Here is a 227,681-nt window from a genome sequence, read left to right as displayed (position 1 = left end):
GGGTCAGCTCGACGCCGATCATCAGCCCGCGTCCGCGGACCTCGCGCACGCCGGGCAGTTGGGCGGCGACGGCCCGCAGCCGCTCGATGAGGAGTCCGCCGACGCGCCGGGCGTTGCCCTGGAGGTCGTGTTCCAGGAGGTAGTTGAGGTTGGCGAGGCCCGCGGCCATGGTGAGCTGGGTGCCGCCGAAGGTGGAGATGCTGTTGGCGTCCAGGCAGTTCATGATCTCGGCGCGGGCGACGACCCCGCCGATGGACGTGCCGTTGCCGATGCCCTTGGCGAAGGTGACGATGTCGGGTGGTCCGCTGCGCGCGTGCGCCTGCCAGCCCCAGAAGTGGTCGCCGGTGCGGCCCCAGCCGGTCTGCACCTCGTCGGAGATCCACAGGATGCCGTGCTCCTGGAGCACCTCCCGGAAGGCGGCGTACAGGCCGTCGGGCGGGGAGGTGAAGCCGCCGACGCCCTGGACGGGTTCGGCGATCAGCGCGGCGGGCGGGCGGGTGTGACCGAGGAGGTCCCTGAGGTCCTCGACGCAGGCGTCGATGAACTCGGCGTCGCTCAGGTGGGCGAAGGGGCCTCGGGTGCGTACGCCGCCGTGGACGTAGAGCGTCTGGAGCGGGGACAGGGAGGTCGGGGACCAGCCGCGGTTGCCCGTGATGCCCACGGCGCTGAAGGAGCGGCCGTGGTAGCTGTTGCGCATGGCCAGGATCGTGTTGCCGCGCCGGTAGGTGGTGGCGAGCAGCAGGGCGGTGTCGTTGGCCTCGGTTCCGGAGGTGGTGAAGAACACCCGGGCGTCCGGGATCCCGCTCAACTGGGCGACGCGCTCGGCGAGTTCGACCATCGGGCGGTTGAGGTAGAGCGTGGAGGAGTGGATGATCCGCCCGGCCTGCTCGCTCACCGCCTTGGTGACCTCGGGCAGCGCGTGGGCGGTCATGGTGGTGAGGATTCCGCCGAAGAAGTCGAGGTAGCGCCTGCCGTCGGCGTCCCAGACGTGGCGGCCCTCGCCGTGGGTGATCTCGATCGGGTCCTCGTAGTAGAGCGCCAGCCAGTCGGGCGCGACGGCCCGGTGACGGTCATACAGGTCGCTCACGGCTGCACCAGCCCTTCGTAGGCGTCGGGGCGGCGGTCGCGGTAGAAGGCCCACTGCTGCCGCACCTCTTCGATGACGTCGAAGTCGAGGTCGCGGACAAGGAGTTCCTCCTTGGAGTCGTCGGCGACGTCTCCGACGAACCGCCCGCGGGGGTCGACGAAGTAGCTCGTTCCGTAGAAGTCGTTGTCGCCGTACTCCTCCCGGCCGACGCGGTTGATCGCGGCGACGAAGTACTCGTTGGCGACGGCGGCGGCCGGCTGTTCCAGCTGCCACAGGTAGGCGGACAGGCCGCGGTGGGTGGCGGAGGGGTTGTAGACGAGCTGGGCGCCGTTCAGGCCGAGCTGCCGCCAGCCCTCCGGGAAGTGGCGGTCGTAGCAGATGTAGACGCCGACCCTGCCGACGGCGGTGTCGAAGACGGGCCAGCCGAGGTTGCCGGGTTTGAAGTAGTACTTCTCCCAGAAGCCCTTGACCTGCGGGATGTGGTGCTTGCGGTACTTGCCGAGGTAGCTGCCGTCGGCGTCGATCACGGCGGCGGTGTTGTAGTAGAAGCCGGACTGCTCGACCTCGAACACCGGGACGACGATCACCATGCCGGTCTCGCGGGCGAGTTCCCGCATGCGCCGCACCGTGGGCCCATCCGGCACCGGCTCGGCCCAGCGGTAGTGCTCCGGCTCCTGGACCTGGCAGAAGTACGGCGCGTTGAAGACTTCCTGGAACCCGATGATCCGGGCACCCTGACGGGCCGCCTCTCGGGCGTGCTCCTCGTGTTTGGCGACCATGGACTCGGTGTCGCCGGTCCAGGTGGCCTGGACCAGGGCCGCACGGACGACGTTGGCCATGAGCTGCTCCTTCGACGTACGTCAGAGCCTCTACGCCCGTAGAACAGGCCTAGAGGCACGAACGTAAGCCTCTTCTCGTGGCTTGCCAAGACCATTGTCGTCAACCCGCGAAGTCGATCGTGTTTCGCACTCCGGTGGGTGAGCGCGTCGGCCGGCGGGAGCGGCGTCACGACGAGGCCGGGACCGGGGCACTCGCCCTGGCCAGCAGCTCGTGGGGCGCCGCGGGACCGGCCCGGAGCCCGGGAAGCAGCAGCAGCCACAGGGCGGCCAGGCGGTCCTCGATCAGCAGGCGGTCGTCGAGGACGTCGGAGAGCGTGTGCAGGCCGAAGAAGGCAGCGACCAGGGTGGGGGCGTCCCGGCCGGGCTCCGCCCCGGGGGCCAGTCCTCCCTCGCTCCGGGCGGCGGCGAGCATGCGTTCGACGGTGGTGATCCAGTCCACGAACGGCGGGGGCATCTCCACGTCGATGGACCGCCGCTCGGCCCACAGCCGCGCGCCGGCACGTACGACGACGTCGTCACGGAACGCCCGGGCCACCGAGAAGCTCAGCCGCACCAGCCTCTCCAGGGCGGGCTCGGGCACCGACTCGTGCTGTGCGACCAGGGCCGGCCAGGCGGCGAAATGCGCGGTGACGACGGCGAGGGCGAGCTGTTCCTTGTTGGTGTAGTGGAAATAGATGGCCCCGCTGGTACGCCCGGACCGTGCGCTGATGTCGGCGATACTGGTCCCCGCGTAACCCCGTTCGAAGAACAGGTGAGCTGCTGCCTGCAATACGGCTCTGCGGGTTTCCTCCGCCCGTTCCTGCACGCGTCTCCCTCGTCCGTAGGTGCGTCGCGAGGAGGAATCTATCGGCCTTTGCCGCCCGGCCGGGAGAGCCCAACATGCGAAACTCTTAATAGGCTTATTAGCATTTTTTCATGGACTCCGGATCGCACACGCGGGATTCCCGTACCCCGTCGACCGGGTCCGGCGACCCCACCGCCCTTTCCCCTCTTTCCCGTCCTTCCCCGCTTTCCCGCCCTTCCCGCCCTTCGCGCCCTTCCCGCCCTTCGCGCCCTTCCCCGCTCGGCCGGTCCCGGACGGTCGAGCGCGAACTGGTCCACCGGACCTCCGTGGCCGCGGTGTTGCTGACCGACGTCCGCCCCCACGGTCCGCTCTCCTTCCGCGCCGCCGCCGCGTGGCCGCGCTCGCACCCCACGTTCCCGCGCGGACGCGACGACCGGCACAGCCCCTGGATGATCGTCGAGACCCTGCGCCAGCTCGGCATCTACATCCCGCTGCGCCACCTGGACGTGCCCCGCACCGCCCGCTTCCTGATCGACGACCTGTCCTACGCCCTGGACGTGGACGCGGAGCCCACGGCACCGCACGGGGCCAGCGAGGTCACCTGCCTGGTGCGGGTGGGCGGTCTGCGCACCGACCGCGGCGGGAACGCGCTGACCGGGCTGCGCATGCGGGTCGACTTCCTGGCCGGCCGACGGCCGTTCGCCCGCGCGGCGGGCGGGGCGCGGTTCCTCGACGCCGAGCGCTACGACCGGCTCAGGACCGGCGCCGGCGCGGCCGTGCCGTCCGGAGCCGGGCCGCGGCCCGAACCAGCCGTGCTGGGGCTGGCGTCGGAGTCGGACGCCGTCGTCGCCGTGGCCGGCGAGGAGCTGCTGGTGTGCCCCGCCGATCCGCGCCATCCGTTCCTGTTCGACCACGGAACGGACCACGTGCCCGGGGCGGCCCTGCTGGAGGCGGCACGGCAGGCGATCGCCCTGCGCAGCGGAGGACGGCTCGTGCGGCCCGTCGCCTGCCGGATGTCGGCCCTGCGGTTCACCGAGCACGCCCCGCCCGCCGTCATTGACTGCTCCGCCCGGGGCCGCACCGGCGAATTCCTTTTCCGGCAGGGCGGCACCACCACGGCCGAGGGCGTATTGCGATACGCGTGAGGTGTCACCCACACGTGCGTATTGCGGCAATGAATATCCGCGACCGGTCAAGTGGAGCGTAACGTTCATTATGTTTCCGGTTCCGGATGAATTCCCGGAAACCACGCAGTGCGGTGCGTGTGACTACCTCACCCCTCAACCACCCCTGTCCGCCTGCGACTTCACGCTGCCTTGAAACGCGTGACGAACAGCAGGCGCCGACGTCCACGACCGGCGGATCGCGCCGCCCTCCGGCAGGTCCGTCCCGCGCCAGAACGGCAAGAGCACATGGCCACACATCACATGTTCGACCTCGACTGGACCCCCGAAGCCGTCGTCTTCGACTGCGACGGCACGCTGGTGGACTCCGAACAGCACTGGCAGCAGGCCCGGGTCAGCGTCCTGCGGGACTTCGACCGCGAACCCGGCCCGGACTTCATGGAACGCGCGAAGGGACTGCACTACACCGAGTGCGGCGCCCTCATGGCGCGCGTCGCCGGGAGGCCGGACGCCGTCGAGGAGATGACCGAGCGGCTGCTGACGACCTTCCGCGCCCTCGTCGCGCGCGAGCCGGTGGCCGCGCGCGGAGCCAAGGGGCTGGTGACGATCCTGAGCCGGGTCGCACCGCTGGCCGTGGCCAGCAACTGCCCCGCCGACGTGGTGGAGTTCTCTCTGGAATCAGTGGGCTTACGGCACCACTTCCGGCACATCGTCGTGCCCGACGGGGAGGTCCGCCCCAAGCCGCACCCCGGCACCTACGCGGAGGCCGTGCGCCGCCTGGGGGTGGCCGACGGCAACACGCTGGCCGTGGAGGACTCGGTCAAGGGACTGAAGGCCGCGGCGGACGCCGGCCTCCGGGTGGTCGGGGTGGGCCCGCGACCGGGCCCCGAGGCCGCCGCCCTCGCCGACCTGTGGGTGGGCGCGCTGGACAACGCGGGCCTGATGGCCTGGGCGGCCAGCCGCCCCAGAACCGTCCGGCTCAGGCCCGGCACCCCCGGCGCGGCGCCGGGCCGCCCCACGGTTCCGCCCCCCCGGCGGCCCCAGCCGGTCCGACACCACGTCCGCACCCTGAGCCCCGTACCGTCCGCGGTGATCCATCCCGCGCCGACGGCCACCGCGGGCGGTGCGGACGGTCACACCCCGGCCAGTGCGCTCCGCTCCGCCAACTCCTCCATGGACAGCCCCAGCACCCGGGCCAGCGCGGCTACCGTGAAGAAGGCCGGCGTCGGGGCCCGGCCCGTCTCGATCTTGCGCAGCGTCTCGGCCGAGATGCCCGCGCTCGCCGCGACCTGAGCCATGCTGCGTTCGCCGCGTGCCGCGCGCAGCAGGCGGCCGAGCCGCTCGCCGCGCTCGCGCTCCTCGGGGGTCAGGGGTGTGCGCACCATACGGGCATCCTACCGCGATTCAAATACCGGTATAGTAATTGGCATGGTGGAACTGAAGACGGACACGTCGATCGACGCAATGTACGAGGCCGGCCAGGTCGTGGCACGGGCCCTGACCGCCGCGCGCAAGGCCGCCGGCGTGGGAGTGTCCCTGCTGGAGCTGGACGAGCTGGCCCACGACGTGCTGCGGGAGGCGGGCGCGGCCTCGCCGTTCCTCGGCTATCGGCCCTCCTTCGCCCCGACCCCCTTCCCCGCCGTGCTCTGCGCCTCGGTGAACGACGCGATCGTGCACGGGATCCCCACGAAGTACCGGCTGCGCGACGGCGACCTCCTCTCCCTGGACTTCGGCGCGAAGCTCGGCGGCTGGGCCGGCGACTCGGCGATCAGCTTCGTCGTGGGCCGGCCGCGCCCCGCGGACCTGCGGCTGATCGAGACCGCCGAGCGGGCGCTGGCCGCGGGTATCGAGGCGGCCGTGGTCGGCAACCGCATCGGCGACATCGCCCACGCCATCGGCTCGGTGTGCCGCGCGGCGGGCTACGGCATCCCGGACGGGTTCGGCGGCCACGGCATCGGCCGCCAGATGCACGAGGACCCCGGCGTCCCGAACGAGGGCCGGCCGGGCCGGGGCCTGCCCCTGCGCCACGGCATGGTCCTCGCCATCGAGCCGATGCTGATCGCCGGCGGCACGGACGGCTACCACGCGGCCCCGGACGGCTGGACCCTGTGTACCGACGACGGCTCCCGCGCGGCCCACGTCGAGCACACGGTGGCGATCACGGAATCGGGCCCGCGCATCCTCACGGAACGGTAGGGCCACCGCTCAAGGGGCGCGGGGCCGTATCGAGGTGCGGCTCCGCCGTGCGGGCGCGACCGGCCGCGACGCACCCGCAGCCGCACGACGGCCCAGTGCCCGCGAACCGCGGGCGCTCCGTATGCCGTCCGCAGGAACTCGTGCCATCGTGGCATGAACGACCCCCACACCGGTTACCCGGCGGGAGCCACTGTCAGCGAAGGAACGGACAGCGATGACCAGCGGCTTCAACGGCCCGGAGGGCGACCGCGACCGCGACCCCTTCGGTGAACTCTTCGCCCGCTTCTTCGGCGGACCGCGCCCCGGCCCCCGGCAGATAGACATCGGCCGGCTGCTGAGCCAGCCCGCCCGGGAGCTGGTGCGGGGCGCGGCGCAGTACGCCGCGGAGCACGGCAGCCGGGATCTGGACACCGAGCACCTGCTGCGGGCCGCGCTCACCACCGAGCCCACCCGCAGTCTGCTCAGCCGGTCCGGTGCGGACCCCGACTCCCTCGCGACGCAGATCGACGAGCGGGCCGGCCCCGTGCAGCATCCGCCGGGCGAGGCGCCGCCACCGACCTCCCTCTCGCTCACCCCTGCCGTCAAACGCGCCTTCCTCGACGCGCACGACATGGCACGAGCCAGCGGCGCCGGTTACATCGGTCCGGAGCACGTGCTCAGCGCGCTCGCCGCGAACCCCGACTCGGCGGCCGGGCACATCCTGAACGCGGCCCGGTACGCCTCCTCCGGCCTGCCGCCCGAAGCCCCGGACGCCGCCACGCCGCCCGGGACGGAGCGGCAGCGGTCCACCTCGACACCGACCCTGGACCGGTACGGGCGCGATCTCACCGAACTGGCCCGGCAGGGCCGCATCGACCCGGTGATCGGACGGGAGCAGGAGATCGAGCAGACCATCGAGGTGCTCTCCCGGCGGGGCAAGAACAACCCGGTGCTCATCGGTGACGCGGGCGTCGGCAAGACCGCCATCGTGGAGGGTCTGGCGCAGCGGATCGCCGACGGGGACGTGCCCGACGTCCTGACCGGCCGCCGGGTGGTGGCCCTGGACCTGACGGGCGTCGTCGCGGGCACCCGGTACCGGGGCGACTTCGAGGAGCGGCTGAACAACATCGTCACCGAGATCCGCGCCAACTCCGAGCGGCTGATCGTCTTCATCGACGAGCTGCACACCGTCGTCGGCGCCGGCGCCGGCGGCGAGGGCGGCGCGATGGACGCGGGCAACATCCTCAAGCCCGCCCTCTCCCGCGGCGAGCTGCACATCGTGGGCGCGACGACGCTGGAGGAGTTCCGGCGGATCGAGAAGGACGCGGCGCTGGCCCGCCGGTTCCAGCCGATCCTGGTGCCCGAGCCGTCCGTCGCGGACGCGCTGGAGATCCTGCGCGGGCTGCGCGACCGCTACGAGGCCCACCACCAGGTGCGGTACACCGACGAGGCACTGGTGGCCGCCGTGCAGCTGTCCGACCGCTATCTGACGGAGCGCCGTCTGCCGGACAAGGCGATCGACCTGATCGACCAGGCCGGTGCCCGGGTGAAGCTGCGGGCGCGCACCAAGGGCACCGACGTACGGGCCATGGAGCGCGAGGTCGAACAGCTCACCCTGGACAAGGACCAGGCGGTGGCGGACGAACAGTACGAGCAGGCCACGCAGTTGCGCGACCGGGTCACCGAGCTGAAGCAGCGGATCGGCCAGGCCACCGGTGGCGGCGAGGCCGACGAGGGGCAGCATCTGGAGGTCACCGCGGAGGCCATCGCCGAGGTGGTGTCGCGGCAGACCGGCATCCCCGTCAGCAGCCTCACCCAGGAGGAGAAGGAGCGCCTGCTGGGCCTGGAACTGCACCTGCACCGGCGGGTCGTCGGCCAGGAGGAGGCCGTGAGCGCGGTCTCGGAGGCGGTACTGCGCTCCCGCGCCGGGCTGGCCAGCCCGGACCGGCCGATCGGCAGCTTCCTGTTCCTCGGCCCGACCGGCGTCGGCAAGACCGAGCTGGCCCGGGCGCTGGCCGAGGTCCTGTTCTCCAGCGAGAACCGCATGGTCCGCCTGGACATGAGCGAGTACCAGGAGCGGCACACCGTCAGCCGGCTGGTGGGCGCCCCGCCCGGGTACGTCGGTCACGAGGAGGCCGGCCAGCTCACCGAGGTGGTGCGCCGGCACCCGTACTCGCTGCTGCTGCTCGACGAGGTGGAGAAGGCGCACCCGGACGTCTTCAACATCCTGCTCCAGGTGCTCGACGACGGGCGGCTCACCGACTCCCAGGGCCGCACGGTGGACTTCACCCACACCGTGATCGTGATGACCAGCAACCTCGGCTCGGAGGCGATCACCCGGCGCGGTGCCGGCATCGGGTTCGGCGCGGGCGGCGCGGAGGCGGACGAGGAGGCGCGGCGCGAGCAGATCCTCAGGCCGCTGCGCGACCACTTCCGGCCCGAGTTCCTCAACCGGATCGACGAGATCGTCGTCTTCCGCCAGCTGACCGCCGAGCAGCTGCGGCAGATCACCGACCTGCTGCTGGAGAAGACGCGCCGGCTGCTGCACGCGCAGGGCGTCACGGTCGAGTTCACCGAGGCGGCCGTCGACTGGCTCGCCCGGCGCGGTCACCAGCCCGAGTACGGCGCCCGTCCGCTGCGCCGCACCATCCAGCGCGAGGTCGAGAACCAGCTCTCCCGGCTGCTCCTGGCCGGCCGGGTCCGCGAGGGCGGCCGGGTCGTGGTGGACGCGAAGGACGACCGGCTGACGTTCGACCCCCAGAACAAGGAGCCCGCGCATTCGCCCACGGAGTGAACGGCGTGAACGGCCGGGGCCCGCTCTCCCTTCCGGGAGGCGGGCCCCGCCGTCGTCTCAGCCGGCCCGGGTCACGGCGACGGATTCACCACCATCGCCGAGCCTCCGCCTCGGCGCACCTTCTCCGCGGCGGCCAGCCACCTGCCGTCCGGCAGGCTCTGGACGCCCGTGGCGGCGCCGATCTCGGGATTGAGCTTGAACGAGTGGCCGATCGCCTCCAGCTCCTTCTTCAACGCGCTGTCGTAGAGGGCCGGTTCGAGTTCGGTCTGCGCGGCGTTGCGCTGGCTGGCGCGCGGCGTGGCGATCGCGTCGACCAGGGACTGGTGCCGGTCGAGGAACCCGGTCAGGGTCTGCAGCACGGTCGTGATGATGGTCGCCCCGCCCGGTGAACCGAGCGCCACCACCGGCCGGTTGTGCCGGTCCAGCACGATCGTCGGCGAGATCGACGAGCGCGGCCGCTTGCCCGGACCGGGCAGGTTCGGGTCGTGCACGGCCGGGTTGGCCGGGGCGAAGGAGAAGTCCGTCAGCTCGTTGTTGAGCAGGAAGCCCCGGCCGGGCACGGTGATGCCGCTGCCGCCGGTCTGCTCGATGGTGAGGGTGTAGGCGACGACGTTGCCCCACCGGTCGGCGACCGTCAGGTGCGTGGTGTTCTCGCCCTCGTACGTCGTCGGCGCGGCCGTGCCGCCGCGGGAGCAGGCCGCGGGGTGGCGCGGGTCGCCGGGTGCGAGCGGGCTGGTGAGGACCGCGTCGTCCTTGATCAGGCAGGCGCGGGAGTCGGCGTACTTCTGCGACAGCAGTTGCTTCGTGGGCACGTTCTCGAAGGCGGGGTCGCCGACCCAGCGCCCGCGGTCGGCGAAGGCGATACGGCTCGCCTCGATGAAGTGGTGCAGGTACTGGAACTCGCTCGCCGTCGAAAGCTCCGTGCGCTGCAGGATGTTGAGCGCCTCGCCGACGGTCGTGCCACCGGAGGAGGAGGGCGCGATGGAGAACACGCGCAAGCCCCGGTACGAGGTCTGCGTGGGCACCTGGAGCTTGGCGCGGTAGGCCGCGAGGTCCTTGGCGGACAGCTTGCCCGGGCGGGCGTTCCAGCCGGACTTCGGGTCGACGGGCGGGTGGTTGACGGTCTTGAGGATGTCCTTGCCGAGGTCGCCCCGGTAGATCGCGCCGACGCCCTTGGCGGCCAGCTCCTGATAGGTGCGCGCGAGGTCGGGGTTCTTCAGGGTCGAGCCGACCTCCGGCGGCTTTCCGCCGGGCAGGAACAGCTTGGCAGTGTCGGGGAAGTAGCGGAAGCGGGCCTCGTTGGCGGCGGTCTGCGAGCGGAAGGTCTCGTCGACGGTGAAGCCGTCGCGGGCCAGCGTCTCGGCCGGCTTCAGGACCGTGCCCAGTCCTTTGGTGCCCCAGTGGTCCAGCGCCGTCTGCCAGGTGGCGGGCGTGCCCGGGGTGCCGACGCTCAGACCGCTGCTGACGACGTCGTTGAAGGCGAGCGGCTTGCCGTTCTCCATGAAGAGGTTCGAGTCGGCGGTCAGCGGGGCGGTCTCGCGGCCGTCGATGGTGTGCACCGTGCGGGAGCGGGCGTCGTAGTAGACGAAGTAGCCACCTCCGCCGATGCCGGCGGAGTAGGGCTCGGTGACGCCGAGGGCGGCGGCGGTGGCGACGGCCGCATCGACGGCGTTGCCGCCCTGCTTCAGCACCTCGATACCGGCGGCGGAGGCGTCCGCGTCGACGCTGGCCACGGCGCCGCCGTAGCCGGCCGCCACAGGGACCTTCTCGACCGGTCTCGGCTTGGCCTCCGGCTGGGCGGTGGGCGGGGCCGCGGCCCCCACCGACACCACGACGGCCGAGACCGCCAGGACCGCCAGTTTCTGTGCGACAGGACGACGCATCCGCACCTCCACGCTGATTGTGGTTCGGTTGCCTGATCGTTCGCGCAGCTTAATTCATTGCCATGCTCCCGTCAGGCCGACAGGGCCAGTCGGGTGTCGAACAGGGGTGCGCAGGACCGGCTACCATGCGCGGCCATGAACGACGACGTGCGCAACATCGTCCTGGGAGTGGCCGCGACAGGGGTCAGCGCCGCGTTCGGCTGGCTGGCCCGCACCTATCTGTGGCGGCGCAGGCTGCGCCGCAAGCAGGCGTTCTTCGGGCTGCCCGACAACGCCGAGTCGCTGCTGGTGGTCAACCGCGACCCGGCGACGGCGGAACTCGCGGTGCACCGGTTCGACGTGTTCGCCCTGCTCGAACTCGCCGCGCTGATCAAGACCTGCGGCGCGAACGTCCAGATGGTCACCCAGGACACGATCCATCAGGGATTCGGCGAGCGCACGGAGTTCTGCGTGGGGGGTCCGGGGTCGAACCGGCGGATGGTGGCGCACATGTCGGCCATGCTGCCGGGCGTGCGGGTGAACACCGACCGCGAGCCGGGCCCGGACCAGTGCGCCTTCCGGATCGGCACCGAGCACTACCGCATGGACTCGGGCGTCACTGAGTACGTGCTGCTGGCCCGCCTCACCGCGGGCGAGCGCGGCGGCAGCCGGCCGGTGTTCCTGTTCTGCGGTCAGCGCGCGATCGACAATCAGGCCGCGACCCGCTATCTGGCCCGCAACCACGAGCGGCTGTACCGCAAGTACGGCAACGGCTCCTTCGTGCTGCTGCTGAAGGTGATCAACTCCCAGGCCTACGGCCCGGACGTGGTCGAACTCGTCGCGGACGTGACCCGCGCGGCCCGGACCCCCCTGCCGGAACCGGAAGCCGAACCCTCAACAAGCGTTACCAGCACGTAACTTACGGCGGCGCCTACGGCGAGCCGTCCGGTGTGGATCCGCGTCGAGCACAACCCGTCCGGCGCGCAGCTGACCTTCCCCTCGCCGGCGGACGACCCGTCATATCGGTCCGTCCCGCCGCGCGAGCAGTGATCTCCGGCTGCCGCCGGCCGGGTATGGCTCTCTGTGACCTGCTGCCCCCTACGGTCGAGGGGCCGCCCTGGGGGTGCCTCACCCGGCAGCAGCGTCCCCGTCCCGATGGCGGTGGGCCAAGGCGCCATCACCACAGGGACGAGCGAAACATCGTAGTCGAGGTCGGGCGCGCCGGGTCCGGCGGTGCGGAGGAACGCCCTTCGGGGGCCGTGCGGCCCCGCTCCTCCCGGCGCTCACACCTCAGCGATCTCCGCGTACAGCTGGGAGAGTTCGGGCACCCCGGCGCTCGCCCAGTCGTGGCCGGCGGTCACCACGTCGATCTCGCGTCCCGAGGCCAGCCTGACGACCGGACGGCCGCCCGGCCCGATCTCCCAGCCGGCGCCGGGCACGGTCCGTACGACGACCGTGCCCAGGTACAGCCCGGCGTCGTTGCCGAGCCAGGTCAGGGTGTCCTCGTCGTCGCGCCAGCGCGGCAGCAACTGGTCCAGCGCCTCCAGGGAGGCGGCGGAGTCGTCGAGCCGGAGTCCCGCCCCGGACACCTGGGAACGCAACAACTCGCACTCGGAGAGGAGTTGGGCGAGGCCCTCCCGGCCCTCGGATCCCTCGGGGAACACCACGGCGCCGAAGGACGAGTCCTGCCTTTTGCGCCACCAGCCCAGGAAAGGGATGTCCATGGCCCCAGGGTGACATCCGCACCGCCGGTCGCACCACAGGCGCGCGGGCCCGGCCGGGCCCTAGACGTCGAGGTCCACCACGACCGGGGCGTGGTCGGAGGCGCCCTTGCCCTTGCGCTCCTCGCGGTCGACGTAGGAGTCGGTGACCGCCTTCGCGAAGGGCTCGTTGGCGTACACCAGGTCGATGCGCATGCCGCGGTTCTTGGGGAAGCCGAGCTGGCGGTAGTCCCAGTACGTGAAGGGGTGGTCGTACTTCAGGGGCCGGGGGACCACGTCCGAGAGGCCCACCTCGCGCAGGGCGGTCAGGGCGGCGCGCTCGGCCGGGGTGACGTGGGTGGAGCCCTCGAAGGCGGCGCGGTCGAAGACGTCGTCGTCCGTCGGCGCGACGTTGTAGTCGCCGAGGACGGCGAAGGGGCGGCTGCCGCCCGCGTCGCCGGCGACGGCCGCCCTGAGGGCCTCGAACCACTGGATCTTGTAGGCGTAGTGGGGGTGGCCCACCTCGCGTCCGTTGGGCACGTACACCGACCAGACGCGGACCGGGCCGCAGGTCGCCGAGATGGCGCGGGGCTCTTCCACGCCCTCGTAGCCGGGGTCGCCGGGCAGGCCGCGGACCACGTCCTCGAGTCCCACGCGGGAGAGCACCGCCACGCCGTTCCACCGGCCGGTGGCGTGGACCGCCGCCTCGTAGCCCAGTTCGCGCAGCGGGTCGAAGGGGAACTGGTCCTCGGCGACCTTGGCCTCCTGGAGGCACAGCACGTCCGTGCCGCTGCTCTCCAGCCAGGCCAGCAGCCTGGGCAGACGGGCGGTGATCGAGTTCACGTTCCAGGTCGCGATGCGCATGCCTCACAACCTACCGGGCACCGCTGACAACGCCCTCCGCCCGGCTCCGGGGTCCGGCTCAGACCTCGGCCGACGCCCCCGGTGTCAGCCGCAGGTGCTCCGCGCCGCCCAGGGCGCCGATCTGCCGGTCGTAGATCGGGCGGGCCAGGTCGGTCAGGAGGGCGTCGTGGATGTCGTAGGCGCGCTGCGGCCCGACCTCGCGGACGTAGTCGATCACTTCGGAGATCTTGTTCCAGGGCGCCATCACCGGCAGCATCAGCGTCTCGACCGGGACGTCCGGCACCGTGAGCGCGTCGCCCGGGTGGAAGACGCGGCCGCCGTCGACGAGGTAGCCGACGTTGGTGATGCGCGGGATGTCCGGATGGATCACCGCGTGCAGCTCGCCGTGCACCTGCACGTCGAAGCCCGCGGCGGTGAAGGTGTCGCCGTGGCCGACGGTGTGGACGCGGCCCGGGAAGGCGGCGGCGATCTGCTCCGCGACGGACTTCAGGGTCCAGATCTCGGCGCCGGGGCGGGACTCCAGGGCTGCGCGCAGACGCCCCTCGTCGAAATGGTCGGCGTGCTCGTGGGTGACCAGGATCGCGTCCGCGCCGGACGTGGCGTCCTGCTCGCTGAACCCGCCGGGGTCGATGACGAGCGTCCGCCCGTCCTTCTCAAGGCGAACGCAGGCGTGCGACTTCTTCGTGAGCCTCATGCTCCCCAGCCTGGACCACCCGCGCGCCGGGCGCGCGGGTGGTCCCCGCTGGCGGCGCCCGGCGCCCGGCCGGGGCTCACTCCGTGGGCGTCGTCTCCTCGCGTATGACCTGCTGGGCGATCCCGAAGGCGGCGCCCGCCGCGGGAATCCCGCAGTACACCGCGCTCTGCAGCAGCACCTCCTTGATCTCGTCCGGGGTCAGCCCGTTGCGCAGAGCGGCCCGGGTGTGGGCGGCGAGGTCCTGGAGGTGGCCGCCCGCGACCAGGGCGGTGAGGGCGACGCTGCTGCGGGTGCGCCGGTCGAGGCCCGGCCGGTCCCAGATCTCGCCCCAGGCGTAGCGGGTCAGGAACTCCTGGAAGTCGCCGGAGAAGTCCTCCGCCTCGGCGAGCGTCCCGTCCACGTGCGCGTCGCCCAGCACCTCGCGGCGGATCTTCAGACCGATGTCGTACCGGTCCGGCCCGCCCGCCGCCTGCGCCGGTACGGGCGCCGGGGCGATCTCGGCGATGGGCGAGACCTGCGGGGGCGCGGCGAGCACCGGCCTGACCGGGGGCCCGACGATCGCCATGTGTCCTGTGGTCGAGTCGAAACCGGGGTGCCAGGCGGTGGAGAAGTGCCGCACCAGCAGGTCGGTCACGGCGACGGGCTGCTCCACCGGCACCAGGTGGGAGGCGCCGGGCACGACGGCCAGGCGGGCGTCGCGGATGCCGGCGACCAGGGTGCGCGCCTCGGCAGGGCCGGTGACCTGGTCGTCGGAGCCGACCAGGACCAGCGTCGGCACGCCGATGTGGCCGAGCTCGGCGCGGACGTCGAAGACGGCCAGCGCCTCGCAGGCGGCGATGTAGCAGCCGGGGTCGGTGGTGCGCACCATCTGCACGGCCCAGTCGGTGATCGCGGGCTGCGCGGCGACGAAACCGCTGGTGAACCAGCGTTCCGGGGAGGTGCGGGCGATCGGGTCGAGCCCGTTCGTCCGGACGATCACCCCGCGCTGCCGGAACTCGTCGGGGGTGCCGAACCGCGGCGAGGTGGCGATCAGGGCGAGGGAGGCGAGTCGCTCCGGGTGGCGCAGCGCCAGTTCGACGCCGATCGCGCCGCCGAGGGCGCACCCGGCGTAGCCGAAGCGCTGCACGCCCAGTCCGTCCAGGGTGGCCAGCAGCCTGGTGACCAGGTCGGAGACCGAATCGGCGGGGTGCGCGGGCGCTCCGCCGTGTCCCGGCAGGTCGAACCGGAAGACACGCCACTGCTTCGTCAGCTCCGGGACCTGCCGGTCCCACATGTGCCAGGTCGTACCCAGTGAGGGACCCAGGATCAGGACTGGGGCGTCTTCCCGCCCGTCGAAGCGGTATTGCAGGGTGTTCGTCGGTGTGTCACTCACGCCCTGCACGCTCTCACATCACACAAATTCTCAATTGCTTGGGTCGGAGCCCCTCGCAAGCCGTCCCAGGTTGTGGTGACTTCGCGAAGATCCTCTCCTTGTCGGCTTTAACGGGAAGTGACGGTCCTCTCCTCAGATGGGTGTAACGCCTGTTACTTTCGCAAGGTGAGCGATGATTCGGCGAGGAACTGGGTGCTGCTGATCCTGCGGCTGCCCGCGCAGCCGTCGCGCCACCGGGTGGCGGTGTGGCGGGAGCTGCGCAGGGTCGGCGCGCTGTCGCTCGGCCAGGGCGTATGGGCGGTGCCGGACGTGCCGGTCTTCGCCGACGGCGTGCGGCGGGCCCTGGAACTGGCCGAGCGGGCCGGGGGCGAGAGTGTGGTGCTGAGCGCCGCCGGCCGGGAGCCGCGGGACGCGGCCAGGTTCGAGGCGATGTTCACCGCCGCCCGCGAGGAGGACTGGGGGGAGTTCACCGCCGACTGCGGCAAGTACACCGCGGAGCTGGACAAGGAGATCGGCAAGGGCAAGTTCACCCTGGCCGAGCTGGAAGAGGAGGAGCAGTCGCTGGAGCGGCTGCGCCGCTGGCACCGCGACCTGCGGGCCCGGGACGTGTTCGGCGCCCCGGGCGGTGCGGAGGCCGACCGGCGGCTCGCCGAGTGCGTACGGCGCTTCGAGGACTACAGCGAGCGGGTCTTCGCCCATCTGCACGCTTTCTCCGCCGGTACCGGGGAGGGGGCGCGGTGAACGGGCCGACGGCCGCCGGCACCGCCGCGATACCGGCCCCGGACCGGCGGCGGATGTGGCCGCTGTACGCGGCCGGGTTCACCACCGCCTTCGGCGCGCACGGCATCGCCGCCAACCTCGCCTCCGGCGACAAAGGGCTGGTCCGGTCGGTGCTCTACCTGGGGGTGCTGCTGGCCCTGTACGACGGTGCGGAGGTCGTCCTCAAGCCGGTGTTCGGCACCCTCGCCGACCGCGTCGGCGCCCGCCCCGTACTGGTGGGCGGGCTGATCGCGTTCGCCGGGGCCTCCGCCCTGTTCGTCGCCGTACGGGACCCGGGCCTGCTGTGGGCCGCCCGGCTGGGGCAGGGGGCCGCCGCCTCCGCGTTCTCCCCGGCCGCCTCCGCCCTGGTCGCCCGCCTGAATCCGCGGGCCGGACACGGCCGCGCGTTCGGCTCCTACGGCTTCTTCAAGAGCATCGGCTACACCGCCGGCCCCCTGCTCGGCGGCGCGCTGGTCTGGGCGGGCGGGCTGACGCTGTTGTTCGCCGTCCTCATGCTGCTGGCCGCCGCCGTCGCGGTGTGGGCCGCGCTCGCGGTGCCCTCCGTGCCGCCCCTGCCCAGAAGCCGCCAGACGCTTCTGGGCCTGGCCCGCCGGCTGGCCGACGGCGCCTTCCTGCGGCCGGTCGCCGCACTGGCCGCCGCGACCGCCGCCCTGTCCGTCGGCGTCGGGTTCCTGCCCCTGTCCGGCGCGGCCGACGGCCTGCCGCCGGTGGCCACCGGAGCGGCCGTCTCCGTCCTGGCCGCATGCGCGGCCCTCGTCCAGCCGTGGGCCGGGCGCGCGCTGGACGACGGACGGCTGACGGCCCGCGCGGGACTGGCCGCAGGGCTCGTCGTGACCGCGTGCGGACTGGCCGCCGCCCTGCTGCCCGGCGTGACCGGACTGCTGACGGCCGCCGTCCTGATCGGCGCAGGCACCGGTCTGATCACCCCGCTCGGTTTCGCCGCCCTCGCCGCCGCGACCCCCGAGGAGCGGATGGGCCAGACGATGGGCGCGGCCGAACTCGGCCGCGAACTCGGCGACGCCTCCGGCCCGCTCCTGGTCGCCTCCGTGGCCTCCGCCGCCACCCTCACCTGGGGATACACCGCTCTGGCCGTCCTGACCGCGCTTCTGCCGCTTGCCCTGGCCGCCCGCCGCACGCCCCGCTGACACGGTTCTTCCGGGCTGCCGTGCCCCAGCGCGGGGTGTAAGCAGGAAGCATGCGTCCAGGGCGGCGGCTCTCGCACCGCTATCACTCGTGGCAGGCCAGCGACGCTCTGCTCGCGGTGCCGCTCGGTTTGATCGCCGCCATCATCGTCGCCGACATCCTGACCCCGCCCCACGTGCCGCTGGGGCCCCTGCTGATCGTGGCTCCCGCGATCACCGCGTCCTTCGCCAGTCCCTTCCTCACCGCCCTGGTCGGCGTCATCGCCGTGGCGGCCCTGCTCGGCGTCGGCGCGGGGTTCCACCTGCTGACCACGGAGAGCGTCGGCGCGCAGATCATCTCCCTGGTCGTGGTCTCGGTGGTCGTGACGGCGTTCCGTTTTCTGCGCGAGCGGCACACCCACGAGCTGGAGCAGGTACGCAGGGTGTCGGAGGCCGCGCAGCGGGTGGTGCTCAGGCCGTTGCCCCGGCGCATCGGGCCGCTGCGGGTGGCGTCGGTGTATCTGGCGGCTCAGGAGGAGGCGCTGATCGGCGGCGACCTGTACGCGGCCGCCCGCACCCCGGCCGGCACACGACTGATCATCGGCGATGTGATGGGCAAGGGCCTGACCGCGATGGGCGACGCCTCGCTGCTGCTGGGCGCGTTCCGGGAAGCCGCGCACCGGGAGGCGGCCCTGCCCGAGCTGATGGCCTACCTGGAGCGCAGCGTGTGCTGGAACCTGGCCGAGCCCACGGAGCCGGGGCAGGAGGGAGAGTGCTTCATCACGGCCGCGATCATCGACATCCCCGACGCGCTGCCGCAGGCGCAGATGGTGACCTGCGGACACCCGCCGCCATTGCTGCTGCGCGGCCGGCAGGCCGTCACGCTGCGCGCCAGCGCTCCCGCTCCACCGCTGGGCCTGGGCGAGCTGAGTACACCGGAGTACCGGGTGGACACCTTCCGGCTGGAGCCCGGGGACCTGTTGCTGCTGTACACCGACGGTGTGGTCGAGGCACGCGACCCCGGGGGCGTCTTCTACCCGCTCGCCGCACGGGCCGTCTCCTGGACGCAGGACAGCCCCGTGGCTCTGGTCCATCACCTGCGGGCCGACCTGCTGGACCACGTCGGCGGGCGCCTGACCGACGACGCCGCGGTGGTCGCGTTGCAGCGCACTGCCGGTCCTTAGCCCGCGGATCCTGGTCTTTAGCCCACGGATCAGGGGGTGCGCGGCCGACGGTTCAGGCGGGGCGCCGCTGACGATTCAGGCGGGGGCGCCCCGACGAGTCACCCACGGTCCGGCAGGGGGCGTATACGGGTCCGGCAGGGGGTGTCAGAGGGCGCCCGGTGTGCCCAGGCCGGTCAGGGCGCCGACCGGGTCGAGGTCGGGGGTGCCGCGGGGCCACCAGTCGTCGCGGTCCGGCTCCGATTCGTACGCGTACCACAGGCCGTCCCGGCCCAGGCGGAGCTGGAGGTGGCCGCGGGGGTGGGTGAGCCGGTTGCGCCGGGGGCGGAAGGCGGGCAGGTCGGCGGCGAGGAGCAGCGGGCGCGCCCGGTCGAAGCGGCCGGCCGGCGGGTCCCAGGGCTCCTCCAGGACGGCGAGTCCTTCGAGGCCGCCCTGGCGCCAGGCCGCCACCGCCCGCGCCAGTTCGGCCGTGCCGCGGCCGGTGACGGAGGCGAGCGAGGCGTACAGGGAACGGGTGGCCGCGGTCAGTCCGGAGCCGGGGCGGGCGGCGGCGAGGCGTACCGCGTCCTGCCACAGCGTGAGCCCGCCGACCGGGTCGCGGCCGGTGGTGAGCAGGGCGTGGGCACGGGCGGCGGCGTCGGTGGCCAGCTGGTCCAGGGCGAACGGGTCGGGGCCGCCCGGTGCCGCCGGGTACACCGGGGGCTGTTCCGGGTGCGGGGGTGCGGGCAACGGCGCGGGCAGCGGCGGGCGCCGCCGCTCGGCCAGCGCCTCGCCCGCACGTACCCCCGGGAACGGCTCCGGTTCCCGCTCCTGCGCGGCGCGGGCCGCGCGGGTGGCGTTCAGCCGGGACAGGGCGTCGAGCAGTTCCCGCTCGCCCCGGCCGCGGAGCAGCAGCAGGACGAAGGGGTCCGCGTCCAGCAGGCGTGCGGTCTGGTAGCAGAGGGCGGCGGCGTGCTTGCAGGGGTGGCCGCGGTCGGGGCAGCTGCAGTGCGGCTCCAGGTCGCCGGGGCCGGGGAGCAGCGGGACGCCGCAGTCGGCGAGCGAGTGGGGCATCTCCTTGTCGAGGAGCGCGGCGATGTGCCCGGGGCGCTCCGCGACGGTGTCCAGGAACCGGTCCCAGTCGGCGTCGTCCAGCGTCCGCAGCCGCACCTGGACCCGGTACGGGCGCGGCCGGCTCCCCTGCACGTACGCCAGGACCAGCCCCGGGGTGACGGTGACGGCGTCCACGTGCCCCGTCTGCGCGTACCCGCGCCCGCGGGCCAGCCGCGCCGCGTCCAGCGCGCCCTCCTCCAGCGCGTCGACCCACGCGTCGCCCCACCAGGTCTCGGCGAACCGCTCCCCTTCCACCGCCCGCGCCGGGAACGCCGGAAAGGTACGCCGAAGTTCGCCGTCCCGGCGAGGGGAGGCCATGGTGCGGGGGACCCGGGGCGGCTCGGGCGGCTCGACACCGGCCCGCGCCGGCGAGAACGCGGCACTTCCGGAGCCCGCCCCGGCCGAGGACGGGGACGTTCGACGGCCGTACGCCCGCCTGCCGTCCGAGGCGGCTTCCGGGGTGCCCGTCGAGGTGCTCTCCCCCGCCGCCGAGGGGGCATCCGGGGTACCCGCTGAGGCGCCGTCCCGCGTTGCGACTGAGGGGGCGCCCGGGGTGCCTGCCGACGGACCCTCCCCCATCACCGCTGAGGGGCCGAACTGGGTGCCCGCTGAGGCGCCTTGTCGCGTCGTGCCTGAGGAGGCGTGCGGGGCGCCTGCCGAGGCGCCGTCCCACGTCGCGGCTGAGGAGGCGTCCGGAGCGCCCGCCGAGGCGCCCTTTCCCGTCGCCGCCGAGGGGCCGCCCGCCGGGGTGCCTGCTGAGGCGCCGTGCCGCGTCGTGGCTGAGGGGACACCCGGGGTGCCTGCCGGGGCGCCGTCCCGCGTCGCCGCCGAGGGAGCACCCGGCGTGCCTGCCAGCGCGCCCTCCCCCGCCACCGTCCAGGCGCCGTCCGGGGCGTCTGCCGAGGCCCACTCCTCCATCCCCACCAAGGGGGCTTCGGAGGGGGCGACGGGGGTGACCTCCTGCGACGTGCGGCTCGGAGAGCCGTCGGACGGGGCGACCGAGGTGACGCTGGTCGTCAGGACGTTCTCCGAGGCGTCTTCCTGGGGCCTTATAAGGGCGCCCTGCAACGCGGCAGCCCAGGCGGCAGTCTGGATGGCCGCAGTAGAGAGGTCCTCCCCCGAGGACACGGGTGTGGGCGGGATCGTCCGGGGCTCGGGGCTTTCCTGGTCGGTCGGGCCGTTGCCGTTGGTGTTCGCGTCGTGGCCGGTCACTGCCGGGGGCGTCCGGAAGGGGCCGGTGCCTGCGCCGTCGTGTTCAGCGTCCGTTCCGGCCGGGGGGTCGGTGGGCGTCGGCCGCGTCGCTCGGCGAGCGGCTCTGGTCCCGGCCTGCGTCGCCTCCGCACGGGCCGCACGCCGGGCCAGGGCGCCGCGCAGCGCCTCGCGCGCGGCCTCCGAGGGACGGGCGCCCGCAGACCCCTGCGATGCGGCACTGTCCGACGGGTCGCCGGAGCGCCTCGCCGGGCGAGGGACCGGCTCGTCCGCTGCGGCCTCCGAGGGGCGGGCCCCCGCAGGCCCCCGTGGTGCGGCGCCGTCCGTCGGGGCGCCGGAGGGTGTCGTCGGTCGGGGGGCCGGCTCGTCTGCCGCGGCCTCCGAGAGGCGGGCCCCAGCGGGCCACCGTGGTGCGGCGCCGTCCGTCGAGGCGCCGGAGGGTGTCGCCGGCTCGTCCGCTGCGGCCTCCGAGGGGCTTGCCCCCGCGGGCCGCCGTGGTGCGGCGCCGTCCGCCGGGGGCGTCTCCGGTCGGGGGGCCGGCTCGTCCGGGTCGTCCGCGGTGTCGTCGCCGCGTCGGGCGTTCACCGCGCGTCGCAAGGCGTCCCGTGCGGCGTCACCGGGACGGCTCCCTGCACCGGCCGGGTCGCCCGGAACGGGCTTGCGGTGGTCCGCGGGTCCTTCGGGGGTCCGGGTCTGCTGTTCCCGCGCGGCGCGCAGGGCCCGGCGTGCCGCGTCGGCGGGGCGCTCGTCCATCAGGCCTCCCTCCGCAGCGAGACCAGGTCGGACAGCTCGCGGTCGGTCAGCTCCGTGAGCGCCGACTCGCCCGCGCCGAGGATCGCGTCGGCCAGGGCGCGCTTGGCGGCGAGCATCTCGGCGATACGGTCCTCCACGGTGCCCTCGGTGATCAGGCGGTGCACCTGGACCGGCTGGGTCTGGCCGATGCGGTAGGCGCGGTCGGTGGCCTGCTCCTCGACCGCCGGGTTCCACCAGCGGTCGAAGTGGACGACGTGGCCCGCGCGCGTGAGGTTCAGGCCTGTGCCCGCCGCCTTCAGGGACAGGACGAGGACCGGGGTCGCGCCGCTCTGGAAGCGGTCCACCATGCGCTCGCGCTCCGGGACCGGCGTACCGCCGTGCAGCAGGTCCACCGGGACCGCGCGGGTGGTGAGGTGGGAGGTGATCAGGCGGGCCATGCCGACGTACTGGGTGAAGACCAGCGCCGAGCCGTCCTCGGCGAGCAGGGTGTCCAGCAACTCGTCCAGAAGCGCCAGCTTCCCGGAGCGCGCCGCCGGCCTGTCTCCGCCGCGGGCGTGCTCCTCCTTCAGGTAGAGCGCCGGGTGGTCGCAGATCTGCTTCAGCGAGGTCAGCAGTTTCAGGACCAGCCCGCGCCGGGCCATGCCCTCGGCGGTCTCGATGGCGAGCATCGACTCGCGCACCACGGCCTCGTACAGCGCGGCCTGTTCGCGGGTGAGCGGGACGGGGTGGTCCGTCTCGGTCTTGGGCGGCAGCTCGGGGACGATACCGGGGTCGGACTTCCTGCGGCGCAGCAGGAAGGGGCGCACCAGGCGGCCCAGGCGCTGCACGGCCTCCTCGTCCTCGCCGGTCTCCACCGCACGGGCGTGCCGGGCGCGGAAGGACTTCAGCGGGCCGAGGAGCCCGGGGGTGGTCCAGTCGAGCAGGGCCCACAGTTCGGAGAGGTTGTTCTCCACGGGGGTGCCGGTGAGGGCCACGCGCGCGGGGGACGGGATCGTCCGCAGCGCCTTCGCGGTCGCCGAGTACGGGTTCTTGACGTGCTGGGCCTCGTCGGCGACGACCATGCCCCAGGGCTGCTCGGCCAGCAGGGCTGCCATGGACCGCATCGTGCCGTACGTGGTGAGCACGAAGCCGCCGTCGAGGCCGTCCAGGGTGCGGTCCTGGCCGTGGAAGCGGCGGACGGGGACGCCGGGGGCGAACCGGGTGATCTCCCGCTGCCAGTTGCCCAGCAGGGAGGCCGGGCAGACCACCAGGGTGGGCTCGTCGCGCGCCCGCTTCAGGTGCAGGGCGATGACGGTGACCGTCTTGCCGAGGCCCATGTCGTCGGCGAGGCAGCCGCCGAGGCCGAGGGAGGTCATGAGGTCGAGCCAGCCCAGACCGCGCAGTTGGTAGTCGCGCAGGGTGGCGTCGAGGCCCGGCGGCGGTTCGGCGGGCCGAACGCCTGCCGTGAGCCGGTCCCGCAGGGTCGCCAGCGCGCCGACGGGCACCGCCTCGACCGTCTCGCCGTCGACCTCCGCGGTGCCGGTGAGGGCGACGGAGAGCGCGTCGACCGGGTCGAGCAGGCCGAGGTCGCGCTTGCGGGCCTTGCGGACGAGGGCCGGGTCGACGAGCACCCAGCGGTCCCGCAGCCGCACCACCGGGCGGTGGGCCTCGGCGAGCGCGTCCATCTCGGCGTCGCTGAGCGGATCGCCGCCGAGCGCCAACTGCCAGCGGAACCGCAGCAGTTCCTCGCCCTCGAAGAAGCCGGTGCCGTCCTTGGCGGAGCCCGGCGCGGGGCGCACCACTGCGGTCGCCGTGAGGTCCTGGGCCAGGTCGCGCGGCCAGTGCACGGCGACGCCTGCCGAGGCGAGCCGGGTCGCGGCCACGCCGAGCAGCTCGCTCACCTCGCCCTCGGAGAGGGCGAGGACGTCGGGCACCTCCTGCTCGGAGAGCCGGTCCAGCGGGGGCCAGACGCGGGCCGCGCGCCGGACGGCCAGGGCGGCGTCCACGCGTGCGCGTGGGCCGAAGGCCGTGTCCGCCTCGCCCGCCCACAGGGCCGCCGCGTCGGCGACGAGGGTGGGGTCGGCGAGGCTGTGCACCTGGACGATCGCCGCGCCCGCACTGCGGGCCGCCCCGTCGCCGTTGGCGCCGTCACCGTCGAACAGGTCGTGCGCGGACAGGTCCAGGCGGAGTGAGACGCGCACGCCCGCGTCCATGCCGGCGGCGACCTCGGCCGCCCAGTCGTGGGCGTGCGGCAGGTGCTGCGGCCCGCGGGCGGCGAAGGGCTTCCCGGAGGTGTGGGGTGCGGCCGGTGTGCGGGGCAGAGTGTCGGCGACCGCGTCGAGGAAGGTGCGCAGCAGCGCCTCCGGTTCGGGCAGGCGGAGCGGGCCCGAACCGGGCAGCGGGACCGCGTGGCCCTCGTAGGGCAGGGCGGCGGCGATCGCGCGCAGGTGGGCGATGTCGTCCGGGTCGAGGGGGCCCGCGCGCCAGGCGTCGTGCCCGGTGGCGGTCAGGCCGGGCAGCAGCCGTCCACGGGCGACGAGCCGCAGCGCGTGCAGGGCGGCGGCGCCCCAGCAGGCCGTGGCGGGATGGGCCGCCGGATCGTGCCGTGCCCGTACGAGGTGCGGCAGCGCGTCCTCGATCGGCAGCGACAGCGCGGACGCGCTCCTGCGCCGGGCCCCCGCCCCGTGCCGCCGCACGACGGTGAGCTCCGTGGGCACCGGCCCACCGCCGTCCGGGTGCGGCCCGGACGTGCTCGCCGCTCCCTGTCCGGCGCGCTCCGAGCGAGCGTCGGCCGTTCGACCGTTGCCGTCGGTGGGGCCGCTCCCCGTCCATACGTCGCCGTTCGGGTCCCAGAAGGCGATGCGGCTGTCGCGTGGAAGGGGGGCGGGGAGGAAGACGGCGGCGAGGCGGGGGGACACGGACACCGTGTGCGTCGCGCTGTCCGTCGCTCCGACCACCATGTCGCTCATACGTTCTGTCACCTCCCGCTCGCCGTCCGGCCCAGTCGTCTTCGACTGTACGGGCGGGGTCTGACAATCGGCTCCGGCGGCCTGGACCGGGCCACGGCCGGCATCAGGGGACGGTGCGGGAGACGACGTAGACCATCGGCAGGACCGGGTTGGACAGGTTCACGACCACGTCCTGCGTGGGGGCGGGGTTCTTCTGGCCGTGGGTGAGGCCCGACCAGGGGCCGGGGCTGGTGAAGGTCCAGCCGGTGGTCTTCTTGTCCCGGGCGCCGACGGTGACGGCGCCCTCCTTCAGGTCGCTCCGGTTGACTCCCATGGCCTCCAGGAAGGAGGTGAGACCCGGTTCGGTGGTCCGGAACTGGACGTAGAGACGGCTGGTCTTCCAGTTGTTCGTCTCGTAGTAGGAGACCATGTCGGCCGGGTGCGGGATCGGCACCTGGTAGAGGCGGCGCTGGACCTTGGACGGGTAGCCGGGCGCGAGGCCCTTCACCGCGTACCGGGCCTCCTTGTCCTTGCCGCTGTCGCGGCTCTGGTTGGCGGAGATCACCAGGTAGCCGGCGGGAACGCCGATGAGCAGCCCGATGATCAGCAGGGTGAAAGTCCTGCGGCGGTTGCGGTGCCGGCGGTCCTCGACACGCGGCGGCCGCCCGTCCGGGGGCGCCGCCTGGCGTGGCAACGACATCGTCATAGCGCCTCCCGGGCCGCGCGCCGCGCCTGCGCGTACCGCTCGTAGCGCTCGTACCGCTCGACCCGGCGTCGCTTGGCGCGCCGGAAGCGGCGGGCGACCAGCCGGGCGAGGTCGGCGGCGCCGACCATGCCGGCCTCGGGGCCGAGCTGGGCGCGGGTGATACGGGCCTCGGGGCGGTAGCCGCGGCCGGTGAGGTGCCGTTTGAACGCGTCCCGCGCGGGGCCGATCAGCAGGTCGTCGGCCGCGGAGACCCCGCCGCCGATGACGAAGCAGGACGGGTCGAGGGCGGCGGCCAGGTTGGCGATGCCGACGCCGAGCCACTGGCCGATGTCCTCGAGCAGTTCGATGCACATGGCGTCGCCCTCGCGGGCCAGCTCGGTGATCATCGGCCCGGTGATGTCGGCGATGTTCCCTTTGACGTGCTCGATGATCCCGTAGGCGACCGGGGAGTCGGCCGCGGCCAGCTCACGCGCCTCCCGCACCAGGGCGTTGCCCGAGCTGTACTGCTCCCAGCAGCCGCGGTTGCCGCACGGGCAGCGGTGGCCGCCCGGCACGACCTGCATGTGCCCGAACTCGCCTGCGACACCGAATTTTCCCCGCTTGACCTGGCCGTTCTCCAGGATCGCGCCGCCGATACCGGTGCCCAGCGTGATCATGACGAGGTGGTCCTCGTCGCGGCCCGCGCCGAAGCGCCACTCGGCCCAGGCGGCGGCGTTGGCGTCGTTGTCGACCAGGACCGGCACGGACAGGCGTTCGGAGAGCCGGTCGCGCAGGGGTTCGTTGCGCCAGGACAGGTGGGGGGCGAACAGCACGCGGTTGCGGTCGGCGTCGACCCAGCCGGCCGCGCCGATGCCGACCGCGTGCACGTCGTGCCGATCGGACAGGTCCAGGACCAGTTCGACGATGGTGTCCTCGACGACCCGCGGGCTCTTGGACTTGTCCGGGGTCTCCGTGCGGAGCCGCTCCAGGATGTTGCCGTCGGCGTCGACGACGCCCGCCATCACCTTGGTGCCGCCGATGTCGATGCCCACCGTGGGGACGCGGGGTGCGGTCAGGTGGGAGCGCCGCTCCCGGGTACCGACCGTGCGCAGTACGGGAGCGCGGCGGGAGCCGATGGGGGCGGTGAGGTCGCGGTAGGTGCTCATCGGGCCCGATTCTGCCGCACGATGGGTAAGGGTCCCGTACGGGGCACCGAGAAGCCGGTGCCCGGTTTGTACGGGATACGGACGCGTGGGGGTCGTCGCGTCCGCGCTGCGGAGCGGCATGATGCCACAACCCCGCGGGCCCTCAGGTCCCTTGCAGCTCATGGCGTAGATCGTCCAGGTCGCTGCCGCCCGCCATCTGCCGGGTCAGCTCGTCCAGGGTGATCTCGTCCCGAGTGTGGTGGCCGACCATGGTGCCCCGCCTCAGCAGGACGAATCGGTCACCTACAAGGTACGCGTGATGCGGGTTGTGGGTGATCAGCACAACACCCAGACCCTGGTCGCGGGCCGCCGCCACATACCTCAGCACCACGCCCGACTGCTTCACACCGAGCGCCGCGGTCGGCTCGTCCAGGACGAGCACCTTCGCGCCGAGGTACACCGCGCGCGCGATGGCGACGCACTGGCGCTCGCCGCCCGACAGGGTGCCGATGGGCTGGTCGACGTCGCGCAGGTCGATTCCCATCCGCAGCAGTTCGGCCCGCGTCGTCCTGCGCATCAGGTCGACGTCCAGGCGCTTGAAGGGGCCGGTCCCCTTGCGGGGCTCGGAGCCGAGGAAGAAGTTCCGCCAGACCGGCATGAGGCCCACGACGGCCAGGTCCTGGTACACCGTGGCGATGCCCCGGTCCAGGGCGTCGCGCGGTGAGGTGAGCCGGGTCTCCTCGCCCTCGACGCGCAGGACACCGCCGTCGTGCTGGTGCAGTCCCGCGATGATCTTGATCAGGGTCGACTTGCCGGCGCCGTTGTCGCCCAGGACGCAGGTGATCTCCCCGGCGTGGACCTCCAGGCCGACGTCCTCCAGGGCGCGGACACCGCCGTAGTGCTTGCTGACGCCGGACAGCTCCACGAGTGCCGTGCGTGCTTCGGTCTGCGTCACTTGGTGGCCTCCGCCCGCCTGCGGACCCAGGTGTTGAGCAGGGTCGCGAGGAGCAGCATCGCTCCGAGGAAGAACTTGAACCAGTCGGGGTTCCACTCGGCGAAGACGATGCCCTTGCTGGTCATGCCGAACAGAAGGGCTCCGACCGCCGAGCCGATGGCGCTGCCGTAGCCGCCGGTGATCAGGCAGCCGCCGATGACGGCGGCGATGATGTAGATCAGCTCGTTGCCGACGCCCTCGCCGGACTGCACCGCGTCGAAGGAGAAGAGCAGGTGCTGCCCGCAGATCCAGGCGCCGAGGCCCACGCCCATGTAGAGGCCGGTCTTGGTTCCGGTGACCGGTACGCCGACCGCGCGGGCCGCGTCCTTGTTGCCGCCGACCGCGAAGATCCAGTTGCCGGTGCGGGTGCGCAGCAGGACCCAGGAGGCGAGGGCGACCAGGCCGAGCCACCACAGGATGGTGACCTTGATGTCGACGCCGCCGATGGTGAGCGTCGAGGCGAACACCGCGTGGGCGCTGGAGAAGCCCTCCATGTCGCCGATCGTCTTGGTGGAGACGGTGCCGTCGATCAGCTTGGTGAAGCCGAGGTTCATCCCGGTCAGCATCAGGAAGGTGCCCAGGGTGACGATGAAGCTGGGCAGCCCGGTGCGGGTCAGCATGAAGCCGTTGAAGGCACCGATCGCCAGAGTGACCAGCAGGGATACGCCGACCCCGACCCAGACGTTCGCGGTCATCTGGTAGCTGAACATCGAGGAGACCAGCGCGGAGGACGTCACCATCACGCCCGCCGACAGGTCGAACTCGCCGCCGATCATCAGCAGCGCGACCGGAACCGCCATGATGCCGATGGTCGAGGACGCGTACAGGACGGTGCTGAGGCTGGCGGCGCGCAGGAAGCCGTCCGCGGCGCAGGCGAAGAAGACGAAGACGGCGATCGCGCCGACGACCGAGCCGAGCTCGGGACGGGTGAGCAGCCTGCGCAGCGCCGAGGTCTGCGGAAACGTTTCAGCAGCGGAGCTCTCGGGGACGGCCGGCCGGTCCGTGGTCGTCCCGCTCATCGGGTGCCCCGCTGCGTGTACTCCTCCAGCGTGGCCGCCTGATCCTTGGTGACGATCTGCGGGCCGGTGAGTACCGGCCGGCCGCCGCCGAGGACGTCGCCGTTGTACTTGTAGAGCCAGAGCAGGTCGACGGCCTGGTAGCCCTGGAGGTACGGCTGCTGGTCGACGGCGAAGCCGAGCGTGCCGTCCTTGAGCTCGGCGGCGACCTTGGCGTTCAGGTCGAAGGTGTCGACCTCGGCCCTGCTGCCGGCGTCGGCCTTCGCCTTGACGGCGGTGTCCGCGTACGGGGCGCCGAGCGTGACGACCGCGTCGACGGACCTGTCCGCCTGGAGCCTGGCACCGATCGCGGCTTGCGTGTCCGGCATGTTGGTGCCGTTGACGTAGAGGTTCTCGACCGTGCCGGAGAAGGTCTTCGCCACCCCGGCGCAGCGCTGCTCGTGCCCGACGTTGCCCTGCTCGTGCAGGACGCAGAGCACCTTCTTCCTTCCGCGCTCGGTCAGCTCCTGCCCGACGGCCTCACCGGCGACTGTCTCGTCCTGGCCGACGTGCGTGAGGGCGCCGTACGCCTTGGACTGCGCCGATCCGGAGTTGACCGTGATCACCGGGATGCCGGCCCGCTCGGCGCGAGCAACGGCGGCCTTGAGCGCGTCGGGTTTGGCAAGGGTGACGATGATGCCGTCGACCTTCTTGTCCACCGCCGCGTCCACGAGCTGGGCCTGCTGCTGGGCCTCGGCGTCGTGCGAGTACAGGAAGTTGATGTTGTCCTTGACCGCGGCCTGCTTGGCGCCGCTCTGCACGATGTCCCAGAACGTGTCACCGTCCCCGGAGTGCGTGATCATCGCGAAGGTCCAGCGGGGGGTGTTGACCGCGGCCCTGCCCTGGGCCGCCGCGGCCTTGCGGGCATCCTCCGCCCGCTTGCCGCCGGTGCTGCTGCACCCCGCCAGCGACAGGGACAGTGCCCCTGCCAGCGTGATGACTACCCAGGTTGGAAACCGTGCCACGAGGCCGTGCCCTTCTTGCTGTGCCCGAACGTACGCAAGGGGCCGATGACGATCCCACCAGCCCCGAACGTTCCATTATCGGACACCGGAACCACTGATTCCGCGGGCGGGGAGTGGGTGACCGGTCACATTGTCCGGACATGAAGAGGGTGCCTGGAGCACACCAGGCGACCGCAGACGCGGTCAGGGACGTACGAGGAGCTGGAACTCGAAGGAGTACCGGGAGGGCCGGTAGGTGTGCGTGCCGTACTCCACCGCGCGGCCGGTGTCGTCGAAGGTGGTGCGCTGCATGGTCAGCAGGGGGGCGCCCTCGGGCTCGGTGAGCCGCTCGGCCTCGGTGGAGGAGGCGGCACGGGCGCCGATGGACTGACGGGCGCTGTGCAGGGTGATCCCGGCGGCGCGCATCAGCCGGTACAGGCCGGTGGCCTCCAGCTGACCGGTGTCCAGGTCGAGCAGTCCGGGCGGCAGGTAGTTGGTCAGATACGCCATCGGCTCGCCATGGGCCAGGCGCAGCCGTTCGATGCGGTGGACCTCCTCGCCCTCGGCCACCCCGAGGGCGGCGGCCACCTCGGCGGAGGCCGGGACCACCGTGTTGACCAGGACCTTCGTCGCCGGACGCTGACCGGCCGCCTCCAGGTCGTCGTAGAGGCTGCTCAGCTCCAGCGGGCGCTTGACCCGGCTGTGCACGACCTGCGTGCCGACACCGCGGCGGCGCACCAGGAGGCCCTTGTCGACCAGCGACTGGATGGCCTGGCGGACGGTGGGCCGGGACAGGCCGAGCCGCGCGGCGAGCTCGATCTCGTTGCCCAGCAGGCTGCCGGGGGTGAGGCTGCCGTGTTCGATCGCGGCCTCGAGCTGCTGGGACAACTGGAAGTACAGCGGTACCGGGGAACTCCGGTCCACATGGAGTTCGAGTGAGACGGTGGGGTCCACTTCTGGTTTCGGCACGGCCCGAGCGTAGCTCCGCGGCCGGTTGACGGGAAGTCGTGAAGTTCGGTTGTCCGGACATGCGGATTGACAGGGTCCGGGGTCCGCCCTCACTTTGTTCCCATGCGCATCGGGGTCATCGGTACGGGCCGCATAGGCACCATCCACGCGAACACACTCAGCCGCCACCGCGAGGTCGGCTCATTGATCCTCACGGACGCCGATCCGGCGCGGGCACAGGCCCTCGCCTTCCGGCTGGGTGAGACAGCGGCACCGGGGGTGGACGAGATCTTCACCTGGGGCGTGGACGCGGTCGTGATCACCACGGCGACCTCGGCCCACGCCGAACTGATCGGCCGGGCGGCGCGGTCGGGGCTCCCGGTGTTCTGCGAGAAACCGATCGCCCTGGACCTGCCGGGCACGTTACAGGCGCTCGCCGAGGTCGAAGCCGCCGGCACGGTGCTCCAGATGGGCTTCCAGCGCCGCTTCGACACGGGCTACGCCGGCGCGCGCGAGGCGGTGCGCTCCGGGCGCCTCGGCCGTCTGCACACGGTCCGCGCGCTCACCTCCGACCAGGCACCGCCGTCGCCCCGGTGGCTTCCGCTCTCCGGCGGGCTTTTCAAGGACACCCTGATCCACGACTTCGACGTGCTGCGCTGGGTGACGGGCCGCGAGGTCCTCAGCGTGTACGCGGCCGGATCCGACGCCGGCCCCGCGATGTTCCGCGAGGCGGGCGACGTCGACACCGGCGCGGCGCTGCTCACCCTCGACGACGGCACGCTCGCCACCGCCACCGCGACCCGCCTCAACGGCGCGGGCTACGACGTCCGCATGGAACTGGCCGGGGAGCGGGACCAGATCGTGGTCGGCCTCGACGACCGCACGCCGATCGCGTCCACCGAGCCGACCGGCCCACCGGCCGCGGACAAGCCCTGGCCCGACTTCCTGGAACGCTTCGGCCCCGCCTACGAAGCCGAACTGGCCGCGTTCGTGCAGGTGCTGCACGGTGAGCGCCCCAACCCGTGCGACGGCCGCGAGGCCCTCCAGGCCCTGCGCATCGCCGAGGCCTGCGAGGTCTCCCGCCGCGAACACCGCCCAGTGAGCCTGGCGGAGATCCCGGGCGGCGACCGGGCGGTCTACCGGTGACGGACCCGCAACCACGGTGAGCCGCGTCCGGACACCTGGCCTCCCGGACGCCTGGCCGTCGGCCGACCCCTGCGGCGCATCTTCCGGTAGCGGTCCACGGTCTCGGCCTCGGCCTCGGTACCCGTGAGGGGAGCCCGGCGCGCCCGTCCGCCCATCGCCCACCCCTTCTCCACCCGGTGTCCACATACTTGACCTGGCTATGACAGAATCCGCCGACACCTCACGGGCGACAGGAGTGTGATGGACGGTCGCATACCCGGAGGGCCGCAGGTCTCGGCGGCCCGTGTGTGGCTGTTCACCGCGGCCATGTCCGCCGTCGCCTGGCTGCCTCTGCTCGCCCCCACTCTCCTGGTCGCGGCCGTGGGGGTGGCCTGGGGGGTCTGGCAGATGGCCGTGCTTCCGGTGCTGTGGTTGCTTCCGGCCCTGCGCGAGGTCATCACCCCCGACGTCCTGCCTGGCCGGGCGGTACGGCCGGACGACCAGCCGGAACTGGCGGCGCTGGTACGTGACTTGGCCGAGCGGACCGGCTTCGACGGTCCGCTGCTGGTGCGGATCCTCCCGGAGCCGGCGGTGCTCACGTGCCGCGTGAGGGCGGCGGGCGGACACGGCTATGCGCTGCTGCTCGGACTGCCGCTGGTCCGGGCGCTCTCTGCCGAGCAGCTTGCCGCGGTGATCGCGCACGAGCTGGCCCACCGGCGGCACTTCGACGACCGTCGCACACGTGCTCTGCTGGCGGCACGCGGTGCGCTCGCCGAACGGCTGGACGGGCGCCTGCGACCGCTGGCCCCGTTGGCCGCTCCCCTGCTGCGCGCGACTCAACCCTGGTCCTGGCAGGCGGAGTTGGCGGCCGACGCCGAGACCGCACGGATCGTCGGCGGTACGGCGGTGCGCGAGGCCGTGGAGCGGGTCGCCGTGATCGAGGCGGCTTTCGACGGGATCACGCAGGACTGGGTGGAGGACCTGCTCGAGGACGGCACGTATCCGGTGGACCTCTACGAGGCGTTCGACCTCGCCCTCCAGGATCCGACGGTGCTGCACCGGGCCGTCCGCGAGGACGCCGAGGACCGGGCCCTGGACGTCTACGCGATGGCCGCCCAGCCGCCGTCGGCCGTGCGGACGGCCGCGCTGCCGCACACCGGCGCCTATGCGGCGTACGGCTCGGCTCCGCTCGGGCTGCGGGACGCCGAGGCGGTCGCCGAGTGGTGCGTCCAGCGTCTGGCCTGCGCGGACGGACCCGGTGCGACCCTCCAAGAGGGCGGCGGTGTCCGGGGCAGCGCCCTCCGGCCGGAGGATCTGAAGCCGGTGCGCCTCCTCGAACTCGACCCCGACAGGTTCCGCCTCCCCGCCGACGGCGGCCCCGGCGCGGCGGCGCTGGCGGCCGCGACCGAGCAGCCCTCCCCCACCGGGGCGCTGCACGTCGCACTGGACGCCGTCGCCGACGCCGACTGGTACCGCCTGGCCCGCCGGATCGACCCTCAACTGCGGTGGCTGCCGGCCGCCGCGCGCAGGGCGGTCGGCGGTCAGGTGCTGGCCGCTGCCATGGGAGCGGCCCTGGCGCCGTTGCTGCTGGAGGCCGGCTGGTCCTACGCCGGCCGCTGGATGAACACCGTGCTCAGGGCGCCGGACGGCACGGTCGTCGACCTGTACGAGGTGCTCGTCACGGCCGTGGACGGCGGTGACCCGGCGCCCGTCCGCGCCCTGCTGGAGAAGACCGGGACCGAGAAGGCGGAGAGAGCATGAGACGCCCCGGCCCCGCCCTGCGCGTCGCCCTGCTGGGTGTGACGGCCACCCTGACCGGCTTCGCGCTGCTCGCCGGCTGGCTGGGTTTCCACGCATACGCCTACGACCAGGCCCGCGAGCGCGCCACGGCCCGCACCAACGGCGTGATCGTCGAGGACGGCCTCGGGGAGGGCGAGGACATCCGGGTGCGCTGGAAGGACCGCTCGGGCCGTGAACACGTGCAGCGCTTCGGCGTCTACGACACCGGCCGCTACGCCAAGGGCCGTCACTTCCCCGTCGTCTACGACCCGGACGAGACGGACCCGCGGGGATTCCCCGGCGATCCGGAGGAGACGTCCGACGAGGACGACCTGCTCGTCCCCATCCTGCTGGCCGGGGTCACGGCGGCCGCGCTGTGCTCGGTGTGGGCCTGGCGTGGCGTGCGGTTCCGGCGGGCGGCGCGGCGGCCGGGCCGTCCGATGACGGCGACGGTGCACTGCGGTGTCCGGCCCGTCTCCTCGCAGGCGCTGTCGGAGACCCTGTGGCTCGCGCTCACCGAGGCAGGCGTGAGTGACCGGCCGGTCGCCTGGCAGCGGATCATGTGGCATACCGCCCTCGACGAGTTGCGCGGCCCGGTCGAGGTGAGCGCCCATCACCGGGCGGGCTCGCGCGGCGCCGTGGTGGCCCAACTGCCGGACGGCACCCGCCTGGTGCCCCTGGGTCGCCTACGGCACCGTGCACCGCGCCGCGTGTTCCTCGACGAGTACACGGCGGTCCGTGCGACCCTGGAGGACTCCTTCACCCCGGTCGACGCCGCGGCGCGCTCCGCGAGGCCCTGGTGGTGGCCTGGCGCCCAGGCGGCCGCCGTCGGACTCGTCGTCGGCGCCCTGGCGGGGGCGCTCTTCATCGGCGGAACCGCGGTGGCGGCCGTGGGCATGGCGCTGTGCGGGGCCGCCCTGCCCGTCGCACTGTGGGCGCAGAGCGCTCCGCGGCCCTGACCCGCGCCGTACCGAAGCGGCACCCGCGGCCCCGCCCCGTCCGAGGTCGGGCCGGGCAGCGGCTCGCCCCGCGGCCGCTGTGCGTGGAGGGTCCGCGGGGCGAGGGACGTGCGGTGGACTCGTCGTTCAGCAGCCGAAGTTGACGAGCTTGAACGTGACGTAGTGGTCCGCGGTGTAGTAGTCCTCCCGGGTCTTCTGGCCGGTGACTATGCGCCGGGCGCCGCGGTCGGGGGAGCCCGGGGTGACGACCGTGTACTCGTGGTAGTACCCGGTCGACTGCTTGGGCAGGACTCCCTCGCGGTTCTGGAAGACGGCGCCGTCCTGGGAGTACGGGAAGGGACCGCCCTTGTCGATCAGGCGGAGCGTGTCGTACGCCTGGGAGGGCAGGGCGCTGTAGCAGATGCTGCCGACCGCGGTCGCGGCGGCGTCGGCCGGGGCGGCGGCGACGGTGCCACCGACCAGGAGGGCGGACAGGAGGGCGCCCGCGGCGCCGATGCGGGTGGTGCGTGGGGGGAATCTCATGCGCTCATCATGACGCGCGTAGACACTGGCATGTCAATGACAAGTCCGGGGAATTTACCGTCAAGTTCGATGAATTCGCGGGGAGTTAATCCAGGTGGGAGTCGTACCGGGGGCGGCCCGGACGGCGGGGTCGGTCGCGTCCGGCCAGTAGGCGGCGAAGGTGTCGTAGGTGCGGCGGCCGAGGAGGGAGGCGCCGGCGCGGTCGAAGACCTCGGCCATGAGCCGGCCGAAGCCCTCGTCGCCGTACGGAACGCTCCAGCCGCCCTGCGTGAACCCGCCGAAACTCATCGGCACCCGGTGGGCGGGGCGTGCCGGTCCGTGCGGCCGGCCGCCCCGCGGGTACGGACGGGTCAGCCGCCCAGTTCCTGGTGGCGGGCCGCCAGGGCGGTCGCGCCCTGCTCGGTCAGCGCGCCGAACAGGCGGAGCCGGGAGATGCCTCCGTCCGGGAAGATGTCCACGCGCGCGTGCGTGCCGACGGCCGCCGCGGGCAGCACGAAGCGGTGGTTGGTGTCGGGCTGGAGACGGGTGCGCGGCAGGATCTCCGTCCACTCGCCGTCCTCCCCGTCCTTGACGGAGACCGACGCCCAGCCGGCGCTGTTGCCCTTGAGGTAGGCGGTGTCGATCTCCAGGGCGCGGATCTCGGTGTGCCCGGCGAGGCGGTAGCTGATCCAGTCGTTGCCCTGGTCGCGGCGGCGGCGGGTCTCCCAGCCGTCGTCCATCTTGCGGGAACGGCCCGGCTGGATGGTGTTGGTGGCCGGCGAGTAGAAGAGGTTGGAGGCGTCCACGACGCTGCCGCCGTTCTCCAGCGCCACCACGTCGAAGGTGCCGAGCGCGGCCAGCCACGCCGGGTCGGGCACGACCTCGCCGTACACCCGCAGGCGCGCGATGCCGCCGTCGGGGTGCTGCTTGAGACGCAGGTGCGTGAAGCGCTGCTCGGCGTTCACCTCGAAGCCGTTGTCCGCGTGGCCGCCGACCGCGGTGCGCGGGACGAGGGTCGTCCACTTGACGTCGTCGGCGAGGAGTTCCTCGGGCGTGCGGGCGCCGTCGACCGAGGTGCCCTCGACGGAGACGGCCTGCGGGTAGTTGCCGCGGAAGTGGGCGGTGTCCACGACGATGCCGCGGACGACGCCGGGCGCGCCGAGTCGGATCAGCGCCCAGTCGTGGTCGTCCTCGGTGGGCCAGGGGTGCTCGGCCGAGACGCCGCGCCGGCGGCGGGTCTCCCAGCCGTCCATGACCTTGCCCTTGTGCCCGAAGTCCTCGGGGTCGAACTCGGCCCGCTCGGGCACCAGCAGGTTCTCGCGCTGGGCGAAGAACTCGTCGTTGGCGGCGACGACACCCGCGCCGAGCCGGCGGTCGGCCAGGTTGGCGTGCCTGGTGAAGGGGAAGTCGGCCGTACGGAAGTCGGCGTAGGGGTCGCCGCCGCCGTAGGGGTTCGCGTCGCCGGTGAAGCTCAGGGTCGCCGTCACGGTGATCAGTTCGTCCTTTCCAGAAGTCGGCCGGTGGGTTCGGTGAAGTGGTCGTCGAGCGCGGGGTCGTAGATGCGCTCGCCGCGCAGCCAGGTGGATTTCACGACACCGCGCAGGGTCTTGCCCGCGTACGCGGTGATGCGGTTGCGGTGCTGGAGCGCGGCGGGGTCGACGGTGAAGGTCTCGTCGGTGGCCAGGACCGCGAAGTCGGCGTCCCGGCCGGGCGCGATGGCGCCCTTGCGGTCGAGACCGGCGAGGTTCGCGGTGCGTTCGGACATCCACCGGACCACGTCCTCGATGCCGTGGCCGCGCCGGGCCGCCTCCGTCCAGATGGCCGAAAGGCTCAGCTGGAGCGAGGATATGCCGCCCCAGGCGGTGGCGAAGTCGGACGTCTTGAGGTCCACGGTGGACGGCGAGTGGTCGGTGACGACGCAGTCGATGGTGCCGTCGGCGAGCGCGGCCCAGAGCAGGTCCTGGTTGGCGGCCTCGCGGATCGGCGGGCAGCACTTGAACTCGCTGGCCCCGTCGGGCACTTCCTCGGCGGTGAGGGTGAGGTAGTGCGGGCAGGTCTCGACACTGAGGCGGACGCCCTCACGCTTGGCGGCGGCGATCAGCGGCAGCGCGCCGGAGGAGGACAGGTGCAGGATGTGGACCCGCGCGCCGAGCCGGCGGGCCAGGGCGATGAGCCCGTCGATGGCGCTGTCCTCGGACACCTGGGGGCGGGTCTGCAGGAAGTCGGTGTACTTGGGGCCGCTCAACTGGGGGGCGAGCCCGAGTTCGTGCGGGTCCTCCGCGTGCACGATGAGCAGCCCGCCGAAGCCCGCGATCTCCGCCATGGAGGCGGTCAGCTGGTCGTGGTTCAGCTCCGGGAACTCGTCGACCCCGGACGGGGACAGGAAGCACTTGAAGCCGAAGACGCCCGCGTCGTGCAGGGGCCGCAGGTCCTTGACGTTGTCCGGGAGCGCGCCGCCCCAGAACCCGACGTCGATGTGGGCCTTGCTGCGGGCCACCTCCTGCTTGACGCGCAGGTTGTCGACGGTGGTCGTCGGCGGCAGCGAGTTGAGGGGCATGTCGACGAGGGTGGTGATGCCTCCGGCGGCCGCCGCCCGGGTGGCCGTCCAGAAGCCCTCCCAGTCGCTGCGCCCGGGGTCGTTCACATGGACGTGGGTGTCGACGAGGCCGGGCAGCAGAGCGTCGTCGTCGACGTCCTCCAGCCACGCTCCCGCCGGAACCTCGGCGTCGTGCGGCAGTACGGCCACGATCCGGCCGTCGGCGACGGTGACGGACGCGGGGCGCACGCCCTCGGGGGTGACGACGCGTGTGGAGCGCAGTACGAGCTGTACGTCGGGCAACGGACGCCCCTCCTCTGGTGCTGTTCCTCTATTCACTGTCGCTCACCCGCGAAATTCCGGAGAGCGGAAATGAGTTTCCTACAGGCGGAGTCTTCATGGCCGAACCTCATGAGTCAAGACCTTCTTGGCGAAGCGGACCTCGTCGCGGCGGCCGGCGCGGGCCTCGCGCGACCTGCGTCAACGCGCGCTCGGGGGCCAGTTGACCATCCGCTTGGGCCGCGGCGGCGCGTATGTGCGCACCTTGGAGGTGGACAGGCCGAGCCGGACGAGGGACTCGGCGATCGCCACGGCGGCGGTCACGCCGTCGACGACGGGGACCCCGGTCCGTTCGGCGACGCGCTCGGTGAGCCCGGACATGCCCCCGCAGCCGAGGCAGATCACCTCCGCCCGGTCCTCCTCCACCGCACGGGCGGCCTGTTCGGCGATCGCGGCGACGGCTGCCTTCTCGTCCCGCTCCAGATCGAGCACGGCGAGCCCGCTGGCGCGCACGGAGGCGCACCGGGCGCTGAGCCCGGCGACGTGGAGGCGCTCCTCGATCAGCGGGACCGTGCGGTCCAGGCTGGTGACGACGGAGTAGGAGCGGCCGAGGAACTGGGCGGTGCTCGCGGCGGCCTCGGTGATGTCGACGACGGGTACGTCGAGCAGTTCCTGAAGGCCCTCGCGGCCGTGCTCACCGTATCCGGCCTGGATCACGGCGTCGAAGGGTTCGGGGTAGGCGCGGACGGCCTCCATCACGGCGATGGCGGCGAGGTAGCTCTCGTAGTTGCCCTCCACGGACTCCGCTCCGAAGGACGGGGTCAGCGGGACGATCTCGGTGCCGGGGGACGCCGCACCCGCCGCCTGCTCACCGATCGAGTCGGTGATGGACTGCGTGGTGTTGACGTTCACGACGAGGATGCGCATGGTTCGCTTTCTGGGTGGTTCTGCTGGACGGCTCGTTCGCGCCTGATCCGCGGCTTATTCGGCGGCGACCGCGATGGCCTCGCCGTCCACGTCCCGGATCAGGACGTTGCGGTCGGCGATGACCGAGTAGAAGACGGCCCCGAGGATGGCGCCGACGAACCAGGAGAAGCCGGCCACGGCGTGGAAGACGGGCACCAGGGCGAGGACGACGGCGATGGCCGCGGAGGGCACGAACGCCCAGACGGCCCGCGGGTTGTAGCCGCGGCGGTAGTGGTACTCGCCCTGCACGTCCTCGGTGTAGAGGTCGGGCACGTTGACCCGGGCCCTGCGCAGCAGCCAGTAGTCGGCCATGATCACGCCGAACAGCGGTCCGAGCAGGGCGCCGAGCCCGCCGAGGAAGTACTCGACCGCGATCGGGCTGTTGTAGAGGTTCCACGGCGTGATCACCAGGCCGACGATCGCGCTCACCAGGCCGGCACGGCGGAAGTTAAGCCGCTGCGGGAAGAGGTTGACCAGCGCGTAGATCGGTGCCACGAAGTTGGCCAGCAGGTTCACCGCGACGGTCAGGGCGATGAGGGCGAGCGAGGCCGCGGCCAGCAGGATCATGTTCGGGATGGTGCGGACGATGTCCGTGGGGCTGGTGATGATCTGCCCGTCGAGCTTGAACTGCGCTCCGCAGAGGACCGCCACGACGACGGCGAAGAAGAGCATGTTCACCGGGATGCCGATCACGTTGCCCCGGACGATCGAGGCGCGGCTCCTGGCCGACCGGGTGAAGTCGCAGAAGTTCAGCACGAAGGTGCCGTAGATCACCACCCACAGCGCGGCGGCCTGCAGGACGTGCAGCCACATCGCGCCGCCCGAGAGCGGGTGGCCGTCGGACAGGGAGATCGATCCGCCCGCCCGGAAGAACATCCACGCGGCCAGGGCGGACATGGTGATCAGGGTGATGGGCGCGGCGAAGGCCATGTAGCGCCGGATCATCTGCATGCCGTAGCTCACGATGAGGACCTGGAGCAGCCACAGGGCCATGAAGGTGATCCAGCCGAGCAGGTTCTGCCCGAGCACGGAGTGCTTCTCGAGGCTGCCCAGGCCGGGGAACATGGCCACCAGCAGCGCGCTCAGCACGGAGGCGGCGAGGTAGGTCTGGATGCCGAACCAGGCTATGGCGACGGCGCCGCGGACGCCGGCCGGTATCTTCGCGCCCTTGATGCCGAAGGCGATGCGGCTCATGACGGGAAACGGCACGCCCGTCTTGTGTCCCATGAACCCGGACAGGGTGAGCAGCAGGAACAGCAGGACGGAGGCGAGCGCGAAGGCGGCCAGGATGCCCCACACGTTCAGGCCGAGCGCGAACAGACCGATCGCGAAGGCGTAGTTTCCGAGGCTGTGCACATCGTTGGCCCAGAGCGTGAAGACGTTGTAGGCGCCCCAGCGGCGCCCTTCTTTCTTCGTGGGGGCGAGATCGTACGTGTACAGGCCGGAACTGGCTGTATTGCCTGTGTTGCCGGTATCCACGGACGATCGGTCATCCACAGCAGGAGGCATAGCGGGGCTCCCGGGAGGGAAAGTGGGGGAACGTTCGGTGTTTTCCACAGAACGGAAGTAAACTTCCGGTGGCCAGAACGTAGTTTTCACCGAGAGCACCGTCAAGAGCCCGACCGTAATGCAGACAAGGATATGGACAAACCCTTGCTGATCGGCAGGAACGTCTCGTGACGGACCTCAGTAGGCATCCGACCAGGCCGGTAGCATGCGGCCACACCCGCAGAAAGGAATGCGACGTGCCGCCGTCAGACGAGCGCAAGTCCTCCGCCTCCGCCGGCCCCGCCGCCACCGGTGGGGTCCAGTCCCTCGAGCGTGCCTTCGACCTGCTCGAGCGGATGGCGGACGCCGGGGGCGAGGTGGGTCTGAGCGAGCTCTCCGCCGCGAGCGGTCTGCCGCTGCCCACCATCCACCGGCTGATGCGGACCCTGGTCGCCTGCGGCTATGTGCGGCAGCAGCCGAACCGGCGGTACTCGCTCGGTCCCCGCCTCATCCGCCTAGGCGAGTCCGCCTCGCGGCTGCTCGGCACATGGGCGCGGCCGTACCTGGCCCGGCTGGTGGAGGAGACGGGCGAGACCGCGAACATGGCACTGCTGGACGGGGACGAGATCGTCTACGTGGCGCAGGTGCCGTCCAAGCACTCCATGCGGATGTTCACCGAGGTGGGCCGCAGGGTGCTGCCGCACTCCACGGGCGTCGGCAAGGCCCTGTTGGCGCACACGTCCGACAACGAGGTGCGCGCGCTGCTGGCCCGCACCGGCATGCCGGCCGCCACGGACAAGACCATAACCACCCCGGACGGCTTCCTGGCGGCCCTGAAGGACGTTCGCCGGCTCGGCTACGCGGTCGACGACAACGAGCAGGAGATCGGTGTCCGCTGCCTCGCGGTCACCGTCCCCGACAGCCCCACCGCCGCGGCGATCTCGATCTCCGGCCCGGCGGGCCGGGTCACGGACACGGCGACGGAACGGATCGTCCCGGTGCTCCAGCAGGTGGCGCGAGAACTGTCCAAGGCCCTCGCCAGCTCGGGCCCGGCGGCCTGATCCCCCGCCCGCCGACTGCCGGCCGGCGGATCCCACCCGCCGGCGGTCGCGGCCGCCTGCGGGCCGGGACGCACACACGGGCCGGGACGCGCACACGGTGACGGGCCGCCGGCCGGGGGCGGCCCGAGGGGGCCGGGCCCCGGCCGACCGACTCCTGCCCAGGCCGGCCGACTCCCGCCCCGGCCGGGATCGACTCACGGCCCACCTCAGCCAACCGGCTCCGCCCCCACCTGCCCAGGTCTCGCTCCACCCCGGCCAACCGGCTCCACCCCAACCAACCCGGTTCGCACCCCACCCGGGCCAACCGGCTCCACCAGCCCAGGTCCCGCCCCACCGGCCGGCCGCCGGGCCAAGGACCTTCCTCGTTCGCCCGGCCGATGTCCCTCATCACCGAGGCGGCCGGTGGCCGGAGGGGCCAGCCGGCTCCGCCCCCACCAACCCGGTTCGCGCCCCACTCCGGCCAACCGGCTCCATCTCCACCAGCCCAGGTCCCGCCCCGCCGGCCGGCCGTCGGGCTCAGGACCTTCCTGGTTCGCCCGGCCGGTGTCCCGCATCACCTAGGCGGTCGGTGGTCGGAGGGGTCAGCCGTCCGTCTCTCATCTCCCGTACCGCGTCCGCCGCGCCCAGGTGGGTGCGGTCGTGGGTGACGAGGACGGTCGCCGTGCCGCGGGCGCGGCTGAGGCCGGTCAGCAGGTCGAGGACGGCGGCGCCGCGTTCGTGGTCGAGGGCGCTGGTGGGCTCGTCGACCAGGAGGACGGAGGGGTCGTTCATCAGCGCACGGGCGATGTTGACGCGCTGGCGCTGACCGCCGGAGAGCTGGTGCGGGCGCCGGTGTGCCTGGTCGGCGAGGCCCACGGCGGCCAGGAGTTCGCGGACCCGGCCCGCCGCCGCCCGGCGGCCGTCCAGGCGGGCCATCACCTCGAGCTGCTCCGCCGCCGTCAGCGACGGCACCAGGTTGGGCTGCTGGAAGACGATCCCGATGGCGCGGCGGCGTAGGACCGCCCGCTCCGCGGCGCTCAGCTCCCCGGTCGGCGTACCGTCCACGCACACGCGTCCGCTGTCCGGCGTGATCAGCGTGGCCGCGACCGCGAGCAGGCTGGACTTGCCCGAGCCGGACGGCCCCACCACCGCCGTGACCGTGCCCGCGGGCACCTCCAGGCGTACCCGGTCCAGGGCGGTGAGCCTGCCGTCGCCGTCGGGGTAGGTCAGGGTGATGTCGTCGAGGAGCAGGTTCATCGCACGCCTCCCAGCGCGGTCAGCGGGTCGACGGCGGTGATCCGCCGGACGGAGAGACCGGCGCCCAGCACACCCAGGGCGGCCATCACCGCGGCGGGCAGCAGGACGGTCGGCAGGTCGAGTACGAAGGGAATCGCGCCGCCCCGTACCAGGGCGCCGGTCAGGGCCGCGAGCCCGGTGCCGAGCAGCGTCCCGGCGGCGAGCAGCACCGCGGCCTGTCCCAGCGCGTCGCGCAACAGGTGGCGGGTGGAGGCCCCGAGCGCCTTGAGTACGGCGATGTCGGGGGACCGCTGGATCGTCCACACCGTGAAGAACGCCCCCACGACCAGCGCGGAGATGGCGAACAGGAAGCCGCGCATCAGTTGCAGCGAGCCGTTCTCGGCCTGGTAGGAGCCGATCGCGGTCAGCGCGTCGTCCTTGGCGAGGGTCTTCGTGTCCGCGGTCCGGTCCCCGGCCGGGACGTCGGCGCCCCGTGTGCGCAGCGCGATCACGGTCGCCGGGCCGCCGTCCCACGCCGTCCACACCACGGGCGTGTGGCTGTAGGAGGCACCGCCCGCCACGGCCGCCACGGTCCAGGTGGCGGAGCCGAGACGGACCCGGTCCCCGGTGGCGACGCCGAGTGCGGACGCCGCCTTGGCGGAGAGCACGGCCCGCCCGGGCGCCACGCCGTCCGGTGCGATGCCGGCCGCCGGGCGTACGGCGAACACGGACACCGCCGCCGTACGGTTCCCGGCGGCGGCGTCGAGCGTGCGGATCGCGACCGGTTCCGCGTACGGGACGCGCTCCGCCCACCGCCGGACGGCCTCCGGCGGCAGCGAGGAACCGGTGAACGACACCGGCCGGCCGCCGGGCGGCGCGGCGAAGGCGAGGTGGTCGGCGGGCAGGCCCTTCACCGCCGAGACGTTCTCCTCGGCGAGCCCGGCGGTGAGCCCGGACAGCAGCCCCACGAGCAGGGTGATCAGTGTGACCACGGCTCCCATCAGGGCGAACCGCCCCTTGGCGAACCGCAGGTCTCTCCATGCGACGAACATGTCCTCCACCCTGCGCGGCACCGCCCCCGCCGGGCATCGCGCCGGGGCACGGCTGCCGCGGATCGAAGGACGCACCCGACTTTCGAACTTTCGGTTGACCGGCGCCCCGCCCGGCCCGCCTACCCTGGATCCGTCATGGACGTCCGCCCACACTCCCCCGTCGTCGTCACGCTGCGCCTGTGCCTGTACGCGCTGTTCGCCGGCCTGCTGGCGCTCGCCGCGGTCCGCGCGCACGGCCCGGCCACCGTGGCAGCGGCGCTGGGAACGGGCGCGGTGTTCGCCTGGGGGGTGCTGAGCCCGGCCACCCACCGCTCCCAGCGCGCGGCCGCGGTGTGGCTGGCGGCGCTCTGCGCAGCCTGGCTGGTGCTGCTCGCGCTCTCCCCCGACGCCCTGTGGGCGGCCTTCCCGCTGTACTTCCTCCAGCTGCACCTGCTACCGGTGCGCTGGAGCCTGCCCGCGGTCGGGGCGACCGCGGGCGCGGCCATCGCCGGTTTCATCGGGCACGGGGAGCGGCTCACCGCCGGCGCCTTCATCGGCCCGCTGCTCGGCGCGGGGGTGGCCGTCGCCACGGTCCTCGGCTACGAGGCCCTGTACCGGGAGAGCGAGCGGCGCCGTGAACTGATCGAGGAGCTGGTGGCCACCCGCGCCGAGCTGGCCGACGCCGAGCGCACCGCCGGCACGCTGGCCGAGCGGGAGCGGCTGGCCCGGGAGATCCACGACACGCTCGCCCAGGGCCTGTCCAGCATCCAGTTGCTGCTGCGTGCCGCCCAGCGTGCGCTGCCCGATGGCTCCCCGGCCGCCGCGCACATCGAGCAGGCCCGCGCGACCGCGCAGGACAACCTCGCCGAGGCCCGCCGTTTCGTGCACGCGCTGACCCCGCCCGACCTGGAGCGCGGCTCGCTGGCCGGGGCCCTGGAACGGCTCGGCTCGGGCGTGGCCGCCCCGCCCGAGGTCCGCTTCACGGTGAGCGGCACTCCCGCCGAGCTGCCCACCCCCTACGAGGTGGCGCTGCTCAGGATCGCCCAGTCGGCGCTCGGCAACACCCTGCGGCACGCCCGCGCCCACCGGGCGGAGATCACCCTGAGCTTCATGGACACGGCGGTGGCATTGGACGTCGTCGACGACGGCGCCGGTTTCGACCCCGGCGCCGAGCACACCGTCGCACGGCCCGGCCGGGCGGTGGACGGCGGTTTCGGGCTGCCGGCGATGCGCGCGCGGGCCGAGGCGCTGGGCGGGACGTTCGCCGTGGAGTCGGCGCCCGGCCAGGGCACCGCGGTGGCGGTCACGCTGCCGTACCCGGACTCCGGGGGTGGCGCATGACGATCCGGCTGCTGCTGGCGGACGACCATCCCGTGGTCCGTGCGGGCCTGAAGGCGGTGCTGTCCGCCGAGCCCGACTTCGAGATCGCCGGGGAGGCGCCGACGGCGGAGCGCGCCGTGGAGCTGGCCGCGGCGGGCGGTGTGGACGTGGTGCTGATGGATCTGCAGTTCGGCTCGGGCGGCGCGCACGGCGCGGAGGCGACGGCGGCGATCACCGCCCGCCCCGGCGCCCCACGCGTCCTGGTGCTGACCACGTACGACACCGACGCGGACATCCTCGCCGCGGTGGAGGCCGGTGCGGCGGGCTACCTTCTGAAGGACGCGCCGCCGCAGGAGCTGGCCGCCGCGGTGCGCACCGCCGCCTCCGGCCGCTCCGCCCTCGCGCCCGCGGTCGCCCACCGTCTGATGGACCGCATGCGTACCCCCGCGGCCGCGCTCAGCCGCCGCGAGCTGGAGGTGCTGGAACTGGTCCGCGACGGCCTGTCCAACCTTCAGATCAGCAAGCGCCTGTTCCTGAGCCAGGCCACGGTGAAGTCCCATCTGGTGCACATCTACGCCAAGTTGGGCGTGGAGTCGCGTACCGCGGCGGTGGCGGCGGCGACCGGGCAGGGCCTCATCCGGCGCCTGAGACCGTGACGGGCACCGAGACGGACGGGCCTGCCGGTGCGGGCACCGGGCCTGAGGGCACGGACGCCGACCGGGACTGACGGGGCCGTCAACCGCGCGGCGGCTCCGCGAACAGGTCGACCGCGGTGCGCACCTGGGACAGTCCGTGCGCCAGGGCGCTGACCGAGCCGATGGATCCGGCGATCAGCAGCAGGGAGCGGCGCAGCCGCGGGATCTCGGGAGTGCCGTGGGCGGCCATCGCGGCGAGGGCGGCCAGTTCGTCCTCGGCGATGGCACGGTCGGAAAACTCCGCCGGATGCGCGGCGAGCTCGCGGCGCAGCCGGGCCACGGCGGTCCGCAGCTCCGTCACTCTGGGATCCTCTTTGCCGCCGGTCGCCGGCCGCTGGTCCAAGCTCCGCAACACAGCCCCTCCCCCTCGCACGCCATCGTGCGCCGTCCCCTCCGTGGTCCCGTCGGACATCCCTGTCGAGCGGGTCGGGCGCCGGGGGACGCCGATCAGTAAACGCCACCAGGACCGGGGTGCGCCACCGCGGGGACCGAAATTCAGCCCCCGCACACCGGCTCGACAGGGGACGGCCCGCGGTATGCAGGACCCATGACACGCACAGAGGACGAGATCGCGGGACTGGTGCTGGCGGCCGGCGGCGGGCGGCGGCTCGGCGGGCGGCCCAAGGCGCTGCTCGCGCACCGGGGCCGGCCGCTGGTGGAGCACGCGGTCGGGACCCTGCGGGCGGCCGGATGCGAGCGCGTCCACGTCGTCCTGGGTGCGCGGTCGGCCGAGGTGCGCCAGCGCGCGGCGCTGGCCGGCTGCGTGCTCGTGGAGAACCCGTTCTGGGAGCGGGGCATGGGCTCCTCGCTGCGGGCCGGGCTGGACTCCCTCGCCGGTACGGGGGCCCTCGCGGCCCTGGTCCTGCTCGTGGACCAGCCCGGGGTGAGCGCCGAGGCGGTGGCCCGGGTGCGCGCCGCATACCGGGACGAGGGCTCGCTGGTCTCGGCCGCGTACGACGGGGTGCGCGGCCATCCGGTGCTGCTCGGGGCGGCCCACTGGGACGGCGTCGCGGAGAGTGCGACCGGCGACCGGGGGGCACGTGCCTATCTGAGGGCGCACGAGAGATCGATCACCCTCGTCGAGTGCGGAGACGTGGCACGGGCGTACGACATCGACACCGAGGCCGACCTGGGCCACCTTGAGTGAGCGGGGTGGCACCGAGCGCCACCTTCGCTCGACCCGAAGAATCTCGACGTCAACACACCATTGAACTTCCACCATGAGGAAACTACTATCCACAGTTCAGAAGCACTCGACCGCTCCTCGGGTGCGATATGCCGCATTCATGACCATTGGCACCCGGTGTCACGGCATGGTGGCACTGAACGTGGTTCGCTGAAGAAGCTCCCCCGAAGGAAGTGACAGCTCATGTCCGCACCAGCGCCGTCCCCGCTGGCCATCGTCGACGCCGAGCCCCTGCCCCGGCAGGACGAGGTCCTCTCCGACGCGGCGCTCGCCTTCGTGGCCGAGCTGCACCGGCGGTTCACGCCACGCCGCGACGAACTCCTCGCCCGCCGGGCGCAGCGCCGCGCCGAGATCGCCCGCACCTCCACGCTCGACTTCCTCCCGGAGACGGCCGCGATCCGCGCGGACGACTCCTGGAAGGTGGCCCCGGCTCCCGCGGCCCTGAACGACCGCCGGGTCGAGATCACCGGTCCCACCGACCGCAAGATGACCATCAACGCGCTCAACTCGGGTGCGAAGGTCTGGCTCGCCGACTTCGAGGACGCCTCCGCCCCCACCTGGGAGAACGTGGTCCTCGGCCAGCTCAACCTGATCGACGCCTACACCCGGAACATCGACTTCACGGACGCCGGCTCCGGCAAGTCCTACGCGCTGCGCCCGAACGAGGAGCTCGCCACGGTCGTGATGCGCCCGCGCGGCTGGCACCTGAACGAGCGCCACCTCGTCGACGCGGACGGCACCCAGGTGCCCGGCGCCTTCGTCGACTTCGGCCTGTACTTCTTCCACAACGCCCAGCGTCTGCTCGACCTCGGCAAGGGCCCGTACTTCTACCTCCCGAAGACGGAGTCGCACCTCGAGGCGCGGCTGTGGAACGACGTGTTCGTCTTCGCCCAGGACTACGTCGGCATCCCGCAGGGCACCGTGCGCGCCACCGTCCTGATCGAGACGATCACGGCCGCGTACGAGATGGAGGAGATCCTCTACGAACTGCGCGACCACGCCGCCGGGCTGAACGCGGGCCGCTGGGACTACCTGTTCTCCATCGTCAAGAACTTCCGTGACGGCGGCGCCAAGTTCGTCCTGCCGGACCGCAACGCAGTCACGATGACGGCTCCGTTCATGCGCGCCTACACCGAACTCCTCGTGCGCACCTGCCACAAGCGCGGCGCACACGCGATCGGCGGCATGGCGGCCTTCATCCCCTCCCGCCGGGACGCCGAAGTCAACAAGGTGGCCTTCGAGAAGGTCCGTGCCGACAAGGACCGCGAGGCCGGCGACGGCTTCGACGGCTCCTGGGTGGCCCACCCCGACCTGGTGCCGATCTGCCTGGAGTCCTTCGACAAGGTCCTCGGCGACAAGCCGAACCAGAAGGACCGGCTGCGCGAGGACGTGCACGTCGAGGCGGCCGACCTGATCGCGGTCGACTCCCTCGCCGCCAAGCCGACGTACGCGGGCCTGGTCAACGCCGTCCAGGTCGGCATCCGCTACATCGAGGCCTGGCTGCGCGGTCTGGGCGCGGTCGCGATCTTCAACCTGATGGAGGACGCGGCCACCGCGGAGATCTCCCGTTCGCAGATCTGGCAGTGGATCAACGCGGGCGTGGAGTTCGAGAACGGCCAGAAGGTCACGCCGGAGCTGGCCCGCGAGGTCGCCGCCGAGGAACTGGAGAACATCCGCAAGGAGATCGGCGACGAGGCCTTCGCCGCCGGTCACTGGCAGCAGGCCCATGACCTGCTGCTCCAGGTCTCCCTCGACGAGGACTACGCCGACTTCCTGACCCTGCCGGCGTACCAGCAGCTCAAGGGCTGACAACCGCACCGCGCGAAGTGGCCCCGGAGGGTTCCGGGGCCACTTCGCGTCGTGCCCCGGCTCATCCCGGGCGCACGGACCAGCCCTGCGCCGCGGTCGGTCATCCCAGGTGCACGGACCAGTCCAGTGCCACAGGCGGTCATCCCAGGTGCACGGACCAGTCCTGCGCCGCGGCCGGTTTGCCGTGCAGGTCGGGGACGCGCTTGAGCCAGTCCGGGCGGCCTGCCCGGGTCCGCGCGGCCCGCCGGGACTCCTCCGCCGCCAGCTCCTCGCGGGTGGGGAAGTCGGTGGGCAGCCAGGCCGGGGAAGCCTCGACACGGGCGGCGAGGTAGTCGACGTAGGCGTGCCGGGCCTCGTCCGGGCCGGTGAAACCGGGCTCGTCGGCGAGCCAGGCGTCCGGCACCTCGGCGAGGACGGACCGCAGCAGCTCGCGGGTCACCCTGGGGGCCAGTTCGGCGTCGGCGGCCCGCATGTCCGGCGCGTACCGGCCCAGCGCGTGGTGGCGGAAGTCGTAGGCCTTCCCCGGTTCCGAGGCGTCCCAGCGGTGGTGGAAGACCAGGGCCGCGCCGTGGTCGATGAGCCACAGGCGCGGCGGCGCGGTGCCGAAGGTCGGCCACACCATCAGGTTCGAGCTGTGGACGGTGCGGTCCACGTTCACGGTCAGCGCGTCCAGCCAGACGATCCGGCCCGCCTCCACGGGGTCCACCGGGAAGTGCTCGGCGACCTCGGGGGTGAAGTCCGCGGCACCCGGCAGGTAGTCCATGCCGAGGTTCACACCCGGGCTCGCGTCGAGCAGGTCGCGCACCTCCTGGTGGGGTTCGTGCGCGGCGAGCGCGGGGTCGAAGTGCACGAGGACCAGCTCGGGGAACCGCAGCCCGAGGGCGCGCGCCAGCTCACCCACGATCACCTCGGCGACCAGCGCCTTGCGGCCCTGCGCGGAGCCGGTGAACTTCACCACGTACGTGCCGAGGTCGTCGGCCTCGACGACTCCGGGTACGGAGCCACCGGACCGCAGCGGCTCTATGTAGCGGGTGGCGTTGACCTCGGTGAGCATCCCCCCAGGCTATACGGGGAGAATCCGGGGAGTTTCGACTGGCGTGCCGATCCCTCCGCGCGCCCCCGGTCGCCCGCTGGCGCCGCGTGCCAGCGGAATGCCAGCGGGAGACGTGCCGAACGGTGAGCGGAGGCCGCTGGAATGGTCCCGTACCCCACACGGCGGAGGCTGCCGGCCACGGCGGTCCGCTCCGACTCATCGGGAGGCACCATGAACAAGGACCTGAGCACCCTCGCGGACGAGATCCTCGAGCTCGAGGCCGAGACCTTCGAGATCTCCGACTACTCGGACGCCAGCGAGGTCGTGCTGGCCGGTTGCACGAGCACCAGCTCCACCTCGACCTCCAGCTCCACCTGCAGCACCACCTCCTGCTCCGCCTGAGCCCAGGTCCGGTGCCGCAGCGCCCGGTTCGCGCCTTCCCCCGTCAAGAGGCGGTCGCGAACCGGGCGTTTGGCGTGCCCCGGACCGACCGCACCGTCGCCCGGCGGCGCGCGTCCCGGCCCCGGGCCGTCCGGGGCGGGAGTGAATGCCGTGACAAGGTTGGGAGAACGCCATCCGTCAAACGCGCCTGCCCTCTCGGGAGCATCCGTCCGGCGCGGGGCACCGACAGGTCCATGACCAGTAACTATGCTGTTTTTAAAGGGAGTTGACGCATAGTCAGTGGCGGAAATTCACCCCTTGAACATTTCTTGACCGCCCCTTGACCCCCGGTCTACGCCAGTAGACACTCACCACTGCCACAAGGCCGAATCGTTTCGTGAAGACGACTTCACACGTGCTCCGTCCCGCCCGCACCAGAGGGGAGATCAGGGTCCTGTGTGAGCCACCGCTCCCGGCCGGGGCGGCCGGCGGCAGGACACCACTTCCCTGAAGGCGCCGTGGTGAGCCGGTCCGGCAGGTGTTCGACGGTCAACGGGGGAACTCGGTGCGTTTTCAGTTGCTCGGTCCGCTCAGCATCACCGACGGGCGTGACGTGGTCGTTCTTCCGCCGTCCAAACCGACGTCGCTGCTGGCGGCGCTGCTGGTCCGCCCCGGCGAGGTGGTCCCGACGGATCGTCTCCGGCAGGCCGTCTGGGGGGAGGAGCAGCCGGCGACGGCGAAAGCGGCCCTGCAGAGTTGCGTCCTGCGGTTGCGCCGCCTCTTCGCAAAGTACGACATAGAGGAGCAGTCGGTGGTCGCGGTCGCCGGGGGCTACCGCCTCCCGGCCGACGGCGACACCCTGGACCTGCTGCACTTCCGCGGCCTGGTGTCCAGGGCGGCCGCGGCCGGAGAGTCCGAACTCCCCTTGCTGCGCACGGCACTCGGCCTGTGGCGGGGACCGCTTCTCGCCAATGTCCCCTCCGCACTCATACACCGCGACGAGGTGCCCCGGCTGGTCGAGGAGCGCCTGCGCGTCCTGGAACGCGTCTGCGAGATCCAACTGGCCCAGGGGCGATGCCGCGAGGTCCTGGTGGACCTCTGGGAGGCCACCCGGACCCACCCCGAGCACGAGGGATTCGCCGCCCAGTTGATGCGGGCGCTCTACCGGGTGGGACGGCAGATCGAGGCGCTGGCCGAGTACCGGAGGATCAGGACGCACCTCCGGGACGAACTCGGCGTCGACCCGGGCGCAGAACTGCAGAGCCTGGAACTGGCCATCCTGCGCGGCGCCGAACCCCGTGGCCCGGCCTCCGAGGCCACGCCGCTCACACTGACACCGCACGGGTCGCCCGCGGCGGGCGACGCCACGGCCGACGACCCCGCGGCGCAGCACGGGCGCACCGCTTCGGCCGGACCCGTCACGCCCGGCGGCGGCCGCCTGTCCCCGGGTCCGGCCGACCCTCCCGGGCCCCGGCTGCCCCATGTCCCCGGCTTCACCGGGCGCACCCGTGAGGCCGCCCACCTGGTGAGCCATCTGAGCGGCGGCGGCCGAAGCGACGGTCGGGCGGATGCCGCCCCGGTGCTCGCGGTGATCTCCGGAGGCCCCGGCATGGGCAAGACCGCTCTCGCGCTGCACGCCGCGCAGTTGGTGGCGGACAGGTACCCCGCGGGCGGCGTGCTGCTGCGGCTGACCGGACCCGACGGTAGGCCACGACCCGCCGACGAGGCGGCCGCCGAACTGCGCTCCCTGCTCCCCGCCGGCGCTTCCCGCGGGTCGTGCCTGGTGATACTCGACGACGTCGTGCACCCGGACCAGGCGCGCGGGCTGCTCGACGTCAGCGGCTGCGGCGCCGTCGTCGTCACCAGCCGTCTGGGACTGGCCGCCCTGGTCGCCACGCACGGCCCGGCGGTGCTGCAGTTGGGCGCCCTGTCGCCGCAGGAGTCCTACGCGCTCCTCACCGCCGTCCTGGGTCATGAACGGGTGGCGGCCGAGGCCACGGCCGCACGAACCCTCACAGACACGTGCGGGCATGTCCCGCTGGCCCTGCGGATCGTCGCGGCCCGGCTGCTGACCCGGCCGAAGCTGCGCCTGGCGGACTACGCCGCGTGGGTGCGGCGGGACCTGCCCGCCCGACTGGCCCTGCCCGACGACCCCCGGATGTCCGTGCCGCTGGCCCTCGACGGGGCCCTGGACCGGCTGCCCACCCCGCTGGCCGACGCGCACCTGCGCCTGGCGCGACTGAACGGGCAGATCACCGGGCCGGCCGCGGCCGCCGCCCTCTCCGTCCCCGAGACCCACGCCGAGGAACTGCTCGAGCGGCTCCTCGACACCGGGCTCCTCGACGAGGAGCAGCCGGGGACGCTCCGGATGAACACCCTGTTCCGCGCCCACGCGCTGCGCAGGGCCGCCCGGGCCGGCGACATCCCGCAGACCGTCGGCTCCCCGGCCCGGCGCGCGCTTCCGTCCGGAGCCACCTGACGGCCCCGGCGCCACCGCGCGGAACGCGGCCCGGCTCGGCCGGCCCACACCACGAACGCCCCGCCATTTCCCACCTGTTCAGACCAGAGCGGCCGACAGGCCCCGACCCGGAGGTGCGATCCCCGCATGCCCACGACGCCGTACGAGGAGACCGCGCACACCCGGCCCAGGGTGCGCCGCGACGTGCTGTTCACCGAGACGCCGGGCGGCGTGATCTTCCACAACGCCGATGGTGGTTTCCAGCTCAGCTCCCCGTCCGCCTACCGGTTCGCCACCCTCCTCGTCCCGCACCTGGACGGGAGCCGGACCGTGGCGGAGATCTGCGCCGGCTTCAAGGACCCGCAGAAGGCGATGGTGGGCGGCCTGGTCAAGGCGCTCTACGCGCGCGGATTCGCCCGGCCCGTGCCGGACCCCGCCGAGGAGAGACCGGGCACGTCCGTGGAACCGGCGGTCGCCGCCCGCTTCGGGCAGCAGATCGCCTACATCGACCACTACGCCGACGACGCCGGGAGCAGATTCGCCGCGTTCCGCGGCACCCGTGTCGCCGTGCTCGGCGACGGCCCGGTCGCCCGTTGGTGCGCGCTCTCCTTGATCCGCAACGGCTGCGCCTTCGTCGGCGTGGAGGCCGCTCTGGCCGAAAACCCCGCCACCGCGGCCGAGTTCGGCGCGCTCCGGGCCGAGGCGGCGGAGCTCACCGCGCAGGGCAGCCCGGCCGAGGTGGCGGTGCTGCCCGACGCCGGGTCCGGCGCGGCGGGCGGCTGGAACGCGTACGAGGGGTACGACGTGGTGGTCGCCGCCTGCGGCCGCGACGCGTTCCGGACCGCGATCGCCCTGCTCGGCCAGGGCGTTCCGGACGGCCGCTTCCTGCTCCCCGCCTGGACCTTCGGCGGCCGGGCGGTGGTCGGACCAGTCGGCACCCCGGACTCCGCCGGCTGCCTGGCCTGCGCGGCGCTACGGCTCGGCGCGACGGGGGACGCGGCGGTCGCGGCCGACCTCTGGAGCGGCCTGGCTCTGGGGGGCACTCCCGGACCCGGGCCGCGCGGCCCGCTCGCCGCGATGCTCGGCAACCTGCTCGGCTACGAAGTGTTCCGGCTGGTCACCAAGGCGCTGCCGGCCGAGACCCGGGGACAGGTGCTGCTCCAGGACATGGCCTCCTTCGACGTCCTGGCGGAGCGGCTGCTGCCCCATCCGCGCTGCCCGTTCTGCCCGGGCCGGCCCGGCTCTCCCGAGCCCGTCGACCTGACCGCGGCCCCCGAGCGTCCCGCCTTCCAGCCGGTCGTCGCCGCCGCCCCGGACGACGGCGCGACCGGGGGGCCGCTCGCCGAGCTCGACCGCCGCTCGCTCGCGGTCCGGCCGTCCGTCGGAGTCTTCACCCGGTACGCGGACGAACCGGTCACCCAGACCCCGCTGAAGGTCGGCGCCGTGGAGATCGGTCTGGGCGCGGCCGGAACCCGGACCGTCGCCGCGTTCGACGTCCATCACACCGCGGGCGCCCGCCTGCGGGCCCTCAACGCGGCCGCCGAGGTCTACGTCGAGCACGTGGTGCCCACCTTCCCCGCCCCGAACGGCACTTCCGGCTCGGGCCACCCGGACGCGCTGCCGAAGGTGGACCCGGACGCGCTGACCACGGCCACCGGCACCGGAGGTGATCCGGTCGCCTCCTGGGCCCTGGCCACGTCGCTGCTGACCAAGGAGCAGACACTGGTACCGGCCGGCGCCGTGCGGCCCTTCGGGCCGGACAACCAGGACCGTCGGTTCGAGCCGTCCCGCGCCGGGGCCGGAGCGGGCGACGGCCTCCCGGAGGCCGCGGCGGCCGGCCTGCTGTCCGCGCTCGCCCACGACGCGCTCCAGCGGTCCGTGCGAGGGACCGGGCGCACCACGGTGATCGCCCCGGCCGAGTTCGCCGACGACCCCGAGGCGACCTTCCTGCTGCGGTCCGCCGGGCATCTGGAACTGGACGTCGAAATCCTCGACCTCGGGGAGGCGGACCGCAGCGGGGTGTCCGTCGTGCTGGCCAGGACCCGTCCGGCGGAGCCGGACGAGCCGTGCCGCTGGGCCACCGGCGCCGCCCTGGACCGGACGGCCGCGGCCACCGATGCCCTGCGCGACCTGCTCGGCACGGTCCAGCTCGCCGCGGAGGGGGTGCTGGGCGCGCCCGACACCGGTGACCCGCTGCTGGCCGACCTCGACACGGCCCTCATACCGGTCACAGCACAGGACGACGCCACCGGCCGGTCCGGGGTGACCTGGACGGACGTCCTGGAGCGCCTGGGCGCCGCCGGACGTGACGCCCTCGTCGTGCCCACGCACACGGCCGACCTGCCCGCCGCCGGCATCCACACCGTCCGGGTCCTGCTCACCAAGGCGGCCGGCGATGACCGTTGACCTCGCCGAGGCCACCGTCGACGGGGCCGCGGAGCCGCGGAGCGAGGCGTGCCGTCTCTTCGCGGAGGAACTCCTCGATGCCCTGAGAGAGTTGCCGTCCGAGCCGGGCGACCAAGAGCCCGGGATCGCGGTCTCCGCGCTCGGGGTGCGGGACGCCTTCACCGCCCCCGCCAACGCCTCACGCGCCACGCTCCCCGTGCATCTGTACGGCCGGCAGGTGCTGGTCGGCCCCTGGCCCGCCGAGGGGCGGGCCGGCTGCGGCGACTGTCTGCGGCGCCGCTGGCAGGGGGTGCGCTCCGTCGGCCTGCGGGAGGGCATCGAGCTGCGCGGCGGCACCCGGGAGGCGGGCCCCTGGCCCTACCGGGTGCCGTTCGCCGCGCAGGCCGTCGCCGCGCTGATCGCCCGGCTCGGCGCCGCTCCCCGCGACGACCGGCGGCCGTTCCCCGACGTCTGGCTGGTGGACCTGGAGAAGCTGACTATCCGTCACCATCCGCTGGTGCCCGAGCCGGACTGCCCCGGCTGCGGCACACCGGAGCCGGTGACCGCCGAGTCGGCCGCTCTCGTCCTGCGGCCCGCGCCCAAGTACCGGCCGGGTGTCAGCAGGGTCCGGCCGGTGGACGCGTACGGCCTCCAGGTGGACGCGTTCGCCAACCCCCACTGGGGCGCCGTCGGGCCGTCGGTGGTGTGCGACGTCACCTCGCCGACCACCTCGGCCACCGTGGGCTGCTTCTCCAGTCGCTCCGGCGACTATCTGCGGGAGACGTTCTGGGGCGGTCACGCCGACACGTACCACGCCAGCACCCGGATCGGTGTTCTGGAAGGCCTGGAGCGCTTCGCCGGGATGCGCGCCCGGGGCCGCGCCCTCGCCCTGACCGCCTCCCTGGACGATCTCGGGCCGACCGCCGTCGACCCGCGCGAGACCGGCCTGTACACGGACGACTTCCACCGGGCCAACCCCTGGGTGCCGCCGTTCACTTCGGACCGCCCGATCCCCTGGGTGTGGGGCTGGTCGCTGCGGGACGCGCGCCCCCGCCCCGTCCCGGAGATCCTCGCCTTCTACCACAAGCCCGGGATCGAGCACCGGTTCGTCCAGGAGAGCTCCAACGGCTGCGCCTCCGGGGGAAGTCTGGAGGAGGCCGTGCTGAGCGGCCTGATGGAGGTCCTGGAACGGGACGCCTTCCTGCTCGCCTGGCACGGGATGCAGCCGCTGCCCGAGATCGACCCGGCGACCAGCGCCGACCCGCGCACCCGGTTCATGGTGGACCGGATGGCCATGTACGGGTACCGGGCCAGGTTCTTCGACACCCGGATCACCTTCCCGGTCCCCGTGGTCACCGCGGTCGCCGAGCGGTTCGACGGCGGGCTCGCCCGGATGTGCTTCGGGGCAGGCGCCGCCCTCGACCCGGAGGCCGCTCTCGCCGCGGCCCTGTGCGAGATCGCCACCGACTCGGTGCAGCTCCTCCAGCGGTTCCGGCGCAACGAGGCCGGGTACCGTGCCATGGCCGAGGACTTCGAGAAGATCACCAGCCTGCACGACCATCCGCTGGTCTACGCGGTCCCGGAGATGGGCCGCCACGCCGACTTCCTGCTCCGCCCGGCCTCGCCCCCCGAACCACTGAGCGTGGCCGACCTGCGCCGGCCCCGCGCCGACGGTTCCGGTCCGGACATACGGGACGATCTGCTCGCCGCGGTGGACGCCGTGACGTCCGCCGGATTCGACGTGGTCGTCGTCGACCAGACCACACCGGAGCAGCGCGCTCTCGGTCTGCACACCGTGAAGGTGCTGGTGCCCGGCCTGCTCCCGCTCGACTTCGGCTGGACGCGGCAGCGCGCCCGGCACATGCCCCGGATGCGCACCGCGCTGCGCGAGGCCGGCCTGCGGCCGGACGACCTGACCGTGGCCGATCTCAATCCCGGCCCGCACCCGTTCCCGTGACCGGCCGTCCGACCGTCCCCGGCGCGAGTGCGCCGATGAACCGAGCAAGACCCAGGAAACCCAGGAAACCCAGGAAGCCAAGGAACCGAGGAAAGGGGGATCCCATGGGGTACGCCCATGAGTACGCGCACGCCATCCTGCACCGCGGCCGCGTCCCGATGGAACCCACCGACCATGTCGTGAACTGGGCCGACGGCCCGCGCAAGGGCAAGTACTACCCGAACGCCGAGGCGTTCGCCCTGCCCGGCACCGAGGACCTCGCGGACGTCCCGATCGCGCCGGGCCTGCTGCCCGGCGCCGCCAAGGACCAGGACGCCGACGGCTCGCCCGGGTTCAGCCTCCCGCTGCTGTCGGCGATGCTCAAGGACTCCTACGGGCTGACCGGGCGCCGCCTCGGCATCCAGGCCAACACCGACCTGGCCGGGCTGCCGTTCTACACCCACGCGAACTGGTCGCGCGGCACCGCGGGCGGCGGCGGGCTCTACCCCGTGAGCATCCACTGGGCATCCGGCCCCTCCGGCCCCCTCACCCCGGGTCTCCACTACTACGACATCCACCGGCACGCCCTGCAGCGACTGCTGGCCGGCGACGTCACGGACCGGGTCCGTGACGCGCTCGGCCCGGACGCGCCCGAAGAGGCCCTCGACACCGACCAATATCTGATCCTCGGCGTCAAGTACTGGCAGAACTCCTTCAAGTACAACAGCTTCTCGTTCCATGTGGTCTCCACCGACCTCGGCACCCTGGTGCAGACCTGGCGGATCTGGGCCGCCGCCCATGGTCTGCGGCTCGCCCCGGTGCTCTGGTTCGACGAACCCCGGCTGAACGAACTGCTCGGCACGGCGGGCGAGGAGGAGACCGTGTTCGCCGTCGTGCCGCTGCACTGGGACGGGCCGGCGCCCCGCCGGGACGCCGCCGCCGGCCAGGACGCCCCGCGCACGGACCCGCGCCACCGGCCCGCCGTCCGGCACCGGGACGTCGAACGCTCGCGCACCCTGCTGGACTTCGACGCGCTGCGCGACATGCACACCGCGACTCTGGAGGGCGCCGCCGACCGGCCCGCCCCCGGCGCGCTGGCCGCCGCCGCGGCCCTTCCCGACGACGCGGACGGCGTCCGCGTGGCCCTGCCCGAGCCGGCCTTCCCGGACACCGGCGTCCGCCGGGCCCTGCGCGAGCGCCGCTCCAGCTTCGGCAGGTTCGACGCCCGGCGCCGGGTCGACAGTGGCCACCTCTCGGCGGTCCTGGCGGCCTGCGCCGATACCCGGCTGGCCGGCGACACCGATCCGTCCGGCGGGATCCGGCTCGCCAGGCTCTACGCCTTCGTCAACCACGTGGAAGGCGTGGAGCAGGGGGCGTACGCGTACGACCCCGATCGCGGTGCCCTGTGCCCGGTCGCCCCCGGCCCGCAGGGATCGTTCCTCCAGGAGAACTACTTCCTGGCCAACTACAACCTGGAGCAGGCCGGCGCGGTCCTGGTGCCCACCGTGCGGACCACCGCCGTGCTGGACGCCCTCGGCGACCGCGGCTACCGGCTCGCCGTCGGCACCGCCGGAGCCGTCGCGCAGAGCTTCTACCTCGCGGCCTCCGCCCTGGGCCTCGGCGCCGGTGTGGCGCTGGGCTTCGACAACGTCTCGTTCGTCGAACGGCTCGGGCTGGCGGAAGGCGACGAGGCCCCGCTGCTCGTCATGGCCCTCGGCCACGAACGGCCCGAACCCGCCGACTTCCGCCACGAGATCGCCTGACCGCCGCAGAGGATGCTCATGACACCCATAGAGTCCGCCGCCCTGGACACCGACGCGGACGCCACCACGGACACCGCCACGGACACCGACGCGGACGCCACCACGGATACCAGCACGGGTGCCACCACGGACACCGGCTCGGACACCGACGTGGGCACCGCCCCGGAGCCCGGGACCCACTGGGAGCCCGGCAGGCGCTTCGTGCTCCGCGCGGCCGGCCTGCCCATCGAGACCGTGCGCGGCCTGCGCTGCCCCGGCACCCGCCGCTGGTCCGACGCCGTGCTGGCCGAGGAGGAACGCCTGACGGCCGCCGGAGCGGCCCTCAGCGATCTGCTGCACACCCTGGTCAAGTCGACCACCGGCCCCGACGAGGAACCGGGCGACGCCACCGTGCGGCGCGGCCTGCTCAACCTGCGACGGCAGATCTTCAACAACCGTCTGCCGACCGACTCCGAGGCCGCCGTCCGCCTGGTGACGGAGCTGGACGGGGAGACCGGCCGGCGCACCGCCCAGTGGTTGCGGGACCGGGCCCGTCTCGAGGAGCTCCGGGCCACCGGAGCGGACCTGATCGCCGGCGAACTCCGGGAAAGCCGCCGCGCGTTGCGCGATGTGCTGGCCGACGACCGGCTGCGCCTCGGCCTGCTGCTGGCCTCGCCCGCCCTCGACGGCCGGCTGGACGCCTACCTGCGCGACACCAGCCCGCGGCCGGGCAACCGCCTGCGCAAGATCGAGCGTTCCGCGCTGACCTACCTGTACCGCACGGCCTGCAAGACGAGCCCGTTCAGCACCTTCACCGGCATCGGCCTCGGCACCTTCGCGGGCGACCCGCGGGACGACGGGGCCGCGCTGCGCACCGGCGAGGACTGGGTGAGCCACGTACGGCTCAACGTGGTGGCACTGGCCCGGCTGACCGAACTGATCACGGCCGACCCCGCACGCCGACGGGACCTGCCGGTGGTCCTCTCCCCCGGCTGGGGACGCGACGCCGACCGCATCCGCTACGTACGCCATGTCATGACCGCGGGCGACGACAGCGCCGCCGTCACCTTCGACGCGGTCCGCGACCGGCTGTTCTTCCTGCGCAGCAGCGGCACCCTGGAACGGCTCCTGGAATGGCTCGGCGGCCACGAGGCGCCGGTACGCCACCGGGACCTGGTGGACTGGCTCCAGAGCGAGCACGACGCCGGACGCGACGAGTGCGAACGGTACGCGTCGGCCCTCCTGGACCTCGGCATGGTGCAGGTGCCGGTGCTCCGCGCGGACGTGCACAGCCGCGACCCGCTGCGTTCCTACCAGGACGCCCTGCGCTCCCTCGGGGCGTCCTGGGCCGATCGGCTGGCCCACCTGCTGGACGGCCCGGCCGACTGCCTCGCCCGCTACCCCGGGGCCGACGTCGGTGAGCGCCGCACCCTGCTGAGCACCCTTCGCAGTCAACTCCTCGACGCGCAGCGGGAACTGGGAGCGGCCGAGCCGGCCCTTCCGCAGACCCTGGTGTACGAGGACGTCAGCACGGGCGACGACCTGGTCTGCGGGCCCGCCGTGCTGAGCGGGGAGACCGGCCGGGCCCTGCGGGCCGTCGAGGGCGTCCTGCCGCTCTTCGACCTGACGCTCCCTCAACGCGTCACCCTGCTGGGCTTCTTCATCGCCCGCTACGGCCGCGGCGGACGCTGCGACGACCTGCTCGGCCTGGTCCACGACTTCCACGAGGACTTCTTCGACCAGTACGTGTCCTTCACCTCCAAGCGCGCCTCCTTCGACGAGGACGGCGCCTACGTGCCGGAGGAGAACTGGCTCGGGCAGAGCGAGATGAAGGCCCTCGACCGGGCCCGCCGCCACTTCCACGAGGGCATGTGCGCCCTGTGGCGGCAGCACGGCGGGGGGAACGGGGCCGAGGAGATCGAGTTGCCCGACGGGCTGCTCTCCGAGACCGCCGCCGAACTCGCTCAGCTCACCAGCCACTTCATACCGCAGAGCCACCATCTCCAGTTGTCCCGACCTCCCGGCGGCCGGCAACAGGTCGTCCTCAACAAGTCCTACGGCGGACTGGCCTTCCCCTTCAGCCGGTTCACCCACCTCTACGACGGCACCGCACCGGCCGCGGACACGGCGGCACCCGGCTTCTCCGACGCGCTGCGCGAGGAGATGGCGGCCCGCAGTCCGGACGGCGCCGTGTTCGCGGAGGTCACCGGAGGGCCGGTCAGCAGCAACCTGAACCTGCACGGCCGGCTGACCGACCACCAGATCGTCTGTCCGGGCGAGACCAGTTCCGTGCCCGAGGAGGCCCGGATCCACCTCGACGACCTCTACGTCGAGCACGACGAGCCGTCCGGACGCCTGGTACTCCGCTCCCGCCGCCTGGACCGCGAGGTCGTGCCGGTCTATCTCGGCTACCTCGTGCCGATCGCGCTCCCCGAGATCCCGCGCACCCTGCTCCTCCTCTCCCCCAGCACCATGGCCCCCTTCGACGTATGGGCGGGGGTCCCCGAGGGCGAGCCCGAGAGCGGGGTCACCCGCAGGCCCCGGGTCCGGCACGGGAACGTGGTGGTCAGCCGGCGCGGCTGGACCGCGGACGCGGAGGTCCTGCCGGCCCGCCGCCCCGGAGCCGGCGAGGAGGAGGACTACCTGGAGTGGCGGCGCTGGCAGCGCGCCCACGGTCTGCCCGACCGCTGCTTCGCCACCGTCTCCCACGCCGGCCAGGGCCCGATCGGGGCCAAGCCCGTCTACGTCGACTTCGACAGCCCGCTCTCCCTGGCCGCGTTCGACGCCCTGGTGGAGCGCAAGCCGGGCACCCGGGTGGCCTTCCGGGAAATGCTCCCCGCCGAGGACGGCCTCCACCTCATCTCCCGGCGCGGCCGGCACGTGGCCGAACTCGCCGTGGAGACCTTCACCAGCCGCCAACTGCCGCAGTCCAGACCGGAGGCCGCACCATCATGCCCGAACTGACCGAACCCGCAGCCTTCCGTCCGGCACCCGAGGCCGCCGAACCGTCGCCCTGGCTGGCGCTGCACGTCTTCTACGCCGCCAACCCCCAGCCGCTGCTGGTCAACTGCGTGCGCCCGCTGGTCGACCGGCTCACCGAGGACGGCCTGCTGTCCGGCTACTTCTTCATCAACTACTGGCTGGAGGGGCCGCACGTGCGGCTGCGCCTGCGCCCTAGCGGCCCCGCTGCCGAAGCCGAGGTGCGCCGCCGCGCCGAGGAGGCGATCAGCGGCTTCCTGAAGACCCGCCCCGCCCTCTACGAGGTCGACTCCGGCTTCCTCAAGGACTTCTACAACGCCCTGTTCGACATCGAGTTCCCGGGCGAGGACCGGGCCAGGTACATGGGCGCTGACGGCCGGATGAACCTCAGGCCGAACAACTCCTTCTCCTCCGAGGTCTACGCCCCCGAGTACGCCAAGTACGGCGGACCGGCCGGTGTCGCCCTCGCCGAATGGCACTTCCGGCACTCCAGCGACCTGGTCCTGGAGGCGTACCGGAGCATGAACCTGCACCTGCGGACGGTGCTGCTCGGGACGTCCGCCCAGCTGATGATGGTGATGGCGAGCTGCTTCCTCCCCGAGGAGGAGCGGCTCGCGGACTACCTCGACTCCTACTACGCCTTCTGGCACCGGCTGTTCCCCGGTACCAACTTCATCGGGTCCACCGAGTACGAGCGGACCTACGCGCGCATGGCGCCCTCCCTCGGCGCCCGGTTCGCACAGCTCAGGCAGGCCGTGGCGATGGGCGACCTGACCCGGCTGCCGGCGTTCCTCCGCCGCTGGGCCGAGCACTGCCTGGAACTGCGCGAGAAGGTGGTGGACCTCACCGAGCGCGGTGAACTCGCCTTCCCCGCTTGGGAAGGTCCGGCCCGCGAGGACACCGGCCAGGAACGCGCCGAGGATCCCGACGCGGCTCCCCTGGTGACCGTCACCCATGTGCCGGCGGTGCTGCCCCGCCTGCTGTCGCCGTATATGCACATGACCAACAACCGGCTGCATGTGACGATCCGGGACGAGGCCTACCTGGCCTTCATTCTGGGCCGGGTCCTGCGCGAGCCGGCCGGCAGACGGCAGGACGCCTCATGAGCGCCACCGACCGTTCCGCCGCGGACCGTTCCGCCACCGATCGTTCCGCCGCCGATCGTTCCGCCGCGGACCGTTCATCCGCGGACCGTTCCGCCGCCCGCGCCTACCGGCCCGCGCTGCGTCCCGGCGTGCTGATCGGTCCGCCCCTGCTGCGCGGCCCGCGCACCGTCCACCTCATCAAGCACCCGGTGAGCGGCGCCGCGTTCGAGGTCGGCCCCAAGGAGCACTTCGTCATCAGCCGGCTCGACGGAACCCGGAACCTCGACGACGTCGTGTCCGAGTACGCGGCCCGGTTCCGCCGCAGGCTCCCCGAGGAGCAGTGGACCCGGCTGCTCGGCCTGCTCGGCACCCGCGGGCTGCTCGCCGGATCCCCGGATCCCGCGCCGCCCGAGCCGCCCCCGGCCCGCACCGGCACCTTCTGGAAGGGCAGCCGGCGAACCGTCACCGACGCGCACAGGACCACCGGCCGCCTCCACCGGCTGCTGCGCCCGCTGCTGCGCCCCTGGGCGCAACTGCCGTTGACGGCCGCCGTACTGATGATGATGGTGGCCGTATTCGCGGATCCGGCAGCGCTCCTCGACGGGACACTGGACCTGCTGACCCGCCCCCTCGTGCTGATCCCGTTCGCGGTCTTCCTCTGGTTCAGCATCTGCCTGCACGAACTCGCCCACGGCATCGCCGCCCGGCACTACGGCGGCGTGGTCACCGAGATCGGGCTGCGCTGGCGGTTCCCGGCCATGATGATGTACTGCACGGTCGACAACTACCTGTTCCTGCCCGGCCTGCGGGCGAAGCTGGTGGTCGCCGCCGCGGGCGCGTACGTCAACCTGGTGCTCCTGCTGCCCTTCGCGCTCTGGTGGGCGCTCCTGGACCCGTCCGACCCGAACCGCCCGCCGCTCACCGGGATGCTCTTCGTCGGCATCGCGCAGGCCCTGAGCAACCTGGTCCCGCTACCGCCTCTGGACGGGTACCGCATCCTCGGCCACGCCCTGGGCACCGCCAACCTCGCCCCGGAGACCCGGACCTACCTGGCCCTGCGCCGCCGCGGGCGGGACGCCGTCGCCGCCTACCCGGGCCGCGCCCGCCGTCTCTACACGTCCTACGCCCTCACGGCGGCCGCACTCGTGCTGCTCGCGGCGGCCGGAAGCTGCACCACCGTCGTTCTCCTGCTGCTTTGATGACGTCCCGCCCTCGGAAGATCACGCAACTCATGAATGAGGTACCCGTATGAGCTCCACCTCCCCCACCCCGGACCACGGAGCCCAACCCGCCGTCACAGTCAGCGATGTGATCAAGAGTTACGGCGACCGGCGGGCCGTCGACGGTGTCTCCCTGGACGTCCGGCGCGGCGAGTTCTTCGGGCTGCTCGGCCCCAACGGGGCGGGGAAGTCCACCCTGGTGGAGATCATGGAGGGGCTGCGCAAGGCCGACTCCGGCTCGGTCACGGTGTTCGGCGAGTCGCCCTGGCCGCGCAACACCGGTCTGCTGCCGCACATGGGCGTGCAGACCCAGTCCTCGGCCTTCTTCGTCCGGCAGACCGTCCACGAGCATCTGCGCACCGTCGCGGCGCTGTTCGGCGCGGAGCGCGAGGCCGTCGACGCCACCCTCGGCGCCGTGGGCCTCGGCGGGCAGCACGACGTCCGGGTCGACAACCTCTCGGGCGGCCAGCGGCAGCGGCTCGCCATCGCCTCCGCGCTGGTGCACGGACCCGAGCTGATCTTCCTCGACGAGCCGACCGCCGCGCTCGACCCGGAGGGCCGACGCGATCTGTGGGAGGTCCTGCGGGGTCTCAAGGCGGAGGGCCGGACCATCGTGTACACCACACACCACCTGGACGAGGCGGAGGCGCTCTGCGACCGCGTGGGCATCCTGGTGGCCGGCCGGCTCGTCGTCACCGACGAACCGCAGCATCTGATCGGCACCTTCGGCGCCACCAGCCGGCTGCTGGTTCCGCTCGGCCGGATCGACGAGCGTGAGGCCTCGTCCCTTCCCGGTGTGGACGGCGTCACCGTGCAGGGCGGACACCTCGTCCTGGAGACCCGCGCCACCGGCCGGGTGCTGGCCGCCCTCGACCCCCTCACCGGTCTGGACGGTGTCCAGACCCGCACCCCCACCCTCGAGGACGTCTACCTCGAGATCACCGCCCGGCAGACCCAGGCGCCCCTCACCACGAACGACACCACCAACACGAACAACGCAAACAACCAGGAGCAGCAGGCATGAGCGCCTACACCGCGCTGACCACGGCGGGCTACCGCGCCCAGGTCCGGGACAAGACGACCGTCTTCTTCACCTTCGCCTTCCCACTGATCTTCCTCGTCGTCTTCGGACTCGTCTTCCGCGGCCGCAGCGTCGAGGAGAGCGGCTTCTCCTACCTCTCCTACACCGCCGCCGGCGTGCTCTCCTGGGGCGTCGCCAACGCCGCCGTCTTCGGCATCGGGTTCACGCTGATGCAGTGGCGCGCGGACGACATCCTCCGGATGATCCGTATGTCGCCCGCCCCGCTGTCCTCCGTCATCGGGTCCCGCTACGTCCTCGCCCTGGGCGTGGGACTCGTCCAGTCGGTGCTGTTCGTCGGGGTGGCGATGCTTCCCGGGTTCGACCTGGTGCCCGCGTCCCGGTGGCCCCTGCTGATTCCCGTCATGGTCCTCGGCATCACCACCTTCCTGCTGCTCGGGGTGATCATCGGCAGCATCGCCGACACCCCGGAGTCGGTCGCCGGCATCGCCAACTTCCTGATGCTGCCCATGGCCTTCCTGTCCGGGTCGTTCTTCCCGCTGGACGCCATGCCCGACTGGCTGCAGAAGGTCTCGCTGATCATGCCTCTGCGCTATCTCAACGACGCGGTGTCGGCGGCTCTGACCGGCCGCGGCGACCTGTCCGACATCGGCGTAGGGTGCGCGGGGCTCGTCGCGTTCGCCGTCGTCTTCGGGGCAGCCGCGGCGCGCACCTTCCGCTGGACGAAGACGTCATGAACACCACGCCCCGGCTGCTCGCGCACCCGATGGAGGAGGCCCGCGACGCTCTCCAGGCGTTCCTGGGCGACCACTTCGGCGCCGACGCCCCACGGGTTGTGCCGGTCGGTGCCGTCGGCGCGGGGGGCGGGGACGCCGGGGCCCCGGACCCCTGGGCCGCGGACCGTCCGACGGCGCTGGTCCACGTCAGCGCCTCGGCGATCCTGCTCGGCCCGTGGGGAGGCGACGGCAGCGCACCCGCCTGCGGCCGCTGCCTCGCCGTACGGTGGCAGCGGCTGCGCAGCCGCAGCGAGCGCAACGCCCTGGAGACCGGCGGCTTGGACGGGCCCCGCCCGGCGGGCGCCTGGCCCCTGCTCACCAGCCATGTCCAGGACACCGTGGCCGCGCTGTGCGAGGCCCTGCTGCACGGGCCCCGCCCAGTGCCCCCCGCCGAACTTCCGGCGGACCGCGCCCTGCCCCAGGTGACCCGGCTGGACCTGACGAACCTGCTGATCAGGACGTTCCCGCTGCTCGCCGACCCGCTCTGTCCCGACTGCGGCCCCCGGGTTCAGGCACCGGGCAGCGTCCCGCCGCTCAGCCTGGCCCCGTGTCCCAAGCCGGATCCCGGCACCTACCGGCTGCGCTCGGCCTTCGCCTACCCACTCCCCACCGACGCCCTGGCCAATCCGGTCTGCGGCGCCCTGGGGGCCGGCACCTGGACCGACGTCACCTCGTCCACCACCGCTCCGGTGGCCGGCAGCGTGTTCATCCGGGGGTACGCGGGGCTGCACGACGTCACCTGGAGCGGGCAAGAGAACTCCTTCGCCACCAGCCGCCGGCTCGCCTTCCTCGAGGGACTGGAACGGTACGCGGGCACCCATCGGCGCGGCGGCAGCGCGCCGGTCGTCGGCTCCTACGACGAGTTGAAGGCCGACGCGGTCGACCCCGCGGTGTGCGGCCTGTACAGCCCGGAGACCTACCGGGACGACCCCTCGGTCGAGCCCTTCGACCCGGGCCGGCCCATCCCCTGGGAGTGGGGCTGGTCGCTGCGGGACGAGCGCCCCGTACTGGTGCCGTCGCGGCTGGTCTACTACAGCATCCCGCTCGCCGACGACAACTTCGTCTTCGAGTGCTCCAACGGCTGTGCCATCGGCGGGCGTCTGGAGGAGGCGGTCCTGGGCGGCCTGCTCGAACTCGTCGAGCGCGACTCCTTCCTGAACGGCTGGTACGGCGCGGCCCGGCTCCCCCGCATCGACCTGGAGACGGTCGGCAGTCCGACGGCCGCCGCCATGGCCGAGCGGGCCGCCCTGCAGGGCTACGACGTCCATGTCTTCGACAACCGGATCGACCTGGCCATCCCGGCCGTCACCGTGGTCGGCGTCCGCCGGGACGGAGGCCCGGGCACCCTGTCCTTCGCGGCCGCGGCCTCGCTGGACCCGAGGAGCGCGGTCGAGGGGGCCCTGTCCGAAGTGCTGAGCTACATCCCGCACCTGGCCCGGCAGACCGCCGAGCGCCGCGGCGAACTGGAGGCCATGGCCGACGACTTCTTCCTGGTACGTCATCTGAAGGACCACCCCCAGCTCTACGGGCTGCCCCGCATGGCCGAGTACGCGCGCGGCTACCTGGAGCCGTCCGAGGCCCGCCCCTTCGACGAGGTGTACCGGGACTGGGAGAGCCGCGGCCGCCCCCGCACCGGCGACCTGCGCGACGACGTCGCCGTGGTCAGGGACGAACTGGTCCGGGCGGGCCATGACGTCATCGTCGTCGACCAGACCTCGCCCGAGCAGGAGCGGATGGGGCTGCGGACGGTCGGCACGGTGGTGCCGGGACTGCTGCCGATCGACTTCGGCTGGAACCGGCAGCGGGCCCTGCTGATGCCCCGGCTGCGCACCGCGCTGCGACGCGGCGGACACCGGGACCGCGACCTCACCGACGCGGAGATCCGCCGGGCCCCGCATCCCTTCCCGTGAGCCCGTCTCCCGTACCCGGGCCTCCCCGCACCGCGGTGGAGGCCCGGCCGTTCCCCGGAGTCCGCCCATGAACCCGCCGTCCCACCAGGCCCCGGTCCCGGCACGGGCCGGTCACAACGCCCCGCTCGCGACCGATCACGACCCGCTGCCGCCGGGCGCGGGGGACCTCCTCTCCCGCGCCGGGGACGTTCTGCGCCCCGCTCTCTCCCTCTATCTGGACCTGCACGCGCATCCGGAACCGTCCGGACAGGAGGCCCGCACCGCGGACCGCTTCGGCCGCCGACTCGCGGCGGCGACCTGCGAGATCACCCAGGGGGTGGGCGGCCACGGCGTCGTCGGCGTGCTCCGCAACGGGGACGGTCCCCGCGTCTGGCTGCGGGCGGAACTCGACGCGCTCCCGATACGCGAGCGGACCGGGCTGCCGTACGCCAGCCGCAACGAGGCCATGCACGCGTGCGGCCACGACCTGCACCTGGCCGCCGCGGCCGGCGCCGCGGACCTGCTCGCCCGCCTGTCCGACCGATGGCGGGGCACCCTGGTGGTGGTGGGACAGCCGGCCGAGGAGACGCTCAGCGGGGCCGAGGCCATGCTGCGCGACGGACTGTACGAACGGTTCGGCAGCCCCGGCGTCGTCCTCGCCCAGCATGCTGCGCCGCTGCCCTCCGGCACGGTCGCGCTCGCGGCGCGGCAGGCGCCGATGGCGGCGGCCGGCGCGGTGCTCGAGGTGGTGCTGCACGGACAGGGCGGTCATGCCGCCACTCCGCATCTGGCGGTGGATCCGGTCGTCGCCGCGGCCGCCGTCGTCACCCGGCTCCAGAACATCGTCGCCCGCGAGACCGCGCCGGCCGACCAGGTGACCCTGACCGTGGGCACGCTGCGGGCCGGAACGGCCGCCAACGTCATACCGGACCGCGCCGAACTCGGCGTCGGGGTCCGCGCGTCGAGCGAGGCGTCCCTCGACCGGGCGCTGGCCGCGGTGCGCCGCATCGTCCTCGCCGAGAGCGCCGCCGCGGGCGCCCCCCGAGAACCCGAGGTGACCGTCACCTCCCGCTCGGCGGCCCTGCGGTGCGACCCGCACACCACCGACTCGATACGGCGCGCTCACACCGGACTCCTGGGGCCCGGGCGGGTCCTGCCCTGGCCGGGATCGATGGCCACGGAGGACTTCCCCCTGTTCGGGGACGCCGGAGCCGATGTCCACGGGCGGCACGGAGTCCCGCTGGTCTACTGGATGCTGGGCGTGGTGGGCGCGGACGAATGGCGCCGGGCAACGGCCAACGGCCCCGACGCCTCACCACCCCCGGCCCCGAACCACTCCCCGTACTTCGCCCCCCACATCGGCAGCGCCCTGCGTCCCGCGATCGCGGCGCTGACGATCGCGGCACTCGACCGGTTCGCGGCCACGTGAGAAACCGGCGCCGGAAGAGGGGCCGCGGGCAGTGGGAGTCACGCCTGGGACCTGTCCGGCGCTGCAAGTGCTCGTACGTCAGGACATATACAGACAAGCCCGCCCGCCCCCGCTGCACTGGGCGCGGGAGCGGGCGGGCCTGCACCAGCCTTACGGCTTCACACGCAGAACCTGCGGGTCGTGGTCGCTGACCTGGTCGGCGAACTCGGAGTTGATGTGCACCACGTCGTAGGTGACGCTGTTCAGCATGCTGGGGTTGACCATCATGTGGTCCAGCACCTGCGAGTTGCCCTGGAAGACGTAGGAGTAGCGCTCGTCCACCGGCAGGGTGTTCATCATGTCGGTGAGCTGCTTGCCGTCACCGGTCAGGGTCTTCATCGCGGAGGAGAACTGGTAGTCGTTGAAGTCGCCCAGCGAGACGATGAGGGCCTTGGGGTCGGCGGCCTCGAGCTTCTTGACGAAGGCGTTCTCCAGCGTGGCCTGCTTGTTCCGCTGGATCTCGGAGCTGCGGACGGGCTCCTGGATGCGGCCGGCGATGTTCTGGTCGCCGCCCTTGCTGTTGAAGTGGTTGGCGATCACGAAGATCTTCTTGCCGGTCTTCGAGAGGAACTCGCCGACCAGCGGCTTACGGCTGCTGTTCCACGCCTCGTTGGTGGGGTCGATCCGCCCGGGCGAGACGGTCAGGTGGGCGTCCTTGCCCTTGCCGGCGACGTCGACGGCGGTGAGGGAGTCGCCACCCGGCCGGTCGACGAAGCTGACCCGCTTCGGGTCGAACAGGAAGACGGTGCGGATGTTGCCACCCGGCTGGCCGCCGTCCTTGTTGTTCACCGGGTTGATCTGACGGTACTCGTAGCGCGGGCCGCCCGCGGCGACGATGGCGTCGGTGAGCTTGGCCAGCGTCTTGTCGGGGTCCACGGTGCCGTCGTCGACGGCGCCGCTGTTGTCCTGGATCTCCTCGACGCCGACGATGGCGGGCGCGCGGAGGTTGGTGACCAGGTTGTGGCCGAGCCGGTCGAACTTGGCCTGCGAGTCGCTCGGCGCGAGGTTCTGCACGTTGTACGTGCCGATGGTGACCTCGTTGGACTTCGGCTGGCTGGCGACCCCGGGCTTGAGGCCGTTGTCCTTGTGGGTGCCGAGCTTGCGGGCCTCGAGGATGTAGGTGCCGGCGAACTGGCTGTAGTCCAGCGGACCCTCGGTGACGCCGGTGAGCTCGTCGCCCACGTTGGCCATCGGGAACGGGTCCGTGGTGTTGATCGCCTGGACCTGGAGACGCGCCACGTTCGGGTCGTCGTAGCCCGGGTAGTAGACGCCGCCGCGCTTGGTCTTGTTGTGGGTGGGGTCGGCCGTGACCCACAGCTCGTGGTAGGCGTCCGTGGCGTCGACGACGCGGACGTCGGAGACCTGGACGTTCATGCCCTCGAGGGACTCGTAGAAGTCCAGGGCGTACTTGGTCGGCTCGAGGTCGAGGTACTCGATGCTGCCGTTGCTGTCACCCTTGGGGGACCACGCGGCAGGGATGCTGTTCTTGTCGAGGACGACCGGGGCCGGCAGCGGGTTGCCGCTGGACAGCACGGTGACCGTCGGCTTGATGATCTCGGTGATCGACTGGATGCCGCCGTCGTAGCCGCCCGGGTAGTACTCGGAGACCACACCGGAGACGGTGACGCTGTCGCCGACCTTCACCGTGGGGGTGGAGCTGGTGTAGACGAAGATGCCCTCGCTGGTGCGGGGGTCGTTGTCCGGGTTGGGGTCCTGCATCCAGAAGCCCTTGGACGTGGAGGACGTGCTGGTGGTGCGGACACCGGTGACGATGCCGGTGACGTCCTTGACGTCCTTGGTGGCGAGCGGGGAGCGCCGGGTGGTGCCCTGGATGTCGTGGATCTTCGCCGAGATCGCGTCGGCGGGGGGCGTCGGGGTCGGCGTCGGGGAGGGGTCGCCACCGCCGGGGCCGCCGGCCTCGCCACCGGAGTTCTCCGGAGTGGGGTCACCCGCGGCGAAGTCGGCCGCGTTGTCGTCGGTGTCGACCAGGGTCTTGCGGGCGACCGAGGCGGTGTTGCTCGCGCCGGCGGCCGGGCCGGAGCCCTCGTGGACGACGGCGGTGCCGAAGCCGACCAGGTCCTTGATGCGGGGGTCGGCGGCGCAGTCGGCCTTGGTGACGCAGGTCAGCAGGTCGGTGCCCTGGACCAGCGCGACGGTGCCGGTGGTGCCCGACATGTTGATGTTGCCGGTGGCGTCCGGGGTCGGCAGGGCGGTGGTGCCGCCGGTGCCCGCGGCCTCCTGGATCAGGTAACGGCCGTTGCCGGCAAGGGAGCCGGTGAGACGGGTGGCCTGCCACTTGGTGGTCGGGCCGGGGTTGCCCGACAGGTACTGGACGGTGTAGCCGGAGAGGTCCAGCGAGCCGGAGCCGGCGTTGGCGAGCTCGATGAAGTCGTTGGTGAGGGTGGCGCCGGAGTTGCCGCCGCCTCCGTAGACCTCGGATATGACAGCGTCGGCCGACGGGGTGGCGAAGGCGGAGTGGACGCCCACTCCGGCCAGCACCACCGAACCGGTGATCGCCAGCGGGATCAGCCGCTTGCGCAGAGAAGTCGCGCGGTGTCTTGCACGGCGGGGCGTTTCAGCGCTGGAGTTCGACACAGGAAGGGTCTCCTTGGGAGCCGGGGAAACATGAGGGCGCGTGGGGGAGCGCCGACCGACCCGGATCCGCTGTCGACGGCCGGGGTCTGGCACGCGCTCAAGCTACGCGCATAGATACGTCCGGAAAAAGGCTGAGGGCTAAACGCTTGGCAAACTGTTATCCGGCACCTGGCTCGCCCGACGCCCGGTGCGGGTGGCGACATGACCAGGGGTGAGCCGATCCGATGGGTGCGACGGCAGGCTGCGCCTTGCGTCGGCCGAGTGGCGAGGTGACACCCGTTCAGAGAGGAACGGCGGGAGGCGGTCAGCCGAGTGTGAAGCCGGCGCGGCTACCCAGGTCCGCGACGGTGCAGTACACCGCGAACTGGGTGTAGACACCACAGACTTCCGTTCAATGGGATGCTTCGGGATCGTCGGCGCAGCCGGTGGAACGCCACAGCACACCAGGCCAGATGTCCAGCAGACGCTGCGGCTCCACCCCGCATCCCAGCGCCAGAACGTGAACGGCGGTCAACGAGGGTTTCCTCATCTCGAGACCAATGGGTAAGCAGTTGGTCGCGGCAGGGGCAGGTGCGGAGTTCGGAAACTCATCGCCGCTGTTCGGCGACGGCCTTCGCGACGAACCGCGGACCGGCGGAAGCTTGTCGTCCCCAGGTCGTCGGCCTCGACGACTGCGGGCAGGGACCCGCCGGGTATCAGCCTGGGATTCCGGCGCTCACCAGCGGATTCGGCAGCGGCTGGTAGCGGGCCGCCGCGCCGTCCGCGCCCGTCCAGCGCAGCAGCAGGTTCGTCTTGCCGGGCACGGTGGGCGAGGTGAGCAGGGTGGCGGCCTCGGGCAGGTCGTGGCGCGCGAGTTCACGGCGGGCAGCGGGCCAGGGGTCGAGACCCGGGTGGCGCTCGGCGAGGGCGGCGGCGATCTCGCTGAGGTGGTTGACGACCAGGCAGTACACCAGCCGCTCCCATCCGGCGGCCCGGGAGACGTCCGGCAGCAGTTTGACCCCTTCCGCGTCCCGGAAGAGTGCCTGCACGGGCAGGCCGGCGGCGTCCACCGCGATCAGCGAGTTCTGCAGATGGGCCTCCAGGACGACACCGTGCCGCGCGAAGGCCCCGAGGGCGGGGGGTATCACCTGACGCAGGTACGCCTCCCACCACAGCGCCGGGTCCGCCGGGCCGTCCAGCGGGTTGCCGTCGAAGCCCTCGGCGAGGGCCGCGGCGAGCAGCGGGGTCGCGCCGGGCACCAGATGCCCGGCGAGCCCGTCGCGGACGACGACGGCCAGTTCCTCGAAGGCGAAGGCGGCGGTGCGGTAACCGCGGTCGGACAGCCAGGCCGCCGGACCGCCCAGCCGTGCGAAGGCGGTTGTGACGGCCGTGTCCGTGCGGCGCAGCTTCAGCAGGTCGTGCCGCCACAGCCGCCGTACGTCGTTGGTGATCCGCACGTCCAGACTGAACTTCAGGAAGAGGTCCGCGTCCGGGACGTGGACGGTGCGGACCGCCGCCGTGGGCCACACCGCTCGGGCCGTCGTGCCCAGCCGCAGCAACCGCCCGTCGGCGAAGGCCCCGGCGAGGTCGCGGCCGACCAGTTCGAGCTGCCAGGGGTGGGCGGGCAGCAGCCGGTAGCCGGGCGGGGCCTGGCCCAGCGCGTCGAGCTCCGAGGTGTCGCCCTCCTCGGCGACCACGTCCTCGCGCACCCCGAGCAGCACCAGGGGGAAGCGGGCGTGCGCCTCGGGCGCGTACGGCAGCCAGGAGGCGACCGGGCCGCCACCGCGCGCCTTGGGCGCCGGATGGTACGGGTGGCCGGTGACGAGCGCCTGCTCGGAGCGGATGTACGGGTCCTCGGGCGCCGGCGCGCGGTGGCGGGCGGCGAGCAGCGCCGCCACCGCCTCCCGGCTGTCGATCATCTCGGCGGGCAGTTCGTCGTTGGGCACGCCGGTGTGCCGACGCAGCTCCTCGGCCACGAGTTTGACCAGTTCCGGGTGGTCGATCCGCTGCCAGCCGCCCTCCGCGTACACCTCCGGCGCGGTGGGCCGCCGCCCGTCGCGCACCCGCAGCAGCCCGTCCCCGCCCGGCAGCCGGTACGTCCGCCGTCCGCCCGGATCCGGATACGGCCGCGCGACCTCGCGGATCAGGCAGTTCAGCAGGGGCGCGGCCGCGTACGCGTCCGCGCGCTCCGCGATCTCGTCGGTGGGGGGCGTGAGCTCCATGCGTTTTACTCGGTCCGTTCGGTCCATAAGTCCACACGGTGCGAAGGTGATCAGTATGTCTGCCCGGCACGCGCCGACCTGACGCCCGCCCGCTATCGGAGGAGTCCGACCGTGCACCGTCCCCCAGCCACCGACACCGAGGTCGCCGAGGAGCTGGCCGCCGTGCGGCCCGACCTGGTCTCACGGTACGCGGCGCGGCTGCACGGCGCGCGGGCCGCCGTACTGACCCGGCTGTGGCGCGCACTCGCCCACGAGCCGCTGCCGTGGGTCACCGGCCGGGAACGCACACGGGACGCGCTCGTCCTGCGGCTGCGCGACGGCCGCCGGCTGGAGGGACCGCCGTCCGACCCGTACGCCACCTCCGCGTACGTCACGTCCGTACGTCTGGGCGGGACGGCCCACGAGGATCCGGCGCGGCTGATGAGGGACCTCGCCGTGCCGCACGGCGACTCGCTCGCCGCCGAACTCGGGCACAGCGTCGCCTCGCTGGCGCTGTCGCGGGCCGATCAGCCACCTCGGGGCGAGGGACATCCGGAGGAATGGCCGGTGGCGGACTGGCAGTGGGAGCAGCGGGTGGTCGACGGCCACCCCTTCCACCCCAACTGCCGTTCCCGACCCGGTTTCTCGGTCGCCGAGCAGCTCGCGTACGGGCCCGAGCACCGGCCGTCGGTCGAGCTGGGCCTGCAGCCGGTGCCGGAGCGGGAGTGCCTGGTGCGCGGGGCGTGGCCGGAGGACCTGCGGGACGGGGGGCGGCTGCTGATCCCCGTGCACCCCTGGCAGGTGGCGCATGTGCTCAAGCAGCCGCGTGGGGAACGTGCCCTCGCGGCCCATCCGCTGATGTCGCTGCGGACTCTGGCCGTGCCCGGCGGGCTCCATGTCAAGACCTCGCTCAGCGCCCGGCTGACGTCCTCGGTCCGGGACATCTCGGTCGGCTCGGTGGCCGCCTCCGCCGCCCTGTCGGACTTCGCCGTGGACCTGGCGGCCCGCACGGACGGCCTGCTGCACATCACGCGCACCCTGGGCGCGGCCACCGCGGGCTCCCCCGATCTGGCGGCCCTGTGGCGCGAGTCGCCGCGGACGTACGCCGCCCCCGGGGAGCACGTGGTGCCGGTGGCGGCGCTGCCCACCACGGACCTGCCCGACTCGCCCGTCTGGACGGCCGAGTTCACACGCCTGGCGCTGGCCGTCGGACTGCGTCTGCTGGAGTTGGGGGTGGCACTGGAGGCGCACGGCCAGAACCTGCTCGTCGTGCTGTCCGGGTCCGGCTACCCGCTGCGGCTGGTCTACCGCGACCTCGCCGACATCCGGATCAGCCCGGCCCGGCTGACCCGGCACGGCATCGCCGTACCGGAGTTGCCCGCCCGGAACCTCACCGACGACCCGACCGCCCTGCGCCGCAAGCTGTTCGGCTCGCTGGTGGCGGGCGCGCTGGCGGGCACGGCCGGATCGGCGACAGCGCTGCGGACGGCGCTGGAGCCGGCCGTACGAGACCTGCCCCACACCCCGGATGTAGAAGCTCTGCGCGAACAGCCGCTTCCGGCAAAGGCGTTGACGCTGATGCGGCTGTCTCCCGGCACACCCGGCGACCTGTGGACCGGGCTGCCCAACCCGCTCGTTTTGATCCCCGGCACGTCCGGTCAATAGGATCCGCCGATGATCACAAGACAACGGCTGGCGGCAGGAGTCTGTGCTCTGCTCGCCGCCCTGACGGCCGGGATGGCCTTTCCCGCCGGTGCGACAGCCGACGAGATGGAGGGGCAGGATGCCCCGAAGGTCGAACTCGTCCTGGACGTCAGCGGTTCCATGCGGACCCGGGACATTGACGGCGGGACGCGGATGGCCGCGGCCAAGCAGGCGTTCAACGAGGTGCTCGACGCGACCCCCGAGGAGGTCCAGCTCGGTATCCGCACGCTTGGTGCCAACTACCCGGGCAACGACCGGCAGACGGGCTGCAAGGACACCGCTCAGCTCTACCCGGTCGGTCCGCTGAACCGCACCGAGGCCAAGACGGCGGTGGCGACGCTGGTGCCGACCGGCTGGACCCCGATCGGACCGGCGCTCCAGAAGGCGGCCACGGACCTCGCCGGCGGCAACGGCATGCGCCGGATCGTCCTGATCACCGACGGCGAGGACACCTGCCAGCCGCTGGACCCGTGCGAAGTGGCCCGCGAGATCGCGGCCAAGGGCATCGGGCTGACCATCGACACCCTCGGCCTGGTGCCGGACGCCAAGACCCGCGACCAGCTCATCTGCATCGCGGAGGCGACCGGCGGCACCTACACCTCCGTGCAGCACAAGGAGGAACTCAGCGACCGTGTCGGCCAGTTGGTCGACCGGGCGGCAGACCCGGTGGTGACGCCGGTGGCCACGGAGGGCGCCACCGAGTGCGCGAAGGCGCCGACGCTCAAGTCCGGCCTCTACACCGACCGTGAGGAGTTCGGGCAGCAGCGCTGGTACCGGGTGGACGTCAATCCCGGTCAGGAGCTGCGGGCCTCGGTGAGCGTCGCCGCGGACCGGGCCGTCGACCCGGACTACGGCCTGCTGGTGCGGGCCGTGACGGAGCGCGGCCGGGAGATCGTGCGCGGTGAGGCGGCGGGCAACGGCCGTACGGACGTGATCTCCACGGGTCTGCGCTACCCGAAGCCGAAGAGCGACGACGAGAGCGCCCCGGCCGAGACCGTGTGCCTTCAGATCACCAACGCCTTCTCGGCGGCCTCCGGAGTGAAGACCACGCCGGGCCTGCCGCTGGAGCTGACCGTCGACGTGGTGGACGGTCCGGGCAAGTCGAGCGACGTGGCCTCCTTCGGTCTCGGCCGCGGCTGGTGGCTGCTCGGCGCGCTGGTGCTCACCGGCTTCGTCGCGGGCCTGCTGTGGGGCTGGGTGTCGCGTTGGCGAGTCGCGATCTGGAGGACGAACTGATGCGTATCACCCGTGTATTGGGCGCCACCCTGCTGGCGCTCGGGCTGGCCGCGGGCCCCGCGGCAGCCGCTTCTTCGCCCTCGGCGGACCCGTCCGGCGACAGCGGGGCGCCCAGCCAGGCGGGCACCTCGTTCCGTAGCGCCACCGAGATCGAGCAGGGGCAGCAGGCCACCGCCAGCGGCTCCACGGGCGACTACATGTACTGGTCGTTCGCCGCGGACGCGGGGCAGCGCCCCACCGTCAAGGCGACGGTGAAGCTGCCCGAGGCGCACGCCTCGCAGACCTGGCAGATCGACGTCTACGACGGTCTGCGGCGCCGCCAGTCCTGCCAGTACGGCGCCCAGACCCGCACCGCCGCCCAGGGCACGGCCTCGGTCGAACTCGCCTGCGTGCTGCGCACGGTGCGGGCCTGGTCGGAGCCGTGGGCCAACGACCCGCTGCCGGGCACGTACTACATCCGGCTCACGGTGGCCGGTCTGCCCGCCTCCGACCTGGGTCTGCCGGTGAGCGTCGAGGTGCGGGCCGACTCCAAGGACATCGGCGGCGTCGCGGCGGTGGACGGCTCGCTCGCGCAGCCGCTGACCCCGGGCATCGCGGTCAAGTCCGAGCAGGACGGCAGCGATGCGCAGGACGCCCAGGGTTCGAAGAAGTCGGCCGTGCTGTCCAGCATCGAGCCGGACGGCGGCTGGTCCTCCAACTGGTGGTCCGACCGGTGGGTGTGGACCGGGATCGGCGGCGTGCTCGCCGCGCTCGCGGGCATCGGCGGCTACGCGCTGACGCGCGGCGCGGGACGCCCGTCGCGGATACCGCCGGGCGTCTGACGGCAGTTCCGCCCGACAACACCTCGGAAGGCCCGCTCCTCCTTTGGAGCGGGCCTTCCCTCATGTCTCGCGCAACACCTTGGCCGCCGCGCCGTCCCCGCTCACCTCGACGCGCCCGTCCCGCACCGCGTCCGCCAGGCCCAACTCCCCGCGGCTGACGGCCGTACACGTGACGGAGTCGAGAGCCAGCCGGGCGTCCGGCTCCACCGGCGCGGGTCCGTACCCGTAGAGCGGGCCCTCCGCGGCGCCCACGTGCAGATGGAAGTTGCCTTCCTCCAGGTAAACTTCGACGACGCCCGCCCCGATCCCCGCCTCCTCCAGGGCGCGCAGCAGGGGCAGCGCGAACCAGTGCGCGCGCAGCGCGTCGGTGGGCCGCCGCTCCCCCAGCTCCGTCTGCCCCCACTCCCCGAGCGCCCGCAGTACCCTCAGCAACTCACGCCCCCGGGGGGTGAGTTCGTAGACGTGGGCGGCTCCGGGCGGCGGCAGCCGGCGCCGGGTCGTCAGCCCGTCCCGTTCCATGTCCTTCAGCCGTGAGGCGAGCATGTCCGTGCTCACGCCCGGCAGGTCGGCGTGCAGATCGGTGTACCGGCGCGGACCGGCCAGCAGCTCCCGGACGATCAGCAGGGTCCAGCGGTCGCCGACGGCATCGAGCGCGCGGGCGGCTGAGCAGAACTGGTCGTAGCTACGGCGAGGTGACATGCGACGCAGTGTAGACGGGTTGTTGGACTTTCCAAGCTCCTGCTTGGTAAAACCAAGCAGGAGCAGCTACCGGAGGGGAAGCGGCGCATGGAGTTCCGGCAGTCGAGCAAGCTGAGCGAGGTCTGTTACGAGATCCGCGGCCCGGTGATCGAGCACGCCGACGCGCTGGAGGAGGCCGGCCACAGCGTGCTGCGGCTGAACACCGGCAACCCCGCGCTGTTCGGCTTCGAGGCTCCGGAGGAGATCCTCCAGGACATGATCCGGATGCTTCCGCGGGCGCACGGCTACACCGACTCGCGCGGTGTCCTCTCCGCCCGCAGGGCCGTCGCCCAGCGCTACCAGACCCTCGGCCTGCAGGTGGACGTCGACGACGTCTTCCTGGGCAACGGCGTCTCGGAACTGGTCTCGATGGCCGTGCAGGCTCTGATCGAGGACGGCGACGAAATCCTCGTGCCCGCACCGGACTTCCCGCTCTGGACGGCCGTGACGACGCTGGCCGGCGGCAAGGCGGTCCACTACCTGTGCGACGAGCAGGCCGACTGGTACCCGGACCTGGACGACATGGCCTCGAAGATCACCGACCGCACGAAGGCCGTGGTCGTCATCAACCCCAACAACCCCACCGGTGCGGTCTACCCCAAGGAGGTCCTGGAGGGCATCTGCGACCTCGCCCGCCGCCACGGCCTGATGGTCTTCGCCGACGAGATCTACGACCAGATCCTCTACGACGACGCCGTCCACCACTCCACCGCCGCGCTCGCCCCCGACCTGGTCGTCCTCACCTTCTGCGGCCTGTCCAAGACCTACCGCGTGGCCGGCTTCCGCTCCGGCTGGCTGGTGGTCACCGGCCCCAAGCAGCACGCGAAGGACTATCTGGAGGGCCTGACCATGCTGGCCTCCATGCGCCTGTGCGCCAACGCCCCAGCCCAGTACGCGATCCAGGCCGCCCTCGGCGGCCGCCAGTCCATCCGCGAACTGACCGCACCGGGTGGCCGACTGCACGAACAGCGGAACGTGGCCTGGCAGAAGCTCAACGAGATCCCGGGCGTGACGTGCGTGAAGCCCGGGGGCGCGCTGTACGCGTTCGCCCGCCTGGATCCCAAGGTCCACCGGATCCACGACGACGAGAAGTTCGTCCTGGACCTCCTCCTGCGGGAGAAGATCCAGGTGGTCCAGGGCACCGGCTTCAACTGGCCGGCCCCCGACCACTTCCGCATCCTCACACTCCCCCACGCGGACGTCCTGGACACGGCCATCAGCAGGATCGGCCGGTTCCTCGGCGGGTACCGGCAGTAGGCCCGGGCGCCGCGCGGCTTGGGCCCGCAGCCGGTCCGGGTCCGAGGTCGATCCGGGCCCGCGATGGGTCCGGCCCGGGGTCGGTCCGGCCCGGGGTCGGTCCGGGCCCGGAGTCGGTCCGGGCCCCTTCCGGCCAGGGGAAACCCCTTCGAGCCCGCGACCTGGGCTGTGTTACGGTCCGGGGGCCGGCCGCGGGACTTCGGTGCGACTTCCGGAACCTGCCTATGAAGCAATGATTCGCAGCTCGTGCCCCCATTCCCCGGCCGGCCCCGGCAAGGGAGTGCCGGCCGCCGGCTCCGGCAGGGGGCCGCGAATGAACGGGTGGGTGCATGGACGGGGGCATGGAGTCGTCCGGGGATCCGATCGCGGCCGAGGACGTACTGCTCTTCGTCAACGCCGCGATCACCGCGACCGGCCAGCGCGAGTTCCGCTCCGACGCGGCGGCCCAGCGGCTCTCCCTCGACTTCCTGCACGCCTACACACTGGGCAACTACCGCGACCTCTACGCGGGCGTGCTCGCCCTCGACATCAACGACCACAACGCGGCGCTGATGATCCGCCGGCTGCTGGAGACCGCCGGCGAGGCCACCGCGGACCAGCGTCGCAGCGAGGGTCGGCTGATCGCCGGACGGCTGGCGCTGCTGCCGCCGCAGCGCGTCTACGGGCTCTTCGGCGCACTGCGCCGCTCCGGGGTGAACAACCGCCGCACCCGCGCCCTGCTGCGCGACTGGCTGGCCGGCCGGCCCGATCCGGCCCTCGACGCCGTCAAGTACCGCAACGGCCTCAAGCGGGCGCTGCGCCACGCGCATCTGGCGCTGGACGACGAACTCGGCGTCTTCCTCTTCGCGCCGCACAGCCGTGCCCGCTACGACACACCCCTCCTGGAGGCCTGGCGGCGGGCGCACTACGAGCAGGCGGCGCTCTACGAGCTCCCGTACACCGTCGCGGAGGGCTTCGCGGCCAGGCACGGCATACCGCGCGGCGTGTTCCTGGAGCGCATCGCCCCTCGGCTGACCCGCCTGGAGACACTGCGGCTCCAGGAGGCGGCACGGCAGCACGGTCCCGCGGCGGCGCGGGCGATGGCGGCCGACCTGCCCCGGATGCCGCTCACCCGGCTCGCCGGGTACGTGCTCTCCCTTCCCGCCCCGGAGCGGGTCGCCCGGCGCGAGGAGCTGACCGGCGCGCTGCGCACGGCCGCCCGGCGGACGGCGGGCCGGCACCGGGGAACGTGGGGCCGGGTGGCCGCAGTCCTGGACGACAGCTTCTCCTCCTCGGGTTCGGGCGTGAAGCGGCGCCGGCCGCTGGCGGTCGCCCTGGCCTGCCACTACCTGCTCGAAGCGCTCGCCGGCCACTACACCGGGCTGTGGACCTCCGGCCGCGGCGACGCGCTCCTGGCCCACCCCGTCGGCCCGACCCCGCTGGGTGAGCGGATCCTGGACGCGCTGGAGTCGGCACCGGAACGCCTGGTGATCGTCTCCGACGGCTGGGACAACTCTCCTCCCGGACTGGCCGGCGAGGTGCTCCGCATCTGGCGCACCCGCCTCGACCCGGCCCGCCGCACCGGCGTGGTCCACCTCAACCCCGTGTACGACGCAGAGGACTTCGACGTGCGCCGGCTGTCCGCGCGGGTGCCGACGGCGGGCATCCGCGACGCGGAGGACCTGCCCGCGCTCGTCGAGATCGCGCAGTTCGCCGAGGGCCGGACCGGCCTGGCCGATCTGACGGCCTACCTGGACGCCCGCGCGGCGCGGCTCACCGCCGCCGCGGACCGGCGGGCGGAGAGGAACCCCCGATGACACCACACGGACTGCTCGACGGGCTGGAGACCCGTCCCTCGCAGGTGTGGGGCGCCGTACGGCTGGTCCCGCTCGTGCGGGCCGAGGCGATCCACGACCTGCGCCTGCACCCGCGGATCCACGACGGTGCGGGCGTGGTCGACCTGGGCCGGGGGCGGAACTACTGCTCCTACATCCCGCACAGTTTCATCGCCGACTGGACCGGGGACGGCTCGCCCGCCGCGGCCTACGGAACACAGCTGACCGACGGGCGGCCCGAGTGGGAAGTCGCGGGCGCACGACTGCACTTCCACCGCCGGATGGCACGCCGGGAGGCCCGGCACCGGCTGCGTTTCCTGCCGCTCCACCTCGCGCTGGAGGGCTATCTCGCGCTCCACTTCGGCGGGCCCGCCATCGCCTGGGAGCAGTGGTCGCACCGAGCCGTGCGTCAGGGACTCTCCCCGCGTGTCGAGGCCGCCTACCTGGGCACGGAAGTACCCGGACTGGCCGACGCCCTGCGGGTCTTCGAGATCCACCCGGGCCAGTGCGGCGTACTGATCCATCTGGCCGACGCGCCGGCCGCGGCGTTCGTGGTGCCGCACCCGGAGGACTACCGCACCCTGCACCCGACCCTGCTCCAGGACCTCTACGGCGACCTCGTGTACCACTACGCCACCCTGATGCCTCCCGTCACGGACTTCAACGCCCGCATCCCCGACACCCGGATCGGCACGCTCGACGACCTGCGGGAGGCCGCGGCGCAACAGACGGCACAGTGGGCCGACTTCCACGACACCACGGTGGCGGCCGGACTGCTGGACCAGCCGAGCACCTGGCAACCGGTCCGGCGCATGGGCCGCTTCACGCTCTCCCGCTTCCTGCCGCCGTTCCGCCCCAAGCAGGACAACCACATCGGCGAGGCGATCACCGACGAACAGGGCCGGACCGTCTACCTCAAGACGTTCCGCCTCTCGGAGAACCAGGTCCGCCGAGGCCACCTCCTCACGCACCTCGCCGCTCACGACTGGCACCTCCCCGCCACCGCCACCGCCCTCGGCCTGACCGAGCCCCAACTGGCCCTCCGCCTGGAGACATCCGGCTTCGCCCACCTCCTCCGCCAGGACGTCCTGGACCACTACCGCAAACAGAGCCGCACCAAAAACCCCTGACCGGAAACGGAGTAGAGAACATGAGCGCCGCCGCCACGGAGGCCGAGGCCCGCAGAAGGCGCACGCGCTACCCCGTCACCCTGGCGGTCACCATCGGCTGCTACGTGCTCGCAGCGATCGCGGGGATGTTCTTCCTGACGAACCACGTCGGCACCGTTCTCCAGGTCCTTCTGTGGATTGTGCACTGCGTTGTCCTCACCCTGCTCATCGAGAAGCTGGGGGCCAAGGAATCGAGCCTGTACGCCGCGCTGTTCATCGTGGTCACCTCGCTGCTGTCCGTAACCGTCGCCGGCATCGCCCGCGACGACCTCACTCTTGAGCAGCGAGGCGAAACGGTCACGGTCACGGTCGTGAAGAAGTGGCTCGACCCGCCCGGTGTGAGCAAGTCCCGTGACTACAACTACGAACTGAAGCACCAGGACGGCACCAAGGTCCTGGGCCCCGCCCTGAGAACGGCCAAGGATCGTTTCGACGTCGGCGCGGTGCTGACGGTGATCGAGGACCCCGCCGGCGAACTCCGCCCTCAGACACCGGATCAGGCGGGCGCAACGGGCAACGTGCTCGCTGCCGGGGGTTCGCTCTCGCCGCGATCGGCGCCGGCGGCTGGATGACCTGGCGGGGCTCGGACGCCGCGAGGCGACGGGACCGATGGAAGAAGGCAACCCCCGACCACGAGGCTCTCGCCCGGCAGGCGGAGCAGGAAGAGAAGCTGCGCGAGGCTCTGCGTACGTATCCCGTCGACCGTCGTGGCTACATCAAGGTGCCCCCGGAGGACTACCCCGACCTGTCGCAGCAGCGGGCGGCCCGCATCGCCTGGGAGACGGGGCTGCGGGCTGAAGCGTGGGGGAACAAGGGGTCATGGCGGTTCAAGGAGAGCGTGGTCGAGGAAGTGCCGCTCGACTAGTGCGGGTCGTCCGGGTCGGGAGGCGTTTCCCAGGGGAACGACGCGAAAGTGAGGGGTTCCTCGTCCCGTTCCGTGTCGTCGTCCTGTTCGCGGCGGGTCAGGTGGCCGAGGACGACGATCGCGCCGAGCAGCAGGCCGATCAGGCAGATCAGGGCGAGGACGAGCGTGGCCAGGCTCAGCAGGGTGTAGCCGACCAGGTGGGCCAGTATTCCGATCGGGTCCAGGCATCCGCACGCCAGCATGCCGATACGTTCCCCGCTGGTGGCGCGGTCGGGACGCCGCGTTGCCGATCCGTGCTCCGAAAGTGCCCGGGCCGCGATGCCCCGCCGTGGGCGTGAGTCCGCCGGAGCGGGGGCGCGGGCTCGTAGCCTGTGACGCATGGGTGATCTCTTTCTCGTACGGCACGGGGAGACCGAGTGGTCGCGGTCCGGGCGGCACACCGGATGGACGGACCTGCCGCTCACCGAGCACGGGCGGGAGGAGGCGCGGCGGCTGGTCCCGTTGATCCGCTCGCACCGGATCGGGGCCGCGTTCGTCAGCCCGTCGCAGCGGGCGCGGGAGACGGCCGAGCTGATCGGCGTCCACGACGCGCGGGTCGACGCGGATCTGCGGGAGTGGGACTACGGCGGCTACGAGGGCGTCACGACCGTCGAGATCCAGCGGACGCGGCCCGGCTGGTTCCTGTTCACGGACGGGGTCGCCCCGGGGCCGCCGGAGCATCCCGGGGAGAGCGTGGAGCAGGTCGGGGAGCGGGCCGACCGGATGCTGGGCAAGGTGGACGCCGCGCTCGCCAACACGGAGGGGGCCGTCGTGCTGGTGGCCCACGGGCACTTCCTGCGGGTGCTCACCGCCCGGCGCCTCGGGCTGCCGCCGTCGGCGGGCGCGCTGTTCCAACTGGCCACGGGCGCGGTGTGCCGGCTGGGCACCGAGCACGAGCGGCCGGTGATCGCGGGCTGGAACATCCGGGCGGCCCCGTCCGCGTAAGCGGCCGCGGCTCGTTGTCGGACCCGGGTCGTAGTCTTCGAATGGGCCGTTCGACGGCTGTTCGAGGATTCAGGGAGGCCGCGCCGTGACACGACCGCCTACCGCCGCGCAGCGCCGCGTCATCGACGCCGCCGACGCCGTGACCGGCCGGCTCAGGGGTACGGAGGCGCAGCTCGCGGCGCTGGTGAAGCGGGGGCTCGCCTTCCGGCATCCGCGGCCGCCGCACGATCACTTCCTCACCCCGGCCGGGCATCGGATACGGGAGGCGGAGGAGGAGACAGCGGCGGCGGAAAGGGCACCCGCCGTCGGGGAGACGCCCGCTGGTACCGGCGTGTTCTCCGCCCGCGTCGGCGGTGAGGAGGACCCGTACGACGGTCCCGGGCGGGTACGCGAGGTGCACAGCGCCTGGCAGGGGCTGCTGGAGCTGCGCCGGATGACCAATCCGGACGGTGCCGTCGAACGGCCCTGCGGCTGGGAGCGGACGCATCTGGTGCGGGCCGCCGCGCTCGCCCTGGAGGCGGCGGGGCAGCGGCCCGCAGGGCCGGACGCGGACGGCTACCGGGTACGGGCGACCCCGCAGCCGGAGGCAGTCGCGGTGTACGGGCCGGACGGCGCGGCGCTGCGCGCGTGCGCAGCCGCGCTGGAGCGGGCGGGCTGGCAGGCCGGGGAGTACACCGAGCCCAGGACCAGGGCCCGGTACCTGCTGGCGTCGCCGCGCAGGGTGTGACGGACGTGCCAGGATCGGTGGGTCCGAGCGGCGTACGAGAAGGGGACGCAGTGAGCGAGCCGTTTTCCGTCCGGGTGACCGTCCGCGGTTACGAGGCCGATGTGCAGGGGCACCTCAACCAGGCCGTGTACCTCAACTACGCGGAGCACGCCCGCTGGTCGCTGCTCCAGGCGGCCGGGATCAGCCAGGCGGGCCTCGTGTCCGGCGGCGTGGGGCCGGTGGTCCTGGAGACGACGATCCGCTACCTGCGGGAGCTGCTGGCCGGCGACGAGGTCGACGTGACCTGCGCCTTCGAGTGGGGCGGGGGCAAGACCTTCCGGATCCTCCAGACGATCCGGAAGGCCGACGGCACGGTGGCGGCCGAGATCGACGCGGTCGGCGGCCTCCTGGACCTCAAGGCGAGGAGACTGGTGCCCGCCCCGCACGACCGCTTCAAGCAACTGGCGACGGAGCCCGCCCTGTTCGGGCTGTGAGACGCACGGCGGGAGGGGCACGGCACGGCGGCCGTACCCCTCCCGAAGATCGGCGCGGCGGCCGGACCCCTGCCGAGGATCCGCGCGGCGGCCGGACCCCTGCCAAGGGCCCGGCGGCGGCCGTAACCGTCCTGAGGATCAGCGCGCCACCGCGATCTCCTCCCCCGCCTCCATCGGATGGGTGACGTCCTGGGCATCCACCGACCCGGGCCTGCCCAGGTGGTTGAAGACGAAGTTGAGCAGGACGGCCGCGACGCAACCGGTGGAGATGCCGGAGTCGAGGACGATCCGGGCCGTCTCCGGGAAGGCGTGGTAGAAGTTCGGCGCCGTGATCGGGATGATGCCGACGGCGATCGAGACGGCGACGATCAGGACGTTGTTGTCCTTGTCGAGGCCGGCCCGGGCCAGGGTCTGGATGCCGCTGGCGGCCACCGAGCCGAACAGGACCACGCCCGCGCCGCCGAGGACCGGGCGCGGTACGACGGCGATGAGCGAGGCGGCCACCGGGCACAGGCCCATCAGGACCAGGAAGCCGCCGCCGAAGGCCACCACGAAGCGGCTGCGGATCCGGGTCATGGCCACCAGGCCGATGTTCTGCGCGAAAGCACTGCACATGAAGCCGTTGAACAGGGGGCTGACGGCGGAGCCGAGGGTGTCGGCGCGCAGGCCGGCGGCGATCGTCTTCTCGTTCGCCGGACGGTCGACGATCTCACCGAGGGCCAGCATGTCCGCGGTGGACTCGGTCATCGAGACCACCATCACCACGCACATCGACAGGATCGCAGCGACCTGGAACTGCGGCGCGCCGAAGTGGAACGGGGTCGGGAAGCCGACCACCTGGGCTTCCGCCACCGGGCCGAAGTCCGTGACCCCGAACGGGATGGCTATGACCGTGCCGGCGATCAGCCCGAGCAGGACCGCGATCTGCTTGACGAAGCCGCGGGTGAAGCGGCGCAGCAGCAGGACGATGACCAGGGTGATGCCGGCCAGGGTGAGGTTCGTCGCCGAACCGTAGTCGTGCGCGGCCGGATTGGGGCCCTGGGCCCAGCCGAAGGAGACGGGCAGCAGGGAGACGCCGATCAGGGTGATCACGGTGCCGGTGACCACCGGCGGGAAGAAGCGGATCGCCTTGCAGAAGATCGGCGCGGCCAGGAAGCCGAGGACGCCCGCCACGATCACCGCGCCGAAGATGATCGGCAGGGCGTCGGACTTGTCCTTGGTGGAGGCGACGATCGCCGTCATGGGAGCGACACCGGCGAAGGTGACGCCGTTGACGAAGGGGAGCCGGGCGCCGATCTTCCAGATGCCGAGGGTCTGCAGGAAGGTGGCGAGACCGGCCGTGAACAGGCAGGCCCCGGTGAGGAAGGTCAGTTCGGTGCCGGACAGGCCGACGGCCGCGCCGACGATCAGGGGCGGGGCGACCACACCCGCGTACATGGCGGCCACATGCTGCAGGCCGCTGGTCGCCATCTTCAGGATGGGCAGCTTCTCGTCCACGGGATGGATGGTGGACTCGGCTGGCTGTCGTGCCTCGTCAGGGGACGTGGGGTGAGCGGTCACGGCGGCTCCTCCGGTCGGATAACACGTCGTCTTCGACGTGGGTGTCAAGGAGGTGGTGCGTGTGGTCGTGCGGGACCGGGGACGGGCCCTCGGTGGGGCCCGCGGGGCGAACGGAGACCGTTCCGGGGCGCGTGTCCAAGCGCGCCCCGGAGCCGGCCCGCCGCGGACCCCGCTCGGGTCCGCGGCTACCGGTCGGGAGCCGTCCCTCCCGTCCGGAGTTCCTCAGTTGGTCAGCTCTGCGCGGTGATCCGCGCCAGCCGCCGTGCTTCGGCCCGCGTGGCGCGGGCGATCGCGTCCTCGTCGGCGGTCAGCAACCGGCCGTCCTCGACGATCTGCCGCCCGTCCACGAAGGAGGCGGTGACCGGTGCCGCCGCGCCGAGGACCAGGGCGGTCACCGGGTCGGCGATCGAGGCGTGGGCCAGCGTGTCCATCCTCCACAGCACCAGGTCGGCCAGCTTGCCCGGCTCCAGCGAGCCGATCTGGCCGGCCCGGCCGAGCACCCGGGCGCCGCCGTAGGTGCCCAGGCGCAGCGCCTGGCGGGCGTTCAGGGCCGCCTCGCGGTGTGCGCCGAGGCGGTTGATCAGCAGGGCGTTGCGCAGTTCGGTGTGGAGTTCGCCGGACTCGTTGGAGGCGGTCCCGTCGACACCGAGGCCGACCGGGACGCCGGCCGCCAGCATGTCGGGGACCCGGGCGATTCCGGCCGCGAGGCGGGCGTTGGAGGAGGGGCAGTGCGCCACACCGGTCTTCGTGCGGGCGAAGGCGGCGATGTCGGAGTCGTTCATGTGGACGCAGTGCGCCATCCACACGTCCTCGCCCAGCCAGCCCGTGGACTCGAAGTAGTCGGTGGGGCCCATGCCGAACAGCTCGTGGCAGAACTTCTCCTCCTCGACCGTCTCCGAGCCGTGGGTGTGCAGCCGTACGCCGAGCCGGCGGGCCAACTGCGCGGCCTGCTGGAGCAGTTCGGTGGAGACGGAGAACGGGGAGCAGGGGGCGACGGCGACCTGCGTCATGGCGTCGAAGGAGGCGTCGTGGTGCCGCCGGACGGTCTCCTCGGTGGCGTCGAGCGCGCCCTGGAGCGTCTCCACGGCGAAGTCCGGCGGCAGTCCGCCGTCCTTCTCGCCGCGGTCCATCGACCCGCGGGCCAGGGTGAACCGCACACCCATCTCGCGGGCCGCCCGGATGATCGCGCCGGACAGGTCTCCGGAGCCGTGCGGGAAGACGTAGTGGTGGTCCATGGCGGTGGTGACGCCGCCGCGGGCCATCATCGCCAGCGACCCCTGGGCGGCCGCGTACACCATCTCCTCGTCGATGCGCGCCCATGTCGGGTAGAGCGCGACGAGCCAGTCGAAGAGGTTGTGGTCGGTGGCCAGGCCCCGGGTGATCCACTGGTAGAAGTGGTGGTGGGTGTTGACCAGACCGGGCGTGGCCAGATGGCCGCTCGCGTCGATCCGGCGCACGACGTCCTTCAGCCCCTCGGGGGCCTTGCCCGCGCCGACCGACTCGATCCGGTTGCCGGCGAGGACGAGGTGTCCGGAGGCGTACTCGGTGTCGTCCGCGTCCACGGTCGCGATCGCGCAGTTCTCGATGACGATGCGCTGGGCTGCCGATGGTGCCATTGCGCTTCCTTGTCGTTGGTGGCGGCCCGTGGACGTGGGGCGTCCACGGGGAGGGCACGGCAGGACCCTAGGAGGATTTGAGTGCCGGAGCGGTGCTGCTCCGGGTGCCGAGGTGGTGGAAGAACAGGTTGAGCATGACGGCGACGATGGCGCCGGCGCTGATTCCGGAGCCGAGGACGGTCTGCGCCCAGGCGGGGAACTGGGTGTAGAAGGTGGGCGCGGCCAGCGGGATGATGCCGGCGCCGAGGGCCACGGCGACCAGGATGATGTTGGAGCTGTCGTCCAGTCCGGCCTCGGACAGGGTGCGGATGCCGCTGACGGCGATCGAGCCGAACAGCACGATGCCCGCGCCGCCGAGGACCGGCATGGGGACCAGGGAGACGACCGCGCCGAGGGCCGGGAAGGCGCCGAGGACCAGCAGGGCGGAGCCGGCGACGGCGACGACGTAGCGGCTGCGCACCCGGGTCAGTGAGACGACGCCGACGTTCTGGGCGAAGGCGGAGGTGGGGAAGCCGCCGAAGACGGGGCCGAGGAGGGTGGCGAGGCCGTCGGTGCGCAGGCCGCGGGTGATGGTCCGCGCGTCGGCGCGGCGGTCGCAGATCTCGCCGAGGGCCAGCATGCCAGCGCTGGACTCGGTCATCAGCACCAGCATCACGATGCACAGCGACAGGATGGCCGCGGGCTGGAAGACGGGGGCGCCGAAGGCGAAGGGGGTGGGCAGCGCGGCGACCGGGGCGGACGCGAGGCCGCGGAAGTCGGCCATGCCGAACGGAAGGGCGGCCAGGGTGCCGATGAGCAGTCCGAACAGCAGGGCGACCTGCTTGACGAAGCCCTTGCCGAAGCGCTGGATCAGCAGGATCACCACGAGGGTGAACGCGGCGAGGGCGAGGTTCCTCATGGAGCCGAAGCCGGCGGCGGTCTTGTCGCCGCCCTGCGCCCAGCCGACGGGCACGGGCATCAGGGTGACCCCGATGAGGGTGATCACCACGCCGGTGACCAGTGGCGGGAAGAACTTCAGCAGCCGTCCGAAGAACGGGCCGACGGCCAGGCAGAAGGCGCCGGCGACCATCACCGCGCCGTAGATCGCGGGGAGTTGGTGGCCCTTGGCGTTGTTCTCGGCGATGGCGAGGATGGGGGCGATGCCGGCCGAGGAGGCGGCGTTCACGAACGGCAGGCGGTTGCCCACGAGTTGCCGGACGCCGATGGTCTGGAGGATCGTCGCGACGCCGGCGATCAGCAGGCTGGCGGCGATGAGCCGGGTGCGGCCCGCGATGTCGAGTCCGCAGGCCTGGCCGATGATGAGCGGAGGGGTGACAACGCCCGCGTACATGGCGGCGATGTGCTGGAGTGCGGCGGGGACGAGCCGCGAGGGGTGGAGTTTCTCGTCGACCGGGTGCACGGACGTGACGGCGTCCTCGGTGTGCACCGGCGGGGTGGAACACGGGCCTTCGACGGGCCCTTGAGCAGGCAGTGCCATTTCGTTCCCTCCGGTGTGGCGCGCCACCGGTCCGGAGCGGGTCCGGTGGCGCGCGTCCCGCGTCAGAGGTTGGTCATGTCGACCGGGATCCGTGCCTCGCAGCCGTCCCGGAGCACGGTGGCCTCGATCAGCCCGTAGGGCCGGTCGGCGGCGAAGTAGACTTCGCGGTCGTTCTTCAGCCCGAACGGCTCCAGGTCCACCAGGAAGTGGTGCTTGTTCGGGAGGGAGAAGCGGACCTCGTCGATCTCGCTGCGGTGGTTGATGATCCGGGCGCCCATCTGGTACAGCGTTTGCTGGAGCGACAGGGAGTACGTCTCGGCGAACGCCTGGAGCATGTGCTTCTTCACCTGCTCGTAGGACTTCTCCCAGTTCGGCGCCTTCTGCTCGTCGTCGGTCCAGTTGAACCGCCAGCGGGCGGAGACGTCCGTGGCCAGGATGCGGTCGTAGTCCTCCTTGAGGGTGGTGTACTTGTCCTTGACGAAGCCCCAGAACTCGGAGTTGGTCGAGTTCATCACGGTCAGGTTCTTGAGGCCGGAGACGATCTCCCAGTTCTCACCGTCGAAGGTGATCTGAGTGAGCCGGGTCTCCTGGCCCTTGCGGACGAAGGAGTGCTGGACCTCGTCGGCGCCGATGAACTTGGAGTTGGCGTCGGAGGTCCCGATCCGCTCCCAGGCGTACTCCTCGATGCGGATGCGGGCCTGGTGGATGGAGTCCTGCGACGTGACGAAGTGGCGGGCGAGGTGGATGCCGAACTGCTCCGCCGACTCGATGCCGTGCTCCTTGGCGAACGCGAACACCGTGTTCTTGGTGGTGTCGGTCGTCAGGACGTTGGCGTTGGAGCCGGAGTAGTGGACGTCCTCCATGTCGCCGGAGAGGGCGATGGAGACGTTCAGGTCCTTGATGTGGTGGGTGGCGCCGTCCCGCGTGATCCTGACGACTCGGTTCTCGGCCTTGCCGTACTGGTTCTGTCCCAGAATCACAGGGCGGGCAGGGCGGGAATTGGTGGTCATGTGTAGCTAGCTCCCTCGGTAAACGGAGTAGCCGAACGGGTTGAGCAGCAGCGGTACGTGGTAGTGCTCGCCCGGTACGACGGCGAAGGTGATCGCCACTTCCGGGAAGAACACGGACCGTGCACCGCTGTCCCGATTCGCGGGGGCGTCCTGCTGCGCATCGGCTTGCTTCTCGGCGAAGTACGGCTCCACGGCGAACACGAGCCGTACGTGGGTGGTGCCCTCCGGCAGCGCCGGAAGGTCCTTGCACCGCCCGTCGGCGTCGGTCGAGGATCCGCCGAGCGCCTGCCAGTCCGCGTCACGGCCCGAACGGGCCAGGAGGTGGACGGCGACGCCCGCTGCGGGGCGGCCGGCGGAGGTGTCCAGGATGTGCGTGGACACGGAGGCGGTGGTCTCGGTGCTCATGGTTTCCTCTTCGGGCGTCTTCTCAGGCGTCTGCGAGCAGTCGGGCGAGCCGGATGCGGTTGATCTTCCCCAGTTCGCTGCGGACGATCTCGCGTTCCTGCTCCGGCGCGTTGCCGATCCGCTCCTTGAGCGCGTCGCGCATCTGCTCGCCGGTCCGGCCGGTGGCGCAGATGAGGAAGACGTGGCCGAACTTGTCCTGGTAGGCCAGGTTGAGGTCGAGCATCTCGGCCTTGAGTTCCTCGGAGGCGCCGGCCATACCGCGCTGTTCGCGGGCCGAGGCCGGGTCGCCGGGCTTGGGACGGCCTATCGGCGGGTGGCCGGCCATCGCCTCCCCGAGGTCCGCGTGGGTCAGCTCCACCATGGCGGCGTCGCTCGCGGCTTCGAGGTCGTCGGGGGTGTCGCAGGGCCGGGCCGCCAGCAGCCGCTCGGCCCACGCCGTGCTGGCGCACGCCTCCAGAAGGGCGGCTCGGGCCGCGTCTTCGGGGAGGGCGTTGAATCGGGCGAGGCCCGGTGGCGTTGAGGTCGAAGTCACGGGAGCCTCCGTGGGCTGTTGACGGCCTTCGCGTTGAACGGGCTGCGGATAGCTAACGCCCTGACGAACACCGCGTCAACAGTTTGTTGAAAATTCCGGGACGCCGGGCCCGGTGGCGGCTCAGCCCTGCTTGTCGCGGTTGAGATAGTTGTAGACGGTGAAGCGGCTGACGCCCAGCGCGCTCGCCACGGTCTCCACCCCGTGCCGGACGGAGAAGGCGCCGCGCGCCTCCAGCACCCGCACGACCTCCTGCTTGGCCTTGCGGTCCAGGTCCGCGAGCGGCATGCCCTGCCTGCGCTCCATGGCGGCCAGGATGTGGTCCAGCGAGTCGGCGAGCTGCGGCAGGCGTACGGCGACGGCGACGGCGCCCTCCCAGGAGAGCACGACGTCGTCGGGGCCGGCCTCGTCGGGCGGGAGCATCCGGCCGCCGATCGCGTCGACCAGCGGCTTCAGGGCCGCAATGAAGGGCTCCTCCCCGATCACCTGACGTCCTCCCCGATCACGGTGACCTGAAGGGAGATCCGGGTGGCGCCGGACCCGAGGGTCCTGCGCAGCAGGGCGTCCACGGCGTCCAGGACGGCGTCGGCACTCCCCTCGGCCGTGTTGCCGAACGGGCCGACGTCCACGGCGTCCAGTTCGGCGGCCTCGACGACCTCCCGCGCCACCACCGCGTGCGCGGGGGCCTCGTCCAGGTCGAAGGGTTCGGTCGTGAACTCCACTCTCAATCGCACGCGCACAACCTAACGCGCGGGCCGCTTTCCGGGCAGTCCCGGCGACCGGGATCCACACAGGAGCCCACACCCTCTTGACAAGCCGCGACACCCCCCGGCAGTCTTCCATTAAGCAGAAACGAACTTCCGCAATACGGAATACGGCGACAACGGAAGGGAGCGCGGCCCTGATGGGATTCGCAGACCAGCGCTTCAACGTCAACCTGTCGATCCTCTTCACGGAACTCCCGCTCCTGGAGCGGCCGGCGGCCGCCGCCGCGGCCGGCTTCACCGCGGTCGAACTGTGGTGGCCGTGGATCGACTCCCCCACCCCGGAGCGTTCCGCGACCGATGCCCTGAAGAAGGCGATCGAGGACGCGGACGTACAGCTCACCGGCCTGAACTTCTACGCGGGCAGGCTCCCGGGCCCCGACCGCGGCGCACTGTCCGTGCCCGGTGAGGAGTCGGAGAGGTTCCGCGCCAACATCGACGTGGCCGCGGACCTCGCCCAGTCCCTCGGCTGCACGGCCCTGAACGCCCTGTACGGCAACCGGGTCGAGGGTGTGGACCCGGCCGAGCAGGACGCGCTCGCGCTGGACAACCTGGTCCTCGCGGCCCGGGCCGCCGACCGGATCGGCGCGATCCTGCTGATCGAGGCGCTGAACAAGCCGGAGTCACCGCTGTACCCGCTGGTGAGCGCGCCCGCCGCCGTCGAGGTGGTGGACAAGGTGAACGCGGCGTCGGGCCTCGGCAACGCCAGGTTCCTGATGGACCTGTACCACCTGTCCATGAACGGCGAGGACCTGCCGTCGGTGATCGAGCGGTACGCCGCGCGGACCGGCCACGTCCAGATCGCCGACAACCCCGGCCGTGGCGCGCCCGGCACGGGCTCGCTCCCGCTGGAGGACCTCCTCGACCAGCTGGGGAAGGCCGGTTACGACGGCTGGGTCGGCCTGGAGTACAAGCCGGGCGACAGGCCGAGCGCCGAGGCCTTCGCGTGGCTGCCGGCCGGGGCCCGAGCGGCCCGCTGACCAGCCCGGGCACTTTCCAGGGCCCCGACTCCCAGACGCTGCACAGAAGTTAGAGAGGCACCCGCACATGACCACCACCCTTCCCAAGGTTGCCTGGGTCGGCCTCGGCATCATGGGCTCCCCCATGTCCGAGAACCTGATCAAGGCGGGCTACGACGTCACCGGCTACACGCTGGAGCAGGCGAAGCTGGAACGGCTGGCCGCCGCGGGCGGCACCGCGGCGGGCTCGATCGCCGAGGCGGTCCGGGACGCCGACGTGATCATCACGATGGTGCCCGCGTCGCCGCAGGTCGAGGCCATCGCGTACGGCCCGGACGGCATCCTGGAGAACGCGCGCTCCGGCGCGCTGCTGATCGACATGTCCTCGATCACCCCGCAGACCTCGATCGACCTGGCCGCCGCCGCCAAGGACAAGGGCATCCGGGTCCTGGACGCCCCCGTCTCCGGCGGTGAGGCGGGCGCCGTCGAGGCGGTGTTGTCGATCATGGTCGGCGGCGAGCAGGCCGACTTCGACACGGCCAAGCCGCTCTTCGACGCCCTGGGCAAGACCATCGTGCTGTGCGGCCCGCACGGCTCCGGCCAGACCGTGAAGGCCGCCAACCAGCTGATCGTCGCCGTGAACATCCAGGCGTGCGCCGAGGCCGTGGTCTTCCTGGAGAAGTCGGGCGTGGACCTGAAGGCGGCGCTGGACGTCCTCAACGGCGGCCTGGCCGGCTCGACCGTGCTGACGCGGAAGAAGGACAACTTCCTCCAGCGGGATTTCAAGCCGGGCTTCCGCATCGACCTGCACCACAAGGACATGGGCATCGTGACGGACGCGGCCCGCACCGTCGGTGCCGCCCTGCCCGTCGGCGCGGTGGTCGCCCAGCTGGTGGCCTCCCTGCGCGCGCAGGGCGACGGCGGCCTGGACCACTCGGCCCTGCTGCGGGCCGTGGAGCGTCTGTCCGGCGCCCAGGTCTGACGGACCCCAGACCTCCGGACGGCGCCGCCGCCGACACCAGTCATGTCGCGCCCAGGCGGCGGCGCCGTCCGGATCTCCCTCTTTTCAACAAACTGTTGACGCGCCGATCACACCGATCCTAGGCTCCAGGCCAGCGGAAACTCCACAAAGCGGAAATGCATTTCCGCTGCTCCTCTGCACGGAAGGTCCCTGATGTCGAAGCGCGTCCTCACGACCGAGTCCGGCGCCCCGGTCGCCGACAACCAGAACTCCGCCTCCGCCGGTATCGGTGGCCCCCTCCTCCTCCAGGACCAGCACCTGCTGGAGAAGCTGGCGCGCTTCAACCGCGAGCGCATCCCGGAGCGCGTGGTGCACGCCCGCGGCTCCGGCGCGCACGGCCACTTCGAGGTGACCGACGACGTCACCGGCTACACCCACGCCGATTTCCTGAGCACGGTCGGCAAGCGCACCGAGGTGTTCGCGCGCTTCTCCACGGTGGCGGACTCCCTCGGCGGCGCGGACGCGGTACGCGACCCGCGCGGTTTCGCGGTGAAGTTCTACACCGAGGAGGGCAATTACGACCTCGTCGGCAACAACACGCCGGTGTTCTTCGTCAAGGACCCGGTGAAGTTCCCCGACTTCATCCACTCGCAGAAGCGCGACCCGTTCACGGGCCGTCAGGAGCCGGACAACGTCTGGGACTTCTGGGCGCACTCGCCCGAGGCCACGCACCAGGTGACCTGGCTGATGGGCGACCGTGGCATCCCTGCCTCGTACCGCCACATGAACGGCTACGGCTCGCACACCTACCAGTGGACGAACGCCGACGGCGAGGCCTTCTTCGTCAAGTACCACTTCAAGACCAACCAGGGCATCCGCTGCCTGTCCACCGAGCAGGCGCAGGAGATCGCGGGCACGGACCCGGCCTCCCACCAGACGGACCTGCTCCAGGCGATCGAGCGCGGAGTGCACCCGTCCTGGACGCTGTACGTCCAGATCATGCCGGCGGCCGAGGCGGCCGACTACCGCTTCAACCCCTTCGACGTGACCAAGGTCTGGCCGCACAAGGACCACCCGCTGCGGCGGGTGGGCCGGCTGGTCCTGGACCGCAACCCGGACAACGTGTTCGCCGAGGTCGAGCAGGCCGTGTTCTCCCCGAACAACTTCGTGCCGGGCGTCGGCCCGTCGCCGGACAAGATGCTCCAGGGGCGGCTGTTCGCCTACGCCGACGCCCACCGCTACCGTCTGGGCGTCAACCACACCCAGCTCGCGGTGAACGCCCCGAAGGCCGTGCCCGGCGGCGCGGACAACTACGGCCGTGACGGCCTCATGGCGTCCAACTCCCAGGGCCGGTACGCCAAGAACTACGAGCCGAACTCCTACGACGGCCCCGTCGAGACCGGCCGTCCGCTGTCGGCCCCGCTGGCGGTGACGGGCCACACGGGCACCCACGCGGCGCCCCCGCACACCAAGGACGACGACTTCTTCCAGGCCGGCGAGCTGTACCGGCTGATGTCCGAGGAGGAGAAGCGGCGTCTGGTCGCGAACATCGCCGGCGGCCTCTCGCAGGTCTCCCGCGACGACGTGATCGAGAAGAACCTCGCGCACTTCCACGCCGCCGACCCGGACTACGGCAGGCGCGTGGAGGAGGCGGTACGCGCCCTGCGCGAGGAGTGACACCAAGAGCCGCGTACGGGGTCCGCCGGGAGGTCATGCCCCGGACCCCGTACGCATACGGCCCGCCCGGGCCGTCGGACGACCCGGATGAGGGGTGGCCGTCCGATGGCCGTGCGGGCGCGTGGACCGCGGCGGCGTGCGAGCCAGTGCGGTGGTGAAGGCGACGGAGCGTTCTCCCGACCGGAGGGAGGGCGTCCCGGAGCCGTCGCACCCGCCGCGGTCCCGGCCACCCGCCTCGCGCAGAACGGTCCTGTCGCGAGGCCCCTGATCCCGTCCGGCGGCGCGAATGTCCTGTCGCGCCCAGTCTCGCGCCGTCGGACGGCAACCAAGCGGACCGGAGGAGGAGCGGGGGGGGGGGGGGGGGGGCCCCCCCCCCCGGGGGGGGCGGGGCCCCCCCCCGGCGGGGGGGGGGGGGGGGGGGGGGGGGGGGGGGGGGGGGCGGGGGGGGGGGGGGCCCCCGGGGGGGGCCGGCGGCCCCTATTTCCGGGCGGCCCCCCGCCCCGCGCGGCGGCCCGCCACCCCCGGGCCCGGGGGGAGGAGCGCCGGACCCGGGTCGGAACCCGGGTCCGGCGCTCCTCGTCGTCCACCCGGTCGCGGTGTCCCCGGGGTGCGGACCGGGGACCGGCGCAGGAGGCTGAGGACCAGGAGGCTGAGGACATGGACAACCCCACGAAGTATCCGCACATCGTGGTGCACGCACCGGCCCTGGACGGCTCCCGGCGGGTGACCGAGGGCGACGTGACCCTCGGACTCGCGTCCCACCTGGACGACGTGGTCGAAATCCTCCGACTGGCCGACCTGGACCGCGTAGAGGTGGAGGAAAGCGACCTCATCGAATGGCAGGGCGGCGGCCCCGAAACCTGGCCGGGCCTACCGGAACACGACGACACCTGAACGCACGGAGCAGCCGGGCCGCCGGACGGCCGGAGGATGGAGTGGCCTGGATGTCTACCGCAGTGGGCGTACTGCGGGTACGGCTTGCTCAAATCATGCTCTGAAGTAGGGGCGGCAGGTATCGGGTAGGCCCGGCTGCGGGCACATTCTCCTCGACGGGGCCCGCCGGTACGGGGGCGGCGGGCCCCGTGTTCCGGCCGCTGGGGGTGCCATGGACAGTGACGCAACGAACCGGCTCGCGCCGCACGAGATCGCGTTTCTACGGGGCGGCCGCCGCGCCGCCGTCACGGTCGCCGTGCTCGCTCTGCAGGCGCGGGGCGCCGTCAAACCCGGACGCGGCGGCACGATGCGCACCACGGGGCCGGCCCACGGCGCGAGGGCGGATCTCCCCGCCCTCCCCCACCTGACGAAGACCGTGCACGCCGCTCTCTACCGCCCCGCGGGCATGCGACAGTTGCTGGACCGGGAGCCCGTCGCCCTCGCGCTGATCGACCTGCGCTACGAACTCACCGTCGCCGGGCTGCTGCGCGTCTTCCCGCCCGGGCGCACCCGGGCCGGCCGGCGGACCCTGCGGGAACTGCGGAACCGGCATCCGCTGCCCGCAAGCGGAAGGGGCCTGTCGTTCGACGACCGGTTGCTGGCCGTGGCCCTGTACGGGGACCAGGCGCTGACCCGGCTCGTGCCGCGCTTCGCGCGGGAGGCGGGACTCCTCGGGCGGGGCGGGACGACCGAACGGGAGCTGCGGCAGTCCTGGGGCGGCGGTGGCTCGGGCGGCTTCAGCTGCGCCTCCGTGTGAAGCCACCGAGGTACGCCAGAACAGCATGGGGACAGCATGAAAGGGACGGCCCCCTGCGGGCGGGCCGCCCCCTTCGACCAGCGTCCGTGACTCAGACCTTCAGCGTCCTGATGGAGGTCGGGGCGTGGCCGGGCTCCGTGGCCACTTCCTCGAACTCGACGACGTTGCCGATGTCGTTGGTGCCCGACATCGAAATGTTGGTGACCCGCTCCAGGATCGCCTCGACGACGACCGGCACCCGGTGCTCGGCGGCGAGCTTCTTGGCCTCCTCGAGGGCGGCGCCGAGCTCATTGGGGTCGGTCACCCGGATCGCCTTGCAGCCCAGGCCCTCGGCGACCTTGACGTGGTCGACGCCGTAGACGCCCAGCTCGGGCGAGTTGATGTTCTCGAACTCCAGGTTGACCTGGAAGTCGATGTCGAAGGCCCGCTGCGCCTGGCGAATCAGGCCCAGGTAGGAGTTGTTGACCAGCACGTGGACGTAGGGGATCTTGTGCTGCGCGCCGACCGCCAGCTCCTCGATCATGAACTGGAAGTCGTAGTCGCCGGAGAGGGCGACGACGGACGCCTCCGGGTCGGCCTTGGCGACACCGAGCGCGGCCGGGACGGTCCAGCCGAGCGGCCCGGCCTGACCGCAGTTGATCCAGTGCCGCGGCTTGAAGACGTGCAGCATCTGGGCGCCGGCGATCTGCGAGAGGCCGATGGTGGAGACGTACCGGGTCTCCGGGCCGAAGGCCTTGTTCATCTCCTCGTAGACGCGCTGCGGCTTGATCGGGATGTCGTCGAAGTGCGTACGACGCTGCAGCTTCGCCCGCTTCTCCTGCGCGGCGGCGGCCCAGGCGGAGCGGTCGGGCAGCCGTCCGGCCGCCTTCAGCTCCCGCGCCACCTCGACGAACAGGTGCAGCGCGGCCTTGGCGTCGGAGGCGATGCCGTAGTCCGGGGCGAAGATCTTGCCGATCTGGGTGGGCTCGATGTCGACGTGGACGAACTTCCGGCCGGCCGTGTAGACGTCCAGCTTGCCGGTGTGGCGGTTGGCCCAGCGGTTGCCGATGCCGAGGACGAAGTCGGACTCCAGGAAGGTCGCGTTGCCGTAGCGGTGCGAGGTCTGGAGGCCGACCATGCCCGCATTCAGCTCGTGGTCGTCGGGCAGGACGCCCCAGCCCATCAGGGTCGGGACGACCGGAGTGCCCGTCAGCTCGGCGAACTCCACGAGCAGTTCGGCCGCGTCGGCGTTGATGACGCCGCCACCCGCGACGATCAGCGGCCGCTCGGACTCGTTGAGCAGCGCGATCGCCTTCTCGACCTGGGCGCGGGTCGCGGCCGGCTTGTAGACGGGCAGCGGCTCGTACGTCTCCGGGTCGAACTCGATCTCGGTGAGCTGGACGTCGATCGGCAGGTCGATCAGGACCGGGCCGGGACGGCCGGAGCGCATCAGGTGGAAGGCCTGCTGGAAGACGCCGGGGACCTGCGCGGCCTCCAGGACGGTGACGGCCATCTTGGTCACCGGCTTGGCGATGGAGGCGATGTCGACGGCCTGGAAGTCCTCCTTGTGGATCACGGCGGTGGGAGCCTGGCCCGTGATGCACAGGATCGGGATGGAGTCGCCGGTGGCCGAGTACAGGCCCGTGATCATGTCGGTGCCGGCGGGACCGGAAGTGCCGATGCAGACGCCGATGTTGCCCGCGTGGGTCCTCGTGTATCCCTCGGCCATGTGCGAGGCGCCCTCCACATGGCGGGCGAGGGTGTGGTTGATACCGCCGGACGCCTTGAGCGCCGCGTAGAAGGGGTTGATCGCGGCGCCCGGCACACCGAACGCGGCGGTGACGCCCTCGCGCTTGAGGATCTCAACTGCCGCACGGGCAGCGGTCATACGAGCCATCGAGTTCTCCTGCTTCGGCTGTCTTCGGCTGTCGGATTCGCACGCCCGTCGCGCCCCGCGGTTGTGACTCTTCCGTATAGCGGAAACTACTTTCTACGATCTGGAAGCAATGTAAGTGCGGCCCGCAAAGTGCGTCAAGGGTGGGCAAGGGGCGGCCTCGGGTGGCGGAAACTTTGGGCAGGCGGGGGTTCCGCGGAGCCCCATGGGGCGCTCCCCGACCGTCGCCCCGGTGCCACGCCCTGGAATGCGCCATCCCCGGGAGCGCCCCGCCGCGCCGTCCGACCTGTCGCCGCGCACACGTTCACACGGCTCCGCCCCGGCCGCGCGCCTGCGCGGCCGGGGCGGAGCCGCCGGCTGTGACGTTCGAGACGACTGCCTGCTGACGGCTGTCTATTCGTGACCCGGACCTGGCCGAGCGGAGCCGTTCGAGGTCGTTCCGGGTTTGGTGTGGAGGACCTCGCGGGCCTGCTCGGCGGCGCGGGTGATGCTCTCGCTGATGAAGTCGAGGAAGCGGGCGATGTTCTCCAGGCGGGTGGCCGCGGGAGTGTGGGGGCCGAGGACGGTGACGCCTTGACGTGCGGTCTCGACGAGCTGGTCGTTGGATCGGGCGCTGGCGATCGTCGCCTGGTAGAAGAGTTCATCGTCGACGATGTAGCGGTCGCGGCGGCGTTCGTCGCGTTCTCGGCGGACGAGGCTCTGACTCTCCAGGAAGGCGATCGCCTTGGAGATGGACGCCGGGCTGACCTGAAGGCGCTGGGCGAGCTGGGACGCGGTGAGACTGCCGGCGTCGGTGGTGAACAGGCAGGTCAGCACCCGGGCCGTCATCTTGGGCAGGCCCGAAGCCATGAGGACGGTGGTGAGCGTCTCCTCGTACTCGGCCACGGCCTCGGCGTCGCGTCCGTGCGACTGGGGGACCGACTCCGGCCCACGGGACGGGGCGGGCCCGCGCCGGCGAGCGCGGCGTTCGGTGGCGCGGTGGGCCAGGTCGGCGCGGTAGGCGGTGGGGCCGCCGTTGCGCATCACCTCACGCGTGACCGTCGAGGTCGGACGGTCGAGGCGGCGGGCGATCTCGGCGTAGGGGAGGCTGTCGGCCAGCCCCAGCGCGATCTGCCGGCGTTCCTGCTGGGTGAGCCTGCCTCCCGGCATCGCGATCTCCTTGGTGATCCTTCGTGGTGGTCCCCGCCCTCACCCTCATTCTAGCGTTCACTCATCGCCCATTGCAACGATCGGAGCAGTTTCCGTTGCGTTACCAGCGAGACCGTTGCAACACTTTCTAGGCCTTCACCTGTAAGGATGCCGTTTCTATGCAACGAATACGTTGATGATTTCTGGAAAGCAACGTAGCGTTTCTGGTGTCGGAAACAATGAGCAAGCACGGGAGACCATGATGCAGAAGTTCGACACCCCCGCCCCGATCTCCGCCGTCCTGGACATCCCCGCCGGACGCGTCCAGTTCATCGCCGCCGACCGCGCCGACACCACCGTCGAGGTCCTGCCCGCCGACCCCTCCAAGAAGCGCGACGTCCAGACCGCCGAGCAGACCACCGTCGCCTACACCGACGGCGTCCTGCGGATCCACACCCCCGAGCCCAAGAACCAGCTCTTCGGCCCCTCCGGATCCCTGGAGCTCACCGTCCAGCTGCCCGCCGGCTCCCGCGTCGAGGGCAAGGCCGCCGGCTCCGAGCTCCGCGGCGTCGGCCGCCTCGGTGACGTCGTCTTCGAAGGCGCGTACCGCCAGATCAAGATCGACGAGGCCGCGAGCGTCCGCCTCACCGCGATCGACGGCGATGTCGAGGTCGGCCGGCTCGGCGGCCCCGCGGAGATCAGCACCGCGAGGGGCGCCATCCGGATCACCGAGGCCGTGCGCGGCACGGTCGTGCTCCGCACCCAGTCCGGCGACATCTCGGTCGCCGCCGCCGGCGGCGTCTCGGCCGCGCTGGACGCCGACACCGGCTACGGCCGCGTCAGCAACTCCCTCAAGAACGACGGCACGGTCGAACTCGACATCCGCGCCACCACCTCCCAGGGCGACATCACCGCCCGCAGCCTCTGAAGGAGCGGCACCAGGACCATCCGGCCGGGCCTCACGCGATCGAGCGCCTTCAGATCGAGGCGTTCGGCGGGCTGTTCCTTCGAGGCCGCCGTCCGGGATGTCGATGGCAAGGAGCGTTCCGCAGTCGGTGAACCGTACGGCCGGCGCCCCGCGCACCACAGGTGCCCGGGGCGCCGGCCGTACGCTCACAGGGCGTACTTCTCCCGGAGTTCGATCTTGCGCACCTTCCCGGAGACGGTCATCGGGAAGGAGTCCAGGACCCGCAGCAGGCTCGGGATCTTGTAGTGGGCCAGCCGGCCCTCGCAGAAGGCCCGCAGGTCCTCCAGGGTCAGCGGATCGGCCGCGTCCAGCGGGATGACGCAGGCCAGCACCTCCTCGCCGTACTTCTCGTGCGGCACGCCGACCACCTGGACGTCGCGGATCTTCGGGTGGCCGTGGAGGAACTCCTCGATCTCACGCGGGTAGATGTTCTCGCCCCCGCGGATGATCATGTCCTTGATACGGCCGACGATCTCGACGTACCCGTCCTCGCGCATCACCGCCAGGTCGCCCGTGTGCATCCAGCGGCCCGGGTCGACGGCCTCGGCGGTCTTCTCGGGCTCGTTCCAGTAGCCGAGCATCACGCTGTAGCCGCGGGTGCACAACTCTCCCGCCGTGCCCCGGGGTTGAGTGACTCCGGTGGCCGGGTCGACGACCTTGACCTCGAGGTGCGGCAGGACGCGGCCGACCGTGCCGGTGCGGTGTTCGAGGTCGTCGTCCATCCGGGTCTGCAGGGAGACCGGCGAGGTCTCGGTCATGCCGTAGCAGATGGAGACCTCCTCCATGTGCATCTCGGCGACCACCCGCTTCATCACCTCCACCGGGCAGGGCGAGCCCGCCATGATGCCGGTGCGCAGGGAGGTGAGGTCGTACGACGCGAAGTCGGGGAGGTTCAGCTCGGCGATGAACATCGTCGGCACCCCGTACAGCGAGGTGCAGCGCTCCTGCTGCACGGCCTCCAGGGTGGCCTTCGGCTCGAAGGACGGCGCCGGTATGACCATGCACGCGCCGTGCGAGGTCGCCGCCAGGTTGCCCATCACCATGCCGAAGCAGTGGTAGTACGGCACGGGGATGCAGATCCGGTCCCGTTCGGTGTAGCCGACCGTACGGCCCACCCAGTAGCCGTTGTTGAGGATGTTGTGGTGGGAGAGGGTGGCGCCCTTGGGGAAGCCCGTGGTGCCCGAGGTGTACTGGATGTTGACCGGGTCGTCACAGCTCAACTCGGCTTGCATCGCAGTCAGCTGATTTGCCGTCACGTCGGATCCGGCAGCCGTCAGCGCCTCCCACGACGGGTCGCCGATGTAGACGGTCTCCCGCAACTCGGGGCACTTGACGCGAACTTGCTCGACCAGCGCCCGGTAGTCGGTGCTCCGGTGGGACTGCGAGGCGACCAGCAGCGAGATGCCGGCCTGCCGGAGCACGTACTCCACCTCGTGGGCACGGTAGGCCGGGTTGATGTTCACCATGATCACGCCGATGCGCGCGGTGGCGTACTGGACGAGCGCCCACTCGGGGCAGTTGACCGCCCAGATCCCGACCCGGTCGCCCTTGGACACGCCCTTGGCGAGCAGTCCGCGCGCCACCTCGTCGACGGCGGCGCCGAACTCGGCGTAGGTCCAGCGGCGTCCGGAGGACACGTCGACGAGCGCCTCGCGGTCGCCGAAGGCGGCGACCGCCCGGTCGAGGTTGGCGCCGATGGTGTCGCCCAGCAGCGGGGTGCCGCTGGTTCCGTGGGCGTAGGACAGTTCAGTCGCCTGGAATTCGCTCACCGGAAGTCCTCCTCGCGGTACTCGTTCGCCGAGCCCTCGGCCGTGGCCTCGCGCAGCTCGATCCGGCGGATCTTGCCGGAGACGGTCTTGGGCAGTTCGCCGAACTCCAGACGGCGGATGCGCTTGTAGGGGGCGAGCACCTCCCGGGAGTGCTCGAAGAGCACCTTCGCGGTACTGGTGCCGGGCTCCCAGCCCTCGGCGAGGACGACGTACGCCTTCGGCACGGCCAGGCGCAGCGGGTCCGGCGCGGGCACGACCGCCGCCTCGGCCACCGCCTCGTGCTCCAGCAGGGCGCTCTCCAGCTCGAAGGGGCTGATCTTGTAGTCGGATGCCTTGAAGACGTCGTCGGACCGGCCGATGTACGTCAGGTATCCCTCCTCGTCCCTGGAGGCGACGTCTCCCGTCCGGTAGTAGCCGCCGGCCATCGCCTCCGCGGTGCGGTCCGGGTCGCCGTGGTAGCCGGTCATCAGGCCGACCGGGCGTGCGGACAGGTCGAGCGCGATCTCGCCCTCGGCGGCGCCGGGCGCGCCGGACACCGGGTCGAGCAGTTCGACTCGGTAGCCGGGGCTGGGCCGTCCCATGGAGCCGGTCTTCAGCGGCTGGCCGGGGCTGTTGGAGACCTGCACGGCGGTCTCGGTCTGCCCGAAGCCGTCCCGGATGGTCACGCCCCAGGCGCGCCGGACCTGCTCGATGACCTCGGGGTTCAGCGGCTCGCCCGCGGCCACGGCCGCGCGGGGCGGGGTGCGCAGCTGGGTGAGGTCGGCCTGGATCAGCATGCGCCACACGGTCGGCGGGGCGCAGAAGGTGGTGACGCCCGCGCGGTCCATCTCGGCCATCAGACGGGCGGCGTCGAAGCGGGTGTAGTTGTGGATGAAGACGGTCGCCTCGGCGTTCCACGGCGCGAACAGGTTCGACCAGGCGTGCTTGGCCCAGCCGGGCGAGGAGATGTTCAGGTGCACGTCCCCCGGCTTCAGGCCGATCCAGAACATCGTCGCCAGGTGCCCGACGGGGTACGAGACATGGGTGTGCTCCACCAGCTTGGGGCGGGCCGTGGTGCCCGAGGTGAAGTACAGCATCAGCGGGTCGTCGGCGAGGGTGGGCCCGTCCGGGACGAACGCGGCGGGGGCGGCGTACGCGTCCTCGTAGGGCTCCCAGCCCTCCTCCGGCAGGCCGCCGACCGAGATACGGGTGTAGGCGCCGGGGACGTCGGCGAACTTGGCGGTGTCGGAGGCGCGTGCGATCACGTGCTTGACCCGGCCGCGATCGACGCGGTCGGTCAGGTCGGCGGGGCCCAGCAGCGGAGTGGCGGGGATGACGACCGCGCGCAGCTTCATCGCGGCGAGCGCGGTCTCCCACAACTCGGCCTGGTTGCCGAGCATGACGAGGATGCGGTCCCCGGCGGCGACACCGCGGTCGCGCAGCCAGTTCGCCGCGCGGCTGGAACGCTCGGACATCTCGGCGAAGGAGAGGCGGGTCTCGGTGCCGTCCTCCTCGACGATGTGCAGGGCGGTGCGGTCGTTCCCCTCGGCGACGGCGTCGAACCAGTCCAGTGCCCAGTTGAAGTGGGAGGGGCGGGGCCACTCGAATCCGGCGTAGGCGGTGGCGTAGTCCTCACGGTGTTCCAGCAGGAAGTCCCGTGCCCTGCGGAAGAGCTCCGTCGCCGTCGTCATCTGTCCTCCTTGGTCCCGGACCATTGCCGGGCGGCTCTCTGTCATCGTGTAATCCGTGATGTGCGTCTCACCACCCCCGAACGGGGGTGTGGTGAGTGGGAAGGTCCATGACGGTCCACGGCGAAGGGGCGAGCGGGTGAGAGCGAACGCGTCCGGGGCGGCGGAGATCCGTGGTGCGCTGGTACGGCTGCGGCGTGCGACGGGCCTCCCGGTCGCCTTCGGCGGCCTGGTCGAGCCGGGCCGGCCGCGGGTGCGGATCAGCGAGCTGACCGGCACGACGACGCTCGCGCTCAGGGCGCTCGCGGTGAGCTCCGGCAACGGACTCGGCGGCAAGGCGGTGGCGCTCGCCCGCCCGTGCGCGGTCACGGACTACTCGCTGTCCCCGCGGATCAGCCACGAGTACGACGTCCCGGTCGCCGCGGAGGGGCTGCGCTCGGTGCTGGCCGTGCCGGTGGTCGTACGGCGCCGGGTGCGCGGTGTGCTGTACGGCGCGCTGCGTACGGCCCAGCCGCTGGGCGACCGGACGCTGAGCGCGGCCGTGGACGCGGCGCGGGACGTGGAGCAGGCGCTGGTGGCGGAGGAACAGGCGCGGGACCTGCTGGCGGCGTCCCGTGCGGCGCCCGCCCCGGACCCCGCGGACGGGGTCGCCTGGGAGCAGGTGCGCGAGGCCCACGCGGCCCTGCGCGCCCTGGCCCCCCGGATCTCCGACCCCGGCCTGCGCGCCGAACTCCTGAACGCCTGCGGCCTGCTGACCACGGCGGCCACCCCGGTGGCGGGCGTGAACCTGGCCCCCCGCGAGATCGACGTCCTGACCTGCGTCGCCGCCGGCGCGACCAACGCCGCCGCGGCGACCCGCCTGGGCCTGAGCCCGGAAACCGTCAAGAGCTACCTCCGCGCAGCCATGCGCAAACTGGGCGCCCACACCAGGGGCGAGGCAGTGGCAACGGCCCGCCGAGCGGGGGTACTGCCGTAGGGGCAGTGACCTTGACCCGCAACGGGCGCGGGCGCAGCCCGGTACAGCGGGCTTCCGGCACGCGGCCAGGGGCGTGACTCCGGCAGGCACCGGCACTCCCGCAGGGGTACCGGCAGCGGTGTCGCCGCCGGAGCAGCGGCGGGCTCGCCGGGCACGGCCCGGAACACGGGGTGGCGGGTGGACAGGCGCAGCCCGGTGGGCAGGCTTCCGGTACCGGCCAGGGGCGGGACTCCGGCAGGTACCACCCGCAGGGGATACGGCGGCGGGCCCGCCGGCCCGGAACGTGGGCGCAGCCCGTGGACGGCCGGGGGCGGGACTCCGCGGCACCGGCCGGGGGCGGGACTCCGGCACCGACGGGAACGGCTCCCGCAGGGCTACCGGCGGCGGCAGGCTCGCCGGGCACGGCCCGGAACTCGGGCGCAGCCCGTGGGCGGGCTACCGGCACCGGCCGCGGGCAGGCCTCTGGGAGGCGCCGGCGGGAACACGCACCCCACGCGGGTCCTCCCCCGGTCGAGGTCGAGACCCCGGCACGCACCGGCGGGCGGCTCGCGTAGGGGTGCCGGTAGCCGGGGTGGGAAGGCCGACGCGGAGTGTCGGTGGGGGTGTGGCGGGGGTACCGTCGGAGGGATCTGTTCGTGGGGGGCGTATTCATTCAGTGGTGCTTTGAATATGGGCCTGCTCCGGGCGCTGTTATTTCCCTCACCATCCCGGCTGTCCGAAATTCACGGGCGGGTTGCCTAGAATTTGGCCCGAACACGACACTCGAGGGGAGCGGTGACCGTGCGACGGGACTTCAAGGGCCCTGTGAGCTGCCGTTCCGAGCTGGTCATCGGCCAGGAGGAGCCGTCCGCGGCGGCGCGGGAGCAGCTCGCGCGCGGTGGGAGTGTGCTGCTGCACGGGCCGGCCGGAATAGGAAAGTCGACGGTGCTGCGGGCATTGGCCGCGGAATATGCCCCGAACGCCCGCACCGTGTTGCGCTGCTCCGCCACCGAGTCCGAATCCCACCTGCCCTTCCTCGCCCTGGCCGACCTCTTCGGCCTGGTCCTGGACGAGGTGTCCGGCAAGCTTCCCGCCGCCCAGCACACCGCGCTGGAGTCGGCGCTCACCGGCCGCGGCGAGTCCACCCTCCAGCGCGACGGCCTCGCCCTGCGCCTGGCCGTGCTCTCCACGCTGCGCGCGCTCGCCGCGAAGGGCCCGGTCCTGATCGTCGCCGACGACCTCCAGTGGCTGGACTCGGCCAGCGCCGAACTGCTCGGCTTCGCCGCCCGGCGCCTCGGCGAGACGCCCGTGCAGATGCTGTGCGCGGTGCGGACCGAGGAGGAGGAGTACGACCGCCACCTGCGCGCCTGCCCGCCCGACACCCTCTCCGTCCGGCTGGGCCCGCTGACCCGTACCCAGGTCTCCGCCCTGCTCGGCCACCGCGGATACGCCGGCCTGCCCCGCTCCACGGTCCGCGACATCCACCGCACCAGCGGCGGCAACCCCCTGTTCGCGCTGGAGCTGGGCCGCGCTCTGGCCGAGAGCCCCACCCCGCCCCGGCCGGGCGAGCCGCTGCCGGTGCCGACCTCGCTGCGCGCCCTCGTCCTGAGCCGGCTGGAGATGCTGTCGGACGAGGCCCGCCGCACCCTGCTGGTGGCCAGCGCCGGCGCCCGCCCCACCCCCGCCCTGCTGCACGCGGCCGGCCGCGGCAACGCCGAGGCCGAGTGCGCGCAGGCCGCCGAACTGGGGCTGCTGGCCACCGAGCCGGAAGACCCCGCCGTACGGTTCGCGCACCCGCTCATATCGGCTGCGCTGTACGCGGAGGCCCCCGCCCAGGAGCGGCGTGCCGCCCACGCCGCGCTGGCGACCGCCGCCCCCGACCCCATCGAGCGGGCCCGGCACCTGGCGCTGGCCACCACCGGCACCGACCCGGAGGTGGCCGCCCGGCTCGCCGAGGCCGCCGCGCTGGCCCGGGACCGCGGGGCGCCCTCGGTGGCCGCCTCGCTGGGCCTGCTCGCCGCCCGGCACACCCCGGCCGGCAGCGGGCCGGGCCCGGACGGCCGGCGGTTGCAGGCCGCCGAGGACGCCATCACGGCCGGCGAGGTCGACCTTGCCCGGGATCTCGCCCGCGAGGTGCTGACCCGGGCCACCGTGCCCGCCGAACGGGTCCGGGCCTGGATGGTGGTGATCGAGTCGGCCGGCCAGGCCCTCGGGGACGTGGACGCCGTCTTCCCGCAGGCGCTCGCCGACGCGGGCGACGACCCGCGGCTGCTCGCCCTGGTCCACTACCAGCTGGCCTGGCGCGGACTGGTCGTGGAGGGCGACTTCGCCGAGGCCCGCCAGGAGGCAGCGCACGCCGCCGAACTGGCGGAGCGCGGCCGGGACCGGCGCACCGAGCTGATGGCGCTCGCCTTCCAGGCCTCCACCGAGACCCTGATGGGGCATCCGAACGCCCCCGCCACCATCAAGCGGGCGCTGCGGGAGCCTCAGCACCCGTACGTCGCCTGCCATCACAACGGCGTCGGCTCGGCCCGCTACCGCTGGCTGCTGATGAGCGACCGGCTGGCCGAGGCCCGGGCGACCATCACCGCGCTGCTGCGCGAGGTCCGGCGGCGCGGCATGGTCGAGAGCGAGGTGCACTTCCTGCGTCTGCTCGCCGAGACCGAACTGCGCTCCGGCCACTGCGGCCGGGCCCTGGACCTGTCCCGCGAGAGTCTGCGGATGGCCCGGGACACCGGCATCGGCGAGAGCGCCTCGGCCACCCTGGCCTCCCTCGCCGAGGCCTCCGGCGGCAGCACCGACCGGGCGCTCGCACTGGCCCGGGAGGCGGTGGGGCACGCCGAGGAGGACGGCGACCAGATGTATCTCTCGCGCGCCCTGACCGCCCTGGGGCACGCCCAGTTGGTGGCCGGGGACGACCAGGCCGCCGTGACGGCGCTGCGCCGGGTGGGGGAGCTGGAGTTGGGGCTCGGCATCACCGATCCGGCGCGCGGCCGCTGGCACGGCGACCTCGCGGAGGCCCTGGTGCGGACCGGGGAGCAGGCCGAGGCCCAGCGCGTCATCGACGTGGCCCGCGAGCACGCGCTGCGGCTCGGCCGCGAGAGCGTGCTGGCCGTACTCGACCGGTCCGAGGCGCAGGTGCGGGCGGCCCGCGGCGACCAGCACGCGGCCGAGGCCCAGTTGACGTCCGCACAGGACCGGCTGGCGAAGCTCGGCAACGGTCTGGAGGAGGCCCGCGCCGCGTTCGCGCTGGCCCGGCTGCGCACCCTCGCCCCGGCCCTGGGAGCCGGCCGGGCAGGGGCGGCCCCCGTGCCGGGTCCGACGTCGTACGACGAGGCGGCGCGGCTGTTCCGGCGCTGCCGCGCGCTGCCGTGGCTGCGCCGGGTGGAGGAGGCCGCCGCCGCCCGGCCCAAGCAGCAGCCGGAGGTGGCCCCGGCGGCGCTGGACGGACTGGCGGCGATGGAGCGCCAGGTGGCGGCGCTGGTCATGGAGGGCGCGACGAACCGGGAGATCGCCGCGCGGCTGTTCATCAGCGTCAAGACGGTGGAGGCGACCCTGACCCGGGTCTACCGCAAGCTGGGGATCCGTTCGCGCGTCGACATCGTCCGATTGGCGGCGGGCCGGCGCGCGAAGTGAGCGCGGCGCGGGTTGACTGTCCGCGTGGACGCCGGTGAGGGCGGCACCGGAAGGCGCCGCGGAACGAGCGGGGACCACCGGGGGCCACCGTGGGACCACCGGAAGGGACCGAGGGTTTTCCCTGCCCAACTCCCTTAGGGGGTTCCCTCATTGGAGGAGGGTGGGCCCGGACCTAGCGTAAGGGGCGTGCCGCTCGCCCGGGCACACGGGGTCCGAACACGGATCCCACGGCTCCCGTGCCCGACCGCCCGCGCGACCCCCACCGGCCTGCCCCGAGGAGACGCATGTTCGGCCTCACCCGCGCCAGACGGACCGCCGCCGCGGTCGCGTTCGGCGCTGCCGCGGCCGCGCTGCCCACCGCCCCCTCCGCGGTCGCCGCCCCCCGGCCCGTCGTCGGCGGCACGCCGACCACGACGGCGGAGTACCCGTTCGTCATGCAGATCACGGACGCGACCGGCGGCCAGTTCTGCGGCGGCACCCTGGTCGCACCCACGAAGGTGGTCACCGCCGCACACTGCGTGGTCGGCGAGACCACGGGCAACGTGCGGGTGGTGGGCGGGCGTACTCATCTCAGCGGTACCGACGGCACGGTCGGCGAGGTCAGCCGGATCTGGTTCGACCCCGGCTACACGGACGCGGTCAACGGTGGCGACGTGGCCGTGCTCACCCTGGCCAAGCCGATGCCGTACGCCACGGCCGCGTACGTCTCCCCCACCGGCACCGGCGTGTACGCGCCCGGCATGACGGGCCGCGTCCTGGGCTGGGGCACCACGGGCAAGAACGGCGGCTCGTCCGACCAGTTGCGGATGGCGATGGTGCCCGTCGTGTCCGACACCGAATGCCGCGACTCCTACGGCTCCGACTTCGTCGCGAGCGACATGGTTTGCGCCGGATACCCGTCCGGCGGCGTCGACACCTGCCAGGGCGACAGCGGCGGTCCCCTGCTCATCGGGGGCGTCCTGGCAGGGATCACTTCCTGGGGCAACGGCTGTGCCGAGGCGGGCCAACCGGGTGTCTACACCCGGCTGGCCTCCTTCTCCAGCCTCGTGACCGAGCAGGTCCTGACCTGAGCCGTGCCCCGGTGAAAGCCAGGGGGCGTTGCGAGCCACCACGAGCGGCCCGCAACGCCCCCTTTCCACGTCCCCCATGGCCTCCATGACCTCCGTGGTCGGGCTTCGACCACCAGCGTGTCGCCCTCCGGTTTCCACAGCCCCGCCAGGAAGCCGTCGACGAGGAGAGTGCGATGGGCTTGGTTGCCCTGCGCGTCGCGGCTTTCGTCTGTCCTCTTTCGTCAGGGTTCCGGCCGGCCGTCACCGGGGTCCTGGGCGCTGCGGCCGGCGGTGGGCGGTTCGGTGGCGTACCAGCCCGTCCAGTGGCGGACGGTGATCGCGATCACCGGTCCGTCCGGCGGGATCTCGCGGTACTGCGGGTACTTGCGCAGCAGCCGGGCGAGCGCGGTCCCGTACTGCACCACGGTCCGTTCGTCCTCCGCGTCGGGCGGCACGATCCGGGCGTCGCCGTCGGCGCGGGCCCACCACAGGCGGTTCCAGTCCTCGTCGTAGTCGTCGGCCAGCAGGGACACGGACCCGGTGGCCTCGATGTTTCGCAGGCGCTTGAGCCGGGTCGTGGTCTTCGGCTTGCGGTCGACGGCCGTCACGACGCCGTCCTCGCCGAGGGCGGCGAACACCGTGGGCACCAGGTGCGGGCGGCCGGCCGCGTCCACCGTGGCCAGTCGCGCCACCCGGGCGGCGAGGAACCGGCGGCGCGCCTCGCCGGGGTCCATGCGGGGCACGGGCGTGGCCTCCTCTCAGCCGTACGTTCAGCCCTCCGTTCAGCCGTCTGTCAGGGCCCGCAGCACCTCCTCGTCCGTCAACTGCTCGAAGTCGTCGTACCAGACGCCCACGGCGGTGAAGGTGGGCGGCTGGTGGAGGCAGATCACCTCGTCGGCCTCGCCGCTCAGCGCGCGGACGGCGTCGGGCGCGCCGACGGGGACGGCGAGGACGGTGTGCGCGGGTGCGCCGCGCCGGACGTGCCGCAGCGCGGCGCGGGCGGTGGAACCGGTGGCCAGGCCGTCGTCGACGACGATCGCGGTGCGTCCGCGCAGGTCCGGGGCGGGACGGCCGTGGCGGTAGCGCCGGGCGCGGCGGCGCAGTTCGGCGCGTTCGCGCTCCACCGCCGGGGCGAGGTCCTCCTCGGTCAGGCCGAGCAGGTCCAGGGCCGTCTTGTCGAACAGCGGCGGGTCGTCCCCGGCGATCGCGCCGAGGCCGTACTCCTCCTGCGAGGGGGCGCCGATCTTGCGGACCACGACCACGTCCAGCGGGGCGTCCAGCACCCGCGCGACCTCCCGGGCCACCGCGACGCCGCCGCGGGGCAGCGCCAGCACCACGGGGTCGGGCAGCGCGCCCGCCTCGTACCGGGAGCGCAGCCGTTCGGCCAGTTGCCGGCCCGCCTGCGCACGGTCGCGGAACCTCATGGGCGTCCCTCCTTCCGCCCTGGGTGCCGGGTACCCCGCGGGGCCCGGCCGACCACATCCCGCCGGCGCCGTCGGCCCGGCCGGTTAGGCCGAGGTGTGAGGGGCAGTCGGAGAGGACTCACGGCAGACCGGTTCCCCCGTAGGAGCAACAGTGTCGACAGGCCGACTCCCGGATCGCGAACAGCGGATCCTGAACGAGATAGAACGCGCCCTCAGCCGTGACCGCCGTCTGGTCCGGCGGCTGCGGTCGGCGCGCAGACCACCGGCCCTCTCCCGGGTGGCGTCCTACGCTCCTCGGCTGTGGACCGTGGTGCTGCTGGTGGCGGTCTCCGCCGCCCTCCTGACAGCCGGTGCGGTCACCGCTGAGCCGGGCGTGATCTGGGCGTTCGCGGCGGTGTGGCCGGTGGCGCTGTACTCCGTCCTGCGGCTGCTGTGCCGCCGGGCCGAGTCCTGACGCGCCGCCGACAGGCCCGGATCCCCGCCGTGGCTGCCGTGGTGCCCCTTCGACCGGCCCAGGCCTGCACTTCGATCAGTGATTCGACCCCGCTATACACTGCGTCTATACACGCCGCATATAGCCCCAACATGCCTTGAGCGACCAGGAAGACGACGAAAACGGGGCCCGGTTCCGGGCATTGACGGCACTGACGGCACTGACGGCCGGGTGTCTCACGCTGACCGGCTGCGCACGCGACGGCACGGCGCCGAGCGCGGCCCGCGCGCATCCCGCGTTCGGCACGGCGGACTGCCGTCACGCCAAGTGCGTCGCGCTGACCTTCGACGCGGGGCCGAGCGAGAACTCCGCCCGGCTGCTCGACATCCTCAAGGAGGAACAGGTACCGGCGACCTTCTTCCTGCTCGGCGCCCGGCACATCGAGAAGTACCCGGAGCTGGTCGTCCACATGGCCGCCGAGGGCCACGAGGTGGCGACCCACACCTGGGACCACCACATCCTGACCCGGATACCGGCGGAGCGCGTACGCGAGGAGATACAGCGCCCGAACGAGGAGATAGAGCGGCTGACCGGGCAGAAGCCGACTCTGATGCGGCCGCCGCAGGGCCGCACCGACGACACCGTGCACCGGATCTGCAAGGAGCTGGGCATGTCCGAGGTCCTGTGGAGCGTGACCGCCAAGGACCACACCACGACGGACTCCGAGCTGATCACCCGGCGCGACCTCGACCAGACCTCCCGGAACGGGATCATCCTGCTGCACGACATCTACGCGGGTACGGTGCCCGCGGTGCCCGGGATCATCGACGCGCTGAAGGAACGGGGGGTACGTCTTCGTCACCGTGCCGCAGTTGCCGGCGCCGGGCAGGGCGGAGCCGGGCAAGGTCTACCGGCCGTAGGACGACCCGCAAAGTGGCTTCTCACCGGGCCGCGCTCTCCAGGCGCGCGGCCCGGTTCAGCCGCCGCCGGCAAGGCGGAGCCGGTAGCGCCTCCCCGGCCGCCCGCCGACGATCTCCTCACCCACCGCCGTGAACCCGGTGCGTGCAAGCACGGTCATGGAGGCCGCGTTGTCGAGGGTGGTGACCGCGGTGAGCTCGGTGAGCCGGTACGTCACGACGGCGAGCCGGCTCACCTCCCGCACGGCGGCCGTCGCCACGCCCCGGCCCGCGGCGCGCTCGCCGATCCGGTACCCGAGTTCGGCGCACCCGTCGGCGACGTCGACGAGGTTGACGCGGCCCACCAGTTCGCCCTGTTCGTCCACGACGACGTGGAAGTGGCAGACGCCGGCGTCCTGTTCGGCGAGGAGAGCGCGGTGACGGGCGGCGAATCCCGTGAAGTACGCGTCCCCCCGGTCCGGCACGGAGCGGGCGAAGTGACGACGGTTCTCTCGCTCGAAGGCCAGCAGCGCCTCCGCGTGGTCGGGGCGCAGCCGCTCCAGTATCACCATGATCGGGAGCATACGCGGAAGGATCGGGCGATGAGCCAACCGTGTGAGCCGGGGACAAACTTACAAGGTGAGGCCACCGATTGCCTACGATCGTGGCGTGGTGAACTTCTCGCTCGAACGCACCGCGCCGCTCCCCCTCGACGAGGCGTGGCGGCGGATCACGCGGTGGTCGCGGCATGCCGACGCGGTGCCGCTGACCCGTATCAACGTGGTCACGTCCGCGCCGACCCGGGAGGGCACGGTGTTCGTGGCCCGTTCGGGGATCGGTCCCCTCGGCTTCGACGATCCGATGGAGGTCACCGTCTGGCGTCCGCCGGCCGACGGCGAGCCGGGACTGTGCCGGGTGGAGAAGCGCGGCCGAATGGTGCTGGGCTGGGCCGAGTTCGAGGTGCGGCCCGGCCCCGGGGGCCGCACACGGGTGGTCTGGCGGGAGGAACTGCGGGTCCGCTTCCTGCCGGGCCTGTTCGACGAACCCCTGCGCGGCGCGGCCCGGTCGGTGTTCGGACGCGCACTGAACCGGCTGCTCAGGCAGCCCTGAGAAAGTTGACGTACCGTCAGGCAACCGAGCCGATCCGCTCGGTGGCCTCGGGCACGCCGTCGTGGTGGATCGGGGTGTGCGCGCCGGTGAGGGACACGCCGCTGCCGCCGCGCCGGTCGGCGACGATCTCGGAGGCGATCGACAGGGCCGTCTCCTCGGGCGTACGGGCGCCGAGGTCGAGGCCGATCGGGGACCGCAGCCGCGCCAACTCCAGTTCCGTCACGCCGACTTCACGCAGCCGGCGGTTGCGGTCGAGGTGGGTGCGGCGGGAGCCCATGGCGCCGACGTAGGCCACGGGAAGGCGCAGCGCCAGCTTCAGCAGGGGAATGTCGAACTTGGCGTCGTGGGTCAGGACGCACAGCACCGTGCGGGCGTCGACCCCGGTGCGGGCGAGGTACTCGTGCGGCCACTCGACGACGGTCTCGTCGGCCTCCGGGAAGCGCGCCCGGGTGGCGAAGACGGGCCGGGCGTCGCACACGGTGACGTGGAAGCCGAGGAACTTGCCGACGCGCACCAGCGCCGAGGCGAAGTCGATCGCCCCGAAGACGATCATCCGGGGCGGCGGCACCGCGGACTCGACGAGGACCGTGAGCGGGGCGCCGCAGCGCGAGCCCCGCTCGCCGATCTCCAGCGTGCCGGTGCGCCCGGCGTCCAGGAAGGCGGACGCCTCGCCGACGACCGTGCGGTCCAGTTCCGGGTGGCCGCCGAGGCCGCCCTCCCAGGAGCCGTCCGGGCGGACCAGCAGTGCCCTGCCCAGCAGTCGGGCCGAGCCGGACACGATCCGGGCCAGGGCCGCCGCCTCCCCCCGCGCGGCGGCGGCCAGCGCGGACGCGGCCACGGCATGGGCCGGATCGGCTGCCCGTACCGGTGTGACGAGGATGTCGATGACGCCGCCGCAGGTCAGTCCGACGGCGAAGGCGTCCTCGTCGCTGTAGCCGAAGCGCTCCAGGACGGTTTCGCCGTCCTCCAGCGCCTGCCGGCACAGCTCGTACACGGCGCCCTCCACACAGCCGCCGGAGACGGAGCCGATGGCCGTGCCGTCGGCGTCGACCGCGAGGGCGGCACCCGGCCGGCGCGGTGCGCTGCCGCCGACGGCCACCACGGTGGCCACGGCGAAGTCGCGTCCCTGCGCGACCCACCGGTCCAGTTCCTCGGCGATGTCCAGCATCTGTAGGTCTCCTTGCGGCGGTCGTGGGGAGGGCGCGTCGGCGGCGGGCGGTGCGGCTAGCGCACGGCCAGCCAGCTCTCGATGGGGTTGAGCGCGAAGTAGACGAGGAAGACCGCGGTCAGGCCCCACATGAAGGCGCCGATCTCCCGGGCCCTGCCCTGGGCGGCCTTGATGGCGGTGTACGAGATGACGCCGGCCGCGACACCCGTGGTGATGGTGTACGTGAACGGCATCAGGACCACGGTGAGGAAGACCGGGATCGCGGTGGACCGGTCGGCCCAGTCCACGTGCCGGGCGTTCATCAGCATCATGGCCCCGATGACCACCAGCGCGGCGGCGGCGACCTCCTGCGGGACGATCGCGGTGAGCGGGGTGAAGAACAGGCAGGCCGCGAAGAACAGGCCGGTGACGACCGAGGCGAGGCCCGTGCGGGCGCCCTCGCCGACGCCGGTCGCCGACTCGATGAACACGGTCTGCCCGGATCCGCCGGCCACACCGCCGATCGCTCCGCCCGCGCCGTCGATGAACAGCGCCTTGGACAGGCCGGGCATCCGGCCCTCGGCGTCGGCCAGCTTCGCCTCGGTGCCGACGCCGATGATGGTGGCCATCGCGTCGAAGAAGCCGGCCAGGACCAGAGTGAAGACGATCATGCCGACCGTCATCGCGCCGACCTGGCCCCAGCCGCCGAACTCGACGTGCCCGAAGAGCGAGAAGTCGGGCATCGACACAGCGCTGCCGTGCAGTACGGGCGCGCCGCCCGCCCAGGCGTCGGCCTTGATGACGCCCGCCCCGTTCAGGACGGCCGCCGCCACCGTGCCGCCGACGATGCCGACGAGGATGGCGCCGGGGACGTTGCGGGCCTGGAGCACGAAGATCAGCAGCAGGGTGCAGGCGAAGAGCAGCACCGGCCAGCCGGCGAGTTCGCCGGCCGGACCGAGGGTGACCGGGGTGGTCTTTCCCTGGTGCACGAAACCGGACTTGTAGAAGCCGATGAGCGCGATGAACAGGCCGATGCCGATGGTGATCCCGTGCTTGAGCGCCTGCGGGATGGCGTTCATGATCATCTCGCGTAGGCCGGTGACCACCAGCAGCATGATGACCACGCCGTAGACCACGCACATGCCCATCGCCTGCGGCCAGGTCATCTGCGGCGCGACCTGCGAGGACAGGACGCCGGAGACGGACAGGCCGGCGGCGAGGGCGAGCGGCACCCTGCCGACGAAGCCCATCAGCAGGGTGGTGAGGGCCGCGGCGAACGCGGTCGCGGTGATCAGGGCCTTCTGGCCGAGGGTGTCGCCGGCGGCGTCCTTGCCGGACAGGATCAGGGGGTTGAGGAGCAGGATGTACGCCATCGCCATGAAGGTGGTGACGCCGCCGCGCACTTCACGCGCGAGCGTGGATCCCCGCCGGGATATGTGGAAGTAGCGGTCGAGCCAGGACCGGCCCGCCGGGACGCGGCTGCCCGCGCCCGCGTCCTCAGCGGTGGTCCTCGGCTCCACTGACTGCTGGGTCATGGGGCCATCTCCCAAGGTTCACAGGGACACCCGATGCCGTTGACGGCATGCGGGATCTGGGAATGGACGACCCGGGGGACGGCCCGAGACGAACAGTTGGGGTCCCCGGGGGCGAACTGCCCCCGGGGGTTCATCGGTTCGGACGCCGTGGGCTCACATGCCGGTGAGGTGTTCCGGCCGGACCGGCGTCCGGTTCAGCTCCAGCCCCGTCGCGTTGCGGATCGCCGCCAGGACGGCGGGTGTGGACGACAGGGTGGGGGCCTCGCCGACGCCGCGCAGCCCGTACGGCGCGTGGTCGTCGGCGAGTTCGAGCACGTCGACGGGGATGGTCGGCGTGTCGAGGATGGTGGGGATGAGGTAGTCCGTGAAGGACGGGTTGCGCACCTTCGCCGTCTTCGGGTCGACGACGATCTCCTCCATGACCGCCACGCCCAGGCCCTGGGTGGTGCCGCCCTGGATCTGGCCGACGACGGACAGCGGGTTGAGCGCCTTGCCGACGTCCTGGGCGCAGGCCAGCTCGATCACCTTCACCAGGCCGAGATCGGTGTCCACCTCGACGACCGCGCGGTGCGCGGCGAAGGAGTACTGCACATGGCCGTTGCCCTGGCCGGTGCGCAGGTCGAAGGGTTCGGTCGGCCGGTGCCGCCACTCCTCCTCCACCTCGACGGCCTCGTCCTCGAGGACGTCCACCAGGTCGGCGAGGGCCTCGCCGCCGTCGGTGACGACCTTGCCGCCCTCCAGGAGGAGTTCGGCGGTGGCCCAGGCCGGGTGGAAGGAGCCGAACTTGCGGCGCCCGATCTCCAGGACCTTCTCGCGCACGAGCTCGCAGGCGTTCTTGACGGCGCCGCCGGTGACGTACGTCTGCCGGGAGGCGGAGGTCGAACCGGCGCTGCCCACCTGGGTGTCGGCCGGGTGGATGGTCACCTGGGCGACGCCCAGCTCGGTGCGGGCGATCTGCGCGTGGACGGTGACACCGCCCTGGCCGACCTCCGCCATCGCGGTGTGCACGGTGGCGACCGGCTCACCGCCGACGACCTCCATGCGGACCTTGGCGGTGGAGTAGTCGTCGAAGCCCTCGGAGAAGCCGACGTTCTTGATGCCGACCGCGTAGCCCACCCCGCGTACGACGCCCTCGCCGTGCGTGGTGTTGGACAGGCCACCGGGCAGCTGCCGGACGTCGGCGCCCTCGGAGCTCTCCCACTGGCGCTCCGGCGGCATCGGCATCGCCTTGACGCGGCGCAGGAGTTCGGCGACCGGGGCCGGGGAGTCGACCGGCTGCCCGGTCGGCATGATCGTGCCCTGGGACATGGCGTTCAGTTGCCGGAACTCCACCCGGTCCATGCCGACGGCGTCGGCGAGCTTGTCCATCTGCGCCTCGTAGGCGAAGCACGCCTGGACCGCGCCGAAGCCGCGCATGGCGCCGCAGGGCGGGTTGTTGGTGTAGAGGGCGACGGCCTCGATGTCGACGTCGTCGACCTCGTACGGGCCGATGCCGAGCGAGGCGGCGTTGCCGACGACCGCCGGGGAGGCGGAGGCGTACGCGCCGCCGTCCAGCACGATCCGGCACCTGACGTGGGTCAGCTTGCCGTCCTTGGTGGCCCCGTGCTCGTAGTACAGCTTCGCCGGGTGGCGGTGGACGTGTCCGAAGAAGGACTCGAACCGGTTGTAGACGATCTTGACGGGCTTGCCGGTGCGCAGCGCCAGCAGGCAGGCGTGGATCTGCATCGACAGGTCCTCGCGCCCGCCGAAGGCACCGCCGACGCCGGACAGCGTCATGCGGACCTTCTCCGGCGGCAGGCCGAGCACCGGCGCGATCTGGCGCAGGTCGCTGTGCAGCCACTGGGTGGCGATGTAGAGGTGGACGCCGCCGTCCTCCTCGGGCACGGCGAGCCCGGACTCGGGGCCGAGGAAGGCCTGGTCCTGCATGCCGAAGTGGTATTCGCCCCTGACGACGAAGTCGGCTCTCCTCGCGGCCTGTTCGGCGTCGCCGCGGACGATCGGCTGACGGTGGACGATGTTGGGGTGCGGGACGTGGCCGGCGTGGTGGTCGGTGCGGTTCTCGTGGACGAGGACCGCGTCCGGTGCGGTCGCGGAGGCCTCGTCGGTGATCACCGGCAGTTCCCGGTACTGCACCTTGATCTTGGCGGCGGCGCGGCGGGCGGTCTCGGGGTGGTCGGCGGCGACGACGGCGACGGGCTCGCCGTGGTGGCGGACCTTGCCGTGGGCCAGGACCGGGGTGTCCTGGATCTCCAGGCCGTAGTTCTTCACCTCGGTGGGCAGGTCGTCGTACGTCATCACGGCGTACACGCCCGGTGTGGCGAGGGCCTCGGCGGTGTCGATCGAGACGATCTCGGCGTGCGCGACCGTGGAGCGCAGGATCTGGCCCCAGAGCATGTCCTCGTGCCACATGTCGGAGGAGTACGCGAACTCGCCGGTGACCTTGAGGATGCCGTCGGGGCGGAAGGTGGACTCGCCGATGCCGCCCCTGGTCTGCGAGCCCTGGGTGACTTTGGTGGGAGCGCCGGTGGGGGTACCACCGTGCTCGAACGTAGTGGAGAGCTTGGAGGCCGTCATGGTCAGACCCCCTCGGACTGGCGGGCGGCGGCCAGGCGGACCGCATCCATGATCTTCTCGTAGCCCGTGCAGCGGCACAGGTTGCCCGACAGGGCCTCGCGGATGTCCGCGTCGGTCGGGTTGGGGTTGCGCTCCAGCATCTCGTCGGCGGCGACCAGCAGGCCCGGGGTGCAGAATCCGCACTGGACGGCGCCCGCGTCGATGAACGCCTGCTGGACCGGCGAGAGTTCGCCCTCCACGCCGGACTGCGCGCCGGCGCCCCGCGGCTGCCACCGCTGGGCGTCCTCCAGCGCCGTACCGCAGGCGCCCGTGCCGCAGGACCGCCGTCTGGCGAAGTCCGCCAGGCCCTCGACGGTCACGACCTCGCGCCCCTCGACCTGCCCGGCGGCGACCAGGCAGGAGCACACCGGCACGCCGTCCAGGCGCACGGTGCAGGAGCCGCACTCGCCCTGCTCGCAGGCGTTCTTGGAGCCGGGCAGCCCCAGGCGCTCGCGCAGGACGTACAGCAGGGACTCGCCCTCCCAGACGTCGTCGGCCTGCTGGGGGCGTCCGTTGACGGTGAAGTTGACGCGCATCACGCGGCTCCCTCGTTCGTTCGGCGGGCGCCGCGGTACGACTCCCAGGTCCAGGTGAGCGTCCGGCGGGCCATGACGCCCACCGCGTGGCGGCGGTAGCTCGCGGTGCCCCGGACGTCGTCGATCGGGTTGCAGGCGGCGGAGCACAGCTGCGCGAACTGCTGGGCGACGGAGGGGGTGATGATCTCCCCGCTCTCCCAGAAGCCGCCCTCGTCGAGTGCCGCGTTCAGGAACTCCTCGGCGGCCCTGGCCCGGATGGGCGTGGGCGCGGCCGAGCCGATGCCGGTGCGCACCGTACGGGTCTTCGGGTGCAGGGCGAGGCCGAAGGCGCACACGGCGATGACCATGGCGTTGCGGGTGCCGACCTTGGAGAACTGCTGCGGTCCGTCGGCCTTCTCGACGTGGACGGCGCGGATCAGCTCGTCGGGCTCCAGGGCGTTGCGCTTGACGCCGGTGTAGAAGGCGTCGATCGGGATGCGGCGGGAGCCGCGGACCGACTCCACCTCGACCTCCGCGCCGGCCGCCAGCAGGGCGGGGTGGGCGTCGCCGGCCGGGGAGGCGGTGCCGAGGTTGCCGCCGACGCCGCCGCGGTTGCGGATCTGCGGGGAGGCCACCGTGTGCGAGGCGAGGGCCAGGCCCGGCAGCTCGGCCCGCAGGTTCTCCATGATCTTCGAGTACGGAACGGAGGCGCCGAGCCGCACGGCGTCCTCGCCGACCTCCCACTCGTAGAGGTCTGGGACGCGGGTCAGGTCGAGGAGGTACTCGGGCCGTCGGTGGTCGAAGTTGATCTCGACCATCACGTCGGTGCCACCCGCAATCGGCACAGCGGAGGGGTGCTCGGCCTTCGCGGCGAGCGCCTCCTCCCAGCTGGCGGGGCGAAGGAAGTCCATGACCGGCTCTCTTCTTCCGTCTCGTGAGTCGTACAGATTGAGCCAATCCGTGTGCGGCGGGCCCGGCTCGTTCCTGTCCCTTTTACGCGGAGTGGAGTCAGTACACCGTTGACCGCTCCGGCTCGGTCAGTCACCGAAAACATGAAGGGTTTGGCTGGTCGGCGCGGGCATCTTGTAGATTCGTATGAACCGAGGTCATCAGGAACCTCTTCGGTTCCCCTGGAAACAGAGGCGGCCGAGGGGACGCGGACTCACCTCTTGGCAGAGCTGCTGCCCGGCCGCGCGGCCGGGCCCTCGCCACTTGACCCATCGTAGTTTTCGAGACACAGAACGGCGGCGACGAGAATGCGGCTGCGCGCACTGCTGGACACCGATGCGCTGGGCCTGAAGCTGCTCGGCGGGGAGGACGAGCTGGACCGCACCGTCCGGGGTGTCATGACCACCGACCTGCGCGACCCCAGCCGCTACCTCTCCGGCGGTGAGCTGGTGCTGTCGGGGCTCGCCTGGCGCCGGGACGCCGCCGACTCCGAGCCGTTCGTACGGATCCTGGTGCGGGCCGGGGTGGCCGCCCTGGCGGCCGGTGAGGCCGAGCTGGGGCCCGTGCCCGACGACCTCGTGGCGGCCTGCGCCCGGCACCGGCTGCCGCTGTTCGCGGTGAACGAGTCGGTGGCGTTCGCGACGATCACCGAGCACGTGGTGCGGCAGGTGTCCGGCGAGCGCGCCGGTGACCTGGCGGCCGTGGTGGAGCGGCACCGCAGGATGATGACGGCCGGCCCGGCGGGCGGCGGTCCCGACGTGGTGCTGGACCTGCTGGGCTCCGACCTGGACCTGCGGGCCTGGCTGCTCTCCCCCACCGGCCGGCTGATCGCCGGGCCCAAGGTGGGGGGCCCGGCGCTGCCCGCCGACATGTGCGCCCGGCTCGCCGCCGAGCACCTGGCGGCCGCCCGCACCGGCCGGCGCGGCCCGCACCGGGTGGCGCTGGGCCCGACGACGTACTCCCTGTTCCCCATCCGCGGCGGCGGCCGCTCCCCGCAGGCCGCGCGGGACGCGCGCGAGACGGTGCTGTCGGACTGGCTGCTGGCGGTGGAGGCGGACGCGGGCGAGTGGCCCGAAGAGCGGCTGGATCTGCTCCAGGGCGTCACTCAGCTGATCGCGGTCGAACGGGACCGCCGGGACGCGGCCCGCACGGTGCGCAGGCGGCTGGCCCAGGAGGTGCTGGAGCTGGTGCAGAGCGGCGCGCCGCCCACGGAGATCGCCGCGCGGCTGAGGGTCGCCGCGCCGGTGCTGCTGCCCGGCCTCGGGGCGGCCCCGCACTGGCAGGTGGTCGTGGCCCGCGTCGAGTGGGACGACGGGCGGAGCGAGGGCGGGCCGATCGCCCAGTCGCTGCTGGAGGAGATCCTCGTCGACCCCCACAGCACCGGTCCCGAGCCGTCCGACCGCGTAGCAGTCGCCCACACGGGCGACGAGGCGGTCGCGCTGGTGCCGCTCCCGGCCGTCTCGGCCGAGCACGACGGCTCCGAGACCGGGATCCTCGCCGACGCGCTGCTGGAGGCCGTACGCGACCCGTTGTCGGCCGGTCTCGACGGCGACGGGCGGCTCACCTTGGGCGTCAGCGCGGCCGTGCACTCGGCCGAGGGACTGCGCGGGGCGCTGGAGGAGGCCCGGCACGCCCGGCGGGTCGCGGCGGCGCGCTCCGGACGCGTCTGCGCGGCCGGGCACCAGGAGCTGGCCTCCCACGTCCTGCTGCTGCCCTTCGTCCCGGACGACGTGCGCCGCGCCTTCACCGCGCGGCTGCTGGACCCGCTGCGGGACTACGACCGCCGGCACCGCGCCGAGCTGATCCCCACTCTGGAGGCCTTCCTCGACTGCGACGGCTCCTGGACCCGCTGCGCCACCCGGCTCCACCTGCACGTCAACACGCTGCGCTACCGGGTCGGGCGTATCGAGCAGTTGACGGGCCGTGACCTGTCCCGCCTCGAGGACAAGCTGGACTTCTTCCTGGCGCTGCGCATGAGTTGAGGCCGTGACGGACGATCAAGGCGCGCCACCTGCGGCCTCCTCCGTCCCACGACTTTGTGAAATTTTTCACCCATCCTCTTGGCCGGGCCACGGATTTCGTGCTGAGATGCCGCCACCACTCAAGGCTCGATGGCGTGCTCGGGGAGGGCAACGTGGCGCATACCGCCATGTCTGGTAACGGAACGACCCCTGGTGACGATCCACTCCAGACCGCGGTATGGCGGCTGCGCTCACGCGCGTGCTGGGCCGACGCGGCAGCGCTGCTCCAGTCGGCCACCGCGGCCGCGGCGCTGCAGAGAACCGCGCTGCTGGTCGAACGCTGCCTCTACACCGAGGCGGGCTGGGAGGCGGCCGAGGGCGCGCTGCGCACCGCCGAGGCGCTGGCCCACACCGACGAGGAGCGGGGCGCCGCCGCTTGTGAACGCGGGTACCTTGCCTACGCGGCCACCCTGCACGGCGTACGGGACCGGGCGGACGAGGCGCGCTCGGCGCTCGGCCGGGCCGCGGCGCTGGTGCCGCCCGGAGGGCCGGCGCGGGCCCTGCTGGACTTCCGGCGCGGTCTGATCGCCGAGAACCTCACCCGCTCCCCGCAGGCCGCGCACGCCGCGTACCGGCGCGCGCACGCGGGCGCGATCGCCCACGCCGATCCGCTGCTGCTCTCCTTCACCTGGCGCCATCTGGCCGGACTGGCGATGCGGGACGGCGAGTTGGCCGAGGCCCGTAACGGCTTCGCCGAGTCGCTGCGGATCCGCGAGGAACTGGGCTACCTCGTCGGCACCGCGCCGGCCCTGGTCTCCCTGGCCGACACGGAGTCCGAACCGGAGGCGTCCCGCCTGCGCGAGGAGGCACGCCGGCTGTTCCGACTGCTGGGCGGCGTGCCGACCTGGCTGGCACAGCAGTTGGCACCGGCACCACCGGCGACGGGGGCGGCCACGGCCTGAGAGACCCACGAGGCGACTGCTCCTCAGAGGAACCTGAGAGGTTGCTGTGCCAGGCTGACCAGCCCCAACGCGCGGACGGCCGACGGTGTCCGCGCACCCCCCACGGTCGCTCTGGAGGATCGCCCGATGAGCCTGGTCAACGGACTTCCCGCGCATGTGCTGCTGGTCCACGCAGTCGTCGTCCTGGTTCCTCTCAGCGCCCTGGCGCTCGTGCTCTGCGCCCTGTGGCCGCAGGCCGCCCGGCGCCTCGGTCTCGTGCTGCCACTGCTCGCCCTGGTCACGCTGGTGAGCGTGCCGCTGACCACTCAGGCCGGGGAGTGGCTGGAACGCCATGTGAGCGGCGACGCGCTGGTGCGCCGGCACGCGGAGCTGGGTGACGGACTGCTCCCGTGGGCTCTCGGCCTGTTCGTGCTGGCGGCCGGCGTCTGGTGGATGTCCCGCCGGACGCCCGCATCGGACGGGGGAACGCGCGCGGGCTCGGTGCTCCGGGTCGCCGCGGTCGTCCTGTCCGTGGTGGTGGCCGCGGGTGCGGTCGTCGACGTGTACCGGATCGGCGACTCGGGCGCGAAGGCCGCCTGGCACGACGCCTACTCGAAGACGGCCACGCAGCCGGGCGGCAACGACTGACGGGCGGAATGCCGCCACCACGTGTCACCGCGCGCCGGCCCGACCCGGCCCGCACCGCATGACCGCCCGCTCAGTCCGCGCCCGCGAAGTGTTCGGCGACCAGGGCGCGCACCACGTCGATGTCCCGGGCGATGAGGGCGTCCAGGAGGGCCGTGTGCTCGGCCGCGTCGGCGACGAGGTCGGCGCGGGCGGGGCGCGCGGAGCGGCCGACGAGCGGCCACTGGGCGCGGCGGTGCAGGTCCTCGGCGATCTGGACGAGCTGGTCGTTCCCGGAGAGGGACAGCACCGCGCGGTGGAAGGCGCGGTCGGCTTCGGCGTAGGTCGCCCGGCACCCGGAGGACGCGGCCCGCACGGTGGCCTCGGCGAGCGGGCGCAGTTCGGACCAGCGCTCGACGGGCACGCGGCGGGCCAGCCGCAGCATCACCGGCACCTCCAGCAGGGCCCGCACCTCGGCCAGTTCGGCGAGTTCGCGGTCGCCGCGCTCGACCACCCGGAAGCCGCGGTTGGGCACGACCTCCACCGCGCCCTCCAGCGTGAGCTGCTGCATCGCCTCGCGCACGGGGGTCGCGGAGACCCCGAACCGCTCGCCGAGCGCGGGCGCCGAGTAGACCTCGCCTGGTTTCAGCTCCCCCGCCACCAGGGCGGTGCGCAGGGCCTGCAGGATCTGGCCGCGCACGGAGGAGCGCCGTACGAGGGGCCGGGGATGCGGGACGGGCGGTTCGCCGTGCGTGTGCTCGCCTCGGACGCCTCTCCGGGGGAGGTCCGCGGCGGTGGGAGCCTCCTGGTCCCGCTGCGGCTCCCCGGCTTCCTGCTCCCGCCGCAGGTCCGCGACCTGCGGCTGGCGCGGCACGCGAGGCACGGCGCCCCGGCCGGTCCCGTGGGTCCGGGTTCCGGCGGAGTCCTGTGCGCCCTGCTTCACGGTTCTCCTCCGGGCTCGCGGTGCTTGGGGTACTTGGGGTGCTTGGGGTCATTACGGCGGCTTGTCGCTCTGCCGTCAAGCACCTTAGGCGCTGTAGGCCAAGGCTTCACATTCCGATCGACTGAAATAAGGTAAGCCTTACCTGCAGTCGAACGTGAAAACGGTGGTCCGGCATGCCTGTGCCCTCTTCGGCCGTAGCGGACGCCTACGCCCGCCTCACCGAGGTCTTCCCCGGACTCGCGGTGACGGAGGCGGGCCCCGGCGACAGCGTCCCGGACGGCGATGGCTGGACCTCGGGCGCCTCCCTCACGGCGGGCGGCAGCGGCCTGGACGCGTTCCTGGCCTGGGACGACGCCCAGGTGCTGCGGGACTACGGCACGCCCGCACGCCCGGACGTCGTGGCGAGCTTCGGGCTGCACCGCTACGCCTGGCCCGCCTGCCTGCTGTTCACCGTGCCCTGGTTCCTGCACCGCCGAGTGCCCCGCCTCCCCGTGACCCACGTCTCCTACGACCGCGCCGCCGGCCGCATGGCCGTACGCCCCGCCGCCTTCGCCTGCCTGCCGGGCGACCCGGCGGCCGCACTGCCCGGCGCGCGCGTCGTACGCGACGAGGAGGCGCTGCGGGCCGAACTCCGCTCGGCCGTCGCCGAGCACCTGGAACCGGTACTGGCCGGATTCGGCCCCCGTATGCGGCGGCGCGGGCGCGCCCTGTGGGGCATGGCGACCGACGAGGTCGTCGAGGGACTCTGGTACGTCGCCCATCTACTCGGCGAACAGGAGCGGGCGGTGCGCGAACTGGAGCTGCTGCTGCCGGGGGCGACCCGGCCGTACGTCGGCTCCGCCGCCTTCCGGGAACTGACGGGGCCCGACGGCGAGTCCCTGCCGACCCGCGACCGGGCCAGCTGCTGCATGTTCTACACCGTGCGCCCCGATGACCTCTGCGTCACCTGCCCGCGCACCCGCGACGCGGACCGGATCGCCAAACTGACCGCCACGGCGGCGGGCTGAGCGACCGTCACATCGGGCCGAACCCGCCCCGGCGGTCCGCCACACCTCCCGCGATCGCGTAAGATCACTCGCGACTGGGACACCCACAAGGTCACAGGTGATTCACAAATCCCTCACCTGTCGCGGGAACTTTCCGCGGAACCACCAGTATGGGTAGTCTTATTCGAACTCAACTCCCGCCCCTCAAGCGGCAGTTCGAGCAGAACGCCGCCCCGGGCATCCCCTTGCACCTCCTTGGCGGCCTCTTGCCCCGAAAACCCCTGAGGGCCGACGGGATTGGGCCACTATGGCGGGCGTTACGCCCTATCCCAATGCAAGGGACCCCAGATGAGACTGACCGACATATCGCTGAACTGGCTGCTTCCGGGCGCCGTGCTGCTCCTGGGCGTGCTGGCGGCGGTTGCGGTGATCGCGCGCGGCAAGCGCTCCTCCGGGGAGAACGCGAGCGCGGACGACTCGTGGGAGCGCAGCGAGGAGCGCCGCAGGCGCAAGGAGGCCATCTACGGCACGGCCTCCTACGCTCTGCTGTTCTGCTGTGCGGCGGTGGCCGCGGCACTCTCCTTCCATGGCCTGGTCGGCTTCGGCGAGCAGAACCTCGGCCTGACCGACGGCTGGCAGTACCTGGTGCCGTTCGGTCTGGACGGCGCGGCGATGTTCTGTTCCGTGCTCGCGGTCCGCGAGGCCAGCCACGGTGACGCGGCGCTCGGCTCCCGGATACTCGTATGGATGTTCGCCGCCGCCGCGGCCTGGTTCAACTGGGTGCACGCGCCCAGGGGCATCGACCACGCGGGGGCGCCGCACTTCTTCGCGGGCATGTCGCTCTCGGCCGCGGTCCTGTTCGACCGCGCGCTGAAGCAGACCCGCCGGGCCGCCCTGCGCGAGCAGGGTCTGGTGCCGCGCCCGCTGCCGCAGATCCGCATAGTCCGCTGGCTGCGGGCGCCGCGCGAGACCTACAAGGCCTGGTCGCTGATGCTCCTGGAGGGCGTGCGGAGCCTGGACGAGGCGGTCGACGAGGTGCGCGAGGACGAGCGCCAGAAGGCGGAGAGCCGGCGGCTGCGTCGCGATCAGGAGCGCATGGAGCGGGCGCAGTTGAAGGCGATCAGCCGGGGCCACCGCGGCTTCATCGGCCGGGGCGGCCGACAGGCCGAGCAGCAGGCCCTGGAGCGCGGCTCCACGCAGGTCACCGCGGAGCCTGCCATAGCGGCGGCGGAGCTTCCCGTGCGCGCGCGTCCGTCCCTCCAGCCCGTCCGCAAGGGGTCCGAGAGCTCCACCCTCGACCTCACCGCGGAGGACGACACAATGGCCCTGCCGCGCCTCGACTCCCTGGAGCGCAAGCTCAAGGACCTGGAGCAGCAGTTCGGCTAGGAACGACTCGACTGGACCGGTGAACGGGTGGGGGGCGCGGCCTGCGGGCCGCGCCCCCCACCCGTTCACGCGGCGTCCGCGCCCAGTTCGAACCAGACGGACTTTCCGACCCCGTGCATGCACACGCCCCAGGTGTCCGCGAGGGACTGCACCAGGACCAGGCCCCGGCCGCCGGTGCCGTCGCCCGTCCCCGGTGTCCGGGGTCTGGGCCTGCGGGCCACGAAGTCCCGTACCTCCACGCGCAGTCCGCGCGGTGACACGGTGGCCGTCAGGATCGCGTCGTCGTCGGTGTGGACGAGCGCGTTGGTGACCAGTTCGCTGGTGAGCAGTTCCGCGACCTCCGACGTGCCGGGCCTGCCCCAATGGCGCAGCAGCGCGCGCAGCGCCCGCCGCGCCTCGGGCACCGCCTTGAGGTCGGCCCGCCCCAGCCTGCGTCTGAGCTGCGGCGGGACCGGCCGTCCCGGGAGGCCGTCCGCCTCTCCGCCCGCCGGTCTCTGCGTGTGTTCCTCCGTCGTCCGAGCCGAGGAGGCCCCGACCGTCGCGGGACCGCCCCCTCGTGCCTGCCTCTTCATGTCCCCCGTCCGCGTGCCGATGTCGGTTCCCCTCCGGTTCGAACACGTTCACGGAGATCCATGCCCCGTCGGGCGCGGGCCAGTCATGCGGAATGGCGCACGCCCAGTTGTCCGGCGCTCCCTTGTCCCGACGGGCTTACGGCCGGGGCACGTTGCGCAGGTTGGAGCGCGCCATCTGCACCATCCGGCCGACGCCTCCGTCCAGCACCATCTTCGACGCGGACAGCGCGAACCCGGTCACCATCTCGGCCTTGATCTTCGGCGGGATCGACAGGGCGTTGGGGTCGGTGACGACGTCCACGAGGGCGGGGCCCTTGTGGCTGAAGGCCTCCTTCAGGGCGCCGGCGAGGTGCCGGGGCTTCTCCACCCGGATGCCGTGGGCGCCGCAGGCGCGGGCGACGGCGGCGAAGTCGGGGTTCTTCATGGCCGTCCCGTAGGCGGGCAGGCCCGCGACCATCATCTCCAGCTCCACCATGCCCAGCGAGGAGTTGTCGAACAGGACGACCTTCACCGGCAGGTCGTACTGCACCAGGGTCAGGAAGTCGCCCATCAGCATGGCGAAGCCGCCGTCCCCCGACATGGACACCACCTGGCGGCGGCGGTCGGTGAACTGCGCGCCGATCGCCATCGGCAGCGCGTTGGCCATCGAGCCGTGCGAGAAGGAACCGATGATGCGGCGGCGCCCGTTGGGCGAGATGTAGCGGGCGCCCCAGACGTTGCACATGCCCGTGTCGATGGTGAACACGGCGTCGTCGTCGGCCACTTCGTCCAGGACGGCGGCCACGTACTCGGGGTGGATCGGGACGTGCTTTTCCACCTTCCTCGTGTACGCCTTGACGACCCCCTCGAGGGCGTCCGTGTGCTTCTTGAGCATCCGGTCCAGGAAGCGCCGGTCCGCCTTGGCCCGCACCCGCGGCACGAGACAGCACAGGGTCTCCTTCACATCGCCCCACACCGCGAGGTCGAGCCTGGAACGGCGGCCGAGGTTCTCGGGCCGGACGTCGATCTGGGCGATCTTCACATCGGTGGGCAGGAAGGCGTTGTACGGGAAGTCGGTACCGAGCAGGATCAGCAGGTCGCACTCGTGGGTGGCCTCGTAGGCGGCGCCGTAGCCGAGCAGTCCGCTCATGCCGACGTCGTACGGGTTGTCGTACTGGATGAACTCTTTGCCGCGCAGCGCGTGCCCGACCGGGGACTTGATCCGCTCGGCGAACTCCATCACCTCGGCGTGCGCGCCCGCCGTGCCGCTGCCGCAGAACAGGGTGACCTTGTCGGCCTCGTCGATCATCTCGACGAGCCGGTCGATCTCGGCGTCGCCGGGCCGGACGGTGGGCCGGGAGGTGACGATGGCGGTCTCGGCGGCCCTCTCGGGCGCGGTCTCGGCGGCGATGTCGCCGGGCAGCGACACCACGCTGACGCCGCTGCGGCCCACCGCGTTCTGGATGGCCGTCTGGAGCAGCCGGGGCATCTGCTTCGGGTTGGAGATCAGTTCGCTGTAGTGGCTGCACTCGGCGAACAGCCGGTCGGGGTGGGTCTCCTGGAAGTACCCGAGGCCGATCTCGCCGGAGGGGATGTGGGAGGCGAGGGCGAGGACCGGGGCCATGGAGCGGTGGGCGTCGTACAGGCCGTTGACGAGGTGCAGGTTGCCCGGCCCGCAGGAGCCGGCGCAGGCCGTCAGACGGCCCGTGATCTGGGCCTCGGCGCCGGCCGCGAAGGCGGCGGTCTCCTCGTGGCGGACGTGGATCCAGTCGATGGCGGCGTTGCGGCGGACCGCGTCGACGACCGGATTGAGGCTGTCCCCGACCACGCCGTACAGGCGTTTGACTCCGGCGCGGACGAGGATGTCGACGAACTGCTCTGCGACGCTCTGCTTGGCCATGACGCTCGGGCTCCCCTTCGGTCTGCCGCGGACCCCTCCGCCTCCATGAAGGCACAGCCCCGGCGCTCACGCCTCCCACACGGCGGCGGCCGTACGGTCGTCCGCGTAGCCCTTGACCCGCACCTGGGCGTCCGCCAGGAACGCGGCGAGGCCCGGCGGGGCGGGATCGGACCACCGTCGCGCGAGGTGGGCGCACAGCTCGGGCTCGCCGCGCAGCGGGTCGGCCAGACCGGCGGTGCACATCAGGAGCGTGTCACCCGGTTGGGCCACGGACGCGCGGAAGCGGAAGGGTTCGCGGGGCGGTTCCGGGGCCGGGTCGTACGGGTTCGGCGGGACGGTGATGCCGAGGTCCATGGTGAGCCGGTCGCCGTCCGGGGGCTCGGGCGGCGGCGAGCCGAAGCCGACCAGAGGGTGGCCGGGCGTCTCGGCGACGCCGGGTTCGATGTCCTGCCACTCGCCCTCGCGCAGCCGGAACAGGCCGCCGGCGCCGACGCCGAAGAAGACCCGTACGCGGCACTCGGGGTCGGCGGGCAGGAGCAGACAGCGCAGGGTGGCCGTGTAGTGCTCCGGGTCGACGCCCTGTTCGGCGGCGCCCGCGCGGAGTCTGCCGAGGCTGCGGTCGGTGAGGCGGTGCAGCCCGGACTTCAGGTCGCCGCGCCGGGCCGCGCGGATGTCCTCGGCCAGCCGTGCGTGGCTGCGCCCCACGGCCTCGGCGATCCACTGGCACACCTCGCCGGCCGCGCGGTGCGCGCCCGGGGTGGCGCGGGCGCCGGTCGCCATCGCGACCAGCACCAGCGCCTGATCCCCCGCGCCGAAGCGCGCGGTGAGCAGCGCGTCGCGCCGCGACTCGCCCCGGTACCGTGCGGAGTCCCCCCGGATCGACACCGCCCGTAGCGTGCACGCCCCGTAGGCGGCCCCGTCCAGCACGGTGTCCGGCACCGCGACGTCCAGCCCGTCCGGCTCGGCCATGGGCAACGCGGTGGGCTCGGCCGCGTAGGTGGGCGGCCGGGAGCCGACATACCCGACGGCAACGCCGCCGCCCCGGACACGCGGTGCGACGTACGCCTCGGCGGCGAGCGGTGCGACGTACGCCTTGGCGGCGAGCGGTGCGACGTACGCCTCCGCGGCGGGCGGTGCGGAGTGCGCCTCCGCGCTGCCCGATGTGGCGTGCGCCTCCCCGGCGGCCGGACCGGCCTCCGCCTCCGCGCTGCCCGATGCGGCTTGCGCCTCCCCGGCGGCCGGACCGGCCTCCGCCTCCGCGCTGCCCGATGCGGCTTGCGCCTCCACGGCGGGCGGTGCGACATGCGCCTCGCCGGCGCCCGATACGGAGTGCGCCTTCCCGGCGGCCGGTGCGGAGTGCGCTTCCACGCCGGCCGATGCGGCGTGCGCCTGCCTGGCGGCCGGTGCGTCGTACGCCTCCGCGCAAGGCGGTGCGTCGTACGCCTCCACACCGCCCGAAGCGGCGTGCGCCTCCCCGGCGGCCGGTGGGTCGTACGCCTCGCCTCCGCCTACCTCACGTCCGGAGCCGCCTACGGCTCCGACAGATGGAGGCTCCGGCGGCGAAGGAGGCGCAGAAGGAGGCGGGGGTGCGGGGGAACGCGGAGAAGCGGACGGAGGTGAAGGGGCGGACGGAGGTGCGGAAGGGGGCGAGGGCGTGGACGGGGGTGGAGAAGCGGGTGCGGGCGTGGACGGAGGCGAAGAAGGTGACGGGGGCGCGGGAGGAGGCGGGGGCGTTGACGGAGGCCGCCCCGCGGCGGGGCCGGCCGGGTCGGCGGCGTCCCTGGGCGAGGGACCGCCCGGGCCGGAGCCGGTACCTCCCCAGTGGGTCGACTCGGCGGAGCCCGACGACCGGCCGTCGCCCGTCCCCTCGGAGGAGGCGGGCGGTTGAGCCGGCTTCACCGGCGCGGAACCCCAAGCCGTCCCCGCGGCGGGCCCCTCGGCTGGCGCAGGCGACCGAGATGGCCGCCCAGGCTCCACCGGCCCGGAACTCCAAGCACCCCCCGCAGGCGGCCCCTCGGTCGGTGCGGGCGGCTGAGACGGCCGCTCCGGCGTCCCCGTCCCCGAATCCCGATCGGCCTCCGCAGCCGCCCCCTCGGCAGGAGAGGGCGTCCGAGGCGACCGCTCGGACTCCCCCGGACCGGAGCCCCAAGCAACCCCCGCAATCGGCGCGGGCGGCTGAGACGGCCGCTCGGACCCCACCAACCCGGAACCCCGGTCAGCCCCCGAATCCGACCCCTCAGCCGGTACGGACGACCGAGGCGACCGGCCAGGCTCCACCGGCCCGGAACTCCAAGCACCCCCCGCAGGCGGCCCCTCGGCCGGTACGGGCGGCTGAGACGGCCGCTCCGGCGTCCCCGTCCCCGAATCCCGATCGGCCTCCGCGGTCGCCTCCTCGGTGGGATAGGCAGGCCAAGGCGACTGCTCCGACTCCCCCGGACCGGGACCCCAAGCAACCCCCGAAGCCGGCTCCGCCGGTTCGGAGCCCCGGTCGGCTGCCGACGCCGTGTTCTCGGGGGTGGTGCGCCACCAGTCCGGAACCGGGTCCGGGGCCGGGTCCGGTGAGTGTGGGGTGGGTAGGGGTGCGCCCCCCAAGGGGCCGCCGACCGTTCCGGACGCCGAGGCGAAGCGGTCGTCCAGGGAATCGGAAACCCCGGCCGCGGGGCCGGTGTCCCCGGCGGAGTCGTCGTACAACTGCCTCCACCAGTCGTCCTCTTGACCGGTGGGCCTTCCCCCCTGCTGGCTCATGCCGCCAATTGTCCACAGCACGGGCCCGGTGGGAACGGGGCATCGGCAAATCCGGTGGACCGAACCGCCCCGCGGCGCGACGAAGTCGCCGGACGGCTCCACCCCCACGGAGGAGCCGCCCGGCAACACCCGGGTGATCCTGGTCCGGATCACGGTCCGGTCGGCCGAAACACCGCCGTCCGGAACACCCCGACGCGGCCCGCGGTGCCCGGCCCGGACGCCGCGGGCCGGGGCCGCCAGTTGCCCCGGCCACCCGCACGAGGTGCGTATCCGTGCAGGCCACGCCCATGGCTGGACAGCGGGCACCCATCGGTGCTTCGGTGGCGCCACCTTGTCAGAGTGACCGGTGGTACAGCGATGATGTGCCGCGGCGGTTTTGCGCCGTGGCTGTTTCCCGCCACCGCCGACGCGCCGCGGAACGTGATGCCGGGGATCTGAAAGGGGAGGGACAGCAGCTGATGCTGGCAGCGATAGGTCTGGACGAGACGCACGAGGCGGCGTACCGGGCCCTGGTGTCCGTGGGCGCCGCCGAAGTGCCCGATCTCGCACGGCGGCTGATGCTCGGCGAGCGGGACACCGAGCACGTCCTGCGCCGCCTGGAGCGGCACGGACTCGCGGCCCAGTCCTCGGCCCGGCCCGGCCGCTGGGTGGCCGCGCCGCCCGGGGTGGCACTGGGCGCACTGCTCACCCAGCACCGCCACGAGCTGGAGCGGGCGGAACTGGCCGCCGCGCTGCTCGCCGAGGAGTACCGGGCGGCGGCCTCCGAGCCCGCGGTGCACGATCTGGTCGAGGTGGTCACCGGCGCCCCCGCGGTCGCGCAGCGCTTCCTCCAGCTCCAGCTCGGGGCGAGCGAGGAGGTGTGCGCGCTGGTCACGGGCAACCCGATCGCCGTCTCCTCGATGGAGAACCACGCCGAGGAGCAGGCGGCCGCCCGCGGGGTCCGCTACCGGGTGGTGCTCGAACGCGCCGTGCTGGACAAGCCGAACGGCGTCACGGAGCTGACCGCCGCGCTCAGCCGCGACGAACAGGTGCGGGTCGTCGAGACCGTGCCGACCAAACTGGTCGTCGCCGACCGAACGCTCGCCATGGTGCCGCTCACCTCGCACACCCCGGAGCCCACCGCGCTGGTCGTGCACGCCAGCGGCCTGCTGGAGCTGCTGTACGAGCTGTTCGAGTCGGTGTGGCGGGAGGCGCTGCCGCTGCAGCTCGGGGCGTCCGGCGTGACCGAGGAGGGCCGGGACGGCCCCGACGCCATCGACCTGGAGGTGCTGTCGCTGCTGCTGGCCGGTCTGACGGACGCGAGCGTCGCCAAGCAACTCGACCTGGGCCTGCGGACCGTGCAGCGCCGGGTGAAGCGGCTGATGGAGCTGACCGGGGTGAGCACCCGGCTGCAACTGGGCTGGCACGCCTACGAACGGGGCTGGGTGGCCCGCGAACGGCACGGCTGACCGCGCCGGCGCCTACAGCGCGCCCTCCAGCGTCAGCAGCCGCACCTTCCGCTCCAGGCCGCCCGCGTAGCCGGTCAGGGAACCGTCCGCGCCGATCACGCGGTGGCAGGGGCGCAGCACCAGGAGCGGGTTGGCGCCGATGGCTCCGCCGACGGCCCGAACGGCGGCGCGGGAAGCGCCGATACGCGCGGCGATCTCGCCGTACGTGGTCGTCGAGCCGTACGGAACGTCGTCGAGGGCGGCCCACACCCGTTCCCGGAACGCGGTGCCGGAGGTGCGCAACGGCAGCCGGAACTCCTTGAGTTCACCGGCGAAGTAGGCGCGGATCTGGTCCTCCGCCTCGCGGAAGGGCCCGGCGTCGTGCCGCCAGTCGGCCTGGGCCTCGCGACCGCCCTCCTGGCCGGGCATGGACAGCGAGGTCAGTGCGCCGGAGGGGTCGGCGGTCAGCAGCAGGGGGCAGAGCGGGCTGTCGAGGGTGGTCCAGTAGGTCGTACCGGTGGGGGTCGCGTGCGTGTGCGTGGTCATGGGGTGGTCTCCAGCTCTTCGGCGGCACGCAGGTGCCGCAGGGCGTACGAGCGCCAGGGGCGCCAGCTTTCGGGGGTGTCCGCGCCGGGCGGGGCCACGTCGGGGTCGCCGAGGGCCCGGGTGCGGATCGCGGCGGCCGTGGCCGGTTCCAGGCCGGGCAGGGCGAGCAGTGCCCGATGCGTGTCGTCGCGGTCGGCGCCCGGGTCCAGTCGCACCGTGCCGTCGGCGAGGGCGGCGGTCAGGGCGCCCAGGGGTCCGTCCGGCTCGGCCTCGGCGAGGACGGCCGGCTCGGGGAAGAGGTGGGTCAGCGTCCCTGTGGGAGCGTCCAGCACCTTGCCGTAGCGCCGGACCAGCTCCGCGGCGGCCGCCGGTCCCACCAGCGCCCGGACCGCTGTCTCCGGCGGGTCCGCCGAGCCCGGCGAGCGCAGGCCGGGCCGGGCGGCGACCAGTGGGGCCAGCCGCGGGTCCGCGCCGAGCCGCTCGTCGACGGCGTACGGATCGGCGTCCAGGTCGAACAGCCGGCGCAGCCGCTGTACGGCCGTGGTCAGATCGCGTGGGTCGGTCAGGTGGAGCCGGGCCTCCAGCCAGCCGCCGGGATGCGCGCCGGACCCGGTCCGCGGTGCGCCGGAGCGCTCGTCCACGTCTGCGGTCCCGGTGCCGTACGGCAGGCGCAGGGTGCGCCGGTAGGTCCGCCGGCCGGGCGCGCCGCCGATCTCCTCGACGCCGGGCACGGCCTCGCGTTCCAGCAGGTCGAAGACGGGGCCGGCCTGGTAGGGGCCCCGGTGGGCGAGCCGCAGCGGGATCCCGGCGGTGGGCGCCGCGGGGCGGCGGCCCCGTGCCCTGCGGGCGGTGGCCCGCAGCTCGCTGGGGGTCGCGGCGTGGACGGACCGCATCGTGTCGTTGAACTGCCGCACGCTGGCGAACCCGGCCGCGAACGCGATCTGGGTGACCGGCAGGTCCGTGGTCTGGAGCAGGACGCGCGCGCTGTGCGCCCGCTGGGCGCGGGCGAGCGCGACGGGCCCGGCGCCCAGCTCGGCGGTGAGCTGCCGGCGCACCTGCCGCTCGCTGTAGCCGAGCCGCGTGGCGAGCCCGGCGACGCCCTCCCGGTCGATCACGCCGTCGCCGATCAGCAGCATGGCCCGCCCGACGGCGTCCGCCCGTACGTTCCAGTCGGCGGAGCCGGGCACCGCGTCCGGCCGGCAGCGCCGACAGGCGCGGAAACCCGCGCCCTGCGCGGCGGCGGCCGTGGGGTAGAACCGCACGTGGTGCCGTTTGGGGGTCACGGCCGGGCAGCTGGGACGGCAGTAGATCCCGGTCGTCTCCACGGCGAAGAAGAACTCCCCGTCGAACCGGCCGTCCCGGCTGCGTACGGCCTCGTACCTGGTGTCCTCGTCCATCACGCCGTCCAGTGTCCGCCCCCGCCCGGGGATGCCGCTGGCGGATATCGGACACCACGGCCGACATGACGGGCTGGGGTCTTTCGTTTGGATCAGGCCGGATCAGGGAGCGGGGTCTGGTGAGCGGAGCCCTGCCAACCGACGACAACGCCGCGAGGCACGGCACCAGACCCCGCGAGCCCGGCGTGATCCAAACGAGAGGCCCTAGTGCCACCGCCCCCGCTTGGCCTCCATCGCGGCCCGGCCCTCGGCGCCCTTGCGCTTCCAGTCCCGCCGGATCTCCGCGCGCAGCCGCGCGTCGGTCTTGGCGACGATCCACTGGCTCTCGCGCAGGAGCTTGCGGTAGCTCTCCAGCCGCCGCTGGGGCAGCTCACCGGCGTCGACGGCGGCGAGCACCGCGCATCCCGGTTCGCTGTCGTGGGCGCAGTCCTGGAACCGGCATCGCCCGGCCAGCTCCTCGATCTCGGAGAACACCTGTCCGACGCCGCTCTCGGCGTCCCACAGGCCCACTCCGCGCAGCCCCGGGGTGTCGATCAGCACGCCGCCGCCCGGCAGTGCGAGCAGGTTGCGGGTGGTGGTCGTGTGCCGGCCCTTGCCGTCGACGTCCCGTGCGGCCTGTACGGTCATCACGTCATCGCCGAGCAGCACGTTCGCGAGCGTGGACTTGCCCGCTCCGGACGACCCGAGCAGCACGGACGTGCCCGAGGAGACGACGGCGAGGAGGACGTCGAGCCCGTCGCCGGTCACGGCGCTGACGGGCAGCACCGGCACACCGGGCGCGCTCGTCTCCACGTCCTGGACGAGATACCCCAGTCCCGTCGCGTCCGGTACGAGGTCGGCCTTGGTCAGCACGATCAGCGGCTGCGCGCCGGATTCCCAGGCCAGCGCCAGGTAGCGCTCGATGCGGCCGAGGTCGAGTTCGACCGCGAGGGACACCGCGACGATCGCGTGGTCGACGTTGGCGGCGAGGATCTGACCCTCGGACCGCTTGGACGAGGTGGAGCGCACGAAGGCGGTGCGCCGGGGCAGCGTCGTGCGGACGTAGCGCGGGTTGCCGCCGGGTTCGACGGCGACCCAGTCGCCGGTGCACACCACCCGCATCGGGTCGTGCGGCGTGACGAACGCGGTGTCGGCGCGCAGCACACCGCCGGCGGTGACGACGTCGCACTGCCCCCGGTCGACGCGGATCACCCGGCCCGGCAGCAGGCCTTCGGCGGTGTACGGGGTGAAGTCCGACTCCCAGCCCTCGTCCCAGCCGTAGGGGGCGAGAGGGTGCGGCGAGACGGAAGAAGGAACGGAAGGAACGGAAGAAGCGGAGGAACGCAAGGGGGAACCCTTCGCGAGGGCGGCCCCGACTGCCCGCGACGGTGCGCGCGGGCGTGCAGGAGGTGTCAGCCGGTGGCCGCGGAGGTGGAGTGGATGGTCCTGTCGTTGCGGGCAGCGCCCATTACCGAGACAGCCATGGGTCACACCTCCTCTTTCTCCGCAAGAACTCAGCGCACTCAGCGAGCTCTGTGAACCGGCAGCGTCGGCCGCCGGCCTCCGCGTGATGCGAGCCTCACCGTAGGGGAGCGCGGGGAAGCGGCGCCACCGAATTACGGTGGCGTCGCCCGCCGTCACCCGATGCGCTCCCAGCCGCGCCGGGGCGGCCTTCCGCTCGGGTGAAGAGCCGGCGTGAGCGCACCAGCGCCTGCGTCAGTTCACCGTCCAGGCCCGGCTTTGGGGTTTCGCGTGTGCGCTTCGGCGCCGGGTCGGTCTCGTTGGCCACCGCGTACCAAACGAAGATGTGGGCCAACAGGCCCTAACGGCGGGCCGGGTGCGCGGCGACCATGGGAGGGTGTCCGAAAATGATGGCTTTCGCTCGATGGACCGGCAGGAGTGCCTGCGCCTGATGGCCGAGGTACCGGTGGGCCGTGTCGTCTACACGCGGCAAGCGCTGCCCGCGGTGCTGCCCGTCAACTTCGCCCTGGCGGCGGACGCGTCCGTGCTGCTGCGCACCTCCGCCGGTTCCGACCTCGTCCGCGCCGTGGACGGGGTCGTGGTCGCCTTCGAGGCGGACGCGTTCGACGCGGAGAGCCGGTCGGGCTGGAGCGTCGTCGTCACCGGCCGGGCCACCGTGGTGACCGATCCGGTCGAGCACGAGCGTCTCATGCGGACCGGGCCGCGCTCCTGGATGCCGATCGAGGAGGACGTCTTCATCCGCATCGAGGCCACCATGGTCACCGGACGGGAGCTCACGGATCTGCGCGTCGCCAATTGAGCGGTCCCGCGTCACCGGTTGACGGCACGGAGGTTGAGCGCACGGAGGGGCCGGGCTGCGCGTACGGTGCGCCGCCCGGCCCCCTCGTCGTGTGCGTTCAGTCCGTGGGGCCCGCCGGTGTCTCCTCCGCGGGGGTCACCCGGGTGGCCGCGCGCGGGGTGCGGCCGCCTTCCGGGCCGTAGCCGAAGCGGATCAGCAGGTGGGGGTGGCACCGGAGCCTCGGGGCGGCGATCGCCGCCCGCAGGTCGGGCCACTCCATCGCCTGGTGCAGCATCGAGGTGCGCACCCCGTACCGGGTGGCCACCAGCAGGGCCCGCTCCATCGCCTGCCCCGCGCGCAGCCAGTCCTCCCGCCGGTCGTGCGGGGTCCACAACAGGGCCACCTGCGCGTGCCGTTCGAAACGCAGGGCGGGCGGGCGCAGCCCGGGCAGCGGTCCTGTGAAGTCCCGCATCGGCATCCGCCCGGCCGTGTCCCGGGGGCCCAGCGAGGTGAGCGGAATGCCGTGAGGGAGGCGCATGTCCGGCGTGTTGACCCACGCCCTGGTCTCGGCGGTGCGGGCCGGGTCGGCGGCGTTGCGCGTCTCGGCCTGCGCGGTCAGGCTCAGCAGGCGCCGGGTGCCGGCGAAGTCGGGGACGTCCAGGTGCGCCCCCTCGATCCGCGCCGCCTTGACCATCTCCAGCACGATGTGCTCCGGCACCGGCCGCCCGGTGAAGGGCATCCGGCTGGTGTGCCGGCGCGCGACCGCGTCGTACAGGCAGCGGTACGACGGCTGTGCGTCGGGGGCCGCCACGAACAGCCGGACGGTGGCCAGCAGGCCGGGGTCGCTCGGGTCGGGCAGGAGCGTCACGAGCGGGTCCCAGCCGAGGTGTGCCGCCGCGACCCGGAGGTTGAAGACGGCCGCGCCCACGGAGAGGTGCTGGGCGCGCTGCCGCGGGTCGGTCAGCGGCAGGGACCGCGACTCGGCGCGGACGTGGATGGACCGGGTGTCGGCGTCCAGGCCGAACCGCCAGGGCTGGGTGTTGTGGATCGACGGAGCCGCCACGGCCGAGTACAGCAGGCTCTCCAGGGTGGTCGCGTCGACTGCCGATGTCCGCATGACGGCTCCTCCATGGGCTCCCTTGTCGCTTGCCCGTCCACCCTCCTTCGCCGCCCGGCCGGGGCGGAAGGGCTCAGCGGGCCCTCGGCAGGGCCGCAGGTCCCGACCGGGCCGCGGCTGGTGCCGATCAGCCGGGGCAGCCGTACCGTGCCGCCGTCGATCAGCGGCACGCCCCAGCGGCGGCAGAACACACCGAACACGGCGTCCTCCTCCGCCACCCGCAGATCGCACCACAGCGCCAGCTCCAGACCGCTAGTGCTGTGACCACCGGCATGGACAGCCGCATCCGGGTCGGCCCCATCGGCCCGTCGCCGCCCTCCGCGACCCGGTTGCCCCGCCCGGTGCCGACCGACTTCAGGTCCGCCGCAGCCGCCCGGCCGGGGCCGGCCGGCCCTGGTGCCGCGGCGGCCCGTGTGGTGTCATGAAAGTGACGGGAAGGACCGGAAGACGCGGGGAAGCGGCGGAAAAGCCGCGCACCGCGCAATCAGGATCCGCGAGAAGTGGATTGTCCTTCCCGTCCATTCGTGCCCGGCCGAAGCCCGGCCCCCGCCCCGCTCACCGGTCCGCGGGAGTGATGCGGCGTCCCGTCAGGCGAGCGGGACGGATGCGCACCCAGAGGGTCCGCGGTCCGCCCGCCCAGGGGTCGGAGTGGACCCGCTGCTCCAGCCGGCGCACCGCTTCGGCATTCGTGACCGCTTCGGCGCGGCCGACCGCCAGCACGCTCCAGCCCTGGCTCATCGTCTCGTCGACCTGGTCCACCTCGAAGGCCACCTCGTGGCCGACGGCCGCGGCGGGGGCCGCGTCGGGCTCGGTGCGGAAGACGAGGGCGTCGTTCACCACGTCGTAGTTGACCGGGAGGACGGCGGGTCCGTCCGGGCCGGTCAGCGCGATACGCCCCACTCCGTGCGTGGACAGCAGTGCCCGGCACTCGTCCGGGCCGAGGTCGGTCAGCCGGGGGTGGAGCAGCGCCTGTCCCTGCCCGGGTGGCAGATCCTGGTCGCCGCCGCTCAGCGTGATCAGTGTGGTGCCCAGCGCGTCGGCCAGCCGCACGAGGGTCCCCGTCCCCGGCGCCGACGGGCGCTGCTCGAGATAGGCGAGGTACTGCGGGGACATCCGGGCCCGGCCCGCCGTCTCCTCCAGGCTCAGTCCCCGCTTCCTGCGGGCGGCCGCCAGACGCCTGCCGAAGTCCCCCGGCCGGCCCGGCCCGGCGCCGGAGGGTTCCGCGGGGGCCTGTCCGCGGGCCGTGGTCTCCTCGTCCCCCGGATGCCGGACGTGCGCGTCGGGCCCGGGGAACACCAGCGTGACCTCGCCGGTGTCGGACCAGCGCACGTCGTACGGCGGGGTGCCGTCCTCGTGGTGCAGGCCGACGATCTCGCCGTCGCGCCGTACGTCGCCGGTGACCGGGCTTTCGACGACCAGTCGGTCGCCCAGCTGAGCGTGCATGGCGATGCCTCCCTCATGGGGGTCCGCCCTCCAGGATCGCCCGTCTCCGCCGCCCGCACCAACGGGCCCGAGGTCCCTCGTGGAAGGGACGAACGGCGCCGCCTCCGTGCGCGATGGGCCCAAGCGGGCGCGGGTGCGCCGCCGCCACCGTGGAGAGTGCGGGCCCGCGTGTGAACCGCGGACCGGCGCACCCGAACCGGTCGGGCGGACCGAAGGGAGAGACGTCATGCGACACCGTACGGTGGAGGACCTCATGACCCGCGGAGTCGTCCGGGTCCGCCGGGGCACCCCGTTCAAGCAGGTCGCCAGGGTGCTGGCCGACAACGAGGTGACGGCCGTGCCCGTCGTCGACGAGCTGGACCGTCCCGTCGGGGTGGTTTCCGAGGCGGACCTGCTGCGCACGGTGGCCGGGCGCCCGGACCCGGCCGGCCTGCTGCCCGGGATCCGGGCGGAGGATGCCGGGCACGGCGGCTCCGCCGCCGGCACCGCCGAGGACCTGATGACGGCGCCGGCGGTGTGCGCGCGCCCCGAATGGACGGTCGTGAGGCCGCGCGCCTGATGGACGCGCACCGGGTCAAGCGGCTTCCCGTGGTCGACGAGGGCGGCACCCTGGTGGGCGTCGTCAGCCGCGGCGACCTGCTGCGTGTCTTCCTCCGCCGGGACGAGGCCGTCTTCGAGGAGATCACCCAGGACGTGCTCGCGCGGACCCTGGGGCTGACCCCGGCGGACGTGACGGTCGGGGTGTCCGACGGCCGGGTCTCGCTCAAGGGGACCGTGCGGGCCAGGAGCCTCATCCCGGTGATCGAGCGGCTGTGCGGCGGGGTCGACGGCGTGGTGTCGGTGAGCACCGACGTCATCTACCGGTGCGACGACGCCGTCGGACACACCACCCGCGCATGAGGCACCGGCACCGCCGCACGAAGGTCGGGAGGTACCGGTCAGGAGGTCCCGCGCAGCCGGCCCTTGGCCTGGGTGGCGATGACGGCGGCCTGGATGCGCCGCTCCACGCCGAGCTTGGCGAGCAGGCGGGAGATGTGGTTCTTCACCGTCTTCTCGGCCAGGTAGAGGCGCTGGCCGATCTGGCGGTTGGTCAGGCCCTCGCCGATCAGGGCCAGGATCTCCCGCTCCCGGTCGGTCAGTCCGGGCAGCGCGTCCGGCTCCTCCTGCGGCTGCTGTCCGCCGCGCAGCCGTGCCATCAGCTTCGTGGTGGCGCTGGGGTCGAGCAGCGACTGGCCGCTCGCCACCGTGCGCACCGCCGAGACCAGGTCCGAGCCCCGGATCTGCTTGAGCACATAGCCGGAGGCACCCGCCATGATCGAGTCCAGCAGCGCCTCCTCGTCGTCGAACGAGGTCAGCATCAGGCAGGCCAGTTCCGGCAGGCGGGAGCGCAGCTCGCGGCAGACGGTCACGCCGTCGCCGTCCGGCAGCCGGACGTCGAGCACCGCGACGTCCGGTCGCAGGGCGGGGACGCGCACCAGTGCCTGGTCGGCGGTGGCGGCCTCGCCGACCACCGTGATGTCCGGTTCGTCGTTCAGCAGGTCGTGCACCCCACGACGCACCACCTCGTGGTCGTCGAGGAGGAAGACCCGGATCGGGGTGTCGGGTCCGGCCTGCTCACGGTCCGCCATCGGTCGCTCCTTGTGATGTGTCGGCTTTCCTCAAGGATCCTTCCCCGAAGCGCGGGGGGGGGGGGGGGGGGGGGGGGGGGGGGGGGGGGGGGGGGCCGCGGGGGGGGGGGGCGGGGGGGCGGGGGGGGGGGGCGGGCGGGGCGGGGGGGGGGGGGGCGGGGCGGGGGGGGGGGGGGCCGCGCCCGCCCCCCCCCGCCCCCCCCCCGGCCCCCGCCCCCCCCCCCCCCCCCCCCCCCCCCCCCCCCCCCCCCCCGCCGGGGATGGGATCCTGCCCGTCGCCCCACACGCCGGGGGCACGTCCCGGTCAGCCGTCCCAGGACCAGTCCGCCACCTCCGGCAGGTCCACGCCGTGCTCCCGGATCCAGGCGTGGTGGCGCAGCCGGGTGTCCTCCATCCGCTGGCGGACGGCCGCGGCGCGCACCGCGAGGCCGGGGACGCGGTCGATGACGTCCATGACGAGCCGGTAGCGGTCCAGGTCGTTGCTCACCACCATGTCGAACGGCGTGGTCGTGGTGCCGATCTCCTTGTAGCCGCGCACGTGCAGGTGGGGGTGGCCGGCCCGCCGGTAGGCCAGTCGGTGGATCAGCCACGGGTAGCCGTGGTAGGCGAAGATCACCGGCTTGTCCCGGGTGAACAGCCCGTCGTACTCGAAGTCGGTCATCCCGTGCGGGTGCTCCCCGCTGGGCAGCAGCCGGGCGATGTCCACGACGTTGACCACGCGCACGGCCAGGTCGGGCAGGTGCCGGCGCAGCAGCTGGGCGGCGGCCAGCACCTCCTGGGTCGGCACGTCGCCCGCGCAGGCCAGCACCACGTCCGGTTCGCGGATGCCGTCCTCGGTCCCGGCCCACTCCCAGATGCCGGCGCCGCGCGCGCAATGCACCGTGGCCTGCTCCATGGAGAGCCAGTCGAAGCAGGGCTGCTTGCCGGCGACGATCACGTTGACGTAGTCGCGGCTGCGCAGGGCGTGGTCGGCCACGGACAGCAGGGTGTTGGCGTCCGGCGGGAAGTAGACCCGGACCGCTTCGGGGCTCTTGTTCAGGATGTGGTCGACGAAGCCGGGGTCCTGGTGGGAGAAGCCGTTGTGGTCCTGGCGCCACACGTGCGAGGTGAGCAGGTAGTTGAACGAGGCGATGGGAGCCCGCCAGGGCAGCCGGCGGGTGGTGCGCAGCCATTTGATGTGCTGGTTGACCATCGAGTCGACGATGTGCACGAAGGCCTCGTAGCAGGAGAACAGCCCGTGCCGTCCGGTGAGGAGATAGCCCTCCAGCCAGCCCTGGCAGGTGTGTTCGGACAGGATCTCCATCACCCGGCCGTGCGGGTCGAGGTGCTCGTCCACCGGCAGGGTCAGGGCCTGCCAGGCCTTGCCGCTGGCGCCGTAGACGGCCTGGAGGCGGTTGGAGGCGGTCTCGTCGGGGCCGACGAGCCGGAAGTCACGCCGGTCGGTGGTGGCGGCCATCACGTCCTCGAGCATGTCGCCGAGGACGCGGGTGGGCTCGTGCAGGGTCGCGCCGGGCTTGTCGACCTCGACGGCGTACTTCTCCAGCGGAGGCAGGGGCAGTTCGCGCAGCAGGAGCCCGCCGTTGGCGTGCGGGGTGGCGCCGAGCCGGCGGGTTCCGTGCGGGACGCAGGCCAGCACGTCGGTACGCGGGGCGCCGTGCTCGTCGAACAGTTCCTCGGGGCGGTACGAGCGCAGCCAACGCTCCAGTTGCCGCAGGTGCTCGGGGTTGTCCCGGACACCGGCCAGCGGGACCTGGTGGGCGCGCCAAGTGCCCTCCACGGGCAGCCCGTCGACCTCGGCGGGTCCGGTCCAGCCCTTGGGGGTGCGCAGCACGATCACGGGCCAGCGGGGCCGCTCGGTGGCGCCGTCGGTGCGGGCGGCGCGCTGGAAGGCGGCGATGCGGTCGAGCGCGGTGTCCATGGCCGCGGCCATGGCGCGGTGCACGACGGCCGGGTCGTCGCCGGTGACGTGGATCGGGTCGTGGCCGAAGCCCCTGAGCAGGTCGTCGAGTTCCGCCTCGGGGAGGCGGGCCAGGACGGTCGGGTTGGCGATCTTGTAGCCGTTGAGGTGCAGGATCGGCAGGACCGCTCCGTCGTGGACCGGGTCGAGGAACTTGTTGGAGTGCCAGGACGCGGCCAGCGGGCCGGTCTCCGCCTCCCCGTCGCCGATCACGCAGGCGACGACCAGGTCCGGGTTGTCGAGCGCGGCGCCGTAGGCGTGGGAGAGGGAGTAGCCGAGTTCGCCGCCCTCGTGAATGGAGCCCGGTGTCTCGGGGGCGACGTGGCTGGGCACCCCGCCGGGGAAGGAGAACTGCTTGAACAGCCGCGCCATGCCGGACGTGTCCTGGGTGATGTCCGGATAGGTCTCGGTGTACGAGCCCTCCAGCCAGGAGTTGGCGAGCACGGCGGGCCCGCCGTGGCCCGGACCCCAGATGCACACGGCGTTCAGGTCGCGGGCCTTGATGGCGCGGTTGAGGTGGGTGTGGACCAGGTTGAGGCCGGGCGAGGTGCCCCAGTGGCCGAGCAGGCGCGGCTTGATGTGTTCCGGGCGCAGCGGTTCGGCCAGCAGCGGATTGCCCATGAGGTAGATCTGGCCGACGGAGAGGTAGTTCGCGGCGCGCCAGTGGGCGTCCAGCGTCGCGAGCTCCTCGTCCGTGAGCCCGGCGGCTGCCTGCTGCGTCTCGACGGACATCGGGTTTCCTTCCGGGTCGGGACAGCGGTCGGGGGTACCGCGTACGGGTCGGGGGTACCGCGTGCCGGTGGCACACGCTCCCACCCTCCATGCCCCGCCCGGTTACCCGACAGGGCCGTTCGGGTCACTCCTCGGACCGGGCCGCCGGGCCGCCGGGCCGCCGGGCTGTCCGGGGCGCCGGGCCGTTTGCGGCCCGGGTTCAGGCCGTCGCGCAGCTGTGACCGTTGAGCGTGAAGTCGTACGGCGTGGAGTTGCGGCCGTTCCAGGTGCCGAGGAAGCCGAAGGACAGGGTGCCGTTCGCGGGAACGGACTTGTTGTATTCGGCGGCGGTGGCGGTGACGCGGGAGCCGTTCTGGGCGATGGTCGCGTCCCACATCTGGCCGACCTGCTGCCCGTCGGGGAAGGACCAGGCGACGCGCCAGGCGTCCAGGGAGCGGGCGGTGGTCACGGTGACCTTGGCCTCGAAACCGTCGGTCCACTCGTTCGTCAGGTCGTAGTCGACCCGGCAGACCCCCGTCCCGCCGTTCCCCTGCCCGCCCGTCGCCGGGTCGCCCGCCCCGGGCCCGTCCGTCGCGGGATCGGGCGAGTCGCCCCCGTCGGCGGTGGCCGAGGCGGTGCCCTGCGGCTCCGGATCGGGGTTCTCGCGGCCGGACCGGGTCGCCGCACCGCTCGCGGACGACTCGTGGGCCGCGGACACGGAGGCCGCGACGGAGGCGGACGGCATGGGGTCGGCGGCGGGCGGGGCGGCATCCGGGTCGCCGGCCGGGCGGCCGCCGGCGACCTGCCGGCGGCTGTCGTCATCGCGCTCGGCGTCGTTCGCCGAGCTGCCGAAGGGCATCATCGACACGGCCAGCGCCAGCCCGGACAGGGCGACCGCCGCGGCGAGCAGGCCACCGCGCACGACCCGCGCACGAGCGGCGCCCTCCTGCGGCTCCCCGCCCATGTCCGCCGCCGCGGAGCGGTGGGTGCCGAGGCGCACCTCGGCGGCCCGGCGGCGGCGCTCCAGGTAGGCCAGGCCGCCCCAGCCGATGACACCGCCGGCCAGCGCGGTGGGCAGTCCACCGCCGTGCGGCCGCAGGCAGGCGGCGGCCTGGGCGCACCCCTCGCAGGTGGCGAGGTGCCGGGAGAGGTCCTCGGGGGTCTCGGCGGCGGACCCGGGCCGGGTGACCGCGTCCAGCAGCCCGGCGTAGCCGCGGCACTCCGCGTCCATCGGGGTGTCGAGGTGGTTGCGGCGGCAGCGGTCCCGGAACAGGGCCCGCACCTGGTCGAGTTCCTCGGACACGCGCGCGGGGTCGAGGCCCAGCCGGCGGGCCACCACGGTCGACGGCAGCGCCTCCACCTCGGCCAGCCACAGCAGCGCGGCGTCCGGTTCCTGGAGGTCCCGCAGAGTGCGCAGGGCGAGCGGGCGGTGCGGCGGCGGGCCGGTGTAGCGGGCGGCCTTGTCGGAGTTGAGCCACAGCCGCAGGTCCGGGTCGAGCCAGTCGCCGAGTCCGCCGGCCTCCCAGGACGCGGCGGTGGCGCGCACGGCCGTCAGCGTCAGCGGGATCGCGGGCAGCCGGGGCGTACGGCGGCCCCGGGACGCACCGGCCTCGGCGGCCCTGACCTCGCGCAGACCCGCGGCGAACGCCTCCGTGGCCAGCTGCCCGGCCGCGCCGGAGCCCGCCGTGCACAGGTCGGCGTAGGAGAGCACCGCGTCCCAGCACTCGGAGAACAGCGCGGCCTCGGTCGCGTCCTTGGGGCTCGGCAGGTCGGGCATGGGTCTCCTGCATCCACGGGCGAGGTCAACTCTCTGCGCACAGGGAGGAGTTGGGGGGAACCTTCCGGCAGAGCACGAGCTTTTCACGCCTTTGACACAACTGACAAGCCACGCATGCAATTGTCGTGACGGATCCCGTGGTCCTCAACTCCGCTCCGTAGTAGGGACCGAAGCCCCCATTCGGCTCACGGGATCCGAAAACGCGCCGCGGAGGACTACCGCGCCGCCCCGCCGGCCCCCTGCTCCGCGGTCTCCCGCGGCGCCGGCTCCGCCGGCAGGCTGTCCATGAAGGAGCTGACCGAGAAGACCGCGTTGCCGGGGCCGGCCGGGCCGTAGCCGGGGGGCGAGGAGAGGCCGAAGTCGTCCATCGTGGCGCGGTAGGCCTCAAGCAGCCGGATGTGGTACTCCAGCGGCGCGCCCTGCGGGTTGGCCTTGCCCAGCGGGGTGGTGGGCTCCGGGCACCAGGTGGTGAAGCGGGGCGTGATGCCGTGCGACATGAAGAAGCGCAGGCCCTCGGTGGTGGACGCGATGGCCTCGTCGACGGTGGTGAAGCCGAAGGGCTCGGCCATCTCCACGCCCGCCACGAAGTTGGGGATCACATTGCGCGCGCCGAACACCTCGGCGGAGTCCAGGATGCGGCGGTGCCACTCGTCGCGGCCGACGTAGCGCTCCTTGCCCGGGCAGTACAGCTCGAACAGACGTCGGTCCCACACCTCGAAGTTGGGGTGGTAGATCTGCACGCCGTAGTCCTTGAACCGCTGCACGTCCGGCTTCGGCAGCGCCTGTGCGACGACCTTGCCGATCCAGCGGCCCGGGAAGCGCTCCTCGATGGCCTTGGCGTAGTGGCCGTAGAAGTCGGCCTCGTCGCGGCCCGCCACCTTGGAGGTGACGGCGCCACCGGTGAGGGTGTAGGCGGTGGACGCCTTCTGGGTGTCGTACCGGTCGATGATCTCCAGGGCCTCCAGGACCTCCTCGACGTCCTTGACGCCGGTGTAGGGCCGCCCGGCCGCCTTGTGCTGGCGCCAGTTGTGGTTGATGTCGCAGTACTGGCACTCCTCCTTGGCGCCGAAGTACTGGCAGACCCGGAAGACGGTGAGGTAGATCAGGTAGCCCCACTGGATGGTCGGGGCGACCTCCATCACGGACTTCCCGTTGGACAGCTTGTGCCGGTAGTACTCGGGCATGGGCGGCACGCCGACGTCGGCGATCCGCTTCCCGTCGAGGTAGAGGCCGAGCATCCCCTCGTCGTCGGCGGCCACTCGGTAGGGCGAGGCGGGGTTCACCCGTACGGAGACGACGGTCCGCCGCAGGTCGTACGGTCCGCCGGTGAGGATGATCTCCTCCGGCGGCCGCCGCAGCGCGGCCTCGCCCAGCTCGGGCAGGGTGCCGTGGTCGAAGGAGAAGATGAAGTACGACTTCGGCTTGACCTCGCCGCTCTCGTTGTCACTCAGCGCGGAGGGGTCGAAGGCCACACCGCCCCGGAGCAGGTCCTCCTTGAAGACGGCCTCGCGCGGCACATGCGGGAAGCGCTCCATCAGATCCTCGACCAGCTCGGTACGGCTGTCCATCCCGTTGACTCCTCCCGACTCGCGTGTACGACTTCTCACGGTATGCCTACGCTCGCGCGCGGGTCGTGCCGGGTCCCCCGCACGGAGGCCGTGAACCCCTGCCCGGCGGCCGTCGGGTAGGTTCGCCCGATGACCTTGTGGGTCGTGGCGTGAGGGCGTGAGGGGGAGGAAGAGCGGGATGACCGGGACGACCGTGACCAACTGGGCGGGGAACATCACCTACAGCGCCGCGGAGGTGGACCGGCCGGGCTCGCTCGACGCGGTGCGGGAGCTGGTCGCCCGCAGCGCGCGGGTGCGGGTGCTGGGCAGCGGGCACTCCTTCAACGAGATCGCCGACCCGGGCGCCGGGGGCACCCTGCTCTCCCTGGAGGCGCTGCCCGCCGAGGCGGACGTCGACACGGCGGCCCGCACGGTCCGGGTGGCCGGCGGCCTCCGGTACGCGGAACTGGCCCGCCAGGTGCACGCGCACGGCCTCGCCCTACCCAACATGGCCTCCCTGCCGCACATCTCCGTGGCCGGCTCGGTCGCGACCGGCACCCACGGCTCCGGCGTCGGCAACGGTCCGCTGGCCGCCCCCGTGCGGGAGGTGGAGATCGTCACCGCGGACGGCTCGACGGTCGTCGTCGGCCGGGGCGACCCGCGGTTCGGCGGGGCCGTCACCTCCCTAGGCGCGCTCGGCGTGGTCACCGCACTCACCCTGGACCTGGAGCCCGCCTACGAGGTCGAACAACACCTGTTCACCGAACTTCCCCTGGCCGGACTGGACTTCGAGACCGTGGCGGCCGCCGCCTACAGCGTCAGCCTGTTCACCGACTGGCGCGACCCGGGCTTCCGCCAGGTGTGGCTCAAGCGGCGCACCGACCAGCCGCTGCCCGCCTTCCCCTGGGCGGTACCGGCCAAGGTCGCGCTGCACCCGGTGCCCGGCATGCCGGCGGAGAACTGCACGCAGCAGTTCGGCGTGCCCGGACCCTGGCACGAGCGACTGCCGCACTTCCGCGCCGAGTTCACCCCGAGCAGCGGCGCCGAGTTGCAGTCGGAGTACCTGCTGCCGCGCCGGTACGCCCTCGACGTCCTGCACGCGCTCGACGGGATCCGGGAGACGGTCGCCCCGGTGCTCCAGACGTGCGAGATCCGCACCGTCGCCGCCGACGAGCAGTGGCTGAGCCCCTCGTACGGCCGGGACACCGTCGCCGCGCACTTCACCTGGATCGAGGACACGGCCGCCGTGCTGCCAGTCGTGCGCCGCCTTGAGGAGGCGCTGGCCGACCTCGAGCCCCGCCCGCACTGGGGCAAGGTGTTCACCACACCGTCGGCCGTACTGCGCGACCGGTACCCGCGCCTGGACGACTTCCGCGCGCTGGTCCGGGAGTTGGACCCGGCCGGAAAGTTCACGAACGCCTTCCTCGCGGACCTCCTGGCCCCGTGACCCTCACCTCAGCCCACACCACTTTGTAGGCACGGCCCGCCCGCGGCTCCACACCCCACCTCTCGGACACGGCCGCCACCAGCAGAAGCCCACGCCCGCCCTCGCCGTCCGGCTCCCGCAGCACCGGGAGCCGTTCGGTGTGAAGCGAATCCAGAGGGTGCGACGCGGAGCGTCGCAGGATCGTTCCAGCGCAGCTGGATTCGGCTGATCCACCCCGGACTGTCAGTGGCTGGTGCTAGCGTCCGGATCATGCAGCTTCGGTACAGCTTCCGCCTGTACCCGAAGCCCGGTCAGCGCAGCGCGCTGGCAAGGGCGTTCGGGTGCGCCCGCGTGGTGTTCAACGACGCGGTGCGCGCCCGCGAGGACGCCCGCAGGCAGGGCCTGCCCTTCCCCAGGGCCGCCGAACTGTCCCGGCAGCTGATCACCCAGGCCAAGCGCACGCCCGGCCGCGCCTGGCTGGGCGAGGTCTCCGCAGTGGTGCTGCAGCAGGCGCTGCGGGACGCCGAGGCCGCCTACCGCAACTTCTTCGCCTCCCGCAAAGGCGAACGCAAGGGCCCGAAGCTGGGCTCGCCGCGCTTCAAGTCGCGCAAGGACGCGCGGCAGTCGATCCGGTTCACCGCCAACGCCCGCTGGTCCATCACACCGGTCGGCCGGCTGAGCCTGCCGAAGATCGGCGAGCTGCGGGTCAAATGGTCGCGTGCCCTGCCCGCCGTCCCGTCCAGTGTCACCGTGATCAAAGACGCGGCGGGCCGGTACTTCGTCTCCTTCGTCGTCGACGCCGACCCGGCCGCCGACGCAGCGCGCATGCCCGACACCGACCAGAGCATCGGCATCGATCTCGGGCTCACCCACTTCGCGGTCCTGTCCGACGGCACAAGGATCGGCTCCCCGCGCTTCCTGCGCCGCGCGGAAAAGAAACTGAAGAAGGCCCAGCGTGAGCTGTCCCGCAAGCAGAAGGGCTCGAAGAACCGGGAAAAGGCCCGCCGGAAGGTGGCCCGCGCGCACGCGCGGGTGGCCGACGCGCGCCGCGAGTTCCACCACCAACTCTCCACACAGCTGATCCGCGATAGCCAAGCGGTCGCGGTGGAGGACCTGGCGGTGGGCGGCCTGGCGCGCACCCGGCTGGCCAAGAGCGCCCACGACGCGGGTTGGTCCCAGTTCGTGACCATGCTCGCCTACAAGGCCCAGCGATACGGGCGCACCTTCGTCAAGGTCGGCAGGTTCGAGCCCACCAGCCAGGTGTGCTCCACCTGCGGCCACCGCGACGGGCCCAAACCCCTGCACGTGAGGGAATGGACCTGCACCGCCTGCGGAACTCTCCACGACCGGGACCACAACGCCGCCCTCAACATCAAGGCCGCCGGACTGGCGGCGACAGCCTGCGGAGCGCCGGTAAGACCAGAACCCGTTCTGGCACAGTGTGAAGAAACAGGAAGCCAAGGAATCCCACACGGAAACCGTGCTGCCTAGCGGCACAGCAACCCGTGGGACGGCCAGAATCCTCAGGCTTCAGCCCGAGGAGCATGTCAAACCCAGGAGGACTACGCTCCACTCGTCGGCTACCAGCCGGGGATCGTGGCGTCGATCGAACAAGGGCGACGCTTCCCGCCCCGTGTGTTCGTCGAGCGCGCGGAGGAGGTACTGGACGCCATCGGCGCGCTGAAGGGCGTGTACAAGCACGTCGGCCGGGAGAAGGGGCTGGCGTCCTGGTTCCGCCAGTGGGCGGAGCTGGAGGAGCAGGCGATCAGCCTGTACACCTTCGAGGACCGGCTGGTGCCGGGGCTTTTGCAGACGGAGGCGTATGCGCGCGGGCGGTTCAGCGTACGGCTGCCCCTGCTCGCCGACCCGGAGATCGAGGCGATGATCGCAGCCCGCCTGGAGCGACAGTCGCTATTCGCAGAGCGGCCCAACACGTCGTTCAGCTTCATCGTGGAGGAGCACGTCCTTCGGCGGGAGACCGGCGGAGGAGCGGTGATGCGCCAGCAGATCGACCACATCCTGGAAGCCACCGCACCGCGCAACCTGGAATTCCAAGTGATGCCGATGAACCGCGGCGCTCGCGCCTGCCTCGACGGACCTATCCGACTCGCGGAAAGCCCCGAAAACGAGTGGTTCGCATACTGCGAGGCGCAACGGGGCGGCCGGTTCGCCGTCGATCCGAAGACGATCAGTGTGCTCCACATGCGCTATGCGAAACTGCGTTCACAGAATCTCACCCCGGACGATTCCCGGAGCCTGCTGGAGCAGATGCGAGGAGCGCTATGAGCACCGACGAACTGGCCTGGTTCAAGAGCAGCTACAGCGGGACCGACGGCGACGACTGCGTCGAAGTGGCCCTCGGCTGGCGCAAGTCCACCTACAGCGGAGACAGTTCAGGCGATTGCGTCGAGGTGGCCACCTGCCCCACCACTATCCACGTACGCGACTCCAAGAACACCGCCGGCGCTCAGCTCGCCCTCTCCCCCACCGCCTGGTCGGAGTTCACAGGGTTCGCCGCGCATGAGTGACCTCTGCTTCGACGTGTCCGGCAGCGGGCCCGTGCTGCTCGTCATCCCGGGTGGGGCCGGGCATCCCATGGGGCTGGACCGGATGACGGCGTATCTCGCCCGGCGCTTCACCGTCGTGACCTACGACCCGCTCGGTCTCGGCCACGGACGACTCGGGCAGCCCGTCACCGACCAGCGGGTCGAGGAGTGGAGCGACGGGGCACGCCGGGTGCTCGACGAGGTCCTCCCCGAGGGGGAGTCGGCCTATGTCCTCGGCACCAGTTCCGGTGGCATCGTCGCCCTGGACCTGCTGGCCCGTCATCCGGAGCGGCTGCGGCACGTCGTCGCCCACGAGCCTCCGTGCGTGGCGGCGCTGCCGGACGGGGCACGGCAGCGGGAACGGTTCCAGGAGGTGTACGACACGTACCGGGCGGCGGGGCCGCAGGCCGCGGGAGCACGGCTCGCCGCCGTGCTGGAGGAACGGGAGGCGGGAGAGGACGGCACGGGCGGCCAACCTCTCTCCCGTGAAGCGGAGTTGTCCTCTCCGATGGCTCTCTTCCTCGCCCATGTGCTCGTTCCGTTCACCTCGTACGTGCCGCACACGGCTCCTCCCTCGGCACCTCTCACGCTCGCTGCCGGCGCCGACCCCCGAGGGCAGCTCCTGCACCGCACCGCCGCGTTCCTCGCCGAGCGGTACGGCAGCGGCTTCGCGGAGTTCCCCGGTGGGCACATCGGCGCCGTCCAGCACCCTGAGGCGTTCGCGGACCGCCTTGTGGAGGCACTGGGGGCCGGCCGCACGGGTGTGCAGGGCTGAAACAGCCCGCTCTCGCAACCTCTTTTGACTCACCCACAGTCTTGTCAGGGACATGCGTCGCTTCTATAGTCCCGTTTCAAACGGTGGGAGCGCTCCCATGGAGGTGCAAGCGGGAGCACTCCTCCCTCCGACGTCGCCCTCGAAGAGGCCCCTATGCGACTGCTGTCCCATCGGCTCGACCCCGCGCGCGGCTTACTGTGCGCGCTGCTCACCGCTCTCGCCCTGGTCGCCGCCTTCCTGGCGGCCGCTCCGGCGGCGCACGCCGACACACAGATCTGCGACGCCTTCGGAACGACCACGATCCAGGGCCGCTACGTCGTCCAGAACAACCGCTGGGGCACCGACGCCGCCCAGTGCATCACCGTCACGGACTCCGGCTTCCGGATCAACCGGGCCGACGGCTCGGCGGCCACCAACGGCGCTCCGAAGTCGTACCCGTCCGTCTACAACGGCTGCCACTACACCAACTGCTCGCCGGGCACCTCGCTCCCGGCCCGGCTGGACACCATCTCCAGCGCACCCACCAGCATCTCGTACGGCTATGTCAGCGACGCGGTCTACGACGCCGCCTACGACATCTGGCTGGACCCGACGCCGCGCAAGGACGGCGTGAACAGGACCGAGATCATGGTCTGGTTCAACAAGGTCGGACCGATCCAGCCGGTGGGTTCGCAGACCGGCACGGCCACGGTCGCCGGCCGGTCCTGGCAGGTGTGGTCCGGCAGCAACGGCTCCAACAACGTGCTGTCCTTCGTCGCCCCGTCGGCGATCACGAGCTGGAACTTCGACGTGATGGACTTCGTCCAGCAGGCGGTCTCCCGTCAAATGGCCGCGAGCAACTGGTACCTGACGAGTATCCAGGCAGGCTTCGAGCCCTGGCAGAACGGTACCGGGCTCGCCGTGACGTCGTTCTCGTCGGAGATCCGCACGGGTGGCAACGGTGGCGGCGGGGGCGGTAACCCCGGTGGCCAGGCCGCCTGCTCGGTGACGTACGCCACGAACGTCTGGCCGGGCGGGTTCACCGCCGACGTCACCGTCCGCAACACCGGTTCGGCGGCGGTGGACGGCTGGCAGCTCGGCTTCACCCTGCCCTCCGGGCAGCGCGTCACCAGCGCCTGGAACGCCACGGTGAACCCGTCCTCGGGTGCCGTCACCGCGACTGCCCTGTCGCACAACAAGGGGATCGCGCCGGACGGCAGCCAGACGTTCGGTTTCCAGGGCACCTACAGCGGCACGTTCGCCGCACCGGGCGCCTTCACCCTCAACGGCACTGCGTGCACCACTGCCTGACGCACCACCACCCCCACAAGGAAGGAAGGACCGAACGTGGCTCGACGCAGCAGACTCTTATCGGTGGCGGCGGCCTTCGCCACCCTCCTCGCGGCACTGGGCCTGACCCTGCTCGGTCAGGGCCGTGCCGAGGCGCACGGCGTGGCGATGATGCCCGGTTCACGTACCTATCTGTGTTACGTGGACGCCCGCACGGCGACCGGCAGTCTCGACCCGACGAACCCCGCGTGCCGGGACGCCCTGAACAAGAGCGGCGCCACGCCCCTGTACAACTGGTTCGCGGTTCTCGACTCCAACGCCGGTGGTCGGAACCAGGGTTACGTGCCGGACGGCACCCTGTGCAGCGCGGGAGACCGCTCGCCGTACGACTTCTCCGCCTACAACGCCGCCCGCGCCGACTGGCCCCGGACCCATCTGACCTCCGGGTCCTCGATGCAGGTCCAGTACAGCAACTGGGCCGCGCACCCGGGTGACTTCCGCGTCTACCTGACCAAGCCCGGCTGGTCGTCCACGTCCCAGCTGCGCTGGGCCGACCTGGACCTGATCCAGACGGTCAGCAACCCGCCGCAGGTCGGGTCCCCGGGCACTGACGGCGGCCACTACTACTGGAACCTCGCTCTGCCCTCCGGCCGTTCGGGCAACGCGCTGATCTTCATCCAGTGGGTGCGCTCCGACAGCCAGGAGAACTTCTTCTCCTGCTCGGACATCGTCTTCGACGGCGGGCACGGCGAGGTGACCGGCATCCGGAACTCCGGCTCGCCGAACCCGACTCCGACTCCGACTCCCACCCCGACCCCCACTCCGACGGATCCGCAGACCGGCTCCTGCATGGCCGTGTACAACGTGGAGAACTCCTGGGGCGGCGGCTTCCAGGGTTCCGTGGAAGTGATGAACCACGGCACGGCACCGCTGAACGGCTGGACGGTGACCTGGAAGCCAGGCGTCGGTACCAAGATCGGCAGTGCCTGGAACGGCAACCTGACCACGGCCGGCGACGGCACGATCACGGTCAAGAACGCCGACTACAACCGGACCGTACCTCCCAACGGCAGTGTCTTCTTCGGATTCACCGCCACATCCACCGGCAACAACTATCCGGTCGGCTCGATCAGCTGCACCACGAGCTGACACCCGCACCGTCCCGCACCGGGCGCGCCGGCACCCTGCCGGCGCGCCCTCTCATGTGCGCCGGGGAAGTCCGCTACGCGGGCCCCTCCCGGGCGCTGAGCGCCTGCACCTCCGCGTACGAGGGAGCGGCGCCCTCGGGAGCATGCCCCTCCGCGACGGCGGCCATCGCCTCCACGGCCGCGCCCAGCGCCCGCCGGTACAGCAGGGAGCCGAGGCTGATCCGGCGTACGCCGAGGTCGGCGAGGTGGGGGACGGCGGGGCCGGCCGGGGAGTAGAGGATGTTGAGGGGCGCGTCGAGGTGCTTCACGAGGGCGGCGATCGCCTCGGGTTCGGTCAGCCCCGGGACGAACACCGCGTCGGCGCCCGCCTGTTGGTAGACGTCGAGTCGGCGCAGTGTCCGCGTGACGTCTCCGTCGTCCAGCCAGTACGTGTCCGTGCGCGCGTTGACGAACAGGCCGGGCACGGCGGACTTCACCGCGGCGATCTTCGCGGCGTGCCGGTCGGGCGGTCCGAGTCCGTCCTCCAGGTTGACGCCGCGGGCCCCCGCCTCCCACAGCTGCCGGGCGAACTCGGCCACCTCGTCCGGGTCTTCGCTGAACCCGCCCTCCGCGTCGACGGAGAGCAGGAAGGGCTGCGAGCCGAGGAGGAGGGCGAGGCGGAGGGTGAGCTCGCGGGTCGCGGCGGCACCGTCGGGCAGTCCGGCGGAGGCTGCGACGCCGAGGCTGGTGGTGCCGATGGCCGGGAATCCGCGGGCGGCGAGCAGCAGGGCGGAGGCCGCGTCCCAGGCGTTCGGCAGCAGCAGCGGCTCGTCGGCCCGGTGGAGGTCGGCGAAGGCGGTCATGACAGGTCACCCACGGCATCGACCGCGGCGGGCGCCTCGTAGGCGTTCTCGCTCATACGGCCCACGCTAGGGCCGGGTCGTTTCGGCCCCGGCCGAACCGTTCCGCTCAGCCCGCCCGCTCCCCCGTACCGCGCTCCACGCAGAACTCGTTCCCCTCCGGGTCGGCGAGCACCGCCCAGCCCGTGCCGTCCGGCTTGCGGCGGTCGGCGACCAGGGTCGCGCCGAGGCCCAGCAGCCGCTCCACCTCCTCGTCGCGGGTGCGGTCCTGCGGCTGGAGGTCCAGGTGCACGCGGTTCTTGGCCGTCTTGGAGTCCGGCACCGTGACGAAGAGCAGGCCGGCGCCCTCGATCAACGCCTCGTCGTCACCCGGCTTGTCGTCCTCGTGCACCGGCAGATCCAGGACCTTGGACCAGAAGGTGCCCAGGGCGTGGGCGTCGGCGCAGTCGATCGTGACGTGGCGTATGGCGGAGGTCATACGGGGATGATGTCAGGGCGTCCGGGGCCGTGCAGGGGAATTTCGCGGGGCCCGATCGGCTAGCGTCGCGTCATGGACAGCGTCATCCCCAGCGTCACCTCTCCCGCCCTCGCCGACGCGCTCGACGGCGGGGCGGTCGTGCTCGACGGCGGTATGTCGAACCAGTTGGAGTCGGCCGGGTACGACCTGAGCGACGAGCTGTGGTCGGCGCGGCTGCTGGCCGAGCGGCCGGAGGCGGTCACTCAGGCGCATCTGGCGTACTTCGAGGCCGGGGCGAGCGTGGCGATCACCGCGAGCTACCAGGCCACCTTCGAGGGGTTCGCACAGCGGGGCATCGGACGGGAACGGGCCGCCGGGCTCATGCGGCTGAGCGTGGAGTCGGCGCGGGAGGCGGCGCGGCGGGCGCGCGCGCTCGGGGTGGTACGGCCCTTGTGGGTGGCCGCGTCGGCGGGGCCGTACGGGGCGATGCTCGCCGACGGCTCCGAGTACCGGGGCCGGTACGGGCTCACCGTCGACGAGCTGGAGCGCTTCCACCGGCCCCGCCTGGAGGTGCTGGCCGCCGCCGGGCCCGACGTGCTGGCCCTGGAGACGGTGCCCGACACGGACGAGGCGCGGGCGCTGCTGCGGGCGGTGCGCGGGCTGGGGGTGCCGGCCTGGCTCTCGTACACCGTCGCCGGTGACCGTACGCGCGCCGGGCAGCCGTTGGAGAAGGCGTTCGCCCTGGCCGCCGACGCGGACGAGGTGATCGCGGTCGGCGTGAACTGCTGCGCCCCCGGCGACGCGGCGGCCGCGGCGCGGACGGCCGCCCGGGTCACCGGCAAGCCGGTCGTGGTCTACCCCAACAGCGGCGAGTCCTGGGACGCCGAGTCCCGCGCCTGGACCGGTCGCTCCACCTTCACCCCGGACCAGGTCGAACGCTGGCGCGCCTTCGGCGCCCGCCTGATCGGCGGCTGCTGCCGGGTGGGCCCGGGGGCGATCTCGGAGATCGCCCGCGTGCTGTCGCCCCGGTAGCGGCCCCACGGCACCCTCACGGGGCCGGCGGCCACCCGCGCCCCAACAGCCGGCGGGTGGCGACTCCTGCCGGACGGAACCCGGCGATCACGGCGGTGGCCCACGTGCCGACGGCACCGTGGCCGCGCCACCGCTTCCCCGGCGCAATCCGCCGGACGGCACACCAGTGCCCGGTCCGACACCAGCCCCGGTCGGCGGCGGCTCTTGCCGGGCCCGGCCCCGGGCGAACACGGCGATCGCCCGGTTGCTGTGGGCCCCGGCCGGTCGGCGCAGCCTCCGTCCAGGTTCCGGCCGTTGCTCCCCTCCCCCGGCAGGAGATCGTCAGTGGCCGCTCACCCCGCCCGGGCGCCGCAGGCGTCGTACCACCGTGCGGAGTTCCGCGGCGCGGGCTCGGGTGCCGTCCGGGGCAGAGGGCGGCTCGGGGACGGCCGACCAGAAGGCGAGTTCGGCATCGCGCGGGACCGTGACCCCCCTCCCCCGGCAGGAGATCGTCAGTGGCCGCTCACCCCGCCCGGGCGCCGCAGGCGCCGTACCACCGTGCGGAGTTCCGCGGCGCGGGCTCGGGTGCCGTCCGGGGCGGGGTGCGGCTCGGGGGCGGCCGTCCAGAGGGCGAGTTCGGCGTCGCGTGGGCCGGGGACGGTGTGCGGCGGGCCGTCGCCGAAGACGTGTACCGGGTGGGTGGCGTCCCAGGGCCGCCAGCCGGGGTCGCCGTCGGTGGCGAAGCGGACCCAGGCCGTGTGCATGGCGTCGGCCAGCTCCTGCGGGGCGCCTTCCCCGGCGAGCCTGCGGGAGCCGGGGACGTCGCCGGTGTCGAAGACGAAGCCGAGTTCCAGGGCGTGGCAGGCGCCGAGGTCGGGCAGCAGCGAGGGCCAGGCGAACTCGTAGACGTACGACGAGCCCGGACGCGCGTCGGCCAGGCGGTGCAGCGGTCGGCGCAGCAGATGGTCGGTGACCAGTTGGCCGACGATCTCGGCGGTGCCGGCCCCGGGGCGCAGCGCCCGGTAGCCGCGGACCACCTCGTGGCCGCAGTGGCAGCGGGCCATGGCGCCGGCCAGCGCGACCGGGCCGAGCCGGTCGACGCGCTCCAGCAGCCCGCCCGGGACCAGCCACAGCCGGTACTCATCGCGGGTCCAGCCCATGAGGAGGTCGGCTCCCCGCGCCGCGTCGCCCTCCACCAGGGCCTGGAGCGGGTCGCGTGGGACGAGGTCGCCGTCGACGACGATGCCGAAGGCGGGCCCGCCGAGGACGGGGCTGCTGAGCCGGCCGACCTCGGCCTGGGTGCGCAGCAGCAGGTCCCGGTCGACGGTGGCGAACGCCTCGGCGGTGGCGGGCACCTTCAGCCGGGTCGCCATGCGCCGCACCATCCGCCGTACGTTGCCGCGCTCGGCGGCCTCCGGGGGCCCGCTCTGGAGGACCGCGCGCCGGAACAGGCCCTGGGCCTGCGGGGCGGCGATCAGGGCGCCGATGCTGATGGCTCCGGCCGACTGGCCGCACAGGGTGATCCGGTCCGGGTCGCCGCCGAAGGCCGCGATCGACTCGTGGACCCAGCGCAGGGCGGCGAGCTGGTCGCGCAGGCCGGGGTTGGCGGGGGCGTCCGGGAACAGTCCGAAGCCCTCCACGCCGAGCCGGTAGTTGACGGACACCAGGACGACGCCGTCACGGGCGAAGGCACGCCCGTCGTACACCGGCACGGCGGAGGAACCGCGGGTCAGCGCGCCGCCGTGCAGCCACACCATGACGGGGAGCCGGGCGCCCGGGTCCGGGTCGGGTGTCCACACATTGAGGTTGAGGCAGTCGTCGCCGGGCACGACCGGGTCGGACAGGTACCGGGCGAAGGCCTCGGAGTACGGAGGCTTCGGCGCGGTCGGGCCGAAGAGGGCGGCGTCGCGCACACCGTCCCAGGGCTCGGGCGGCACCGGCGGCCGGAACCGCCGGGGGCCGAAGGGGGGTGCGGCGTACGGGACGCCGCGGAACACGGCCACTCCGTGCTCATGTCTGCCTCGCACCGCCCCGTAGGGGGTGGTGACCACGGGGTCCGATCTGTCGGCCGTCATGCGCCCACCAGCCCTTCGCCGCGTCTTGCACCGGTATCTCCGAAGCACACCGCCGTCTTCCGGTATTCCGGGCGCGGGATGCCGGTACCGCCGTCCGGTGGAAGTGCGGTGGAGCGCTAGCGGTTCTCGCTGCGGCCGAACCTGAGGTAGGCGACCAGGCCGATCACGTTGCCGAAGGCGCAGACGGCCAGCCACGCCAGGGGCGAGAGCTGCCTGGTGTCGGGGTGGCGCGAGATGTCGATCATGCAGTAGACGGCGGGGACGAGCGCCACCAGCGGCACGATCGCCATCCACGGGGTGGGGGACGACGCGGGGAAGGAGTCGGCGAGCACAGGAGGTCTCCTTCTCGAGGGACGGACGTGGTGGTCATGGGCGGGATACCGGATCGGTACCAGTAATGATCCACCTCAGCAAGGAAAACGGTGGCTGCGGCCGTAGCGTCCCGGGCCGGACCTCACCCGGCGACGGACCCTGCCGCCCACTCGATCCCGCCGCGCAGATGGGCCCGGAAGTCCGGGTCCGCGTAGGCCTCGGAGGCGTGGCCGAGGGCCGTGTAGAAGACGCGGCCCCGGCCCTGTTCGCGGCACCACACCAGGGGGTGGTCGGGGCCCATGCCCCCGCCGCGGTACGACGACTCGTCGGCGCGCGCCAGGACCCGTACGGTGCCGCGCGGGTTGGTGCGGAAGTCGTACCACTCGTCGGTGAAGGCCCACTCGGCGGGCAGGTGCCGGGTGGCCGGATGATCGGGGTCCTCGACCAGGACTCGGCCCGGCTGGTACTCCGGGTGCCGGGCGAACCGGGCGCCGAGCAGTTCGCCGTAGTACGGCCAGTCGTACTCCGTACAGGCCGCCGCGTGCACACCGACGAACCCGCCGCCCCGCTCGACGTACGCGGCGAGGCGCTCCCGGCCGGCCGGGGTGAGCACCTCGCCGCTGGTGGAGAGGAAGACGACGGCGGCGTACCGCTCCAGGGGCCGGGCGAGGGCCTCGGGGTCCTCGGTGTGCTCGACCTGGAAACCGTCGAGGGCCCGCAGCGCGGCGACGGCGTCCGGGATGGAGTCGTGGCGGTAGTCGGCGGTGCGGGTGTGGACGAGGAGTCGGCGGTCCATGGCGGACGACCCTACGCCGCCACCGGGCCCGGACGGGAGGTCGCGGGAGGCCCCGGGCGGCGGGGCAGCCCGGCGTCCGGTCACTCCTTCGACGAGCCGTTCTGGTCGTCCTTGTGCGGGCTCCGCGCATGGGTGGTCTTCACATGGGCCCGCAGCCGTGCCGTCACGTCCTCCGGGGGCAGGAAGCGCGACCACCGCTCGGGGAACTCGGCGGGCATGTCGGGGTCCTCCGGGTCGTCGGGCTCGTTCTCGCGGGTCGCGGCGGAGCGGGCGACGTACTCGGCGATCTGCGCCTCGCGCACCCGCTCGTTGGCGGCGCGGGCCAGGGCCGTGGCGGCGGCCGGCCAGACCCGGTCGATGGCGGCGTTGACCGCCGCCCCGACGAGCACGGCGAAAGCGGACACACCGATCCACAGCAGCACGGCGACCGGCGCGGCGAGTGAGCCGTAGATGGTCGGGCCCTCCACGGTGCTGGTGAGGTAGATGCGCAGCAGGAAGCTGCACACCACCCACATGGCGAGGGCGACCAGGGCGCCGGGCACGTCCTCGATCCACGCGGAGCGCACCGGCACGGACACGTGGTACAGCGTGGTCAGGAACACGACGGACAGCACGATCACGACCGGCCAGTACAGGATCTGCACGAGCGTCGTCGACCACGGCACGATCCGCACCACCGCGTCCGGGCCGGCCACCATCAGCGGCAGCGCGATCGAGCCGATCAGCAGGGCCACGATGAACAGACCGAAGGCCAGCAGCCGGGTCTTGACGATGCCGCGCACGCCGTCGAGGCCGTACATGACGGTGATGGTTTCGATGAAGACGTTCACCGCGCGCGAGCCCGACCACAGGGCGAACACGAACCCGATGGAGATCACGTCGGGCCGGCCGCCCTTCATGACGTCCCGCAGGATCGGCTGGGTGATCTCCTTGACCCCCTGGTCGGACAGGACCGTGCGGGAGGCGTCCAGGATGTTGCGCTCCAGGCTGGCGATGGTGTGCGCGCCGGTCCAGGAGTCGACGTAGAAGAGCAGTCCGATCAGGCTCAGCAGCAGGGGCGGCACGGACAGCAGGGAGAAGAAGGCCGCCTCGGCCGCCAACCCCAGGATCCGGTACTCCATGCACGAGTTGACGGTGTCCTTCAGCAGCAGCCAGGCGGTCCTGCGTTTGGATACGTTCCGGTAGAGGGCTCGTGCCCGGTGGAGGCGGCCGGACGGCCTGTCGGGGGTTTCGCTGGCTGACTGCTGCACGAGCCAAAGGTATCTCCGTCGGCTCCCCTCTCCGTCACCCGCCAGGGGTCCGGCCACCAGGCAGGACACACTGGGCCCGCCGGACCCCGGCAGTACGGCGCGGCTGTGTGATGCCCGGTGCCGTACCGCGGGGTAGGTTCCGTCGTATGGCACCCAGCACGCACACCGTGACCAACCAGCCGCCGCCGCTGGTCGGATACGACGTCTTCGCCGCCGATCAGGCCCTGGCCGAGGCGGTCGGACGGCACGTGGAGACGGGGCTGCTCGACGAGGTGCGCGCGGAGCTGACGACGCTCGGGCGGGCCGCCGGCTCCGCCCAGGCGCAGGAGTGGGGAGCGCAGGCCAACGAGAACCCGCCGAGGCTGCGCACCCACGACCGCTACGGCCACCGCGTCGACGAGGTCGAGTTCCATCCGGCCTGGCACCGGCTGCTCGGCAAGGGCGTCTCGGCCGGGCTGACCGCGGCCTGGAACCGTCCGGCCGGGCATGTGCGGCGGGCGGCCGCCTTCCTGGTGTGGACGCAGGTCGAGGCCGGCACCTGCTGCCCGCTGTCGATGACCCACGCGGCCGTGCCCGCGCTGCGCACCGACCCGGAGTTGTCCGCCGAGTGGGAGCCGCGGCTGACGTCCGCGGTCTACGAGCGCGAACTGCGGCCGGCGCACCTGAAGGCCGGGGTGCTGTTCGGGATGGGGATGACCGAGAAGCAGGGCGGCAGCGACGTACGGGCGGCCACCACCGTGGCCAGGCCGCTCGCCGAGGCCGGCGCCTACGAGCTGACCGGGCACAAGTGGTTCTGCTCGGCGCCGATGTCGGACGGGTTCCTGGTGCTGGCGCAGGCCCCTGGAGGTGCCTCCCGTGCCGAAGGTGACGCGGGAGGGCTGACCTGCTTCCTGGTGCCGCGGGTGCTGGCGGACGGCACACGCAACGTGTTCCTGATCCAGCGGCTCAAGGACAAGCTGGGCAACCGGTCGAACGCCTCCGCCGAGGTCGAGTTCGACGGGACCTGGGCGCGCCGGGTCGGCGAGGAGGGGCGCGGGGTGCGCACCATCATCGAGATGGTCGCGGCGACCCGGCTGGACTGCGTGCTCGGTTCGGCGGGGCTGATGCGGCAGGCGGTGGCGCAGGCGGTGCACCACTGCGGGCACCGCGAGGCGTTCGGCGGCAAGCTCGTCGACAAGCCGCTGATGCGCAACGTGCTGGCCGACCTCGCGCTGGAGTCGGAGGCGGCGACGACGCTCGCGCTGCGCCTGGCGGCCGCCTACGACGACGGGGGCGAGCAGGAGCGGGCGCTGCTGCGGATCGCGGTGCCGGCGGCCAAGTACTGGGTCACCAAGCGGTGCGCGCCGCTGGCGGTGGAGGCCTCCGAGTGCCTGGGCGGCAACGGGTACGTGGAGGAGTCCGGGATGCCCCGCCTCGTGCGCGAGTCGCCGCTCAACTCGATCTGGGAGGGCGCCGGGAACGTACAGGCGCTGGACGTGCTGCGGGCGCTGACGCGGGAGCCGGGGGCGCTCGACGCCTACCTCCGGGAGGTGGGCCTGGCGCGCGGCGCCGACCACCGTCTGGACGCGGCGATCAAGCAGTTGCTCACCGAACTCGCCGATCTGGAGGGCGTCGAGGCCCGGGCCCGGCGGCTGACCGAGCGGCTGGCGCTGGTGCTCCAGGGAGCGCTGCTGGTGCGGTTCGCGCCGCCGGACGTCGCCGACGCGTTCTGCGCCTCGCGGCTGGGCGGCGAGTGGGGCGCGGCCTTCGGGGCGCTGCCGCACACCCTGAACCTGGCGGCGGTGGTGGAACGGGCGCGCCCCACGCACTGAAGCGGGGGTGGTGCTGCGCCGACACGGCACCACCCCCGCACTTCAGGCCCGTTCCAGGCCGTATACGCCGCACACGGCGGCGTTGCACAAGTTTCAAGGAACTCAGGCCTGTTTCACCAGGGTTGCAAGGGGTTGCAACTTGCGCGTCCGCGTGAGCGGACGGCGCCCTTCCGGCAGGGGTCTGGCGGCACGGTACGCGGGCCGGCCGGGAGGGGCGCGACCGTGCGCGACCGCATGGCCGGGGCGCCCCGGGTAAGCCGGTTGCCCGGACCCCTTTCACGGGAGGACTCAGTGGCCAAGGCGCCGGTGGATGTGGCTCCTGGACCCACGAACTGAGCCCGCTCCACGCCGAATTGCTCTACCTGCTCGCCGTGCACCGCGCCGGCCGCAGCGCCGCCCGTACCGCTTCTGCGAGGGCACCGACGTCGAACTGCTCCTCCCGGACGCCCCGGCCGACCTCCTCCCGCACTCGGCGGCACCGGAGGTACGAGGGGAGCGTGTCATCACGGTGCCGTGAGTGGCGCGGGTGGGTGACCCCGGTGGCTCCGGTCGGTCAAGGGTTCGGCCCCCGGGTGGCATCTTCCGCATAATTGCAGGGTCTTCGACCTGTCGCGGGGCGGACTGCCGTAGCATCGCCCCAGGGTCGCCCCAGCCGCTACTCGGTCAACGCTCGGACCTCCCGGAGCAGTTGGCCCGTGTACGCGGAACAGGCGTCCCGCAGGCGGACCGAGCCCTGAAAAGGGGGCTGTATGAAGCAGCGCGGCAGACACCGCAGGCGCAGACGGGGCAGGGCGCTGCGCGCGGTCCTGGCCGGGGCCGGCCTCGCGCTGACCGCTGCCGCCACCATGATCAGCACCTCGCAGGCCACCGTCGCCGACGACCCCGGAGCCCTGAAGCCGCTCACCTCGTCCGCCGAACTCGACCGGCTGCGGCTGACCGAACAGCCGGTGCCGCAGCAGTCCCTCGACCGGCTCGCCGCGGCGATGGGCCAGCCCGTCGGTGTCGGCACGGTGCTCAGCGGCGCCGACCGCTCGCTGCGCGACGCGGACGAGTGCAGCGCCCACGAGAAGAAGGCGCTGCCCGTCGAGCCTGCGGCCACGCGCGCGTACTGCTGGGACCCCGCGGACTCCGCCACCCGCCGGTGGCGGCCGGAGTCGGTGACCACCTCAGGGGACGCCGAGGACAACGGCCGGTGGGGCGCGCACCGGGTGATCCTCTCCGGCTGGACGCACGACACCGACGACGGCCGCGGACTGGCCCGGGTCGCCTTCGTCAACGCCGACGACCCCAGCCACCTCACCTACACCTGGGCCCTGCTCGCCGTCCCGGTCGACGGCGGACGCGACTTCCGCGGGCTCGTCTCGCGTGTGTCGGGGATGGTCTGGTACCGGGACAAACTGCTGGTCACCACCTCCGGCGGCGAGCGCGACGCGCTGTACGTCTACGACCTGCGCCGCATCCACCGCGCCACGGTCGACGGCCAGGAGGTGGGCCGGGTGCCGGGCGGCTGGTCGGCGCACGGCTACCGGTGGGTGCTGCCCGCGGTCGCCTCCTACCGCCCGGCCGACGGCAACTGCGTCCGGGCGGCCGGCGCGGACCTCTCCGCGCTGCCCTGCCCGGACGGCCTCTCCCTGGACCGCAGCTCCACGCCGGCCAGCCTGGTCGCGAGTCAGGCCGCGCCCACGGACGGCGGCCGCCACACGCGCCTGTGGCGCTACTCCTTCAGCCGGGACCCCGTCCGCTCCGGTCTGCTGGCCACCGACTCCGGCGGCACGGCGGCCTCGGACGAGGCCTACGGGACGAAGGCGGAGGACGTCCGGGGCGTCCTGTCCCACCGTCCGGGCCCGTCCACGGAACCGGACTGGTACCTGAGCCGCCCCGCGGACGAGGGCACCCACGGCACGCTGTGGCGGCAGGACGAGCGCGGCGCGAAGGCCGCCGAGTGCGGCTCCGAGGACACCCACCGCTGCTGGGGCGACGGCACCGGCTCCCTGTCCTACTGGCAGGAGACCGGCGACGTCTGGTCCCTGTCGGGCCGAATGCTGTTCGCGCTGCCGCTGTCCGCGGTCGAACAGGAACTGCGCTAGGCCGTCGAACGGGAGCCGGGCCAGGTCGCCGAGCCGGAACCGCGCCCGGGGCGACGGGCTCGTCCCGGGTGAGACCCCGCACTCCCGATCGACACGAGCCCGGCGCGGATGATTCCCTGACCGGCATGACGAGCATCGCCGTGACCACCTGGTCCCTGGAGCAGACCTCCCCCACCGACCTCCTGCAGGCCGCCGTGCCCGAGGGGGACGTACGGGTCGTCCGCTCCGAGGTTCCCTCCCCCGAGTTCAGCCGGTTTCTGTATGCCTCGGTCGGCGGCGACATCCGCTGGACGGACCGGCTGGGCTGGACGTACGCGCAGTGGCGGGAATACCTGGAGCGTCCGGGTGTCGAGACATGGGTGGCGTACGACCGCGGCACTCCGGCAGGTTACGTCGAGCTGGAGGCACAGGACGAGGGCGTCGTCGAGATCGTCTACTTCGGACTGATCGAGGCCTTCCGCGGCCGGCGCATCGGCGGCCACCTGCTGTCCAGCGGCACCGCCCGCGCCTGGGACCTGGCCGACCGCTGGCCCGGGCGGACGCCGACGAAGCGGGTGTGGCTGCACACGTGCAGCAAGGACGGCGAGTACGCGATGGACAACTACCAGCGCCGTGGCTTCAAACTCTTCGACACCAAGGTCGAGGAGGAGGCGGAGGTGGCCACCCCGGGCCCCTGGCCGGGGGCGTACCCGGCCTGACCTGCGGGTGCACGCACGATCGCGGCCGACGCGCCGAACGACACCCCTGTCCTGAATGCCGGGACAGGGGTGTCCGCATGTCGGACGAAGCTGGACGCTGTCCAGATCGCCATGCCAGGCTTTCCACCATGTCTGGAACTGGAGTCGCCTTGGTGAGCCGACGGCACGTCGACCACGGCCGTATGTCCAGCGCCATCTGTCCGGCGAGCTGACCTCACCCGCTGTGGCCTGACGGCCACGGGCCCGGGTCCACCGGTTTTCCCGATCTCCCGTTTTTCTGCTTTTACGTTTCCCCCTGTTTTTCGTTTTCCCCCGCTTTTTCCACCTGCGCACAGACGCGCATGCCTGCCCGTCTGCCCATGTGCCCTGCGCCCGCACAGGTCAGAGCCGCATTCCCGCTGTCCCGAAGGACGTATCGACCATGGCCGCGTCTCCGCAGAACCCCACCGCGCCCCGCCGCAAGGTGAGCCGTCACCGCGGCGAGGGGCAGTGGGCCGTGGGGCACCTGACCCCGCTCAACGGCAACGAACAGTTCAAGAAGGACGACGACGGTCTCAATGTGCGGACACGCATTGAGACGATCTACTCCAAGCGCGGTTTCGACTCGATCGACCCCAACGACCTGCGCGGCCGGATGCGGTGGTGGGGTCTGTACACCCAGCGCAAGCCCGGCATCGACGGCGGCAAGACCGCGATCCTGGAGCCGGAGGAGCTGGACGACCGCTACTTCATGATGCGCGTGCGCATCGACGGCGGCCGGCTCACCACCCGGCAGCTGCGGGTCATCGGCGAGGTCTCGCAGGAGTTCGCGCGCGGCACCGCCGACATCACCGACCGGCAGAACATCCAGTACCACTGGATCCGGATCGAGGACGTGCCGGAGATCTGGAACCGCCTGGAGGCCGTCGGCCTGTCCACGGTCACCGCCTGCGGCGACACCCCGCGCGTGATGATCGGCTCCCCCGTCGCCGGCATCGCCGAGGACGAGATCGTCGACGGCACCCCGGCGCTGGAGGAGATGCAGCGCCGGGTCCTGGGCAACAAGGCGTACTCGAACCTCCCCCGGAAGTTCAAGACGGCCATCTCCGGCTCCCCGCTGCTCGACGTGGTCCACGAGATCAACGACGTCGCGTTCGTGGGCGTGCGCCACCCCGAGCACGGGCCCGGCTTCGACCTGTGGGTCGGCGGCGGCCTGTCCACCAACCCCAAGCTGGGCGTGCGGCTGGGCGCCTGGGTGCCGCTGGAGGAGGTCCCGGACGTCTACGAGGGCGTCCTGTCGATCTTCCGTGACTACGGCTACCGGCGGCTGCGCAACCGGGCCCGGCTGAAGTTCCTGGTCGCCGACTGGGGCGCGGAGAGGTTCCGTCAGGTGCTGGAGGACGAGTACCTGAAGCGCAAGCTCGTCGACGGGCCCGCCCCCGAGGAGCCGGTCCAGCAGTGGCGCGACCACGTCGGCGTGCACCGGCAGAAGGACGGCCGCCACTACGTCGGTTTCGCCCCGCGGGTCGGCCGCATCGACGGCGCCACCCTGACGAAGATCGCCGAGCTGGCCGAGGCGCACGGCTCGGGGCGGGTCCGTACCACCGTCGAGCAGAAGATGATCATCCTCGATGTCGAGGAGGGCCAGGTCGACTCCCTGGTCGCCGGTCTGGAGGCCCTGGACCTCACCGCCCGGCCGTCCACGTTCCGGCGCGGCACCATGGCCTGCACCGGCATCGAGTTCTGCAAGCTCGCCATCGTCGAAACCAAGGCGCGCGGCGCCACGCTGATCGACGAACTCGAGCGCCGGCTGCCGGACTTCGACGAGCCGATCACCATCAACCTCAACGGCTGCCCCAACGCCTGCGCCCGCATCCAGGTGGCGGACATCGGCCTCAAGGGCCAACTGGTCGTCGACGACCGGGGCGAGCAGGTCGAGGGCTACCAGGTGCACCTGGGCGGCGCGCTCGGCCTGGAGCCCGGCTTCGGCCGCAAGGTGCGCGGACTCAAGGTGACGGCGCGGGAACTGCCCGACTACATCGAGCGGGTCCTGACCCGCTACCAGGAGCAGCGCGAGGACGGCGAGCGGTTCGCCACCTGGGCCGCGCGGGCGTCCGAGGAGGAGCTGTCATGAGCGAGCGGGCCGCCCCCTTCTACTGCCCGTACTGCGGGGAGGAGGACCTCCGCCCCAGCGAGGAGGGCCACGGCGCCTGGGAGTGCGCGGGATGCAACCGGGCCTTCCGGCTGAAGTTCCTCGGGCTGCTCGCCCGGGGCGTCGGGCGAGCCGGCCACGAAGGGGACGACGGGATATGACCACGACTCCGGAAGCAGGCGTGGAAGCCGGGTTGAAGGCACTGGCCGAACAGGCGGGCCGCGACCTGGAGGACGCCTCCGCGCTGGAGATCCTCCAGTGGGCGGCCGACACCTTCGGCCGCCGGTTCTGCATCACCTCGTCCATGGAGGACGCGGTGGTCGCCCACCTCGCCTCCCGCGCGATGCCGGGCGTGGACGTGGTGTTCCTCGACACCGGCTACCACTTCCCGGAGACCATCGGCACCCGCGACGCGGTCGAGGCCGTGATGGACGTCCACGTCATCACCCTCACCCCGGAGCAGACGGTCGCAGAGCAGGACGCCGAGTACGGCCCGAAGCTGCACGACCGCGATCCGGACCTGTGCTGCCGGTTGCGCAAGGTGCGGCCGCTGGAGGAGGGCCTGAAGGGCTACACGGCGTGGGCGACCGGGCTGCGCCGCGACGAGTCCCCGACCCGGGCGAACACCCCGGTCGTCGGCTGGGACGAGAAGCGGCGGAAGGTCAAGGTCTCCCCGATCGCCCGCTGGACCCAGGACGACGTGGACGCCTACGTCGCCGAACACGGCGTCCTGACCAACCCGTTGCTGATGGACGGCTACGGCTCCGTGGGCTGCGCGCCCTGCACCCGGCGCCTGCTGGAGGGCGAGGACGCGCGCGCCGGCCGCTGGGCGGGCAGTGCCAAGACCGAGTGCGGACTGCACGGCTGACCCATGAGCGTGCTTTCCACGACCGCTTCCAGACACAGGGAGACACACGTGACGACCGGAGCCACCGTCTGGCTCACGGGTCTGCCGAGCGCCGGCAAGACCACCATCGCGCACGAACTGGCCGGGCGGCTGCGTGCGGAGGGCCATCGTGTCGAGGTGCTCGACGGCGACGAGATCCGCGAGTTCCTCTCCGCAGGCCTCGGCTTCAGCCGCGCGGACCGGCACACCAACGTGCGGCGCATCGGCTTCGTCGCCGAACTGCTCGCCCGCAACGGCGTCAAGGCGCTGGTCCCGGTGATCGCGCCGTACACCGACAGCCGCGACGCGGTGCGCGACTGGCACGCGAAGAACGGCACGGCGTACCTGGAGGTGCACGTGGCCACCCCGGTCGAGGTGTGCTCCGTACGCGATGTGAAGGGTCTGTACGCCAAGCAGGCCGCGGGCGAACTGACGGGACTGACGGGCGTCGACGACCCGTACGAGGAGCCCCTGTCGCCGGACCTGCGCGTCGAGTCGCAGCACCAGACGGTCCGGGAGTCGGCGGCTTCCGTGCACACGCTGCTCAGCGAAAGGGGACTGGCATGACGACCGTCGCCAAGACCAAGGCGGACGACGAGGGGACGGGCAGTCCGTACGCCCTCTCCCACCTGGACGCGCTGGAATCCGAGGCGGTGCACATCTTCCGCGAGGTGGCGGGCGAGTTCGAGAACCCGGTGATCCTGTTCTCCGGGGGCAAGGACTCCATCGTCATGCTGCACCTGGCGCTGAAGGCGTTCCGGCCCACCGCGGTCCCCTTCTCGCTGCTGCACGTGGACACCGGGCACAACTTCCCCGAGGTCCTCGACTACCGCGATCGCACGGTGGCCGGGCACGGCCTGCGGCTGCACGTCGCCTCCGTGCAGGACTACATCGACCGGGGCGTCCTCAAGGAGCGCCCGGACGGCACCCGCAACCCGCTCCAGACCCTCCCGCTGACCGAGAAGATCCAGTCCGAGCGGTTCGACGCGGTCTTCGGCGGCGGCCGCCGCGACGAGGAGAAGGCCCGCGCCAAGGAGCGGGTGTTCTCGCTGCGGGACGAGTTCTCCCAGTGGGACCCGCGCCGTCAGCGGCCCGAGCTGTGGAACCTCTACAACGGCCGGCACGCGCCCGGCGAGCACGTCCGCGTGTTCCCGCTGTCCAACTGGACCGAGTTGGACGTGTGGCAGTACATCGCCCGCGAGGGCATCGAACTGCCCGGGATCTACTACGCCCACACGCGCGAGGTCTTCCGGCGCGACGGCATGTGGCTGACCGCCGGCGACTGGGGCGGCCCCAAGGACGGCGAGGACGTGGAGAAGCGGCTCGTGCGCTACCGCACCGTCGGCGACATGTCGTGCACCGGCGCCGTGGACTCCGACGCCGACACCATCGAGAAGGTGATCACCGAGATCGCCGCCTCGCGTCTCACCGAGCGCGGCGCCACCCGGGCCGACGACAAGCTGTCCGAGGCCGCGATGGAAGACCGCAAGCGCGAGGGGTACTTCTAGAGATGACCACGACCACGACCACGGACCTGGCGGCCACCACCCTGCTGCGGTTCGCCACCGCCGGCTCCGTCGACGACGGCAAGTCCACCCTGGTGGGCCGGCTGCTGCACGACTCCAAGTCGGTCCTCGCCGACCAGTTGGAGGCCGTGGAGCGCGCCTCCGCGAGCCGCGGCCAGCAGGCCCCGGACCTCGCGCTGCTGACGGACGGGCTGCGCGCCGAGCGCGAGCAGGGCATCACCATCGACGTGGCCTACCGCTACTTCGCCACCCCGCGCCGCCGGTTCATCCTCGCCGACACGCCGGGCCATGTGCAGTACACGCGGAACATGGTCACCGGCGCGTCCACCGCCGAGCTGACGGTGATCCTGGTGGATGCCCGCAACGGCGTGGTGGAGCAGACCCGCCGGCACGCGGCGATCGCCGCGCTGCTGCGCGTGCCGCACGTGGTCCTGGCCGTGAACAAGATGGACCTGGTCGACTACCGGGAGTCCGTGTTCGCCGCGATCGCCGAGGAGTTCACGGCGTACGCCACCGAACTGGGCGTGCCCGAGGTCACCGCGATCCCGATCTCGGCGCTGGTCGGAGACAACGTGGTGGAGCCTTCCTCGACCATGGACTGGTACGGCGGCCCGACCGTCCTGGAGCACCTGGAGACGGTCCCGGTCAGCCACGACCTGGCGCACTGCCACGCACGGCTGCCCGTGCAGTACGTGATCCGGCCGCAGACCGCCGAGCACCCCGACTACCGCGGCTACGCCGGCCAGATCGCCGCCGGCAGCTTCCGGGTCGGCGACGAGGTCACGGTGCTGCCGTCCGGCCGCACCAGCCGGATCTCCGGCCTCGACCTGCTCGGCGAGCCGGTCGACGTGGCCTGGACGGCACAGTCGGTGACGGTCCTGCTCCGGGACGACATCGACGTCTCGCGCGGCGACCTGATCGTACCGAGCAAGGACGCGCCCGCCACCACCCAGGACGTGGAGGCGACCGTCTGCCACGTCGCCGACCAGCCGCTGACCGTCGGCCACCGGGTGCTGCTCAAGCACGGCACCCGCACGGTCAAGGCGATCGTCAAGGACATCCCGTCCCGGCTCACCCTGGACGACCTGTCCCTGCACCCGCACCCCGGGCAGCTCGTCGCCAACGACATCGGCCGGGTGAAGATCCGCACCGCCGAGCCGCTGCCGGTCGACTCCTACGCCGACTCGCGGCGCACCGGCTCGTTCATCCTGATCGACCCCTCCGACGGCACCACGCTCACCGCGGGCATGGTCGGCGAGTCCTTTGCCTCGCCGGTACCGGTCAAGGACGCGGCGGACGAGGACGGCTGGGACTTCTGACCATGAACTCCCCCGACTTCTACTCGACGTTCGCCAAGGAGGGCGGCCGGGTCGGCAGCGGCGCCCTCGGCAGCGGACAGGGCGGAGTGGCCCGATGTGCGCGCTGACGTACGCGCACCGCACGCGCGCCCTCACCCCCCACCCCCCGCGTAGAAGAAGACCTGCCGACCTCCCGGCCACGACCTGACGGGCGTGACCGCCGGGCCTGCGAGAGGACAGCCTCCCGTGCCAGCCAACCTTCCCCCGTTCCGCGACCGCCCGACCGGGGGCACCCGCACGCCCGTACTCCGCCGCGGCCTCGCCGTGGTCGCCGCCCTGCCCCTGCTCACACTCGCCGCCTGCGGCTACGGCTCCCAGGCCGACGACGACGGCGCCCAGCAGAAGGTGGCCGCCGGGGCCGAGAAGACCGACGGTCTCGACTCGGTCAGGATCGGCTACTTCGGCAATCTGACGCACGCGACCGCGCTCGTCGGCGTGAACAAGGGCTTCTTCCAGAAGGAGCTGGGCGCCACGGTCGTCAAGCCGTCGGTCTTCAACGCCGGCCCGTCCGAGATCGAGGCCCTCAACTCCGGCTCCGTCGACATCGGCTGGATCGGCCCGTCCCCGGCGATCAACGGCTACACCAAGTCGGGCGGCAAGAGCCTGCGCATCATCGGCGGTTCGGCCTCCGGCGGGGTCAAGCTCGTGGTCGACCCGAAGAAGATCAAGTCCCTGAAGGACGTCAAGGGCAAGAAGATCGCGACCCCGCAGCTCGGCAACACGCAGGACGTGGCGTTCCTCAACTGGATCGCGGAACAGGGCTGGAAGGTCGACGCACAGAGCGGCAAGGGCGACGTCTCCGTGGTCCGCACCGACAACAAGATCACCCCGGACGCCTACAAGTCCGGCTCCATCGACGGCGCCTGGGTGCCGGAGCCGACCGCGTCCAAGCTGGTCGCCGAGGGTGCCAAGGTGCTGCTGGACGAGTCGTCGCTGTGGCCCGACAAGAAGTTCGTGATCACGAACATCATCGTGTCGCAGAAGTTCCTCGAGGAGCACCCGAAGGCCGTGGAGGCGGTACTGAAGGCCTCCGTGGACACCAACAAGTGGATCAACGCCAACCCGGATGAGGCGAAGGCCGCGGCGAACAGGCAACTGGGGGTCGACTCCGGCAAGGAACTGCCGGAGAACGTCCTGGACCCGGCGTGGAAGTCCATCCAGATCATCGACGACCCGCTGGCCTCGACCCTCGACGCCCAGGCGCAGCACGCGGTCAAGGCGGGCCTGCTGCAGAGCCCGAAGCTGGCCGGCATCTACGACCTCGCCCCGCTGAACAAGGTCCTGAAGGCCGCGGGCGAGCCGACCGTCAGCGACGCCGGTCTCGGCGCCGAGTAAAGCCCGTAGCCGAAGAGTTCCCAGGAGGTGACGACCATGGCCACGACCCTCGCCAGGGCCGCCGAGACCGTAGAGCACGCGGCCCGCCTCGAGAACGTCTCGAAGTCCTTCGCGGGACCGGGCGGACAGCAGCTCGTCCTGGACGGCATCAGCCTCGATGTCGCGCCGGGCGAGTTCGTCACCCTCCTGGGGGCCTCGGGCTGCGGCAAGTCCACTCTGCTGAACCTGGTGGCGGGGCTGGACCAGCCGACCGCCGGGTCCATCACGACGGACGGCCGCCCCGCCCTGATGTTCCAGGAGCACGCCCTCTTCCCCTGGCTGACCGCGGGCAAGAACATCGAACTCGCCCTCAGGCTGCGGGGGGTGGCGAAGCCGGAGCGGCGCGGCCGGGCCGAGGAGCTGCTCGAACTCGTCCGGCTGAAGGACGCGTACGGCAAGCGCGTCCACGAACTGTCCGGCGGGATGCGCCAGCGCGTGGCGATGGCCCGCGCGCTGGCCCAGGAGAGCAACCTGCTGCTGATGGACGAGCCGTTCGCGGCACTCGACGCCATCACGCGGGACGTCCTGCACGACGAGCTGACCCGGATCTGGGAGCAGACCGGGGTGTCGGTGCTGTTCGTCACGCACAACGTGCGCGAAGCGGTGCGGCTGGCCCAGCGCGTGGTGCTGCTGTCCTCCCGCCCGGGCCGGGTGGCCCGTGAGTGGACGGTGGACATTCCGCAGCCGCGCCGCATCGAGGACGCGCCCGTGGCGGAACTGTCCCTGGAGATCACCGAAGTCCTGCGTGGGGAGATCCGCCGACATGGCCAGCACTGAGACGAAGACGGCCCAGGGCGCCGAACTGGCCGACGTGGAGGCCGGTCTGGACGCCCTGGAGGCCACCACGGCCGGCCGTACGCCGCTGCGCCAGACTCTGGTCAACAAGGTCCTGCCACCGGTCGTGGCGATCGCGGTGGTCCTGGTGGTCTGGCAGGCGCTGATCTCCTTCAAGGTGGTCGACGACCCGAGCAGGCTGCCCTCGCCCGCCGACGTCGGCGGCGAGTTCAAGGACGCCTGGTTGCAGGGCAAGCTGCTCGGCTTCATCTGGACGTCCGTCTCGCGCGGGCTGCTGGGCTTCCTGTTCGCGCTGGCGATCGGCACCCCGCTGGGCCTGCTGGTGGCCCGGGTGAAGTTCGTGCGCGCGGCCATCGGCCCGATCCTGTCCGGTCTCCAGTCGCTGCCCTCGGTGGCGTGGGTGCCGCCGGCGGTGATCTGGCTGGGCCTGGACAACTCGATGATGTACGCGGTGATCCTGCTCGGCGCGGTCCCATCCATCGCCAACGGGCTGGTGTCCGGCATCGACCAGGTGCCGCCGCTGTTCCTGCGGGCGGGCCGCACGATGGGCGCGACGGGTGTCCGGGGCGCCTGGCACATCGTCCTGCCGGCCGCGCTGCCGGGCTATCTGGCCGGTCTGAAGCAGGGCTGGGCGTTCTCCTGGCGCTCGCTGATGGCGGCGGAGATCATCGCCTCCTCGCCGGACCTGGGCATCGGCCTGGGCGCGCTGCTGGAGAACGGCCGCAACGCCAGCTCCATGGCCATGGTGTTCGAGGCCATCATCCTGATCCTGTTCGTCGGCATCGCCGTCGACCTGCTGATCTTCAGTCCGCTGGAGCGGTGGGTACTGCGCAGCCGCGGTCTTCTCGTGAAGAGCTGAACGCCCGTGATCTCCCAGCCGGTTCTCCTCGTCGTCGCCCACGGCAGCCGCGATCCGCGCCATGCCGCGACCGTGCACGCCCTGGTCCGCCGGGTCCGTGCGCTGCGCCCCGGGCTGCGGGTGGAGACGGGCTTCCTGGACTTCAACGTCCCGTCCGTGCCGGGCGTGCTGGAGTCCCTGGCGGCCGACGGGGTGCGGGACGTCGTGGCGCTGCCGCTGCTGCTGACCCGCGCCTTCCACGCCAAGGCGGACATCCCCTCGGTGCTGCGCCGGGCGCCGTCGCGGCTGCGGATCCGGCAGGCGGAGGTCCTCGGCCCCTCACCGCTGCTGACGGACGCCCTGGAACGCCGTCTGTACGAGGCGGGTCTCGACCCCGCCGACAAGTCCTCGACCGGGGTCGTACTGGCCTCGGCGGGGTCCTCCGACCCGGAGGCGATCGCAGTGATCGCAGAAATCGCGCGGGAGTGGCGGCACACCGGCTGGTGCGCCGTGCGGCCTGCGTTCGCCTCCGCATCCATGCCCCGCACCGAGGACGCGGTGCGGGAACTGCGGGAGTTGGGCTGCGCCAGGGTCGCGGTCGCGCCGTACGTGCTGGCACCGGGTTTCCTGCCGGACCGCATCGCTCGGGGCGCGGCCGAGGCCGGGGCCGACGTGCTGGCCGGGGTGCTCGGCCCGGCGCCGGAGGTGGCCCGGGTCCTGCTGGAGCGCTACGACGCCGCCCGGCTGCCGCTGTCCGCGGCCCTGGGAGCCTGAGGGGCGGGCGCCTGCTCCGGCCGCGGCCCGGCACTCCCCCGTGGTGCCGGTCCGCGGACGGTCCGACCACCGGCCGCCGATGATCGGCGAGTGGTGGTGTCGTTCAGTCCAGCGCGCGGCGGTACGCAAGTGTCACTGCTGTACAGCGGGCGGGGCTCCGAATGTGGATCATCCGGTCCAAGCCGTGCGCCGAGGGGCGCGCGGCCTGTGCACGGCCCGGTCGGTCGCCACTCAGTCGAAGCGGAGTGATCCGGTGCGGGTGCGCTTGAGCTCGAAGAAGTCCGGCCGGGCCGCCAGGACCCGGAAGGCGTCGAACAGCTCGGCCGCCTCGGCCCCGCGCGGGATGGCCCGCAGCACCGGGCCGAACCACACCGTTCCGTCGACATGAATGGTGGGCGTACCCACATACACGCCCGTGTCCGGCTCGGCGCCGGCCTCGTGACTGCGCCGTACCGCCTCGTCGTAGGACGGGTCGTGTGCGGCCGCCGCCAGGTCCTGGTCGAGTCCGAGTTCGGACAGGGACCCGGCGACCACCGCGTCGAAGTCCTCCTCCGCGCGTTCGTGGATGCGGACGCCGAACGCGGTGTACAGGTCCCGCAGCACCTTCTCGCCGTGCCGCTCGGCGGCGGCGACCGCGACGCGCACCGGGCCGATCGACTTGTCGACCAGTTCCCGGTACCAGTCGGGCAGTTCGTTGCCGCTGTTGTGCAGGTACAGGCTCATGACGCGGAACCCGAGGTCGAGCGGACGCTCGCGTTCCACCTCCAGCAGCCAGCGGGAGGTGATCCAGGCGAAGGGACAGACGGGGTCGAAGAAGAAGTCGACGCGGGTCGGCGAGTCAGGGGTCATGGCGTCGACGCTAGTGCGCGATTGGCACAGGGTCGCGGTCCAATCAGAAGGTCTTTTCATGGTCCACCTGACCCACCGGGCCCGCCTGTCTGCCGGGCCCGCCCAGTCCGCCGGGCCCACCTGGCCTGCCTGGTCCGTCCGGCCCGCCCGGTCCGCCTGGCCCACCAGGTCCGCCTGGCCCGCCCGGTCCGCCAGGTCTGCCGGTCCCACCTGGCCCGCCACGTCCGCCGGGTCCGTCTGGCCCGCCAGGTCTGCCAGGCCCGCCTGCCCTGCCCGGTCCGCCTGGCCCACCTAGCCCGCCACGTCCGCCGGGTCCACCTAGCCCGCCAGGTCTGCCAGGCCCACCTGGCCCGTCCGGCCCGCCTGCCCCGCCCGGTCCGCCAGGCCCACCTAACCCGCCACGTCCGCCGGGTCCACCTAGCCCGCCACGTCCGCCGGGTCCGTCTGGCCCGCCCGGGTCCGCCCGGTCCGCCCGGCCCTCCTACTCCGCCGAATCCACCGTGTCCGCCAGCCGTACCAGTTCCGCCAGCGGCAGCGAGCCGGGTGCCCGGCGCTCTCGCGCGAAGGTGACGGCGAGGTGCTGGAGCAGTTCGTTCAGCGGTGCCGGTACGCCGTGCAGCCGGCCCAGGAGCACGATCTCCCCGTTGAGGTGGTCGGCCTCGATGGAGCCGGTGCCGCGCACGAGGGACTGCCACGAGGAGCCGCCGCCGCGCGGGGCGCCGGGCAGCGGCACCAGGGTGATCTTGTCGCCGCGGGCCTCCTTCTGCTCCTCGGCGCTCGCCCATGGGATGCCGGCGGCGGCGAGCACCGCCTCGCCCTCGGCGCGCACCCTCGCGTACAGCGCCCGCGCCTCCTCGCTGTCCAGCAGGCCGCTGACCGCCTCGATCGCGTTGGCGAGGTTGCCGAGCAGCTTGGCGTACTGCCAGCGGGTCACGTCCGGCACGACCGGCGCCTCGAAGCGCGCCGACTCCAGGTCGGCGGAGATCCGCCGCAGAGTGTCGTCGGTGCCGCGCGGGTAGCGGCCCAGGTGCAGCATCCCGGTGAGCGGGGTGCCGGCGGCCGAGACGGCACCGGGTTCGACATGGGTCGCGGGCAGCCAGACGCAGACCCCGTACACGTGCCGGAAGCGGCGCAGGGCGAGCCGCTGTCCCTCCACCCCGTTCTGCGCGCACAGCAGCGGCAACGTCCGCTCGGCCGTGCCGCCGCCCGCGACCGGTGCCGGACCCCAGGCCGCCAGCGCCGCCTCGGTGTCCTGCGTCTTGACGGCCAGGACGAGCACGTCGTCGGCGCGCAGTTCACCGAGCGCCCCGGGCCCGTCCACGGCGGGCAGCCGGTACGTGAGCCGGCCCTCCGGCACCGTCAGCCGCAGCCCGACTTCCCGCAGCGCCGCGAGGTGCGCTTCGCGCGCGACCAGCACGACCTCGCGCCCGCTCTGCGCCAGCCGCCCCCCGATGGCACCGCCGACCGCCCCTGCCCCGATGATGATGTAGCGCATGGGACGAGCCTCCCACAGCCATCCGTGCGCTTCCCTTACCGGACGATCAAGGAGACCGTGTGACCCCGGAGTTGTTCACGCTCGGCGGCGACCTGCCCGTACGGCGCCTCGGCTACGGCACCGCGCAGCTCACCGGCCCCGGCTACTGGGGCCCGCGCGGCGACGCCCGGGACGCGGTGGCCGTGCTGCGGCGGGCGGTCGAGCGCGGGGTGACCCTGATCGACACCGCGGACAACTACGGGCCGTGCGTCGCCGAGGAACTGGTGGCCGAGGCCCTGCACCCCTACCCCGAGGACCTGGTGATCGCCACCAAGGGCGGGGTGGTCCGCACCAGCGACAGCGCCTGGCACATCGACGGCCGGCCGGAAGCGCTGCGGGCGATGTGCGAGGCGAGCCTGCGCCGGCTGCGGCTGGAGCGGATCGACCTGTACCAGCTGCACCGGCTCGACCCCTCCGTGCCGATGGCCGAACAGCTCGGCACGCTCGAGGAGTTGCGCAAGGAGGGCAAGATCCGCCACATCGGCCTGGACAGCGTCTCCGCCGAACAGCTCGCCGCGGCACTGGAGTCGACCTCCATCGCCTCCGTCCAGAACCGCTACAACCTCCTCGACCGCGCGTCCGAGCCGCTGCTGGAGCTGTGCGAGGAGCGCGGGATCGCGTTCCTGCCGTGGTTCCCGCTGGGCAACGGCACGTTGACCGGGCACCCGGAGTGCGCCCGGGTCGCCGCCGCGCACGGCGCCACACCGGGGCAGGTGGCCCTGGCGTGGCTGCTGCACCGCTCCCCCGTGCTCTGCCCGACGCCGGGCACGGGCACGCTCGCGCACCTGGAGGAGAACCTGGACGCGGCCGGTGTATCTCTCCGCGCCGACGAGCTGTCCCGGCTGTCCGCTCTCGGGTGAGCGCGCCCGCTCGGATCGCGTCGATCGCGTCCGCCCGGGTCAGGCGTCCGGGGCGGTCAGTTCGACGAGTTTGAGCACCGTGTTCCAGTTCCGGCTGGTGGCGATCAGGTCCTTGTTCAGCCGCTTCCTGGACAGGTGCTCGGCGAGCTTGGAGCGGCCGAGCCCGTCCGGCGCGTACAGGTACAGGGCCCGGTCGCCGAGGCGGAACTCCTCGGGCAGGTAGGCGTCCCGGTCGATCTCCGCGTAGCGCTCCGCTTCGACGGGCGCGGAGAAGTAGGTCACGTGCAGCTGCCTGCCCTCCAGCTCGGCGGCCGGGAACGGGCAGGCCTCGGCGACCGCCCGCAGATAGGCGTGGTCGCGCACGATCACGTCCACCGGGAAGCCGAACCGCTTCTCCAGCGCCGCCGTGAGCTCCGCGGCCAGGGACTCCTCGTCGCCGTGACCGGCGGCGAAGACGGCCTGGCCGCTCTGGAGATGGGTACGCACACGGGTGTGGCCGAGCTCCGCCACCAGGGTGCGCAGCTCGGCCATCGGGACCTTCTTGCCGCCCACGTTGATTCCGCGCAGCAGCGCGGCGTACGTCGTCATCCGCCCACGATAGAGCGGCCGGCGGAACGGTCACCCTGATCCGCGCCCCCGAGAAGCCGGGATAGGTGTAAGGGGTCGGCGTACTCCCCAGTGCGGAGGAAACGGGGTCCGGCAGGAGGAGCCCCGGCGGGGGCACTTCACCGGTCAGCACGACGAGCCGGGCATCCCCCCGCCCCTACCTTCGATGCGGAGGGCGACGGCAGGGGGCCGTCGCCGCGCACGAGGTCCGCAGGGCCTCTCAAGAAGGGGCAAGCCCGTCATGGTGAACGGAGAGACACGGGTGCGGGGCCTCGCCGCGCGGGCCGGCGGCTGGAGCGCCCGGCATCGATGGGCTGCCGTCGGTGTCTGGGTGCTGTTCGTCGTCCTGGCGATGGGGCTCGGTACGGCGGCCGGCCGGCTGGACGTCAAGGAGAGCGACCAGCTCAAGGGCGAGACGCACACCGCAGCGAAGATCATCGAGGACGCGGGGATCAAGGAACCGGCGAGCGAGACCGTCCTGATCCAGGCGAAGGACGGCTCCGGCAAGGCCACGGACGCCGACTTCCGGGCGGCCGTCGGCGACGTGATCACGGCCGTCGAGGGAACCGGCCTGGTCACGGACGTCACCTCGCCGTACGACACGAAGACCATCTCCGGGGACGGCCGCAGCGCACTGGTGCAGTTCGCGCTGCGCGGCGAGGCGGACACCGCGGGCGAGCGGGTGGAGCCCGTGCTCCAGGCCGTGGCGAACGTCCAGAAGGACCACTCCTCGCTGCGGATCGAGGAGATCGGCGGCGCCAGCATGCAGAAGCAGTACTCCGACGCCTTCGGGGACGACTTCCAGCAGGCCGAGTTCTCCGCCGTGCCCGTGGCCCTCGGCATTCTGCTGATCGCCTTCGGCGCGCTGGTGGCCGCGCTGCTGCCGGTGGCGCTGGCGATCACCGCGATCATGGCGACGATGGGCCTGATGGGCATCGTCAGCCACGTGCAGCCGATGAGCGACACCGCCAACTCCGTGATGCTGCTGGTCGGCATGGCGGTCGGCGTCGACTACTGCCTGTTCTACCTGCGCCGCGAGCGCGAGGAGCGGGAGGCCGGGCGGGACCCGGGGACCGCGCTGCGCATCGCCGCCGCGACCAGCGGGCGCGCGATCATCGTCTCCGGCGTCACGGTGTGCGTGGCGATGGCGGGCATGCTGTTCACCGGGGTCGCCGAGTTCGAGGCGATGGGCCTGGCCTCGCTGATGGTGGTGGCCGTCGCCATGGTGGGCTCGGTGACCGTGCTGCCGGCGCTGCTGTCGCTGCTGGGCGAGCGGGTCGAGAAGGGGCGCGTGCTGTTCCTGCGGCGGAGCGGGCGCGGCAACGGGGAGAGCAGGTTCTGGACGGCCGTGCTGCGGCGCGTGCTGGCCCGGCCCGTGGTGTCGGCCGTGGTGGCCGTGGGCGCGCTGCTCGCCGTCGCGGCTCCGGCACTGGGCATGAAGACCTCGCAGCTCACGCTGGACCAGGAGTTCGGCGACTCGCTGCCCATCGTGCAGACCTACCAGCGGCTCAACGAGGCCTTCCCCGGCGGTTCCCAGCCGGCCCAGGTGGTCGTGAAGGCCGAGGACGTCAACGCCCCCGAAGTCCGGCAGGCGTTGACCGCGTTCAAGGAGCGGGCCATCGCCTCGGGCGCCTCGCGCGGCCCGGTCGACATCAGGCTGCACGAGGACCGGAACGTCGCCCTCGTCTCCGTCCCGCTGGTCGGCGGCTCAGACCTCGACAAGGCGGGCAGGAGCCTGGAGAAGCTGCGTGACGAGGTGCGGCCCGCCACGCTGGGCAAGGTCGACGGCCTCCAGGCGCCGATCACCGGCCAGGTCGCCGGCTCGCACGACTTCAACGCCCAGCTCGTCGGCTCCGTCGTGCCGGTCTTCGTCTTCGTCGTGGTCTTCGCCTTCCTGTTGATGCTGCTGTCGTTCCGTTCGCTGACCGTCGCGATCACCTCGATCGTGCTGAACCTGCTGTCCGTGGGCGCCGCCTACGGCATCCTCGTCGCGGTCTTCCAGCACGGCTGGGGTGCGTCCCTGGTGGGCGCCCACGGCGTCGGCGCGATCGTCACCTGGCTGCCGCTGTTCCTGTTCGTGATCCTGTTCGGCCTGTCGATGGACTACCACGTCTTCGTGGTCTCCCGGATCCGCGAGGCGCGGCTGCGCGGCCGCGGCACGAAGGACGCCATCCAGCACGGTGTGGTCACCACGGCGGGTGTCGTCACCAGCGCCGCGGTCATCATGGTCGCCGTGTTCGCGATCTTCGGGACGCTGTCCATGCAGTCGATGAAGCAGATGGGCGTGGGACTGGCGGCCGCGGTGCTCATCGACGCCACGGTCATCCGCGGTGTGCTGCTGCCCGCGGTGATGTCCCTGCTGGGCGAACGCAACTGGTACCTGCCCAAGTGGCTGCACCGACTGCCGGACCTCACCCACGACGAGACGCCGGAGGCGGTCGCGGCCCCGCCCGCCCCGCCCACCCTGAGCAAGGGTGAGCGACTGGGTGTGTGAGCCCCCCTCAGTGGGCGGCGCTGGTCACCTTCGCCCGGCGGGCAGTTCGGCCTCGATGAGGTCGGCCGCCCGCCGGGTGCCGCCTTCCTGGGCCATGGCGGCCTGGACGTCCTTCAGCCGCCGGGCTGCCTCGGGGTCGTCGACGAGGGCGAGGGCGGTGGCACGCAGGGTCTCGGCTTTCGCCTCCTCCATGGGGAGGTGGCGGGCCACGCCGAGGCCCTGGAGCATGTCCGCGTTGCCGAACTGGTCGACGGCCTGCGGTACGGCGATCATCGGCGTCCCGGTGGCCATGCCCTCCTGGCTGCCCCCGGCCCCGGCGTGCGTGACGAACAGGTCGGCCTTGCGCAGGACCGCCAACTGCGGCACCCAGGAGCGCACTTCGACGTTCGTGGGGACGTCGCCGAGTTCGTCCGGGCGCACGTGCCTGCCGACCTGGAGCACCGTGTGCCAGCCCGGCAGCTCGCCGAAGGCCCTGACGCACTCCCGGTAGAAGTCGGGCTGTTTGGTGAAGGCGGAGCCGAGCGAGACGAGCACCACCTTCTCGGCCCCGGCGGGCCGCTCCCAGTCGCCCTGCGCAGAGCGGTCGCCCTGGCAGGCGCCGACGAAGCTGTAGACCTTCTCGTCGACCCGGTCGGCGTGCGGTTGCAGCGCGCGCGGGATCAGGACGATCGAGCGGTCGGGGCGGCCGACGAACGGGTCCGGGTGCTGGGTGATCCCGTTCTCCGCGAGCCACGCCTCGAAGCGGGCGTAGTAGGCCCGGCCCCGCTCCGTCTTCCGGGGCTCGGCCCACAGCGGTTCGGCGACCTCCTCCTCGTAGCCCTCCCAGGCCACGAGGTTCGGCGAGAGGGAGATCGCGGGCACGCCCCAGCGGTGGGCGAGGACGCGGGCCGGGTAGGAGGTGATGTCGTGCAGGACGAGGTCCGGCTCGTCGTCCCGGTAGGCCTCGATCAGCTGGGGCAGGGCGTGGATCGCGTCGTTCAGGAACGGCTCGACGTTGTCGAGCAGCGTGCTCCCCCAGGCGGAGGGGTCGTCGTCGGGCGAGGGCAGCGTGGAGTGCCAGGGCTTCACCTCCGCGCCGGTCTCGGCGACCTTGTCCGCGAAGACGGGCGGGATGGCGTACGTCACCCGGTGTCCGCGCGCGACGAGTTCCCGGATCACTTCGAGGCTGGGGTTCACGTGTCCGTGGGCGGCGACGGAGAACATGGCGATGTGGGTGCGAGTGGGCATGCCCCGGACCTTAGGCGAGACGATACGTCTCGTGCAAAGCGTTTTCGGTGCCTGCGGACGGACCGCCCCGGCCGGGACACCGGACACCGGCCCCGACCTGTGCGGATGCGACACTGACCCGGCGAAAGGGCGGGGCTTCGGCGCGGTTGCCGTGGCCCGGACGAGGACACGGAGGCGGACGATGGACGAGGCGCGGGCTCGGGAGGTACTGGCCGGGACAGGGGTGTTGCCCGGTCCGGCACGCGACGCGCGGCTGCTCGCCCTGGGCGAGAACGCGGTGTTCGCCGCCGGGGACCTCGTCGTCAAGGTGGGCCGGGACGCCGAGCTGTGGGACCGGGCGCGGCGCGAGCTGCGGATCGCGCTGTGGCTGGCCGAGGCCGGTGTCCCCGCGGTGCGGGCCGCCGCCACGGAGGCGATCCTCACCGAGGGGCATCCGGTGACCGTGTGGCACCGGCTGCCCGATCCGGTACGGCCCGCCGAGCCGCGGGACCTGGCCGAACTGCTACGTCTGGTCCACGCCCTGCCCGCCCCCGGCTTCGAGCTGCCGCGCCGCGAGCTGCTCGGCGGCGTGGAACGCTGGCTGCGGCTCGCGGGCGACACGATCGACCCTGCCGACGCGGCGTATCTGCGGGAGCGCCGCGACGGCTTCGCGGCGGCCGCCGCCGCGCTCACCCCGCAGCTGCCGCCGGGCCCGATCCACGGCGACGCGCTGCCGCGCAATGTCCACGTCGGTCCGGACGGGCCGGTCCTGGTCGACCTGGAGACCTTCTCCTCCGACCTGCGCGAGCACGACCTGGTGGTCATGGCCCTGTCCCGGGACCGCTACGGCCTGCCCGCCGAGGCCTACGACGCCTTCACCGGGACGTACGGCTGGGACGTACGCGAGTGGGAGGGCTGCCCGGTACTGCGCGGCGCCCGCGAGACGGCCAGCTGCGCCTGGGTCGCCCAGCACGCCCCCAGCAACCCCAAGGCACTGGCCGAGTTCGAACGCCGGGTGGCGTCCCTGCGAGACGGGGACACCACCGTACGCTGGTACCCGTTCTGACCCTTCCGCCCCGGCGCAGGACGAGCGGACGCCGGTCCGTGGGCACGACGAGCGTGACCGGAACGGCGAAGCCCGCCGCTCGGAACGCGCCCCCGGCGCCCTGGGCTCAGACCGTCTCGCCCGCCGGCTGCCGCAGCGGCCACGCGCCGTCGACCACCGCGTCCGGGTCGCCCTTGCGGCGCAGGAAGCCCTGGAAGTCCGCCGCCCAGGCGGCGTGCCACTCGATCTGGCGGCGGTGCAGCTCCGCCGGGCCGAGGGCCGCGACCTTGGAGTGGCGGCCGGCTATCGCGGCGGCCAGCCGGGCCGCCGCGAGGGCGTCGGCCGAGGCGTCGTGGGCGGCGTCCAGGACGACGCCGTACTCCGCGCAGACCGCCTCCAGGGTGCGCTTGCCCCGCCGGTAGCGGTCGGCCCAGCGGTCGATGGTGTACGGGTCGACGACCGGGCCCGGCTCCGCTCCGCCCAGGCGGTCGCTCAGGGACCGCAGTCCGTACCGGTGCAGTTCGGCGGAGAGCAGGGTCAGGTCGAAGGCCGCGTTGTACGCCACGACCGGCACGCCCGTCTTCCAGTAGCCGGTCAGGGCGTCCGCGATGGCGTCCGCGACCCGGTCGGCCGGCTCGCCCTCGGCGGCCGCGCGTTCGTTGCTGATCCCGTGCACCGCCACCGCCTCCGCCGGGATCTCCACGCCGGGATCCGCCAGCCACTCCCGGCGTCCCCTCGGCTCCCCTCCCCTGACCTCGATCACGGCCCCGGTGACGATGCGCGCCTCGCGCGGATCCGTCCCGGTCGTCTCCAGGTCGAAGCCGATCAGCAGCTCCCGGTGCCAGCCCATGGCGGCCCCCCTTCTCGGTGGTGCGTTCCCCCAGTGGCCTCCACGATCGCACGCGCCACTGACAATCCGAGGACCACGTTCCGCTTTCCGCCCGGGGACTGAGGGCGTTTCAGGACACCGGGCGCGAATCCACCCACATCAGCTCGAACTCCTCGCGATAGGCGGAGAAGAGCCCACCCTCGTCGATCTCGCCGGGTTTGACCACCTTGTTCCCGTTCCGCAGGACGAAGACGGGGGCCTCCATACCCCGACTGCGGCGCAGATAGGACTGCACGACCGCGATGCCGTCCGAGCCGTCGCCGTCGACCAGGTAGGCGGTGACGCGAGGGGTCTCGTCGTAGACCTGGATCTCGAAGGCGCCCGGGTCGCGCAGCCGGCCGCGCACCCGGCGCATATGGAGGATGTTCATCTCCACCGAGCGGCTCAGCTCGCCGCGCTTGAGCCCGAGTTCGCGCTCGCGCCGCTTCACCGCGCTGGACGCCGGGTTCAGGAACAGCAGCCGCACCCGGCAGCCGGACTCGGCGAGCCGCACCATGCGGCGGCCGGAGAAGTTCTGCACGAGCAGGTTCAGGCCGATGCCGATGACGTCCAGGCGGCGGGCGCCGCCGAAGATGTCCTCGGCCGGGAACTGGCGCAGCAGCCGCACCCGGTCGGGGTGCACCGCGACCACGTCGGCGTACCGGTCGCCGACGAGGTCCTCGACCGCGTCGACCGGCAGCCGCCGGGCGGAGGGCACGTCGCCGCCGGTGCCGAGGATGTCGAGCAGCCGCGCGGAGGCCCGCTCGGCCTGGCTGAGCACCGTCTCGGACAGGGCCCGGTTGCGGGAGACGACGTTGCGGGCCACCTCCAGCTCGTCCAGGGCGAGTTCGACGTCCCGGCGCTCGTCTATGTAGGGCGCGAAGCACGGCCAGTGCTGCACCACCAGCTCACGCAGTTGCGGCAGGGTGAGGAAGCTGATCACGTTGTCGTCGGCCGGGTCGAGCAAGTAGCCCTTGCGGCGGCTGACTTCGCGTACCGCGACGGCCCGCTGCACCCACTCCTGGCCGGCCGGTCCGGCGGCGGCCACCACCCAGTCGTCGCCGTGGACGGGCTCGTAGACGGGGCGCAGCACGGCGGCCACGACGGCGCGCAGCCGCTGTTCGACGAGGTTCAGCCAGATGTAGGCGCGGCCGGCCCGCTGGGCGCGCGTGCGCACCTCGCGCCAGGCGCCCGCGTCCCAGTCCAGCTCCGGCCCGATGGCACCCGCGTCCATCGGCCTTGCCAGGGACACCGCACCGGACGGGACGTCTGCGGAGTGCCCCTCGTGACCCTCGTCACCAGGGGGCAGCTCCAGGCCTCCCGAGCCCACCCGTGCACCGCCTTCCGCTCCCCCGGGCACTCCCCGTCCCAACGATCAAGGAAGGGTACTCCGGGAGCGGCGCGCGACGCAGCCGGATGCACAGCTCCTTTCTCAACTTCCGCATGGTATTTGCCCGTTCCGGCGGGCCGGGGCCTGACGAGTGAGCTGATTCATAGCCGGTGACCGGCACCGGCCGCCGTCCGCGTCCCGGGCGGCGCGGTGGAACCCCGTGTCCGCCACCTCACCGGGTGAGTGCCGGCCCGCCCGTTGACCTGCGGGCACGCCCCGGCCTCATGGCCCACTCGGACCACCACGCCCGCCCTGTCCACTCTGTCCGCGCCATCCACGCTGTCGACAGGGGCCCTCCTCGTCCCACGGGCACCGTTCGCCCCGCCGGTTCGGCACACGGACGTGCGTCATAGGTGCTTCCCCGACTTTCCTGGAGACTCGGAGCCAAGGCGCCACCCGCGGCGCCGCACACCTGAAAGAGTCTTGTCCATGCAGGTCTGGCCTGGAGAGGCGTACCCACTCGGCGCCACGTACGACGGCGCCGGCACCAACTTCGCGGTCTTCACGGAGGCCGCGGACCGAGTAGAGCTGTGTCTGCTGCACGACGACGGCTCGGAGACGGCGGTGGAACTGCGGGAGAGCGACGCGTTCGTCCGGCACGCGTACGTGCCCGGTGTCATGCCGGGACAGCGGTACGGGTTCCGGGTGCACGGTCCCTACGTCCCGGAGCGCGGACTGCTCTGCAACTCGGCGAAGCTGCTGCTCGACCCGTACGCGCGTGCGATCAGCGGCTCGATCCGGTGGGGGGAGGAGGTGTACGGCTACCACTTCGACGACCCCGGCCGGCGCAACGACCTGGACTCGGCGCCGCACACCATGACGTCCGTCGTGGTCAACCCGTACTTCGACTGGGGCGACGACCGGCTGCCGCGCTGCGGCTACCACGAGACGGTGATCTACGAGGCCCACGTCAAGGGCCTCACCATGCGCCACCCGGGACTGCCCGAGGAGCTGCGCGGCACCTACGCGGGCCTCGCCCACCCGGCGGTCATCGACCATCTGACCGAACTCGGCGTCACCGCCCTCGAACTGATGCCCGTACACCAGTTCGTGAACGATCACCGCCTGGTCGATCTGGGCCTCAACAACTACTGGGGCTACAACACGATCGGCTTCTTCGCCCCGCACAACGCCTACGCCTCCTGGGGCGACCGCGGCCAGCAGGTCCTGGAGTTCAAGTCGGCGGTCCGGGCGCTGCACGAGGCCGGGATCGAGGTCATCCTCGACGTCGTCTACAACCACACCGCCGAGGGCAACCACCTGGGGCCGACACTGTCGTTCAAGGGCATCGACAACCCGCGCTACTACCGGCTCACCGACGACCCGCGCTACTACATGGACACCACGGGCACCGGGAACTCCCTGCTCATGCGGTCCCCGCACGTGCTCCAGCTGATCATGGACTCGCTGCGCTACTGGGTCACCGAGATGCACGTCGACGGCTTCCGCTTCGACCTGGCGGCCACCCTGGCGCGGCAGTTCCACGAGGTGGACCGGCTGTCGTCGTTCTTCGACCTGGTGCAGCAGGACCCGGTGGTCTCCCAGGTGAAGCTGATCGCCGAGCCCTGGGACGTCGGCGAGGGCGGCTACCAGGTGGGGAACTTCCCGCCGCTGTGGACCGAGTGGAACGGCAAGTACCGCGACACCGTGCGGGACCTGTGGCGCGGTGAACCGCGGGCGCTCGCCGAGTTCGCCTCCCGGCTGACCGGCTCCTCCGACCTCTACCAGGACGACGGCCGCCGCCCGCTGGCCTCGATCAACTTCGTCACCTGCCACGACGGTTTCACCCTGCACGACCTGGTGTCGTACAACGACAAGCACAACGAGGCCAACGGCGAGGACAACCGGGACGGCGAGAGCCACAACCGGTCCTGGAACTGCGGCACCGAGGGCGACAGCGACGACCCCCGGGTCCTCGAACTGCGGGCGCGGCAGACGCGGAACTTCGTCGCGACGCTGATGCTGTCCCAGGGCGTGCCCATGATCAGCCACGGTGACGAGTTCGCGCGCACCCAGCGCGGCAACAACAACGCCTACTGCCAGGACAACGAGCTGTCCTGGGTGCGCTGGCCGGAGCCCGGCGAGCAGGACGCCGAACTGCTGGACTTCGTCCGGGCGATGGCGGGGCTGCGCAGGGACCACCCGGTCCTCCGGCGGCGCCGCTTCTTCCACGGACGGCCGGTGGAGGGCACGCACGACGAGCTGTCCGACATCGCCTGGTTCACCCCCGATGGCCGGGAGATGACCCAGCAGGACTGGGACTCGGCGCGGGCCTCCGCGCTGACCGTGTTCCTCAACGGCAACGCGATCTCGGAGCCCGGCACGCGCGGGGAGCGGATCGCCGACGATTCCTTCCTGCTGCTGTTCAACGCCGCGCCGAAGCCGCTCGACTTCGCCGTGCCGGTCGATCACGGGCGCCAGTGGCAGGTGGTGGTGGACACCGCGCGCACGGACCCCGTCCCGCCGGGCACCGGCCCCAAGGTGAGTGCCGGGGAACGGCTCACCCTGACGGACCGCAGCCTGACCGTGCTGCGACGGCCCGCGTAGCGCCCGTTCCGCGCCGGGAGAGGAGCCTGCGCGGAACTCCCCCTGCGAGCCGGCGCGCCACCCCCGTCGAGGAGTCGGCGCGGCGCTCACCCATCCGGGCGAGGACGGGCACCCGCCCGGGTGGGGCCCGGGGCACATGGCGGCCGGGTGACACCAAAGGCGGCCGGAGGGGTACGTAGCTCTCCATGACATCCGAGACAGCCGAGCGTCCCGAGCCCGTCGTGCCCACGGCCACCTACCGGCTCCAGCTCCAGCCCGAGTTCCCGTTCGCGGCCGCGGAGCGGGCCGTGCCGTACCTGGCCTCGCTCGGCGTCTCGCACCTGCACCTGTCGCCCGTCCTCCAGGCAGTGCCGGGCTCCGCGCACGGCTACGACGTCGTGGACCCCACGCGGGTGCGCGACGAGCTCGGCGGCGAGGAGGGCCTGCGGGCGCTGGCGCGCACCGCGCGGGAGCACGGGCTCGGCCTGGTCGTGGACATCGTGCCGAACCACATGGCCATGGCCCCGCGGTACAACCACGCCCTGTGGGAGGTGCTGCGGGAGGGCCCCGCGTCGCCGTACGCGCGCTGGTTCGACATCGACTGGGAGGCCCAGGGCGGCAAGGTGCTGCTGCCCGTGCTCGGCCACCCGGTCGGCCGGGAGACCGGCGAACTGACAGTGGACGGCGACGTCCTGCGCTACCACGACCACGCCTTCCCGCTGCGCGAGGGCACCGGGCGGCTGCCGCTGCCCGAACTGCTGGACGCGCAGTGGTACCGGCCGGTGTGGTGGCGGCTGGCCCGTACGGAACTGAACTACCGGCGCTTCTTCAGCATCTCGGAGCTGATCGGGGTGCGGGTGGAGGACCCGGAGGTGTTCCGGGCGACCCACGCCAAGATCCTCCAGCTGCTGGCGGAGGGGGTGGTCGACGGGCTGCGCGTCGACCACCCGGACGGGCTCGCCGACCCCGACGCCTACCTCCGGCGGCTGCACGAGGCGACCGGCGGGCGCTGGACGGTCGTCGAGAAGATCCTCTCCGACGGCGAGCACCTGCCGGCCTCCTGGCCGGTCGCGGGCACCACCGGCTACGACGCCCTGCGGCACGTCGACGGCCTGTTCACCGACCCGGCCGGTGCGGGCGAACTGGTCGAGCGCTACCGGCGGTTCGCTGCTCCGCGCGAGGACAGCGGCGGCGACTGGGAGGCGACGGTACGGCGGGCGGCGTACACGGTGATCACGCACGAGCTGGCCGCCGAGACGGAGCGGCTGACCCGGGTGGCGAGCCGGGTGTGCGCCACCTCCCCGGACCCGGCGCTGCGCGACCGCGCGCCTTGGGCGCTGCGCACCGCGCTGCGGGAGTTGCTGGTCCGCCTCCGCGTCTACCGGCCCTACGCCTCCGTGGACCCGGCGTCCGTGGTCACCGAGCAGGCCGCCGAGGAGGCCCGGCTCGCCTTCGTGGTGCCGGAGGAGGGCGAGGCCGTCGACGTGGTGCGCGACCTGGTCGTCGGACGGGCCGGATCCGGGCCCGGCGCCGTGGAGTTCCGCACCCGGTTCGCGCAGGCCGCCTCCGCGCTGCGCGCCAAGTCCGTGGAGGACACCGCCTATTACCGGTACGTGCCGCTGCTGTCGGCCAACGAGGTGGGCGGCGACCCAGGACACCCGGCGGTGTCCCCGGAAGGCTTCCACGCGTACTGCGCCCGGGTGCAGCGCGACTGGCCGGTCACCGGGACCGTGGTCTGCACGCACGACACCAAGCGCAGCGCCGACGTCCGGGGGGCGCTGGCCGTGCTCACCGAGTGCCCGCGCGTCTGGGCGGACCTGCTGGACGAGGTGACCGGCGGCGGGGAGGGCGTGCCGGACGCGCAACTGGCGTGGGCGGCCTGGCAGACGGTGTTCGGCCTCGGCCCGGCGGACGGGGAACGCGTGCGGCAGGCGCTGCTGAAGCATGTGCGGGAGGCGGGCCTCCGCACGAGCTGGACCGAGCAGCGGCCCGCCTACGAGGAGGCGGTGGCGCGGTTCGTCGACGAGGGGCCGTGCGGGGCGCCGGCGGGGCCGGTGACCGCCCTGCGCACCGCGCTCGAACCGCATATCCGGGCGAACGTCCTGGGCACGGCGCTGGTGCACCTGACGATGCCCGGCGTGCCCGACGTGTACCAGGGCACGGAGGCCGAGTACCGGGCCCTGGTCGACCCGGACAACCGGCGCCCGGTGCGGTTCCCGCCCGCCGACGCGGGAGACAAAGACGCGGTGACGGTGGCGGCGCTGCGGCTGCGCGCCCGCCGGCCGGAGGTGTTCGGCCCGGCGGCGACGTACGCTCCGCTGCTCGCCGAGGGGACGGCGGCGGCCCACTGTGCGGCGTTCGAGCGCTCCGAGGAGGTGGTCACGGCCGTGACCCGGCTGTCGCTGCGCCTGGCGGAGGCGGGCGGCTGGCGGGACACCCGGCTGCCCCTGCCGCCGGGCCGGTGGTCCGACGCGCTGGCCCCGGGGCGGGAGTTCGAGGGGCACGTGCTCGTGGCGGAGCTCTTCGAGCGGCTGCCGGTGGCACTGCTGGAGCGTGCTTGACAGGACTCGGCGTCCGTGGGGTACTGCGGATGCGAAGCCGGGAGGACAGGTCGGGGGTGAGTCTCCTGCCGGATCTGCGCTACCCCAGTGTTCCCGAACTGGTCGCCACCGCCCGTGCGCTGGCCGCGTACCGGCCGGACCGGTGCGTGCTGAGGCAGGTCGGCCACTCCCGCGCGGGACGGCCGCTGCACCTGCTGTCCGTCGGGCACGCCCGGCGGGCGGTGCTGGTGGTCGCCGGCGCCCACGCCAACGAGCCCACCGGCGGCTCCACCCTCCTCGCCGTCGCGCACCGCGTGCTGCGCGAGGAGCGGTTGCGGGCGGACACCTCCTGGCACTTCCTGCTGTGCGCGGACCCGGACGGGGCGAGTCTGCACGTCACTCCGGCCCCGCGCAGCCTGCTCGACTACCACCTCGGGTTCTTCCGGCCCGCCGGGCCCGAGCAGCCGGAGTGGTCGCCCTCGGTGCTGCCGCCCGACCGGCTGCCACCGGAGACGCGGGCGCTGACCGGGGTCATCGACGAGCTGCGGCCCTACCTCCAGGTGACGCTGCACGGCACCGAACTGGGCGGCAGCTGGGTGCAGTTGACCCGGGACGTGCCCGGGCTCGCCGAGCCGTTCGGCAAGTCGGCGGCACAGCTGCACATCCCGGTGGAGACGGGTGCCTCGGACGCGGCGGGCTGGCCGGTCTCGGGGCCCGGGGTGCGGGTGATGCCGGGGCCCGGCGCGGGCCCGGCGTATCCGAGCATGCCGGACGACGCGCGGCACAGCACCTGGTTCCGCCCGCACCGGTACGGCGGCATGACCGCGATCGTGGAGGTGCCGATGTGGGCGAGCGACCTGGTGGACGATCCCGCGCCGCATCCCGCCCCGGCGGCGGCGATACGGCGGCTCGCGCACCGGCTGCTGCGGGACGCGCGGGAGGTGGAGCTGGTCCTCACCGACGCGCTGCCGCGCCTGCACGGGGTCGACGGGCCGCTGTTGCGGGCGGCGAAGTGGGGGCTGAGCCTGGTGCCGGGACTGGCCGCGGACTGGATCCACACCCCGCCCGCGGACACCACGATGGCCTACGTCGGCAGCGTGGACGCGTTCGGGCGCCGCCTGCCGCTGCGGGCCGCGGCGATGCTCCTGCGGACCCTGCGCGAGACCGACGACCGCGCCGCCCCGGACCTGGAACACCTCGTGACCACCTGGAGCGAGTCCTTCGCCCACCGCTTCCATGCCCGCTGGGTCCCCCTGGAACACCAGGTGGAACACCAGAGCCGCACAGTAGTCACCACAGCCGACCAGGCCCGCACGTGACCCGCGGGCCGCGCCGCACGCACGGAAGCGGCACGCCCCCTCAACCCCGCCCCTGGGTACGCGCGCGTGTCGGGCGCGCGATTGATGGTCCAAACGCCGTGCGTCGGGCTTCAGTTACTCATGGCGAAGACGGCGCCCGTTCGGGCGTTCAGTTCGCAGGTGTTGGAGAAGGTTTCCGTGTAGTCGATCGGCCGGCCGTGCCACTGGCCGCGGGCGTGGGCCGTTGCGGGGGCGTAGATCATCGGGCAGAGGACGTCCCGGTGGGGGATGCCGTGGATGTCGCCGCCGGAGGAGCGGAGCTGGGTGCAGGCGTCGGCCGCGTGGGCGTGGCCCCGGGGCGGGTCGCACAGGAGCAGGGCGCCGCGGACGTCGCCGGAGCGCTCGTCGCCGTGGGTGACCGTGACGTAGAGCCAGTCGGACTGGCCGGTGTGCCGGTGGGCGGCCGTGGCCGGGGCGGCGCCGGCGAGCAGGAGTGCGGCCGCCGCCGTCAGGCCGCGCCGTAGGCGGGCCGTGACCGTCTTGGTGAGGTGGGTCATTCCCGGTGTATCGGCACGGCCGCTCGCGTGCCCCACCCCGGCTCACCCGATCGTGAGCGCACGCGCGCGTGCCGCCCGGCGAGTTCGCACACGGCCAGCACCACCCGTGTCTGGTACTCGGCCTGCCGGGCGACCGGTATCCAGCGCGCCCGCAGGTTGTCGCGGTAGTCGGCGCACCCCTGCTCGATGAACCGGTCCAGTTCGGGCAGGACGCCGGCCCGGTCGTACCCGGCACCGCGCACGAGCCGGTGCAGCAGTCCGGCGGTGCGCAGTGCCAGCCGCCGCCCCGCGATGCGCAGCGCGGCCAGGTGGGCGTTGGTCAGCGGCGGGAGCGGGCGCAGCGTGCCGTCGTCGGTGTCGGGGTCCCACGCGTCGGCGAGCCCGGGACAGACCAGGAGGTAGTCGTCCACCGGCGCGAGCAGCCGGTCCGCGTCCGGCACGTCGGCCAGGTGCGGCCGGACCCGCTCCAGCAGCCGCTCCATGAGCCGGATGTCCTCGCGCAGGGCGCGGCTGACGGCGCGCAGCACGCCGTCCGGGTCCGCGGGCGCCGAGCCGTCGGACACGGCGTCCACCCCCCACATGGGCGCCTCGACGACGGCGGTCACGGTGCCGTGCCGCTGCGGGTGGAACCATGTCGACTCCACCGCCGCCTCGGTGATGGCGGCGGCCAGGCCGCCCCGGCGCGGCGGCGGGATCCGGTAGACGGCGGGCCCCAGACGCGGCCAGTACAGGGGGTCGTACGCGCCGAGTTCGCGCGGGATGCCGAGCCGGGCCGCGGCTTGGCCGACACGCCGTGCGAGGCCGGGCAGTTCCCGGGTCACCTCGACGAAGCCGCCGCCGACGTCGACGCCGTGCAGCGAGCACTGCACGAAGGGCCGCAGCTCGTCCTGGAGTTCGAGCAGCGCCCGGGTCTCCGGCAGTGCGGCGGCCGCGGCGCCGTCGGGCAGCCACTCCGGCTGCTCCAGGAACCCGGGCCGGAAGAAGTCCCGGAAGTAGTGGCCGAGGTCGTAAGGCCCCCCGAGCCAGCCTTCGTTGCGCCGTGAGCCGTCGGGGTCGAGGCACAGCAGCAGGTTCCAGGTGACGTCGGTGTCGGCGCCGCCGCGTCCGGCCAGCACGCGTTCGGCCAGCCTCAGTACGGTGGCGCCGCCCACGGGCTCGTTGGCGTGCGGTCCGGCGACCACGAGGGCCTGGCGGCTGCCGTGGCCGACGGAGAGCAGCCACAGGGGCAGGCCCCCACGGGAGGCGCCGACGCGGCGCAGCCGGGCGTCCCGGGGCCGGCGGGCGACGAGTGCGGCGGCGTGTGCGCCCAGCTCGTCCACGGACGGATAGTGCGGGAGTGGCGGCAGGGCACACCTCCACAGTGCGGCGCCGACGCTTCACCACATGTACATGGCGTACACACAGTCAGTCACGACTTGTCGGATACGTCAACACCAGCGTCCGAAAAAGGACTTGACCCGCCGTATCGGATGAGCCGGGGCCAGCGGCGGCGGTGCGGCTCAGTTCGCGTAGAGCCGGAAGGCCACCTGCCCGAACCCGACCTGGTCGCCCTCGCGCACGACGGCCGCGCCGACCACGCGCCGCCCGTTGACGGTCGTGCCGTTGGTCGAGCCCAGGTCCCGCAGCACCCACATCCCGCCCTGGTGGCGCAATTCGGCGTGCACGCGGGAGACCGTCTCGTGGGTCAGCCGCAGACCGCTGGCCGGATCGCGCCCAATGCGCAACGGGTGACCGCTGCCGGGAAAGGGCAGCAGCAATTTGGGCAGCCGCTCGGCCTGCCAGGCCCGGCGCAGCCGTACGCTGAAACCGGACACCGCCTCGACCGTGCCGAACACCAGCCGGGACACGCGCCCCTCGGTGCGCAGATCGGAGGTGAGCGCGGCGAGTTCGTCCGGCCGGCGGGCGGCCAGGGCCAGCTCCATCCGCCGTACGAACGTGTCGTGCGACAGCCGGCCCATCGCGACGCCGTCACGGAGCACCTTCAGCGCCTTGTCGCGCTGCGCGTCGGAGAGCCGCGCGGGGTACGTGTGGGGCTCGAAGGACGACGTCACGTTGGTGATTGTCGGTCAGTCGACCCCGCGTGTCCAGCTACCACGGAGACACACACCAGCCACGTGGATCCGGCGACACCCGCCGTAAAAGGGGGAATTCAAAAGCGGATTGATCTCTTGTGGCGCACCATGGACAGGCTACGTCACGGTGAGCGAACGAAGGGGAACCGTCCGTGCAGTTCGAGGTGTGGGCACCACAGGCCGGCCGTGTGACGCTCCAGTGCGACGGCGCCACACGCGCCCTGGAGCGCGATCCGGAGCGAGAGGGGTGGTGGACCGGTGAGGCCGAGGCGCGCGACGGCTCGCGGTACGGATTCGCGCTGGACGGCGGCCCCGTGCTGCCCGATCCGCGCTCGCCGCGGCAGCCGGACGGCCCGGACGGGCTGAGCGCGGTCGTCGAGCACGCGCGGTACACATGGCGCTCCGCCGACTGGGCCGGGCGCCCGCTGCCCGGCGCGGTCCTGTACGAGCTGCACATCGGCACGTACACGCGTGAGGGCACCTTCGACGCGGCCGCCAGACGGTTGCCCCATCTGGTGGAACTGGGCGTCACCCACGTGGAGTTGATGCCCGTGTGCCCGTTCCCCGGCCGGCACGGCTGGGGCTACGACGGCGTGTCGCTGTGGGCGGTGCACGAGCCGTACGGCGGCCCCGAGGGGCTGAAGCGCTTCGTCGACCGGGCCCACGAGCTGGGCCTGGGCGTGGTCCTGGACGTGGTGCACAACCACCTGGGTCCTTCGGGCAACCACCTGCCGTGGTTCGGGCCGTACTTCACCGACACCCACCACACCCCCTGGGGCGCCGCGGTCAACCTGGACGCGCCCGGCTCGGACGAGGTGCGCCGGTTCCTGGTCGGCAGCGCGCTGGCGTGGCTGCGCGACTACCGGATCGACGGTCTGCGCCTGGACGCGGTGCACGCCCTGGTGGACACGCGCGCGTGCCACTTCCTGGAGGAGCTGTCGACGGCCGTGCACGCGCTCTCCGCCGACCTGGGCCGCCGTCCGTTCCTGATCGCGGAGTCGGACCTGAACGACCCGCGGATCATCACCCCGCGCGCGGAGGGCGGGCTCGGCCTGGACGCCCAGTGGAACGACGACTTCCACCACGCGCTGCACGCGGCGCTGACCGGCGAGTCCCAGGGCTACTACGCCGACTTCGGGCGGGCCCCGCTCGCGGCGGTCGCCAAAACGCTCACCGGCGGCTACTTCCACGACGGGACGTACTCCGGCTTCCGGGGCCGCCACCACGGCCGCCCGCTGGACCGCACCCGGGTGGCCGGGCACCGGCTGCTCGGCTGCAGCCAGACCCACGACCAGGTCGGCAACCGCGCCCGGGGCGACCGCCTGTCCACGCTGCTCGCCGGCTCCCCCGGGCTGCTGGCCTGCGCGGCCACGCTGACGCTGACCGCGCCGTTCACGCCGATGCTGTTCATGGGCGAGGAGTGGGCGGCCGGCACGCCGTGGCAGTACTTCACCGACCACACCGACCCGGAACTCGCGGAGGCGGTGCGACGGGGCCGGCGGCGGGAGTTCGCCGAGCACGGCTGGGCGGAGGAGGACGTGCCCGACCCGCAGGACCCGGCGACCCGCGACCGCTCCTGCCTGGACTGGTCCGAGCCGGAGCGCGAGCCGCACGCGCGCGTGCTGGCCTGGTACCGCCGGCTGACCGCCCTGCGGCACGAGCAGCCCGACCTCACCGACCCCGACCTCGCCGACACCAAGGTGGCCTACGACGAGGAGGCCCGCTGGTTCGCCTTCCGGCGCGGGGACGTGCTGGTGGCGCTCAACCTCGCCAAGGAGCCTGCACAGATCCCTCTCGGCAACCGCCCCACCGAGGTGCTGGCCGCCTGGGAACCGGTCACGGCACCCGGAGCGGACGGGCTGCTCCACGTGCCCGCGGAGTCGTGCGCGGTGCTGTTGCAGCACTGAGCACGGCACCGCGCCCGGACAGCCCCTACTCCCCGGTGTCCGTGGTGTCCGCAGGGTCCTCCCGGAACTCCGTCACCCGCTCCAGCAGGATCGCCTCCCAGGCGTGGCGCAGCTGGGACCTGAGGAGCGGCAGCGGGCTGCCGTCGCGGCCGTCGAGATGTGCGGCGAGGCGGATCACGGTGTCGCAGCGGGCCAGCCACAGACCGCGCAGGCAGGGCCGGGCGCTGTAGCCGGCGAGGGTGGCGGCGCGCACCGCGGCGGGGGAACCGACGGCGACGGCGACGCCGGCGATGTCCTCGGCCGGGTCGCCGACCACGGCGTCGGTCCAGTCGAGGACCCCGCGCACCCGGCCGTCGGCGCTCACCACCAGGTGCTCGCCCTTGAGGTCGTGGTGGATGAGCACGGCGGTGCCGGGCTGGGCGGCGAGCTGGGCCGCGGCGGGCGCGGTGAGCTGGGCCATCCGCGCGGGGTCGAACTCGTCGGCGGCGCCGAGGCGTTCGGCGGCGTGCACGGCCATGCGTCGCAGCGCCTCCAGGGAGCGCGGCGCCGTGCGCGGGACGCCGAGGGCCTGGGCCTGCCGGGTGGGGACCTCGCGCAGCCCGGTGAACAGCCCGGCCAGGTCGTCCTCGCCGACGGCGGAGACGTCGTGCTCGCCGGCCGAGCCGCCGGTGATCCGGGTGTCCAGCGTGTACGTCAGCCCTGGCGCCCACTCGCCGCGCGCGACGCTGGCCGGGACGGCGACCGGAAGGTGCGGGCGGACCAGTTCGCGCAGCCGCAGTTCGCGGCGCTGGCGCTCGGCGGCCTCACGGTCGGGCGCCAGGCGCAGCACATGGCGGGCGCCGACCCACCAGGTGGAGTGCTCGCCGCCCTCGGCGACGGGCCGGATCTCGGGTCCGGGGGCGGTGTCCGAGCCGTCCTTGAGCAGGGTGCGGACCAGTCTGCGGACGGTGTCCGCGGTGGGTGTCGGTGCCTGGGTCATCGTCGCGCCGTGTGGTTGCGGTTGCGGGGTGGGGACTGCCGGTGGTCAGTCCACTATGACCATCTCCCGGGTCGTGTCGTTGAGGCGACGGCCCCCGTCCTCGGTCACGGTGACGATGTCCTCGATACGCACCCCGAAGCGGCCGGGCAGGTAGATGCCGGGCTCCACGGAGAAGCACATGCCGGGTACGAGGGGCTGCTCCTCGCCCTCGATCATGTAGGGCGGCTCGTGCGTGGTGACGCCGATGCCGTGGCCGGTGCGGTGGATGAAGAACTCGCCGTACCCGGCCCGGGTGATGACCGCGCGGGCGGCGCGGTCGACCTCCTGGCAGGAGACGCCGGGGCGCACCGCCCGGAAGCCTGCCTCCTGGGCCTCACGGACGATGTCGTGCACCCGCCGCTCCTCGTCGGTCGGCTCGCCGACGTGCACGGTGCGGGTGGTGTCGGAGCCGTAGCCGTCCTTGAGGCCGCCGAAGTCGAGGACGACCATGTCGCCGCGCTCGATGACGCGGTCGCCCACCTCGTGGTGCGGGTTGGCGCCGTTGGGGCCGGAGCCGACGATGGTGAAGTCGACCTGGGAGTGCCCGAAGCGCCGCAGCAGGCCGGCGAGGTCGGCGGCGACCTCGGATTCGCGGCGGCCGGAGAACCGCACCTTCCGGATCTCCTCGAACGCGGCGTCGGCGGCCGAGCCCGCCGCCGCGAGCAGTTCCACCTCGGCCGCGTCCTTCACCGCGCGCAGCATGGGCAGGGCCTCGGTGAGGGAGGCGTAGGAGGTCTTGGGCAGCGCCTGTTGCAGGGCGAGCAGGTGCATGGCCCAGGTGTTGTCGCTGATGCCGAACCGGCCGCGGTCGTCGAGGAGGGCCGCGGTGACGGCGTAGGGGTCGGTGCCGTCCGTCCAGTCGCGCAGGGCCAGTGCGGACGCGCCGGACGCCTTGGCGGCGTCCGGGGCCTCCAGTGTGGGGACGACGAGGACGGGTTCGCGTCCGGCGGCGAGGACGAGCAGCGTGAGCCGCTCGGTGACGGCGGTGGGCGCGTACCCGGTCAGCCACACCAGGTCCGGCCCCGGCGCCACCAGCAGTCCGGCCAGCCCGGCATCGGCCGCCGCGCGGGCGGCGCGTTCCAGCCGGGCCCTGTAGTCGTCGGCGGTGAAGGGCGCGAGCGCGATGCCGGTCATCCCGGGCCTCCATATGCGGCTGAAACGGTGAGGAAGGCTACGGGCAGCATCCTGCCCGGCCACGCCGTGCGACGCGAGCCGGTTGACGATCTCGACCACACGATGCCCGGGGTGACGGTCAGCTGCTGGTGGCCGCCGTTGGCGTGGCGCACGGTGAGGACCACCGCCTGCCCCGGGCGGGACCCGGCGACCGCGCGGGCCAGGTCCGCCGCCGTGTCGACCCGGGTTCCGCCGAAGACGAGCAGTACGTCGCCGCGGATCAGGCCCGCCACGTACCCGGGGCCGGGGACGTGGATGCCGACCACCCGGGCTCCGGGCTTGCCGTCGTCCACCACCTCCACGCCCAGCGTCGGACGCACCGGCACCGGCACCGGCACGGGCGCGGCCGGCGGTGTCGCGGGCGCGGAGGCGGGCGCCGGATCCGTGCGCCCCCGGGTGCCGGCCTGCCGCTGCGGCTCGGCGGGGGCAGGCCTGCTCGTGCCGATCACCGTGAGGCCCACCGTGCCGAGGCCTACCCCGGACAGGACCAGGACTATCGCGGCGAGCAGCCCGCACACCAGGGCCGCGAGGCGGCGGCCGCGGCGGCGCGCGGCGAGCGGGCGCCGGACCGGGCCGTGCTCGCCGCCGCCGGGCTCCTGTCCTGGCATCGGCTTGGGGCGCAACGCTGTCTGATCCATCGACCGCCTCCGGCTGGCGCTGTTCGGTGGGCGGTCAGCCCACGGGGAGGGCGGGGGCGGGCGGGCGGTCCGGGAGGAAGGCGTGGGCCCGGCGGCCCAGCCACTCCGCCTTGTAGCGGTCGACGCTCCGGTGCCAGTTGAGGATGCCCGCCATCCAGTTCTGGAGGTCGGCGACATAGCCGAGCATGGCCGTGCACCCCTCCTCGGACAGCTCGAAGTCGTCGTAGACGACGGGGAGTTCGCGGGCGACGACGTGCTCGAACTGGCGCATGCGCTGGTTCGTCATGTCCTGGACGACCTTGAGCGCGGCCGGGTAGTCGATACCGAAGAAGTGCTGTACGACCAGGATCGCGTTGTGGATCTCGCCCTCGTACTCGATCTCCTTCTGGTACGAGAAGACGTCGTTCAGCAGGCAGGCGTAGTCGACGGCCGCGTTCTCCAGGGAGCGGACCGCGCCGCTGCGGTAGACCTCCGCGGGAATGGCCGGGCCGTATCCCATCCGGCACAGGCTCAGGGTGAGGTCGGAGCCGAAGGTGGCGCGCCGCATCTCCAGGTAGTCGACCGGGTCGGGGACGCGGTTCTGGAGCTGGTTGGACAGCTCCCACACCCAGCTCTCGGTCATCGAGTCGATCGCGTGCTTCAGGGTGCGCCGCTGGTCGGGGGTCATCTCCGCGGTGGTCCGCGCCCACAGGTCGGTCAGGCTCCGCTCCATGGCGTTGAGCGGGACCGGCGCCGCCTCCCCCGCCACGGGCATGCAGGCCGAGAGGCGGGCCGTGGTCGCCTTCGCGGCGACCAGGTCACGGCGGTGGCCGTACACCAGCGGGTAGTAGTCGTCGCCGTAGGTGCCGAAGGCGAGCCACTGCGCGCTCAGGTCGAGCGCCTCGGGCGTGGCGTCCGGGTCGATGCCGGCCGAGCACAGCGCCAGGTCGTAGGCGGCGAGCTTGTCCTCGTCCCACACGCCCTCCTCGAGGATGCCCATGCTGTGGCACCAGTCGACGAGGTTTCGCCGGGAGCGGTCCAGATGCGGGCTCAGCCCCAGCGGGTAGGGCATGCGGAGGTCGGGAATGCGGGACGGGCCGACCTTCTCGAAGGGCACGTGCGTGTACGCGCGCAGCCTCTCCGCCCCGGCCGCCGCGAGCAGCGCGCCCACGTCGGCCGCCGAGGTGCCGGGGCCGGCCAGTCGCTGCCAGGGGCTGGTGGACCGGGCCCGCTCGTTCATGTACCGGCTGGAGCGCATGTGCCACTCGTGGCCGCCGGACTGCCAGTCCTGGAGGCCCTTGGCGTACGCCGCCACCGCCGCGGTCTCGGCCGGAGCGAGGCCCTTCTCCAGGGCCGCCGCGGGCACTTCGGTGAGCGCGGTGTGCTCGAACTGGTGGAGGCGGGAGGTGAGGACGTCGTTGACGGAGTCGGCGGCCTCCTGGGTGGTGCACCCGAAGAAGGTCTCCAGGACCAGGACGCCGTTGCTCAGCTCCCCCTCGTCCTCGACCTCCCGCTGGTAGGAGAACAGGTCGTTGCGCAGGTGCACGGCGTCGGAGAACGTCTCCATCAGCACCCTGAGCGGCCGGGTTCCGGCGACGGCGGCGGGCACTTCGGCGGTCGCGTACTCCACCAGCCCCGCCGACCAGGGCGCGCCGCCGACCTTGCGGCGCATCTCGATGTACTCGACGGGGTTGGCGATCCGCCCCTCGTTGATGTTCGACAGCTCCCACAGGGACTCGTTCAGCAGGTGCTCGGTGGCCACCGCGAACCGGTGGCGCCAGTCGGCCGACATCGACGGCACCGTACGCGCCCACAGGTCGGCGAGACCGGCCTCGACCGGGTTGCGCGGCTCGGGGACGGGAGTCTCGAGGTCGAGGGGCATGAACAGGGGGAGCCGGTCCAGGTAGGCCTTGCCGCCCCCGCGGTCCTGGCTGCGCTTGAAGGTCTCCAGGAAGTGGTCGTCGAAGAAGAAGACCCACACGTACCAGTCGGTGATGAGCGACAGGGCGGGCCCGTCGCAGTCGGGGTGGGTGTAGGCGCAGAGCAGTCCGTAGTCGTGCGCGTCGAGGTCGGACTGCTCCCAGATCCCGGAGCCTTCCAGCATGCCCATGTCGCGCGCCCACCGCGTCGAGTGGGCGCGGGCCTCGTCGACGTTCCGGTTGAGCCGCGCGGGATACGGCATGTAGAAGTGCGGGAGTTCGAAGGGCTGCTGCGTCATGGCCGGGCCCTACCCGCGACACTCCGGCACCATCCGTACGCACCAACCCGATCACTCCATCGCGTGAATCCGCACGTGAGCGGGGTTCTCGCGCGGTGCGGCAGGCCGTCCGGCAGTCAGGTCCTGACCTGGATCAGCGCGTGCGTGCCCGCGACGCGCCAGCGCTCGCCCTCGGCGGCGTCCAGCGCGGCCTCGGTGTCCGCGTCCAGGCCGGTGATCACGTCGGACTTCAGGGTGCGCAGGGCGGCGAGGGGGCCGGGGAAGTAGCCGGTGGTGTCCGCGAACGGCGTGGTCGGGGGCCACAGCCGGTCGCCCACCAGCCGCCGGTAGTTCAGATCGCCCTTGAACACGGTCAGCGTGGCCGCGGCGAACTCCTCGCGCAGGTCGGCGGGCATGGCGCCGTAGGGCAGCGGAGCGCAGGAGAAGGGGTGTGCCCGGACCGTCAGCCGGCCGTCGGCCATCGCCGACCACAGGTGGCGCCCGTACTGCGCGGCCGCGCCGGGAGCCGTCGTCAGCCGGCGGACGGCGTCGACGACATCGGCGGTGGTGGCGTCGGAGACGTAGTACGGGTACGGCTTGACGTGCAGGACCGCCCGCCGGACGCGGCCCTGGGCGAGGAGGTGGGCGACGAGGAGGAGATCGGGGACGAGTTCGCGGCCGGCGTTGTCGGCGACCAGGCAGAGTGTGCCGGTGCCGGAGGGCGGCAGCAGCGACCAGAGGGCCGCCCTGTCGTCGGCGACCAGGGCGGGGACGGGCGGCCCGGCCTCGGCGCCGCCCGCCGACAGCCGGAAGCCGAGGTCGGCGCGGTTGCCCCAGAGCGAGCCGTGCAGCAGGGCGTCCGCGCGCTCCGCCGCCGGCTTGCCCTCCAGTTCGTCGAGCGCCGCCAGCTCCTCGTCCGTCTCCGGGGAGTCGAGTTCGGCGAGTTTGGACGGGCGGAAGGGGTCGATGCCCTGCCAGGGCCCGGGCCCGAAGTAGCCGACGGCTTCGAGGAGACGGCGGTAGAAGTAGCTCTCGGACCACAGCCACGGCACGTCGAACCAGGAGTGCCCGGCGTACCGTCCCAGGCCCCAGGCCTGCCAGCGGTCACGGTCGGGCGCGGCGGCAGGAAGGTCGTCGATCACGCCCTCGGCGCAGCTCTCCAGCAGCGCGTCCAGGGCGCGGTGCTGCTCGGGGCCGTAGGGGAAGGCGTCGCGCACCTGCCGGACGATGGCCGGGTGCCGTTCGGCCAGCACGCTGTGCGGGAAGGAACCGGGTTCGTCGCCGACGAGTACGGGCGCGGACGGGTTGGCGGGCATGCGCCTCACCGTACCCGGCGGGTCATACGACGACGATCTCCCGCTCCAGCCGGGTGGCGAGGCTCAGATAGCGGGGGCGCCGGTGCACCGGCACCAGGCCGCGGATGAGCAGGTGCCACATCTCGGTCGTCCTGCGCGGCAGCCGCGCCATGGGTTCCAGGGGCCGGCCGGCGACCCGGGTGCCGACGAAGAAGCAGACGAGGGAGTGCGCGACGGCGTGGACGTCGACGTCCTGCTGGATCTCGTACTCCTTGACGGCGCCGAGGAGTTTGCCGGTGGCGATGTCCAGCCACTCGGTGAACGGGTGCCGCAGCGGCGGGCGCACCTCGACTCCTCCGGTGGCCAGTCGCAGGCCGGCACGGATGACGGGGCCCTCCACGGTGAGGCGGGTGAGCGCGTAGGTGATGCGGATCAGGGCCTCCAGCGACGAGTGGCCCTGCTCGTCCACGCGACTGGTCACCTGCCGGGCGGCCCGGGACTGCAACTCCAGGATGGCGTGGGCCAGATCCTCCTTGGCCGCGAAGTGGAAGTACAGGGCGCCCTTGGTGACGTGTGCGTGTGCGACGATGTCGCTCAGGCTGGTCCGTTCGTAGCCGTGCCGGTCGAACAGGTCGGCGGCGGCCGTGATGATCGTCGCGCGGGTCTGTTCGGCGCGTAACTGCCTCGGCATGGACAGAACACTCCCGGGGCCGTAACGAACGGGGCGTGCCGTTTGTTTCTCACTCCGCGTACACGATAGCTCACGGCTCCGAGGCGTCCACCAGGGCCCCTTGAACCTTCCGCCGTCACCCGCGGCGCTCCGGAAACGCACGTCTTCGGCGGAAGCAGACGGGATGCGCTGTATCGGCGCCCGCCCTCACTTCCGCGCACATGTGCCGCCGCTCGCGGGCCGGTTGAACGCTTCGCGCCCGCCGCCCGTACTGGACCGCGCAGCAGTCCGTTTCCCCGCCGGCCCAGGAGACGTCTCCCGATGACCCGGACGACCGCGCCCCTCAGGCGCACCGCAGCCGCCGCGGCGGTGTCGGCCCTGCTCACGTTGTGGGCGGCCGGGCCCGCACAAGCGCACGGCGCCCCGACCGACCCGGTCAGCCGGGTGTTCGCCTGCTCGCCGGACGGGGGCGGCCGGGCCGGTTCGGCCGCCTGCCGGGCGGCCGTCGCCGCGAACGGCGCCCCCTTCACCTCGTGGGACAACCTGCGGGTGGCGAACGTGGGTGGCCGCGACCGCCAGGTCGTCCCCGACGGAAAGCTGTGCAGCGGAGGACTGCCCGCGTACAAGGGCCTCGACCTCGCCCGCGCCGACTGGCCGTCGACCCGTCTGGTGCCGGGCGCGCGGCTCACGATGTCGTACGCCTCGACGATCCCGCACGAGGGCACGTTCAAGCTCTATCTGACCAGGCAGGGTTACGACCCGGCGAAGCCGCTGACCTGGTCGGACCTGCCCGCCCAGCCCTTCGCCGAGGTCAAGGACCCGCCGCTGACGGGCGGCGCGTACCGCATCGGGGCGACGCTGCCCGCCGACCGGACGGGCCGTCATGTGCTGTTCACCATCTGGCAGAACAGCAGCACCCCGGACACCTACTACTCGTGCTCGGACGTGGTGTTCGCGAAGGCGACGAACGGGACCGGCGGTACGAGCGGTTCGGGCGGCACAAGCGGAACGGCCGCACCGGCCGGACCGAGCGGCTCCGGCCGCTCGGGCGGCAGCCCGGCCGCCGGTACGCCGAAGCCGGGCACTCGGGCCCCGAGTCCGAGCCCCTCGCACGGACCGCACACGACCGCTCCGGCGCGGCAGACGCCGGACGCCGATGCCGCCCAGGCGCGTTCGGGCGCTCCCGACAGCAGCCCGGTGGCGTCCGAGACCGACGCCGGCCAGGGTCCCTCCGCGCCCCTGCTGGCGGGCGGGGCCGCCGCGGTGCTGGTGCTCACCGGGGGCGCCGCCCTCGCCCTGCGGCTGCGCGGCCGCTGAACGTCCTTGTGCCGGCCGGCGGCCGGCAGTTGCCTCACCCTCGGCCGGCTCCCGGACCGGGAGCAGCGGTGGCGTACCCGGCCGCGACGGCTTCCGGACCTCGCCGCTCGTACCGCCGGACCGCCGCCGCGAGGGCGAGTCCGTACGGTGCCAGGACGGCGGCGAGCAGAACGTAGTAGGACAGCGGAAGCCACGTCATGCCCAGCAGCGGGCCCAGCGGACTGGCCGGGAGCAGCAGCCCGACGAGCGCGAGGGCGGCCGCGGCCCGGCCGACGGGTCCGGGCAGCCGCCGCCGGCCGCCCTCGTTCCGGCCGGTGCGCAGGAGCACCATCACCAGGGCCTGGGTCAGCAGGTTCTCGGTGAACCAGGCCGAGTGGAAGACGGCCTCGTCGTTCAGCGCGTCGGGGCCCCACAGGACGAGGGCGAGGACGGCGAAGGTGGCGAAGTCCGCGACCGCGTTGAGTGCGCCGAACCCGGTGATGAACCGCAGGAAGGCGCGTGGCCGCAGCGCGGCCGGGCGGCGCAGCGCCGCCTTTCCCGGACGGTCGTGGGCGAAGGACGACTGGGCCGCGTCGAAGCAGAGGTTCTGGACGAGCACCTGCACCGGGAGCATCGGCAGGAAGGGCAGCAGCAGGCCCGCGACGAGCATCGCGATGACGTTGCCGAGGTTGGAGGAGAGCGTGACGCGCAGATAGGAGGCGATGTTGCCGCTGGCCCGCCGGCCGGCCGCCACGGCGTGGCCGATCGAGGTGAGGTCCTTGTCGGCGAGCACCACGTCGGCGCTCTCCCGGGCGATGTCGCAGGCCGCCCGCGGTGCGACGCCGACGTCGGCAGCCCGCAACGCGGGCACGTCGTTGGCGCCGTCGCCGAGGAAGCCGACGGTGTGTCCCGCGGCCCGCAGCGCGGCCACGACCCGGGCCTTGTCGTCCGGCGTGCAGCGGGCGAAGACGGTGGAACGGGCGGCGGCCGCCGCGAGGGCGCCGTCCCCGCCGGGCCCTGAGCCCACGGTGTGCACCTCCCCCACCTCGACCCCCAGGTCACGGCAGACGCGCGCCGCCGTGCCGGGGTGGTCGCCGGTGAGGATCTTCACGGTGACACCGGCCTCGGCGAGCCCGCGCAGAGCCTCGGCCGCGGTCGGCGCGAGCGCGTCGCGGAAGGCGATCAGGCCCCGGAAGATGAGGCCGCGCTCGTCGGCGGGGGTGTAGTCGCCGGTACGGGCGGGGCGTTCGGCCGTGGCGAGGGCCAGCAGCCGCAGACCGGCGTCCGCCTCGCGCGCGGCGAGCTCCCGCAGCCGCTCGCGCTCGGCGGGCTCCAGCACGCAGCGCTCCAGCACGTCCTCCACGGCGCCCCGGACGACGAGGACGTGCCTGCCGAACCGGCCCCGCACCACGGCGGTGGCCAGGCGCCGTACCGGGTCGAAGGGGACGGCCGCGACCCCGTCGTGCTCCTCGCCGACCGCTCCGGCGGCCTCCAGGAGTGCCTCGTCGAGCGCGTCCGGCGCGGGCAGTTCGGCGAGCTGGAGGGTCCACCAGGCGCCGACCGCGGCCCAGCGCAGCACCTCCGGGTCGTCGCGCCCGTCCGCGTCGAGGGCCCGTTCGACGACGGGCCGGTCCTGGGTGAGGGTGCCGGTCTTGTCGACGCAGAGCACGTCGACGGCGCCCAGGTCGTGCAGTGCGGGCAGCCGCTTGACGATGACGCCGTGCGTCCCCGCGAGCTGCCGGGTGCCGCGGGCCAGGCAGAGGGTGACGATCACCGGCAGCATCTCGGGCGTGAGCCCGACGGCCACCGCCACGGCGAAGGGCAGCGTCTCCAGGCCGCGCCCGCGCAGCGCCGCGTTCGCCATCAGCACCAGCGGCGGCGTCAGCAGCATGAACCGGATGAGCACCCAGGAGATGCCCTGCACGGAACGGTCGAATGCGCTGGGTTCCGTCCGCTCCCCGCGCCCGCGGCCCGCGGTGCCGTGGGCGGCGGCGAACCGCGTCCGCGCTCCCGTGTGCACCACCACTGCGGTGGCCGTGCCGGTGGCGACGCTGCTGCCCTGGAAGCACAGGTGCGCCTGTCCGAACGGGCCGCGTTCCCCGCGCCCCGGCTCCTCCACGGCCGCTTTGGCGACCGGGGCGGACTCGCCGGTCAGCGCGGCCTGATGCACGGTCAGCCCTCGAGCCCGCAGGAGTCGTACGTCGGCCGGTACGCGGTCGCCGGGGCCGAGGCGGAGCACGTCGCCCGGCACCAGTTCGGTGACCGGGACCTCCCGGGCGCGCGGCTGTTCCCCGCCGTCCGTCCGCCGCAGCACGGTGGCGGTGCCGGCGACCAGTTCACGCAGGGCGGCCATGGACCGGTCGGCCCGGTGCTCACCGGTCGCGCGCAGCACGCAGCTGACCACGACCAGGCTGAGGATCACCGCGGCGGTGCCCCAGGAGGCGACGAGCGTGGAGACCAGGCCCAGGCAGAGCAGTACGGCCGTGAACGGGTCCCGCAGGGAGCGCACCCACAGCAGGGGCCAGGACGGGGTGCGCACCTCGGGGACCGTGTTCTCGCCGACCGCCGCCAGCCGGGCCTCCGCCTCGGCGTCGGTCAGCCCGCGCGGGCCGCTGTCGAGCTGCCGCAGTACCTGGAGGGGTGTTCCGTCGGGCGCGGCCGGGCGGGCCGCCGCGAGCTCAGAGGCCACGGAGGCGGCGCGCCGGGGCGTCGGCGGCGGCGCCCCGGTCGGTGAGCCGGGCGACCGTGAGCCGTACGACGTCGACCACGTCGGGGTCGTCGACGAAGTAGACCTGCCGCCGGCCCTCGCGGCGGGAGCGGACGAGCCCGGCGAGCTTCAGCTTGGTCAGGTGCTGGCTGACGGCGGGCAGCGCGCCGCCGACCCGCTCGGCGAGCCCGGTGACGTCGCTCTCGCCCTGGGCCAGTGCCCACACGATGTGCAGTCGGGCGGGCGAGGCGAGCAGCCCGAAGGCCGCGGCCGCCTCCGCGAGCACGTCGGCGGGCGGATCCTCGAAGCCACTGCCGGCTGCCGCCACGGTCGTCTTCCTCCTGTTCGGGCACGCGTGCGCGCCTGCACGCCTGGTACGAGTCGCACCAGTCTAGGCGGCCCGGTACGAACGGGACCCGCCGGAACTCGTCCCCGGAACTTATCCGTCGCTCCGTTAGTTTCTACGTTGCTGTAGATGCAGCACGGAACGTGTCAGGCCACCCGACACCACACTTGGAGAGCACATGGCCCTGTGGGACCGCATCAAGGACTCCGCGACGCAGATGCAGACCCAGCTCGTGGCGAAGAAGAACGACCTGAAGAGCGGTGCCTTCCGGGACGCGAGCATGGCGATGTGCGCCCTCGTGGCCGCCGCCGACGGCACCGTCGACCCTTCGGAGCGCCAGCGTGTCGCGCAACTGATCGCCACCAACGAGGTGCTGCAGAACTTCCCCGCGGACGATCTGCGCCGCCGCTTCGAGGAGAACCTGAACAGGCTGACCGCGGACTTCGACTTCGGCAAGGTCAGCGTGTTGCAGGAGATCGCCAAGGCGAAGAAGAAGCCCGCCGAGGCCCGCGCCGTCGTCCAGATCGGCATCGTCATCGGCGGCGCGGACGGCGACTTCGACAAGACCGAGCAGGCCATGGTGCGCGAGGCCTGCTTCGCCCTGGGGCTGCCGCCGCACGAGTTCGACCTCTGAGCCGGCGGGTCCTCGAGCGCCCCGGGTGCCGGACGGTCGTCCGTCCGGCACCCGGCGAGCGAGCGGTGCCACGGCCCCGCGGGCCGTGTCCCCACCGCGGTGGATCAGCCGAGGCCCGCGGACTTCAGCCAGGCCTTGGCCACGTCGAGCGGGTCCTTGTTCTGCGACTGCACCTGGGTGTCCAGGTCCAGCAGGGTGGCCGTGTCCAGCTTGGCGGAGACCGCGTTGAGCGCGTCGACGCCCTTCTGGTCCAGGCCGGACTTGTACACCAGCGGCTGGACGTTCTCGAAGCCGAAGAGGTTCTTCGGGTCCTGGAGGACGACGAACTTCTCCTTGGCGATGGTCGGATCCGTGGTGAACACGTCGGCGACCTGCACGGTGTTCTTCTTCAGCGCCGCCTGGGTCAGCGGGCCGCCCGCGTCCAGCGCCTTGAAGGACTTGAACTCCAGCCCGTACTCGGACTTCAGGCCCTTCAGGCCCTGGTGCCGGGCCTGGAACTCCGGCGACCCGCCGATGACCAGGTCCTTGGCAGCGTCCTTGAGGTCCGCGATGGAGGACTTCTCGGTGAGGCCGTACTTCTTCGCCGTCGCGGCGTTGACGGTGACGGAGTCCTTGTCCTCCGCGAGCGCCGGCTCCAGCAGCGTCAGCCCGGAGTCGAGCTTGGCGCTGATGGCGGCCGTCGTCGCCTCGACCGTCTTCGGGGCGGCCTTGGAGTCGAGATAGGCCAGCAGCGCCCCGTTGTACTCGGGCAGCACGGTGATCGAGCCGTTCTTGAGCAGACCGTAGGTGGTCTCGCGGCTGCCGATGTTGGGCTTGTACTCGACCTTGACGCCCTTGGCCTTCAGGGCCTCGCCGTAGATGTCGGCGATCAGGATGCTCTCGGCGAAGTTGTTGGAGCCGACGACGACCGTGCCGCCGGCCGCACGGCCCTCCGCGAGCGGGTCCTTGCCGGAGGAGCCGCCGGACGAACACCCCGCGAGAAGCGCCGCGGTGGCGGCGAGTGCGACGGCGGCCGCCCCGAAGTGGCTCTTGCTGGACTTGGTGCTCTTCGTGTTGGAAGTCACAATTCCTGTTCCCGGCTGAGAGGTTGTTCGGGCGCATGGCAGCGGCGGCAACACGCGGGGTGCGATTGCCGCGGTTTGATCCAATCCAGCGGCTTCTTCGTCAGTCAAGAGGCGCCGGGTCACCGATCGGCTTCGATGCGTGGCAGGTGGTGAGGACGGAGGGCGCCCGGCGAGGCCGGGGATCCGCCCCGGCGTCGGGGTGCCGCTCCGCCGCCCGCGGTCAGCCGCCATGGCGCACCCCGGGCGACACCGTCACCCGCGCGACCGCCCAGAACACGGCGAGCGTCGCCAGCGCCATCACGGCGACCAGCGCGGCCCCGCCCACGACCTTCTCGTAGTCGTGCTGGTAGAGGCCGTCGACGATGTACCGGCCGAGGCCGCCGAGACTGACGTACGCGGCGATGGTGGCCGTGGAGACGATCTGGATGGCCGCCGAGCGCAGTCCGCTGAGGATCAGCGGGAGGGCGACGGGCAGTTCGACCTGGAACAGGACACGCGACTCGGCCATGCCCATGCCGCGGGCGGCGTCCACCGGCGAGGGATCGACGGAGCGCATCGCCTCGTAGGTCGTGATCAGGATCGGCGGGACGGCGAGGACGACCAGCGGGATCATCACGGGGATCTTGCCGAAGCCGAGCAGGATCACCATCAGCACCAGCAGGCCGAAGCTGGGCAGCGCCCGCCCGGCGGTGGCGATCAGGGCGAGGGCGTTGCCGCCGCGCCCGTAGTGCCCGGTGAGCAGGCCGACCGGCAGGCCGATGACGGCGGCCAGACCCAGGGCCATCAGGGAGTACTGGATGTGCTCGACGAGGCGGGTCGGGATGCCGTCGTAGCCCTTCCAGTGGGAGGCGTCGCTGAAGAAGGCGTTGATGAAGTGCAGTACGTTCACCGGGCTGCGTCCTCCAGTGCGGGCGTGGCCGGTTCGGGCCGGGCCTCGGCGTCCGTGATGGTGCTGCGGTGGGTGCCGCGTGGCATCCAGGGGGTCAGCAGCAGGCGGACGAGGACGAGCAGGGCGTCGACGACGACCGCCAGGGCCGCAGTGGTGAGGACGGAGTTCCAGGCGAGTTCGGGTCGGTTGTAGATCTGCGCGTCGTGGAGCAGATTGCCGAGGGCGCCCTGGTTGCCGATCAGCATCCCGACGCTGACGAGCGAGATGCTGGAGACGGCGGCCACCCGCAGCCCCGCGATGATGGCGGGCACCGCGATCGGCAACTGCACCTGGAGATACCGGCGTACCGGTCCCAGGCCCATGGCGGTGGCCGCGGCCAGTGTTTCCTGCGGCACCGAGCGGACGCCGTCGACGATCGCCGGGACGAGCACGACGAGGCTGTAGACGGCGAGCGGGATCATCACGGTGAGCTCGGTCTGGCCGGTGTAGTCGATGAGGACGACGAAGAACGCCAGCGACGGGATCGCGTACAGCACGGTCGTCAGGCCCAGCACGGGCGGGTACAGCCAGCGGAACCGCACGCACAGCTGGGCGAGGGGCAGGGCGGCGACGAGACCGGCCAGCACCGGCAGCAGGGCCTCGCGCAGGTGCAGTCCGATCAGGCCGAACCAGCTGTGCTGAAGGTCGCTCGGAATATCGAAGAAACGGTTCATCCGGCGACCCCGGCCTCGGCGCCGGCTTCCGCTCCGGCGTCGGCCTCCGTCCCGGTACGCCCCTCGGCGTGGGCGCTGCGGATCGCCTCGCCGATGGTCTGCTGCGAGACGACGCCGACCGCGCGGCCGGTGCCGTCCACGGCGACCGCCCAGCCGGTCGGCGAGAGCACGGCGCCGTCGAGGGCGGCGCGCAGCGAATCGCTGCCGTACTCGAAGGGCCGTCCGTGGGACAGGAGCCGTGCGCCGTCGAGGGGGCCGTCGGCCAGCGCGCCCGGCTCGCTCCAGCCGAGGGGTCTGCCGTCCGGGTCGGTGACGAGGAGGTAGGGCACGTCGGGGGTGGCGCGAGCGGCGATCTGCTCGGCGGTGGAGTCGGCGGTGACGATCGGGGTCTTCGTCAGCTCCAGCCCGCCGGAGGCGAAGAAGGACAGCCGGCGGATGCCGCGGTCGATACCGAGGAAGTCCTCGACGAAGTCGTCCGCGGGCGCGGAGAGCAGTTCGGCGGGCGGGGCGTACTGGGCGAGCCGGCCGCCGGTGCGCAGGACCGCGACCATCGTGCCGATCTTGACGGCCTCGTCGATGTCGTGCGTGACGAAGACGATGGTCTTGCCCAACTCTTCCTGGATCCGGAGCAGTTCGTCCTGGAGGCCCTTGCGCACCACCGGGTCCACGGCGGAGAACGGCTCGTCCATCAGCAGGACCGGCGGATCGGCGGCGAGCGCCCGCGCCACGCCGACGCGCTGCTGCTGGCCGCCGGAGAGCTGGTAGGGGTAGCGCTTGGCGAGCGTGGTGTCGAGACCGACCCGCTCCATCAGCTCCGCCGCCCGCGCCCGCGCCTTCTGCCTGCTCCAGCCGAGCAGGCGGGGCACGGTCGCGATGTTGTCGACGATGGTGCGGTGCTGGAAGAGCCCCGCGTTCTGGATGACGTACCCCATCGACCGGCGCAGGGTGTTGACGGGCTGGTCCTGGATGTCGACGCCGTCGAGGAGGATGGTGCCCCCGGTCGGCTCCACCATCCGGTTGATCATGCGCAGAGTGGTGGTCTTGCCACATCCCGATGGTCCGACGAGGACGGTGATCGAGCGGTCCGGTATGTCGAGCGAGAGCCGGTCGACAGCGAGCGTGCCGTCCGGATACCGCTTGGTGACTGAATCTATCCGTATCAAAACGCCGAATACCCTTCGGGTCTGGCAGGAGCTGTCCGCTCTCCGCCAAGGTCGCGCGGGCCGTTGCGGGAAGAGTCCGAGCACCTCGTGACGTGCGACGTCCGCACGCGACACCCCCGTCCCCCGTAACCGCTCTGTGCGCAAGCTGTGAGTCCCCGGTGCGTGGGACCGCCCGACCGGACGGCTCCCAGGCCCCGAGGCGCCTTTCGACACCCACGCCTACCCAGCATTGCGTCCGCGACACCGGCCGATTTGATCCGCCCCACGCGCACCGTGCCACCGCCGTCGGCCGCCCCGGCGCCCCGGCAAGGGGCGGGGGCGGGCCCGTGAAGGCCCGTCCCCTGGACGGGTGCGGCCGGGGCCGGGTCAGGTCCGACCGGGGCCGCCACCGCCGAAGGATCCGCTGCTGCCCGGGTGCCAGCGCCGCCGGTGCTGGTCCTGGCTGCGGCGGGTTCCGGTGGCGTGCAGCTCATAGGGCATGAGCCGCTCCCCGTCGTCCACATGGAGCTCGTCGAGCTCCCGCATCTCCCTGATCTCGTGGACGGCGCCGGTGACCGGCAGGTGCGGCTGCTCCGCCTCGGTCGGCCGGTCCGGCTCGCGGCGCATCACACCGATACCCATGCCGACGGCCCACACCAAGGCGATCACGATGACGAGTCCACCGATGAAGGCGCCGAAGGTGGCCCACACATTGGGCGCCACGGCCAGTACGGCGTAGGAGGCTATGTCCATGTCTTCCACCCGCCTCACCAAGGAAAGCGAAGAGTGCCGGTGGCGCCGATGACGCCACCTGTGTCCCATATTGTCCCACCGTGCGAGTGCCCCGCAAAGCGCCCGCGGCTACCGGGGCGGCCGCCGCCCCGGTAGCCGCCGGTGACTCCGCCGTGGCCGCAGGTGCTGGAAAATGAACACATGGCCGGACTTCTCGACCGATGCCGGATCCTGATGTCCAGCGTCCACACCGGCCGGCGTCCGCTCCGGCACCACGCGGGGCCGGAGCCGGAGCCGGAACGGCGGGCTCGGACCGGCGACGCGCACGGACCTTTGCACAGGCCCGCGAAGCCGCGGCGCCCGGCGCCGGGCGTGCGCAGCTTCGCCGCGCAGGCGTTCGCCGTCCAGATGGTGATGCTGCTGGTGCTCATCATCGCCGCGGGCGCCGTCCTCGTGCTCAAGACCCGGAACAACAGCCTGGCGGACGCCCGGCACCGCACCCGCTCCGTGGCCGAGTCCTTCGCCAGTGCCCCCGGGACGGCGCAGGCGCTCGACAGCCGCAATCCGACGGCGATCCTCCAGCCGCGCGCCGAGGAGACCCGGAAGCGGACGGGGGTGGCCTTCGTCATCGTGTACCGGCCGGACGGGATCCGGCTCACGCACCCCGACCCCGCCCTGATCGGCAAGCACGTCATCGGCCCGTACAAGCAGGCAGCGGAGGGCAGGCCCTTCACCGAGGTCATCAACGCGAGCCGCGGCCCCGCGGTCGACTCGATCGTCCCCGTCTTCCGGCCGGACGGCTCGGTCGCGGGCGTCGTGGACGTCGCGATCACGCTCGGGACGGTGAACACGACGGTCCAGCGCCAGCTCCCGGTCCTGCTCGGCGGCGTCGGGGGCGCGGTCGTCCTGGCCACGTGCGGATCGGCGTGGGCGAGCAGGCGGCTGCGGCGGCAGACCCACGGTCTGGGCCACGTCGAGCTGACGCGGATGTACGAGCACCACGACGCCGTCCTGCACTCCGTGCGGGAGGGCGTCCTCGTCCTCTCGGGCGAGGGCCGGCTGCTCCTGGCCAACGACGAGGCGCGGCGGCTGCTGGACCTGCCGGCGGACGCGGAGGGACGCCGGATCGCCGATCTCGGCCTCGAACCGCGGGTGGCCGGGCTGCTGTCCTCCGGGCGGGTGGCCAGCGACGAGGTGCTCCTCGCGGGAGACCGGCTGCTGATCGTCAACACCCGCCTCACGGATCTCGCCGGAGGACCGGCCGGCAGTGTGACGACGCTGCGGGACACCACGGAGGTGCGCGCCCTCTCGGGCCGGGTCGAGGAGGCTCAGGAGCGTCTGCGGCTGCTGTACGACGCCGGTGTGCGGGTCGGCACCACCCTGGACGTCGCACGGACCGCCGAGGAACTGGCGGAGGTCGCCGTCCCCCGGTTCGCCGACCTGGTCACCGTCGAGCTGCTGGACCCCGTCCTGCGCGGCGACGAGCCGACGGACACGGCGGACATGCGCCGCACGGTCATCCTCGGCGACAGCCTGGACCCGCCCGTCTTCCCCGTCGGCGGGCGGATCACCTGGATGCCAGGCACGCCGATGGCGGCGGCGCTGGAGACCGGTCACGCGGTGCTGGAGGCCGATCTGGGCGCCGCCCGCGACTGGCGGGTCCAGAGCCCGGAGACGACCGCGAGGATCCTCGACCACGGGATCCGCTCGCTCATCGCCGTGCCGATGCGGGCGCGGGGCGTCCTGCTGGGACTGGCCGACTTCTGGCGGACGGACCGGCGCAGCCCCTTCGAGGACGACGACCTCTCCCTGGCCGAGGAGCTCGTCGCGCGGGCGGCCGTGTCCGTCGACAACGCACGCCGCTACACCCACGCGCACGGCGTCGCCGTGAGCCTGCAACGCAGCCTGCTGCCCCGCGGGCGGCCCGAGCAGAACGCCATGGAGGTGGCCCACCGCTATCTGCCCGCGCAGGCCGGCGTGGGCGGGGACTGGTTCGACGTGATCCCGCTGCCGGGCGCGCGCGTGGCCCTCGTCGTCGGCGACGTCGTCGGACACGGTCTGCACGCCGCCGCCACCATGGGCCGCCTGCGCACCGCCGTGCTCAACTTCTCGGCCCTCGACCTGCCGCCCGACGAGATCCTGGTCCACCTCGACGAGCTGGTCACCCGGATCGACCAGGACCGGGCGGCCGAGGCCGAGACCGACCCGGTCACCGGGGCCACCTGCCTGTACGCGATCTACGACCCCGCCACCGGACGCTGCACCGTGGCGACCGCGGGTCACCCCGGGCCGGCGCTGGTACGTCCCGACGGCACGGTGCTCTTCCCCGAGGTGCCCGCCTCCCCGCCCCTCGGCCTGGCCGCGGGCCTGCCCGTCGGGACCGCCGAGCTGGACCTGGCGGAGGGCTCGCTCCTGGTCCTCTACACCGACGGGCTGGTCGAGGACCGGGACAGGGACATCGGCACCGGCCTCGCACTGCTGCGCGACACCCTGGCCGGCCGGCCCGACCGGAGCCCGGAGGAAACGTGCCGGGCTGTGATCGACGCCGTGCTGCCACCGCGCCCCAGCGACGACGTGGCGCTGCTGGTGGCCCGCACCCGGCTGCTGGACCCGGCGGACGTCGTGGAGTGGGACGTGCCCCGCGACACCGCGTCCGTAGCCCCGGTGCGCGCGGCGTGCGCCCGGCAGCTGGACGCGTGGGGGCTGGAGGAGGTGGGCTTCGAAACCGAGCTGATGCTCAGCGAACTGGTCACCAACGCGATCCGCTACGGCAGCGAGCCGATCCACGTGCGGATGGTGCGCGACCGCGACCTCATCTGCGAGGTCTCCGACGGCAGCAGCACCTCACCGCACCCGCGCCGGGCCGCCCTGACGGACGAGGGCGGACGCGGACTGTTCCTCGTCGCCCAGCTGGCCCGGCGGTGGGGGACCCGCTACACACCCCACGGCAAGGTCATCTGGACCGAACAGCCGCTGCACGGCGGGGCGGCGCGGTCCGTCGAGGACCTCGGCGACCTGCTGCTCGACCAGTGGGACGACGAGGCGCTGTGACGGGCGCGCCGCCCGTGCTTCCGGACGCCGTCCGCGGGTCCCGGCGGACGCCGGGACCCGCGGAGACCGCCTCAGCCCTCGTCCGGGACCAGCCTCAGGGAGATCGAGTTGATGCAGTACCGCTGGTCGGTCGGGGTCGCGTACCCCTCGCCCTCGAAGACGTGTCCGAGGTGCGACCCGCAGCGCGCGCACCGCACCTCGGTGCGCACCATCCCGTGGGAGCGGTCCTCCAGCAGCTCCACGGCGTCCGTGTCCTTCGGGTCGTAGAAGGACGGCCAGCCGCAGTGGGACTCGAACTTGGTGCCGGAGGTGAACAGTTCCGCGCCGCAGGCCCGGCAGGAGTAGACACCCTTGGTCTTGGTGTCCGTGTACTCACCGGTGAAGGCGGGCTCCGTGCCGGCCTTGCGCAGCACGGCGAACTCGGCCGGGCTCAGCTCGGCCTGCCACTGCTCGTCCGGCTTCTCGACGTCGTACGGCATGGGTCTCGCGCCCCTCACTTCGACAGACGGTCCAGGATGCGCGGTCCGAGGTCGGTGACGTCGCCCGCGCCCATGGTGAGAACGAGATCGCCGGCCTTCGCCATTCCCGCGACCGCGTCGGGCACCTCGGCCTTGTCGTGGACGGCCGTCACGTCGGCGTCCGCCGACCGCGCGGCGGCGATGATCAGCTCGCTGGTGACGCCGGAGATCGGGTCCTCGCGGGCCGGGTAGATGTCGAGGACGACGGAGGCGTCCGCGAGGGCCAGCGCCTGGCCCATCTCCTTGCCCAGCTCCTGGGTGCGGGAGAACAGGTGCGGCTGGAAGACGACCAGGATCCGGCCGTCGCCCGCGGCCGCGCGCATCGCCTCCAGGTCGGCGGTCATCTCGGTCGGGTGGTGGGCGTAGGAGTCGACGACCTGGACGCCGGCGGCCTCGCCCTTGAGCTGCAGACGCCGCTTGACACCGGTGTACGCGGCCAGCGCGGAGGCGAGTTCGGCGGCCGGGACGCCCAGGGCGGCGCCCGCGGCCAGCGCGGCGACGGCGTTGTGCGCGTAGTGGCGGCCGGGCACGGAGACGGCGAAGGTGAGTTCGGTGCCGTCCAGCAGGACGGTGACCTCGCTCCTGAGGCCCTGCGGCACGACCGACAGGATCCGTACGTCGGCGTCCTCGGCCTCGCCGTACGTCACCGTCCGCACCGCATCGGACACGCGCCGGGTCAGCTCCCGCGCGCCCGGGTGGTCGGCGGCGATCACCAGGGTGCCGCCGGGGACGATCCGGTCCACGAAGGTCTCGAAGGACTCGTAGATCTCGTCCATCGAGGCGTAGTTGGCGTGGTGGTCGAGCTCGACGTTGAGGACGATGGCGACCTCGGGCGCGTACTTGTGGAAGCTGCGGTCCGACTCGTCCGCCTCGGCGACGAAGATCTCGCCGTCGCCGTGCAGCGCGTTGGAGCCGGGAGCGTCCAGGTCGCCGCCGATGGCGTACGACGGCCGCAGGCCCAGTTCGCCGAGGGACACGGCCAGCATCGAGGTGGTCGTCGTCTTGCCGTGGGTGCCGGCGACCGCGATCGGGCGCAGGCCCTCCATCAGGGCGGCCAGCGCGTCGGAGCGGTGGACGACCGGGATGCCCAGCTCGGCCGCGCGGGCCAGCTCCGGGTTGTCCTCGCGGATCGCCGAGGAGACGACGACGCAGCTGGCGTCGTCGGCGAGGTGCCCGGCAGCGTGCCCGATGTGCACGGTGGCGCCCAGCGCGCGCAGTGCCTGCGCGGTCTCCGACTCCTTGGCGTCGCTGCCCGCCACCTTGGCCCCGCGCTGGGCGAGGATCTTCGCGATGCCCGACATCCCGGCGCCGCCGATGCCGATGAAGTGCGGTCGGTCCATGGCGGTAGGAAGGCCGGGTGCCATGCGCTTTTCTCCCCAGGTGGTGCGGCTGCGGTACGACGGTGCGAGCGCCCCCGTGCGGGGGCGCCGCCCAAGCCTATGCCTTGCTGTGGGAGAAGAGCTTCAGGACCGGTACGCCCACCTTGTGGCGGGCCCGGGAGGCCCAGTCGCGGTGGAAGAACTCCTCCACGTAGTGCGGGTCGGTCAGGACGATCACCTCGTCGGCGCCGACCTCGGCGACCAGGGACTTCAGGGCGTCCAGCGGATGGTCCTCGACGAGCCGGCCCTCGGCCCGGCTGCCCGCCGCGCGCAGCGCGAGGAGGGACACGTCCAGGGCCTGTTCCCCGGCGCCCTTCGCGGCCGCGCCCTCCGGGGTCTCGCCCTCGCGCGCCGCCTCGTCCAGTTCGCCGAGCGCGATGTCGTCGATGGCCCGCAGCAACCGGTCCGCCTGATCGCCGCGTGGCTGGAGCAGCACGTGGAAGAGCACCGGCTCCTCGCCGTGCAAGGTGGTGACGAACTCCACGTCGGCGGACGTCAGGGCCTTCTCGATCATCAATACGCTTGTGAACACCAGGCGCCCTTTCTCCTCCGAGGGTCCTTGGACCCTCCGTCTCCCTCCACGGGCCGTAGCAGCCCCTGCGGAAACCATCCTGCCCCGTGATCGCACAGGTATCGCGGGATTTGGCGCACCCGACGCACACGGATCGGAACAATTGGTTCCGCTTGCCCGGAACGCTAACCCGGGTAACCCCGGGTAAGCGGACGGTGCGGCTCCGGTCAGGGGCGGCGGTACCTGCCGAACAGGAAGCCGTCGTCCTCCAGCAGGGACGCCAGGGTGAAGCGCTGCGGGACCGCGACGGAGGGGCCGCCGGCGATGCGCTGGGCGTCACCGGCGGTGAGCATCGGGGAGACCGTGAGACACATTTCGTCGAGGACGCCGGACGCCACCATCTGACCGAGCAGGCGGGGGCCGCCCTCGGTGAGCAGACGGGTGTGACCGAGTTCGGCCAGTGCCCGGACGGCGCGGGCGGGGTCGACGCCGGCGCCGTCACCGGCGATCACCACCCGGGCGCCCGCCTTCTCCGCGGCCGCGATCCGCTCCGGGGCCGCCGCCGCGCCCGTGAGGACCAGCGTGGGCACCAGCGGCGAGGTGAACAGCGGCAGCGAGAAGTCCAGTTCCAGGCTCGCCGTGACGACCGCGATCGCGGGCGCCGGCCCCTGCCCGGCCGCCTCGCGCAGCGCCGCGAACTCCGCCCGGGCCCGGGCCGGGCGGTACCCCTCCTGGCGCACCGTCTCCGCGCCGACCACCACCACGTCGGCCAGTGCCCGCAGGGTGCCGAAGATCCGCATGTCGGCGGCGCTGGAGATGGGTTGCGAACGGCCCTCGTGCTGGGCGGCCCCGTCGAGGGTGGCGACCATGTTGGCGCGCAGCCACGGTTCCCGGCCCGCCGCCCCGCGCTCGGGGTAGGCGTACGCGGCGGCCAGCTCGGCGAAGGTCCACTCCCGGTCCACGAGGGCGCCGGGCACGCTCGTACCACTGGCCCCGTGCGTCCCGTCCGGGGTCTGGGCTGCTGTTTCGTCGGTCACAGGGAACAGGCGTCGCATGACGTGCAGTGTTCCATGCCGCTTACGATGGGGAACCGTGTCGTCCTCCACAGCCGCCTCCGGGCTCAGTTCCCTGACCGCCGCGGCCCCGCTGTCCCTGTGCGCGCGCGAGCCGCACGTCCCCGCGGACCGGCTGGTCGCCGAGATGGTGCCGCCGCCGCGCTTCGACTCGGTGCGCTTCGCGACGTACATCCCGGACCCGAAGCAGCCCAGCCAGACCGAGGCCGTCGAGGTGCTGGACGACTTCGCCGCCGGACTCGGCGGGGCACCCGCGACCGGCTCCGGCAGGCGCGGCCTGTTCGGCTTCGGCAGGAGCAAGACCCACACCAACGACAAGGTCAGGGCGAAGGGCAAGGGCAAGGCCGCGGGTGCCGGGCCCCGCGGGGTGTACCTCGACGGCGGTTACGGCGTCGGCAAGACCCACCTGTTGGCCTCCCTGTGGCACGCCACCCCGGCCGAGCCCGCCCGCAAGGCGTTCGGCACCTTCGTGGAGCTGACCAACCTGGTCGGCGCCCTCGGCTTCCAGAAGACCGTCGAGACCCTCTCCGGCCACCGCCTGCTGTGCATCGACGAGTTCGAACTGGACGACCCGGGCGACACCGTACTCGTGTCCACCCTGCTCGGCAGGCTGGTCGACGCGGGCGTCGCGCTCGCCGCCACCTCCAACACGCTGCCCGGCAAGCTCGGCGAGGGCCGCTTCGCCGCCACTGACTTCCTGCGCGAGATCCAGGGCCTGTCCGCGCGCTTCCGCACGCTTCGCATCGACGGCGAGGACTACCGCCACCGCGGCCTGCCCGAGGCGCCGGCGCCGTACTCCGACGAGCAGGTGACGAAGGCGGCGTACGCCACCGAGAACGCCTCGCTCGACGACTTCCCGCACCTGCTGGACCACCTCGCCAAGGTGCACCCCAGCCGTTACGGCGCCCTGACCGACGGGTTGGCGGCCGTGTGCCTCACCGACGTGCGGCCGGTGCCGGACCAGTCCACGGCGCTGCGGCTCGTGGTGCTCGCGGACCGGCTCTACGACCGCGAGGTGCCCGTGCTGGCCTCCGGGCTGCCCTTCGACCGGCTGTTCAGCGAGGAGATGCTGAACGGCGGCTACCGCAAGAAGTACTTCCGCGCGATATCCCGCCTGACCGCCCTCGCCCGGGACGCCAAGGGGCTCGTCGAGACGTACTGACCGGGACAGCGCCCCGGCGGACGGCGCCCCGAGGACTGCTCGCCGAGGGCCAGTCCCCCGAGGTCCTGTTCATCACCTGCTCCGACTCCCGGGTCGTCCCGGCCCTGATCACCGGCGCCCGGCCGGGCGAGCTGTTCGAGCTGCGCACCGCGGGCGACATCGTGCCGCCGTACGCCTCGGCGCGGCCCACCGCCGAGGCGGCCACCATCGAGTACGTGGTGGAGGTGCTGGGCGTCGGCGACATCGTCGTCTGCGGCCACTCCCACTGCGGCGCGGTCGGCGCCCTCGTCCGCGGGGACGACCTCGACGCCGTGCCCGCCGTACGGGACTGGCCGGCCCACGCGACGCCCCGGCCCACCGGGGACCGCGGAGGACCCGGCCGTCGCCGAGGGCGTCCAGAGCCACGCCCTGACCCAGTTGCTGCGGCTGCGCTCGTACCCGTGCGTCGAGAAGCGGCTCGCGGACGGCCGGCTCACCCTGCACGCCTGGTACTACGAGGTGCACACCGGCGCGGTGCTGGCGCACTGCCCGCGGACGGACGCCTTCACGGCCCTGTCCCGCGGCTCGCCCATGACCTCGGGGCGGGCATATCGTTGAAGCGGGCGCATAACGCGCATACCGGCGACCGGTCGAGGAGTCCTCGTCATGGTGCAGGAACTGGTGACCTCCGTGATCACCGCGGGCTGTGTGGGGTTCGTGTACCTCGCCGCGGCGATGCGGGTCGTCAAGCAGTACGAGCGCGGGGTGGTGTTCCGCCTCGGGCGGCAGTCCGGTGAGCCGCGGCCGCCTGGCCTGGCGGTGATCATCCCGTTCGTGGACCGGCTCTACAAGGTCAACATGCAGATCGTCACGCTGCCGATCCCGGCCCAGGAGGGCATCACCCGGGACAACGTGACGGTACGCGTGGACGCGGTGGTCTACTTCAAGGTGATCGACGCGGCGAACGCGCTCATCCGGGTGGAGGACTACAAGTTCGCGGTCTCGCAGATGGCGCAGACGTCCCTGCGCTCGATCATCGGCAAGAGCGACCTGGACGACCTGCTGTCCAACCGCGAGAAGCTCAACCAGGGGCTTGAGCTGATGATCGACAGCCCGGCCGTCGGGTGGGGCGTGCAGATCGACCGCGTGGAGATCAAGGACGTCTCCCTGCCGGACACGATGAAGCGGTCCATGGCCCGGCAGGCGGAGGCCGACCGGGACCGGCGGGCCCGCATCATCAACGCGGACGCGGAGTTCCAGGCGTCGAAGAAGCTGGCCGAGGCCGCCCAGCAGATGGCGGACACGCCCGCCGCGCTGCAACTGCGGCTGCTCCAGACGGTGACGGCGGTCGCCGCCGAGAAGAACTCCACTCTGGTCCTGCCCTTCCCGGTCGAGTTGCTGCGCTTCCTGGAGAAGGCCCAGCGGGAGCCGGAGCCGGAGTCGTACCAGAGCCGGGCCCGGAGCGCCGCACCGGCGGCTCCCAGCCCGCCCGAACAGTTGGTGGAGGGTGCGCGGGCATCCGCGGATCCCGGCGACCCCGCCCCCGAGGAGGCCCCGATCACGCCCGTGCGGAGCACCGCCGACGCGGTCACCCCCGACCCGGACGGCAGCGCGGCCCGCACCAGGACCTAGTGCTGCGACCGGACAGGTTCACCGGCTCGCGACGCCCGGCACGGCTCCCCCAAGCTCTTCGAGCAGGGGGACCCCCAGCCGCGTTGTCGCATCACCCGAGTACATCCAGTACGCGGGCGATGCTCCGCCTTGCGATGCTCCCCCACAGCCTGAACGGCGTGGGAGGTACCCCCAGCACCGGACGCCGCGAGCTTTCCGGTCACAGCACTAGCCTCCCTCCCCCATCCCCCGGACGGCCCCGCGCGGTGGCGGCAGCGTGGGGCCGTCGTTAGCGTGCGAGGCATGCGCAGCCGGTTCGTGGGGGTTGTCCTGATCGCGACGCTGGGGGGCGTCGCTGGGTGCGGGGGCGGCGGCTCGGGGACCGCCACGCCGAGCGGCTCCGGCACCGCCTCCCCCGGTGCCGAGGGTCGGATCACCGTGTCGAGTCCGGCGTTCACCGACGGCGGCACCGTTCCCGACCGCTACACGTGCACCGGGGCGGACGTCTCGCCACCGCTGGCGTTCTCCGGGGTTCCCGCGCGCACGGCGGGGCTGGCCCTGCTGGTGGAGGACCAGGACGCCCCGGGAGGCACGTTCACGCACTGGCTGGTCTGGAACATGGACCCGCACACCACGAGCCTGCCGACGGGCGCGACCCCGCCGGGAGCCACCGAGGGACGCAACGACTTCTTGAAGACGGGCTACAGCGGCCCCTGCCCGCCCCCGGGCAAACCCCACCGCTACGTCTTCACCGTGTACGCCGCCGACCGCCGCCTCGCCCTGAGGCCCGGCGCCACGGCCGCCGACATCAGGCGCGCGCTGAGCGGCCACACCCTGGCCTCCGGCACCCTCACCGCCCGCTACGGCCGCTGAGCCGGGACCGCGGCGCCCGGCCACCGGCCGGGTGACCGCACCGCCGTGCCGCCGTTCTCGTGATCCGATAAGGTCATATGTTCATCGCGTGATCACACTTGTACGACGCATCACCGCCGTCTGCGCTCTCGGCGCCGCCCTGGCCGCCTGCGGCGGCGGCACCGAGGCGTCCCGCGCCGGTCTGACGGCCCCCTCCACGTCCGCATCCGCGTCGGCGTCCCCCTCCGCTCCGGCCAGGCCCTCGCCCTCCCGGCCGCCGACCCTCACCCCGGGACCCGGCGGTCTGACCCCCGTCTTCAGCAACGGCCCCCGCACCAAGGGGAAGACGGTCGCCCTCACCTTCGACGCCGACATGACCGCCGACGAGGGACCGCGCGCGGCGGCGGGCGAGCACTTCGACAACCCGGGGCTCATCGCCACCCTGCGCGCCCTGAAGGCGCCGGCCACGGTGTTCATGACGGGCCGCTGGGCCGAGCAGTACCCCGACCAGGCCCGCTCCATCGGCAGCGACCCCCTGTTCGAGCTCGCCAACCACTCCTACAGCCACTACGCGTTCACCGCGAACTGCTACGGCCTGCCCACCGTGCCCGCCGACCGGATGCGGTCGGACGTGGAGGGCGCGTACGAGGCGTTCCGCAAGGCGGGCGTGCCGCACGCGATGCCGTACTTCCGTTTCCCCGGCGGCTGCTACGACCAGCAGGCCCTGCGGGCGCTCAGCGGTCTCGGCGTCACCGCGGTGCAGTGGGACGTGGTGAGCGGAGACGCCTTCGCGACGGACGCGGACGCCGTGGTCCGGCAGGTCCTGGGCGGGGTCAAGCCGGGCTCGGTCGTCGTCATGCACTGCACCCGCAGCGCCGCCCCCACCACCGAGCGCGTGGTGCGCGCCGTCGTACCGGAGCTGCGCAAGAGGGGCTACCGCCTGGTGAAGGTCTCCGACCTGATCGGCGCCACGGCCGACCGCGCCTGACGGGCCGGCCGGCTCTCGGGGGATCACCGCGGGCTGGTGGCCGGGGGGCCACCCGCGGGCCGACGGCGGCCGGCGGCTGGTCACCCGGCTGGCAGACTGGACGCCGTGAGCATCGACGAGAGCACCACCGCCACCGCCCCGCAGGACAGCCCGTTCCGGTCCGAGCCCGGCGTACGCGACCAGGCGCGGCAGTTCGTGCTGCCGCTGGTGGTGCGGATCGAGCGGGCCGCTCCCCCGGCCCGTACGGACGCCCTGGAGACCGCGGCCCGAGCGGTCCTGGTGCTGCTCGCCGACGAGCGCTCGGCCGGTGACGGGGAGTGGGCGCGGGCCGTGCGGGACTGGCAGGACGCCCGGATCCGCAAGGTGGTGCGGCGGGCGCGCGGTGCCGAGTGGCGGCGGGCCGAGGCCCTGCCCGGCATCACCGTGACCGGGAGGACCGCGCAGGTGCGGGTCTTCCCGCCCGTGCCGCTGGACGGCTGGCCCAAGGACCTGGCGAGGCTTCAGGTCTCCGGCACCGAGCTGGACGACCCGGAGCCGCCCGCCGCGCCGGACCCGGCCGTCCCGGTGCTGTGGATGAGCCCCGGCCTGGACATGTCCGCGGGCAAGGCGATGGCCCAGGCGGGTCACGGCGCCCAGCTCGCCTGGTGGGAACTGTCCGAGGCACAGCGCACGGCCTGGCGGGACGCGGGCTTCCCGCTCACCGTCCGCACCGCCGCCCCCGCCCACTGGCGGGACCTCACCTCCGGCGGACTGCCGGTGGTGCGCGACGCCGGCTTCACGGAGATCGCCCCCGGCTCCTGCACGGTCGTCGCCGACCACCCCGCGCTGCGCCCGGGCCGTGTCCAGCGCCTGTCGGGGCACTAAGCTTGAATTTAAAGGTTCCCCCTCAGCCTTCAAGGTCGGGGGGTGTCTTGTTTGTGGGGGTGTTTGCCGACGGGGTGGCGGGGTGCGGGGCTGG

The 227,681-nt window shown here is 72.7% G+C and carries 187 protein-coding genes and 7 pseudogenes (1 of these 194 running past the window's edge); 97 read left to right on the top strand and 97 right to left on the bottom strand.

The genetic code is table 11. From position 1 onward, the window contains the following. From ACIQFZ_RS15505 to ACIQFZ_RS15495, 3 genes are all read right to left on the bottom strand, one after another. Positions 1–1,087, bottom strand: partial view of an aspartate aminotransferase family protein gene (locus ACIQFZ_RS15505; RefSeq protein WP_365426913.1) — the 5' portion only. 197 nt of this gene lie to the left of the window's left edge; only the first 1,087 of its 1,284 coding nucleotides appear in the window; it begins with the start codon at positions 1,085–1,087; its stop codon lies off the left edge, out of view. After that, on the bottom strand, positions 1,084–1,926 hold the full coding sequence (locus ACIQFZ_RS15500; RefSeq protein WP_281154228.1) for a nitrilase-related carbon-nitrogen hydrolase: 843 nt from the start codon (positions 1,924–1,926) through the stop codon (positions 1,084–1,086). Before ACIQFZ_RS15500 ends, ACIQFZ_RS15505 begins: the two co-directional genes overlap by 4 nt. A 166-nt stretch (positions 1,927–2,092) precedes the next feature. Beyond that, positions 2,093–2,731: a ScbR family autoregulator-binding transcription factor gene (locus ACIQFZ_RS15495; protein WP_383057762.1), complete on the bottom strand. Its 639-nt coding sequence runs from the start codon at positions 2,729–2,731 to the stop codon at positions 2,093–2,095. A 110-nt stretch (positions 2,732–2,841) separates the two neighbouring features. Between ACIQFZ_RS15495 and ACIQFZ_RS15490 the strand changes: the two genes are divergently transcribed. Both ACIQFZ_RS15490 and ACIQFZ_RS15485 read left to right on the top strand, forming a co-directional pair. Continuing rightward, positions 2,842–3,855 carry a ScbA/BarX family gamma-butyrolactone biosynthesis protein gene (locus ACIQFZ_RS15490; protein ID WP_402691419.1) on the top strand — a complete coding sequence of 338 codons (1,014 nt, stop codon included), beginning with the start codon at positions 2,842–2,844 and terminating at the stop codon, positions 3,853–3,855. A gap of 267 nt (positions 3,856–4,122) precedes the next feature. Next, positions 4,123–4,644: pseudogene (locus ACIQFZ_RS15485) on the top strand (HAD family hydrolase); the annotation flags it as partial. Positions 4,645–4,967: 323 nt separating this feature from the next. Here the strand turns inward: ACIQFZ_RS15485 and ACIQFZ_RS15480 are convergent. Next, the gene (locus tag ACIQFZ_RS15480) at positions 4,968–5,219 is read right to left on the bottom strand and encodes a helix-turn-helix transcriptional regulator (protein ID WP_365426926.1); all 252 of its coding nucleotides are present in this window, start codon (positions 5,217–5,219) and stop codon (positions 4,968–4,970) included. Between the two features lie 43 nt (positions 5,220–5,262). Between ACIQFZ_RS15480 and map the strand changes: the two genes are divergently transcribed. Both map and ACIQFZ_RS15470 read left to right on the top strand, forming a co-directional pair. Then, on the top strand, positions 5,263–6,030 hold the full coding sequence (gene map / locus ACIQFZ_RS15475; protein WP_365426929.1) for a type I methionyl aminopeptidase: 768 nt from the start codon (positions 5,263–5,265) through the stop codon (positions 6,028–6,030). Between the two features lie 214 nt (positions 6,031–6,244). Continuing rightward, a complete protein-coding gene (locus tag ACIQFZ_RS15470; protein ID WP_402691418.1) occupies positions 6,245–8,803 on the top strand; it encodes an ATP-dependent Clp protease ATP-binding subunit in 2,559 nt (852 codons plus the stop codon). 71 nt (positions 8,804–8,874) lie between these two features. On the opposite strand, the gene ggt is transcribed toward ACIQFZ_RS15470, so the two are convergent. Then, on the bottom strand, positions 8,875–10,686 hold the full coding sequence (gene ggt / locus ACIQFZ_RS15465; RefSeq protein ID WP_402691417.1) for a gamma-glutamyltransferase: 1,812 nt from the start codon (positions 10,684–10,686) through the stop codon (positions 8,875–8,877). A gap of 135 nt (positions 10,687–10,821) precedes the next feature. Between ggt and ACIQFZ_RS15460 the strand changes: the two genes are divergently transcribed. Further along, positions 10,822–11,583, top strand: coding sequence for a hypothetical protein (locus ACIQFZ_RS15460; protein WP_402691416.1), 762 nt, complete (start codon positions 10,822–10,824; stop codon positions 11,581–11,583). A gap of 365 nt (positions 11,584–11,948) precedes the next feature. Here ACIQFZ_RS15460 and ACIQFZ_RS15455 read toward each other — a convergent pair whose 3' ends face one another. The 4 genes from ACIQFZ_RS15455 to ACIQFZ_RS15440 form a co-directional block, all read right to left on the bottom strand. Next, on the bottom strand, positions 11,949–12,389 hold the full coding sequence (locus tag ACIQFZ_RS15455) for a DUF6278 family protein (protein WP_365426941.1): 441 nt from the start codon (positions 12,387–12,389) through the stop codon (positions 11,949–11,951). Between the two features lie 60 nt (positions 12,390–12,449). After that, the gene (locus ACIQFZ_RS15450; protein WP_365426944.1) at positions 12,450–13,229 is read right to left on the bottom strand and encodes an exodeoxyribonuclease III; all 780 of its coding nucleotides are present in this window, start codon (positions 13,227–13,229) and stop codon (positions 12,450–12,452) included. A gap of 58 nt (positions 13,230–13,287) precedes the next feature. Continuing rightward, complete coding sequence (locus ACIQFZ_RS15445; RefSeq protein ID WP_365426946.1) at positions 13,288–13,923, bottom strand: MBL fold metallo-hydrolase; 636 nt, start codon at positions 13,921–13,923, stop codon at positions 13,288–13,290. Positions 13,924–13,999: 76 nt separating this feature from the next. Continuing rightward, complete coding sequence (locus ACIQFZ_RS15440; RefSeq protein ID WP_402691415.1) at positions 14,000–15,295, bottom strand: alpha/beta fold hydrolase; 1,296 nt, start codon at positions 15,293–15,295, stop codon at positions 14,000–14,002. Between the two features lie 165 nt (positions 15,296–15,460). On the opposite strand from ACIQFZ_RS15440, the gene ACIQFZ_RS15435 reads away from it, so the two are divergent. From ACIQFZ_RS15435 to ACIQFZ_RS15425, 3 genes are read left to right on the top strand one after another with little or no spacing between them, the layout of a single operon-like run. Beyond that, positions 15,461–16,036, top strand: coding sequence for a Chromate resistance protein ChrB (locus tag ACIQFZ_RS15435; protein WP_365432155.1), 576 nt, complete (start codon positions 15,461–15,463; stop codon positions 16,034–16,036). A 53-nt stretch (positions 16,037–16,089) separates the two neighbouring features. Then, entirely contained in the window at positions 16,090–17,220 is a 1,131-nt protein-coding gene (locus tag ACIQFZ_RS15430) for an MFS transporter (RefSeq protein WP_365432161.1), read from the top strand. 50 nt (positions 17,221–17,270) lie between these two features. Beyond that, positions 17,271–18,380 (top strand): PP2C family protein-serine/threonine phosphatase, encoded by a 1,110-nt coding sequence (locus ACIQFZ_RS15425; RefSeq protein ID WP_402691414.1) that lies wholly within the window; start codon positions 17,271–17,273, stop codon positions 18,378–18,380. A gap of 144 nt (positions 18,381–18,524) precedes the next feature. Here the strand turns inward: ACIQFZ_RS15425 and ACIQFZ_RS15420 are convergent, their stop codons facing one another. From ACIQFZ_RS15420 to ACIQFZ_RS15385, 8 genes are all read right to left on the bottom strand, one after another. Then, the gene (locus ACIQFZ_RS15420; protein ID WP_402691428.1) at positions 18,525–20,387 is read right to left on the bottom strand and encodes an SWIM zinc finger family protein; all 1,863 of its coding nucleotides are present in this window, start codon (positions 20,385–20,387) and stop codon (positions 18,525–18,527) included. A gap of 1,043 nt (positions 20,388–21,430) precedes the next feature. Beyond that, on the bottom strand, positions 21,431–24,379 hold the full coding sequence (locus tag ACIQFZ_RS15415; protein WP_402691413.1) for a DEAD/DEAH box helicase: 2,949 nt from the start codon (positions 24,377–24,379) through the stop codon (positions 21,431–21,433). A 103-nt stretch (positions 24,380–24,482) separates the two neighbouring features. Beyond that, the gene (locus tag ACIQFZ_RS15410) at positions 24,483–25,064 is read right to left on the bottom strand and encodes a sugar kinase (RefSeq protein WP_365423388.1); all 582 of its coding nucleotides are present in this window, start codon (positions 25,062–25,064) and stop codon (positions 24,483–24,485) included. After that, positions 25,061–26,209 carry an ROK family glucokinase gene (locus ACIQFZ_RS15405; RefSeq protein WP_365423385.1) on the bottom strand — a complete coding sequence of 383 codons (1,149 nt, stop codon included), beginning with the start codon at positions 26,207–26,209 and terminating at the stop codon, positions 25,061–25,063. Before ACIQFZ_RS15405 ends, ACIQFZ_RS15410 begins: the two co-directional genes overlap by 4 nt. A 142-nt stretch (positions 26,210–26,351) precedes the next feature. Beyond that, positions 26,352–27,143, bottom strand: a complete 792-nt coding sequence (locus tag ACIQFZ_RS15400; RefSeq protein ID WP_365423382.1) for an ATP-binding cassette domain-containing protein — start codon at positions 27,141–27,143, stop codon at positions 26,352–26,354. Then, a complete protein-coding gene (locus ACIQFZ_RS15395; RefSeq protein ID WP_365776027.1) occupies positions 27,140–28,201 on the bottom strand; it encodes an ABC transporter permease in 1,062 nt (353 codons plus the stop codon). The genes ACIQFZ_RS15400 and ACIQFZ_RS15395 overlap by 4 nt, the downstream gene beginning before the upstream one ends. Beyond that, the gene (locus ACIQFZ_RS15390) at positions 28,198–29,202 is read right to left on the bottom strand and encodes a sugar ABC transporter substrate-binding protein (protein ID WP_365423376.1); all 1,005 of its coding nucleotides are present in this window, start codon (positions 29,200–29,202) and stop codon (positions 28,198–28,200) included. Before ACIQFZ_RS15390 ends, ACIQFZ_RS15395 begins: the two co-directional genes overlap by 4 nt. Positions 29,203–29,385: 183 nt before the next feature. Further along, positions 29,386–30,135, bottom strand: coding sequence for a GntR family transcriptional regulator (locus ACIQFZ_RS15385; protein ID WP_365423391.1), 750 nt, complete (start codon positions 30,133–30,135; stop codon positions 29,386–29,388). A gap of 117 nt (positions 30,136–30,252) precedes the next feature. On the opposite strand from ACIQFZ_RS15385, the gene ACIQFZ_RS15380 reads away from it, so the two are divergent. The 3 genes from ACIQFZ_RS15380 to ACIQFZ_RS15370 all read left to right on the top strand — a co-directional run bounded on the left by ACIQFZ_RS15380 (position 30,253) and on the right by ACIQFZ_RS15370 (position 33,992). After that, on the top strand, positions 30,253–31,275 hold the full coding sequence (locus ACIQFZ_RS15380) for a Gfo/Idh/MocA family oxidoreductase (RefSeq protein WP_402691412.1): 1,023 nt from the start codon (positions 30,253–30,255) through the stop codon (positions 31,273–31,275). A gap of 240 nt (positions 31,276–31,515) precedes the next feature. After that, a complete protein-coding gene (locus ACIQFZ_RS15375; protein WP_402691411.1) occupies positions 31,516–33,015 on the top strand; it encodes a M48 family metallopeptidase in 1,500 nt (499 codons plus the stop codon). Continuing rightward, the gene (locus ACIQFZ_RS15370) at positions 33,012–33,992 is read left to right on the top strand and encodes a hypothetical protein (protein WP_365423367.1); all 981 of its coding nucleotides are present in this window, start codon (positions 33,012–33,014) and stop codon (positions 33,990–33,992) included. Before ACIQFZ_RS15375 ends, ACIQFZ_RS15370 begins: the two co-directional genes overlap by 4 nt. 126 nt (positions 33,993–34,118) lie before the next feature. Here the strand turns inward: ACIQFZ_RS15370 and ACIQFZ_RS15365 are convergent, their stop codons facing one another. The 6 genes from ACIQFZ_RS15365 to ACIQFZ_RS15340 all read right to left on the bottom strand — a co-directional run bounded on the left by ACIQFZ_RS15365 (position 34,119) and on the right by ACIQFZ_RS15340 (position 39,783). After that, positions 34,119–34,514, bottom strand: a complete 396-nt coding sequence (locus ACIQFZ_RS15365; protein WP_365776031.1) for a ribonuclease domain-containing protein — start codon at positions 34,512–34,514, stop codon at positions 34,119–34,121. Between the two features lie 60 nt (positions 34,515–34,574). After that, positions 34,575–34,802 (bottom strand): hypothetical protein, encoded by a 228-nt coding sequence (locus tag ACIQFZ_RS15360; protein ID WP_383057742.1) that lies wholly within the window; start codon positions 34,800–34,802, stop codon positions 34,575–34,577. A gap of 62 nt (positions 34,803–34,864) precedes the next feature. Continuing rightward, a complete protein-coding gene (gene alc / locus ACIQFZ_RS15355; protein WP_402691410.1) occupies positions 34,865–35,980 on the bottom strand; it encodes an allantoicase in 1,116 nt (371 codons plus the stop codon). A 5-nt stretch (positions 35,981–35,985) separates the two neighbouring features. After that, positions 35,986–37,332, bottom strand: a complete 1,347-nt coding sequence (allB, locus tag ACIQFZ_RS15350) for an allantoinase AllB (protein WP_402691409.1) — start codon at positions 37,330–37,332, stop codon at positions 35,986–35,988. A 177-nt stretch (positions 37,333–37,509) separates the two neighbouring features. Continuing rightward, positions 37,510–38,235, bottom strand: coding sequence for an aspartate/glutamate racemase family protein (locus tag ACIQFZ_RS15345; RefSeq protein WP_361412187.1), 726 nt, complete (start codon positions 38,233–38,235; stop codon positions 37,510–37,512). Between the two features lie 54 nt (positions 38,236–38,289). Continuing rightward, positions 38,290–39,783 carry an NCS1 family nucleobase:cation symporter-1 gene (locus tag ACIQFZ_RS15340; RefSeq protein ID WP_376653527.1) on the bottom strand — a complete coding sequence of 498 codons (1,494 nt, stop codon included), beginning with the start codon at positions 39,781–39,783 and terminating at the stop codon, positions 38,290–38,292. 236 nt (positions 39,784–40,019) lie between these two features. On the opposite strand from ACIQFZ_RS15340, the gene ACIQFZ_RS15335 reads away from it, so the two are divergent. Further along, positions 40,020–40,823 (top strand): IclR family transcriptional regulator, encoded by an 804-nt coding sequence (locus ACIQFZ_RS15335; RefSeq protein ID WP_361412191.1) that lies wholly within the window; start codon positions 40,020–40,022, stop codon positions 40,821–40,823. A 516-nt stretch (positions 40,824–41,339) separates the two neighbouring features. Here ACIQFZ_RS15335 and ACIQFZ_RS15330 read toward each other — a convergent pair. Together ACIQFZ_RS15330 and ACIQFZ_RS15325 are read right to left on the bottom strand one after the other, a co-directional pair. Then, on the bottom strand, positions 41,340–42,059 hold the full coding sequence (locus tag ACIQFZ_RS15330; protein ID WP_402691408.1) for an ABC transporter ATP-binding protein: 720 nt from the start codon (positions 42,057–42,059) through the stop codon (positions 41,340–41,342). Then, entirely contained in the window at positions 42,056–43,090 is a 1,035-nt protein-coding gene (locus tag ACIQFZ_RS15325; RefSeq protein ID WP_402691407.1) for an ABC transporter permease, read from the bottom strand. The genes ACIQFZ_RS15330 and ACIQFZ_RS15325 overlap by 4 nt, the downstream gene beginning before the upstream one ends. Positions 43,091–43,225: 135 nt before the next feature. Here ACIQFZ_RS15325 and ACIQFZ_RS15320 point away from each other — a divergent pair, with 135 nt between their 5' ends. After that, positions 43,226–44,410, top strand: a complete 1,185-nt coding sequence (locus ACIQFZ_RS15320) for a sensor histidine kinase (protein WP_383059718.1) — start codon at positions 43,226–43,228, stop codon at positions 44,408–44,410. Next, the gene (locus tag ACIQFZ_RS15315; protein ID WP_365423338.1) at positions 44,407–45,045 is read left to right on the top strand and encodes a response regulator transcription factor; all 639 of its coding nucleotides are present in this window, start codon (positions 44,407–44,409) and stop codon (positions 45,043–45,045) included. The genes ACIQFZ_RS15320 and ACIQFZ_RS15315 overlap by 4 nt, the downstream gene beginning before the upstream one ends. Before the next feature lie 79 nt (positions 45,046–45,124). Here ACIQFZ_RS15315 and ACIQFZ_RS15310 read toward each other — a convergent pair whose 3' ends face one another. Beyond that, positions 45,125–45,439 carry a DUF5955 family protein gene (locus ACIQFZ_RS15310; RefSeq protein WP_361412201.1) on the bottom strand — a complete coding sequence of 105 codons (315 nt, stop codon included), beginning with the start codon at positions 45,437–45,439 and terminating at the stop codon, positions 45,125–45,127. A gap of 192 nt (positions 45,440–45,631) precedes the next feature. Here ACIQFZ_RS15310 and ACIQFZ_RS15305 point away from each other — a divergent pair, with 192 nt between their 5' ends. Together ACIQFZ_RS15305 and aceB are read left to right on the top strand one after the other, a co-directional pair. Beyond that, the gene (locus ACIQFZ_RS15305) at positions 45,632–46,231 is read left to right on the top strand and encodes an NTP transferase domain-containing protein (protein ID WP_383059715.1); all 600 of its coding nucleotides are present in this window, start codon (positions 45,632–45,634) and stop codon (positions 46,229–46,231) included. A gap of 222 nt (positions 46,232–46,453) precedes the next feature. Next, on the top strand, positions 46,454–48,079 hold the full coding sequence (gene aceB / locus ACIQFZ_RS15300; protein ID WP_365436608.1) for a malate synthase A: 1,626 nt from the start codon (positions 46,454–46,456) through the stop codon (positions 48,077–48,079). 139 nt (positions 48,080–48,218) lie between these two features. Here the strand turns inward: aceB and ACIQFZ_RS15295 are convergent, their stop codons facing one another. Continuing rightward, positions 48,219–49,133 (bottom strand): HipA family kinase, encoded by a 915-nt coding sequence (locus ACIQFZ_RS15295; protein WP_383059714.1) that lies wholly within the window; start codon positions 49,131–49,133, stop codon positions 48,219–48,221. A gap of 210 nt (positions 49,134–49,343) precedes the next feature. Here ACIQFZ_RS15295 and ACIQFZ_RS15290 point away from each other — a divergent pair, with 210 nt between their 5' ends. The 12 genes from ACIQFZ_RS15290 (at position 49,344) to ACIQFZ_RS15235 (ending at position 68,431) form a co-directional block, all read left to right on the top strand. Further along, positions 49,344–49,514, top strand: a complete 171-nt coding sequence (locus ACIQFZ_RS15290; protein WP_031128743.1) for a thiazolylpeptide-type bacteriocin — start codon at positions 49,344–49,346, stop codon at positions 49,512–49,514. A gap of 544 nt (positions 49,515–50,058) precedes the next feature. Beyond that, positions 50,059–51,972, top strand: coding sequence for a BTAD domain-containing putative transcriptional regulator (locus ACIQFZ_RS15285; RefSeq protein WP_402691406.1), 1,914 nt, complete (start codon positions 50,059–50,061; stop codon positions 51,970–51,972). A gap of 126 nt (positions 51,973–52,098) precedes the next feature. Continuing rightward, the gene (locus tag ACIQFZ_RS15280; protein ID WP_402691405.1) at positions 52,099–54,357 is read left to right on the top strand and encodes a TOMM precursor leader peptide-binding protein; all 2,259 of its coding nucleotides are present in this window, start codon (positions 52,099–52,101) and stop codon (positions 54,355–54,357) included. Continuing rightward, entirely contained in the window at positions 54,347–56,293 is a 1,947-nt protein-coding gene (locus ACIQFZ_RS15275) for a TOMM precursor leader peptide-binding protein (protein ID WP_402691404.1), read from the top strand. Before ACIQFZ_RS15280 ends, ACIQFZ_RS15275 begins: the two co-directional genes overlap by 11 nt. 104 nt (positions 56,294–56,397) lie before the next feature. Further along, entirely contained in the window at positions 56,398–58,035 is a 1,638-nt protein-coding gene (locus ACIQFZ_RS15270; RefSeq protein ID WP_402691403.1) for a nitroreductase family protein, read from the top strand. Between the two features lie 18 nt (positions 58,036–58,053). Further along, positions 58,054–60,978, top strand: a complete 2,925-nt coding sequence (locus tag ACIQFZ_RS15265; protein WP_402691402.1) for a lantibiotic dehydratase — start codon at positions 58,054–58,056, stop codon at positions 60,976–60,978. Beyond that, complete coding sequence (locus ACIQFZ_RS15260; protein ID WP_402691401.1) at positions 60,966–62,099, top strand: lantibiotic dehydratase C-terminal domain-containing protein; 1,134 nt, start codon at positions 60,966–60,968, stop codon at positions 62,097–62,099. Before ACIQFZ_RS15265 ends, ACIQFZ_RS15260 begins: the two co-directional genes overlap by 13 nt. Beyond that, entirely contained in the window at positions 62,096–63,277 is a 1,182-nt protein-coding gene (locus tag ACIQFZ_RS15255) for a metalloprotease (protein WP_402691400.1), read from the top strand. Before ACIQFZ_RS15260 ends, ACIQFZ_RS15255 begins: the two co-directional genes overlap by 4 nt. 49 nt (positions 63,278–63,326) lie before the next feature. Beyond that, a complete protein-coding gene (locus ACIQFZ_RS15250; RefSeq protein ID WP_402691399.1) occupies positions 63,327–64,322 on the top strand; it encodes an ATP-binding cassette domain-containing protein in 996 nt (331 codons plus the stop codon). Continuing rightward, positions 64,319–65,074: an ABC transporter permease gene (locus ACIQFZ_RS15245; RefSeq protein ID WP_365424450.1), complete on the top strand. Its 756-nt coding sequence runs from the start codon at positions 64,319–64,321 to the stop codon at positions 65,072–65,074. Before ACIQFZ_RS15250 ends, ACIQFZ_RS15245 begins: the two co-directional genes overlap by 4 nt. After that, positions 65,071–67,023: a TOMM precursor leader peptide-binding protein gene (locus ACIQFZ_RS15240; RefSeq protein ID WP_402691398.1), complete on the top strand. Its 1,953-nt coding sequence runs from the start codon at positions 65,071–65,073 to the stop codon at positions 67,021–67,023. Before ACIQFZ_RS15245 ends, ACIQFZ_RS15240 begins: the two co-directional genes overlap by 4 nt. A gap of 67 nt (positions 67,024–67,090) precedes the next feature. Next, the gene (locus ACIQFZ_RS15235; protein ID WP_402691397.1) at positions 67,091–68,431 is read left to right on the top strand and encodes an amidohydrolase; all 1,341 of its coding nucleotides are present in this window, start codon (positions 67,091–67,093) and stop codon (positions 68,429–68,431) included. A 150-nt stretch (positions 68,432–68,581) separates the two neighbouring features. On the opposite strand, the gene ACIQFZ_RS15230 is transcribed toward ACIQFZ_RS15235, so the two are convergent. Both ACIQFZ_RS15230 and ACIQFZ_RS15225 read right to left on the bottom strand, forming a co-directional pair. Then, complete coding sequence (locus tag ACIQFZ_RS15230; RefSeq protein ID WP_383059695.1) at positions 68,582–71,065, bottom strand: lamin tail domain-containing protein; 2,484 nt, start codon at positions 71,063–71,065, stop codon at positions 68,582–68,584. A 695-nt stretch (positions 71,066–71,760) separates the two neighbouring features. Next, a complete protein-coding gene (locus ACIQFZ_RS15225; protein WP_402691396.1) occupies positions 71,761–73,266 on the bottom strand; it encodes an IucA/IucC family protein in 1,506 nt (501 codons plus the stop codon). 111 nt (positions 73,267–73,377) lie between these two features. Between ACIQFZ_RS15225 and ACIQFZ_RS15220 the strand changes: the two genes are divergently transcribed. From ACIQFZ_RS15220 to ACIQFZ_RS15210, 3 genes are read left to right on the top strand one after another with little or no spacing between them, the layout of a single operon-like run. Continuing rightward, a complete protein-coding gene (locus tag ACIQFZ_RS15220; RefSeq protein WP_365778064.1) occupies positions 73,378–74,910 on the top strand; it encodes an IucA/IucC family protein in 1,533 nt (510 codons plus the stop codon). A 9-nt stretch (positions 74,911–74,919) separates the two neighbouring features. Beyond that, positions 74,920–76,185, top strand: a complete 1,266-nt coding sequence (locus tag ACIQFZ_RS15215; protein WP_365778062.1) for a VWA domain-containing protein — start codon at positions 74,920–74,922, stop codon at positions 76,183–76,185. Further along, entirely contained in the window at positions 76,185–77,006 is an 822-nt protein-coding gene (locus ACIQFZ_RS15210) for a hypothetical protein (protein WP_402691395.1), read from the top strand. The genes ACIQFZ_RS15215 and ACIQFZ_RS15210 overlap by 1 nt, the downstream gene beginning before the upstream one ends. A gap of 60 nt (positions 77,007–77,066) precedes the next feature. On the opposite strand, the gene ACIQFZ_RS15205 is transcribed toward ACIQFZ_RS15210, so the two are convergent. Further along, the gene (locus ACIQFZ_RS15205; RefSeq protein ID WP_383059691.1) at positions 77,067–77,705 is read right to left on the bottom strand and encodes a winged helix-turn-helix transcriptional regulator; all 639 of its coding nucleotides are present in this window, start codon (positions 77,703–77,705) and stop codon (positions 77,067–77,069) included. 87 nt (positions 77,706–77,792) lie between these two features. On the opposite strand from ACIQFZ_RS15205, the gene ACIQFZ_RS15200 reads away from it, so the two are divergent. From ACIQFZ_RS15200 to ACIQFZ_RS15180, 5 genes are all read left to right on the top strand, one after another. Continuing rightward, positions 77,793–79,001, top strand: coding sequence for a pyridoxal phosphate-dependent aminotransferase (locus ACIQFZ_RS15200; protein WP_402691394.1), 1,209 nt, complete (start codon positions 77,793–77,795; stop codon positions 78,999–79,001). Positions 79,002–79,342: 341 nt separating this feature from the next. Continuing rightward, the gene (locus tag ACIQFZ_RS15195) at positions 79,343–80,797 is read left to right on the top strand and encodes a hypothetical protein (RefSeq protein ID WP_402691393.1); all 1,455 of its coding nucleotides are present in this window, start codon (positions 79,343–79,345) and stop codon (positions 80,795–80,797) included. Continuing rightward, positions 80,794–81,945 carry an ARPP-2 domain-containing protein gene (locus ACIQFZ_RS15190; protein WP_402691392.1) on the top strand — a complete coding sequence of 384 codons (1,152 nt, stop codon included), beginning with the start codon at positions 80,794–80,796 and terminating at the stop codon, positions 81,943–81,945. The genes ACIQFZ_RS15195 and ACIQFZ_RS15190 overlap by 4 nt, the downstream gene beginning before the upstream one ends. A 20-nt stretch (positions 81,946–81,965) precedes the next feature. Further along, entirely contained in the window at positions 81,966–82,556 is a 591-nt protein-coding gene (locus tag ACIQFZ_RS15185; protein ID WP_402691391.1) for a hypothetical protein, read from the top strand. After that, positions 82,553–82,849: a hypothetical protein gene (locus tag ACIQFZ_RS15180; RefSeq protein WP_402691390.1), complete on the top strand. Its 297-nt coding sequence runs from the start codon at positions 82,553–82,555 to the stop codon at positions 82,847–82,849. The genes ACIQFZ_RS15185 and ACIQFZ_RS15180 overlap by 4 nt, the downstream gene beginning before the upstream one ends. Here the strand turns inward: ACIQFZ_RS15180 and ACIQFZ_RS15175 are convergent. After that, entirely contained in the window at positions 82,846–83,091 is a 246-nt protein-coding gene (locus ACIQFZ_RS15175; RefSeq protein ID WP_365425986.1) for a hypothetical protein, read from the bottom strand. The genes ACIQFZ_RS15180 and ACIQFZ_RS15175 overlap by 4 nt on opposite strands. Positions 83,092–83,227: 136 nt before the next feature. On the opposite strand from ACIQFZ_RS15175, the gene ACIQFZ_RS15170 reads away from it, so the two are divergent. The 3 genes from ACIQFZ_RS15170 to ACIQFZ_RS15160 all read left to right on the top strand — a co-directional run bounded on the left by ACIQFZ_RS15170 (position 83,228) and on the right by ACIQFZ_RS15160 (position 85,033). Next, entirely contained in the window at positions 83,228–83,833 is a 606-nt protein-coding gene (locus tag ACIQFZ_RS15170) for a histidine phosphatase family protein (protein ID WP_402691389.1), read from the top strand. Between the two features lie 85 nt (positions 83,834–83,918). Beyond that, positions 83,919–84,560 carry a hypothetical protein gene (locus tag ACIQFZ_RS15165; RefSeq protein ID WP_402691388.1) on the top strand — a complete coding sequence of 214 codons (642 nt, stop codon included), beginning with the start codon at positions 83,919–83,921 and terminating at the stop codon, positions 84,558–84,560. Positions 84,561–84,610: 50 nt separating this feature from the next. Next, entirely contained in the window at positions 84,611–85,033 is a 423-nt protein-coding gene (locus ACIQFZ_RS15160) for an acyl-CoA thioesterase (protein ID WP_365425981.1), read from the top strand. A 138-nt stretch (positions 85,034–85,171) separates the two neighbouring features. Here the strand turns inward: ACIQFZ_RS15160 and ACIQFZ_RS15155 are convergent, their stop codons facing one another. From ACIQFZ_RS15155 to ACIQFZ_RS15120, 8 genes are all read right to left on the bottom strand, one after another. Next, positions 85,172–86,503 carry a nucleobase:cation symporter-2 family protein gene (locus tag ACIQFZ_RS15155; protein WP_376651109.1) on the bottom strand — a complete coding sequence of 444 codons (1,332 nt, stop codon included), beginning with the start codon at positions 86,501–86,503 and terminating at the stop codon, positions 85,172–85,174. A 320-nt stretch (positions 86,504–86,823) separates the two neighbouring features. Further along, positions 86,824–88,209: an 8-oxoguanine deaminase gene (locus ACIQFZ_RS15150; RefSeq protein WP_402691387.1), complete on the bottom strand. Its 1,386-nt coding sequence runs from the start codon at positions 88,207–88,209 to the stop codon at positions 86,824–86,826. Between the two features lie 67 nt (positions 88,210–88,276). After that, on the bottom strand, positions 88,277–89,686 hold the full coding sequence (locus tag ACIQFZ_RS15145; protein ID WP_402691386.1) for a nucleobase:cation symporter-2 family protein: 1,410 nt from the start codon (positions 89,684–89,686) through the stop codon (positions 88,277–88,279). 62 nt (positions 89,687–89,748) lie between these two features. Beyond that, the gene (gene pucL, locus ACIQFZ_RS15140; RefSeq protein WP_365430723.1) at positions 89,749–90,696 is read right to left on the bottom strand and encodes a factor-independent urate hydroxylase; all 948 of its coding nucleotides are present in this window, start codon (positions 90,694–90,696) and stop codon (positions 89,749–89,751) included. Positions 90,697–90,702: 6 nt separating this feature from the next. Further along, on the bottom strand, positions 90,703–91,101 hold the full coding sequence (gene uraH / locus ACIQFZ_RS15135) for a hydroxyisourate hydrolase (protein WP_365430721.1): 399 nt from the start codon (positions 91,099–91,101) through the stop codon (positions 90,703–90,705). Between the two features lie 22 nt (positions 91,102–91,123). Further along, positions 91,124–91,633 (bottom strand): 2-oxo-4-hydroxy-4-carboxy-5-ureidoimidazoline decarboxylase, encoded by a 510-nt coding sequence (gene uraD / locus ACIQFZ_RS15130; protein ID WP_402691385.1) that lies wholly within the window; start codon positions 91,631–91,633, stop codon positions 91,124–91,126. Positions 91,634–91,753: 120 nt separating this feature from the next. Continuing rightward, on the bottom strand, positions 91,754–92,116 hold the full coding sequence (locus ACIQFZ_RS15125; protein WP_361412247.1) for a helix-turn-helix domain-containing protein: 363 nt from the start codon (positions 92,114–92,116) through the stop codon (positions 91,754–91,756). Beyond that, the gene (locus tag ACIQFZ_RS15120) at positions 92,113–92,364 is read right to left on the bottom strand and encodes a hypothetical protein (protein ID WP_365430716.1); all 252 of its coding nucleotides are present in this window, start codon (positions 92,362–92,364) and stop codon (positions 92,113–92,115) included. The genes ACIQFZ_RS15125 and ACIQFZ_RS15120 overlap by 4 nt, the downstream gene beginning before the upstream one ends. Before the next feature lie 170 nt (positions 92,365–92,534). On the opposite strand from ACIQFZ_RS15120, the gene ACIQFZ_RS15115 reads away from it, so the two are divergent. The 5 genes from ACIQFZ_RS15115 to ACIQFZ_RS15095 all read left to right on the top strand — a co-directional run bounded on the left by ACIQFZ_RS15115 (position 92,535) and on the right by ACIQFZ_RS15095 (position 97,681). Continuing rightward, positions 92,535–93,374, top strand: a complete 840-nt coding sequence (locus ACIQFZ_RS15115) for a TIM barrel protein (protein ID WP_365778036.1) — start codon at positions 92,535–92,537, stop codon at positions 93,372–93,374. A 67-nt stretch (positions 93,375–93,441) separates the two neighbouring features. After that, positions 93,442–94,335, top strand: coding sequence for a 2-hydroxy-3-oxopropionate reductase (locus ACIQFZ_RS15110; RefSeq protein ID WP_365430712.1), 894 nt, complete (start codon positions 93,442–93,444; stop codon positions 94,333–94,335). Positions 94,336–94,527: 192 nt separating this feature from the next. After that, positions 94,528–95,991, top strand: coding sequence for a catalase (locus ACIQFZ_RS15105; RefSeq protein ID WP_402691384.1), 1,464 nt, complete (start codon positions 94,528–94,530; stop codon positions 95,989–95,991). Positions 95,992–96,648: 657 nt separating this feature from the next. Next, positions 96,649–96,885 (top strand): hypothetical protein, encoded by a 237-nt coding sequence (locus tag ACIQFZ_RS15100; RefSeq protein WP_365437029.1) that lies wholly within the window; start codon positions 96,649–96,651, stop codon positions 96,883–96,885. 211 nt (positions 96,886–97,096) lie between these two features. Beyond that, a complete protein-coding gene (locus ACIQFZ_RS15095; RefSeq protein ID WP_365437032.1) occupies positions 97,097–97,681 on the top strand; it encodes a TIGR04222 domain-containing membrane protein in 585 nt (194 codons plus the stop codon). 91 nt (positions 97,682–97,772) lie between these two features. Here the strand turns inward: ACIQFZ_RS15095 and gcl are convergent, their stop codons facing one another. Together gcl and ACIQFZ_RS15085 are read right to left on the bottom strand one after the other, a co-directional pair. Beyond that, positions 97,773–99,557: a glyoxylate carboligase gene (gene gcl, locus ACIQFZ_RS15090; RefSeq protein ID WP_402691383.1), complete on the bottom strand. Its 1,785-nt coding sequence runs from the start codon at positions 99,555–99,557 to the stop codon at positions 97,773–97,775. A 390-nt stretch (positions 99,558–99,947) separates the two neighbouring features. After that, complete coding sequence (locus tag ACIQFZ_RS15085; protein ID WP_376651004.1) at positions 99,948–100,703, bottom strand: helix-turn-helix domain-containing protein; 756 nt, start codon at positions 100,701–100,703, stop codon at positions 99,948–99,950. Between the two features lie 241 nt (positions 100,704–100,944). On the opposite strand from ACIQFZ_RS15085, the gene ACIQFZ_RS15080 reads away from it, so the two are divergent. Continuing rightward, entirely contained in the window at positions 100,945–101,610 is a 666-nt protein-coding gene (locus ACIQFZ_RS15080) for a DUF4097 family beta strand repeat-containing protein (protein ID WP_365437727.1), read from the top strand. Positions 101,611–101,795: 185 nt separating this feature from the next. On the opposite strand, the gene ACIQFZ_RS15075 is transcribed toward ACIQFZ_RS15080, so the two are convergent. Both ACIQFZ_RS15075 and ACIQFZ_RS15070 read right to left on the bottom strand, forming a co-directional pair. After that, a complete protein-coding gene (locus ACIQFZ_RS15075; protein WP_402691382.1) occupies positions 101,796–103,418 on the bottom strand; it encodes an AMP-binding protein in 1,623 nt (540 codons plus the stop codon). Then, positions 103,415–105,088, bottom strand: a complete 1,674-nt coding sequence (locus tag ACIQFZ_RS15070; protein ID WP_365421034.1) for an AMP-binding protein — start codon at positions 105,086–105,088, stop codon at positions 103,415–103,417. Before ACIQFZ_RS15070 ends, ACIQFZ_RS15075 begins: the two co-directional genes overlap by 4 nt. 136 nt (positions 105,089–105,224) lie before the next feature. Here ACIQFZ_RS15070 and ACIQFZ_RS15065 point away from each other — a divergent pair, with 136 nt between their 5' ends. The 3 genes from ACIQFZ_RS15065 to ACIQFZ_RS15055 all read left to right on the top strand — a co-directional run bounded on the left by ACIQFZ_RS15065 (position 105,225) and on the right by ACIQFZ_RS15055 (position 110,746). Next, positions 105,225–106,061, top strand: a complete 837-nt coding sequence (locus tag ACIQFZ_RS15065) for a helix-turn-helix transcriptional regulator (RefSeq protein ID WP_365421037.1) — start codon at positions 105,225–105,227, stop codon at positions 106,059–106,061. 774 nt (positions 106,062–106,835) lie between these two features. Next, entirely contained in the window at positions 106,836–109,676 is a 2,841-nt protein-coding gene (locus ACIQFZ_RS15060) for an AAA family ATPase (protein WP_383061686.1), read from the top strand. 284 nt (positions 109,677–109,960) lie between these two features. Continuing rightward, positions 109,961–110,746, top strand: coding sequence for a serine protease (locus ACIQFZ_RS15055; protein WP_365777537.1), 786 nt, complete (start codon positions 109,961–109,963; stop codon positions 110,744–110,746). Between the two features lie 221 nt (positions 110,747–110,967). Here the strand turns inward: ACIQFZ_RS15055 and ACIQFZ_RS15050 are convergent, their stop codons facing one another. Together ACIQFZ_RS15050 and ACIQFZ_RS15045 are read right to left on the bottom strand one after the other, a co-directional pair. Beyond that, positions 110,968–111,468 (bottom strand): TIGR03668 family PPOX class F420-dependent oxidoreductase, encoded by a 501-nt coding sequence (locus tag ACIQFZ_RS15050; protein ID WP_365777539.1) that lies wholly within the window; start codon positions 111,466–111,468, stop codon positions 110,968–110,970. Between the two features lie 39 nt (positions 111,469–111,507). Further along, positions 111,508–112,149, bottom strand: coding sequence for a phosphoribosyltransferase family protein (locus ACIQFZ_RS15045; protein WP_365421049.1), 642 nt, complete (start codon positions 112,147–112,149; stop codon positions 111,508–111,510). Positions 112,150–112,300: 151 nt separating this feature from the next. Between ACIQFZ_RS15045 and ACIQFZ_RS15040 the strand changes: the two genes are divergently transcribed. Beyond that, positions 112,301–112,603, top strand: a complete 303-nt coding sequence (locus ACIQFZ_RS15040; RefSeq protein ID WP_365421051.1) for a DUF3040 domain-containing protein — start codon at positions 112,301–112,303, stop codon at positions 112,601–112,603. A gap of 181 nt (positions 112,604–112,784) precedes the next feature. Further along, a pseudogene (locus ACIQFZ_RS15035) lies at positions 112,785–113,502 on the top strand (polysaccharide deacetylase family protein). Between the two features lie 56 nt (positions 113,503–113,558). On the opposite strand, the gene ACIQFZ_RS15030 reads toward ACIQFZ_RS15035, so the two are convergent. Next, positions 113,559–114,050 (bottom strand): GNAT family N-acetyltransferase, encoded by a 492-nt coding sequence (locus ACIQFZ_RS15030; protein WP_365421054.1) that lies wholly within the window; start codon positions 114,048–114,050, stop codon positions 113,559–113,561. A 97-nt stretch (positions 114,051–114,147) separates the two neighbouring features. Here ACIQFZ_RS15030 and ACIQFZ_RS15025 point away from each other — a divergent pair, with 97 nt between their 5' ends. Beyond that, positions 114,148–114,588: an SRPBCC family protein gene (locus ACIQFZ_RS15025; RefSeq protein WP_365421057.1), complete on the top strand. Its 441-nt coding sequence runs from the start codon at positions 114,148–114,150 to the stop codon at positions 114,586–114,588. Positions 114,589–114,604: 16 nt separating this feature from the next. On the opposite strand, the gene ACIQFZ_RS15020 is transcribed toward ACIQFZ_RS15025, so the two are convergent. The 5 genes from ACIQFZ_RS15020 to ACIQFZ_RS15000 all read right to left on the bottom strand — a co-directional run bounded on the left by ACIQFZ_RS15020 (position 114,605) and on the right by ACIQFZ_RS15000 (position 121,309). Then, positions 114,605–115,756: an XdhC family protein gene (locus tag ACIQFZ_RS15020; RefSeq protein ID WP_402691381.1), complete on the bottom strand. Its 1,152-nt coding sequence runs from the start codon at positions 115,754–115,756 to the stop codon at positions 114,605–114,607. Between the two features lie 56 nt (positions 115,757–115,812). Beyond that, a complete protein-coding gene (locus ACIQFZ_RS15015; RefSeq protein ID WP_402691380.1) occupies positions 115,813–117,270 on the bottom strand; it encodes an NCS2 family permease in 1,458 nt (485 codons plus the stop codon). Positions 117,271–117,423: 153 nt separating this feature from the next. Then, positions 117,424–119,844, bottom strand: coding sequence for a xanthine dehydrogenase family protein molybdopterin-binding subunit (locus ACIQFZ_RS15010; protein ID WP_402691379.1), 2,421 nt, complete (start codon positions 119,842–119,844; stop codon positions 117,424–117,426). 2 nt (positions 119,845–119,846) lie between these two features. Then, a complete protein-coding gene (locus ACIQFZ_RS15005) occupies positions 119,847–120,419 on the bottom strand; it encodes a (2Fe-2S)-binding protein (protein WP_365421068.1) in 573 nt (190 codons plus the stop codon). Then, the gene (locus ACIQFZ_RS15000) at positions 120,419–121,309 is read right to left on the bottom strand and encodes an FAD binding domain-containing protein (protein ID WP_402691378.1); all 891 of its coding nucleotides are present in this window, start codon (positions 121,307–121,309) and stop codon (positions 120,419–120,421) included. Before ACIQFZ_RS15000 ends, ACIQFZ_RS15005 begins: the two co-directional genes overlap by 1 nt. A 345-nt stretch (positions 121,310–121,654) precedes the next feature. Between ACIQFZ_RS15000 and ACIQFZ_RS14995 the strand changes: the two genes are divergently transcribed. The 3 genes from ACIQFZ_RS14995 to ACIQFZ_RS14985 all read left to right on the top strand — a co-directional run bounded on the left by ACIQFZ_RS14995 (position 121,655) and on the right by ACIQFZ_RS14985 (position 124,896). After that, positions 121,655–123,328 (top strand): PucR family transcriptional regulator, encoded by a 1,674-nt coding sequence (locus ACIQFZ_RS14995; protein ID WP_402691377.1) that lies wholly within the window; start codon positions 121,655–121,657, stop codon positions 123,326–123,328. Between the two features lie 167 nt (positions 123,329–123,495). Then, positions 123,496–124,269 carry a hypothetical protein gene (locus ACIQFZ_RS14990; RefSeq protein WP_365433724.1) on the top strand — a complete coding sequence of 258 codons (774 nt, stop codon included), beginning with the start codon at positions 123,496–123,498 and terminating at the stop codon, positions 124,267–124,269. A 126-nt stretch (positions 124,270–124,395) separates the two neighbouring features. Further along, positions 124,396–124,896 (top strand): DUF2231 domain-containing protein, encoded by a 501-nt coding sequence (locus ACIQFZ_RS14985; RefSeq protein ID WP_365777544.1) that lies wholly within the window; start codon positions 124,396–124,398, stop codon positions 124,894–124,896. Positions 124,897–124,966: 70 nt separating this feature from the next. On the opposite strand, the gene ACIQFZ_RS14980 is transcribed toward ACIQFZ_RS14985, so the two are convergent. Further along, positions 124,967–125,815: a GntR family transcriptional regulator gene (locus ACIQFZ_RS14980; protein WP_365777546.1), complete on the bottom strand. Its 849-nt coding sequence runs from the start codon at positions 125,813–125,815 to the stop codon at positions 124,967–124,969. 173 nt (positions 125,816–125,988) lie between these two features. Between ACIQFZ_RS14980 and ACIQFZ_RS14975 the strand changes: the two genes are divergently transcribed. Beyond that, positions 125,989–126,822 carry a (2Fe-2S)-binding protein gene (locus tag ACIQFZ_RS14975; RefSeq protein WP_402691376.1) on the top strand — a complete coding sequence of 278 codons (834 nt, stop codon included), beginning with the start codon at positions 125,989–125,991 and terminating at the stop codon, positions 126,820–126,822. Positions 126,823–127,149: 327 nt separating this feature from the next. Next, on the top strand, positions 127,150–128,187 hold the full coding sequence (locus ACIQFZ_RS14970; protein WP_365777548.1) for a DUF2637 domain-containing protein: 1,038 nt from the start codon (positions 127,150–127,152) through the stop codon (positions 128,185–128,187). Between the two features lie 65 nt (positions 128,188–128,252). Here ACIQFZ_RS14970 and ACIQFZ_RS14965 read toward each other — a convergent pair whose 3' ends face one another. The 3 genes from ACIQFZ_RS14965 to ACIQFZ_RS14955 all read right to left on the bottom strand — a co-directional run bounded on the left by ACIQFZ_RS14965 (position 128,253) and on the right by ACIQFZ_RS14955 (position 132,006). After that, positions 128,253–128,759, bottom strand: coding sequence for an ATP-binding protein (locus ACIQFZ_RS14965; RefSeq protein ID WP_365435021.1), 507 nt, complete (start codon positions 128,757–128,759; stop codon positions 128,253–128,255). Between the two features lie 136 nt (positions 128,760–128,895). Then, positions 128,896–130,638 (bottom strand): pyruvate dehydrogenase, encoded by a 1,743-nt coding sequence (locus tag ACIQFZ_RS14960; RefSeq protein ID WP_383058886.1) that lies wholly within the window; start codon positions 130,636–130,638, stop codon positions 128,896–128,898. A gap of 66 nt (positions 130,639–130,704) precedes the next feature. Beyond that, positions 130,705–132,006: a protein phosphatase 2C domain-containing protein gene (locus tag ACIQFZ_RS14955; RefSeq protein ID WP_402691375.1), complete on the bottom strand. Its 1,302-nt coding sequence runs from the start codon at positions 132,004–132,006 to the stop codon at positions 130,705–130,707. A 1,835-nt stretch (positions 132,007–133,841) separates the two neighbouring features. Here ACIQFZ_RS14955 and ACIQFZ_RS14950 point away from each other — a divergent pair. Then, positions 133,842–134,831 (top strand): helix-turn-helix domain-containing protein, encoded by a 990-nt coding sequence (locus tag ACIQFZ_RS14950; protein WP_365434974.1) that lies wholly within the window; start codon positions 133,842–133,844, stop codon positions 134,829–134,831. 12 nt (positions 134,832–134,843) lie between these two features. Here ACIQFZ_RS14950 and ACIQFZ_RS14945 read toward each other — a convergent pair whose 3' ends face one another. From ACIQFZ_RS14945 to rsgA, 3 genes are all read right to left on the bottom strand, one after another. Continuing rightward, positions 134,844–135,356: a methylated-DNA--[protein]-cysteine S-methyltransferase gene (locus tag ACIQFZ_RS14945; protein WP_383058884.1), complete on the bottom strand. Its 513-nt coding sequence runs from the start codon at positions 135,354–135,356 to the stop codon at positions 134,844–134,846. Then, entirely contained in the window at positions 135,353–136,753 is a 1,401-nt protein-coding gene (locus ACIQFZ_RS14940; RefSeq protein WP_402691427.1) for an AlkA N-terminal domain-containing protein, read from the bottom strand. The genes ACIQFZ_RS14945 and ACIQFZ_RS14940 overlap by 4 nt, the downstream gene beginning before the upstream one ends. Positions 136,754–136,957: 204 nt before the next feature. Next, positions 136,958–138,079, bottom strand: coding sequence for a ribosome small subunit-dependent GTPase A (gene rsgA / locus ACIQFZ_RS14935; protein ID WP_402691374.1), 1,122 nt, complete (start codon positions 138,077–138,079; stop codon positions 136,958–136,960). A gap of 511 nt (positions 138,080–138,590) precedes the next feature. On the opposite strand from rsgA, the gene ACIQFZ_RS14930 reads away from it, so the two are divergent. Further along, entirely contained in the window at positions 138,591–139,013 is a 423-nt protein-coding gene (locus ACIQFZ_RS14930) for a pyridoxamine 5'-phosphate oxidase family protein (RefSeq protein WP_365437656.1), read from the top strand. A 97-nt stretch (positions 139,014–139,110) separates the two neighbouring features. Here ACIQFZ_RS14930 and ACIQFZ_RS14925 read toward each other — a convergent pair whose 3' ends face one another. The 3 genes and pseudogenes from ACIQFZ_RS14925 to ACIQFZ_RS14915 form a co-directional block, all read right to left on the bottom strand. Beyond that, positions 139,111–140,109 carry an Acg family FMN-binding oxidoreductase gene (locus ACIQFZ_RS14925; RefSeq protein WP_365777552.1) on the bottom strand — a complete coding sequence of 333 codons (999 nt, stop codon included), beginning with the start codon at positions 140,107–140,109 and terminating at the stop codon, positions 139,111–139,113. Positions 140,110–140,222: 113 nt separating this feature from the next. After that, positions 140,223–140,584, bottom strand: a pseudogene (locus ACIQFZ_RS14920) (enoyl-CoA hydratase); the annotation flags it as partial. Between the two features lie 80 nt (positions 140,585–140,664). Then, a complete protein-coding gene (locus ACIQFZ_RS14915; protein ID WP_365436829.1) occupies positions 140,665–141,552 on the bottom strand; it encodes a pyridoxamine 5'-phosphate oxidase family protein in 888 nt (295 codons plus the stop codon). A gap of 226 nt (positions 141,553–141,778) precedes the next feature. Between ACIQFZ_RS14915 and ACIQFZ_RS14910 the strand changes: the two are divergent. After that, positions 141,779–142,452 (top strand): annotated as a pseudogene (locus ACIQFZ_RS14910) (CBS domain-containing protein). A gap of 38 nt (positions 142,453–142,490) precedes the next feature. Here ACIQFZ_RS14910 and ACIQFZ_RS14905 read toward each other — a convergent pair. From ACIQFZ_RS14905 to ACIQFZ_RS14890, 4 genes are all read right to left on the bottom strand, one after another. Further along, positions 142,491–143,180 carry a response regulator transcription factor gene (locus tag ACIQFZ_RS14905; RefSeq protein WP_365436826.1) on the bottom strand — a complete coding sequence of 230 codons (690 nt, stop codon included), beginning with the start codon at positions 143,178–143,180 and terminating at the stop codon, positions 142,491–142,493. Between the two features lie 304 nt (positions 143,181–143,484). Continuing rightward, positions 143,485–145,869, bottom strand: coding sequence for a phosphoketolase (locus tag ACIQFZ_RS14900; RefSeq protein ID WP_402691373.1), 2,385 nt, complete (start codon positions 145,867–145,869; stop codon positions 143,485–143,487). A 199-nt stretch (positions 145,870–146,068) separates the two neighbouring features. Further along, the gene (locus tag ACIQFZ_RS14895; protein ID WP_402691372.1) at positions 146,069–147,625 is read right to left on the bottom strand and encodes a cellulose binding domain-containing protein; all 1,557 of its coding nucleotides are present in this window, start codon (positions 147,623–147,625) and stop codon (positions 146,069–146,071) included. A gap of 215 nt (positions 147,626–147,840) precedes the next feature. Then, positions 147,841–149,193, bottom strand: a complete 1,353-nt coding sequence (locus ACIQFZ_RS14890) for a radical SAM protein (protein ID WP_365431540.1) — start codon at positions 149,191–149,193, stop codon at positions 147,841–147,843. Between the two features lie 178 nt (positions 149,194–149,371). Here ACIQFZ_RS14890 and ACIQFZ_RS14885 point away from each other — a divergent pair, with 178 nt between their 5' ends. The 7 genes from ACIQFZ_RS14885 (at position 149,372) to ACIQFZ_RS14855 (ending at position 156,337) form a co-directional block, all read left to right on the top strand. Further along, positions 149,372–150,619 (top strand): FAD-binding protein, encoded by a 1,248-nt coding sequence (locus ACIQFZ_RS14885; RefSeq protein ID WP_402691371.1) that lies wholly within the window; start codon positions 149,372–149,374, stop codon positions 150,617–150,619. 249 nt (positions 150,620–150,868) lie between these two features. Continuing rightward, on the top strand, positions 150,869–152,089 hold the full coding sequence (locus ACIQFZ_RS14880; protein WP_402691370.1) for an RNA-guided endonuclease InsQ/TnpB family protein: 1,221 nt from the start codon (positions 150,869–150,871) through the stop codon (positions 152,087–152,089). A gap of 105 nt (positions 152,090–152,194) precedes the next feature. Beyond that, entirely contained in the window at positions 152,195–152,884 is a 690-nt protein-coding gene (locus ACIQFZ_RS14875; RefSeq protein ID WP_402691369.1) for a DUF5753 domain-containing protein, read from the top strand. Then, positions 152,881–153,126 (top strand): DUF397 domain-containing protein, encoded by a 246-nt coding sequence (locus ACIQFZ_RS14870; protein WP_383058873.1) that lies wholly within the window; start codon positions 152,881–152,883, stop codon positions 153,124–153,126. Before ACIQFZ_RS14875 ends, ACIQFZ_RS14870 begins: the two co-directional genes overlap by 4 nt. Continuing rightward, positions 153,119–153,919: an alpha/beta fold hydrolase gene (locus ACIQFZ_RS14865; RefSeq protein ID WP_402691368.1), complete on the top strand. Its 801-nt coding sequence runs from the start codon at positions 153,119–153,121 to the stop codon at positions 153,917–153,919. Before ACIQFZ_RS14870 ends, ACIQFZ_RS14865 begins: the two co-directional genes overlap by 8 nt. Before the next feature lie 153 nt (positions 153,920–154,072). After that, positions 154,073–155,209: a cellulose binding domain-containing protein gene (locus ACIQFZ_RS14860; protein ID WP_402691367.1), complete on the top strand. Its 1,137-nt coding sequence runs from the start codon at positions 154,073–154,075 to the stop codon at positions 155,207–155,209. Positions 155,210–155,245: 36 nt separating this feature from the next. Further along, complete coding sequence (locus ACIQFZ_RS14855) at positions 155,246–156,337, top strand: lytic polysaccharide monooxygenase (protein WP_365435372.1); 1,092 nt, start codon at positions 155,246–155,248, stop codon at positions 156,335–156,337. Positions 156,338–156,410: 73 nt separating this feature from the next. Here ACIQFZ_RS14855 and ACIQFZ_RS14850 read toward each other — a convergent pair whose 3' ends face one another. Continuing rightward, complete coding sequence (locus tag ACIQFZ_RS14850) at positions 156,411–157,178, bottom strand: isocitrate lyase/phosphoenolpyruvate mutase family protein (protein WP_402691366.1); 768 nt, start codon at positions 157,176–157,178, stop codon at positions 156,411–156,413. A 106-nt stretch (positions 157,179–157,284) separates the two neighbouring features. Continuing rightward, positions 157,285–157,653 carry a VOC family protein gene (locus ACIQFZ_RS14845; protein WP_402691365.1) on the bottom strand — a complete coding sequence of 123 codons (369 nt, stop codon included), beginning with the start codon at positions 157,651–157,653 and terminating at the stop codon, positions 157,285–157,287. A gap of 72 nt (positions 157,654–157,725) precedes the next feature. Here ACIQFZ_RS14845 and mmuM point away from each other — a divergent pair, with 72 nt between their 5' ends. Next, a complete protein-coding gene (gene mmuM / locus ACIQFZ_RS14840) occupies positions 157,726–158,664 on the top strand; it encodes a homocysteine S-methyltransferase (protein ID WP_365437044.1) in 939 nt (312 codons plus the stop codon). 491 nt (positions 158,665–159,155) lie between these two features. Here the strand turns inward: mmuM and ACIQFZ_RS14835 are convergent, their stop codons facing one another. From ACIQFZ_RS14835 to ACIQFZ_RS14820, 4 genes are all read right to left on the bottom strand, one after another. Continuing rightward, positions 159,156–160,718 carry a carboxylesterase/lipase family protein gene (locus tag ACIQFZ_RS14835; protein ID WP_402691364.1) on the bottom strand — a complete coding sequence of 521 codons (1,563 nt, stop codon included), beginning with the start codon at positions 160,716–160,718 and terminating at the stop codon, positions 159,156–159,158. A gap of 116 nt (positions 160,719–160,834) precedes the next feature. After that, a complete protein-coding gene (locus tag ACIQFZ_RS14830; protein WP_365424082.1) occupies positions 160,835–161,050 on the bottom strand; it encodes a PLD nuclease N-terminal domain-containing protein in 216 nt (71 codons plus the stop codon). Between the two features lie 122 nt (positions 161,051–161,172). After that, positions 161,173–161,826: a ThuA domain-containing protein gene (locus ACIQFZ_RS14825; protein ID WP_383058862.1), complete on the bottom strand. Its 654-nt coding sequence runs from the start codon at positions 161,824–161,826 to the stop codon at positions 161,173–161,175. An 80-nt stretch (positions 161,827–161,906) separates the two neighbouring features. Next, positions 161,907–163,076 carry a YihY/virulence factor BrkB family protein gene (locus ACIQFZ_RS14820; RefSeq protein ID WP_383058861.1) on the bottom strand — a complete coding sequence of 390 codons (1,170 nt, stop codon included), beginning with the start codon at positions 163,074–163,076 and terminating at the stop codon, positions 161,907–161,909. Positions 163,077–163,222: 146 nt separating this feature from the next. On the opposite strand from ACIQFZ_RS14820, the gene ACIQFZ_RS14815 reads away from it, so the two are divergent. The 14 genes and pseudogenes from ACIQFZ_RS14815 to ACIQFZ_RS14750 all read left to right on the top strand — a co-directional run bounded on the left by ACIQFZ_RS14815 (position 163,223) and on the right by ACIQFZ_RS14750 (position 177,354). Then, entirely contained in the window at positions 163,223–164,887 is a 1,665-nt protein-coding gene (locus ACIQFZ_RS14815; RefSeq protein ID WP_402691363.1) for an acyl-CoA dehydrogenase family protein, read from the top strand. A 302-nt stretch (positions 164,888–165,189) separates the two neighbouring features. Beyond that, positions 165,190–165,404, top strand: a pseudogene (locus ACIQFZ_RS14810) (transcriptional regulator); the annotation flags it as partial. Positions 165,405–165,636: 232 nt separating this feature from the next. Next, entirely contained in the window at positions 165,637–166,974 is a 1,338-nt protein-coding gene (locus tag ACIQFZ_RS14805; RefSeq protein WP_402691362.1) for a hypothetical protein, read from the top strand. Between the two features lie 125 nt (positions 166,975–167,099). Then, on the top strand, positions 167,100–167,672 hold the full coding sequence (locus tag ACIQFZ_RS14800; RefSeq protein WP_365424096.1) for a GNAT family N-acetyltransferase: 573 nt from the start codon (positions 167,100–167,102) through the stop codon (positions 167,670–167,672). A gap of 421 nt (positions 167,673–168,093) precedes the next feature. Then, positions 168,094–169,785, top strand: coding sequence for a nitrite/sulfite reductase (locus ACIQFZ_RS14795; RefSeq protein ID WP_402691361.1), 1,692 nt, complete (start codon positions 168,094–168,096; stop codon positions 169,783–169,785). After that, entirely contained in the window at positions 169,782–169,964 is a 183-nt protein-coding gene (locus ACIQFZ_RS14790) for a hypothetical protein (RefSeq protein WP_402691360.1), read from the top strand. The genes ACIQFZ_RS14795 and ACIQFZ_RS14790 overlap by 4 nt, the downstream gene beginning before the upstream one ends. Beyond that, entirely contained in the window at positions 169,961–170,671 is a 711-nt protein-coding gene (locus ACIQFZ_RS14785) for a phosphoadenylyl-sulfate reductase (protein WP_365774288.1), read from the top strand. The genes ACIQFZ_RS14790 and ACIQFZ_RS14785 overlap by 4 nt, the downstream gene beginning before the upstream one ends. Positions 170,672–170,674: 3 nt before the next feature. Beyond that, positions 170,675–171,256 (top strand): adenylyl-sulfate kinase, encoded by a 582-nt coding sequence (gene cysC, locus ACIQFZ_RS14780; RefSeq protein WP_365424108.1) that lies wholly within the window; start codon positions 170,675–170,677, stop codon positions 171,254–171,256. Beyond that, a complete protein-coding gene (gene cysD, locus ACIQFZ_RS14775; protein ID WP_402691359.1) occupies positions 171,253–172,197 on the top strand; it encodes a sulfate adenylyltransferase subunit CysD in 945 nt (314 codons plus the stop codon). The genes cysC and cysD overlap by 4 nt, the downstream gene beginning before the upstream one ends. A 2-nt stretch (positions 172,198–172,199) precedes the next feature. After that, positions 172,200–173,534, top strand: a complete 1,335-nt coding sequence (locus ACIQFZ_RS14770) for a GTP-binding protein (protein WP_365424114.1) — start codon at positions 172,200–172,202, stop codon at positions 173,532–173,534. 225 nt (positions 173,535–173,759) lie between these two features. Further along, positions 173,760–174,908: an aliphatic sulfonate ABC transporter substrate-binding protein gene (locus tag ACIQFZ_RS14765; RefSeq protein WP_402691358.1), complete on the top strand. Its 1,149-nt coding sequence runs from the start codon at positions 173,760–173,762 to the stop codon at positions 174,906–174,908. Positions 174,909–174,944: 36 nt separating this feature from the next. Beyond that, complete coding sequence (locus ACIQFZ_RS14760; protein ID WP_402691357.1) at positions 174,945–175,724, top strand: ABC transporter ATP-binding protein; 780 nt, start codon at positions 174,945–174,947, stop codon at positions 175,722–175,724. Continuing rightward, on the top strand, positions 175,711–176,601 hold the full coding sequence (locus ACIQFZ_RS14755) for an ABC transporter permease (RefSeq protein WP_376651024.1): 891 nt from the start codon (positions 175,711–175,713) through the stop codon (positions 176,599–176,601). The genes ACIQFZ_RS14760 and ACIQFZ_RS14755 overlap by 14 nt, the downstream gene beginning before the upstream one ends. A gap of 9 nt (positions 176,602–176,610) precedes the next feature. Continuing rightward, on the top strand, positions 176,611–177,354 hold the full coding sequence (locus tag ACIQFZ_RS14750) for a sirohydrochlorin chelatase (RefSeq protein ID WP_376651112.1): 744 nt from the start codon (positions 176,611–176,613) through the stop codon (positions 177,352–177,354). A 231-nt stretch (positions 177,355–177,585) separates the two neighbouring features. Here ACIQFZ_RS14750 and ACIQFZ_RS14745 read toward each other — a convergent pair whose 3' ends face one another. Continuing rightward, entirely contained in the window at positions 177,586–178,203 is a 618-nt protein-coding gene (locus ACIQFZ_RS14745) for a DsbA family protein (RefSeq protein WP_402691356.1), read from the bottom strand. A gap of 481 nt (positions 178,204–178,684) precedes the next feature. Further along, positions 178,685–179,698 (bottom strand): ketopantoate reductase family protein, encoded by a 1,014-nt coding sequence (locus ACIQFZ_RS14740; protein WP_402691355.1) that lies wholly within the window; start codon positions 179,696–179,698, stop codon positions 178,685–178,687. Between the two features lie 59 nt (positions 179,699–179,757). On the opposite strand from ACIQFZ_RS14740, the gene ACIQFZ_RS14735 reads away from it, so the two are divergent. After that, positions 179,758–180,597: an aldo/keto reductase gene (locus ACIQFZ_RS14735; protein ID WP_376651027.1), complete on the top strand. Its 840-nt coding sequence runs from the start codon at positions 179,758–179,760 to the stop codon at positions 180,595–180,597. A 39-nt stretch (positions 180,598–180,636) separates the two neighbouring features. Here ACIQFZ_RS14735 and ACIQFZ_RS14730 read toward each other — a convergent pair whose 3' ends face one another. Continuing rightward, positions 180,637–181,185 (bottom strand): DUF1697 domain-containing protein, encoded by a 549-nt coding sequence (locus tag ACIQFZ_RS14730; RefSeq protein ID WP_376651028.1) that lies wholly within the window; start codon positions 181,183–181,185, stop codon positions 180,637–180,639. 259 nt (positions 181,186–181,444) lie between these two features. On the opposite strand from ACIQFZ_RS14730, the gene ACIQFZ_RS14725 reads away from it, so the two are divergent. Further along, complete coding sequence (locus tag ACIQFZ_RS14725; protein ID WP_402691354.1) at positions 181,445–183,697, top strand: MMPL family transporter; 2,253 nt, start codon at positions 181,445–181,447, stop codon at positions 183,695–183,697. 24 nt (positions 183,698–183,721) lie between these two features. Here the strand turns inward: ACIQFZ_RS14725 and mgt are convergent. After that, positions 183,722–184,961: pseudogene (mgt, locus tag ACIQFZ_RS14720) on the bottom strand (macrolide-inactivating glycosyltransferase). Positions 184,962–185,105: 144 nt separating this feature from the next. Between mgt and ACIQFZ_RS14715 the strand changes: the two are divergent. Continuing rightward, positions 185,106–185,969, top strand: coding sequence for a phosphotransferase enzyme family protein (locus tag ACIQFZ_RS14715; RefSeq protein WP_383058848.1), 864 nt, complete (start codon positions 185,106–185,108; stop codon positions 185,967–185,969). A gap of 106 nt (positions 185,970–186,075) precedes the next feature. On the opposite strand, the gene ACIQFZ_RS14710 is transcribed toward ACIQFZ_RS14715, so the two are convergent. Next, entirely contained in the window at positions 186,076–186,798 is a 723-nt protein-coding gene (locus tag ACIQFZ_RS14710; RefSeq protein ID WP_365423244.1) for a 3'-5' exonuclease, read from the bottom strand. Between the two features lie 109 nt (positions 186,799–186,907). Then, positions 186,908–188,176 (bottom strand): SAV2148 family HEPN domain-containing protein, encoded by a 1,269-nt coding sequence (locus ACIQFZ_RS14705; protein ID WP_361412478.1) that lies wholly within the window; start codon positions 188,174–188,176, stop codon positions 186,908–186,910. A 459-nt stretch (positions 188,177–188,635) separates the two neighbouring features. Between ACIQFZ_RS14705 and glgX the strand changes: the two genes are divergently transcribed. The 3 genes from glgX (at position 188,636) to ACIQFZ_RS14690 (ending at position 194,591) form a co-directional block, all read left to right on the top strand. Further along, on the top strand, positions 188,636–190,753 hold the full coding sequence (gene glgX, locus ACIQFZ_RS14700; protein ID WP_402691353.1) for a glycogen debranching protein GlgX: 2,118 nt from the start codon (positions 188,636–188,638) through the stop codon (positions 190,751–190,753). Positions 190,754–190,938: 185 nt separating this feature from the next. After that, positions 190,939–193,293, top strand: a complete 2,355-nt coding sequence (gene treY / locus ACIQFZ_RS14695) for a malto-oligosyltrehalose synthase (protein ID WP_402691352.1) — start codon at positions 190,939–190,941, stop codon at positions 193,291–193,293. 56 nt (positions 193,294–193,349) lie between these two features. Then, positions 193,350–194,591 (top strand): M14 family zinc carboxypeptidase, encoded by a 1,242-nt coding sequence (locus ACIQFZ_RS14690; protein ID WP_383058846.1) that lies wholly within the window; start codon positions 193,350–193,352, stop codon positions 194,589–194,591. A 110-nt stretch (positions 194,592–194,701) separates the two neighbouring features. On the opposite strand, the gene ACIQFZ_RS14685 is transcribed toward ACIQFZ_RS14690, so the two are convergent. The 3 genes from ACIQFZ_RS14685 to ACIQFZ_RS14675 form a co-directional block, all read right to left on the bottom strand. After that, the gene (locus ACIQFZ_RS14685; RefSeq protein WP_365423259.1) at positions 194,702–195,127 is read right to left on the bottom strand and encodes an SSI family serine proteinase inhibitor; all 426 of its coding nucleotides are present in this window, start codon (positions 195,125–195,127) and stop codon (positions 194,702–194,704) included. Next, a complete protein-coding gene (locus ACIQFZ_RS14680) occupies positions 195,124–196,446 on the bottom strand; it encodes a M14 family zinc carboxypeptidase (protein WP_402691351.1) in 1,323 nt (440 codons plus the stop codon). The genes ACIQFZ_RS14685 and ACIQFZ_RS14680 overlap by 4 nt, the downstream gene beginning before the upstream one ends. Before the next feature lie 180 nt (positions 196,447–196,626). Further along, the gene (locus ACIQFZ_RS14675; protein ID WP_365423262.1) at positions 196,627–197,178 is read right to left on the bottom strand and encodes a DUF1707 and FHA domain-containing protein; all 552 of its coding nucleotides are present in this window, start codon (positions 197,176–197,178) and stop codon (positions 196,627–196,629) included. Positions 197,179–197,351: 173 nt separating this feature from the next. Here ACIQFZ_RS14675 and treZ point away from each other — a divergent pair, with 173 nt between their 5' ends. Beyond that, a complete protein-coding gene (gene treZ, locus ACIQFZ_RS14670) occupies positions 197,352–199,106 on the top strand; it encodes a malto-oligosyltrehalose trehalohydrolase (protein WP_402691350.1) in 1,755 nt (584 codons plus the stop codon). Positions 199,107–199,131: 25 nt separating this feature from the next. Here the strand turns inward: treZ and ACIQFZ_RS14665 are convergent, their stop codons facing one another. The 6 genes from ACIQFZ_RS14665 to ACIQFZ_RS14640 all read right to left on the bottom strand — a co-directional run bounded on the left by ACIQFZ_RS14665 (position 199,132) and on the right by ACIQFZ_RS14640 (position 206,097). Beyond that, on the bottom strand, positions 199,132–200,085 hold the full coding sequence (locus ACIQFZ_RS14665) for an aminoglycoside phosphotransferase family protein (RefSeq protein WP_402691349.1): 954 nt from the start codon (positions 200,083–200,085) through the stop codon (positions 199,132–199,134). A gap of 45 nt (positions 200,086–200,130) precedes the next feature. Then, a complete protein-coding gene (locus ACIQFZ_RS14660) occupies positions 200,131–201,258 on the bottom strand; it encodes an aminopeptidase P family protein (RefSeq protein ID WP_365423271.1) in 1,128 nt (375 codons plus the stop codon). Further along, a complete protein-coding gene (locus ACIQFZ_RS14655; protein ID WP_402691348.1) occupies positions 201,255–201,935 on the bottom strand; it encodes a PDZ domain-containing protein in 681 nt (226 codons plus the stop codon). The genes ACIQFZ_RS14660 and ACIQFZ_RS14655 overlap by 4 nt, the downstream gene beginning before the upstream one ends. 34 nt (positions 201,936–201,969) lie before the next feature. After that, positions 201,970–204,132, bottom strand: coding sequence for a germacradienol/geosmin synthase Cyc2 (cyc2, locus tag ACIQFZ_RS14650; protein ID WP_402691347.1), 2,163 nt, complete (start codon positions 204,130–204,132; stop codon positions 201,970–201,972). A 116-nt stretch (positions 204,133–204,248) separates the two neighbouring features. Further along, complete coding sequence (locus ACIQFZ_RS14645; protein WP_402691346.1) at positions 204,249–205,427, bottom strand: damage-control phosphatase ARMT1 family protein; 1,179 nt, start codon at positions 205,425–205,427, stop codon at positions 204,249–204,251. Positions 205,428–205,449: 22 nt separating this feature from the next. Continuing rightward, positions 205,450–206,097: a ScbR family autoregulator-binding transcription factor gene (locus ACIQFZ_RS14640; protein ID WP_402691345.1), complete on the bottom strand. Its 648-nt coding sequence runs from the start codon at positions 206,095–206,097 to the stop codon at positions 205,450–205,452. A gap of 300 nt (positions 206,098–206,397) precedes the next feature. Here ACIQFZ_RS14640 and ACIQFZ_RS14635 point away from each other — a divergent pair, with 300 nt between their 5' ends. Beyond that, on the top strand, positions 206,398–207,393 hold the full coding sequence (locus ACIQFZ_RS14635) for a lytic polysaccharide monooxygenase (protein WP_402691344.1): 996 nt from the start codon (positions 206,398–206,400) through the stop codon (positions 207,391–207,393). A gap of 34 nt (positions 207,394–207,427) precedes the next feature. Here ACIQFZ_RS14635 and mgtA read toward each other — a convergent pair whose 3' ends face one another. Together mgtA and ACIQFZ_RS14625 are read right to left on the bottom strand one after the other, a co-directional pair. After that, positions 207,428–210,061 (bottom strand): magnesium-translocating P-type ATPase, encoded by a 2,634-nt coding sequence (gene mgtA / locus ACIQFZ_RS14630; RefSeq protein WP_402691343.1) that lies wholly within the window; start codon positions 210,059–210,061, stop codon positions 207,428–207,430. Continuing rightward, positions 210,051–210,407 carry a metalloregulator ArsR/SmtB family transcription factor gene (locus ACIQFZ_RS14625; RefSeq protein ID WP_225075702.1) on the bottom strand — a complete coding sequence of 119 codons (357 nt, stop codon included), beginning with the start codon at positions 210,405–210,407 and terminating at the stop codon, positions 210,051–210,053. The genes mgtA and ACIQFZ_RS14625 overlap by 11 nt, the downstream gene beginning before the upstream one ends. A gap of 196 nt (positions 210,408–210,603) precedes the next feature. On the opposite strand from ACIQFZ_RS14625, the gene ACIQFZ_RS14620 reads away from it, so the two are divergent. Next, positions 210,604–211,059: a tellurite resistance TerB family protein gene (locus ACIQFZ_RS14620; RefSeq protein WP_141357183.1), complete on the top strand. Its 456-nt coding sequence runs from the start codon at positions 210,604–210,606 to the stop codon at positions 211,057–211,059. A gap of 104 nt (positions 211,060–211,163) precedes the next feature. Here ACIQFZ_RS14620 and ACIQFZ_RS14615 read toward each other — a convergent pair whose 3' ends face one another. The 5 genes from ACIQFZ_RS14615 to ACIQFZ_RS14595 all read right to left on the bottom strand — a co-directional run bounded on the left by ACIQFZ_RS14615 (position 211,164) and on the right by ACIQFZ_RS14595 (position 215,620). Then, positions 211,164–212,123 (bottom strand): ABC transporter substrate-binding protein, encoded by a 960-nt coding sequence (locus ACIQFZ_RS14615; RefSeq protein WP_402691342.1) that lies wholly within the window; start codon positions 212,121–212,123, stop codon positions 211,164–211,166. Positions 212,124–212,343: 220 nt separating this feature from the next. Next, entirely contained in the window at positions 212,344–213,012 is a 669-nt protein-coding gene (locus ACIQFZ_RS14610) for an ABC transporter permease (RefSeq protein ID WP_361412430.1), read from the bottom strand. Beyond that, positions 213,009–213,725, bottom strand: a complete 717-nt coding sequence (locus tag ACIQFZ_RS14605) for an ABC transporter permease subunit (protein ID WP_365432400.1) — start codon at positions 213,723–213,725, stop codon at positions 213,009–213,011. The genes ACIQFZ_RS14610 and ACIQFZ_RS14605 overlap by 4 nt, the downstream gene beginning before the upstream one ends. Then, entirely contained in the window at positions 213,722–214,888 is a 1,167-nt protein-coding gene (locus ACIQFZ_RS14600; protein WP_365774265.1) for an ABC transporter ATP-binding protein, read from the bottom strand. Before ACIQFZ_RS14600 ends, ACIQFZ_RS14605 begins: the two co-directional genes overlap by 4 nt. Before the next feature lie 366 nt (positions 214,889–215,254). After that, complete coding sequence (locus ACIQFZ_RS14595) at positions 215,255–215,620, bottom strand: DUF6479 family protein (RefSeq protein WP_361412436.1); 366 nt, start codon at positions 215,618–215,620, stop codon at positions 215,255–215,257. 213 nt (positions 215,621–215,833) lie between these two features. Here ACIQFZ_RS14595 and ACIQFZ_RS14590 point away from each other — a divergent pair, with 213 nt between their 5' ends. Then, the gene (locus tag ACIQFZ_RS14590; protein ID WP_383058890.1) at positions 215,834–218,650 is read left to right on the top strand and encodes a SpoIIE family protein phosphatase; all 2,817 of its coding nucleotides are present in this window, start codon (positions 215,834–215,836) and stop codon (positions 218,648–218,650) included. Between the two features lie 71 nt (positions 218,651–218,721). Here ACIQFZ_RS14590 and msrB read toward each other — a convergent pair whose 3' ends face one another. From msrB to ACIQFZ_RS14570, 4 genes are all read right to left on the bottom strand, one after another. Continuing rightward, entirely contained in the window at positions 218,722–219,129 is a 408-nt protein-coding gene (gene msrB / locus ACIQFZ_RS14585; RefSeq protein ID WP_361412438.1) for a peptide-methionine (R)-S-oxide reductase MsrB, read from the bottom strand. 14 nt (positions 219,130–219,143) lie between these two features. Further along, entirely contained in the window at positions 219,144–220,532 is a 1,389-nt protein-coding gene (gene murC, locus ACIQFZ_RS14580) for a UDP-N-acetylmuramate--L-alanine ligase (protein WP_402691341.1), read from the bottom strand. A 73-nt stretch (positions 220,533–220,605) separates the two neighbouring features. After that, positions 220,606–221,079 carry an indole-3-glycerol phosphate synthase gene (locus ACIQFZ_RS14575; RefSeq protein WP_376651042.1) on the bottom strand — a complete coding sequence of 158 codons (474 nt, stop codon included), beginning with the start codon at positions 221,077–221,079 and terminating at the stop codon, positions 220,606–220,608. Between the two features lie 206 nt (positions 221,080–221,285). After that, complete coding sequence (locus tag ACIQFZ_RS14570) at positions 221,286–222,113, bottom strand: pyrimidine reductase family protein (RefSeq protein ID WP_365426854.1); 828 nt, start codon at positions 222,111–222,113, stop codon at positions 221,286–221,288. Positions 222,114–222,150: 37 nt separating this feature from the next. Here ACIQFZ_RS14570 and zapE point away from each other — a divergent pair, with 37 nt between their 5' ends. From zapE to ACIQFZ_RS14540, 6 genes and pseudogenes are all read left to right on the top strand, one after another. After that, positions 222,151–223,293, top strand: a complete 1,143-nt coding sequence (gene zapE / locus ACIQFZ_RS14565; protein WP_365426857.1) for a cell division protein ZapE — start codon at positions 222,151–222,153, stop codon at positions 223,291–223,293. Next, a pseudogene (locus ACIQFZ_RS14560) lies at positions 223,290–223,890 on the top strand (carbonic anhydrase). The gene zapE and the pseudogene ACIQFZ_RS14560 overlap by 4 nt, the downstream one beginning before the upstream one ends. Positions 223,891–223,938: 48 nt before the next feature. Then, positions 223,939–224,904, top strand: a complete 966-nt coding sequence (locus ACIQFZ_RS14555) for a slipin family protein (RefSeq protein ID WP_402691340.1) — start codon at positions 223,939–223,941, stop codon at positions 224,902–224,904. A 282-nt stretch (positions 224,905–225,186) separates the two neighbouring features. Then, entirely contained in the window at positions 225,187–225,756 is a 570-nt protein-coding gene (locus tag ACIQFZ_RS14550) for a YbhB/YbcL family Raf kinase inhibitor-like protein (RefSeq protein WP_402691339.1), read from the top strand. An 88-nt stretch (positions 225,757–225,844) separates the two neighbouring features. Further along, on the top strand, positions 225,845–226,723 hold the full coding sequence (locus ACIQFZ_RS14545) for a polysaccharide deacetylase family protein (RefSeq protein ID WP_402691338.1): 879 nt from the start codon (positions 225,845–225,847) through the stop codon (positions 226,721–226,723). Between the two features lie 96 nt (positions 226,724–226,819). Continuing rightward, positions 226,820–227,587, top strand: a complete 768-nt coding sequence (locus ACIQFZ_RS14540) for a peptidyl-tRNA hydrolase (protein ID WP_402691426.1) — start codon at positions 226,820–226,822, stop codon at positions 227,585–227,587. The last annotated feature ends 94 nt before the right edge of the window (positions 227,588–227,681 follow it).

This window comes from Streptomyces sp. NPDC093064 (assembly GCF_044754605.1).
GTDB lineage: Bacteria > Actinomycetota > Actinomycetes > Streptomycetales > Streptomycetaceae > Streptomyces.
This window is presented reverse-complemented; position numbering and strand designations above follow the sequence as displayed.

What these genes read in the sequence shown, in the direction of transcription:
- ACIQFZ_RS15500 (WP_281154228.1), bottom strand. Translation starts at nt 1,926, where the DNA reads ATGGCCAACGTCGTCCGTGCGGCCCTGGTCCAGGCCACCTGGACCGGC.
- ACIQFZ_RS15490 (WP_402691419.1), top strand. Translation starts at nt 2,842, where the DNA reads ATGGACTCCGGATCGCACACGCGGGATTCCCGTACCCCGTCGACCGGG.
- ACIQFZ_RS15480 (WP_365426926.1), bottom strand. Translation starts at nt 5,219, where the DNA reads ATGGTGCGCACACCCCTGACCCCCGAGGAGCGCGAGCGCGGCGAGCGG.
- map (WP_365426929.1), top strand. Translation starts at nt 5,263, where the DNA reads ATGGTGGAACTGAAGACGGACACGTCGATCGACGCAATGTACGAGGCC.
- ACIQFZ_RS15470 (WP_402691418.1), top strand. Translation starts at nt 6,245, where the DNA reads ATGACCAGCGGCTTCAACGGCCCGGAGGGCGACCGCGACCGCGACCCC.
- ggt (WP_402691417.1), bottom strand. Translation starts at nt 10,686, where the DNA reads ATGCGTCGTCCTGTCGCACAGAAACTGGCGGTCCTGGCGGTCTCGGCC.
- ACIQFZ_RS15460 (WP_402691416.1), top strand. Translation starts at nt 10,822, where the DNA reads ATGAACGACGACGTGCGCAACATCGTCCTGGGAGTGGCCGCGACAGGG.
- ACIQFZ_RS15455 (WP_365426941.1), bottom strand. Translation starts at nt 12,389, where the DNA reads ATGGACATCCCTTTCCTGGGCTGGTGGCGCAAAAGGCAGGACTCGTCC.
- ACIQFZ_RS15450 (WP_365426944.1), bottom strand. Translation starts at nt 13,229, where the DNA reads ATGCGCATCGCGACCTGGAACGTGAACTCGATCACCGCCCGTCTGCCC.
- ACIQFZ_RS15445 (WP_365426946.1), bottom strand. Translation starts at nt 13,923, where the DNA reads ATGAGGCTCACGAAGAAGTCGCACGCCTGCGTTCGCCTTGAGAAGGAC.
- ACIQFZ_RS15430 (WP_365432161.1), top strand. Translation starts at nt 16,090, where the DNA reads ATGTGGCCGCTGTACGCGGCCGGGTTCACCACCGCCTTCGGCGCGCAC.
- ACIQFZ_RS15425 (WP_402691414.1), top strand. Translation starts at nt 17,271, where the DNA reads ATGCGTCCAGGGCGGCGGCTCTCGCACCGCTATCACTCGTGGCAGGCC.
- ACIQFZ_RS15420 (WP_402691428.1), bottom strand. Translation starts at nt 20,387, where the DNA reads ATGGAGGAGTGGGCCTCGGCAGACGCCCCGGACGGCGCCTGGACGGTG.
- ACIQFZ_RS15415 (WP_402691413.1), bottom strand. Translation starts at nt 24,379, where the DNA reads ATGAGCGACATGGTGGTCGGAGCGACGGACAGCGCGACGCACACGGTG.
- ACIQFZ_RS15410 (WP_365423388.1), bottom strand. Translation starts at nt 25,064, where the DNA reads ATGACGATGTCGTTGCCACGCCAGGCGGCGCCCCCGGACGGGCGGCCG.
- ACIQFZ_RS15405 (WP_365423385.1), bottom strand. Translation starts at nt 26,209, where the DNA reads ATGAGCACCTACCGCGACCTCACCGCCCCCATCGGCTCCCGCCGCGCT.
- ACIQFZ_RS15395 (WP_365776027.1), bottom strand. Translation starts at nt 28,201, where the DNA reads ATGAGCGGGACGACCACGGACCGGCCGGCCGTCCCCGAGAGCTCCGCT.
- ACIQFZ_RS15380 (WP_402691412.1), top strand. Translation starts at nt 30,253, where the DNA reads ATGCGCATCGGGGTCATCGGTACGGGCCGCATAGGCACCATCCACGCG.
- ACIQFZ_RS15375 (WP_402691411.1), top strand. Translation starts at nt 31,516, where the DNA reads ATGGACGGTCGCATACCCGGAGGGCCGCAGGTCTCGGCGGCCCGTGTG.
- ACIQFZ_RS15370 (WP_365423367.1), top strand. Translation starts at nt 33,012, where the DNA reads ATGAGACGCCCCGGCCCCGCCCTGCGCGTCGCCCTGCTGGGTGTGACG.
- ACIQFZ_RS15365 (WP_365776031.1), bottom strand. Translation starts at nt 34,514, where the DNA reads ATGAGATTCCCCCCACGCACCACCCGCATCGGCGCCGCGGGCGCCCTC.
- ACIQFZ_RS15360 (WP_383057742.1), bottom strand. Translation starts at nt 34,802, where the DNA reads ATGAGTTTCGGCGGGTTCACGCAGGGCGGCTGGAGCGTTCCGTACGGC.
- ACIQFZ_RS15345 (WP_361412187.1), bottom strand. Translation starts at nt 38,235, where the DNA reads ATGCGCATCCTCGTCGTGAACGTCAACACCACGCAGTCCATCACCGAC.
- ACIQFZ_RS15340 (WP_376653527.1), bottom strand. Translation starts at nt 39,783, where the DNA reads ATGCCTCCTGCTGTGGATGACCGATCGTCCGTGGATACCGGCAACACA.
- ACIQFZ_RS15330 (WP_402691408.1), bottom strand. Translation starts at nt 42,059, where the DNA reads ATGAACCTGCTCCTCGACGACATCACCCTGACCTACCCCGACGGCGAC.
- ACIQFZ_RS15325 (WP_402691407.1), bottom strand. Translation starts at nt 43,090, where the DNA reads ATGTTCGTCGCATGGAGAGACCTGCGGTTCGCCAAGGGGCGGTTCGCC.
- ACIQFZ_RS15320 (WP_383059718.1), top strand. Translation starts at nt 43,226, where the DNA reads ATGGACGTCCGCCCACACTCCCCCGTCGTCGTCACGCTGCGCCTGTGC.
- ACIQFZ_RS15315 (WP_365423338.1), top strand. Translation starts at nt 44,407, where the DNA reads ATGACGATCCGGCTGCTGCTGGCGGACGACCATCCCGTGGTCCGTGCG.
- ACIQFZ_RS15305 (WP_383059715.1), top strand. Translation starts at nt 45,632, where the DNA reads ATGACACGCACAGAGGACGAGATCGCGGGACTGGTGCTGGCGGCCGGC.
- aceB (WP_365436608.1), top strand. Translation starts at nt 46,454, where the DNA reads ATGTCCGCACCAGCGCCGTCCCCGCTGGCCATCGTCGACGCCGAGCCC.
- ACIQFZ_RS15295 (WP_383059714.1), bottom strand. Translation starts at nt 49,133, where the DNA reads ATGCTCACCGAGGTCAACGCCACCCGCTACATAGAGCCGCTGCGGTCC.
- ACIQFZ_RS15290 (WP_031128743.1), top strand. Translation starts at nt 49,344, where the DNA reads ATGAACAAGGACCTGAGCACCCTCGCGGACGAGATCCTCGAGCTCGAG.
- ACIQFZ_RS15280 (WP_402691405.1), top strand. Translation starts at nt 52,099, where the DNA reads ATGCCCACGACGCCGTACGAGGAGACCGCGCACACCCGGCCCAGGGTG.
- ACIQFZ_RS15275 (WP_402691404.1), top strand. Translation starts at nt 54,347, where the DNA reads ATGACCGTTGACCTCGCCGAGGCCACCGTCGACGGGGCCGCGGAGCCG.
- ACIQFZ_RS15270 (WP_402691403.1), top strand. Translation starts at nt 56,398, where the DNA reads ATGGGGTACGCCCATGAGTACGCGCACGCCATCCTGCACCGCGGCCGC.
- ACIQFZ_RS15265 (WP_402691402.1), top strand. Translation starts at nt 58,054, where the DNA reads ATGACACCCATAGAGTCCGCCGCCCTGGACACCGACGCGGACGCCACC.
- ACIQFZ_RS15260 (WP_402691401.1), top strand. Translation starts at nt 60,966, where the DNA reads ATGCCCGAACTGACCGAACCCGCAGCCTTCCGTCCGGCACCCGAGGCC.
- ACIQFZ_RS15255 (WP_402691400.1), top strand. Translation starts at nt 62,096, where the DNA reads ATGAGCGCCACCGACCGTTCCGCCGCGGACCGTTCCGCCACCGATCGT.
- ACIQFZ_RS15250 (WP_402691399.1), top strand. Translation starts at nt 63,327, where the DNA reads ATGAGCTCCACCTCCCCCACCCCGGACCACGGAGCCCAACCCGCCGTC.
- ACIQFZ_RS15245 (WP_365424450.1), top strand. Translation starts at nt 64,319, where the DNA reads ATGAGCGCCTACACCGCGCTGACCACGGCGGGCTACCGCGCCCAGGTC.
- ACIQFZ_RS15240 (WP_402691398.1), top strand. Translation starts at nt 65,071, where the DNA reads ATGAACACCACGCCCCGGCTGCTCGCGCACCCGATGGAGGAGGCCCGC.
- ACIQFZ_RS15235 (WP_402691397.1), top strand. Translation starts at nt 67,091, where the DNA reads ATGAACCCGCCGTCCCACCAGGCCCCGGTCCCGGCACGGGCCGGTCAC.
- ACIQFZ_RS15225 (WP_402691396.1), bottom strand. Translation starts at nt 73,266, where the DNA reads ATGGAGCTCACGCCCCCCACCGACGAGATCGCGGAGCGCGCGGACGCG.
- ACIQFZ_RS15215 (WP_365778062.1), top strand. Translation starts at nt 74,920, where the DNA reads ATGATCACAAGACAACGGCTGGCGGCAGGAGTCTGTGCTCTGCTCGCC.
- ACIQFZ_RS15210 (WP_402691395.1), top strand. Translation starts at nt 76,185, where the DNA reads ATGCGTATCACCCGTGTATTGGGCGCCACCCTGCTGGCGCTCGGGCTG.
- ACIQFZ_RS15205 (WP_383059691.1), bottom strand. Translation starts at nt 77,705, where the DNA reads ATGTCACCTCGCCGTAGCTACGACCAGTTCTGCTCAGCCGCCCGCGCG.
- ACIQFZ_RS15200 (WP_402691394.1), top strand. Translation starts at nt 77,793, where the DNA reads ATGGAGTTCCGGCAGTCGAGCAAGCTGAGCGAGGTCTGTTACGAGATC.
- ACIQFZ_RS15195 (WP_402691393.1), top strand. Translation starts at nt 79,343, where the DNA reads ATGGAGTCGTCCGGGGATCCGATCGCGGCCGAGGACGTACTGCTCTTC.
- ACIQFZ_RS15190 (WP_402691392.1), top strand. Translation starts at nt 80,794, where the DNA reads ATGACACCACACGGACTGCTCGACGGGCTGGAGACCCGTCCCTCGCAG.
- ACIQFZ_RS15185 (WP_402691391.1), top strand. Translation starts at nt 81,966, where the DNA reads ATGAGCGCCGCCGCCACGGAGGCCGAGGCCCGCAGAAGGCGCACGCGC.
- ACIQFZ_RS15180 (WP_402691390.1), top strand. Translation starts at nt 82,553, where the DNA reads ATGACCTGGCGGGGCTCGGACGCCGCGAGGCGACGGGACCGATGGAAG.
- ACIQFZ_RS15175 (WP_365425986.1), bottom strand. Translation starts at nt 83,091, where the DNA reads ATGCTGGCGTGCGGATGCCTGGACCCGATCGGAATACTGGCCCACCTG.
- ACIQFZ_RS15170 (WP_402691389.1), top strand. Translation starts at nt 83,228, where the DNA reads ATGGGTGATCTCTTTCTCGTACGGCACGGGGAGACCGAGTGGTCGCGG.
- ACIQFZ_RS15155 (WP_376651109.1), bottom strand. Translation starts at nt 86,503, where the DNA reads ATGGCGACCAGCGGCCTGCAGCATGTGGCCGCCATGTACGCGGGTGTG.
- ACIQFZ_RS15150 (WP_402691387.1), bottom strand. Translation starts at nt 88,209, where the DNA reads ATGGCACCATCGGCAGCCCAGCGCATCGTCATCGAGAACTGCGCGATC.
- ACIQFZ_RS15145 (WP_402691386.1), bottom strand. Translation starts at nt 89,686, where the DNA reads ATGGCACTGCCTGCTCAAGGGCCCGTCGAAGGCCCGTGTTCCACCCCG.
- pucL (WP_365430723.1), bottom strand. Translation starts at nt 90,696, where the DNA reads ATGACCACCAATTCCCGCCCTGCCCGCCCTGTGATTCTGGGACAGAAC.
- uraH (WP_365430721.1), bottom strand. Translation starts at nt 91,101, where the DNA reads ATGAGCACCGAGACCACCGCCTCCGTGTCCACGCACATCCTGGACACC.
- ACIQFZ_RS15115 (WP_365778036.1), top strand. Translation starts at nt 92,535, where the DNA reads ATGGGATTCGCAGACCAGCGCTTCAACGTCAACCTGTCGATCCTCTTC.
- ACIQFZ_RS15110 (WP_365430712.1), top strand. Translation starts at nt 93,442, where the DNA reads ATGACCACCACCCTTCCCAAGGTTGCCTGGGTCGGCCTCGGCATCATG.
- ACIQFZ_RS15105 (WP_402691384.1), top strand. Translation starts at nt 94,528, where the DNA reads ATGTCGAAGCGCGTCCTCACGACCGAGTCCGGCGCCCCGGTCGCCGAC.
- ACIQFZ_RS15100 (WP_365437029.1), top strand. Translation starts at nt 96,649, where the DNA reads ATGGACAACCCCACGAAGTATCCGCACATCGTGGTGCACGCACCGGCC.
- ACIQFZ_RS15095 (WP_365437032.1), top strand. Translation starts at nt 97,097, where the DNA reads ATGGACAGTGACGCAACGAACCGGCTCGCGCCGCACGAGATCGCGTTT.
- gcl (WP_402691383.1), bottom strand. Translation starts at nt 99,557, where the DNA reads ATGGCTCGTATGACCGCTGCCCGTGCGGCAGTTGAGATCCTCAAGCGC.
- ACIQFZ_RS15085 (WP_376651004.1), bottom strand. Translation starts at nt 100,703, where the DNA reads ATGCCGGGAGGCAGGCTCACCCAGCAGGAACGCCGGCAGATCGCGCTG.
- ACIQFZ_RS15080 (WP_365437727.1), top strand. Translation starts at nt 100,945, where the DNA reads ATGCAGAAGTTCGACACCCCCGCCCCGATCTCCGCCGTCCTGGACATC.
- ACIQFZ_RS15070 (WP_365421034.1), bottom strand. Translation starts at nt 105,088, where the DNA reads ATGACGACGGCGACGGAGCTCTTCCGCAGGGCACGGGACTTCCTGCTG.
- ACIQFZ_RS15055 (WP_365777537.1), top strand. Translation starts at nt 109,961, where the DNA reads ATGTTCGGCCTCACCCGCGCCAGACGGACCGCCGCCGCGGTCGCGTTC.
- ACIQFZ_RS15045 (WP_365421049.1), bottom strand. Translation starts at nt 112,149, where the DNA reads ATGAGGTTCCGCGACCGTGCGCAGGCGGGCCGGCAACTGGCCGAACGG.
- ACIQFZ_RS15030 (WP_365421054.1), bottom strand. Translation starts at nt 114,050, where the DNA reads ATGGTGATACTGGAGCGGCTGCGCCCCGACCACGCGGAGGCGCTGCTG.
- ACIQFZ_RS15020 (WP_402691381.1), bottom strand. Translation starts at nt 115,756, where the DNA reads ATGCTGGACATCGCCGAGGAACTGGACCGGTGGGTCGCGCAGGGACGC.
- ACIQFZ_RS15015 (WP_402691380.1), bottom strand. Translation starts at nt 117,270, where the DNA reads ATGACCCAGCAGTCAGTGGAGCCGAGGACCACCGCTGAGGACGCGGGC.
- ACIQFZ_RS15010 (WP_402691379.1), bottom strand. Translation starts at nt 119,844, where the DNA reads ATGACGGCCTCCAAGCTCTCCACTACGTTCGAGCACGGTGGTACCCCC.
- ACIQFZ_RS15005 (WP_365421068.1), bottom strand. Translation starts at nt 120,419, where the DNA reads ATGCGCGTCAACTTCACCGTCAACGGACGCCCCCAGCAGGCCGACGAC.
- ACIQFZ_RS15000 (WP_402691378.1), bottom strand. Translation starts at nt 121,309, where the DNA reads ATGGACTTCCTTCGCCCCGCCAGCTGGGAGGAGGCGCTCGCCGCGAAG.
- ACIQFZ_RS14995 (WP_402691377.1), top strand. Translation starts at nt 121,655, where the DNA reads ATGCGGCTGCGCGCACTGCTGGACACCGATGCGCTGGGCCTGAAGCTG.
- ACIQFZ_RS14990 (WP_365433724.1), top strand. Translation starts at nt 123,496, where the DNA reads ATGTCTGGTAACGGAACGACCCCTGGTGACGATCCACTCCAGACCGCG.
- ACIQFZ_RS14985 (WP_365777544.1), top strand. Translation starts at nt 124,396, where the DNA reads ATGAGCCTGGTCAACGGACTTCCCGCGCATGTGCTGCTGGTCCACGCA.
- ACIQFZ_RS14975 (WP_402691376.1), top strand. Translation starts at nt 125,989, where the DNA reads ATGCCTGTGCCCTCTTCGGCCGTAGCGGACGCCTACGCCCGCCTCACC.
- ACIQFZ_RS14970 (WP_365777548.1), top strand. Translation starts at nt 127,150, where the DNA reads ATGAGACTGACCGACATATCGCTGAACTGGCTGCTTCCGGGCGCCGTG.
- ACIQFZ_RS14965 (WP_365435021.1), bottom strand. Translation starts at nt 128,759, where the DNA reads ATGAAGAGGCAGGCACGAGGGGGCGGTCCCGCGACGGTCGGGGCCTCC.
- ACIQFZ_RS14960 (WP_383058886.1), bottom strand. Translation starts at nt 130,638, where the DNA reads ATGGCCAAGCAGAGCGTCGCAGAGCAGTTCGTCGACATCCTCGTCCGC.
- ACIQFZ_RS14950 (WP_365434974.1), top strand. Translation starts at nt 133,842, where the DNA reads ATGCTGGCAGCGATAGGTCTGGACGAGACGCACGAGGCGGCGTACCGG.
- ACIQFZ_RS14945 (WP_383058884.1), bottom strand. Translation starts at nt 135,356, where the DNA reads ATGACCACGCACACGCACGCGACCCCCACCGGTACGACCTACTGGACC.
- ACIQFZ_RS14940 (WP_402691427.1), bottom strand. Translation starts at nt 136,753, where the DNA reads ATGGACGAGGACACCAGGTACGAGGCCGTACGCAGCCGGGACGGCCGG.
- ACIQFZ_RS14925 (WP_365777552.1), bottom strand. Translation starts at nt 140,109, where the DNA reads ATGCGGACATCGGCAGTCGACGCGACCACCCTGGAGAGCCTGCTGTAC.
- ACIQFZ_RS14915 (WP_365436829.1), bottom strand. Translation starts at nt 141,552, where the DNA reads ATGCACGCTCAGCTGGGCGACCGACTGGTCGTCGAAAGCCCGGTCACC.
- ACIQFZ_RS14905 (WP_365436826.1), bottom strand. Translation starts at nt 143,180, where the DNA reads ATGGCGGACCGTGAGCAGGCCGGACCCGACACCCCGATCCGGGTCTTC.
- ACIQFZ_RS14900 (WP_402691373.1), bottom strand. Translation starts at nt 145,869, where the DNA reads ATGTCCGTCGAGACGCAGCAGGCAGCCGCCGGGCTCACGGACGAGGAG.
- ACIQFZ_RS14895 (WP_402691372.1), bottom strand. Translation starts at nt 147,625, where the DNA reads ATGCCCGACCTGCCGAGCCCCAAGGACGCGACCGAGGCCGCGCTGTTC.
- ACIQFZ_RS14890 (WP_365431540.1), bottom strand. Translation starts at nt 149,193, where the DNA reads ATGGACAGCCGTACCGAGCTGGTCGAGGATCTGATGGAGCGCTTCCCG.
- ACIQFZ_RS14885 (WP_402691371.1), top strand. Translation starts at nt 149,372, where the DNA reads ATGACCGGGACGACCGTGACCAACTGGGCGGGGAACATCACCTACAGC.
- ACIQFZ_RS14880 (WP_402691370.1), top strand. Translation starts at nt 150,869, where the DNA reads ATGCAGCTTCGGTACAGCTTCCGCCTGTACCCGAAGCCCGGTCAGCGC.
- ACIQFZ_RS14870 (WP_383058873.1), top strand. Translation starts at nt 152,881, where the DNA reads ATGAGCACCGACGAACTGGCCTGGTTCAAGAGCAGCTACAGCGGGACC.
- ACIQFZ_RS14865 (WP_402691368.1), top strand. Translation starts at nt 153,119, where the DNA reads ATGAGTGACCTCTGCTTCGACGTGTCCGGCAGCGGGCCCGTGCTGCTC.
- ACIQFZ_RS14860 (WP_402691367.1), top strand. Translation starts at nt 154,073, where the DNA reads ATGCGACTGCTGTCCCATCGGCTCGACCCCGCGCGCGGCTTACTGTGC.
- ACIQFZ_RS14850 (WP_402691366.1), bottom strand. Translation starts at nt 157,178, where the DNA reads ATGACCGCCTTCGCCGACCTCCACCGGGCCGACGAGCCGCTGCTGCTG.
- ACIQFZ_RS14845 (WP_402691365.1), bottom strand. Translation starts at nt 157,653, where the DNA reads ATGACCTCCGCCATACGCCACGTCACGATCGACTGCGCCGACGCCCAC.
- mmuM (WP_365437044.1), top strand. Translation starts at nt 157,726, where the DNA reads ATGGACAGCGTCATCCCCAGCGTCACCTCTCCCGCCCTCGCCGACGCG.
- ACIQFZ_RS14835 (WP_402691364.1), bottom strand. Translation starts at nt 160,718, where the DNA reads ATGACGGCCGACAGATCGGACCCCGTGGTCACCACCCCCTACGGGGCG.
- ACIQFZ_RS14825 (WP_383058862.1), bottom strand. Translation starts at nt 161,826, where the DNA reads ATGGACCGCCGACTCCTCGTCCACACCCGCACCGCCGACTACCGCCAC.
- ACIQFZ_RS14815 (WP_402691363.1), top strand. Translation starts at nt 163,223, where the DNA reads ATGGCACCCAGCACGCACACCGTGACCAACCAGCCGCCGCCGCTGGTC.
- ACIQFZ_RS14805 (WP_402691362.1), top strand. Translation starts at nt 165,637, where the DNA reads ATGAAGCAGCGCGGCAGACACCGCAGGCGCAGACGGGGCAGGGCGCTG.
- ACIQFZ_RS14800 (WP_365424096.1), top strand. Translation starts at nt 167,100, where the DNA reads ATGACGAGCATCGCCGTGACCACCTGGTCCCTGGAGCAGACCTCCCCC.
- ACIQFZ_RS14795 (WP_402691361.1), top strand. Translation starts at nt 168,094, where the DNA reads ATGGCCGCGTCTCCGCAGAACCCCACCGCGCCCCGCCGCAAGGTGAGC.
- ACIQFZ_RS14790 (WP_402691360.1), top strand. Translation starts at nt 169,782, where the DNA reads ATGAGCGAGCGGGCCGCCCCCTTCTACTGCCCGTACTGCGGGGAGGAG.
- ACIQFZ_RS14785 (WP_365774288.1), top strand. Translation starts at nt 169,961, where the DNA reads ATGACCACGACTCCGGAAGCAGGCGTGGAAGCCGGGTTGAAGGCACTG.
- cysC (WP_365424108.1), top strand. Translation starts at nt 170,675, where the DNA reads ATGAGCGTGCTTTCCACGACCGCTTCCAGACACAGGGAGACACACGTG.
- cysD (WP_402691359.1), top strand. Translation starts at nt 171,253, where the DNA reads ATGACGACCGTCGCCAAGACCAAGGCGGACGACGAGGGGACGGGCAGT.
- ACIQFZ_RS14770 (WP_365424114.1), top strand. Translation starts at nt 172,200, where the DNA reads ATGACCACGACCACGACCACGGACCTGGCGGCCACCACCCTGCTGCGG.
- ACIQFZ_RS14760 (WP_402691357.1), top strand. Translation starts at nt 174,945, where the DNA reads ATGGCCACGACCCTCGCCAGGGCCGCCGAGACCGTAGAGCACGCGGCC.
- ACIQFZ_RS14755 (WP_376651024.1), top strand. Translation starts at nt 175,711, where the DNA reads ATGGCCAGCACTGAGACGAAGACGGCCCAGGGCGCCGAACTGGCCGAC.
- ACIQFZ_RS14745 (WP_402691356.1), bottom strand. Translation starts at nt 178,203, where the DNA reads ATGACCCCTGACTCGCCGACCCGCGTCGACTTCTTCTTCGACCCCGTC.
- ACIQFZ_RS14740 (WP_402691355.1), bottom strand. Translation starts at nt 179,698, where the DNA reads ATGCGCTACATCATCATCGGGGCAGGGGCGGTCGGCGGTGCCATCGGG.
- ACIQFZ_RS14730 (WP_376651028.1), bottom strand. Translation starts at nt 181,185, where the DNA reads ATGACGACGTACGCCGCGCTGCTGCGCGGAATCAACGTGGGCGGCAAG.
- ACIQFZ_RS14725 (WP_402691354.1), top strand. Translation starts at nt 181,445, where the DNA reads ATGGTGAACGGAGAGACACGGGTGCGGGGCCTCGCCGCGCGGGCCGGC.
- ACIQFZ_RS14715 (WP_383058848.1), top strand. Translation starts at nt 185,106, where the DNA reads ATGGACGAGGCGCGGGCTCGGGAGGTACTGGCCGGGACAGGGGTGTTG.
- ACIQFZ_RS14710 (WP_365423244.1), bottom strand. Translation starts at nt 186,798, where the DNA reads ATGGGCTGGCACCGGGAGCTGCTGATCGGCTTCGACCTGGAGACGACC.
- glgX (WP_402691353.1), top strand. Translation starts at nt 188,636, where the DNA reads ATGCAGGTCTGGCCTGGAGAGGCGTACCCACTCGGCGCCACGTACGAC.
- treY (WP_402691352.1), top strand. Translation starts at nt 190,939, where the DNA reads ATGACATCCGAGACAGCCGAGCGTCCCGAGCCCGTCGTGCCCACGGCC.
- ACIQFZ_RS14685 (WP_365423259.1), bottom strand. Translation starts at nt 195,127, where the DNA reads ATGACCCACCTCACCAAGACGGTCACGGCCCGCCTACGGCGCGGCCTG.
- ACIQFZ_RS14665 (WP_402691349.1), bottom strand. Translation starts at nt 200,085, where the DNA reads ATGACCCAGGCACCGACACCCACCGCGGACACCGTCCGCAGACTGGTC.
- ACIQFZ_RS14660 (WP_365423271.1), bottom strand. Translation starts at nt 201,258, where the DNA reads ATGACCGGCATCGCGCTCGCGCCCTTCACCGCCGACGACTACAGGGCC.
- ACIQFZ_RS14655 (WP_402691348.1), bottom strand. Translation starts at nt 201,935, where the DNA reads ATGGATCAGACAGCGTTGCGCCCCAAGCCGATGCCAGGACAGGAGCCC.
- cyc2 (WP_402691347.1), bottom strand. Translation starts at nt 204,132, where the DNA reads ATGACGCAGCAGCCCTTCGAACTCCCGCACTTCTACATGCCGTATCCC.
- ACIQFZ_RS14645 (WP_402691346.1), bottom strand. Translation starts at nt 205,427, where the DNA reads ATGCCCGCCAACCCGTCCGCGCCCGTACTCGTCGGCGACGAACCCGGT.
- ACIQFZ_RS14640 (WP_402691345.1), bottom strand. Translation starts at nt 206,097, where the DNA reads ATGCCGAGGCAGTTACGCGCCGAACAGACCCGCGCGACGATCATCACG.
- ACIQFZ_RS14635 (WP_402691344.1), top strand. Translation starts at nt 206,398, where the DNA reads ATGACCCGGACGACCGCGCCCCTCAGGCGCACCGCAGCCGCCGCGGCG.
- ACIQFZ_RS14620 (WP_141357183.1), top strand. Translation starts at nt 210,604, where the DNA reads ATGGCCCTGTGGGACCGCATCAAGGACTCCGCGACGCAGATGCAGACC.
- ACIQFZ_RS14605 (WP_365432400.1), bottom strand. Translation starts at nt 213,725, where the DNA reads ATGAACCGTTTCTTCGATATTCCGAGCGACCTTCAGCACAGCTGGTTC.
- ACIQFZ_RS14595 (WP_361412436.1), bottom strand. Translation starts at nt 215,620, where the DNA reads ATGGACATAGCCTCCTACGCCGTACTGGCCGTGGCGCCCAATGTGTGG.
- ACIQFZ_RS14590 (WP_383058890.1), top strand. Translation starts at nt 215,834, where the DNA reads ATGTCCAGCGTCCACACCGGCCGGCGTCCGCTCCGGCACCACGCGGGG.
- msrB (WP_361412438.1), bottom strand. Translation starts at nt 219,129, where the DNA reads ATGCCGTACGACGTCGAGAAGCCGGACGAGCAGTGGCAGGCCGAGCTG.
- murC (WP_402691341.1), bottom strand. Translation starts at nt 220,532, where the DNA reads ATGGCACCCGGCCTTCCTACCGCCATGGACCGACCGCACTTCATCGGC.
- ACIQFZ_RS14570 (WP_365426854.1), bottom strand. Translation starts at nt 222,113, where the DNA reads ATGCGACGCCTGTTCCCTGTGACCGACGAAACAGCAGCCCAGACCCCG.
- ACIQFZ_RS14555 (WP_402691340.1), top strand. Translation starts at nt 223,939, where the DNA reads ATGGTGCAGGAACTGGTGACCTCCGTGATCACCGCGGGCTGTGTGGGG.
- ACIQFZ_RS14550 (WP_402691339.1), top strand. Translation starts at nt 225,187, where the DNA reads ATGCGCAGCCGGTTCGTGGGGGTTGTCCTGATCGCGACGCTGGGGGGC.